This window comes from Nonomuraea sp. NPDC051191 (genome assembly GCF_044455665.1).
Lineage (GTDB): Bacteria > Actinomycetota > Actinomycetes > Streptosporangiales > Streptosporangiaceae > Nonomuraea.
This window is the reverse complement of the sequence record NZ_JBITEZ010000007.1, coordinates 1-223712: the sequence shown is the minus strand read 5'-3', so window position 1 is coordinate 223712 and position 223712 is coordinate 1. Positions and strand designations below refer to the sequence as shown.

208 protein-coding genes, 1 tRNA gene, 3 pseudogenes and 1 riboswitch (1 of these 213 running past the window's edge) are annotated in these 223712 nt (G+C 71.8%); of the genes and pseudogenes, 106 read left to right on the top strand and 106 right to left on the bottom strand.

Translation table 11 applies throughout. The features are described from left to right. The 7 genes from ACIA8R_RS21915 to ACIA8R_RS21885 form a co-directional block, all read left to right on the top strand. Positions 1 to 313, top strand: the 3' end of a protein-coding gene (locus tag ACIA8R_RS21915) for an ABC transporter permease subunit (protein ID WP_364089103.1). It extends 1064 nt beyond the left edge of the window; 313 of the gene's 1377 nt are visible here — the last part of the coding sequence; its start codon lies beyond the left edge, outside the window; it ends in the stop codon at positions 311 to 313. Then, on the top strand, positions 310 to 1209 hold the full coding sequence (locus tag ACIA8R_RS21910; RefSeq protein WP_357695029.1) for a carbohydrate ABC transporter permease: 900 nt from the start codon (positions 310 to 312) through the stop codon (positions 1207 to 1209). The genes ACIA8R_RS21915 and ACIA8R_RS21910 overlap by 4 nt, the downstream gene beginning before the upstream one ends. An 82-nt stretch (positions 1210 to 1291) precedes the next feature. Beyond that, positions 1292 to 2665 (top strand): M1 family metallopeptidase, encoded by a 1374-nt coding sequence (locus ACIA8R_RS21905; RefSeq protein ID WP_397040044.1) that lies wholly within the window; start codon positions 1292 to 1294, stop codon positions 2663 to 2665. A gap of 69 nt (positions 2666 to 2734) precedes the next feature. Next, complete coding sequence (locus ACIA8R_RS21900) at positions 2735 to 3412, top strand: uracil-DNA glycosylase (RefSeq protein WP_364089109.1); 678 nt, start codon at positions 2735 to 2737, stop codon at positions 3410 to 3412. A gap of 10 nt (positions 3413 to 3422) precedes the next feature. Next, the gene (locus tag ACIA8R_RS21895; RefSeq protein ID WP_397040042.1) at positions 3423 to 3752 is read left to right on the top strand and encodes a hypothetical protein; all 330 of its coding nucleotides are present in this window, start codon (positions 3423 to 3425) and stop codon (positions 3750 to 3752) included. Positions 3753 to 3861: 109 nt separating this feature from the next. Further along, positions 3862 to 4152, top strand: a complete 291-nt coding sequence (locus tag ACIA8R_RS21890) for an MTH1187 family thiamine-binding protein (protein ID WP_352320345.1) — start codon at positions 3862 to 3864, stop codon at positions 4150 to 4152. A gap of 564 nt (positions 4153 to 4716) precedes the next feature. Continuing rightward, positions 4717 to 6318, top strand: coding sequence for an FAD-dependent monooxygenase (locus ACIA8R_RS21885; RefSeq protein ID WP_364089113.1), 1602 nt, complete (start codon positions 4717 to 4719; stop codon positions 6316 to 6318). A 57-nt stretch (positions 6319 to 6375) separates the two neighbouring features. Here the strand turns inward: ACIA8R_RS21885 and ACIA8R_RS21880 are convergent, their stop codons facing one another. From ACIA8R_RS21880 to glgX, 4 genes are all read right to left on the bottom strand, one after another. Then, positions 6376 to 7341: a hypothetical protein gene (locus tag ACIA8R_RS21880; RefSeq protein ID WP_397040040.1), complete on the bottom strand. Its 966-nt coding sequence runs from the start codon at positions 7339 to 7341 to the stop codon at positions 6376 to 6378. Between the two features lie 120 nt (positions 7342 to 7461). Next, complete coding sequence (gene treZ / locus ACIA8R_RS21875; RefSeq protein ID WP_397040038.1) at positions 7462 to 9174, bottom strand: malto-oligosyltrehalose trehalohydrolase; 1713 nt, start codon at positions 9172 to 9174, stop codon at positions 7462 to 7464. Further along, complete coding sequence (treY, locus tag ACIA8R_RS21870; RefSeq protein WP_397040036.1) at positions 9164 to 11314, bottom strand: malto-oligosyltrehalose synthase; 2151 nt, start codon at positions 11312 to 11314, stop codon at positions 9164 to 9166. Before treY ends, treZ begins: the two co-directional genes overlap by 11 nt. After that, positions 11307 to 13400 (bottom strand): glycogen debranching protein GlgX, encoded by a 2094-nt coding sequence (gene glgX, locus ACIA8R_RS21865; protein WP_357695011.1) that lies wholly within the window; start codon positions 13398 to 13400, stop codon positions 11307 to 11309. Before glgX ends, treY begins: the two co-directional genes overlap by 8 nt. A 649-nt stretch (positions 13401 to 14049) precedes the next feature. On the opposite strand from glgX, the gene ACIA8R_RS21860 reads away from it, so the two are divergent. The 5 genes from ACIA8R_RS21860 (at position 14050) to ACIA8R_RS21840 (ending at position 17180) form a co-directional block, all read left to right on the top strand. After that, positions 14050 to 14889 carry a helix-turn-helix transcriptional regulator gene (locus tag ACIA8R_RS21860; RefSeq protein WP_357695009.1) on the top strand — a complete coding sequence of 280 codons (840 nt, stop codon included), beginning with the start codon at positions 14050 to 14052 and terminating at the stop codon, positions 14887 to 14889. A gap of 566 nt (positions 14890 to 15455) precedes the next feature. Then, positions 15456 to 15656, top strand: a complete 201-nt coding sequence (locus ACIA8R_RS21855; RefSeq protein ID WP_357695007.1) for a DUF397 domain-containing protein — start codon at positions 15456 to 15458, stop codon at positions 15654 to 15656. Positions 15657 to 15818: 162 nt separating this feature from the next. After that, positions 15819 to 16034 (top strand): DUF397 domain-containing protein, encoded by a 216-nt coding sequence (locus ACIA8R_RS21850; protein ID WP_397040033.1) that lies wholly within the window; start codon positions 15819 to 15821, stop codon positions 16032 to 16034. 80 nt (positions 16035 to 16114) lie between these two features. After that, positions 16115 to 16534 (top strand): large conductance mechanosensitive channel protein MscL, encoded by a 420-nt coding sequence (mscL, locus tag ACIA8R_RS21845; protein ID WP_364089127.1) that lies wholly within the window; start codon positions 16115 to 16117, stop codon positions 16532 to 16534. A gap of 67 nt (positions 16535 to 16601) precedes the next feature. Continuing rightward, positions 16602 to 17180 (top strand): hypothetical protein, encoded by a 579-nt coding sequence (locus ACIA8R_RS21840; protein ID WP_364089130.1) that lies wholly within the window; start codon positions 16602 to 16604, stop codon positions 17178 to 17180. On the opposite strand, the gene ACIA8R_RS21835 is transcribed toward ACIA8R_RS21840, so the two are convergent. Next, on the bottom strand, positions 17171 to 18088 hold the full coding sequence (locus ACIA8R_RS21835) for a threonine/serine dehydratase (RefSeq protein ID WP_364089133.1): 918 nt from the start codon (positions 18086 to 18088) through the stop codon (positions 17171 to 17173). The two genes, ACIA8R_RS21840 and ACIA8R_RS21835, sit on opposite strands and share 10 nt — an antisense overlap. A 67-nt stretch (positions 18089 to 18155) precedes the next feature. Here ACIA8R_RS21835 and pip point away from each other — a divergent pair, with 67 nt between their 5' ends. Then, positions 18156 to 19115, top strand: a complete 960-nt coding sequence (gene pip, locus ACIA8R_RS21830) for a prolyl aminopeptidase (protein ID WP_357694997.1) — start codon at positions 18156 to 18158, stop codon at positions 19113 to 19115. Here pip and ACIA8R_RS21825 read toward each other — a convergent pair. Continuing rightward, positions 19081 to 19629, bottom strand: coding sequence for a phosphatase PAP2 family protein (locus ACIA8R_RS21825; RefSeq protein WP_357971010.1), 549 nt, complete (start codon positions 19627 to 19629; stop codon positions 19081 to 19083). The genes pip and ACIA8R_RS21825 overlap by 35 nt on opposite strands. Before the next feature lie 86 nt (positions 19630 to 19715). Next, positions 19716 to 20018, bottom strand: a complete 303-nt coding sequence (locus tag ACIA8R_RS21820; protein WP_364089137.1) for a hypothetical protein — start codon at positions 20016 to 20018, stop codon at positions 19716 to 19718. 79 nt (positions 20019 to 20097) lie between these two features. On the opposite strand from ACIA8R_RS21820, the gene ACIA8R_RS21815 reads away from it, so the two are divergent. Both ACIA8R_RS21815 and ACIA8R_RS21810 read left to right on the top strand, forming a co-directional pair. Further along, positions 20098 to 20892, top strand: a complete 795-nt coding sequence (locus ACIA8R_RS21815; RefSeq protein WP_364089140.1) for a universal stress protein — start codon at positions 20098 to 20100, stop codon at positions 20890 to 20892. Between the two features lie 10 nt (positions 20893 to 20902). Beyond that, positions 20903 to 23005: a histidine kinase gene (locus ACIA8R_RS21810; RefSeq protein WP_397040029.1), complete on the top strand. Its 2103-nt coding sequence runs from the start codon at positions 20903 to 20905 to the stop codon at positions 23003 to 23005. Here the strand turns inward: ACIA8R_RS21810 and ACIA8R_RS21805 are convergent. Continuing rightward, positions 22946 to 23554: a response regulator transcription factor gene (locus ACIA8R_RS21805; RefSeq protein ID WP_357694987.1), complete on the bottom strand. Its 609-nt coding sequence runs from the start codon at positions 23552 to 23554 to the stop codon at positions 22946 to 22948. The genes ACIA8R_RS21810 and ACIA8R_RS21805 overlap by 60 nt on opposite strands. A 98-nt stretch (positions 23555 to 23652) precedes the next feature. Between ACIA8R_RS21805 and ACIA8R_RS21800 the strand changes: the two genes are divergently transcribed. Continuing rightward, on the top strand, positions 23653 to 24387 hold the full coding sequence (locus tag ACIA8R_RS21800; protein ID WP_357694985.1) for an ABC transporter ATP-binding protein: 735 nt from the start codon (positions 23653 to 23655) through the stop codon (positions 24385 to 24387). Next, positions 24384 to 26720: an FtsX-like permease family protein gene (locus ACIA8R_RS21795; RefSeq protein WP_397040027.1), complete on the top strand. Its 2337-nt coding sequence runs from the start codon at positions 24384 to 24386 to the stop codon at positions 26718 to 26720. The genes ACIA8R_RS21800 and ACIA8R_RS21795 overlap by 4 nt, the downstream gene beginning before the upstream one ends. On the opposite strand, the gene ACIA8R_RS21790 is transcribed toward ACIA8R_RS21795, so the two are convergent. Both ACIA8R_RS21790 and ACIA8R_RS21785 read right to left on the bottom strand, forming a co-directional pair. Further along, a complete protein-coding gene (locus ACIA8R_RS21790; protein ID WP_357694983.1) occupies positions 26709 to 27830 on the bottom strand; it encodes a glycosyltransferase in 1122 nt (373 codons plus the stop codon). The genes ACIA8R_RS21795 and ACIA8R_RS21790 overlap by 12 nt on opposite strands. Further along, entirely contained in the window at positions 27827 to 28801 is a 975-nt protein-coding gene (locus tag ACIA8R_RS21785; RefSeq protein WP_397040025.1) for a glucosyl-3-phosphoglycerate synthase, read from the bottom strand. Before ACIA8R_RS21785 ends, ACIA8R_RS21790 begins: the two co-directional genes overlap by 4 nt. On the opposite strand from ACIA8R_RS21785, the gene ACIA8R_RS21780 reads away from it, so the two are divergent. After that, on the top strand, positions 28768 to 29850 hold the full coding sequence (locus tag ACIA8R_RS21780) for a Gfo/Idh/MocA family oxidoreductase (RefSeq protein WP_357694979.1): 1083 nt from the start codon (positions 28768 to 28770) through the stop codon (positions 29848 to 29850). The two genes, ACIA8R_RS21785 and ACIA8R_RS21780, sit on opposite strands and share 34 nt — an antisense overlap. A gap of 4 nt (positions 29851 to 29854) precedes the next feature. Next, a complete protein-coding gene (locus tag ACIA8R_RS21775) occupies positions 29855 to 30961 on the top strand; it encodes a zinc-binding dehydrogenase (protein ID WP_397040023.1) in 1107 nt (368 codons plus the stop codon). Positions 30962 to 30970: 9 nt separating this feature from the next. Here the strand turns inward: ACIA8R_RS21775 and ACIA8R_RS21770 are convergent. The 3 genes and pseudogenes from ACIA8R_RS21770 to ACIA8R_RS21760 all read right to left on the bottom strand — a co-directional run. Continuing rightward, a pseudogene (locus ACIA8R_RS21770) lies at positions 30971 to 32215 on the bottom strand (MGH1-like glycoside hydrolase domain-containing protein); the annotation flags it as partial. Continuing rightward, positions 32146 to 32934 carry a sugar phosphate isomerase/epimerase family protein gene (locus ACIA8R_RS21765; protein WP_357694975.1) on the bottom strand — a complete coding sequence of 263 codons (789 nt, stop codon included), beginning with the start codon at positions 32932 to 32934 and terminating at the stop codon, positions 32146 to 32148. The gene ACIA8R_RS21765 and the pseudogene ACIA8R_RS21770, both read right to left, overlap by 70 nt. After that, entirely contained in the window at positions 32931 to 33962 is a 1032-nt protein-coding gene (locus ACIA8R_RS21760) for a zinc-binding alcohol dehydrogenase (RefSeq protein WP_397040021.1), read from the bottom strand. The genes ACIA8R_RS21765 and ACIA8R_RS21760 overlap by 4 nt, the downstream gene beginning before the upstream one ends. Positions 33963 to 34312: 350 nt before the next feature. Between ACIA8R_RS21760 and ACIA8R_RS21755 the strand changes: the two genes are divergently transcribed. From ACIA8R_RS21755 to ACIA8R_RS21740, 4 genes are read left to right on the top strand one after another with little or no spacing between them, the layout of a single operon-like run. Beyond that, positions 34313 to 35683 carry an ABC transporter substrate-binding protein gene (locus ACIA8R_RS21755; RefSeq protein WP_397040019.1) on the top strand — a complete coding sequence of 457 codons (1371 nt, stop codon included), beginning with the start codon at positions 34313 to 34315 and terminating at the stop codon, positions 35681 to 35683. Next, entirely contained in the window at positions 35680 to 36594 is a 915-nt protein-coding gene (locus ACIA8R_RS21750) for a carbohydrate ABC transporter permease (protein ID WP_397040017.1), read from the top strand. Before ACIA8R_RS21755 ends, ACIA8R_RS21750 begins: the two co-directional genes overlap by 4 nt. Continuing rightward, complete coding sequence (locus ACIA8R_RS21745) at positions 36581 to 37426, top strand: carbohydrate ABC transporter permease (protein WP_364089165.1); 846 nt, start codon at positions 36581 to 36583, stop codon at positions 37424 to 37426. The genes ACIA8R_RS21750 and ACIA8R_RS21745 overlap by 14 nt, the downstream gene beginning before the upstream one ends. Before the next feature lie 2 nt (positions 37427 to 37428). Beyond that, positions 37429 to 38577 (top strand): ROK family transcriptional regulator, encoded by a 1149-nt coding sequence (locus ACIA8R_RS21740; RefSeq protein ID WP_364089168.1) that lies wholly within the window; start codon positions 37429 to 37431, stop codon positions 38575 to 38577. Here the strand turns inward: ACIA8R_RS21740 and ACIA8R_RS21735 are convergent, their stop codons facing one another. After that, on the bottom strand, positions 38578 to 39303 hold the full coding sequence (locus ACIA8R_RS21735; RefSeq protein WP_397040015.1) for a helical backbone metal receptor: 726 nt from the start codon (positions 39301 to 39303) through the stop codon (positions 38578 to 38580). Positions 39304 to 39445: 142 nt separating this feature from the next. On the opposite strand from ACIA8R_RS21735, the gene ACIA8R_RS21730 reads away from it, so the two are divergent. Next, a complete protein-coding gene (locus ACIA8R_RS21730) occupies positions 39446 to 40252 on the top strand; it encodes an SAM-dependent methyltransferase (RefSeq protein WP_357694961.1) in 807 nt (268 codons plus the stop codon). 9 nt (positions 40253 to 40261) lie between these two features. After that, complete coding sequence (locus ACIA8R_RS21725) at positions 40262 to 41161, top strand: TIGR03619 family F420-dependent LLM class oxidoreductase (RefSeq protein WP_397040013.1); 900 nt, start codon at positions 40262 to 40264, stop codon at positions 41159 to 41161. Between the two features lie 33 nt (positions 41162 to 41194). On the opposite strand, the gene tpx is transcribed toward ACIA8R_RS21725, so the two are convergent. Further along, positions 41195 to 41695 (bottom strand): thiol peroxidase, encoded by a 501-nt coding sequence (tpx, locus tag ACIA8R_RS21720; protein WP_357694957.1) that lies wholly within the window; start codon positions 41693 to 41695, stop codon positions 41195 to 41197. Between the two features lie 146 nt (positions 41696 to 41841). Continuing rightward, positions 41842 to 45048: a fused isobutyryl-CoA mutase/GTPase IcmF gene (gene icmF / locus ACIA8R_RS21715; RefSeq protein WP_364089179.1), complete on the bottom strand. Its 3207-nt coding sequence runs from the start codon at positions 45046 to 45048 to the stop codon at positions 41842 to 41844. 127 nt (positions 45049 to 45175) lie between these two features. On the opposite strand from icmF, the gene ACIA8R_RS21710 reads away from it, so the two are divergent. Continuing rightward, positions 45176 to 46228, top strand: coding sequence for a glucose 1-dehydrogenase (locus tag ACIA8R_RS21710; protein ID WP_364089182.1), 1053 nt, complete (start codon positions 45176 to 45178; stop codon positions 46226 to 46228). Between the two features lie 59 nt (positions 46229 to 46287). Here the strand turns inward: ACIA8R_RS21710 and ACIA8R_RS21705 are convergent, their stop codons facing one another. Together ACIA8R_RS21705 and ACIA8R_RS21700 are read right to left on the bottom strand one after the other, a co-directional pair. Next, positions 46288 to 47247 (bottom strand): CHAP domain-containing protein, encoded by a 960-nt coding sequence (locus ACIA8R_RS21705; protein ID WP_397040010.1) that lies wholly within the window; start codon positions 47245 to 47247, stop codon positions 46288 to 46290. Between the two features lie 122 nt (positions 47248 to 47369). Further along, a complete protein-coding gene (locus ACIA8R_RS21700; RefSeq protein WP_357694950.1) occupies positions 47370 to 48140 on the bottom strand; it encodes a PP2C family serine/threonine-protein phosphatase in 771 nt (256 codons plus the stop codon). Positions 48141 to 48216: 76 nt separating this feature from the next. On the opposite strand from ACIA8R_RS21700, the gene ACIA8R_RS21695 reads away from it, so the two are divergent. Beyond that, complete coding sequence (locus ACIA8R_RS21695; RefSeq protein ID WP_364089188.1) at positions 48217 to 50043, top strand: N-6 DNA methylase; 1827 nt, start codon at positions 48217 to 48219, stop codon at positions 50041 to 50043. 38 nt (positions 50044 to 50081) lie between these two features. Further along, positions 50082 to 50978 carry a serine/threonine-protein kinase gene (locus ACIA8R_RS21690; protein WP_357694947.1) on the top strand — a complete coding sequence of 299 codons (897 nt, stop codon included), beginning with the start codon at positions 50082 to 50084 and terminating at the stop codon, positions 50976 to 50978. On the opposite strand, the gene ACIA8R_RS21685 is transcribed toward ACIA8R_RS21690, so the two are convergent. After that, positions 50962 to 51924, bottom strand: a complete 963-nt coding sequence (locus ACIA8R_RS21685) for an alpha/beta hydrolase-fold protein (protein WP_397040007.1) — start codon at positions 51922 to 51924, stop codon at positions 50962 to 50964. The genes ACIA8R_RS21690 and ACIA8R_RS21685 overlap by 17 nt on opposite strands. Before the next feature lie 187 nt (positions 51925 to 52111). Between ACIA8R_RS21685 and ACIA8R_RS21680 the strand changes: the two genes are divergently transcribed. Genes ACIA8R_RS21680 through ACIA8R_RS21655 form a run of 6 tightly spaced genes read left to right on the top strand, consistent with a single transcriptional unit; the run spans position 52112 to position 58483 of the window. After that, positions 52112 to 53407, top strand: a complete 1296-nt coding sequence (locus tag ACIA8R_RS21680) for an extracellular solute-binding protein (protein ID WP_397040005.1) — start codon at positions 52112 to 52114, stop codon at positions 53405 to 53407. After that, on the top strand, positions 53404 to 54363 hold the full coding sequence (locus ACIA8R_RS21675) for a sugar ABC transporter permease (protein ID WP_357694941.1): 960 nt from the start codon (positions 53404 to 53406) through the stop codon (positions 54361 to 54363). Before ACIA8R_RS21680 ends, ACIA8R_RS21675 begins: the two co-directional genes overlap by 4 nt. Continuing rightward, positions 54360 to 55163, top strand: a complete 804-nt coding sequence (locus ACIA8R_RS21670; protein ID WP_357694939.1) for a carbohydrate ABC transporter permease — start codon at positions 54360 to 54362, stop codon at positions 55161 to 55163. The genes ACIA8R_RS21675 and ACIA8R_RS21670 overlap by 4 nt, the downstream gene beginning before the upstream one ends. Beyond that, a complete protein-coding gene (locus ACIA8R_RS21665; protein ID WP_397040003.1) occupies positions 55160 to 56530 on the top strand; it encodes a GH1 family beta-glucosidase in 1371 nt (456 codons plus the stop codon). Before ACIA8R_RS21670 ends, ACIA8R_RS21665 begins: the two co-directional genes overlap by 4 nt. Positions 56531 to 56562: 32 nt before the next feature. Then, a complete protein-coding gene (locus tag ACIA8R_RS21660) occupies positions 56563 to 57558 on the top strand; it encodes a LacI family DNA-binding transcriptional regulator (RefSeq protein WP_357694935.1) in 996 nt (331 codons plus the stop codon). After that, positions 57545 to 58483, top strand: a complete 939-nt coding sequence (locus tag ACIA8R_RS21655; protein WP_397040000.1) for a phosphotransferase — start codon at positions 57545 to 57547, stop codon at positions 58481 to 58483. Before ACIA8R_RS21660 ends, ACIA8R_RS21655 begins: the two co-directional genes overlap by 14 nt. A gap of 44 nt (positions 58484 to 58527) precedes the next feature. On the opposite strand, the gene ACIA8R_RS21650 is transcribed toward ACIA8R_RS21655, so the two are convergent. The 3 genes from ACIA8R_RS21650 to ACIA8R_RS21640 form a co-directional block, all read right to left on the bottom strand. Then, on the bottom strand, positions 58528 to 59163 hold the full coding sequence (locus tag ACIA8R_RS21650; RefSeq protein WP_397039996.1) for a tetratricopeptide repeat protein: 636 nt from the start codon (positions 59161 to 59163) through the stop codon (positions 58528 to 58530). Positions 59164 to 59233: 70 nt separating this feature from the next. Next, positions 59234 to 60223 (bottom strand): LacI family DNA-binding transcriptional regulator, encoded by a 990-nt coding sequence (locus ACIA8R_RS21645; protein WP_357694929.1) that lies wholly within the window; start codon positions 60221 to 60223, stop codon positions 59234 to 59236. Between the two features lie 191 nt (positions 60224 to 60414). Next, positions 60415 to 61287 (bottom strand): sugar kinase, encoded by an 873-nt coding sequence (locus ACIA8R_RS21640; protein ID WP_364089209.1) that lies wholly within the window; start codon positions 61285 to 61287, stop codon positions 60415 to 60417. 190 nt (positions 61288 to 61477) lie between these two features. On the opposite strand from ACIA8R_RS21640, the gene ACIA8R_RS21635 reads away from it, so the two are divergent. From ACIA8R_RS21635 to ACIA8R_RS21620, 4 genes are all read left to right on the top strand, one after another. After that, positions 61478 to 62218, top strand: a complete 741-nt coding sequence (locus ACIA8R_RS21635) for a hypothetical protein (protein WP_364089212.1) — start codon at positions 61478 to 61480, stop codon at positions 62216 to 62218. Positions 62219 to 62391: 173 nt separating this feature from the next. Further along, entirely contained in the window at positions 62392 to 63075 is a 684-nt protein-coding gene (locus ACIA8R_RS21630; RefSeq protein WP_397039993.1) for a DUF4344 domain-containing metallopeptidase, read from the top strand. A gap of 16 nt (positions 63076 to 63091) precedes the next feature. Beyond that, positions 63092 to 63793: a maleylpyruvate isomerase family mycothiol-dependent enzyme gene (locus ACIA8R_RS21625; protein ID WP_357694921.1), complete on the top strand. Its 702-nt coding sequence runs from the start codon at positions 63092 to 63094 to the stop codon at positions 63791 to 63793. 12 nt (positions 63794 to 63805) lie between these two features. Beyond that, positions 63806 to 64135, top strand: coding sequence for a DUF6343 family protein (locus ACIA8R_RS21620; protein WP_364089219.1), 330 nt, complete (start codon positions 63806 to 63808; stop codon positions 64133 to 64135). Here ACIA8R_RS21620 and ACIA8R_RS21615 read toward each other — a convergent pair. From ACIA8R_RS21615 to ACIA8R_RS21605, 3 genes are all read right to left on the bottom strand, one after another. Beyond that, on the bottom strand, positions 64043 to 64282 hold the full coding sequence (locus tag ACIA8R_RS21615) for a DUF3040 domain-containing protein (protein WP_364089222.1): 240 nt from the start codon (positions 64280 to 64282) through the stop codon (positions 64043 to 64045). The genes ACIA8R_RS21620 and ACIA8R_RS21615 overlap by 93 nt on opposite strands. 154 nt (positions 64283 to 64436) lie before the next feature. After that, positions 64437 to 64682 carry a type B 50S ribosomal protein L31 gene (locus ACIA8R_RS21610; protein WP_357694915.1) on the bottom strand — a complete coding sequence of 82 codons (246 nt, stop codon included), beginning with the start codon at positions 64680 to 64682 and terminating at the stop codon, positions 64437 to 64439. 28 nt (positions 64683 to 64710) lie between these two features. Beyond that, complete coding sequence (locus ACIA8R_RS21605; RefSeq protein ID WP_364089225.1) at positions 64711 to 65472, bottom strand: SDR family oxidoreductase; 762 nt, start codon at positions 65470 to 65472, stop codon at positions 64711 to 64713. Between the two features lie 95 nt (positions 65473 to 65567). Here ACIA8R_RS21605 and ACIA8R_RS21600 point away from each other — a divergent pair, with 95 nt between their 5' ends. Both ACIA8R_RS21600 and recQ read left to right on the top strand, forming a co-directional pair. Further along, positions 65568 to 66788, top strand: a complete 1221-nt coding sequence (locus ACIA8R_RS21600) for an MFS transporter (RefSeq protein WP_397039990.1) — start codon at positions 65568 to 65570, stop codon at positions 66786 to 66788. Between the two features lie 64 nt (positions 66789 to 66852). Continuing rightward, the gene (gene recQ, locus ACIA8R_RS21595) at positions 66853 to 68688 is read left to right on the top strand and encodes a DNA helicase RecQ (RefSeq protein ID WP_357694909.1); all 1836 of its coding nucleotides are present in this window, start codon (positions 66853 to 66855) and stop codon (positions 68686 to 68688) included. 196 nt (positions 68689 to 68884) lie between these two features. Here recQ and ACIA8R_RS21590 read toward each other — a convergent pair whose 3' ends face one another. Further along, positions 68885 to 69472: a TIGR03086 family metal-binding protein gene (locus ACIA8R_RS21590; RefSeq protein WP_397039988.1), complete on the bottom strand. Its 588-nt coding sequence runs from the start codon at positions 69470 to 69472 to the stop codon at positions 68885 to 68887. Positions 69473 to 70188: 716 nt separating this feature from the next. Here ACIA8R_RS21590 and ACIA8R_RS21585 point away from each other — a divergent pair. Then, complete coding sequence (locus ACIA8R_RS21585; RefSeq protein ID WP_397039986.1) at positions 70189 to 70524, top strand: hypothetical protein; 336 nt, start codon at positions 70189 to 70191, stop codon at positions 70522 to 70524. Between the two features lie 186 nt (positions 70525 to 70710). Here ACIA8R_RS21585 and ACIA8R_RS21580 read toward each other — a convergent pair whose 3' ends face one another. Beyond that, positions 70711 to 71523, bottom strand: coding sequence for a lysophospholipase (locus ACIA8R_RS21580; protein WP_397039984.1), 813 nt, complete (start codon positions 71521 to 71523; stop codon positions 70711 to 70713). 72 nt (positions 71524 to 71595) lie between these two features. On the opposite strand from ACIA8R_RS21580, the gene ACIA8R_RS21575 reads away from it, so the two are divergent. Genes ACIA8R_RS21575 through ACIA8R_RS21560 form a run of 4 tightly spaced genes read left to right on the top strand, consistent with a single transcriptional unit; the run spans position 71596 to position 73866 of the window. After that, the gene (locus ACIA8R_RS21575; protein WP_364089243.1) at positions 71596 to 72084 is read left to right on the top strand and encodes a methylated-DNA--[protein]-cysteine S-methyltransferase; all 489 of its coding nucleotides are present in this window, start codon (positions 71596 to 71598) and stop codon (positions 72082 to 72084) included. After that, positions 72081 to 72788: a 2OG-Fe(II) oxygenase gene (locus tag ACIA8R_RS21570; protein ID WP_397039982.1), complete on the top strand. Its 708-nt coding sequence runs from the start codon at positions 72081 to 72083 to the stop codon at positions 72786 to 72788. Before ACIA8R_RS21575 ends, ACIA8R_RS21570 begins: the two co-directional genes overlap by 4 nt. Beyond that, positions 72785 to 73228, top strand: a complete 444-nt coding sequence (locus tag ACIA8R_RS21565) for a hypothetical protein (protein WP_397039980.1) — start codon at positions 72785 to 72787, stop codon at positions 73226 to 73228. Before ACIA8R_RS21570 ends, ACIA8R_RS21565 begins: the two co-directional genes overlap by 4 nt. Beyond that, positions 73222 to 73866 carry an alpha-ketoglutarate-dependent dioxygenase AlkB family protein gene (locus ACIA8R_RS21560; protein ID WP_397040310.1) on the top strand — a complete coding sequence of 215 codons (645 nt, stop codon included), beginning with the start codon at positions 73222 to 73224 and terminating at the stop codon, positions 73864 to 73866. The genes ACIA8R_RS21565 and ACIA8R_RS21560 overlap by 7 nt, the downstream gene beginning before the upstream one ends. Here ACIA8R_RS21560 and ACIA8R_RS21555 read toward each other — a convergent pair. Genes ACIA8R_RS21555 through ACIA8R_RS21545 form a run of 3 tightly spaced genes read right to left on the bottom strand, consistent with a single transcriptional unit; the run spans position 73838 to position 76836 of the window. After that, the gene (locus ACIA8R_RS21555) at positions 73838 to 74530 is read right to left on the bottom strand and encodes a helix-turn-helix domain-containing protein (RefSeq protein WP_357694893.1); all 693 of its coding nucleotides are present in this window, start codon (positions 74528 to 74530) and stop codon (positions 73838 to 73840) included. The genes ACIA8R_RS21560 and ACIA8R_RS21555 overlap by 29 nt on opposite strands. 28 nt (positions 74531 to 74558) lie before the next feature. Next, complete coding sequence (locus ACIA8R_RS21550; RefSeq protein WP_397039978.1) at positions 74559 to 75593, bottom strand: alpha/beta hydrolase-fold protein; 1035 nt, start codon at positions 75591 to 75593, stop codon at positions 74559 to 74561. Positions 75594 to 75621: 28 nt separating this feature from the next. Continuing rightward, entirely contained in the window at positions 75622 to 76836 is a 1215-nt protein-coding gene (locus tag ACIA8R_RS21545) for an amidohydrolase family protein (RefSeq protein WP_397039976.1), read from the bottom strand. A gap of 146 nt (positions 76837 to 76982) precedes the next feature. Between ACIA8R_RS21545 and ACIA8R_RS21540 the strand changes: the two genes are divergently transcribed. Then, complete coding sequence (locus ACIA8R_RS21540; RefSeq protein WP_357694887.1) at positions 76983 to 78158, top strand: MFS transporter; 1176 nt, start codon at positions 76983 to 76985, stop codon at positions 78156 to 78158. 37 nt (positions 78159 to 78195) lie between these two features. Continuing rightward, entirely contained in the window at positions 78196 to 78648 is a 453-nt protein-coding gene (locus ACIA8R_RS21535) for an SRPBCC domain-containing protein (RefSeq protein ID WP_364089261.1), read from the top strand. A gap of 3 nt (positions 78649 to 78651) precedes the next feature. On the opposite strand, the gene ACIA8R_RS21530 is transcribed toward ACIA8R_RS21535, so the two are convergent. Next, positions 78652 to 81777: a BTAD domain-containing putative transcriptional regulator gene (locus ACIA8R_RS21530; RefSeq protein WP_397039974.1), complete on the bottom strand. Its 3126-nt coding sequence runs from the start codon at positions 81775 to 81777 to the stop codon at positions 78652 to 78654. A 109-nt stretch (positions 81778 to 81886) separates the two neighbouring features. On the opposite strand from ACIA8R_RS21530, the gene ACIA8R_RS21525 reads away from it, so the two are divergent. Next, positions 81887 to 83365 (top strand): MFS transporter, encoded by a 1479-nt coding sequence (locus tag ACIA8R_RS21525; RefSeq protein WP_364089267.1) that lies wholly within the window; start codon positions 81887 to 81889, stop codon positions 83363 to 83365. Between the two features lie 74 nt (positions 83366 to 83439). Here the strand turns inward: ACIA8R_RS21525 and ACIA8R_RS21520 are convergent, their stop codons facing one another. Then, on the bottom strand, positions 83440 to 83793 hold the full coding sequence (locus ACIA8R_RS21520; RefSeq protein ID WP_357694879.1) for a nucleotide pyrophosphohydrolase: 354 nt from the start codon (positions 83791 to 83793) through the stop codon (positions 83440 to 83442). 47 nt (positions 83794 to 83840) lie between these two features. On the opposite strand from ACIA8R_RS21520, the gene ACIA8R_RS21515 reads away from it, so the two are divergent. After that, positions 83841 to 85235: an FAD-binding oxidoreductase gene (locus ACIA8R_RS21515; RefSeq protein ID WP_397039971.1), complete on the top strand. Its 1395-nt coding sequence runs from the start codon at positions 83841 to 83843 to the stop codon at positions 85233 to 85235. A gap of 361 nt (positions 85236 to 85596) precedes the next feature. Here the strand turns inward: ACIA8R_RS21515 and ACIA8R_RS21510 are convergent, their stop codons facing one another. After that, a complete protein-coding gene (locus ACIA8R_RS21510; RefSeq protein WP_357694869.1) occupies positions 85597 to 86607 on the bottom strand; it encodes a LacI family DNA-binding transcriptional regulator in 1011 nt (336 codons plus the stop codon). Positions 86608 to 86759: 152 nt separating this feature from the next. On the opposite strand from ACIA8R_RS21510, the gene ACIA8R_RS21505 reads away from it, so the two are divergent. The 7 genes from ACIA8R_RS21505 (at position 86760) to efeB (ending at position 94606) form a co-directional block, all read left to right on the top strand. Beyond that, complete coding sequence (locus ACIA8R_RS21505) at positions 86760 to 88052, top strand: extracellular solute-binding protein (RefSeq protein ID WP_357694867.1); 1293 nt, start codon at positions 86760 to 86762, stop codon at positions 88050 to 88052. Further along, complete coding sequence (locus ACIA8R_RS21500) at positions 88049 to 89008, top strand: sugar ABC transporter permease (RefSeq protein ID WP_364089277.1); 960 nt, start codon at positions 88049 to 88051, stop codon at positions 89006 to 89008. The genes ACIA8R_RS21505 and ACIA8R_RS21500 overlap by 4 nt, the downstream gene beginning before the upstream one ends. Continuing rightward, entirely contained in the window at positions 89005 to 89850 is an 846-nt protein-coding gene (locus tag ACIA8R_RS21495; RefSeq protein ID WP_357694863.1) for a carbohydrate ABC transporter permease, read from the top strand. Before ACIA8R_RS21500 ends, ACIA8R_RS21495 begins: the two co-directional genes overlap by 4 nt. Positions 89851 to 89852: 2 nt before the next feature. Next, a complete protein-coding gene (locus tag ACIA8R_RS21490; protein ID WP_397040308.1) occupies positions 89853 to 91220 on the top strand; it encodes a glycoside hydrolase family 5 protein in 1368 nt (455 codons plus the stop codon). A 123-nt stretch (positions 91221 to 91343) separates the two neighbouring features. Continuing rightward, the gene (efeU, locus tag ACIA8R_RS21485) at positions 91344 to 92177 is read left to right on the top strand and encodes an iron uptake transporter permease EfeU (protein ID WP_364089280.1); all 834 of its coding nucleotides are present in this window, start codon (positions 91344 to 91346) and stop codon (positions 92175 to 92177) included. 11 nt (positions 92178 to 92188) lie between these two features. Next, the gene (gene efeO / locus ACIA8R_RS21480; protein ID WP_397039967.1) at positions 92189 to 93328 is read left to right on the top strand and encodes an iron uptake system protein EfeO; all 1140 of its coding nucleotides are present in this window, start codon (positions 92189 to 92191) and stop codon (positions 93326 to 93328) included. Positions 93329 to 93343: 15 nt separating this feature from the next. Next, a complete protein-coding gene (gene efeB / locus ACIA8R_RS21475) occupies positions 93344 to 94606 on the top strand; it encodes an iron uptake transporter deferrochelatase/peroxidase subunit (RefSeq protein WP_397039965.1) in 1263 nt (420 codons plus the stop codon). 19 nt (positions 94607 to 94625) lie between these two features. On the opposite strand, the gene ACIA8R_RS21470 is transcribed toward efeB, so the two are convergent. Continuing rightward, positions 94626 to 95183: a CGNR zinc finger domain-containing protein gene (locus ACIA8R_RS21470; RefSeq protein WP_364089289.1), complete on the bottom strand. Its 558-nt coding sequence runs from the start codon at positions 95181 to 95183 to the stop codon at positions 94626 to 94628. 28 nt (positions 95184 to 95211) lie between these two features. On the opposite strand from ACIA8R_RS21470, the gene ACIA8R_RS21465 reads away from it, so the two are divergent. Next, a complete protein-coding gene (locus tag ACIA8R_RS21465) occupies positions 95212 to 96093 on the top strand; it encodes an arginase family protein (protein WP_397039964.1) in 882 nt (293 codons plus the stop codon). On the opposite strand, the gene ACIA8R_RS21460 is transcribed toward ACIA8R_RS21465, so the two are convergent. Beyond that, entirely contained in the window at positions 96079 to 96615 is a 537-nt protein-coding gene (locus tag ACIA8R_RS21460; protein ID WP_357694851.1) for a nitroreductase/quinone reductase family protein, read from the bottom strand. The genes ACIA8R_RS21465 and ACIA8R_RS21460 overlap by 15 nt on opposite strands. Then, positions 96612 to 97040: a hypothetical protein gene (locus tag ACIA8R_RS21455; RefSeq protein WP_397039962.1), complete on the bottom strand. Its 429-nt coding sequence runs from the start codon at positions 97038 to 97040 to the stop codon at positions 96612 to 96614. The genes ACIA8R_RS21460 and ACIA8R_RS21455 overlap by 4 nt, the downstream gene beginning before the upstream one ends. A gap of 83 nt (positions 97041 to 97123) precedes the next feature. On the opposite strand from ACIA8R_RS21455, the gene ACIA8R_RS21450 reads away from it, so the two are divergent. Then, on the top strand, positions 97124 to 97771 hold the full coding sequence (locus tag ACIA8R_RS21450; protein ID WP_397039960.1) for a TetR/AcrR family transcriptional regulator: 648 nt from the start codon (positions 97124 to 97126) through the stop codon (positions 97769 to 97771). Here the strand turns inward: ACIA8R_RS21450 and ACIA8R_RS21445 are convergent. Next, positions 97768 to 99342, bottom strand: coding sequence for a DUF4434 domain-containing protein (locus tag ACIA8R_RS21445; protein ID WP_397039959.1), 1575 nt, complete (start codon positions 99340 to 99342; stop codon positions 97768 to 97770). The two genes, ACIA8R_RS21450 and ACIA8R_RS21445, sit on opposite strands and share 4 nt — an antisense overlap. Positions 99343 to 99448: 106 nt before the next feature. On the opposite strand from ACIA8R_RS21445, the gene ACIA8R_RS21440 reads away from it, so the two are divergent. Continuing rightward, positions 99449 to 100231 carry an SDR family NAD(P)-dependent oxidoreductase gene (locus ACIA8R_RS21440; protein ID WP_397040307.1) on the top strand — a complete coding sequence of 261 codons (783 nt, stop codon included), beginning with the start codon at positions 99449 to 99451 and terminating at the stop codon, positions 100229 to 100231. Positions 100232 to 100251: 20 nt separating this feature from the next. On the opposite strand, the gene ACIA8R_RS21435 is transcribed toward ACIA8R_RS21440, so the two are convergent. Next, positions 100252 to 100641 carry a VOC family protein gene (locus tag ACIA8R_RS21435; RefSeq protein WP_397039957.1) on the bottom strand — a complete coding sequence of 130 codons (390 nt, stop codon included), beginning with the start codon at positions 100639 to 100641 and terminating at the stop codon, positions 100252 to 100254. 64 nt (positions 100642 to 100705) lie between these two features. Here ACIA8R_RS21435 and ACIA8R_RS21430 point away from each other — a divergent pair, with 64 nt between their 5' ends. The 7 genes from ACIA8R_RS21430 (at position 100706) to ACIA8R_RS21400 (ending at position 107298) form a co-directional block, all read left to right on the top strand. After that, entirely contained in the window at positions 100706 to 101134 is a 429-nt protein-coding gene (locus ACIA8R_RS21430; protein ID WP_357694841.1) for a MarR family transcriptional regulator, read from the top strand. Between the two features lie 116 nt (positions 101135 to 101250). Continuing rightward, positions 101251 to 102342: an ABC transporter ATP-binding protein gene (locus ACIA8R_RS21425; RefSeq protein ID WP_397039954.1), complete on the top strand. Its 1092-nt coding sequence runs from the start codon at positions 101251 to 101253 to the stop codon at positions 102340 to 102342. Then, positions 102335 to 103450 carry an ABC transporter ATP-binding protein gene (locus ACIA8R_RS21420; RefSeq protein ID WP_364089315.1) on the top strand — a complete coding sequence of 372 codons (1116 nt, stop codon included), beginning with the start codon at positions 102335 to 102337 and terminating at the stop codon, positions 103448 to 103450. Before ACIA8R_RS21425 ends, ACIA8R_RS21420 begins: the two co-directional genes overlap by 8 nt. Next, positions 103447 to 104409: a carbohydrate ABC transporter permease gene (locus ACIA8R_RS21415; protein WP_397039952.1), complete on the top strand. Its 963-nt coding sequence runs from the start codon at positions 103447 to 103449 to the stop codon at positions 104407 to 104409. Before ACIA8R_RS21420 ends, ACIA8R_RS21415 begins: the two co-directional genes overlap by 4 nt. A gap of 62 nt (positions 104410 to 104471) precedes the next feature. Further along, the gene (locus ACIA8R_RS21410) at positions 104472 to 105224 is read left to right on the top strand and encodes a carbohydrate ABC transporter permease (protein ID WP_357695409.1); all 753 of its coding nucleotides are present in this window, start codon (positions 104472 to 104474) and stop codon (positions 105222 to 105224) included. A gap of 11 nt (positions 105225 to 105235) precedes the next feature. Continuing rightward, positions 105236 to 105499, top strand: coding sequence for a DUF2160 family membrane protein (locus ACIA8R_RS21405; RefSeq protein ID WP_364089556.1), 264 nt, complete (start codon positions 105236 to 105238; stop codon positions 105497 to 105499). 17 nt (positions 105500 to 105516) lie between these two features. After that, positions 105517 to 107298 (top strand): ABC transporter substrate-binding protein, encoded by a 1782-nt coding sequence (locus ACIA8R_RS21400; RefSeq protein ID WP_397039950.1) that lies wholly within the window; start codon positions 105517 to 105519, stop codon positions 107296 to 107298. A gap of 76 nt (positions 107299 to 107374) precedes the next feature. On the opposite strand, the gene ACIA8R_RS21395 is transcribed toward ACIA8R_RS21400, so the two are convergent. The 5 genes from ACIA8R_RS21395 to ACIA8R_RS21375 form a co-directional block, all read right to left on the bottom strand. After that, positions 107375 to 108679: a Gfo/Idh/MocA family protein gene (locus ACIA8R_RS21395; RefSeq protein ID WP_397039948.1), complete on the bottom strand. Its 1305-nt coding sequence runs from the start codon at positions 108677 to 108679 to the stop codon at positions 107375 to 107377. Between the two features lie 10 nt (positions 108680 to 108689). After that, positions 108690 to 109970, bottom strand: coding sequence for an ABC transporter substrate-binding protein (locus ACIA8R_RS21390; RefSeq protein ID WP_397039946.1), 1281 nt, complete (start codon positions 109968 to 109970; stop codon positions 108690 to 108692). A 45-nt stretch (positions 109971 to 110015) separates the two neighbouring features. After that, positions 110016 to 110882: a carbohydrate ABC transporter permease gene (locus ACIA8R_RS21385; protein WP_397039945.1), complete on the bottom strand. Its 867-nt coding sequence runs from the start codon at positions 110880 to 110882 to the stop codon at positions 110016 to 110018. Further along, complete coding sequence (locus ACIA8R_RS21380; RefSeq protein WP_397039943.1) at positions 110866 to 111837, bottom strand: carbohydrate ABC transporter permease; 972 nt, start codon at positions 111835 to 111837, stop codon at positions 110866 to 110868. The genes ACIA8R_RS21385 and ACIA8R_RS21380 overlap by 17 nt, the downstream gene beginning before the upstream one ends. A 194-nt stretch (positions 111838 to 112031) precedes the next feature. Further along, complete coding sequence (locus ACIA8R_RS21375; RefSeq protein WP_364089335.1) at positions 112032 to 112985, bottom strand: LacI family DNA-binding transcriptional regulator; 954 nt, start codon at positions 112983 to 112985, stop codon at positions 112032 to 112034. A gap of 192 nt (positions 112986 to 113177) precedes the next feature. Between ACIA8R_RS21375 and ACIA8R_RS21370 the strand changes: the two genes are divergently transcribed. From ACIA8R_RS21370 to ACIA8R_RS21350, 5 genes are all read left to right on the top strand, one after another. Next, complete coding sequence (locus tag ACIA8R_RS21370; protein WP_397039940.1) at positions 113178 to 114068, top strand: NAD-dependent epimerase/dehydratase family protein; 891 nt, start codon at positions 113178 to 113180, stop codon at positions 114066 to 114068. After that, complete coding sequence (locus tag ACIA8R_RS21365; protein WP_357694819.1) at positions 114065 to 114937, top strand: 5-dehydro-4-deoxyglucarate dehydratase; 873 nt, start codon at positions 114065 to 114067, stop codon at positions 114935 to 114937. Before ACIA8R_RS21370 ends, ACIA8R_RS21365 begins: the two co-directional genes overlap by 4 nt. Further along, entirely contained in the window at positions 114934 to 115983 is a 1050-nt protein-coding gene (locus tag ACIA8R_RS21360) for a mandelate racemase/muconate lactonizing enzyme family protein (RefSeq protein WP_364089344.1), read from the top strand. The genes ACIA8R_RS21365 and ACIA8R_RS21360 overlap by 4 nt, the downstream gene beginning before the upstream one ends. Beyond that, positions 115974 to 117914, top strand: coding sequence for a DUF6807 family protein (locus tag ACIA8R_RS21355; RefSeq protein ID WP_397039938.1), 1941 nt, complete (start codon positions 115974 to 115976; stop codon positions 117912 to 117914). Before ACIA8R_RS21360 ends, ACIA8R_RS21355 begins: the two co-directional genes overlap by 10 nt. A gap of 111 nt (positions 117915 to 118025) precedes the next feature. After that, positions 118026 to 119021, top strand: coding sequence for an acyltransferase family protein (locus ACIA8R_RS21350; protein WP_357694813.1), 996 nt, complete (start codon positions 118026 to 118028; stop codon positions 119019 to 119021). Between the two features lie 447 nt (positions 119022 to 119468). Here the strand turns inward: ACIA8R_RS21350 and ACIA8R_RS21345 are convergent. Further along, positions 119469 to 119645, bottom strand: a pseudogene (locus ACIA8R_RS21345) (TetR family transcriptional regulator); the annotation flags it as partial. A 68-nt stretch (positions 119646 to 119713) separates the two neighbouring features. Between ACIA8R_RS21345 and ACIA8R_RS21340 the strand changes: the two are divergent. Beyond that, entirely contained in the window at positions 119714 to 120937 is a 1224-nt protein-coding gene (locus ACIA8R_RS21340) for an acyl-CoA dehydrogenase family protein (protein WP_397039936.1), read from the top strand. Here ACIA8R_RS21340 and ACIA8R_RS21335 read toward each other — a convergent pair. The 6 genes from ACIA8R_RS21335 to ACIA8R_RS21310 form a co-directional block, all read right to left on the bottom strand. After that, positions 120932 to 121687: a polyphosphate polymerase domain-containing protein gene (locus tag ACIA8R_RS21335; protein ID WP_364089353.1), complete on the bottom strand. Its 756-nt coding sequence runs from the start codon at positions 121685 to 121687 to the stop codon at positions 120932 to 120934. The two genes, ACIA8R_RS21340 and ACIA8R_RS21335, sit on opposite strands and share 6 nt — an antisense overlap. Further along, on the bottom strand, positions 121684 to 122214 hold the full coding sequence (locus ACIA8R_RS21330; RefSeq protein WP_357695405.1) for a DUF4956 domain-containing protein: 531 nt from the start codon (positions 122212 to 122214) through the stop codon (positions 121684 to 121686). Before ACIA8R_RS21330 ends, ACIA8R_RS21335 begins: the two co-directional genes overlap by 4 nt. Positions 122215 to 122301: 87 nt before the next feature. Next, a complete protein-coding gene (locus tag ACIA8R_RS21325; RefSeq protein WP_357694807.1) occupies positions 122302 to 122964 on the bottom strand; it encodes a response regulator transcription factor in 663 nt (220 codons plus the stop codon). Continuing rightward, complete coding sequence (locus ACIA8R_RS21320; RefSeq protein WP_397039933.1) at positions 122961 to 124358, bottom strand: ATP-binding protein; 1398 nt, start codon at positions 124356 to 124358, stop codon at positions 122961 to 122963. The genes ACIA8R_RS21325 and ACIA8R_RS21320 overlap by 4 nt, the downstream gene beginning before the upstream one ends. 12 nt (positions 124359 to 124370) lie before the next feature. After that, the gene (locus tag ACIA8R_RS21315) at positions 124371 to 124703 is read right to left on the bottom strand and encodes a hypothetical protein (protein WP_397039931.1); all 333 of its coding nucleotides are present in this window, start codon (positions 124701 to 124703) and stop codon (positions 124371 to 124373) included. 94 nt (positions 124704 to 124797) lie between these two features. After that, a complete protein-coding gene (locus ACIA8R_RS21310; protein ID WP_397039929.1) occupies positions 124798 to 125952 on the bottom strand; it encodes a DUF6493 family protein in 1155 nt (384 codons plus the stop codon). Positions 125953 to 126076: 124 nt separating this feature from the next. Here ACIA8R_RS21310 and ACIA8R_RS21305 point away from each other — a divergent pair, with 124 nt between their 5' ends. Together ACIA8R_RS21305 and ACIA8R_RS21300 are read left to right on the top strand one after the other, a co-directional pair. Next, a complete protein-coding gene (locus ACIA8R_RS21305) occupies positions 126077 to 128461 on the top strand; it encodes a hypothetical protein (protein WP_397039928.1) in 2385 nt (794 codons plus the stop codon). A gap of 52 nt (positions 128462 to 128513) precedes the next feature. Then, positions 128514 to 129365, top strand: coding sequence for an SDR family oxidoreductase (locus tag ACIA8R_RS21300; protein WP_364089367.1), 852 nt, complete (start codon positions 128514 to 128516; stop codon positions 129363 to 129365). A gap of 10 nt (positions 129366 to 129375) precedes the next feature. On the opposite strand, the gene thiC is transcribed toward ACIA8R_RS21300, so the two are convergent. Continuing rightward, positions 129376 to 130854, bottom strand: coding sequence for a phosphomethylpyrimidine synthase ThiC (thiC, locus tag ACIA8R_RS21295; RefSeq protein WP_364089370.1), 1479 nt, complete (start codon positions 130852 to 130854; stop codon positions 129376 to 129378). Further along, a riboswitch (TPP riboswitch) is annotated at positions 130847 to 130959 on the bottom strand. (Overlaps the previous gene by 8 nt.) Before the next feature lie 35 nt (positions 130960 to 130994). On the opposite strand from thiC, the gene ACIA8R_RS21290 reads away from it, so the two are divergent. After that, on the top strand, positions 130995 to 131615 hold the full coding sequence (locus ACIA8R_RS21290) for a class I SAM-dependent methyltransferase (RefSeq protein WP_364089373.1): 621 nt from the start codon (positions 130995 to 130997) through the stop codon (positions 131613 to 131615). On the opposite strand, the gene ACIA8R_RS21285 is transcribed toward ACIA8R_RS21290, so the two are convergent. Continuing rightward, positions 131575 to 133818, bottom strand: coding sequence for a glycosyl hydrolase family 95 catalytic domain-containing protein (locus ACIA8R_RS21285; protein ID WP_397039925.1), 2244 nt, complete (start codon positions 133816 to 133818; stop codon positions 131575 to 131577). The two genes, ACIA8R_RS21290 and ACIA8R_RS21285, sit on opposite strands and share 41 nt — an antisense overlap. Before the next feature lie 59 nt (positions 133819 to 133877). On the opposite strand from ACIA8R_RS21285, the gene ACIA8R_RS21280 reads away from it, so the two are divergent. The 3 genes and pseudogenes from ACIA8R_RS21280 to ACIA8R_RS21270 all read left to right on the top strand — a co-directional run. Continuing rightward, on the top strand, positions 133878 to 134228 hold the full coding sequence (locus ACIA8R_RS21280) for a hypothetical protein (RefSeq protein ID WP_397039923.1): 351 nt from the start codon (positions 133878 to 133880) through the stop codon (positions 134226 to 134228). Between the two features lie 2 nt (positions 134229 to 134230). Next, positions 134231 to 135067: a universal stress protein gene (locus tag ACIA8R_RS21275; protein WP_397039921.1), complete on the top strand. Its 837-nt coding sequence runs from the start codon at positions 134231 to 134233 to the stop codon at positions 135065 to 135067. Between the two features lie 73 nt (positions 135068 to 135140). Further along, a pseudogene (locus tag ACIA8R_RS21270) lies at positions 135141 to 135902 on the top strand (GDSL-type esterase/lipase family protein); the annotation flags it as partial. A gap of 204 nt (positions 135903 to 136106) precedes the next feature. On the opposite strand, the gene ACIA8R_RS21265 reads toward ACIA8R_RS21270, so the two are convergent. The 4 genes from ACIA8R_RS21265 to ACIA8R_RS21250 form a co-directional block, all read right to left on the bottom strand. Next, complete coding sequence (locus ACIA8R_RS21265) at positions 136107 to 136619, bottom strand: YbaK/prolyl-tRNA synthetase associated domain-containing protein (protein WP_397039920.1); 513 nt, start codon at positions 136617 to 136619, stop codon at positions 136107 to 136109. Then, positions 136609 to 136908 (bottom strand): ArsR/SmtB family transcription factor, encoded by a 300-nt coding sequence (locus tag ACIA8R_RS21260; RefSeq protein WP_397039918.1) that lies wholly within the window; start codon positions 136906 to 136908, stop codon positions 136609 to 136611. Before ACIA8R_RS21260 ends, ACIA8R_RS21265 begins: the two co-directional genes overlap by 11 nt. Positions 136909 to 137164: 256 nt before the next feature. After that, positions 137165 to 137830, bottom strand: a complete 666-nt coding sequence (locus ACIA8R_RS21255) for an AIM24 family protein (protein ID WP_357694780.1) — start codon at positions 137828 to 137830, stop codon at positions 137165 to 137167. A gap of 121 nt (positions 137831 to 137951) precedes the next feature. Next, positions 137952 to 138338, bottom strand: a complete 387-nt coding sequence (locus ACIA8R_RS21250; RefSeq protein WP_352349704.1) for a response regulator — start codon at positions 138336 to 138338, stop codon at positions 137952 to 137954. A 114-nt stretch (positions 138339 to 138452) separates the two neighbouring features. Here ACIA8R_RS21250 and ACIA8R_RS21245 point away from each other — a divergent pair. Continuing rightward, a tRNA-Arg gene (locus tag ACIA8R_RS21245) sits at positions 138453 to 138524 on the top strand. A gap of 69 nt (positions 138525 to 138593) precedes the next feature. Here the strand turns inward: ACIA8R_RS21245 and ACIA8R_RS21240 are convergent. From ACIA8R_RS21240 to ACIA8R_RS21215, 6 genes are all read right to left on the bottom strand, one after another. Continuing rightward, positions 138594 to 138851, bottom strand: a complete 258-nt coding sequence (locus ACIA8R_RS21240) for a hypothetical protein (protein ID WP_397039916.1) — start codon at positions 138849 to 138851, stop codon at positions 138594 to 138596. A gap of 1365 nt (positions 138852 to 140216) precedes the next feature. Beyond that, the gene (locus ACIA8R_RS21235) at positions 140217 to 141071 is read right to left on the bottom strand and encodes a pentapeptide repeat-containing protein (protein WP_357694778.1); all 855 of its coding nucleotides are present in this window, start codon (positions 141069 to 141071) and stop codon (positions 140217 to 140219) included. A gap of 2 nt (positions 141072 to 141073) precedes the next feature. Next, the gene (locus ACIA8R_RS21230; protein ID WP_397039914.1) at positions 141074 to 141415 is read right to left on the bottom strand and encodes a CU044_2847 family protein; all 342 of its coding nucleotides are present in this window, start codon (positions 141413 to 141415) and stop codon (positions 141074 to 141076) included. 552 nt (positions 141416 to 141967) lie between these two features. Continuing rightward, positions 141968 to 142273 (bottom strand): YrhB domain-containing protein, encoded by a 306-nt coding sequence (locus ACIA8R_RS21225; RefSeq protein WP_397039912.1) that lies wholly within the window; start codon positions 142271 to 142273, stop codon positions 141968 to 141970. 15 nt (positions 142274 to 142288) lie between these two features. Next, positions 142289 to 143923: a toxin glutamine deamidase domain-containing protein gene (locus ACIA8R_RS21220; RefSeq protein WP_397039910.1), complete on the bottom strand. Its 1635-nt coding sequence runs from the start codon at positions 143921 to 143923 to the stop codon at positions 142289 to 142291. Positions 143924 to 144233: 310 nt separating this feature from the next. Next, on the bottom strand, positions 144234 to 144860 hold the full coding sequence (locus ACIA8R_RS21215; protein WP_397039908.1) for a hypothetical protein: 627 nt from the start codon (positions 144858 to 144860) through the stop codon (positions 144234 to 144236). Positions 144861 to 144970: 110 nt separating this feature from the next. Between ACIA8R_RS21215 and ACIA8R_RS21210 the strand changes: the two genes are divergently transcribed. After that, complete coding sequence (locus ACIA8R_RS21210) at positions 144971 to 148078, top strand: BTAD domain-containing putative transcriptional regulator (RefSeq protein ID WP_397039907.1); 3108 nt, start codon at positions 144971 to 144973, stop codon at positions 148076 to 148078. Positions 148079 to 148115: 37 nt separating this feature from the next. Here ACIA8R_RS21210 and ACIA8R_RS21205 read toward each other — a convergent pair whose 3' ends face one another. Then, on the bottom strand, positions 148116 to 148976 hold the full coding sequence (locus tag ACIA8R_RS21205; protein WP_397039905.1) for an alpha/beta fold hydrolase: 861 nt from the start codon (positions 148974 to 148976) through the stop codon (positions 148116 to 148118). Positions 148977 to 149102: 126 nt separating this feature from the next. On the opposite strand from ACIA8R_RS21205, the gene sigJ reads away from it, so the two are divergent. Together sigJ and ACIA8R_RS21195 are read left to right on the top strand one after the other, a co-directional pair. Beyond that, on the top strand, positions 149103 to 150050 hold the full coding sequence (gene sigJ / locus ACIA8R_RS21200; RefSeq protein WP_357694764.1) for an RNA polymerase sigma factor SigJ: 948 nt from the start codon (positions 149103 to 149105) through the stop codon (positions 150048 to 150050). A 91-nt stretch (positions 150051 to 150141) separates the two neighbouring features. Further along, positions 150142 to 151347, top strand: coding sequence for an NAD(P)/FAD-dependent oxidoreductase (locus ACIA8R_RS21195; protein WP_397039903.1), 1206 nt, complete (start codon positions 150142 to 150144; stop codon positions 151345 to 151347). Between the two features lie 38 nt (positions 151348 to 151385). On the opposite strand, the gene helR is transcribed toward ACIA8R_RS21195, so the two are convergent. From helR to ACIA8R_RS21180, 3 genes are all read right to left on the bottom strand, one after another. Then, positions 151386 to 153548, bottom strand: coding sequence for an RNA polymerase recycling motor ATPase HelR (helR, locus tag ACIA8R_RS21190; protein ID WP_397039901.1), 2163 nt, complete (start codon positions 153546 to 153548; stop codon positions 151386 to 151388). A 285-nt stretch (positions 153549 to 153833) separates the two neighbouring features. Beyond that, the gene (locus ACIA8R_RS21185) at positions 153834 to 154823 is read right to left on the bottom strand and encodes a sporulation protein (protein ID WP_397039899.1); all 990 of its coding nucleotides are present in this window, start codon (positions 154821 to 154823) and stop codon (positions 153834 to 153836) included. Between the two features lie 180 nt (positions 154824 to 155003). Beyond that, on the bottom strand, positions 155004 to 155276 hold the full coding sequence (locus ACIA8R_RS21180; protein WP_357694757.1) for a GlsB/YeaQ/YmgE family stress response membrane protein: 273 nt from the start codon (positions 155274 to 155276) through the stop codon (positions 155004 to 155006). Between the two features lie 269 nt (positions 155277 to 155545). Between ACIA8R_RS21180 and ACIA8R_RS21175 the strand changes: the two genes are divergently transcribed. Then, the gene (locus tag ACIA8R_RS21175) at positions 155546 to 156112 is read left to right on the top strand and encodes a YbhB/YbcL family Raf kinase inhibitor-like protein (protein WP_397039897.1); all 567 of its coding nucleotides are present in this window, start codon (positions 155546 to 155548) and stop codon (positions 156110 to 156112) included. Between the two features lie 11 nt (positions 156113 to 156123). Here ACIA8R_RS21175 and ACIA8R_RS21170 read toward each other — a convergent pair whose 3' ends face one another. From ACIA8R_RS21170 to ACIA8R_RS21155, 4 genes are all read right to left on the bottom strand, one after another. Then, the gene (locus ACIA8R_RS21170) at positions 156124 to 157008 is read right to left on the bottom strand and encodes an alpha/beta hydrolase (protein ID WP_364089411.1); all 885 of its coding nucleotides are present in this window, start codon (positions 157006 to 157008) and stop codon (positions 156124 to 156126) included. A gap of 77 nt (positions 157009 to 157085) precedes the next feature. Then, a complete protein-coding gene (locus ACIA8R_RS21165; protein ID WP_397039895.1) occupies positions 157086 to 158900 on the bottom strand; it encodes a glycoside hydrolase family 15 protein in 1815 nt (604 codons plus the stop codon). 30 nt (positions 158901 to 158930) lie between these two features. Further along, a complete protein-coding gene (locus tag ACIA8R_RS21160) occupies positions 158931 to 160175 on the bottom strand; it encodes an RNA polymerase sigma factor (RefSeq protein WP_397039893.1) in 1245 nt (414 codons plus the stop codon). A gap of 33 nt (positions 160176 to 160208) precedes the next feature. Beyond that, on the bottom strand, positions 160209 to 160541 hold the full coding sequence (locus tag ACIA8R_RS21155; protein WP_357695403.1) for a YciI family protein: 333 nt from the start codon (positions 160539 to 160541) through the stop codon (positions 160209 to 160211). A gap of 153 nt (positions 160542 to 160694) precedes the next feature. Here ACIA8R_RS21155 and ACIA8R_RS21150 point away from each other — a divergent pair, with 153 nt between their 5' ends. After that, a complete protein-coding gene (locus ACIA8R_RS21150) occupies positions 160695 to 160889 on the top strand; it encodes a hypothetical protein (protein WP_397039891.1) in 195 nt (64 codons plus the stop codon). A 55-nt stretch (positions 160890 to 160944) separates the two neighbouring features. After that, positions 160945 to 163230, top strand: a complete 2286-nt coding sequence (locus ACIA8R_RS21145) for an ATP-binding protein (protein WP_397039889.1) — start codon at positions 160945 to 160947, stop codon at positions 163228 to 163230. A 21-nt stretch (positions 163231 to 163251) separates the two neighbouring features. Here the strand turns inward: ACIA8R_RS21145 and ACIA8R_RS21140 are convergent, their stop codons facing one another. Further along, the gene (locus ACIA8R_RS21140; RefSeq protein ID WP_397039887.1) at positions 163252 to 163926 is read right to left on the bottom strand and encodes a hypothetical protein; all 675 of its coding nucleotides are present in this window, start codon (positions 163924 to 163926) and stop codon (positions 163252 to 163254) included. An 11-nt stretch (positions 163927 to 163937) separates the two neighbouring features. Then, on the bottom strand, positions 163938 to 164891 hold the full coding sequence (locus tag ACIA8R_RS21135; protein WP_397039885.1) for an alpha/beta hydrolase: 954 nt from the start codon (positions 164889 to 164891) through the stop codon (positions 163938 to 163940). 185 nt (positions 164892 to 165076) lie between these two features. Between ACIA8R_RS21135 and ACIA8R_RS21130 the strand changes: the two genes are divergently transcribed. Continuing rightward, a complete protein-coding gene (locus tag ACIA8R_RS21130; RefSeq protein WP_357694741.1) occupies positions 165077 to 165799 on the top strand; it encodes an alpha/beta hydrolase in 723 nt (240 codons plus the stop codon). Between the two features lie 41 nt (positions 165800 to 165840). On the opposite strand, the gene ACIA8R_RS21125 is transcribed toward ACIA8R_RS21130, so the two are convergent. The 11 genes from ACIA8R_RS21125 to hisG (ACIA8R_RS21075) all read right to left on the bottom strand — a co-directional run bounded on the left by ACIA8R_RS21125 (position 165841) and on the right by hisG (ACIA8R_RS21075) (position 177411). After that, positions 165841 to 166773: a hypothetical protein gene (locus ACIA8R_RS21125; protein WP_357694739.1), complete on the bottom strand. Its 933-nt coding sequence runs from the start codon at positions 166771 to 166773 to the stop codon at positions 165841 to 165843. A gap of 47 nt (positions 166774 to 166820) precedes the next feature. Beyond that, the gene (locus tag ACIA8R_RS21120) at positions 166821 to 167516 is read right to left on the bottom strand and encodes a LuxR C-terminal-related transcriptional regulator (RefSeq protein ID WP_364089429.1); all 696 of its coding nucleotides are present in this window, start codon (positions 167514 to 167516) and stop codon (positions 166821 to 166823) included. 75 nt (positions 167517 to 167591) lie between these two features. After that, positions 167592 to 168317: a GntR family transcriptional regulator gene (locus ACIA8R_RS21115; protein ID WP_357694735.1), complete on the bottom strand. Its 726-nt coding sequence runs from the start codon at positions 168315 to 168317 to the stop codon at positions 167592 to 167594. Beyond that, complete coding sequence (locus ACIA8R_RS21110) at positions 168314 to 169243, bottom strand: PfkB family carbohydrate kinase (RefSeq protein ID WP_357694733.1); 930 nt, start codon at positions 169241 to 169243, stop codon at positions 168314 to 168316. The genes ACIA8R_RS21115 and ACIA8R_RS21110 overlap by 4 nt, the downstream gene beginning before the upstream one ends. After that, positions 169240 to 170151, bottom strand: a complete 912-nt coding sequence (locus ACIA8R_RS21105; protein ID WP_397039882.1) for a 6-phosphogluconolactonase — start codon at positions 170149 to 170151, stop codon at positions 169240 to 169242. The genes ACIA8R_RS21110 and ACIA8R_RS21105 overlap by 4 nt, the downstream gene beginning before the upstream one ends. A gap of 12 nt (positions 170152 to 170163) precedes the next feature. Next, positions 170164 to 172257 (bottom strand): N,N-dimethylformamidase beta subunit family domain-containing protein, encoded by a 2094-nt coding sequence (locus ACIA8R_RS21100; protein ID WP_397039880.1) that lies wholly within the window; start codon positions 172255 to 172257, stop codon positions 170164 to 170166. Continuing rightward, entirely contained in the window at positions 172257 to 173477 is a 1221-nt protein-coding gene (locus ACIA8R_RS21095; RefSeq protein ID WP_397039878.1) for an ABC transporter permease, read from the bottom strand. The genes ACIA8R_RS21100 and ACIA8R_RS21095 overlap by 1 nt, the downstream gene beginning before the upstream one ends. Then, positions 173474 to 174565: an ABC transporter permease gene (locus ACIA8R_RS21090; RefSeq protein WP_397039876.1), complete on the bottom strand. Its 1092-nt coding sequence runs from the start codon at positions 174563 to 174565 to the stop codon at positions 173474 to 173476. Before ACIA8R_RS21090 ends, ACIA8R_RS21095 begins: the two co-directional genes overlap by 4 nt. After that, positions 174562 to 175617, bottom strand: coding sequence for a BMP family ABC transporter substrate-binding protein (locus ACIA8R_RS21085; RefSeq protein ID WP_364089445.1), 1056 nt, complete (start codon positions 175615 to 175617; stop codon positions 174562 to 174564). Before ACIA8R_RS21085 ends, ACIA8R_RS21090 begins: the two co-directional genes overlap by 4 nt. Positions 175618 to 175741: 124 nt before the next feature. Continuing rightward, a complete protein-coding gene (locus ACIA8R_RS21080) occupies positions 175742 to 176548 on the bottom strand; it encodes an HAD hydrolase family protein (RefSeq protein WP_364089448.1) in 807 nt (268 codons plus the stop codon). Further along, a complete protein-coding gene (gene hisG, locus ACIA8R_RS21075; RefSeq protein ID WP_397039874.1) occupies positions 176545 to 177411 on the bottom strand; it encodes an ATP phosphoribosyltransferase in 867 nt (288 codons plus the stop codon). The genes ACIA8R_RS21080 and hisG (ACIA8R_RS21075) overlap by 4 nt, the downstream gene beginning before the upstream one ends. 183 nt (positions 177412 to 177594) lie before the next feature. On the opposite strand from hisG (ACIA8R_RS21075), the gene priA reads away from it, so the two are divergent. After that, a complete protein-coding gene (gene priA, locus ACIA8R_RS21070; protein WP_357694718.1) occupies positions 177595 to 178332 on the top strand; it encodes a bifunctional 1-(5-phosphoribosyl)-5-((5-phosphoribosylamino)methylideneamino)imidazole-4-carboxamide isomerase/phosphoribosylanthranilate isomerase PriA in 738 nt (245 codons plus the stop codon). On the opposite strand, the gene ACIA8R_RS21065 is transcribed toward priA, so the two are convergent. Genes ACIA8R_RS21065 through ACIA8R_RS21045 form a run of 5 tightly spaced genes read right to left on the bottom strand, consistent with a single transcriptional unit; the run spans position 178329 to position 184777 of the window. Beyond that, entirely contained in the window at positions 178329 to 178814 is a 486-nt protein-coding gene (locus tag ACIA8R_RS21065) for an NUDIX domain-containing protein (protein ID WP_357694717.1), read from the bottom strand. The two genes, priA and ACIA8R_RS21065, sit on opposite strands and share 4 nt — an antisense overlap. Beyond that, entirely contained in the window at positions 178811 to 180589 is a 1779-nt protein-coding gene (locus tag ACIA8R_RS21060) for an ABC transporter ATP-binding protein (protein ID WP_397039871.1), read from the bottom strand. Before ACIA8R_RS21060 ends, ACIA8R_RS21065 begins: the two co-directional genes overlap by 4 nt. Positions 180590 to 180610: 21 nt before the next feature. Then, the gene (locus tag ACIA8R_RS21055) at positions 180611 to 182422 is read right to left on the bottom strand and encodes an ABC transporter ATP-binding protein (RefSeq protein WP_397039869.1); all 1812 of its coding nucleotides are present in this window, start codon (positions 182420 to 182422) and stop codon (positions 180611 to 180613) included. A 29-nt stretch (positions 182423 to 182451) separates the two neighbouring features. Beyond that, the gene (locus ACIA8R_RS21050) at positions 182452 to 183507 is read right to left on the bottom strand and encodes a Gfo/Idh/MocA family oxidoreductase (RefSeq protein WP_357694711.1); all 1056 of its coding nucleotides are present in this window, start codon (positions 183505 to 183507) and stop codon (positions 182452 to 182454) included. Then, entirely contained in the window at positions 183500 to 184777 is a 1278-nt protein-coding gene (locus ACIA8R_RS21045) for an aminotransferase class III-fold pyridoxal phosphate-dependent enzyme (protein ID WP_357694709.1), read from the bottom strand. Before ACIA8R_RS21045 ends, ACIA8R_RS21050 begins: the two co-directional genes overlap by 8 nt. A 225-nt stretch (positions 184778 to 185002) precedes the next feature. On the opposite strand from ACIA8R_RS21045, the gene ACIA8R_RS21040 reads away from it, so the two are divergent. The 5 genes from ACIA8R_RS21040 (at position 185003) to ACIA8R_RS21020 (ending at position 190128) form a co-directional block, all read left to right on the top strand. Beyond that, positions 185003 to 185722, top strand: a complete 720-nt coding sequence (locus ACIA8R_RS21040; protein ID WP_357694707.1) for a phosphoribosylaminoimidazolesuccinocarboxamide synthase — start codon at positions 185003 to 185005, stop codon at positions 185720 to 185722. Next, a complete protein-coding gene (locus ACIA8R_RS21035) occupies positions 185709 to 186413 on the top strand; it encodes an SDR family NAD(P)-dependent oxidoreductase (protein ID WP_357694705.1) in 705 nt (234 codons plus the stop codon). The genes ACIA8R_RS21040 and ACIA8R_RS21035 overlap by 14 nt, the downstream gene beginning before the upstream one ends. Before the next feature lie 43 nt (positions 186414 to 186456). Beyond that, entirely contained in the window at positions 186457 to 187344 is an 888-nt protein-coding gene (gene hisG, locus ACIA8R_RS21030; protein WP_357694703.1) for an ATP phosphoribosyltransferase, read from the top strand. 71 nt (positions 187345 to 187415) lie between these two features. Continuing rightward, positions 187416 to 188624 carry a CynX/NimT family MFS transporter gene (locus tag ACIA8R_RS21025; protein WP_397039866.1) on the top strand — a complete coding sequence of 403 codons (1209 nt, stop codon included), beginning with the start codon at positions 187416 to 187418 and terminating at the stop codon, positions 188622 to 188624. 64 nt (positions 188625 to 188688) lie between these two features. Further along, on the top strand, positions 188689 to 190128 hold the full coding sequence (locus tag ACIA8R_RS21020) for a cation:proton antiporter (protein ID WP_364089469.1): 1440 nt from the start codon (positions 188689 to 188691) through the stop codon (positions 190126 to 190128). A gap of 27 nt (positions 190129 to 190155) precedes the next feature. Here the strand turns inward: ACIA8R_RS21020 and ACIA8R_RS21015 are convergent, their stop codons facing one another. Next, complete coding sequence (locus ACIA8R_RS21015) at positions 190156 to 190959, bottom strand: methyltransferase domain-containing protein (RefSeq protein ID WP_357694697.1); 804 nt, start codon at positions 190957 to 190959, stop codon at positions 190156 to 190158. A gap of 72 nt (positions 190960 to 191031) precedes the next feature. Between ACIA8R_RS21015 and ACIA8R_RS21010 the strand changes: the two genes are divergently transcribed. From ACIA8R_RS21010 to ACIA8R_RS20995, 4 genes are all read left to right on the top strand, one after another. Then, positions 191032 to 191631, top strand: a complete 600-nt coding sequence (locus ACIA8R_RS21010; RefSeq protein WP_397039863.1) for a TetR/AcrR family transcriptional regulator — start codon at positions 191032 to 191034, stop codon at positions 191629 to 191631. Positions 191632 to 191769: 138 nt separating this feature from the next. After that, entirely contained in the window at positions 191770 to 192552 is a 783-nt protein-coding gene (locus ACIA8R_RS21005; RefSeq protein ID WP_397039862.1) for an SAM-dependent methyltransferase, read from the top strand. A gap of 121 nt (positions 192553 to 192673) precedes the next feature. Continuing rightward, positions 192674 to 195700: a hypothetical protein gene (locus tag ACIA8R_RS21000; RefSeq protein ID WP_397039860.1), complete on the top strand. Its 3027-nt coding sequence runs from the start codon at positions 192674 to 192676 to the stop codon at positions 195698 to 195700. 55 nt (positions 195701 to 195755) lie between these two features. Next, positions 195756 to 197144, top strand: a complete 1389-nt coding sequence (locus ACIA8R_RS20995; RefSeq protein WP_397039858.1) for an FAD-dependent monooxygenase — start codon at positions 195756 to 195758, stop codon at positions 197142 to 197144. Between the two features lie 17 nt (positions 197145 to 197161). On the opposite strand, the gene ACIA8R_RS20990 is transcribed toward ACIA8R_RS20995, so the two are convergent. Beyond that, positions 197162 to 200515, bottom strand: coding sequence for a WD40 repeat domain-containing serine/threonine-protein kinase (locus ACIA8R_RS20990; protein WP_397039856.1), 3354 nt, complete (start codon positions 200513 to 200515; stop codon positions 197162 to 197164). 75 nt (positions 200516 to 200590) lie between these two features. Here ACIA8R_RS20990 and ACIA8R_RS20985 point away from each other — a divergent pair, with 75 nt between their 5' ends. Next, positions 200591 to 201154, top strand: coding sequence for a hypothetical protein (locus ACIA8R_RS20985; RefSeq protein WP_357702740.1), 564 nt, complete (start codon positions 200591 to 200593; stop codon positions 201152 to 201154). A 232-nt stretch (positions 201155 to 201386) separates the two neighbouring features. Here ACIA8R_RS20985 and ACIA8R_RS20980 read toward each other — a convergent pair whose 3' ends face one another. Further along, the gene (locus tag ACIA8R_RS20980) at positions 201387 to 201521 is read right to left on the bottom strand and encodes a hypothetical protein (protein ID WP_357702744.1); all 135 of its coding nucleotides are present in this window, start codon (positions 201519 to 201521) and stop codon (positions 201387 to 201389) included. Positions 201522 to 201711: 190 nt separating this feature from the next. On the opposite strand from ACIA8R_RS20980, the gene ACIA8R_RS20975 reads away from it, so the two are divergent. Both ACIA8R_RS20975 and ACIA8R_RS20970 read left to right on the top strand, forming a co-directional pair. Beyond that, the gene (locus ACIA8R_RS20975; RefSeq protein ID WP_357702746.1) at positions 201712 to 202314 is read left to right on the top strand and encodes a DNA starvation/stationary phase protection protein; all 603 of its coding nucleotides are present in this window, start codon (positions 201712 to 201714) and stop codon (positions 202312 to 202314) included. 358 nt (positions 202315 to 202672) lie between these two features. After that, positions 202673 to 202960, top strand: coding sequence for a DUF3040 domain-containing protein (locus ACIA8R_RS20970; protein ID WP_357702748.1), 288 nt, complete (start codon positions 202673 to 202675; stop codon positions 202958 to 202960). A gap of 24 nt (positions 202961 to 202984) precedes the next feature. On the opposite strand, the gene ACIA8R_RS20965 is transcribed toward ACIA8R_RS20970, so the two are convergent. From ACIA8R_RS20965 to ACIA8R_RS20955, 3 genes are all read right to left on the bottom strand, one after another. Further along, a complete protein-coding gene (locus ACIA8R_RS20965; RefSeq protein WP_357702750.1) occupies positions 202985 to 204073 on the bottom strand; it encodes a LacI family DNA-binding transcriptional regulator in 1089 nt (362 codons plus the stop codon). A gap of 43 nt (positions 204074 to 204116) precedes the next feature. Beyond that, positions 204117 to 204989 (bottom strand): PfkB family carbohydrate kinase, encoded by an 873-nt coding sequence (locus tag ACIA8R_RS20960; RefSeq protein ID WP_397039854.1) that lies wholly within the window; start codon positions 204987 to 204989, stop codon positions 204117 to 204119. Positions 204990 to 205075: 86 nt separating this feature from the next. Continuing rightward, positions 205076 to 206077, bottom strand: coding sequence for an SIS domain-containing protein (locus ACIA8R_RS20955; RefSeq protein ID WP_357702754.1), 1002 nt, complete (start codon positions 206075 to 206077; stop codon positions 205076 to 205078). Positions 206078 to 206363: 286 nt separating this feature from the next. Here ACIA8R_RS20955 and ACIA8R_RS20950 point away from each other — a divergent pair, with 286 nt between their 5' ends. The 4 genes from ACIA8R_RS20950 to ACIA8R_RS20935 are packed head-to-tail and all read left to right on the top strand — an operon-like array spanning position 206364 to position 210280. Further along, positions 206364 to 207686, top strand: coding sequence for an extracellular solute-binding protein (locus tag ACIA8R_RS20950; RefSeq protein ID WP_364089501.1), 1323 nt, complete (start codon positions 206364 to 206366; stop codon positions 207684 to 207686). A 28-nt stretch (positions 207687 to 207714) separates the two neighbouring features. Next, positions 207715 to 208602: a sugar ABC transporter permease gene (locus ACIA8R_RS20945; RefSeq protein WP_357702758.1), complete on the top strand. Its 888-nt coding sequence runs from the start codon at positions 207715 to 207717 to the stop codon at positions 208600 to 208602. Further along, positions 208596 to 209432 carry a carbohydrate ABC transporter permease gene (locus ACIA8R_RS20940; protein ID WP_364089505.1) on the top strand — a complete coding sequence of 279 codons (837 nt, stop codon included), beginning with the start codon at positions 208596 to 208598 and terminating at the stop codon, positions 209430 to 209432. The genes ACIA8R_RS20945 and ACIA8R_RS20940 overlap by 7 nt, the downstream gene beginning before the upstream one ends. 5 nt (positions 209433 to 209437) lie before the next feature. Continuing rightward, positions 209438 to 210280, top strand: a complete 843-nt coding sequence (locus ACIA8R_RS20935) for a TIM barrel protein (protein WP_397039851.1) — start codon at positions 209438 to 209440, stop codon at positions 210278 to 210280. Here the strand turns inward: ACIA8R_RS20935 and ACIA8R_RS20930 are convergent. The 3 genes from ACIA8R_RS20930 to ACIA8R_RS20920 all read right to left on the bottom strand — a co-directional run bounded on the left by ACIA8R_RS20930 (position 210275) and on the right by ACIA8R_RS20920 (position 213028). Continuing rightward, the gene (locus tag ACIA8R_RS20930) at positions 210275 to 211405 is read right to left on the bottom strand and encodes a hypothetical protein (protein WP_397039849.1); all 1131 of its coding nucleotides are present in this window, start codon (positions 211403 to 211405) and stop codon (positions 210275 to 210277) included. The two genes, ACIA8R_RS20935 and ACIA8R_RS20930, sit on opposite strands and share 6 nt — an antisense overlap. Then, entirely contained in the window at positions 211402 to 211911 is a 510-nt protein-coding gene (locus ACIA8R_RS20925; RefSeq protein WP_397039847.1) for a SigE family RNA polymerase sigma factor, read from the bottom strand. The genes ACIA8R_RS20930 and ACIA8R_RS20925 overlap by 4 nt, the downstream gene beginning before the upstream one ends. 82 nt (positions 211912 to 211993) lie before the next feature. Further along, a complete protein-coding gene (locus ACIA8R_RS20920) occupies positions 211994 to 213028 on the bottom strand; it encodes a DUF418 domain-containing protein (protein WP_397039845.1) in 1035 nt (344 codons plus the stop codon). A 172-nt stretch (positions 213029 to 213200) separates the two neighbouring features. On the opposite strand from ACIA8R_RS20920, the gene ACIA8R_RS20915 reads away from it, so the two are divergent. Both ACIA8R_RS20915 and ACIA8R_RS20910 read left to right on the top strand, forming a co-directional pair. Continuing rightward, a complete protein-coding gene (locus ACIA8R_RS20915) occupies positions 213201 to 214364 on the top strand; it encodes a sensor histidine kinase (protein WP_397039844.1) in 1164 nt (387 codons plus the stop codon). Beyond that, the gene (locus tag ACIA8R_RS20910; protein ID WP_364089520.1) at positions 214361 to 215008 is read left to right on the top strand and encodes a response regulator transcription factor; all 648 of its coding nucleotides are present in this window, start codon (positions 214361 to 214363) and stop codon (positions 215006 to 215008) included. Before ACIA8R_RS20915 ends, ACIA8R_RS20910 begins: the two co-directional genes overlap by 4 nt. 16 nt (positions 215009 to 215024) lie before the next feature. Here ACIA8R_RS20910 and ACIA8R_RS20905 read toward each other — a convergent pair whose 3' ends face one another. The 9 genes from ACIA8R_RS20905 to ACIA8R_RS20865 all read right to left on the bottom strand — a co-directional run bounded on the left by ACIA8R_RS20905 (position 215025) and on the right by ACIA8R_RS20865 (position 222474). Beyond that, positions 215025 to 215435 (bottom strand): Rrf2 family transcriptional regulator, encoded by a 411-nt coding sequence (locus ACIA8R_RS20905; protein WP_357702773.1) that lies wholly within the window; start codon positions 215433 to 215435, stop codon positions 215025 to 215027. A 13-nt stretch (positions 215436 to 215448) separates the two neighbouring features. After that, a complete protein-coding gene (locus ACIA8R_RS20900) occupies positions 215449 to 216312 on the bottom strand; it encodes an ABC transporter permease (RefSeq protein WP_364089523.1) in 864 nt (287 codons plus the stop codon). Beyond that, positions 216309 to 217115 (bottom strand): ABC transporter ATP-binding protein, encoded by an 807-nt coding sequence (locus ACIA8R_RS20895; RefSeq protein ID WP_357702776.1) that lies wholly within the window; start codon positions 217113 to 217115, stop codon positions 216309 to 216311. The genes ACIA8R_RS20900 and ACIA8R_RS20895 overlap by 4 nt, the downstream gene beginning before the upstream one ends. Before the next feature lie 12 nt (positions 217116 to 217127). After that, entirely contained in the window at positions 217128 to 218192 is a 1065-nt protein-coding gene (locus ACIA8R_RS20890; RefSeq protein WP_357702777.1) for an ABC transporter substrate-binding protein, read from the bottom strand. Between the two features lie 83 nt (positions 218193 to 218275). Further along, positions 218276 to 218740, bottom strand: coding sequence for a GNAT family N-acetyltransferase (locus ACIA8R_RS20885; protein WP_364089529.1), 465 nt, complete (start codon positions 218738 to 218740; stop codon positions 218276 to 218278). Further along, complete coding sequence (locus ACIA8R_RS20880; protein ID WP_397039840.1) at positions 218737 to 219723, bottom strand: ABC transporter substrate-binding protein; 987 nt, start codon at positions 219721 to 219723, stop codon at positions 218737 to 218739. The genes ACIA8R_RS20885 and ACIA8R_RS20880 overlap by 4 nt, the downstream gene beginning before the upstream one ends. 15 nt (positions 219724 to 219738) lie before the next feature. Further along, complete coding sequence (locus ACIA8R_RS20875) at positions 219739 to 220494, bottom strand: amino acid ABC transporter ATP-binding protein (RefSeq protein WP_364089532.1); 756 nt, start codon at positions 220492 to 220494, stop codon at positions 219739 to 219741. Then, positions 220491 to 221363 (bottom strand): amino acid ABC transporter permease, encoded by an 873-nt coding sequence (locus tag ACIA8R_RS20870; RefSeq protein WP_364089535.1) that lies wholly within the window; start codon positions 221361 to 221363, stop codon positions 220491 to 220493. The genes ACIA8R_RS20875 and ACIA8R_RS20870 overlap by 4 nt, the downstream gene beginning before the upstream one ends. Next, the gene (locus tag ACIA8R_RS20865; protein WP_397039838.1) at positions 221350 to 222474 is read right to left on the bottom strand and encodes an LLM class flavin-dependent oxidoreductase; all 1125 of its coding nucleotides are present in this window, start codon (positions 222472 to 222474) and stop codon (positions 221350 to 221352) included. Before ACIA8R_RS20865 ends, ACIA8R_RS20870 begins: the two co-directional genes overlap by 14 nt. A gap of 122 nt (positions 222475 to 222596) precedes the next feature. On the opposite strand from ACIA8R_RS20865, the gene ACIA8R_RS20860 reads away from it, so the two are divergent. Beyond that, positions 222597 to 223502 (top strand): TauD/TfdA dioxygenase family protein, encoded by a 906-nt coding sequence (locus ACIA8R_RS20860; protein WP_397039836.1) that lies wholly within the window; start codon positions 222597 to 222599, stop codon positions 223500 to 223502. The last annotated feature ends 210 nt before the right edge of the window (positions 223503 to 223712 follow it).

Here is a 223712-nt window from a genome sequence, read left to right as displayed (position 1 = left end):
GGCCGCCCGCATCGACGGCGCGACCGAGTGGCAGGTGTTCCGGCGGATCACCGTGCCGCTGCTGTCGCCGGTGCTGCTCGTCGTCTTCGTGACGATGATCATCAATACGCTCAAGGTCTTCGACCTGGTCTACATCATCGCGCCGGCCTCGGTTCAGCCGCAGTCGAACGTGGTCGCGCTGGAGATGTGGCGCGTGTCGTTCGGCGGCGGGAACAACCAGGGGCTCGGCAGCGCACTCGCGGTGTTCCTGCTCATCCTGGTTCTGCCCTTCATGATCATGAACATCCGCCGGTTCAGAAGGGAAGACACATGACGACCGCGAGCGTGAGCGCACCTCACGGACTGGAGTCGGGCGCGCCGCGCAGAGGCGTGGCGAGCAGGATCGTGGACCGCCTCGGCGGCGGCGCCGTCCAGGTGGTCATGATCGTGCTCGGCCTGTTCTGGCTGGTGCCGACGCTGGGCCTGCTGGTCGTCTCCCTGCGCACGGTGAAGGTGAACAACGCCGAGGGCTGGTGGACGATCTTCACCAAGCCCGCCGAGCTGACCATCGCCAACTACAAGAACCTGCTGGCCAGCGGCTTCACCTCGTCGTTCTGGAACACGGTGCTCATCACCGTGCCGACCACGATCCTGGTGATCGGCATCGCGGCCATGGCGGCGTACGCGTTCGCGTGGATGGAGTTCCGCGGGCGGGACACGGCGTTCCTGGTCGTGGTGGGGCTGCTGATCGTGCCCATCCAGATCGCGCTGATCCCCGTCGCGGCCTTCTACGGCGGCGTCGGGATCTTCGGCACGATCCCCGGCGTGGTGCTGTTCCACACGGCGTTCGGCCTGCCGTTCGCCATCTTCCTGCTGCGCAACTTCTTCGTCGGCATCCCGTCGTCGCTGCTGGAGGCGGCCAGGATGGACGGCGCACCCGAATGGAAGATCTTCGCCCAGGTCGTGTTCCCGCTGGGCAAGCCGGCCATCGCCTCGCTGGGGATCTTCCAGTTCCTGTGGGTGTGGAACGACATGCTCATCGCGCTCGTGTTCGCCAACACCGACAACCAGCCGATGACCAAAGCCCTGCAGTCTCAGATGCGGCAGTTCGGATCGAACGTCGACATCCTCTCCTCCGGGGCGTTCCTGTCGCTGATCATCCCGCTGGTGCTGTTCTTCGCCTTCCAGCGGTACTTCGTCCAGGGCATGATGGCCGGTTCCGTCAAGTAGGCCGTCCCCCGCGGGCGCCCGCCTCCCTAGGGGGGCAGGCGGGCGCCCGTAACACCTGCTCGCGGACCTCCGATGATTGTTCATGAAGCGTCTTCTCGCCCTCGCCGCAGCAGCCTTCATCTCCCTCCCCCTCGCCCCCGCCGCCGCGCTCGGCGGCACCCCCGGTGCTCCCGGGGCGGGTGATCCGTACTTCCCCGGTCAGGGGAACGGCGGCTACGACGCCGGCCACTACGACCTCGCCCTGGACTACGACCCGTCCTCGAACGTCCTGACCGGCGTGGCCACCGTCGCCGCCCGTGCCACCCAGGCGCTGAGCCGCTTCGACCTCGACCTGTCCGGCTCGCTGTCCGTACGCTCGGTCACTGTGGACGGCAGGCCCGCCGCCGTCACGCGCGCCGGCGACGAGCTGGTCGTCACCCCCGCCGCCACGCTGGCCTCCGGGCAGAACTTCTCCGTCGTCGTCCGGTACGACGGCAGGCCCACCCACGTCCTCGACCCCGACGGCTCCAGGGACGGCTGGATCAGGACCAGCGACGGCGTCTTCAACGCCAACGAGCCGCAGGGCGCGATGACCTGGTACCCCGGCAACCACCACCTGTCGGACAAGGCGACGTACCGGTTCACCGTGACCGTGCCCAGCACGAGGGTCGCGGTGGCCAACGGCGACCTGGTGGCCAGAACGTCGGCCGGCGGCCGGACCACGTACGTGTGGGACGCCCGCGAGCCCATGGCGAGCTACCTGACCACGGTGTCGATCGGCAAGTTCCAGCTCACCGACGCCAGGATCGGCGGCTACCGCGTGATCACCGCCGTGGACCCCAAGCTCGCCGCCAAGGCGACGGACTTCGCCGCCCGCCACGCGCCCGTCCTCGACTACTTCAGCTCGCTCTTCGGCCCGTACCCGTTCTCCTCCACCGGCGGGATCGTCGACCACGAGCCGAACGTCGGCTACGCCCTGGAGACCCAGACCCGGCCCATCTACCCCGTGGCGCCCAGCGAGTCGCTGCTCGCCCACGAGCTGGCCCACCAGTGGTTCGGCGACTCGGTGACGCCCACCTTATGGCGTGACATCTGGCTGAACGAGGGCTTCGCGACGTACGCGGAATGGCTCTGGCTGGAGAAGACCGGCAGCCGTACCGTGCAGACGTCCTTCGACGGCGTCTACGCCAGGCCCGCCGGCGACGAGTTCTGGCAGACGCCGACCGCCGACCCCGGCGGCGCCGCCGCGCTCTTCCACGACCCCGTCTACGACCGCGGCGCGGCGACCCTGCACGTCCTGCGCCGGACCGTCGGCGACAGCGCGTTCTTCACGATCCTGCGTACCTGGGCGAGCGAGCACAAGTACGGCAACGCCGACACCGCCGCCTTCGTCGCCCTGTCCGAACGCGTGTCCGGCAGGCGGCTCGACGCCCTCTTCGACGCCTGGCTCTTCCAGCCCGGAAAGCCGTCGTTGTGATCATTCCGGTACGGCCTGCGTGCCCGTTTGGGCGGCAAGCCGTACCAGACCTAGATAAGCTTCACGGCCATGGCCGGTCGTCCTTTGCATGAAGTCGTCGAAGCCGGATGGGCTCAGGCTCTTGAGCCCGTATCCGAGCAGATCTCCTTGATGGGTGAGTTCCTGCGCAACGAGATCACCGAGGGCAGGCAGTACCTGCCCGCGGGTCCCAACGTCCTGCGCGCGTTCAACCAGCCCTTCGACGACGTCAGGGTGCTGATCGTGGGCCAGGACCCCTACCCCACGCCCGGCCACCCCGTCGGGCTGTCGTTCTCGGTGGCGCCCGAGGTGCGGCCGATACCCGGGAGCCTGCTCAACATCTACAAGGAGATGGAGTCCGACCTCGGCCTCCCCCGCCCCGCCAACGGCGACCTGACCCCGTGGGCCGAGCAGGGCGTGCTGCTGCTCAACAGGGTTCTGACGGTCATGCCGGGCAAGCCCGCCTCCCACCGGGGCAAGGGGTGGGAGCAGGTCACCGAGCAGGCCATCCGCGCCCTCGTGGCCCGCGACAAGCCGATGGTCGCCATCCTGTGGGGCCGCGACGCCCGCAACCTCGCCCCGATGCTGGGCAGCGTGCCGCGCATCGAGTCGGCGCATCCGTCCCCGTTGTCGGCGCGCAGCGGCTTCTTCGGCTCACGGCCGTTCAGCCGCGCCAATGAGCTGCTCACCCAGCAAGGCGCCGCACCTGTCGAGTGGAAGCTGCCCTAGCATCGTCGCCATGAGTGATGAACCGAAGTACCTGCGCCTTACGGTCGAACTGACCGTGGAGGTGCTCGACGTGAACGCGCTGCAGGCGGCGGCGCTGGCCGAGATCAGGCACCCCGACGCCGACCTCAGCGACGAGGAGCGCTCCGAGCAGGCCGACCTCGTCAACTCCGACGAGACCGGAGCCTCGGCGCTCCAGTGGCTGATCGAGCCTGACCACGTGCTGCAGCTCGTGGAGCACATCACCGAGATCGAGCCGCGTGAGGCCGTTCTCGGGGTGGAGCCGTCCGAGGGGCCGAGCGAGGACGAGGACGAGGAAGACCACGACCACGACCACGTGTGACGTGTGACGTACGGCGATCAGCCACGACGCCCCACCCGCGTCGTGGCTCTTCGCCCCGGCTACGATCGGTTCGTCCGGGCTGTTTCCGTCTGCTGAGGGATCTGTCGCCATGATCGTGGCCTTCTCCATCACCCCGCTGGGCGTCGGCGAAGGGGTCGCCGAACCGGTCGCCCGCGCCGTCAAGGTGGTCCGCGAGAGCGGCCTGCCCAACCGCACGGACGCGATGTTCACCACCATCGAGGGCGAGTGGGACGAGGTCATGGACGTCGTCAGGCGCGCGGTCGACGCCGTCTCCGAAGTCGCCCCGCGAGTCAGCCTGGTCCTGAAAGCCGACCTCCGCCCGGGCGTGACGGACGGCATGACCACCAAACTCCAAAGCCTCGAACGCCACCTCCCCTGAGCATCTGACGGCTCCCATGAGCCACGAAGCAGGTCAGAGGGCTACTACAGCAATCGGGGCGTGAACCGGGCACACGAATAGGGCAGAGCCACGTCCCCTGGCACGAACGCCCCCCTCCGCCGCCATGCAGGCCGCATCGCCGTGTGGCACGCGCTGGGCGAGGCCGTCCAGCCGTGCATTACGCGCGCCTTTCAGGACGGTTCAGAAAGCCGTCTCCGCCGCTTGCGCGGATCTCACACCACTCAGCGGATCACAGACAGCACGTCGCGAGCCGAGGCCAGGAGACTCCTCCACGGGTAGTCGCAGCCTGAGCCGCGGGGCAGGCGGCCGCGCGCCGGCACGCGGCTCGGTTCCCCGTGCGGCGTTCTCGCGGCCAGAAGCTTGATGCCGACTACTCCTGCATGTGCAGGAAGGCGGTTCGGCTCGTGGCCGGCCCGGCGGCGCCGGTGGAGAGGTCCGACGAATGCGGGGATTCGCGATATGTCTTGACCGTCTCCGTAGACGCGACATATCGTGTTGCGTGATCGACAAACGCGATACTACTCGTGCCCGGAGGTGGAGGCAATGAGACAAGAGCGAGTGCCCGTGCTGGTGGTCGGCGGCGGGTACGCGGGCCTGAGCGCTGCCGCGTTGCTGGCGTGGCGCGAAGTGCCCGTCATGCTGGTCGAACGGCACCCGAGCACGTCGATCCAGCCCAAGGCGTTCGGCATGGGGCCGCGAGCGGTCGAGCTGCTGCGCCCGCTGCCGGGCATCGAGCAGACGTTCGCCGACATCTGGACCGGCATCGGCGACTCCATGCGCATCGCGATCGCCAAGACCCTCGCCGACCCCGAGCCCCACATGATCTTCGAGGAATCGGACGAGTCCAACGCCCTCGCCGGCCTCACCCCCGTGCCCCGCGTGGGCGCCCCCCAGTCGGAGGTCGAGCGGGTGCTCCGCGCCTACGCCGACGAGCTAGGAGCGGACCTGCGCTTCTCCACCGAGCTGATCTCCCTCGACCAGGACGACGACGGCGTCACCGCCGTGATCCGCGCCGCCGACGGGGTCGAGAGCGTCGTACGGGCCGACTACGTGGTGGCGGCCGACGGCCACCGGAGCCCGTTGCGCGAGCGACTGGCCGTGCCCACCTCCGGCAAGGGCGACCTCGTGCAGATGCGCTCGATCATGTTCGACGCCGACCTGACCGGCCTGGTGAACGAGCGCGAGGTCATCGTCTGGTACCTCCACAACGACGCGTTCACCGGCGTGATCGTGACCGGCACGGGCGTGGGCGCGCACGTGCTCGGCGTCAACCAGCCCCCGTCCGAGGAGGGCCGGGCCGACGACCTCACCGAGGAACGCTGCATCGAGCTCATCCGCGTCGGCACCGGCATCCCGGACCTGGACGTGCAGGTGCTCGACACGGCGACGTTCAGCCTGGCGCACGTCGTGGCCGACACCTTCCGCGCCGGACGCGTCTTCTTCGCCGGCGACGCCGCCCACACCATGCCGCCCACCGGCGGCCAGGGCGGCAGCACCGCCCTCCAGGACGGCTGCGACATCGCCTGGCGCCTCTGGCTGGTGCTCAGCGGGCAGGCCGGCCCCGGCTTCCTGGACACCTACGACGCCGAACGCCGCCCGATCGGCGCCCTGACCGCCGACGCCCAGCTCGCCAACCTCGGCGTACGGATGCCCGTGGACGAGCGCTCCGACTACCCCGAGCCCCTGGAGGACTTCCTGCAGGCGATGCTCGGCTACCGGTACCACTCCGCCGCCGTCCTGGAGGAGCCCGGCGACGACGGCTCGCTCCTGGAGGACCCGCGCAACCCCGACGGCCGCCCCGGCAGCCGCGCCCCGCACGTCGTGCTCGACTGGGAGGGGCAGCGCATCTCGACCATCGACCTGTTCGGCTCGGGCTTCGTGCTGCTGGCCGACAAGAGCGGCGGCCAGGTCTGGATGGACGCCGGCCGCCTGGTCAAGGAGCGTCTGGGCGTGCAGCTCACCCGCATCCTGGTGGACGATGAACTGGTGGACGTGGAAGGCCGCTGGCGGGAGCGGTACGGCGTGCGGGAAGGCGGCGCGGTGCTGGTACGGCCCGACGGGTACGTGGCCTGGCGAGCCCCTCGCCCGACCTCGGACCCCACGTCCACCCTCGACCAGGCCCTCACCCAGATCCTCCACCGCTAGACCGCCGCTGGACCACCTGCCTCTCCTGGGGGTCTGGCCGTCTCGCGGGGGCGGGGGTCAGGCGGCGAGAGCCGGGCGTGCGGCAGGGCCGAGGCTGGTCAGGTCGGCACTCCGGGTGGTGCAGAGCCAGTCGTTGAGCGAGCCGGTGAAGCCGGAAGGCGGCCCGACCTTGAGGCAGGTGAGCCGGCCCGAGCCGGGATCGGGACCGACCTTCAGACGGCGGACACCGCCCGCCCTGCCCGGCTCGCCGAGGTCCGCCTCGCACGGGGTCAGCCGGACGCCGAACGGCGGGCCGCCCCGGAAGGCGCCGGACGGCTGGATCCGCAGGAGGTCGTCGATCTCGTGGCAGGTGGCCAGCGGGTGCGCCTTCAGGTGGGCGAGCTGGTCGGTGACCAGGCGGTGGGCCACCGAACGCAGAAGGCCGGTCGCGCACAGGCTGTGGGCACAGGCGGCGCCGTCGAGCGTGATCTCCGGCAGCGCGAAGCGGCTCAGGCCGCGCGAGGTGACGCGCAGGCAGTCGCAGGCCGCGGTGTCGGACGGGTCCCACGGCGGGCAGGTGGCGTCGTCGTGGATCCGCACGTCCCAGGTGAGCCAGTCGTCGCCGAGGCGGAAGTCGCGCGGCTCGCCCGGACACCTCGGGCAGGCGGGCACGGCCGAGGCGGTCAGCGGGTCGATCAGCAGGCCGCCGCCCTGGAGAGCGAGGGCACGGGCGACGGCCCTGGCGGTCTGGACGTTGCCCGGCAGGCGGTGCGGCGGCGCCGTGGTGGACACCAGGACGTGCTGCCCGGCCCGGCGCAGGCGCCGGCGTTCGTCGCCCGCGAGGGCGAGCCCGGCCGGTCGCCAGGGAGTCGGTTCGAGGGAGACCGTCAGGCCCGGCGGGGTGTCGAGCGCGTCACGGGCCGCCTTCCGGTACGGCCCGGGGACCCGCCAGGGCACGAAGGTGCCGACGTCGAACGGCAGATGCTCCACGGCTACGACGAACAGGGAGGTCAGCGTGGCGGGGAGCGGCAGAACGATCTTCATGAGGTGCCTCGCCTTCGGAACGTGGTGAGGCACCCAGAATCCGGAACCCGACCGCCCCCGATGCCGCCGAACCCCGTTCTGGGGACAACTCCGCCGCCCCGCCCCCACCCTGTGGACGACTTAGGGGACGGTACGGGAGATCGCGAGGGTCTGGCCGGGAAGGCGCAGGCCGTCGGGCCCGGCGGAGACCGGGTCGTCGGAGGCGAGCAGGACGACCGCGCCCGCCGGAGGCAACGTCAGCGTCTCGGGGGAGAGGTTGACGCTGACGCACACCGTCCCGCGCCACATGACCAGCCACTTCCCGTCCGGGTCCGCCTCCACCCGCACCCGCTCCAGCCTCGGGTCCGACAGCTCCGGCAGCGCCTTGCGGAGGGCGATCAGGTCCCGGTACCAGCACAGCAGGGACCAGTTCTCCTCCTCCTTCAGTTCGCCCCAGTCCAGCTTGGACCGCAGGAACGCCTCCTCGTCGGACGGGTCGGGCGCGTCCCAGGCGTACCCGAAGCCGTCGAACTCGCGCTCGCGCCGCGCCCCCTCGCTCTCCCGCAGCGCGGGCTCCACGTGGTCGGAGAAGAACAGGAACGGCGTGCGAGCACCCCACTCCTCCCCCATGAACAACATCGGCGTGAACGGCGAGGTCAGCAGCAGCCCCGCCCCCAGCCTGAGCGCCGACACGGGCAGCCGGTCGCCGCCGGGCCGGTTGCCGATCTGGTCGTGGTTCTGCAGGCAGGCGACCAGCCGGTGACCGGGCACGCCGGCGAAGGACTGGCCGTGGGCCCGGTCGCGGAAGCTGGAGTAGCCGCCGTCGTGCAGCACCCCTTGGGTCAGCACCCTGGCCAGCGCCGACGGGTCGGCGAAGTCCTCGTAGTAGCCGTGGCTCTCGCCGCTCACGGCGGTGTGCAGGGCGTGGTGGACGTCGTCGTTCCACTGCGCGGTCATCCCCAGGCCGCCGGCCTCCAGCGGACGGACCATGCGCGGGTCGTTGAGGTCGGACTCGGCGATCAGCGACAGCGGCCGGCCGAGCGAGCAGGCCAGCGCGTCGACCTCCTCCGACAGCTCGGCCAGCAGGTGACGGGCGCGTTTGTCGTGCAGCGCGTGGACGGCGTCCAGGCGCAGGCCGTCGACGTGGTAGTCGCGCAACCACTGGACGGCGTTGCCGATGAAGTACCGGCGCACCTCGTCGGACCCGGGCCCGTCCAGATTGACGGCTTCACCCCAATAACTACCAGCAAAGCCGGAAAAGTACGGTCCAAAGGGGTGCAGGAAGTTGCCCGACGGCCCCAGATGGTTGTAGACCACGTCCAGGATGACGCCGATCCCGGCCCGGTGGCACGCGTCCACGAACGACTTCAGCCCGTCGGGGCCGCCGTACGTCTCGTTGACCGCGTAGAGGTCGACCCCGTCGTACCCCCAGTTGCGCCCGCCGGGGACGGGCGCGACCGGCATGATCTCCACGAAGTCCACGCCGAGCTCGACCAGGTGCTCCAGCCGCTCGACCGCCGCGGCGAACGTGCCCTCGCCGGTGAACGTGCCGACGTGCAGCTCGTAGATCACCGAACCGCGCAGGTCGCGGCCCTTCCAGTCGTGGTCGGACCAGGTGAAGCGGGCGTGCTCGTAGACCGCGCTCGGCCCGAACACCCCCTCCGGCTGCCGCCGGGACCTCGGGTCCGGGTAGGGCCCGCCGCCGTCGAGGACGAAGGCGTACCTGGTGCCGTGTCCGGCCTCGGCGACCTCGGCCCACCACCAGCCTCTCTCCTTGGGGGACATCGGCCGGCGTCCGTCCAGAACGTCGACCTCGACAGCCGTGGCCTTCGGTGCCCAGACCTCAAAGATCATGTCGCTCCAGTAGTGAGACGGGGTACTGATCGAGCAGCCGGGCCAGCGGAACCGTCCCCGAATGCGGCTCGCCGGTGAGCAGGTCGCGCCAGGATCCGCCGGGCAGGGTCAAGGTGGTGTCGCCCCACACCGAGTGGCCGGCGACCGCGGACCGGCGCGCGAGGCGTACCGGCAGCCTGGTGGCGACCGCCACCGCCCGCGGGCCTTCGCCCCTGGCGAAGGCGATCGCGTGCTCGGCCGCCTCCCCCTCGGCCCGCAGCGGCAGGTACGGCGCCGCGCCCCCGAGCCGCCTGCGCAGCCGCAACGCCTGCGTCGTGACCAGCAGCTTGGCCGCGTCCCAGGAGGTCTCGGGCTTGCGCGGGTACGTCACGGGCCGCCGGTTGTCCGGATCGACCAGCGAGAAGTCGGTGGTCTCGTTGCCCTGGTACACGTCGGGCACCCCGGGCATCATGAGCTGCACCAGCTTGGCCCCGAGCGAGTTCGACATCGCGAACGGCTCGATGCGCTCGGTGAAGTCCTCCACCGGCAACCGCACGGCGGCCTGCGCGAACTCCCGCAGCCGCCGCTCGTAGCCGGCGTCCGGACGCACCCACGAGATCGCGGTCTTGGCCTCGCGAGCCGCCTTGAGCAGGTATTCGGCGAAGCGTTCTGCGGAGATCGGCCAGGCCGCCATGAGGTTCTGCCAGGCCAGGTAGTCGAGGTGGGGGTCGAAGGAGAGCTCGCTCGCCCATTCGCCCACCACGGACGCCCACTCCCTGGGCATCTCCGACAACACCGACAGCCGGGCGCGCACGTCCTCCGACCGCTTGGTGTCGTGCGTGGACAAGGTCGTCATCGTGTACGGGGACATCTCCCCGCAGAAGTCATGGAACTCCTCCACCGAGACGCCGAACGCGTCGGGCTCGCCGCCCACCTCGTTGAGGCAGGACAGCGGATACCACCGGTACAGCGCGGTGTCCTCCACCCCCTTGGCCATGACCGGCCCGCACGTCTGCTGGAAACGGACGATCGCCTCCGCCGACCCGTACAGGACCTCCTGGACGAGCGGCCGCACGGCGGGCGAGCACTCGGCGGCGGCCAGCTCGACGATCTCGACCGACTCGGGCGGCGGCTCCTCCCCCGGCACCAGGTAGGCGCGGTAGAGCGGCATCGCGGCCAGCAGCTCCGACACGGCGGCGGGGTCGCAGCCGGTGACCCTGGCCAGCCGGTCGATCTCCGCGCCGAAGAACAGGTCGAGCACCTCGCGCTTGGCCGCGACCATGACCGGACGGTACTCCTCCGGCTGCCCGGTCAGCTCACTGAACAGCCGGACCAGCGGTTCCTTGCCCGAAGGGTCCACGAACAGGCCGTTGACCCGGTTGAGCACCTCGTAGCCGGTCGAGCCGTCGCAGGCCCAGTCGGGCTGCAGCCGCTCGGGGCCGATGAGGATCTTCTCCACGACCGTCCAGGGGGCGCCGATCCGCTCGCGCAGCCGGTCGAGGTAGCCCCGGGGGTCGGCCAGGCCGTCGGGGTGATCGATGCGCAACCCGTCGACCAGGCCCTCGTCGAACAGCCAGAAGATCACCTCGTGCGTGGCGGACAGCACCGACGGGTCCTCCACACGCAGCCCGATCAGCGACGACACGTCGAAGAAGCGCCGGTAGCCGGGGCCCTCGCGCCAGTCGACCAGCCGGTAGTGGCCGGGGTGGGGGAAAGCGTGCTCGTGGTAGCGCAGGACGTCGCCGTCCACCACGGGCTCGGTGTCGTCGCCGAGCACCGGCAGCGCCACCTTCCCGTCCACCCACTCGATGTCGAACCAGTTCGCGTACGGCGAGGCGGGCCCGTCCTTGAGCACCGACCAGAACTGCGCGTTCATCGTGTTCATGTGGTTGGGCACGATGTCGATGACGATGCCCAGGTCCTGGGCGGCCAGTTGCCGGGCCATCTCGCGGAAGCCGGTGGCCCCGCCGAACTCCTCCCTGATCCTGGAGTGGTCGACGACGTCGTAGCCGTGCCGCGACTCGGGCGTGGCCTGGAGGATCGGCGACAGGTAGACGTGGCTGACGCCGAGGTCGCGCAGGTAACCGGCGATCTCGGCGACCTGCGCGAAACCGAAGTCGGGGGTGAGCTGCACCCGGTACGTCGAGACCGGCCTAGACACGGCGCAGCACCCGAACGCTGCGTCCGGGGACCTCGATCGCCTCGCCCGCACGCACCATCCGCACGTCGAGCCTGATGGGCATCGCGGTGTCGATCTCGGTGTGCCACATCTCGCCGTAGTCCTCGGGGATCGTGAACTTGATCGTGTCGTGGTGGGCGTTGAACAGCACCAGGAAGGAGTCGTCCCTGATCGGCCGGCCGCGCCGGTCGGGCTCGGTGATGGCGTCGCCGTTGAGGAAGACGGCCAGCGACTTGGCGTAGCCGACGTTCCAGTCGCTGTCGGTCATCTCCTCCCCGGAGGGGGTGAGCCAGGCGATGTCGCTCAGCCCGCGTACCGGCTTGCCGTAGAAGAACCTCCTGCGCCGGAAGACCGGATGTTTCTTGCGCAGCGCCGCCAGCTCCTGGGTGAACTCCAGCAGCAGCCAGTTCTCCCTGATGTCGGACCAGTCGACCCAGGTCAGCTCGTTGTCCTGGCAGTAGCCGTTGTTGTTGCCCTTCTGGGTGCGGCCCAGCTCGTCGCCGTGCGAGAGCATCGGCACGCCCTGCGACAGGAACAGCGTGGTGAGGAAGTTGCGCTTCTGCTGCTCGCGCAGCGACTCGATGGCCAGGCTCGCCGGGCCCTCCTCGCCGCAGTTCCACGACCTGTTGTCGTCGGTGCCGTCGCGGTTGCCTTCCTTGTTCGCCTCGTTGTGCTTGTTGTTGTACGCCACGAGGTCCTGGAGGGTGAAGCCGTCGTGGCAGGTCACGAAGTTGATCGAGGCGGCCGGGCGGCGGCTGTCGTCCTTGTACAGGTCGCTCGACCCGGTGAAGCGGGAGCCGAACTCCGGCAGCGTGGCGGCCTGCCCGCGCCACAGGTCGCGGATCGTGTCGCGGTAGCGGCCGTTCCACTCGGTCCAGCGCGAGGGGAAGTTGCCGACCTGGTAGCCGCCGGGGCCGACGTCCCAGGGCTCGGCGATGAGCTTGACCTGCGACAGCACCGGGTCCTGCTGCACCAGGTCGAAGAAGGCGCTCAGCCGGTCGACCTCGTGCAGCTCGCGGGCGAGGGTGGAGGCGAGGTCGAAGCGGAACCCGTCGACGTGCATCTCGATGACCCAGTAGCGGAGCGAGTCCATGATCATCTGGAGGACGTGCGGGGAGCGCATGAGCAGGCTGTTGCCCGTGCCGGTGGTGTCGACGTAGTAGCGCTTGTCGTTCTCGACCAGGCGGTAGTAGTTGCTGTTGTCGATGCCCCGGAACCCCAGCGTCGGCCCCAGGTGGTTGCCCTCGGCGGTGTGGTTGTAGACGACGTCGAGGATGACCTCGATGCCCGCCTCGTGCAGGCTGCGCACCATCGCCTTGAACTCCAGCACCTGCCCGCCGCGCTGCCCGGTGCTGGAGTAGCGGTTGTGCGGGGCGAAGAAGCCGATGGAGTTGTAGCCCCAGTAGTTGGACAGGCCGCGCTGCTCCAGGATGTGGTCGGTGACGAACTGGTGCACCGGCATCAGCTCCAGCGCCGTCACGCCCAGCTTGGTGAGGTGGTCGAGGATCTCGGGGTGGCCGAGCGCCGCGTACGTGCCGCGCAGGTGCTTGGGGATCTTGGGATGGCTTATCGTCAGCCCGCGCACGTGCGCCTCGTAGATCACCGTGTCGTGGTACGGCGTCGCCGGCGGCCGGTCGTGCCCCCACCCGAAGAACGGGTTGATCACGATGGACCGCGGCACGTACGGGGACGAGTCGGCGTCGTTGCGCGTGTCCGGCTGGCCGAACCGGTAGCCGTAGACCGCCTCGTGCCAGTCGACGCCGCCCTCGATCGCCATCGCGTACGGGTCGAGCAGCAGCTTGCTGGGGTTGCAGCGCAGCCCCCGCGCCGGCTCGTACGGCCCGTGCACCCGGTAGCCGTAGCGCTGGCCGGGGCCGATGCCCGGCAGGTAGCCGTGCCAGATGAACCCGTCGACCTCCGCGAGCGGCACCCGCGACTCGACGTTGTCCTCGTCGAACAGGCACAGCTCCACCGCCTGGGCCACCTCGGTGTAGAGCGAGAAGTTCGTGCCCGCGCCGTCGTACGTCGCCCCCAGAGGGTAGGGGTCTCCAGGCCAGATCTCGATCATCGAGGCTCCCTTGCGGTCTCTCCCCATGTTCCGTTCCCCTGCTCCGACGGACAAGGCCACCCTGTTCCTTCCCACCCGTCCGTCCGAGATACTCGGAAATGTGAGTGGGCCGCCTCCGACAGCGCGGTGTCGACGGCGGCCCACGTGTTCGGCCCGGTGGGGGGGTGGCGGGGTTCACGGATCCGGCGCGCGGCCCCTGCGCACCGGATCCGCACCCGCGATCGGGTGACGCGACACTGCGTCCCCGATCCCCCTCGGCAGGACGGGCGCAGCGGCCGGCCCTGCCCGTCGGAGACAGACAATCATGGAGAACCGATCCTCACGCTCTGGCAGGAGCGAAAGATCGGGGAACCGGGCCGACGAGACGACATCGGCCCAGCCTTATGTGACGGACGGCCTCTGGTGAGCCTTCACGTCAGGGAATGAACGCGGCATTTCGATCTCTGGCGGTTTCGAGTGGATCAGCCCTGGGCATCCCCCTCTCTTACGGCTTGGTTGACTTTTACCCTCCAACGCCAGAAACCCACCTCGATTTGGCACTTGCCATAGGAACGTGCCGGTGACGATTACCTACCGCTCACGACTTCGAAAGAATGGAGCGGGGGTACGCTCCAGAGCAGCAGGCCGCGACGGTCGAAGGAGCGTGGCGATGTCCGTCCCCAATCCGACGCTCCGGCAACGACAGCTCGCCATGCGGCTGCGCGAGCTGCGCCACGAGGCGGGCCTGAGCATCGCCGAGGTCGCCGAACACCTGCTCTGCTCCCCTGCCAAGATCAGCCGCATCGAGACGGCCCAGCGCAGGGTGAGCCTGCGCGACGTCCGCGACCTGTGCAGGCTCTACGGCGTCCAGGACTCCTCGGAGCTGATGACCCTGGCCAAGGACGCGCGGCAGAAACACTGGTGGCAGGACTACGACAACCGCAGCTTCCGGCCCATGATCGGGCTGGAGGCCGACAGCGTGGCCATCACCGAATACGAGATCACCACGATCCCCGGGCTGCTCCAGACGGAGGACTACGCCCGAGCCGTCATCCGGGGCTGCCTGCCGCGCATCGACAACGACATCCTCCAGGACCGGGTGCTGGCCCGCCTGAAGCGCCAGGAGCTGCTGACCGGCAGGGAGCCGCCCGACTACTGGGTCCTGCTCGACGAGTCGGCGCTGCACCGCCACGTCGGAGGCCGGCAGACCATGCTGGAGCAGCTGCGCCACCTCCTCACCGTCACGGAGCTGCCGCAGGTCACCATCCAGGTGATCCCCTTCACGGTGGGCGCGCACATGGGGTTCGACAGCACGTTCCGGCTGCTGGAGTTCGACAAGAGGTCGGGCATCGCCGACACCGTCTTCGTCGAGCATCAGATGGGCCTGTTCTACCTCGAAGGCGACAAGGTCGAGCCGTTCAGGGAGACGATCAACCATCTCCGCGCCGAGGCCCTGAACCCGCAGGAGTCGAAGAAACAGCTGGCCGAAATGGCACGCAAATTCGCCTAGTTGCCGCGCTCTCCGGGCGACCTCCGGCAATCGCCTCTGGCAATTGCCGTTCGAGCGCTTTGCTCGGCACTCCATAAACCCGAAATATCCTATATATCGCCCGCCTGATGACACAGACACCCGGCCAAAAACCCATCGGCCAGAAAGGCGTCGAACGTCGGCGCGACGGCTGCGGCGATCCGGGTCCCACCCTTGTCGTCCGGCAGCCGAATGGCCGACGGCCGGGTTTCCCGGCGCCCTTCCCGTCCGGAAAAAGAGGCGACCCCGTCCCGCGGTAATTCCGGCGAAATTCAGGCGCGCCGGAGAGCGTGTCCCTGCGCATCGCCGGAGAAGGAGAACCGGGCACCGGCGGCGCCGCCCGTCCCCGGCCCCCGGCTCCGCGGTTTCCCGGTGGGCGCGCCGCGGGAGAACCGTCCCGCGCCCGGCAAGATGCCCAGTCCGGCAGGCTCCCGGGTGTAGGGTCGTGGCCTCGGGTGAAACGGTCCACCAAGACCGTCAGCGCCGAGCTCACATCGCCTGTGCACGCCGGTCCGCCCGGCGCCGCCGATGGCCCGTAGGGAGCGACAATGTCGAACGAACAAGACCTTGGTGCATTTCCTCGCTGGCGCGCCTCGTCGCGCTGCAACAATGGCGACTGCGTAGAGGTCGCCTATTTCTCGCGTGATTCCATCGGCATCCGCGACAACAAGAATCCGAACAGTCCCGTTCTCACCTTCGACGCCACCGAATGGAATGCGTTCATCGGGAAGATCCGGGAGGCCGGCTGAGCCGGCCGGCCGGCCATGTGAGGCGGACATCCCACGGGTGTCCGCCTTTTTTCATGTCCAGGATGATCCGGGGGGCGCGCCGGCGGCCCGAGTGGCATCCGGCGATCGGGGTAATATCACATCGGCGCAATACCTCTACAGCCGACCTCCAGGAGGTAGTGCATGAAACGCCCACCTGCCCTTGACCAGGTTGCGTGGCATCGCTGCAACAACGGCGAATGCGTCGAAGTCACCATGCTCTCCGACCGGGTCTGGGTGCGGGGAAGTCAGGACGCCAGCGGTGCCGTCCTGTCGTTCACCATCGACGAGTGGAACGCGTTCCTCGACGGCGTGCGACGCGGCCTCTTCGATCTCGAACGGCTCGCGCCCCGGCTCTGACCGGCCACGACGTTCTCGATCGGGCTCTGTCGGGGGCCATCGGGGTTTCAGGCCGCGGCCCCCGGCAATATGCCGACTCCATGGGCGGTTTCAAGAAGTTCTTACTCCGTGGCAACATCGTCGAGCTGGCCGTCGCCGTGATTGTCGGGGCGACCTTCAGCGGGCTCGTCCAGGCGCTGGTCACCGACCTCATCACCCCGCTCATCGGCGCGGTGACCGGCGGCCGGCAGCCGAACTTCGCCGAGTACTCCTTCACGATCAACGGCAGCCGGTTCAAGTACGGCGACTTCCTCAACCACCTGGTGACCTTCATGGTCATCGCGGCGGTCGTCTACTGGCTGGTCGTGGCCCCCATGACGCGGCTGATCCACCTGTTCGACCGGGACAAGGCCGCGACGACCAAGCAGTGCCCCGAATGCCTGTCCGACATCCCGTCCGAGGCCAGGCGGTGCGCCCAATGCACGGCCGAGCTGGTGCCCGAGTCCGAGAAACCGCGCTGAACCGTACATCACGGACTCTTGACCCCAGTGGTGCGCCAGCATGGTGGACGTTCGGCAAGATGGACCGATGAGCGTTGAGTTGATGGTCTGGGACGAGCCCGTGCCGATCAGCAGGGATCAGGCCCGGGCCACGTATCTGGCGGTGAAGCGGAGCGACCCCGTCGAGGGGGACGTGCCCGACGTCGCCAAGGAGCTGCCCGGGGAGGTCACCCTGTACCCCGGGCACGTCCTGGTGACGATGGACCTGGACACGATGGACGAGACCTCGGCCCAGGTGTTCACCACCGCCCGCGCGCACGGCATGGTCTGCTACGACCCCCAGCGCGACCTGGTGCAGAACGTGGCCCCGCTCGGCGTGTACGAGGGCATGCAGCTCCACACCGGCGACGGGATGGTCGTCCACGACCCCGACCTCGGCCTGGTCCACGACGTCCTGGCCACCCTGTCGCCGCAGAACCCGTTCGTGGCCCTGGTGAACTTCGGCCACCACTTCCTCCAGGTCTCCCCCGGCTACGAGCTGGAGTACAAGGAGGGCACGATGGTCCGGGCGGTCGTGCCCGAGCTGGAGGAGGTGCGGCAGGCGTTCACCGAGTACGCCACCGGCGAGCGCGGGTTCCTGACCCGCCACACCTGGGCTCAGGCGTAGACCTGGGCGAACAGCTCCGGATCGACGTTCCCCCCGGACAGCACGGCCACCGTGCGCCCGGCGGGGACGCGGCCCGACAGCAGGGCGGCCGTGGTCGCCGCGCCGCTGGGCTCGGCCACCAGCCGGGCCGTGCGCGCGATGTGCCGCACCGCCGCCCGCAGCTCCTCCTCCGACACCGTGACGATGCCTTCGAGGTGCTCTCGCAGGTGGGCGAAGGTGAGCTCGGACACCTTGTTCACCCGCAGCCCGTCGGCGATGGTCCGGAACGTGCGGGTGGTCTCCCAGGCCACCACGTGCCCGGCCGCCAGGCTCTCGGCGGCGTCGGCGGCCAGCTCGGGCTCCACGCCGTACACGCGGACGTCGGGCCGCAGCGCCTTGACCGCCGCCGCGACGCCCGCGGCCAGCCCGCCGCCGCTGATCGGCACGAGCACCACCTCGACGTCCGGCAGGTCCTCGACGATCTCCAGGCCGATCGTGCCCTGCCCGGCGATGATCGCGCGGTGGTCGTAGGGCGGCACCAGCGTCAGGCCGCGCTCGCCCGCCAGCCGCTCGGCCGTCACCTCGCGCTGGTCGGGAGGCACGACCACCAGCTCGGCGCCCCACCCCTCGATCGCCGCCGCCTTGACCGCGGGCGTGCCCTCGGGCACGACGACCACGCACGGCACGCCGAACTCGGCCGCCGCGAACGCCAGGGCCTGGCCGTGGTTGCCGGAGGAGTGCGTGACGACTCCGGAGGGACGCAGGGCGGCCAGCGCGTTGTAGGCGCCGCGGATCTTGAACGAGCCGACCGGTTGCAGGCTCTCGGGCTTCAGCCACGCCTCGCCCATCGGCAGGAGCGGGGTGCGCACCGCGATCCCCTTGATGCGCCCGGCCGCCGTGCGGATGTCGTCGATCGTCACCAGGTCCATGTGATGACTTTAGGCTTCAGAACGGCACAATTCGACGAGTGCCTGGTCCATGGCAGGATCGCGAGACATGAGAACTCTGTACCCGCCCATCGAACCCTACGAGTCCGGCCTGCTCGACGTGGGCGACGGCAACCAGATCTACTGGGAGGTCTGCGGCAATCCCGACGGGAAGCCGGCCGTCATGCTGCACGGCGGGCCGGGCGCCGGGTGCAGCGCCGATCACCGCCGGCAGTGGAACCCCGAGCTGTACCGGATCGTCCTGTTCGACCAGCGCAACTGCGGTCGCAGCCTGCCGCACGCCAGCGAGCCGGGCACGTCGCTGGCCGCCAACACCACCTGGAACCTGGTGGCCGACATGGAACGCCTGCGCGAGCACCTGGGCATCGAGCGGTGGCAGGTGTTCGGCGGGTCGTGGGGCAGCGCGCTGTCGCTGGCCTACGCCCAGACGCACCCCGACCGTACGACCGAGCTGGTGCTGCGCGGGATCTTCACGCTGCGCCCGCACGAGCTGCGCTGGTTCTACCAGGAGGGCGCGAGCTACCTGTTCCCCGACCTGTGGGAGTCGTACGTGGCGCCGATCCCCGCCGAGGAGCGCGACGACCTCATGGCCGCCTACCGCGCCCGGCTCGAAGGCGACGACGAGGCGGTCCGGCTCGCGGCGGCCAAGGCGTGGTCCCAGTGGGAGGGCGCCACGATCACGCTGCTGCCCGACCCGAGCCTGGTGGCGGAGTTCGGCGAGGACAAGATGGCGGTGTCGTTCGCCAGGATCGAGAACCACTACTTCCACCACGGCGGCTGGTTCGGGCCCGAGCAGCTCATCAGGGACGTCGACCGCGTCCGGCACATCCCCGCCGTGATCATCCAGGGCCGCTACGACGCCTGCACCCCCATGGCCACCGCCTGGGACCTGCACAAGGCGTGGCCCGAGGCCGACTTCCAGGTCGTGCACGACGCCGGGCACGCGGCGAGCGAGCCCGGCATCGTCGACCGGCTCATCGCGGCGACAGACGGCTTCGCGCGAGCCTGACCGCGGGCGTGACCGCGCCGACCAGCAGCAGCGCGAACAGCGGCGCGAGCACCAGGCCGAGGAGGAAGCCGCCGGCCACGTCGTGCGGGTAGTGCACGCCGACGAACACCCGGGTGAAGCCCATCAGGGCGGCCAGCGGCAGCACCACCCAGGCCAGGGCGCGCCAGACCAGGATGAGCGTGCCCGCCGCCCCGGCGGCGATCACGGTGTGGTTGCTGGGGAAGGACCAGTCCGTCGAGGGTGGGCAGGCCGCGATCGTGGCGATCCCGCCACGGCACGGCCGGTCCTCCCGGACCAGCAGCTTCACGCCCTCGCTCACGATGTACGCGCCCACCACCCCGGCCGGCCCGGCGATGGCGAGCGCGAGGTCGCGGGCGGGGGCCTGGCGCGCCCGCCACCAGCACACGAGGAACAGCGCCGCGAAGATGAACAGGCCGGCGTCCGTGCCGAACTCGGCGAGGGCGTGCAACCACCCGGGCGTGGTCAGGGCGAAGTCGACGATGTCGCGGTACACAGGTGTCCAATCCGTGAACGGGTAGTGGACACGACCTTATGAACTTTGATCGTCAAATGCTTCGACCGAAAGGGTGATTCCGGGTTTTACGCAAGATACTGGCGTACGAGCAGGCTGCGCTTCTGCTCCAGCTCGCCTTCGGTGATGAGCCCGCGGTCGAACGCCTCGGAGGTGGCGTCCCGCTCGGCCACGAAGTAGGCGGCCATGATCTCGCTGCGCAAGGGGGTGAAACCGCGCTCCACGCAGTCGGAGAAGACGGTGACCTTCTGCTCGACGACGCCGGCGGGGACGGTGCACGTCAGGTCGTGCTCTTTGAGTTGCTGAACCGCTTCACGAAGGGTGACGGGGCCGAGTGACCCGTTGAAACGGGTGTCAAGGGTGATCTTCACTGTTTTTACGCCTCCAATCGTTTCAAACGCATCGAGAGAGACCGCGTATTCCCAGGTCAGAGCGGGTAAGAGGGCAAACGTGATCGGAGAGCACGTGATCGTCGGCTACAGCAACGACCCCGGTGGGCGCGATGCGCTCGCGCTCGGGGCCGCCATCACCCGGCTCACCGGGGGCGAGCTCACGGTGGCGTCGATCTATCCCCCGGGCAGCCCGGGGCTGGCCGTGGAGGCCCAGGCCAACCTGGCGCACGCGGGCGAGGAGCTGGGCGTCGTCCCGGCCGAGTACATGGCGTTCGAGAGTCGGGGCCCCGGGCGCGGGCTGTCGGTGCTGGCCAGCAGGATCAGGGCCGACCTGATCGTGGTCGGCTCGGCGAGCGGCGGCCAGTACGGCCGCATCGCCGTCGGGAGCACCGCCGACCACCTGCTGCACCTGTCGCCGGAGGCGGTGATGCTGGCGCCCTCGGGCTACGTGCCGCCCGACGAGCCCGCCCGGCTCACCCTCGCCTACGTCCACCGGCCGCAGTGCGACGCGGCGGTCGAGCGGGTGGCGCAGGCGGCACTGCGGCTCGACGTGCCGCTCCGGCTGATCACCCTCGACCTGCGCACCGAGGACCAGGGCAAGCTGCGCGACGACCTCGCCCTGGCCGTGCGGCTGGCCTGGGAGAGCACCGGCATCGAGGCCGAGTCGGAGGTGGCCGAGGGCCACGACGTGCAGGCCGCGCTGAAGGACGTCGAGTGGCTGCCCGGCGAGCTGCTGGTGTGCGCCGCGGGCGAGGACGCCCAGCCCCACCGGGTGTTCCTGGGCGAGCTGGCGATGAAGGTGCTCAGGTCGTCGTCCTGCCCGGTCACCGTGCTGCCGAGGGGTTTCTCCTAAGCTTCTGGGCGTGCGTGTCGCCCGGTTGATCGTCGTCGTGGTGCTGGCCTCCCTGGCCGGCGTCTACGTGGTGGCCGGCGCGTGGGGGGCGCTGGCGGTGTTCGCCGCTCAGTGCGCCTTCACGCTGCGGGTCAGGAAGGGGTGGCTGCTCGCCGTCCAGGGCGTGCTGGTCTACGCGGTGACGCTGGGGCAGGGCGCGTCCGTGGCGATCCTGGGGTTCCTCGCCGGCTCGCTGCTGGTGACGCGCTGGTGGGCGGTAGCGCCCGCGGTGGCGTTCAGCGGCGTCGTGATCCACCACTGGCGGTACGCCGGTGACGCGGTCTCCACGACGGACCTCGCGATCACGACGATCCTGATGGCGCTGGTCGTGTTCGGCCTCAACCGGCTGGTCGAGCGGGTGGCCGAGATGGAGGCCACCCGTCCGGCGCTGGCCGCGGCGGCGGTGGCCGAGGAGCGGCTGCGCATCGCGGCCGAGCTGAGCGACGGCCTCGGGCGCGGCCTGGCCGCGATCGGCGCGGGCGCGCGGCGGGCGCTGGCCGCGCCGCAGAACGCGGCGCGGCTGCTCGGCGAGGTGGTCACGACGGCGCGGCTGTCGCTGGCCGACGCCCGCGCCGCGGCGGCGAGCTACCGCGCGATGTCCCTGGCCCCCGAGCTGACGACCGCCCGCGCCCTGCTGGAGGCGGCGGGTGTCGGCGTGGAGGTGCGGGCCGCCCACACCGAGCCGCTGGGCCCGGCGGGCGCGCTGCTCGCCTCGGTGCTGCGCGAGGCGGTCACGGACGTCGCCCGCCGCGGCACGGCCACGGTGTGCGTGATCGAGACCTGGGAGGAGCCCGAAGGAGCCCAGGTACGCCTGAGAGTGGCCGACGACGGCCGCCGTACGGCCGAGGACGACGGCCTGGGCGGGCTCGGCGACCCGGCCGGGCTCACGCGCCAGGTGGCGGCGGCGGGCGGCACGCTCACCCGCGGCCTGTCCGGGCGGGGCCGCTACACGGTGGAGGCCGTGCTGCCCACGACCCGCCCGCCCGCGGCCGCCCGGCGCGAGCCGCCCGACGTCTCGGTGGTCCTGCTGGCCGCCGTGCTGGTCGGGTTCAGCGTCAAGGCGCTGCTGCAGATCCCGGCCGGCCTGCTGGCCCCCGCGGTCGCGGCGCTGGCCGTGATCGTGGTCATGCAGCTGCGGTCGGTCACCGGCCGCCACATGGTGGCGCTGGGGGTGATGGCGGCGCTCACCTTCGCCCCGATCTCGGTGTTCGGGCCGATCTGGCTGGGGACGGCGGGGTTCCTCGCCGGTCCGGTGCTGCTCGCCTTCCGCCCGCGTACCGCCTGGCCCCTGACGGCCGCGATCCTGGCCGCGGTCTGGACGGTCGCCTCCCTGTACGTGCTGCCCGCCCGGGTCAACATCACGGTGAGCACGCTGACGACCGGCCTGGTCGTCTACAGCCTCCTCCGGCTGGCCCAGCTCGCCAAGGAGCTGCACGCCGCCAGGGAGAGCCTGGCCCGCTCGGCCGTCGTGGAGGAGCGGCTGCGTGCCGCCCGCGACCTGCACGACCTGCTCGGCCACAGCCTGGCCGCCATCCTGCTCACCTGCGAGCTGGCCCGCCGCCTGCCCGACCCCGTTGCCGAGCTGGAGAACGTCGTCACCATGGCCGAGCACGCCCATCACGACCTGCGCTCGGTCACCGGCGAGCAGCGCGAGCTGTCCTTCGCCGCCGAGGCCGAGTCGGCCGGGAAGGTGCTGGCGGCGGCCGGGGTCGAGGTGACCGTACGGCTCGCGCACCCCGAGCTGCCGGCCGAGGTCGAGACCGTGCTCAGCGCCGTGCTGCGCGAGGCCGTGACGAACGTCCTGCGCCACAGCGCCGCCCGCGCCTGCGTGATCTCCACGTCCGCCACGGGCGACGAGGTCGGGCTGCTCGTCCGCAACGACGGCGCGGCCACGGCGGCTCCCCGTCGCGGCTCGTCGGGCCTGGGCAACCTCACCACCCGCCTGGCCACGCTGGGCGGCCGGCTCACCACCGCCGCCGAGGACGGCTGGTTCCGGCTCGACGCGCGCGCCCCGCTAGATCCAGCCGGCCTCGGTGGCGATGCGCACGGCGTCGGTGCGGTTGCGCGCGTTTAGCTTGGCCACGATGGCCGTCAGGTAGTTGCGCACGGTCCCGGCGGTCAGGTGCAGCCGCTGGGCGATGTCGGTGGCCTCCGCGCCGCCCGCCACCAGGCGCAGCACGTCGGCCTCGCGCGGCGTGAGCGGGTTGTCGGCCAGGTCCCAGGCGGTGACGGCGAGCGAGGGGTCGAGCACCCGGCCGCCGCGCGTGACCTCCCTGATCGCCGAGACCAGGTCCTCCGGCGGGGCCGTCTTCAGCAGGAAGCCGTCCACCTGGGCGGCCAGGGCCCGCTTGAGGTGGCCGGGCTTGCCGTACGCGGTGAGCATGAGCGTGCGGCACGACGGCACCCTGGCCCGGATCTCCGCGGCGGCGGCCAGCCCGTCGAGGGTGCCGGGCATGTCGATGTCCAGGACGGCCACGTCCGGCCGGTGCACGGCGGCGGAGGCCACGGCCGCGTCCCCGGACTCGACGGCGGCCACGATCTCGAAGTCGGCCTCCAGGCCGAGCAGGGTCGCGAGCGCGTGCCTGATCACGGCTTGATCCTCGGCCAGAAGTACGCGAATCACGGGGACATGTCTATCAGTGTCCGAATCATGATGACGTCATGGGCCATCGGTGATCGTGTCTCTGGTGGGCGTACGCGCAGTTCAGCAGGCTTGGAGCCATGACGGACGTAGTGCGGTTGGACGCGGTGAGCAAGGTGTACGGGAAGGGCCAGGGCGCGGTGGCGGCCCTGCGCGAGGTGTCCGTGGGCATCCCGCGCGGCTCCTTCACGGCGGTGATGGGCCCCTCGGGCTCGGGCAAGAGTACGTTCCTGCACTGCGCGGCGGGGCTGGACGTGCCCTCCTCCGGATCGGTCAGGCTGGGCGGCACGGAGCTGGCCGGCATGGACGAGACCCGCCTCACCGAGCTGCGCCGGGAGCGGATCGGTTTCGTCTTCCAGGCGTTCAACCTGATCCCCGCGCTCGACGTGATCGAGAACGTCACGCTCCCGCTGCGCCTGGCCGGGGCCCGCGTGGACCGGGCCTGGCTGACCGAGATCCTGAGCCGGGTCGGTCTGGAGGGCAGGGCCGGGCACCGGCCCGCGCAGCTGTCCGGCGGCCAGCAGCAGCGGGTGGCCATCGCCAGGGCGCTGGTCACCAGGCCGGAGGTGGTGTTCGGCGACGAGCCCACGGGCGCTCTGGACACGATGACCGCCCGCGACGTGCTCAGGCTGCTGCGCGAGGTGGTGGACGGCATGGGCCAGACCGTGGTGATGGTGACCCACGACCCGGTGGCCGCCTCCTACGCCGACCAGGTGCTGTTCCTGGCCGACGGCCGGATCGTGGACGCGATGACCGCGCCGACCGCCGAGAAGGTCGCCGAGCGCATGACCCGGCTGGGAGCGTGGACGCGATGATGATCTCGCTGGCCCTGAGGACCCTGCGGCACCGCGTGGCCGCCTTCGCGGGCGCGTTCTTCGCCCTGCTGTGCGCCGCCGCGCTGGTGTGCGCGTGCCTGATGCTGCTGGAGACCGGTCTGCGCGGCGACGTCCTGCCCGAGCGGTACGCCGGCGCGCCCGCGGTCGTGGCGGCCGACCAGTTCGTCCGCCAGACCGTCGTCAAGGGCGACGGTGACGTCAAGACGAAGGCCAAGGCGCTGGCCGAGCGCGCCTGGCTGCCCGAGTCCGTCGTGGCCGGGCTGCGCCGCGACGGCCGCAAGGTCGTCACCGAGGTGACGTTCCCGTTCGGCGGCTTCACCGGGCACGGCTGGGAGTCGGCCGCGCTCACCCCGTTCACGATCGCCAAGGGCCGCGCACCGCGGGCCGACGACGAGGTGGCGGTGGACGCCCGCGCCGGGCTCGACGTGGGCGCCAGGCTGCGCGGATACCGCGTCGTCGGGGTCACCGCGCAGGCGCTGCCGAGTCAGGACACCGTGTTCTTCAGCACCGCGCAGGCCCGCCGCCTGGCCGGGCACCCGGGCAGGGTGAGCGCCGCCGGCGTCTTCCCCGGCCTCGACCGGGCTCCGGAGGGCACCGTGCTGTACACCGGGGACGAGCGCGGCAGGCTGGAGTTCCTCGACGCCGAGCAGGCCCGGATCAAGCTGATCAGCATGGGCGGCTCGCTGGCCGGCACCTCGCTGCTGGTCGCGATCCTCGTCGTGATGGGCACGTTCGCGCTCTCCGTCCAGCAGCGGCAGCGGGAGCTGGCCCTGCTGCGGGCGATCGCGGCCACGCCGAAGCAGGTGCGCGGGCTGGTCGGCGGCGAGGCGCTGCTGGTGGGCGCCGCCGCCGGGACGCTGGGGGCCGCGGCGGGCATCGGGCTGGGCTTCTGGCTGCGCGGGCAGTTCGTCTCGCTGGGGGCGGTGCCGGCGAACCTGCACCTGGTGGTGAGCCCGTTCCCGCCGCTGGTCGCGCTGGCGGCCACCGTCGGCGCTGCCTGGGTCGCGGCCCGGGTGTCGGCCCGCCGCCTGACCCGGATCCGTCCGGTGGAGGCGCTGGGCGAGGCCGCTCTCGGCAGCCCGCGGCTGCCGTGGTGGCGGCTGGCGGCCGGGCTCGTGGCGGTGGCCGGGGCCGTGGTGCTGACGCTGGTCCTGTCGGGCCTGCGCACCGAGGCGGCGGCCACGCCGGTGACCCTGCTGACCACGCTGGTCTGGACGACGGCGTTCACGCTGCTCGGGCCCCTGGTGGCGCGGGTGACGGCGGCGCTGCTGGCGGTCCCGCTGCGGATCTCGCGGGTGGCCGGCTTCCTGGCCGCGCGCAACCTGCGCGCCGGGTCGGGGGCGCTGGCGTCGGTGCTCTCGCCGCTGACCCTGATGGTGGCGATGACGTGCACGATCCTGTTCGTCCAGACCACGATGGGGTACGCCGCCCAGGAGCAGGCCGACGCCGGCACCCGCGCCGACTACGTGGTGGCCGGGGCCTCCGGCCAGGCGGCCCGCGCGGTGCCCGGCGTGCTGTCGGTGACCGAGGTCCTGCGCACGTCGGTGCGGGTCGGCCTGGACAAGTTCTCCGCCCAGGCCGTCGCCCACCACTCCGGCACCCTCGACCTGGGGGTGGTCGCCGGTTCCATGGACGGCTTCGCCGACGGCTCGGCCGCGATCAGCCGGACCGCCGCCGACCTGCTCGGCCTGCGGCCCGGCGACCCGCTGAAGCTCACGCTGGGCGACGGCACCCCCGCCGCGCTCACGGTCGCCGCCGTCTACTCCCGCGGCCTCGGCTTCGGCGACGTGACGCTGCCGTACGCACTGGTCGCCGGGCACGTGGACGACCCGTCCGCCACGCTGCTCGTACGGGCTCCGCAGGTGCCGAGGACCGCGCTGACCGCGGCGCTGCCGGGAGCGAGCGTGCTCGACCGGGCCACGGCGGCCGAGGTGAGCACCGCGAACCCGCAGGTCACCTTCGTGGCCCTGGGCCTGATCATCGCCTTCACCGCCATCGCCGTGGTCAACACGCTGGCCATGGCGACCTCGGCCCGGTCCGGCGAGCTGACCGCGCTGCGGCTGACGGGCACGACCCGGCGGCAGGTGCTGCGGACCCTGCGGCTGGAGACGCTGGGCGCGGTGCTGGCCGCCTCGGTGCTCGGGTCGGCGGTGGCCGTGGTGACGCTGGCCGCGTTCGGCGCGGGCATGACCGGGTCGGCGGTGCCGCACATCCCGCTGCCCGCCTTCGCCGGGGTGATCGCGGCGGCGGCCGTCCTGTCCCTGGTCGCCACCGCTCTGCCGGCCCGGCTCGCGCTGCGGTCAGCCGTCTGAGCCCAGGAGCCGGCCGTACAGCTCCAGGTAGCGGTCGGCCATCACGGCGGGCGAGAAGCGGCGCCGGGCCTCGCGGCGGCACTCCTCCGGGTCGATCTCGTCCACCCGCTGGACCCACTCGGCCAGCTCCTCCTCGGTGTCGGCGAGGAAGCCGGTGCGGCCGTGGTCGATGATCTCGGGGAGGCAGCCGCGGCGCAGGCCCACCGGCGGCACCCCGAGCGCCAGGGCCTCGACGACGGCCGTGCCGCCGGGCTCGTCCCACTGGATGGGGAAGAGCGCGGCGCGGGCCGAGGCGTACAGCTCGTCCCTGGCCTGGCCGCCGACCGCGCCGACCCACTTGATCAGGTCGCCGTCGAGGTAGCGGGACAACTGGTCGAGGTGGTAGCGCACGTCGGGGTGGCCGTGCAGCGGGTGGTGGGGGTCCTGGAGGACGACGTCCAGCTCGGCCTGGCTGTCCCGGCCGCAGACCGGCCCGGCCACGACCAGCGGCAGGCCGAGCTTCTGGCAGATCCCGGCGGCCACGTGCTGGCCCTTGAGCCCGCAGATCCGGCCCATGATCACCAGGTGCTCGCCCCGCTCGGCCCGGACGTCCTGGTCCGCGAGCGGGGTGGCCAGGTAGACGGCGCCGAGCGAGGCCGCGCGCAGCGCCTCGGGGGCGCGGGCCAGCTGCGACTCCGACACCCCGTTGACCGCGATCGACCCCGGGAAGTCGCCGTAGAAGGCCGGGTGTTTGCACAGGTCCCAGTGGAGGGTGTGCAACACCGGCGGCCCGCCCAGCGCCGACAGCACCGCCGGCCCGACGACCTCCAGGTGGTCGTGGACGAGGTCGATGTCGTCGCGGGCGCGCAGCTCGTCCGCCACCCGCGCCTGGTGCGCGTGCGCGATCCCCATGACCTGGTTGTACGGCTTCTGCAGCTCGGCGAACCGGCCCTCGTCGTAGACGGCGATCAGCTCGTCGGCCTCCAGCGTGCTCGACGCCACGGAGGCCAGCACGATGTGCACGCCGCGTTCGCGCAGCGCGGGCACCAGCGTCGCGACGACGTTCTCGATCCCGCCGTAGCCGGGAGGCGGGACCGCCAGCCACGGTCCCGCGTTGATCAGCACCTTCACGCGACGTCCTCCTCCAGCATGAGGGAGGCGAGCGGCGGTCGTTCCGCCACGCCCACGTCCACCAGACCGGCCCGCCCGTCGAGCCCGAACTGCAGCAGCGTGTGTCCCGGGGGCTGCGACGACACCACGCGGCCCTGGCGTTCGAGCCGGGACCACGCGGTGAGCATGATCTGCCCGGCCATCCGGCCGAGCGCGTTCACGGACTGGTGCCCGTGCGCGCGGGAGCCCAGGTCCACCTGGGCCATCGCGTCCAGTCCCACGAGGTGGAGGAGGTCGACGAGGAGGCCGAGCTCCACGCCGTACTCGGTGACGAAGGGCACCTGTTCGAGCACTTCGCGCCGGGCGGCGTACTCGCCGCCGAGGGGTTGGCCGAAGCCCGCCAGCTCCGGCCAGAACATGTTGAGCAGGGGCCTGGCCACCAGCTCGGTCACCCGTCCGCCCGCGCCGCGCCGCGGCACGCCGTCCTCGCCCGTGAAGGGACGCTCGTACGTCGCCTTGACGAAATGGGTGTCGGAGTTCACCAGCAGCGGACCGACCAGCCCCGACACGAAGTGCGAGCCGAAGTTGAGCAGGTCCGAGTCGACGAACGCGACGATGTCGCCGTGGGAGGCGGCCAGGCCCTTCCACAGCGCCTCCCCCTTGCCCGTCATGCGCGGCAGGTGGGGCAGCACCTCGTTCTGCGCCACGACCCGCGCGCCCGCCGCGCGGGCCCGTTCCGCCGTCGCGTCGGTGGAGTTGGAGTCGACGACGAGGATCTCGTCGACGAGTGGCGACTCCTCCATCAGCTCACGCCTGATGACGGTGACGATGTCCCCGACTGTGCGCTCTTCGTCGCGCGCCGGTAGGACGACGCTCACCGTCGTGTTGCCCTTGGCCGCGATTAAGGCGTCCACCGGCCATTCGGACGCCGTGCTGGAATGCGGGCCATACCACTCCTGTGCCCTGGCCAAGGCTCGCACATCTGTATCCATGCAGTCAGCCCCATCTCATAGGGCCACGACCCCTGCCCGATCTATGCGCCTCTGAACATCTTTGTTTGTTAACCCCTAGACGTGGCATATGTCGGGTTGTGTCCCCAATTACCCGTGTCGGCATCATTGGTGCCGGAAATGTCGCCGCTCGCCACGCAGATGTCCTGGCCGGCTTCCCCGATGTGACGATCGCCGGGGTGGCCGACACCGATCTCCACAAGGCTGAGGCGTTGGCCTCCGCGTACGGCTCCCCCGCCTACGGCGACCATGCCGGCCTGCTGGAGGCCGGCGGTCTCGACGCTGTTTACGTCTGTGTGCCTCCTTTCGCGCACGGTAAACCGGAGTTCGACGCCCTATCCTGCAATCTCCCGATTTTCGTGGAAAAACCCCTTTCCATGGATCTCAAAACCGCAGAAAACATCGCAGCCGAAATCGAACGGAGAGGGCTCCCGTCCGCCGTCGGCCACCACTGGCGCTACCTCGACGTCGTCGACAGGGCCAGGGAACTGCTCGACGGCCGGCCCGTACGGCTCGCGCTCGGGCACTGGCTGGACAAGGTGCCCCCGGTCGGCTGGTGGCTGAACGCCGGGCTGTCGGGCGGCCAGATCCTGGAGCAGGCGGTCCACGTCCTGGACCTGGCCCGGCTGCTGGTGGGCGAGGTGTCGATGGTGCACGCCGTACCGGCCGGGAACCGGGTGGAGGGCGAGATCGACCGGGCCACGTCGGCCGTCATGAGCTTCACGGACGGCGCCACCGGCCTGCTGGCCACCTCCTGCCTGCTGCCCCGCAAGCACCGGGTGGGGCTGGAGGTGTGCGCCGACGGCATCGCCCTGGAGGTCAGCGAGACCCGGCTGCTCGTGGACGGCGAGGAGTCGATCGAGGACGCCGGGCACGCCAAGACCCTCGTGGACCGCGCGTTCATCGACGCGGTGCGAGGGAAGGACGCCGACGTGCGCGCGCCGTACGCCGAAGCCCTGCGAACCCACCGCCTGGCCCTCGCCCTCACCCGCTCCGCCGCCGAACGCCGGCCGGTGATGCTCGATGAGTGAGCCTGTGAACACCATTCTCAGTATCGAGGCGCCCGGTGAGGTGCGGATGGTGGAGGAGGAGCTGCCAGGCCTGGCCGACGGCGGGTTCATGGTCGCCACCACGCACAGCGGTGTCTCGGCGGGCACCGAGCTGACCTACGTCAAGGGCGCCAACCCCTACCTCAGCTCGACCTGGGACCCGGCGCTCGGCCTGTTCCTGCCCGGCACGCCGTCGGTGGGGTATCCCGTGCGCGGCATCGGCTACATGCAGGTGGGCCAGGTGGTCGAGACCCGTACGCGGGCCGTGGACGAAGGCGCGCTGGTCGCCATGGCGTACGGACACCGCACCGCGTACGCGGCCGACCCGATGACCGACCGGTTCGTCGTGCTGCCCGGCGACCTCGACCCGCTGCTCGGCATCTACGTCGCCCACATGGGCCCGATCTGCGCCAACGGCCTCCTGCACGCGGCCGCCGACCTGCACGGCCCGGCCGTCCAGCACCTGGGCGACGGCGTGCGCGGGCGGCGCGTCGCGGTGGTCGGCGCGGGCGTGGTGGGCCTGCTGACCGCGTCCTTCGCCCTGTCCTGCGGGGCCGCCGAGGTCGTGGTCGTGGACGAGACCCCGGCCAGGCTCGCGGTCGCCGAGGCGATCGGCGCGCAGGTCCTGGCCACCGCCGACGACGACCCCGCGGTGACGCTGAAGCGCCGCTGGCGGCACGCCCCCAACGACCGCGGCGCGGACCTGGTCTTCCAGTGCCGCGGTCAGCCGAGGGCGCTGGCCCTGGGGCTCAGGCTGCTGCGCCCGCAGGGCACGCTGATCGACCTGGCGTTCTACACCCAGGGCGCCGACGAGGTGCGGCTCGGCGAGGAGTTCCACCACAACGGGCTGACGCTGCGCTGCGCCCAGATCGGCCGGGTGCCGCGCGGCCTCGCGCACTCCTGGGACCGCGAACGCCTCTCGTACGAGACGATCGGCCTGCTCAGGGAGCGCGGGAGGCTGCTACGCGAGCACGTGGTCACCGACGTCGTCGGCTTCGGGGAGGCCCCCGAACTTCTGGCCGATCTCGCGGCCCGACGGCGGCAGACCGTCCAGGCCGTGCTCAGCGACGACGTCGAGGATGAGGGCGGCTGACCAGCTGAAGTCCCCGCACCCGTGACCGCGCAGCGTGAACGGGTTGAAGTACTCGCGGAAGCCGGAGTGGGCGACGGCGTGGATCATGCCCTCGGCGAGCAGGTCGGCCAGGTCGGGGCGGCGGTCCCTGAGCCCCTGCCAGACGAGCCAGGTCAGGTTGATCCAGCTCGGCCCGCGCCAGTAGCGCGCCGGGTCGAACTCGGCCGTGGCCGGGGCGTGGCTGGGCAGCACGCCGTCCTTGAGCGAGAACTTGTCGACGGCCGTGCCGATCAGCGCCTCGGCGATCTCCGGCGGCAGCCCGGGCAGCATGAGCGGCACCAGGCCGGCGGCGCTGCCCGAGCGGATCAGGCGGCCCGTGCGCAGGTCGCGGGGGCGGAAGTGGCCGTCCTGGTAGAGGTGGTCGACCATGGCGGCGGTGACGGCGGCGGCCTCGCGCCGGTGGGGCTCGGGGTCCTGGCCGCACACCTCGGCGATCTCGGCGAGCGCCGACTCGGCCACGCCGTACGCGGTGTTGAACAGCGGGTCCTCGATCTCGAACGAGCCGGCCCGCTGGTAGCCGCTGTCACGGTAGGCGCTCGCGAGCGCGACGTACCGCTCGTAGTCGCGGTCGGTGGGGCGTTCGTCGGCGCTGACGGTGTTGAGGTCTCTGCGGACGAAGCCCGTCACGCCCGGCTCGACCGCGCGCAGCGGGAGGTCCCAGGCCGGGCTGTTGTCCATGCCCGACTCCCACGGGTGGACGATCGAGATCAGCCCCTCGGGCGAGCGCCGCGAGGCGCGCAGGAACTCCTGCTGGGCGACGAGCTTGGGATAGATCCTGGCCAGGAACGCCGGGTCGGGCTCGGCCTGGTGCACCTTCCAGGCCGCCAGCGCGTGCACGGGCGGCTGCACGATGCCGGAGGTCGCCGAGCCGGACGGCGCGCGGGCGCCCCAGAACTGCGGGCCGGGGAAGTAGGCGCCCTCGGGCACGACGGGGTTGAACACGATGTGCGGCACCCGGCCGTCGCGCCACTGGGCGCCGAACAGCGAGAGCAGCTCCGCCCTGGCCCGCCGCGGCGACCAGCGGGCGTTGCCGATCGCGATGAAGGCGGAGTCCCAGCTCCACTGGTGGGGGTACAGGCGACGGGAGGGAACCGTGTAGCTGCCGTCCCAGTTGGCGACCAGCACGCGTACGGCGTCGCGGAGGATCACAGGTATTTCCTGATGAAGGCCGCCGTCTGCGGGAGCACGATCTCGGGCTCGCCCCGCAACCGGCATTCGAGGGCGAGGTAGCCGTCGAAGCCGACGGCGTCGAGCGTGGCGAGCTGCGCGCCCCAGTCGAGGTGGCCGGTGCCGGGCTGGTTCCTGTTGGACTCGCTGATCTGCATGTGCGCGAGGTACGGCGCCGCCTCCGCCAGGGCCTGGCAGGGGTCGTCCTCCTCGATGTTCATGTGGTAGGTGTCGCCGACGATCCTGATCGAGTCCATCGAGCAGTACGACACCGCGTCGGCCAGGGTGTTGACCATGTGGTTCTCGTACCGGTTGAGGGGTTCGAGCATGATCAGCACGCCGTTGCGCTGGGCGTGCTCGCCGAGGATGCCGAGCGCCTCGGCGAGCACCTCGCGGTCCTCCTCGGCGGTGCGCGGCGGCTCGAACGGCGGCAGCCTGAGCGAGAACTGGCCCCAGGAAGCCGGGGTCATGACGCCGATGCCGCCCAGCTCGGCGATCACCGTGAGCTGCGACCTGAGCTGCTGGATGGCGTCCTTGCGCTTGGCGGGGTCGAAGTCGCCGATGAAGTGCGGCATCTCGACGCACACCGTGGGCATGACGACGCCGTCGGCCAGCGCCCGCTTGAGCTCGGTCAGGCGGCCGGCGAAGTGGAAGTCGCCCTTGCCCCTCAGCTCGATGGCGTCGAACCCGGCCTCCACCGCGAACGCGAACTTCTCCTGCAGGCTCCGGCCGGGCAGAAGCTGCTCCTGGGCGGCGAGCTTCATCATGACTCCTCGAAGGTGAAGACGAGCTGGAGCACCTCGGACTGGTGCTTGTCGATCAGGTCGAACGCCTCGGCCGCCTGCTCGACCGGCACGCGATGGGTGACGAGGTCGGCGACCTCGACCTCGCCCCGGTGCACGAGCTCCATGAACGTGCGCTGGAGGCGTTCGACGTCCCAGCGGTGGGCCAGCCAGGAGGCGACGCCGCCGATCTGGGAGGAGACGAGCTGCACCTGGTTGTGGTGGAACTCCTCGCCCAGCCGCAGCCCGATGCCGTCGCCCTGGTAGAAGCCGGCCGCCACGACCCGGCCGCCCTTGCGCACGCTCCTGATGGCCTCCTGGAGGCCCAGGTGGTTGCCGCTCAGCTCGATCGCGGTGTCGGCGCCCTCGATGCGCTTGCGCAGGAACTCGGCCACCGAGCCGGACCGCACGTCGAACGTCTCGGCGGCGCCGAACTTTCTGGCGAGTTCGAGCCGGTCGGGGATGGCGTCGGCGGCGACCACCCGGGCGCCGCTGAGCACCGCCATGCGGGTGGCGAGCAGGCCGATGACGCCCTGGCCGAAGATCACGACCTGGTCGCCAAGGTGCACGTCGGCGGCGTGGACGGCGTTGAGCGCGATGGCCCCGACCCGGGCGAACACGCCCGCGACGGGGTCGGCCCCCGGCGGCAGGATGTGGCCGGCCAGCTTCTCGGCGGGGACGACCGCCTCGGCGCGGTGGCCCCAGATGCCCCACACGAGGCTGCCGACGGGCGGCTCGGCGACGTCGGGGGCCGCCTCCACCACCTCGCCCACCTCCTGGTAGCCCCAGCCGGACAGGGGGTAGGCGTGCGTCTGGCCTTCGAGGAAGATCCGGCGCTCGGTGTCCCACTTACGGGTGAGGTAGGGATTGGTGCCGCGATACGCGGTCAGCTCGGTGCCCGCGGAAACCCCGGAATACAGGGTCCGCACCCGGACGGAGCCCGGGACGAGTTCGGCGGGCGACTCCAGGCTGACGCTGACACGGCCTGGCTCTTGGAAGGTGATGACGCGCATACCCCACACTTACGCTTTTTGATCAAACAAAAGTCAGAGATTTAGTGTTTGTTTGCACACCATAGTTGCGCTCGAAACACGCGTAAGTCTACGACTTCCGTCGATCGCGGCCGATGGAATCCGGGTTTCCGGCAGGGCGCGTTCTGGAAAGAGATCTTATCGACATATCCCGCCCCGCCTGTCCACCTGGTCCGGAAGTGCCAGAAGTGCTTGGCCGGGCAGCATCCGGATGACCGAAATGACATCAGACCCGATCGTTTCGCGACGGGTGTCCGCGATCGGTTCTGGGGAAGATTTGCCGCGATGCCGACCAATCTTTTACGAAATCCCCCCAACTGGAGGAGCGTGCCATGCCGAAGAAGGTCACCGCCGTCCTCTCCGTCGCCCTGCTGGCCTCGGCCTCCCTCGCGGCGTGCGGCGACGGCGGCGAGCAGCGGTCCGGCCCGAACCAGATCACCGTCTGGACCGAGGAGAACCTCGGCGACCGGATGGCCGTGCAGAACCAGATCGTCGCCGAGTTCACCAGGAAGACCGGGATCAAGGTCAAGCTGGTCGGCGTCGGGGAGGACCAGTTCAGCCAGACCGTGACGGCCGCCGCCGCCGCGGACGACCTCCCGGACGTGATCGGCGCGCTGCCCCTCGCCTCCGTCCGCGAGCTGGAGGCCAACGACCTGCTGGACACCGAGACGCCGGGGCGGATCGTCGATCGGCTCGGCAAGGACTCCTTCTCGCCGCGCGCGCTCGAACTGGACTCCTCCGGCGGCAGGCTGCTGGCCGTGCCCAGCGACGGGTGGGCGCAGCTCCTGCTCTACCGCAAGGACCTGTTCGGCAAGGCCGGGCTGGCGCCGCCGGACACGTACGAGGCGCTGGAGGCGGCGGCGGCGAAGCTGAACGCGGGTGGGGTGGCGGGCATCACGCTGGCGATCGCGCCCAAGGACTCCTTCACCGCGCAGAGCTTCGAGCACGTGGCGCTGGCGAACGGCTGCCAGCTAGTCGACAATTCCGGAAATGTTGCGCTAGACAGCCCACAGTGTGTGAAAGCCTTCGAGTTCTACGCGAAACTGGCGAAAACCTACTCAGTCAAGGGCAAACAGGACGTCGACTCCACCAGGGCCACGTACTTCTCCGGGAAGGCGGCCATGATGATCTGGTCGTCGTTCATCCTCGACGAGCTGGCGGGGCTGCGTAAGGACGCGCTGCCGAGCTGCGCCGAGTGCCGCGGCGACCCCGAGTGGCTGGCGAAGAACACCGGCGTGGTCACGGCGCTGAAGGGCCCCGACGGAAGCGCCCCCGCCCAGTACGGCGAGATCGTCTCGTGGGCGGTCGTCCGCGGCGCCGCCACCGACCCGGCCGCCACGTTCGTCGCCTACATGATGGACGAGGGCTACGAGCGCTGGATCGGGATGGCCCCCGAGGGCAAGTTCCCCACCCGCGAGGGCTTCGCGGACAAGTGGAACAAGCTGCCCGCGGGCGTGGACTCCAAGAAGCCGCTGTCGGAGGTCTACCCGGCCGACGTGCTCGACGCGCTGCGCAGGAGCCCGGACACCTTCGCCCGCTGGGGCATCCCGCAGGGCCAGGGCAAGCTCGTCGGCGCCACGATGGGCGAACTGCCCGTGCCCAAGGCACTGAGCCAGGTGGCCGACGGCTCGCTGACCCCGCAGGCCGCCGCCGCCCAGGCCAGGAAGGACGTGGAGACCATCAAGCGCGGGATCCGGCAATGAGCGCACCCCGGACCCTGCGGCAGCGGGAAGGGCGGGCCGGCCTGGCGTTGATCTCCCCCACGCTGGTCATCACGCTGGTCGTGGTGGTGCTGCCGCTGCTGTGGGCGATCATGCTGGCCTTCCAGGACGTCCGGCTGATCAACATCCGCCGGGCCGGCGTCTTCGGGCACTACACGCTGCAGAACTTCACGTACGTGATCTCCGAGCCGGGTTTCTGGACGTCGCTGGTCAACACCCTGATCTACACGGTGGCCGGCACGGCGCTGTCGATCGCGGCCGGCCTGGTGACCGCGCTCGCCCTGCGCGACAGGTTCCGGGGCCGCACCCTGGTCAGGGCCTCGATCCTGATCCCGTACGTGGCGCCGGTCGTGGCCGTGGCCTTCCTGTGGGAGACCATGCTGAACCCCCAGTACGGCATCGTGAACACCTGGCTGAAGGAGCCGATCGCCTTCCTCACCCAGGCCCAGGGCGACTTCCTGGGCCTGAAGGTGCCGGTCGCGCTGCTCACGGTGATCGCGTTCGAGGCGTGGCGGTACTTCCCGTTCGCGTTCCTGTTCATCCTGGCCCGGTTGCAGGCGCTGCCCGCCGACCTGGAGGAGGCCGCGGTCGTGGACGGCGCCACCCCCACCCAGCGCTTCCGGTACGTGATCATGCCGCAGCTCTGGCGCATCGTGGCGCTCCTGGCGGTGCTGCGGTTCGTGTTCACCTTCACCAAGTTCGACGACGTCTACCTGCTGACCGGCGGCGGCGCCGGGACCGAGGTGGTCAGCGTGCGCGTCTACAACTTCCTGACCGCCCGCGACGACATCGGCGCCTCGGCCGCGCAGGCGATCGTGCTGGCCGTCTTCCTCGTCGTCTTCCTGACCGTCTACCTGCGCTTCTTCTCGGGAGGCGATCGTGAGCAGGGATAGGTTCGAGCGTGGGCTGTTCGCGGTGCTCAGGCCCGTGGTGATCGTGTTCCTCCTCGCGGTCACCGCGCTGCCGTTCCTCTACATGGTGACGTTGTCCGTGCGCGACATCCAGGAGCTCATCCTGGAGCCGGGGTCGGTGTGGCCGCGGCGTCTCACCCTGGACACGTACGTGAACGTGCTCACCACGCAGGGGTTCCTCACCTTCATCAGGAACAGCGCGGTCGTCGCGGCCGGCTCGGTGGCCGCGACGCTGCTGATCTCGATCCCGGGCGCCTACGCCGTCGCGCGGCTGCGCTTCTTCGGCCGGCGGCAGGTGCACTTCCTGTTCCTGGCGGTCTACCTGTTCCCGGCGATCGTCCTGGCCATCCCCTTGTTCGTGCTGTTCACCATGCTGGGGCTCAGAGGATCTCTCGCCGGACTGATCCTGGTTTATATCGCGCAGACCGTGCCCGTCACGGTATACATGCTGCGCAACTACTTCGAGACCGTGCCACGGAGCGTGGAGGAGGCGGCCGCGATCGACGGCTGCTCGCGGCTGTCGACCATCTGGCGGGTGGTGCTGCCCCTGTCCAAGCCCGCGCTCATGGCGACCGGACTCTACGCGTTCATGATCGCGTGGAACGAGTTCCTGTTCGCCCTGCTGTTCCTCGTGGAGCGGCGGGAGAGCTGGACGGTCTCCCTGGGGCTCTCGCAGCTGGCGGGGAGCATAGAGATCCCCACGACGGTGCTGATGGCAGGATCCGTGGTGCTGACGCTGCCCATCGTGATCGTGTTCTTCGCCAGTGAACGCCTGCTGACGGAGGGCCTCACGGCCGGCGCGGAGAAGGGATAGACATGCTGACGGCAGGGCAGGTCCTCCAGCTCGTCCGCGATGGCTCCTGCCGTACCCGCAAAGAGCTGATCGAGTTCACCGGCCTGTCCCGGTCGACCATCACCGACCGGGTCGACCGGCTCATCGCCGCCGGCTACCTGCACGAGTCCGGCGTCGGCGCCTCCGGCGGTGGCCGGCCGCCCTCCGTGCTCGACGTCGACGCCGCCCGTCGGCTGGTGCTCGTGGCCGACCTGGGCGCCACCCACGCCAGGGTCGCCCTCACCGACCTCGCCGCCCGGCCGTTGGCCGAGGAACGCGCCGAGATGCGCATCGACCGCGGGCCCGAGGCCGTGCTGACGTGGGTGCGCGAGGCGTTCCAGCGCATGCTGGACCGGGCCGGACGGCCGGCGAGCGAGGTGTGCGGCATCGGGCTCGACCTGCCCGGCTCGGTCGACCACACCAGCGGGCGGATGATCAGGTCGTTCCTGATGCCGGGCTGGGACGACCATCCGATCAGGGAGGCGATCGGACGCACGTACGACGTGCCCATCCTGGTGGAGAACGACGCCAACGCGATGGCGCTCGGCGAGTGGTGGTCGTCCTGGCGGGAGACGGACTCGCTGATCCTGGTCAAGGTGTCAACCGGCATCGGCACCGGCATCGTCCTCGACGGGCAGATCTACCGTGGCGTCGAGGAGGCCGCCGGGAACATCGGGCACGTCCGCATCCGGGAGACCGACGACCGGGTGTGCACCTGCGGCTCCCGCGGCTGCGTGGCCTCCCTGGCCAGCGGGCACGCCCTCGCGGCCGACCTCGGCCAGGAGACCAGCCGCGACGTCGTGCGCCTGGTGCAGGCCGGCGACCCGGCGGCCATCGCGCGCACCCAGGAGGCGGGCCGCACGCTGGGCGTGGTGCTGGCCACCGCGGTCAGCCTGCTCAACCCCGGCGTGCTGGTGCTGGCCGGGGACATGGCGCAGACGCGGGAGCACTACCTGACCGGGATCAGGGAGGTCGTCTACCGGCGAAGCCTGCCGTACACGACGCGCAACCTGGAGATCGTCCCCAGCCGGCTCGGCGACCGGGCCGGGATCACCGGCATGGCGGTGATCGTCATGGAGCACGTGCTCTCGCCCGCGGCCGTGGACGGCGCACTGGCCGCCGCCGTCGGGTGATCAGGCGAGGGCTGCGGGCAGGGCGGTGGCGGCCTCGGTGAGCGAGGGGCCGTACCAGGTCAGCAGGCGGCCGCTGACCAGCGCGCAGGGCAGGCCGGGGAACGCCTCGGGGCCGTCGTCCGCGCTGAAGGCGTAGGGCTCGTCGGGCAGTACGACCAGGTCGGGGCGGTTGCCGGTCAGCTCGGGCAGCGGGATCTTGGGGTAGCGGTCGGCGTGGCCGGCGTACAGGTTGTCCACGCCGAGGTGCCGCAGCACGTCCCCGGTGAAGGTGTCGCGGCCCACGACCATCCAGGGGCGGCGCCAGATCGGGACGATCGCGGTGCGGCGCGTGCCGGGCGCGGGGGCGCCCCACGCCTCGCGGGCGGTTTCCAGCCAGGCCGGGCGGTCCGTACGGCAGGCGTGCGCGAACATGCGCTCCAGCGAGGCGAACGCCTGCTCCAGCGTCTCGATCCTGGTCACCCAGACCGCGACGCCCGCCTCGCGCAGGGCCTCGACGTCGGGCGCGCGGTTCTCCTCGACGTTGGCCAGGACGACGTCCGGTCGCAGGCGGAGCACGGCGTCGAGATCGGGGTTCTTGGTGCCCCTGACCCTGGCCACGTCCAGGCCGGCCGGGTGCGTGCACCAGTCCGTCGCCCCGACCAGCGCCTCCGGGACGGTCGCCGCCACGGACTCGGTCAGCGACGGCACCAGCGACACGATCCGCCGGACGTCGCGGGGTACCTTCACAGGCACCCCTGTGTCATCGTGGACCACGGCACCACCTTAGGTTGCGTTTTCCTGAAATATGCGTAGCACCACTCTTATGTCGGTATAGATCCGTAGAATCCCGGTAAAGATCGTTAAAACTCTGTGATCGGGGGCTCGACGGTTGGAGCACGAGGCATCGGATTTCGATCCGAACACGCCGAACGTGGCACGGCTCTACGACTACTACCTCGGCGGCAAGGATCACTTCCCGGTCGACCGGGAGGCGGCCGAGCGGATCCTCACGGTGGCGCCCGAGGTACGGGCGGCGGCGCGGGCCAACCGCGCCTTCCTCGGCCGCGCCGTACGCCACCTCGCCGAGGCCGGGATCAGGCAGTTCCTCGACATCGGCACGGGGCTGCCGACCCAGGGGAACGTGCACGAGGTGGCCGCCAAGATCGCGCCGGGCTCCCGCGTCGTCTACGTCGACCGCGACCCCGTGGTGCTGGTGCACGCCAGGGCGCTGCTCACCGGCCACGGCGACGACACCACGGTGGTCGAGGGCGACCTGCGCAATCCGGGCGACATCCTGCGCGACCCCGAGGTGCTGCGGGCCATCGACTTCAGCCGGCCGGTCGCCGTGCTGCTGGTGGCGATCATGCACTTCATCGAGGAGTCCGACGATCCCGAGGGGATCCTGAAGACGTTGCGTGAGGTCATGGCCCCGGGTAGTTACCTGGTCATGTCCCACGGCACCAGCGACGCCCGTCCCGACGCGGTCAGCACGGGCACCGAGGTCTACCGCAACGCCACCGCGCGGCTGGCGCTGCGCAGCCGGGCCCGGATCAGGGAGCTGTTCGAGGGTTTCGAGCTGCTGGAGCCCGGCCTGGTGTGGCTGCCCGAGTGGCATCCCGACCAGACAGACACGATCGACTTCATGGACCGTCCGGAGTCGTCGCTCATCGTGTGCGGCGTCGCCAGGAAGGTCTAGGACGCGCTCATGGACCTCGGCCTCGCCGTCCCGCAGTACGGCAGGTTCGCCGCGCTGCCCGCCGTGACCCGGGTGGCCCGCGAGGCAGAGGCGATGGGGTTCGCCGCCCTGTGGGCGGGCGACCGGCTGCTGACGCCGCTGCGCCCCAAGGACCGCTACCCCGGCGGCGACGGCAGCGTGCCCGAGGCCCATCGGGTGTTCCTCGACCCGTTCGCGGTGCTGGCCGTGGCCGCGTCCGTGACGTCGTCCGTGCGGCTGGGGACCAGCGCGCTCAACGCCTGCTGGTATCCCCCGCCGGTGCTGGCCCGCTCGCTCACCACGATCGACCACCTGAGCGGCGGACGCCTGGCGGCGGGTCTCGGCCTCGGCTGGTCCTCCGACGAGTACGCCGCCGTGGGCGTGCCCTGGAAAGGCCGGGCCGAACGCTACGAGGCCACCCTCGACGCCCTGGAGGCGATCTGGGGCGAGGACCCCGTGACGTTCGAGCACGAGCTGTGGACGATCGCGCCCAGCCACATCGACCCCAAGCCGGCCCGCCGCCCGCCGCTGCTGCTGGCCGGGTTCGCCCCGGAGGCGCTGGCCAGGATCGGGCGCAGGGGCGACGGCTGGCTGACGGCCGCGCTGCCGATCCCCGCGCTCCTCGCGATGTGGAAGACGGTCAGGCAGAGCGCCGAGCAGGCCGGACGCGATCCAGACGCCCTGCGCATGATCCTGCGCTCGAACCCGGTCGTCACCGCCGACGGCACCCCGCCGAGGAGCGGCACGGTCGCCGAGATCGCGGCGTACCTGTCGCAGGCGGCGGAGGCCGGGGTCCACGAGGTCATCCTGGACCTCCAGCACACCGCCGCCGACGTCGACCACCTGCTGGAGCTGGCCGCCGAGTTCGGCGAGCGCCTTCGCGCCGCCTGAACCCGGGGCCACAGCCGGCTGCCTGAGCGTCGGCTACTTGAGCGCGGAGAGCGCGCCCTCGTAGTCGGGCTCCTGGGTGATCTCGGGCACCAGCTCGGAGTAGACCACGTTGTCGTCGGCGTCGAGCACGACGACCGCGCGCGCGGCCAGGCCGGCCAGCGGGCCGGACTCCTGGGCCACGCCGTAGTCGGTGAGGAACTCACGCCCGCGCATGAGCGACAGCATGGTCACCTTGTCGAGGCCCTCGGCGCCGCAGAACCGGTTCTGGGCGAAGGGCAGGTCGGCCGAGACGCAGAGCACGACCGCGTCGGGGTGCTCGGACGCGACCTGGTTGAAGCGGCGCACCGAGGCCGCGCAGACGCCGGTGTCGACGCTCGGGAAGATGTTGAGCACCTTGGTCTTGCCGGCGAAGTCGGCCAGCGTGCGGTCGGACAGGTCGGTGCCGACCAGCGTGAAGGCGGGCGCGGCGTCGCCGGGCTTCGGGAAGGCGCCGCCCACGGTGATCGGGTTGCCCTTGAAAGTGACGTCGGACATGAAAGCCTCCTGATAGCGATGTTCCCCGACCGCGATCCTAGCGGCGCGATCTCCCCCGCCAGGCAGCCCGGCCCCGGCGCCACGCACCGCTCGACGTCACGCCGGTACCGGGCCCGCGCATCACCGGTACCGGCCGCGCGTGATCGCTAGACGTTGCGCCGGTACTGGCCGCCCGCCTCGAACAGGGCGTCGGTGATCTGGCCGAGCGAGCAGACCCGGGCCGCGTCCATCAGCACCGCGAACGCGTTGCCGTCGGACATCGCGACCTCGCGCAGCCGCGACAGCTCCGCGGGCGCCTGTGCCCGGTTGCGCTCGTGGAAGTCGCGCAGGCGGTCGAGCTGCGAGCGCTTCTCCTCCTCGGTGCCCCTGGCCAGCTCCAGCTTGTGCGGGTCGGACTGCTCGGCGCCGGGGTTGCGGAAGGTGTTGACGCCGATGATCGGCAGGGAGCCGTCGTGCTTGCGCATCTCGTACAGCATCGACTCGTCCTGGATCTTGCCGCGCTGGTAGCCGGTCTCCATCGCGCCGAGCACGCCGCCGCGGTCCGACAGCCGCTCGAACTCGGCCAGCACCGCCTCCTCGACCAGGTCGGTCAGCTCGTCGATGATGAACGAGCCCTGCAACGGGTTCTCGTTCCTGGCCAGGCCCCACTCGCGGTTGATGATGAGCTGGATCGCCATCGCGCGGCGCACCGAGTCGGCCGACGGGGTGGTGACGGCCTCGTCGAAGGCGTTGGTGTGCAGGCTGTTGCAGTTGTCGTAGATGGCGATCAGGGCCTGGAGGGTCGTGCGGATGTCGTTGAAGGACATCTCCTGCGCGTGCAGCGACCGGCCCGAGGTCTGGATGTGGTACTTGAGCTTCTGCGAGCGCTCGCCCGCGCCGTAACGCTCGCGCATGGCGACCGCCCAGATCCGGCGCGCCACCCGTCCGAGCACGCTGTACTCGGGGTCCATGCCGTTGGAGAAGAAGAACGACAGGTTCGGCGCGAAGTCGTCGACCCGCATCCCCCTGGCCAGGTACGCCTCCACGTACGTGAACCCGTTGGCCAGCGTGAACGCGAGCTGGCTGATCGGGTTGGCCCCCGCCTCGGCGATGTGGTAGCCGGAGATCGAGACCGAGTAGAAGTTCCTGACCGCGTTCTGGATGAACCATTCCTGGATGTCGGCCATCATCCGCAACGAGAACTCGGTGGAGAAGATGCAGGTGTTCTGCCCCTGGTCCTCCTTCAGGATGTCGGCCTGGACCGTGCCCCTGACCGTGGCCAGCGTACGGGCGCGCAGGTCGCGGGCCTCCTGCTCGCCGGGCTCGCGGCCCTGCTCGGCGCGGAAGCGGTCGAGGGCCTGGTCGATCGCGGCGTTGAGGAAGAAGGCCAGGATGGTGGGCGCCGGGCCGTTGATCGTCATGGACACCGACGTGTTGGGCGCCGCCAGGTCGAACCCGTCGTAAAGCACCTTCATGTCGTCGAGCGTGGCGATGGACACCCCCGAGGTGCCGACCTTTCCGTAAATGTCGGGACGCAGGTCGGGGTCGTGGCCGTACAGGGTGACCGAGTCGAAGGCCGTGGACAGCCGGGTCGCGGGCTGGCCCTCCGACAGCAGCTTGAAGCGCCGGTTGGTGCGGAACGGGTCGCCCTCCCCGGCGAACATCCTGGTCGGGTCCTCGTCGTCGCGCTTGAACGGGAACACCCCGGCGGTGAACGGGAACGACCCCGGCAGGTTCTCCGAGCGCAGGAACCTCAGCAGGTCACCGTGGTCGCTGAAGCGCGGCAGGGCCACCCGCGGGATGCGGTTGCCGGACAGCGTCTCGCGCCAGAGCGGAGTGTGGATCTCCCGGTCGCGGATCTTCACGACCAGCTCGTCGCTGCTGTACGCCTCCTTGACCGCGGGCCAGCCGTCGAGCAGGCGGCGGCTCTCCTCGCTCAGCTCCCCCTCGGCCTGCTCGGCGAGCCCGGCCAGCCGGGCGTCCTCGCCGCCCAGGAGCTCCTGTACGGCGGCGAGCTGCTGGCGGCGGCGCGCGACCTCCGCCTGGGCCAGCGTCTCGGCGTGGTAGGTCCGGACGGACTCGGCGATGTCGGCCAGGTAGCGGGCCCTGGCGGGGGGGACGATCGCCGCGGCCGCCTTGGAGGTGCGCTCGGTCACGACGGGCAGCAGCCCCGGCCCGACGTCCTCCAGCAGCAGGCCCTTGAGGTGCTGGTAGAGGGCGGTGACGCCGGCGTCGTTGTAGCGGGCGGCGATCGTGCCGAAGACCGGCATGTCCTCGGGCGACTGACCGAACGCCTCCCGGTTGCGCACGAGCTGGCGGCGCACGTCGCGCAGGGCGTCCTCGGCGCCGCGGCGCTCGTACTTGTTGATGACGACGGCCTCGGCGAAGTCGAGCATGTCGATCTTCTCCAGCTGGGAGGCGGCGCCGAACTCTGGGGTCATGACGTAGATGGGCACGTCCACGTGCGGGACGATGCCGGCGTCGCCCTGGCCGATGCCCGGGGTCTCCACGATCACCAGGTCGTAGCCGGCCGCGCGGCAGGCGGTGACCACGTCGTCGAGGCAGGCCGGGACCTCGTTGGCGGCCCCGCGGGTGGCCAGCGAGCGGAAGTACGTCTGGGGGCCCAGGCTGTTCATCCTGATGCGGTCGCCGAGCAGCGCGCCGCCGCCGCGCCGGCGGGTCGGGTCGATGGCGAGGATGGCGATGCGCAGCTTGTCGTCGTTGTCCACCCGGAAGCGACGGACCAGCTCGTCGGTGAGCGACGACTTGCCCGAACCGCCCGTCCCGGTGATGCCGAGCACACGCGCCGGGCGCTCCTGGACGGCCACTGCGGCCTTCAGCCCCTCGACCAGCTCGGCCGAGGCGCGTCCGGACTCCATGAAGGTGATCGCGCGGGCCAGCGCCGCCTGGTCGCCCGAGAGCACGGCCTCCAGGGGCGGCGGGTCGCCGAGCTCGTGGTCGCACTCCTCGATCAGCTTGTTGATCATGCCGGGCAGGCCGTACCGCTGGCCGTCCTCCGGCGAGAAGATGCGCGTGACGCCCCGCTCGTGCAGCAGCTCGATCTCCTCGGGGACGATCACGCCGCCACCGCCGCCGTACACCTTCACGTGGCCCGCGCCGCGCTCGCGCAGCAGCTCGACCAGGTAGGTGAAGAACTCCACGTGGCCGCCCTGGTAGGAGCTGATGGCCACGCCCTGGACGTCCTCCTGGAGGGCGGCCGTGACGATCTCGTCCACGGACCGGTTGTGGCCGAGGTGGATCACCTCTGCCCCCTGCGTCTGGAGGATGCGCCGCATGATGTTGATCGCCGCGTCATGGCCGTCGAACAGCGCCGCGGCGGTCACGAAACGGACAGGGTACGCCGGAACGTGCACGCCTGATCACTCCTTTGTGAGGGGACCCCTCCTGCGAAAGATACTAGGACGTCCAACTATTTCGATAGTAGGACGTCCTCGTAGCTCCTTCCGGTCTGGGTAAGGACTGCCCCAGGGGGTGACGCCGATGCGCGCGTTGACATTCGAGCCGGGCCGGCCGGGGATGCTTGAGGTGGAAGAGGTGCCCGATCCGGAACCGGGCCCCGGGGAACTGCTCGTCCAGGGGCTGGCCCTGGGGGTCTGCGGGACCGACAGGGAACTGGCGGACGGCGAGTACGGCTGGGCGCCGCCCGGCCGGAGCCGTATGATCATCGGCCATGAGTCGCTCGGCCGGGTGCTCCAGGTCCCCGACGGGTCCGCCTTCTCCCCCGGCGACCTGGTCGTGGGCGTGGTACGCCGTCCCGACCCCGAACCGTGCGGCGCCTGCGCGCGCGGCGAGTTCGACATGTGCCGCAACGGCCGCTACACCGAACGCGGCATCAAGGAGATCGACGGCTACGCCGGTGAGCGGTGGACCGTCGAGGCCGGGTACGCCGTGCGCCTCGACCCCTCGCTGGAGAGCGTGGGCATGCTCGTCGAGCCGACGTCCGTGGTGGCCAAGGCATGGGAGCACATCGAGCGGATCGGCTCGCGCGCCTGGTTCGAGCCGCGCACGGTGCTGGTGACCGGCGCGGGGCCGATCGGGCTGCTGGCGGCGCTGCTGGGACGGCAGCGGGGGCTGGAGGTGCACGTCCTGGACCGGACGGCGGGCGGGGCCAAGCCCGCGCTGGTGGCCGACCTGGGGGCGACGTACCACGTGGGCAGCAGCCTGGACGCCTTCGCCAACGCCAAACCGGACATCATCATCGAGGGGACCGGGGTGGGGCAGCTCGTCATGGAGTCCATGACCTGCACGTCCGCGGCCGGGATCGTCTGCCTGGCCGGGCTGGCTGCGGGCGGCCGCACCCACCGGCTGGACGTGAGCGAGATCAACCGGGACATCGTCCTGGAGAACGACGCGATCTTCGGCACGGTCAACGCCAACCTCCGCCACTTCCGGGACGCCGCGACCGCCCTGGCCCAGGCGGACCGGACCTGGCTCGAACGCCTGATCACCCGCCGCGTCCCCCTCAGCCAGGCCAAGGACGCCTTCGTCCACCACCCGGGCGACGTCAAGGTGACCCTCGACCTCACCACCTGACCCACTTCGAGGGCGGCCCCGACGGTTGCGCCCCTGGGAGGGGCCCGTCCCCGGGGAGGTCAGTCCTTGGGGGTGTAGGGCTTGCGGCGGGTGGTGGGGGTGCGGCCGGCCGCCGGGCGTCCCGCGCCCGCCGCGACCCGCTGCCGGGGCGGGGTGGTGCCCACGCGGATGCGGGAGGCGTCCTGCGGCGCCTGATCGGGCGCGAGGACGGTCACGCGAGGCGCCCAGCCCTCGCCAACCCCGATGCGCGCGGCACGTGGGCCATCAACGGTACGGCGGTCGTCCAGGCCGGGGCGGCCGGCGCTGCGGTCTTCTGGCGCGTTCCAGGGGCGGGGCCAGCTGAAGCGGCGGTGGGTGCCGCGGCGGCGGCCCGTCACGCGTAAGGAAAGCACGACGGTCACCAGCACCATCGCGACCAGCAGCGCGGGCGGCGTCCCCAGGACGTCCAGAGGCGAGGACCGCCCCACCTCCGTGCGCGGCGCGGGCACGAACGGACGCTCGGTCGACCGGATCTCGGCCGCCTGGTCGGCACCGGCCTTGACCAGCCGGGGAAGCCCGTAGCCGACGACCTTGTCGGTGTCCCTGACCTTGCGCTTGAGCCAGACACGGTCGACGTTGGCCTCGATGGTGTGGATCTTCTTGCCCTCGACCCGTTCCACGATCCCGACGTGGTCGACGCCCTTGTAGCTCTTGCCGCCGCTCCAGTCGTAGAAGACCAGAGCGCCGGGCTCGGGCCGCTGCGCCCAGGCCTTCTGCTTGATGAACCAGGCCGCGTGGGACGGCGTCCAGGCGAACTGCCCGACGTACGGACTGAGGCCGGTTCTGTCGGCTGCCCAGGCGATGAACATGTCACACCAGGGGGCGTTGCGGTATTGGGTGTCCTGGACGCGATCCGCGTACCACTGGCCGAACTTGGTGCTCTGGCCGCTCTTCTCCTTGTAGCCGACTTCCTGCCGTACCTGCTTCAGCAGCGCGTCCGCGATCGGGTCCAGGGTGACTCCTCCCCGAAAAACCGACAAATCACGATGGACTGTAGTAGCGCCATCGCGAATTTGCTCGAATCATTCAGAAAGTGTCTATCAATGGGCCCAAATTTCGGCATTGGGACGCATGTGACTGCTGTGACGGGCGATATCGCCCGTCAGGCCCCCGCACCCACGCGGTAGACGCTCACCTCACCCGCGCCCGGCGCCACCACGTCGGCCACGATCACGGTGACGTTGTCGGGCGAGCCGCCCTCGTTCGCCAGGTCGATGAGCCGCTGGACGGCGGCCGCCGGGTCTGCCACCGTGGTCAGCACCTCGTGCAGGACCTCGGGCCCGAGCACGGTCGTGAGCCCGTCGGAGCAGAGGAGGTAGCGATCATCAGGCTCGGCCTCGCGCAGCGCCATGTCCGGCTCGGCCCTGCCCTCGCTGCCCAGGACGCGCAGCACCATGGACCGCCGGGGATGTACGGCGGCCTGATCCTCCGTTATCCGCCCTTCATCCACCATCGACTGCACAAGTGTGTGATCCTTGGTCATCTGATAGAGCGCGCCATCACGAAGCAGGTATCCGCGGGAGTCACCGAGATGAGCAAGGGCGAACCGGTAGCCGTCCCACAGCAGGGCGGTGACCGTGGTTCCCATCCCCCGGCGGGCCGGGTCGATGTCGGCCAGCTCGACCAGCCTGCGGGCCGCCTCGTGCACGGCGCCCTCCAGGGCCGCCTCCAGATCGGAGCCGGTCTCGGGAAGCGTGGCATCCAGCTCGCGCATGACGGCGATCGCCGCCGAGCTCGCCAGCTCGCCGGCCGCGTGCCCGCCCATGCCGTCGGCAACCACGAGCAACCGGCCACTCGCATAGCCGGAGTCCTCGTTCTGCTCCCTGCGGCGGCCCACGTCTGATCCGGCGGCATAGCGGATGTTGTGCTTCATACCCAGCAGTAAATCATTGGTTGAAAGACTTCACAAGCAGATGCGCTGAAGACTCTTGTGAACTACTGTGGGTTTCATGAGCCACGACCCGACCGTGAACGCCGGGGACATCGCCCGGCTCGCCGGTGTCGGGCGTGCCGCGGTGAGCAACTGGCGCCGCCGCCACGACGACTTCCCCCAACCGATCGGCGGAACCGCGAACCAGCCGCTGTTCTCGCTGCGGCAGGTCGAGTCCTGGCTGCGCCGCTATGGGAAGTCCTACCAGGTCTCGCTGGCAGATCGGGTGTGGCAACGCCTGAAAGCCGCCGGCGATCTGCGGCTGGGCCATCTGGTCGCCCAGGCTGGAACGTTGCTGACCAGCGGAGAGAGCGAGCTGGAGCCCGAGCTGGCCGGGCTCGTGACGGAGCTGGCCGAGCGGCACGACCCGCTGACGGCCTACGAGTTCCTCTGCGAGCGTTACCTGGAGGCCCACTCCCGCCAGCTCTCGGTCACCCGTGACGACGTGGCCGAGCTGATGCTGCGGCTCGTCCGGGCCGACGGCGCCACCGTCCTCGATCCCGCCTGCGGGGTCGGCACCCTGCTCCTGCCGCCGTCCGCCGTGCCGGAACGCGCCGAAGCCGTTCCCGGCGACCCCGCGCCCGCCGACGGCGACCCGCCCGCGGGCCGGGGCGGCCCCGCCCGCGTCCTCGGGCAGGAGCTCAGCGAGACCTCGGCCGCCATCACCGCGGCCCGCCTGCGGCTGCGCGGCATCCAGGCCGACATCGTGGCCGGCGACTCCATGCGGCTGGACGGCTTCCCCGAGCTCAAGGCCGACGCCGTGGTGTGCGATCCGCCGTTCAACGAGCGGGCCTGGGGTTACGAGGAGCTGACCGGCGACCCGCGCTGGGAGCACGGCCTGCCGCCGCGCGGCGAGCCCGAGCTGGCCTGGGTCCAGCACTGCCTCACCCACGTCAGGCCCGGCGGCCTGGTCGCGGTGCTCATGCCGCCGGCCGCCGCGAGCCGCAAGGCGGGCCGCCGGATCAGGGCCAACCTGCTGCGCGCCGGAGCGTTGCGCGCGGTGGTGGCGCTGCCGGGCTCCGACCTGTGGCTGCTGCGCCGGCCGAGGGCGGGCGAGCGGCCGCCGTCGGAGGTGCTCATCCTCGACGCGACGGCCGACCTGTCGCCGGTCGAGCCCGCCTGGCTGGCCTACCTCGACGACCGCTCCGACCAGACCGTGCGGATCATCGACCTGCTGGCCGACGAGGTCGACATGACCCCGGCCCGCCACCAGCGCCGCGACGACGTGGGCCGGGCCTTCGCGCAGGCGCGCGACCGCTTCCTCGCCGCCGCCGCCGTCCCGCCCGACCTGAAGGTGCTCGACCAGCCGCTCGACCAGCCGTCCACGACGCTGGGCGACCTGATCAAGGAGGGGCTGGTGAGCACGTCGCAGGCGCCGCCCAAGATGGCCGCCGACGGCGGCGACGTGGCCGTGCTCACGGCCGACGACGTGCTGACCGGCGGCGCGCCCTCCGGCCTGACCGGCATGCAGCCGGGCCTGATCGTGATCCGTCCCGGCGACGTGGTGGCCTCCTACTCGGGGGTGCGGGTGATCGCCGACGGCGGCGCGGTGCTAGGCCCCCACCTGACCCTCTACCGGGTCGACGCGCGCAGGCTCGATCCCGACTTCCTGGCCGGGTTCCTGCGGGCCGCGGGCGGCCGGGTGACCACCGGCTCCAGCAGGTTCGACGTGCGCCGCACCCGCGTGCCCAGGCTGTCGCTGAAGGAGCAGAAGGCGTACGGGGAGGCGTTCAGGCAACTGGCCGTGCTGGAGGACGCGCTGCGCGAGACCTCGACGCTGGGCCGTACCCTGATCAGGCTCGGCCTCGACGGGCTGGCCGACGGCCATCTGCACCCGCAGTCCTGACGGTGTAGTTTTTCCCGAAAGGCTGCGTGGAGGGGCGAATGGTCATCGGCGACCGCTATGAGCTCGACGACCTCCCCCTCGGGCAGGGCGGGATGGGCGCGGTCTACGCGGGCCACGACCGCCACCTCGATCGCAGGGTCGCGGTGAAGCTGCTCAGGCTGCCGAGCGGCCCCGACCACGAGCTGGAACGCCGGTTCATCCGCGAGGCGCGCATCCTGGCCAGGCTGGAGCATCCGGGCGCGCCCGTGCTGTACGACTTCGGCACCCACGAGCAGCGGCTCTACCAGGTCATGCAGTTCATCGAGGGCGTCACGGTGGCCGACGTGGTCAGCGAGCACGGCCCGCTGCCGGTGCCATGGGCGGCGGCCATCGCGGCCCAGGCGTGCGCGGTGCTGTCGGCGGCCCACGCCCTGGCGATCTGCCACCGCGACCTCAAGCCGACCAACCTCATGCTCTGCCCCGACGGCAGCGTCAAGGTGCTCGACTTCGGGCTCGCGCTGCTGCGGGACGCCGACGTCACCACGTTCACCCGGATCGGCCAGATCCTCGGCACGCCGGCGTACATGGCTCCCGAGCAGATCCAGCACGGTGTGGCCGAGCCGCGCAGCGACCTGTACTCGCTCGGCTGCGTCCTGCACGAGATGCTGACCGGGCGGCAGCTGTTCACCGGGCCGACCGACTACGTGGTGTTCGAGCAGCAGGTCAAGGAGCGTCCGCCGGCCATCCCCGGCCTTCCCGACAAGCTGGGCGCGCTCCTGGCCGAGCTGCTGGAGAAGCAGCCGGAGAACCGTCCCGCCGACGCCGACGAGCTGTACGAGCGGCTGGCCCCCTTCGCCGTCGGGCTGCCGATGCTGCCCGGCTTCCTGACCGAGGCGCCGAGCCCCGGCCGCATGTACGCCCGCATGGTGGGCCGCGTGCTCAGCCCCCGGTCGTAGGGCCCCGGAATCCGGCGAAGGCGGCGATCAAGGCGTCCCCCAGGCGGTCGCGCCAGCAGTAGCGGTCGTGACCGCCCGCGAACTCCCGGTAGTCCGCCGCCGCGCCGAGGACGGCTCGCAGCCGTTCGGTCGGGCCGTGCATGGCGTCGTCCTCCAGGCTGCCGAGCTGGAGGTGCACGCGCGGCACCGGGCCCCTGGCCAGCTCGCCCGTCAGCCATTCGGGCTCGGGGCCGTCCGGCCACCAGAAGGAGCCCGACTGCGACACCGCCGCGGCGAACCTGCCGGGATGCCGGTGGGCGGCGTAGACGGCGGTGAGCCCGCCGAGGCTCTGACCGGCGATCACGGTGAAGCCGTCGTGGGGCAGCGCGTCCACGAAGCCGGGGTCGCAGGTGAGCCGGGCCACGCGGTCGGGGCCCGACTCGACCAGCCAGGCCCGGACCGGCGGGATGCGGCCGGCCGCGATGAGGTTGTCGAGGACGACGGGCAGGTCCTCGGTCCACTCCTCGCCGTCGAGCGCGACCAGCGAGGCGACCGGCGGGAGCGCGGGCTCGTACCGGAACCCGGCGGGCTCGCGGACGAGCTCGTGACGGCGCCGGCCGGGGACCAGCCACGGTGACGACGGGGTCGTCTCGGCGATCGAGAAGCCGCGCCACCGGCGGGGGTTGAGCGGGTCGGCGACCTGCGCGCCGTCCACCTGGAGGTGGTAGGAGGCGCGCCAGCCGCGCCGCACGCGGAAGGTGCGGCTCCACAGGTCCGGCCCGAGCTCCAGCAGGGCGTCGGCGCCGTCGGGACGCAGCCTGCCGGCCAGGACGCGCACCTCGCCGGCGGGGCCGTGCCACCGGAACGTGACCGCGTCGTGCTCGTCGTCGAGCCGGTTGACGACGGGCGTGACGGTCGCGCCCGGGAGCGGGACCGGCAGGGTCTCGGGCGGAAGGTCGCTCGTCAAGGCGGGCTGCTCCTCGGTCCGGTCGGAGACGTTGCAGCACCCTACCCCACACCTCCAGGCTGCCCTGAACGCGCTCTCCTGGTAACGCCGATCGTTATGCAGACCCCGTTGACAGGGCGGCACAGAGGCCGCGAATCTGGCGAGAGAGCGCTCTCTCACATCCCCCGTTCTACCCAGGAGGGTTTCCATGACCCCTCGTATCCGGCGGCTCGCCGTGCCCGTGCTCACCGCGTCCCTGCTCGCGCTGGCGACGGCCTGCGGCAGCGGCGGCGGAAGCCCCGCCACGGAGGCGAGCGCCAAGCCCGGCGAGAAGATCAAGCTGTCCGTCGGCCTCTTCGGGGACTTCGGCTTCAAACCGCTCTACGAGGAATACAAGAAGACCCACCCGAACATCGAGGTCGTGGAGGCCGTCACCCAGTTCAACGACCACCACAACAACCTGGTCAAGCGCCTGGCCACGAACGCCGGCGCGGGTGACGTCGAGGCCGTCGAGGTGGGCTACATCAGCACGTTCACCTCCCAGCCCGGCAAGTTCGTCGACCTCAAGCAGTACGGGCTCGACAAGCGCCAGGGCGACTACCTCGACTGGAAGTGGCAACAGGGCCTCAGCAAGGACGGGCAGCAGCTCCTCGGCCTCGGCACCGACGTCGGCGGCCTGGCCATGTGCTACCGCAAGGACCTGTTCAAGAAGGCCGGGCTGCCGAGCGGACGAACCGAAGTGAGCGCTCTCTGGCCCACCTGGGAGCAGTACATCGAGACCGGCAAGAAGTTCGGCGCCGCGAAGGTCGCCGACGCCAAGTTCGTCGACTCCCCCGGCGAGATCTTCCGCGCGATGGTCAACCAGGCCCCCGTCGGCCTGTACGACGCCCAGGACAAGATCATCGTGGACAGCAACCCCGACGTGAAGAAGGCGTGGGACCTGTCCAACCAGCTCACCCAGGAAGGCCTGACCGCCAAGCTGGCCGCCTTCACCCCGCCGTGGAACACCGGTTTCGCCAAGGGCTCGTTCGCCACGATCATCTGTCCGGCCTGGATGACCGGGTTCATCCAGGAGCAGGCCAAGGACGCCTCCGGGAAGTGGGACATCGCGACCGTGCCGGGCGGTTCGGGCAACAGCGGCGGCTCCCACCTGATGGTGCCCAAGCAGAGCAAGCACCCGAAGGAGGCGGCCGAGCTGATCGACTTCCTGACCTCCAAGGAGAACCAGGCCAAGGTGTTCAAGGAGGAGGGCACGTTCCCGTCGATCCCGGCGCTGTACGACGACCCCTCGATCCAGAACTTCACCAAGCCGTTCTTCGGCGACGCCCCCATCGGCAAGATCTACTCCGACGCCGCCAAGGCGCTCAAGCCGCAGCACCTCGGCCCGAAGGAGGCCGACGTCCGGGTGGCGATCGGTAACGGGCTCGGCCGGGTCGAGCAGGGCAAGCAGACGCCGGAAGAGGCGTGGGCGCAGGTTCTCCAGGACGTCCAGAAGATCAGATGAGCACGCTCCCGCTGTCGGTGCCGACCCGGCGCCGGCGGCGTAGCGTCCGGCACACCCTCGACGTGAGGGTGTCGCCGTACGCCTACGTCGCCCCCTTCTTCCTGCTGTTCTGCGCCTTCGGGCTGTTCCCGCTCATCTACACGGCCTGGGTCAGCCTGCACGACTGGACCCTGCTGTCGGAGGAGCACACGTTCGTCGGCGCGAAGAACTTCCAGACGCTGCTGGCCGACGGCTACTTCTGGAACGCCACGTTCAACACGCTGTCCATCGGCGTGCTGTCCACCGTGCCGCAGCTCCTGCTGGCCGTCTGGCTGGCCCATCTGCTGAACCGGCGGCTGCGCTTCCAGACGCTGCTGCGCATCTCGATGCTGCTGCCCAACGTCACCAGCGTGGTGGCCGTGGTGGTGATCTTCAGCCAGCTCTTCGGCCGCGACTTCGGGCTGATCAACTGGGTGCTGTCGTGGTTCGGCATCGGGAACATCGACTGGGCGGCCGGCACCGCGACCTCGCACATCGCGCTCTCCGTGATGATCATGTGGCGCTGGACCGGCTACAACGCGCTCATCTTCCTGGCCGCCATGCAGGCCGTGCCGCGCGAGCTGTACGAGGCCGCCACCCTCGACGGCGCGAGCAGCTTCACCCAGCTCCGCCGGATCACCATCCCGATGATCCGGCCCACGATCATCTTCGTCGTCATCGTCTCCACGATCGGCGCGATGCAGATCATCGCCGAGCCGCTGCTGTTCGGCCAGAGCAGCGGCGCGGGCGGCGGCGCGGCCAGCGGCGGCCCGGACCGCCAGTACCAGACGCTCGCGCTGTTCGTCTACGAGCAGGGCTTCACCAAGTTCGACTTCGGGTACGCCTCGGCGGCGTCCTGGCTGATGTTCCTGGTCGTGGTGGCCGTCGCCGGGATCAACTTCCTGATCAGCCGCCGGGTGAAGGGCGGCACGACATGAGACTGCGCTACCTGACCCTCATCGCGGTCGCCTTCTTCTCCGCCTTCCCGCTCTACTACAGCGTGGTGGTGGCCTCGCGGCACAACTCGGCGCTGGCCGAGGTACCGCCGCCGCTGCTGCCCGGCGGGAACTTCCTGGCCAACGTCTCCCGCGTGTTCGACACCGTGCCCTTCGGGCTGGCGCTGCTGAACTCGGTCATCGTGGCGGGCTCGATCGCGGTCGCGGTGATGTTCTTCTCGACGCTGGCCGGGTTCGCCTTCGCCAAGCTGCGGTTCCGGGGCAGGAACGCCATGCTGGTGATCACCGTGGCCACCATGATGGTCCCGGCCCAGCTCGGCATCATCCCGCTCTACCTGCTCATGGTGAAGCTGGAGTGGACCGGCACGGACTACGCGCTGATCGTGCCGGCGCTGGTCAACGCGTTCGGGGTGTTCTTCATGACCCAGTACCTCACCCGGGCGCTGCCCGACGAGCTGCTGGAGGCCGGGCGGGTGGACGGCTGCACGACGTGGGGCCTGTTCTGGCACGTCGTGCTGCCCGCCGCGCGGCCGGCGGCGGCCGTGCTGGGCATGCTGACGTTCATGTCGGCCTGGAACGACTACTTCTGGCCGCTGGTCGTGCTGAACCCGGACAACCCCACCGTCCAGGTGGCCCTGTCCACGCTGGCCAGCGGATACGTCAACGACTACGTGCTGGGCCTGGCGGGCACGGCGGTCGGCGTCCTGCCGCTCGTGGCGGTCTTCGCCCTGTTCGGCAGGCAAATCATCGGTGGAATCATGCAAGGAGCTGTTAAGGGATGAAGTTTCCCGAGGAATTCGTCTGGGGAGCCGCCACGGCGTCCTACCAGATCGAGGGGGCGGTCAAGGAGGACGGGCGGGGCCAGTCGATCTGGGACACCTTCTCCCACACCCCCGGGAAAGTGGCCGACGACGACACCGGCGACATGGCCTGCGACCACTACCACCGGTACAAGGACGACGTCGCGCTGATGCGCGAGCTGCGGCTGCGGGCCTACCGGTTCTCGGTGGCCTGGCCGCGCGTCCAGCCGGACGGCAGGGGGCCGATCAACCCGCGCGGCCTGGCCTTCTACGACAAACTCGTAGATGAACTACTAGCCGCCGAAATTTCGCCTTATGTCACCCTCTACCACTGGGACCTCCCCCAAGCCCTCGAAGCCCACGGCGGCTGGACGGACCGCGACACGGCCTACCGCTTCGCCGACTACGCCCAGGCCGTGCACGACCGGCTCGGCGACCGGGTGACCCACTGGACGACGCTCAACGAGCCCTGGGTGTCGGCCTTCCTCGGCTACGGCAACGGCGTCCACGCCCCCGGCCGCCGCGACCCCGGCGAGGCCATGCGCGCCGCCCACCACCTCATGCTCGGCCACGGCCTGGCGGCGCGCCGGCTGCGGGCGGCCGGGGCGCGCAGCATCATGCTCGTGGTCAACTCAGCGCCGGTGCTCACGCCGGCCCAGGTCAACGACCCCGCGGCGGTCGCCGGCGAGGCGGACGCGGCCGCCGCAGAACGCGTCCACGCGCTGCTGACCAGGCAGTTCCTCGACCCGGCGGTGTACGGCACGTACCCGGAGGAGGTCCTCGCGGCGGCGGCGCGCAACGGCGGGACCGCGCACGTCCAGGACGGCGACCTGGAGCTGATCAACGCGCCGATCGACCTGGTCGGCGTCAACTACTACAACCCGTGCGTGGTCGAGTCGGGCCCGGGGCTGCCCGCCGACGCCGCCTGGCCGGGCTCGGAGGACGTGCGCTTCACGACGGCGGACGCGCCGGTCACCGCGATGGGCTGGCCGATCGTGCCCGACGGCCTGTCCCGGCTGCTCGTCCGGCTCTCGAAGGACTATCCGCAGGTCGGGCTCATGGTCACCGAGAACGGCGCGGCCTTCGACGACCGCGTCGAGGACGGGCGGGTGCACGACGACGAGCGCGTGGCGTACCTGGACGGGCATCTGCGCGAGGTGCACCGGGCCGTCGAGGCGGGCGCCGACCTGCGCGGTTACCTGGTGTGGTCGTTGCTCGACAACTTCGAGTGGGCCGAGGGCTACCGGCGCAGGTTCGGCATCGTGCACGTGGACTACGCGACGCAGACCCGGGTGCCCAAGGACAGCGCCCTGTGGTACCGCGACGTGATCAGCAGGAACGGCCTGTAGATTTTTTCCGTGCTCTCCCTCTTGGTGCAGTCATGAGACGCCCGACGCTGGAGGCGGTCGCCGCCCGCGCGGGCGTCTCCCGCGCGACCGCCTCCAGGGTCGTCAACAACCAGACGACCGTCGCGCCGCACATCCGCGACGCCGTGCAGCGCGCGATCGACGAGCTGGGCTACATCCCCAACTCGGCGGCGCGCAGCCTGGTCACCCAGCGCACCGACTCGATCGCCCTGGTCGTCAGCGAGCCGGGCACCCGGGTCTTCTCCGAGGACCCGATGTTCTCCACGGCGATCAGGTCGGCCAGCTACGAGCTGGAGGCGGTCAACAAGCAGGTCGTGCTGATGCTGGCCTCCTCGCCCAAGAGCCACGCCCGGGTGGAGCGGTACATCTCGGGCGGCCACGTCGACGGCGTCATGCTGATCTCCATGCACGGCGCCGACCCGCTGCCGTCCGCGTTGTCGCGGCTGCGCGTCCCCGTGGTCTCGTACGGGCGGCCGGCCGTGCCGGTGGACATCCCGTTCGTCGACAACGACAACGTGGGCGGGGCCGAGGCAGGGGTGCGGCACCTGGTCGAGTCCGGGCGGCGCAGGATCGCCACGATCGCCGGCCCGCAGGACATGATCGCCGGCCAGGACCGCCTGACCGGCTACCGCAACGTGCTGCGCGACTCCGACCGCCGCTCGATCGTGGCCGTGGGCGACTTCACCAGGGAGTCGGGCGCGATCGCGATGCGCCAGCTCCTCGGCGACGACCCCGCGCTCGACGCCGTGTTCGTGGGCAACGACCTGATGGCCGTCGGTGCGCTCCAGGCGTTGCGCCAGGCCGGGCGGCGGGTGCCCGACGACGTGGCGGTGGTGGGGTTCGACGACATCGAGGCGGCCAAGTACACCGAGCCGCCGCTGACCACGCTGCGGCATCCGATCGCCGAGCAGGCGGCGGCCATGGTCCGGCTGCTGCTCGGCCTCTTCGAGGGCGGCTCGCGGGAACCGGTGATCCTGCCGACCGAGCTGGTGGTCCGTGAGTCGGCCTGAGCGTACCGGGGGCGCGCGGGCGATCTCCGCGGGCGAGGCCGTGGCCGCCGCCGTCGCGGTGGCCGAGGAGCACGGCATCACGGTGCGCGAGCCCGTCGTGCTGACGGACTCCTACAACCTCAGGATCCACCTGCGGCCGGCGCCGGTCGTGGCGCGGGTGCCCACGGTCACCGCCCTGGCCCGGCTCCGGCCCGAGGAGGCGATGCGGCGGGAGCTGGCGGTCGTGTCGTTCCTGCACGGGCGGGGGGCGCCGGTCGTGCCGCCGAGCGACCTGCTGCCCGCGCGGGTGCACGAGCACGGCGGGACGCCGGTGTCGTACTGGCAGTACGTCGAACACGTCGAACACGTCGAACACGCCGAACACGCCGAACACGCCGAGCACGACGGGTCTCCGGTGACGCCCGAGGCGTTCGGGCGGGCGCTGCGCGAGCTGCACGAGGAGCTGCGCGGCTTTCCAGGCGCGCTGCCGCGCCTCGGGCCCGTCCTCGACGAGCCCCGGCACCTGCTCGGGCTGCTCTCCGGCGAGCTGGAGCCGGACGTGCTGGCCCGGCTCGCCGAGGCCCGCGACGGGCTGGCCGCCCGGCTGCCCGACGGCGGTCAGGCCGTGCACGGCGACGCGCATCCGGGCAACCTGCTGGTCACGCCCGGCGGCCTGCTGTGGAACGACTTCGAGGAGACCATGTCCGCGCCCGTGGGCTGGGACCTGGCCTGCCTGCTGAGGACCGTCCGGCTCGACGGGCGCGCCGCCGTGCGGGCCTACGGCGCCGATCCCGACGATCCGGCCCTGGCGGTGTTCACGGAGGCGCGGACCTTGCAGGCCGTCCTGTGGACGCTGGTCAGGGCGCTGCGCTTCCCCGAGGAGCGGGCCGCCGCCCGCGCCACCCTCGACGGATGGCTGCGCGACCCCACCCGCCGCACCCGCTGACCGGCACCACGCCCTCCGCGGGGCCTGGGCGGGTCCGGGCGTGGTCAGGCGGGGATGATGGCGCGGGCCTCCTCGACGTGGGCGGCGATGCGGCCGGCGCCGCACGACTCGGCCAGCGCGCGGGCCTCGTCGGCCAGCGCCAGCGCCTCGGCGTGACGTCCCTGGGCGACGGCGATGCGGATCAGCCCGACCTGGTTGGACGCGACCCCCGCCGGATGCCCGAGCTCCCGCCGCAGCCGCGACGACTCCGTCAGCCTCTCGCGCGCCTCGTCGAGCCGCCCGGCCCGGTGGGCGACGATCCCCTGGTGCCTGAGCACCTCCGCGAGCGTGGCGAGGTCGCCCGTCTCCGCGGCCAGCTCCCCGGCGCGCTCGAACAGGGGAACGGCCCGGTCGAGGTCGCCTTCGACGACCTGGTGGAAACAGCCCTCCCAGAACGCCGCCTCGCCCTCCCCGCGCCGGTCGCCGAGCGCCCTGAACAGGGTCGTGGCCCGCTGGAACAGCGGCAGCTCGCGCGGGTCCGCCTCATCCCCTTGCAGCACGCGCCCGTGCAGGACCCGGCCTCTGGCCAGGTACAACGCCGCCTCGACCGCGTCCAGCTCGCGGCCGGACGTCGCGAGCGCCGCGTCGTCCCCGGCGTAGATCCCACGTTCGTAGAGCTCCTGGGCCCGCTCGATCCACATTTGCCCGAACCTAATGGAGGCCGACGCCGCAGACAACGACATCCGGGGCAGATGCCTAGCGCGGGAGCGGTCAGCCGCGCGCCCGCGCCGTCGAGGCCCTGACCACCAGCTCCGGCTCGAACAGCAGCTCGTCGGCGGGCACGACCGCCTTGTCGATCTGGGCCACCAGCAGGTCGACGGCGGCCCGGCCCATCGCGTCGATCGGCTGGCGGACCGTGGTCAGCGGCGGCTCGGTGCAGTTCATCAGCGCCGAGTCGTCGAAGCCGATGACCGAGACGTCCCCCGGCACGGTGAGCCCGGCCCGCCTGGCCGCCCGGACGGTGCCGAGCGCGAGCAGGTCGCTGGCGCAGATCACGCCGGTCACCCCCTGCCTGACCAGCCGGGCCGCGGCCGCGTGCCCGCCTTCCAGGGAGAACATCGTGTGCTCGACGAGTCGTGGATCGCCGCCCCCGGCCTCGAACGTCTCCAGCTTGCGCCGGGAGGGCATGTGGTCCTTCGGGCCGAGCACCATGCCGACGCGTTCGTGGCCGAGCGCGCGCAGGTGGGACAGGGCCATCTCGGCGGCCACCACGTCGTCGCAGGAGACCTGCGGGAAGTCCAGCCGCTCGACGGCCGCGTTGACCAGGACGGTCGGCAGCTTGCGCTCGTGCAGCAGCTCGTAGTGGTCGTGCGAGGCGTCGGCCTGGGCGTAGAGGCCGCCGGCGAAGACCACGCCGCTGACCTGCTGCTGGAGCAACAGGTCGACGTAGTCGGCCTCGGAGACGCCGCCGACCGTGCGGGTGCACAGCACCGAGGTGAAGCCCTGCTGGGCCAGGGCGCCGCCGACGACCTCCGCGAAGGCGGGGAAGATCGGGTTCTGCAGCTCGGGGAGCACCAGGCCGACCAGGCGGGCCCGGTCGCCGCGCAACTGGGTGGGACGCTCGTAGCCGAGCACGTCGAGCGCGGTCAGCACGGCCTCGCGCGTGGCGTCGGACACACCCGGCTTGCCGTTGAGCACGCGGCTGACCGTCGCCTCGCTCACCCCGACCTTCTTCGCAACCTCTGCGAGTCGTCGCGTCATGGGCAAACTATACGGCCTCCCACGCAAGCGCTTGCGATCACTTACGTAGCCCGCGCCCGGCGATCCCACTCCCGCCCAGGACGGCCTTCCCGGCAATTTCGGCGTATCGGCCGGACGAAATGCGGGGTGCCGCACGACAATTGCCCGTCAAATGTTTGCGCAATCACGTCAAGCCGTTGCGAAATTCTGCGTCACAGCTCCGCCCTGGTCGGCAAACCCTGCCAGTCGCTCACGCTCGTCATCGCCGCCGCGCCCAGCAGCGCGCCTCGCTGCAACCGCTCCTGCGGGGTCAGACCGTCGAGCGCGGCGCTGATGTAGCCGGCCGCGAACGCCTCGCCCGAGCCCGCCATGTCCACCACGGGAACCTGCGGGACGGTCACGTCGTAACGCATGCGGTCGGCGCGCACGCTGGCGCCCTTCGCACCCCGGTTGACGACGACCTCGCGCTCGGGGGTGAGGGCGGGTTTGACCAGGTCCAGCTCGTCCTGGGCGAGGAAGAGCAGGTGGGAGCGGCAGGCCAGCTCGCCGAGCACCTCCTCGGCCTCCCGGACGGAGGGCCACAGCTCGGGCACGTAGTCGACGGAGAAGGAGATCATGACGCCGGCCGTCCGCGCCGCGCTCATGGCGGCGTGCACGGCGTCGAGCGCGTCCATGCCCAGGGCCGCCGTGACGCCGGTCACGTGCAGCATCTTCGCCGCGCCCACCCGGTCCACCGGCACGTTGCCCGGCGACAGCCGCGACCCGGCCGAACGGGTGCGGTACTGGGCCGTCACCGGCTCGCGGCCGACGCGCACCTCCCTGAGCACCATCCCGGTACGCGCCCCTTCGACCACCCGCACGTCCCCGACGTCCACGCCCTCGCCCTTGAGCACGGTCAGCGCCCTGGCGCCCAGCTCGTCGTCCCCCACCCGGCCGGCGTACGCGCAGCGGTGACCCAGCCTGGACAGGGCGATGACCAGGGTGAACTCGGGACCGCAGACGTCCAGCCTGGCATCGTTCTCGTGCCGCACCCGGCCGCTGGAGACGACGCCGAGCGGCTCGCCCAGCGCGTAGACGTCTGTCATGGGCCAGACTGTAGTTGGTCACGGCAGTGCTGAATGATTTTTTTGCATAGGTCCTGGTTAGGACCGTGATCAAATATTTTCTGTATCTTTAGCGAACCTTTTTCCCAACTCGTGCCTCAAAGTAGTAGAGGAAGCCGGCGCGCCCCGGTGCCGGCTTCGAGTCGATACGGGGAGAGGAATCAGCACCCTCATGAGAAAGATCGCAGTAGGAATCATCACCGCCTTCGTCGGCGGGGCCATGTTGGTTTCCGGCGCGGGCGCCGCCTCCGCCACCGCGACCAAGCACGCCACGGAGCTCAAGATCCGTGACATCACCCCCAACCCGGTCGTGGTGAAGGCCGGCAGCGAGACCACCGCGTACTTCGACATCGGGGCCAGCTCCGACGTCCAGAAGGTCACGCTGAGCGTGGCGCCGGAGGGCGACGTCCGCACCTTCCGCGCCAAGGACGTCAAGGACCTTCAGGGCTGGCGCTTCGCCGTCCCGTTCAACGAGGGCGACTTCGCCGGCAAGTGGAAGGCCACCGCTGTGGCCTTCGACAAGGACAACAAGCAGGTCGCCACCGACTCCGCGTTCTTCAACGTCGAGATCCAGAAGGGCAAGGCCGACACCCGCGTCTCGCGCTTCACGGCCGACCCCTACAAGGTCCGTCAGGGCCGCTCGATCTACTTCTCCGGTCGCCTTCAGGTCGATGACGAAGGCTGGGAGGGCCTGCGCGGCGAGAAGGTCAGCGTCTACTACCGCGCCGACGGCTCCAGCGGCTGGAAGTGGGTCGCCTCCACCACGACCAAGTGGGGCGGCAAGTTCTCCGCCAAGACCCGCGCCTGGAAGAGCGGCACGTTCAAGGCCGTCTACGAGGGCAACGACGAGCTCAACGGCTCCGAGAGCCGTCGCGACTACGTCAAGGTCTACCGTTCCTGGCACCACCGGTAATTGATCGTCTGAGGCCCGGTTCCCCTGGTGGGAGCCGGGCCTTCGGCTTTTCCGGATTCCTTTACCCGCACCGGGGTTTATCGATCACCGGATCGCCGCATGGACTGTCCCATTTGCAAAGGAGGCGGCACGCCGCCTCACGGACAGCGCGTCGATCCGACAGGAGCCCTTATATGCCCAACCCCCTGATCGCCCTCGTCCTGAGCCTGACGAGCACGCTGGGGGCGGCGCCTTCGGTGCGTTACGAACCCGCCGGCACGGCCCGCGAGCAACACGCCAGGAAGCTCCTGAAGGACAGCGGCGCGCTGCGGCCCCGGCTCGGCGGGGTCCAGGTCGTGGCCCGCGGCTGCGACGCCCCCCGCGCCCGCTGGGACGGCGGCAAGCGGCGGATCACGATCTGCTACTCCCTGGTCAACAAGATCGACCGGACGCTCACCGGCATCTCCGAGACCGAGGAGGCCGACCGGCGCACCACCGCCGGCCGCGTGGACGGCGCGCTGGCCGCCGTCTACCACCACCAGCTCGGCCACGCCCTGGCCGCGCTCAACGGCCTGCCCGCCGACGAGCAGCAGGCCGACCGGTTCGCCGCGCTGACGCTCGCCGCGCGCGACGGCGGGCACGTGGTGGCCGCCGCCGAGGCCCGCCACCTGCTGGCCGCCCACACCGACGCGGACCACCTGTCGGGGACGGCCGCGTCCGCCACCTTCGCCTGCCTCCTGTACGGCGCCGACCCCGTGAAGTACGCCCGCATCGCCAAGGGCGGCTGGGTTCCGGCCGAGCGCGCCCCCTCCTGCCGCGCCGAGTACGAGCAGGCCAGGTCGGCTCTGGGCTCCCTGGCCGTGAAAGTCGAGGCGTGAGGGGTACGTCCGGTGTATGGCTGAGGAGCTGCTCCGAGAGTTCGACCCGTTCGACATCTTCGACACCGAGGCGGCCCGGCTCGACCGGTTCTTCGACGGGCTCGACGAGGCGGGCTGGGCGCGTCCGTCCCGCTGTGCCGGGTGGTCGGTCCGGGACGTGCTCGCCCACCTGGCGGGTGAGGAGGCGTACAACCACGCCTGCCTCGACGGCACCGTGCAGGAGCTGCTGACCCGGGTGGCCGCCGAGGGGGTGACCGGGTTCAACGACTTCAACGAGTGGTCCGTACGGCAGCGTCGTGACGTGCCCGTCGAGACGGTGCTCCAGGAGTGGCGCACCAAGAACGGCGAGACGCGCGAACGCATGCGGGCACTCGGCCGCGACGCGACGATCGACACGATGGCGGGCCCGTACCCGGTGGGGTTGCAGACCTTCCACTACGACTCCGAGTACGCCACCCACGCCGATGACGTCGGCGCGCCGGTCTCGCAGGAGGAGATCGACCACCGGACGTTCTGGCGGGTGGCCGTCGGGCGGTTCGTGCTGGCCGAGCAGGACTCGAAGGCGCAGGTGGAGCAGACGGCCGAGCAGATCTGGGTGAGCGTCGACCAGGGCAGCGCGTCGCTGTCGTACCCGGAGTTCGTGGAGGCGACCGTGGGGCGGCTGCCGACCGACGGGCTCGACCCGCGGGTCGCCGCCGCGCTGCGGTGCCTGGCCTGAGAGGAGAGCGGCATGTGGCTGCGTGACCGCGAGGGCTCCGAGCCGGTGACCGCGCGCAGTCCGCTGCGCGCCAGGCGCATCCTGTCGTGGATCGCCCTGGTGGTCGCCGTGGTCGCGGCGGTCTTCTTCGTGACCCGCGCGATGTCCACGGGACAGCAGGTGTGGGTCTGGGAGGCCGCCATCGCCGCCGCGGTGGCCGTGGTGGCCGCCGTGGACCTGGCGGTGCTCAGACGCCGCCGCGCCCGGCCGTCAGGTGGTGAGCACGGCCAGCAGGAGCAGCAGGATCACGGCGGCGGCCACCCCGAAGATGATCCAGACATGGGTCAGCGCCCACACTCGTAGCCGGTCACCGCAGGCATGCGGATAGTCGATTCCGTCGGACTCGATCCTGTTGATCGCCGCCACGCGCCGGGCCAGCTCGGGGTCGTCCCGTTCGAGGCCCTGCTCGATCTCAGCGAGGAGGCGGCGTTCCCTTCCAGAGAGACCCATCGCGATCACCATTGCTCCCACGCCGGTGAAAGCCTTGTACCCACCAGTAGCCCCAGCATGCCCGCCTCGCGCGTCCTTGGCATGACATGCCGAAACCCCCGGCCGCTCCGGCCGGAAGGCAGGGAGCGGACAGGGGCGGGTCAAGCTTCGGCTGTCATTTCCTGCCGTAGCGCTGGTTGAAGCGCTCGACGCGGCCCTCGGTGTCGAGGACGCGGCTGCGGCCGGTGTAGAACGGGTGGCTGGCCGACGACACGTCGACGTCCACGACCGGGTAGGTCCTGCCGTCCTCCCACTCGACGGTCCTGCTGCTCGTCAGGGTCGAGCGGGTGAGGATGGCGAAGCCGGCGCTCGGGTCGCGGAAGACGACCGGACGGTACGAGGGGTGCAGGTTCTTCTTCATGCCCCTCTCAACCGGGTGACAATGGTTTTCATTCCCTGGCTTCCGGGTCGATCCCGAGGACGGTCCGGCCGCCGTCCACGGGGATCGTCGCACCGTTGACGAAGGAGGCCTCCGGCGACAGCAGGTGCGCCACGACCGAGGCCACCTCGTCCGGGTGGGCGACCCGGCCCAGGGGGTGCACCCTGGCCATCTCGCGCTCGACCTCCACGACCTCGTCCGCGGTCCTGGAGGCCAGGAAGTCCTCGTAGCGTTCGGTGGCCACCGAACCCGGCGCGACGGCGTTGACCCTGATGCCGTACCGCCCGTACTCGACGGCCAGCGACCTGGTCAGGCCCTCGGTCGCGGCCTTCGCCGTGGCGTAGGGCAGGCTGCCGGGCACCGCCCTCGTGGCCTGGTGCGAGGTGACGTTGACGATCGCCCCGGGCGTGCCCGCCGCCAGGAACCGACGGACGGCCACCGCGCAGCCCACCAGCGCCAGGTCCAGGTTGGCCGCGACCAGCTCCCTGACCTCGGCGATCGGGGCGTCGTGCACGGAGGCGTCACGGAAGATCGCCGCGTTGTTGACCCAGCCCGCCAGCGTGCCGGCCTCCTGGGCCCGGTCGGCGGCCCACGCGGCCAGCTCCTCGTCGGCCGCGTCGCCCACCACGGGGATGACGCGGGGGCCCGTCCAGGACAGCGAGCCGCCGTCGCGGTCGATGACGACGACGGTGTCCTTCTCCCCCAGGAGCCGCTGGACCACGGCCTTCCCGATGCCACGCCCGCCGCCGGTCACCACGTAGGAAAGACTCATGCGTCCGACGCTACTCCCGTTCCGGAGTGACGTTCGTCACCGTATTTCCGGATGGTGAATGGGGTTCCCGGATGGTGAACGGGAACGAACCAGGCGTGATCGCCGTACCCGGTCCGAGGTCGCCGGCTTTCGTGGTCGGGGCGCTCGCGATCACGCAGACGGCCGGCTACGGCGTGCTCTACTACGCGTTCTCGGTGCTCATCCCGCCGATGGCCCGCGACCTGCGGACGGGGGTCGCCCAGCTCACCGGGGCGATCACGGTGGCGGTGCTGGTGTCCGCCCTGTTCGCGCCGCTCGTCGGACGCCGGCTCGACCGGCACGGGGGCCGCGCGCTGATGACGGCCGGGTCCCTGCTGGGCGGGCTCGCGGTGCTCGCGTGGTCGCAGGTGCGCACGGTGACGCAGCTCTACCTGGTGTGCGCGGTGCTCGGGGCCGCCTCGGCCATGGTGCTCTACGAGGCCGCCTTCGCGGTGATCGTCGCCTGGTTCGACGCGGCCCGGCGGGCGCGCGCGCTGCTGGCCGTGACGGTGGTGGCCGGGTTCGCCTCCAGCATCTTCCTGCCACTGACGGGGTTCCTCGTGGACCGGTACGGCTGGCGGCAGGCGCTGGTCGTCCTGGCCGCCGGGTACGCGCTGACGGCCGTGCCGCTGCACGCGCTGGCCGTGCGGGGGCGGGGGGCGTCCGCGCCGCCGGCCCGGCGTCGCGCGATCGTCGGCTCCGCGCTGCGCGAACGGCCGTTCTGGCTGCTGGTGGCCGCCTTCCTGGCCCAGACGGGCGCGGTGGCGGTCATGGGGGTGCTGCTGGTGACGTACCTGATCGCGCTCGGACATCCGCCGTTGTTCGCGGCGAGCGTGGCCGGGCTGCTCGGCGTGTTGTCGGTGACCGGGCGGCTGGTCACGACGGGGCTGCAGAGCCGGTGGCCGGTGGCGCTGGTCACGGCGGCGATGTTCGCCGTCCAGGGGGTGGCGGCGCTGCTGCTGCCGCTGGCGGGCGACAGCGTCGCGGGGGCGGTCGCGGGGGTGGTGCTGTTCGGGCTGGGGTTCGGGGTGGCCACGATCGCCCGTCCCGCGCTGCTGGCCGACCGGTACGGCACGACCGCGTACGCGACGCTGAGCGGCGCGCTCGCCCTGCCCGTCACGGTGGCCAAGGCGGTGGCCCCGCTGCTGTCGGCGGCGGTGGCGCAGATCGCCGGATATCCGGCGGTGATGGCCTCGGTGGCGGCGGCGTGCGTGCTCGGAGCGCTCTCGCTGGTGGCCTACGATCGGTACGGGCGGGCGCCGGAGCAGGAGGCCGCGCTGCCCGCCGAGCCGGCCTGAGACCCGCGGTCCGCCGTCGGCGGAACTGACGGAACGTCGATCGACGACCACGTAAGGTAGCCGCATGGATACCCCCACCGAGGTTCTCCACCGCGTCTTCGGTTACGACTCGTTCAGGGCGGGTCAGCAGGAGATCATCGACCATGTCGTCGGCGGCGGCGACGCGCTGGTGCTCATGCCCACCGGCGGCGGCAAGTCCCTGTGCTACCAGATCCCGGCCCTCGTGCGCCCCGGGGTGGGGGTCGTCGTCTCGCCGCTCATCGCGCTCATGCAGGACCAGGTCGACGCGCTGCGCGCGCTCGGCGTGCGGGCCGGTTTCCTCAACTCCACCCAAGACTTCGACGAGCGCCAGCTCGTGGAGGCCGAGTTCCTGGCCGGCGAGCTCGACCTGCTCTACCTCGCGCCCGAGCGGCTGCGCGTCGAGGCCACGATGCGGCTGCTGGCCAAGGGCGAGATCTCGATGTTCGCCATCGACGAGGCCCACTGCGTGTCGCAGTGGGGCCACGACTTCCGCCCCGACTACCTGGCCCTGTCGGAGCTGCGCGAGCGCTGGCCGCAGGTGCCGCGCATCGCGCTGACCGCCACCGCCACCCCGGCCACCCACGCCGAGATCTCCACCCGGCTCGGCCTCGACGAGGCCCGCCATTTCGTGGCCGGCTTCGACCGGCCCAACATCCACTACCGCATCACGTCCAAGAGCGATCCCAAGCGGCAGCTCCTCGACTTCCTGCGCACCGAGCACCCGGGCGACTCCGGCATCGTCTACTGTCTGTCGCGCTCGTCGGTGGAGAAGATCGCCGCGTTCCTGGCCGATCACGGCATCGCGGCGGTGCCGTACCACGCGGGGCTCGACGCCCGCACCCGCGCCGCCCACCAGTCCCGCTTCCTGCGCGAGGACGGGCTGATCGTGGTGGCCACCATCGCGTTCGGCATGGGCATCGACAAGCCCGACGTGCGGTTCGTCGCCCACCTCGACCTGCCCAAGTCGGTCGAGGGCTACTACCAGGAGACCGGCCGGGCCGGGCGCGACGGCCTGCCCGCGACCGCCTGGATGGCCTACGGCCTCCAGGACGTCGTCCAGCACCGGCGCATGGCCCTGGAGGGCGACGACGCCCACCGCCGCCGCCAGGTCCTCCACCTCGACGCCATGCTGGCGCTGTGCGAGACGGCCGGCTGCCGCCGGGTCATGCTGCTCGACTACTTCGGGCAGAAGGGCGCCGAGCCCTGCGGCAACTGCGACACCTGCCAGAGCCCGCCCGAGTCCTGGGACGGCACGATCGCCGCCCAGAAGGTGCTGTCCACCGTGCTCCGGCTCAAGCGGGAGCGCGGCCAGAAGTTCGGCGTCGGCCAGGTGGTCGACATCCTGCTCGGCAAGAAGACGGCCAAGGTGCTCCAGCACGGCCACGACTCACTGACCGTGTTCGGCGTGGGCACCGACCTGGGCAACGCCGAGTGGCACGGCGTGGCGCGGCAACTGCTGGCCCAGGGCCTGCTCGCGGTGGAGTCCGACCACGGCACGCTGGTGCTCACCGACGCCAGCGCCGACGTGCTGCGCGGGCAGCGGGAGGTGCCGCTGCGCCGGGAGACCGCCCGTCCGGCGTCCCGGGCATCCAGGTCGTCCGGGTCGTCCGGGGCGAAGGGGCAGCCGGTCGCCGAGCTTTCCGCCGAGGCGGCGCCGCTGTTCGAGCGGCTGCGGGCCTGGCGGGGCGCCGTCGCCAAGGAACAGGGCGTGCCCGCGTACGTCATCTTCCACGACGCCACGCTGCGGGAGATCGCCACGTCGGCGCCGTCCTCACTGGCGGAGCTGAGCCGGGTCAACGGGGTCGGGGAGAACAAACTCGCCAAATACGGTGACCAGGTTCTGGAGGTCGTCGGGGCGGCGGCCGCCGAAGACGCCTGACACCGTTTCCGCCTCCGGCCTCCGTGGAGGTGCGGTTCGGGGTGATGGCGACGGCCGCACGAAGAACGGTCGTCGCCATCACGTGGGCCGGCCCGGTCGAGGTGTCTGGCCCGCGACCGGCCGGACGGCTGTCGGGCCCCGTGTCCCTCTTTGATCGTACGGGGTGCCGCCACCGAGTGGGGGGCCGGTCATGCCGTCAGTTCGGGGCGCGGCCGAGGTAGGCGAGGAGGTGTTCCTGGGCGGTGGCCAGCGGGGGCGGCCGGAGCCGGGCGGCGAAGCGGAACGGGCGGTCCTCGTCGGTGACGAACAGGTGGGCCAGGTCCAGCAGTTCTTCCGCCAGGGCGTGCGGGATCGGGCGGCGTTCGCCGCAGGCTCGCGCGATGTCCCAGCCGTGCACGGTGATCTCGATGGCGCCCGCCGCGGCGACCATCGGCGTCGTCATCGGCACGTTCCCCACGGAGATCATCTCGGCCTGGATCGTACCCGTCCAGGTGCCGAGCACTTCGGTCGCGCCGTCCCTGAGCAGCAGGGCCGGGTTGCCGGGCGCGGGGCCGCCGACGGTGACGGGCCTGCGGGCGGGGGCGATGTGGCCCAGCGCGGCCTCGTTCAGGGCCTCGAAGGAGTCGTGCATGTGGTCCAGGAGCGCCTGGAGGCTCCAGCGGGAGCACGGGGTGGGGCGGCACAGCACGTGGGGGCTGACTATGCGGAGGCTGCCCAAGGTGTAGTCGATGGCCCGCTCAAGCAGCGCCACCCCTGCCGTCAATGCCCGTGCCCGTTCGTTCATGTCGCCTCCTCGGTTCATGCAGACCTTGGGGATGACGGAAATTCATCGGCAGTCGAGGCCGGGAGCCGAGGGCCGGGGCCGCGGGGTCTTCCAGTGCTTGGGGAGCAGCGCGTTCCACTGCACAGGCCCCCCACGCACACAGCCCCGCCCCCACAAGGCCCACAGTGCCGAAGGGCCGGGGGCCGCGGGGTCTTCCTGTGTTTGGGGGACAGTCCGTTCCACTGCACAGGCCCCCACGCACAAGGCCCGTGTGCTTGCGGGGGTGGGCTCAAGTGGCTCTTGGGTTGGGATGTGGGTGGCGCTTGTTTCGCTGGAACCTTTGGGCGGGTGGCGGGGTATGTGAGGGCATGAGGAAGATAGCGACGTTTTCGGTGGTGGCGCTCCTGCTGGCGAGCGGGTGTGCGGGGTGCGGTGGTTCCGGAGGGTCGCCAGTCGCGAGTGGTGGTGGCGTTGGGGCTCTGTCCGGGGGCGAGGGGAGCTCATCCCCGGGGCTCACCCCGAGCGGGAGCACGCCGAGCGGGAGCACGCCGAGCGGGAGTGGAAGCCCGGAGACGGCTGGGCGGCCGAGCGGAGGCCCGAGCCCGGAGACGGGTGGGAGGCCGGACGGAGGGCCGAGCTCGGAGACAGGTGGGCGGCCGAGCGGGGGGCCGAGTCTGAAGATTGGTGGGAAGCCGGGGTCTGGGGGTGGCGGCGGCGGGGGTTGTGAGGAGACGCCTGTGGTGGAAGGGAAGGGGTTTCCGGAGGTGCGGGGGGTGTCGGGGGATGTCGAGGTGTGGGGGTTGTTGTTCGTGTCCGGGGTGCCGCTGCCGCGGGGCGAGACCGTCAAGATCGTGTGGCGGATGACCGGCGAGGGGCCGCTGACGGTCAAGGCGGCCCTTCCCGACGGCACCGCCGCCCGGCTCGCCTGGGGGCCCGAGGAGCACGGCGGGTCGACCTGGCACCGGCCGGGGGACGAATGGGGCACCGGGCTCGTCTTCCCCGAACGCGGCTGCTGGAGGATCGACCTCAGCCGCACCCACGGCACAGCCCACCTCTGGCTACCGGTCGCCTGACACACAACCGCCGAAACACCGTGCACGTAGACCCGACCACCGAAACACCGGCCGCGTCGCATCCGCCCCCCGGAACTCCGGTCGCACGACAACCGACCACTGACGCGTCGGCCACGCAGCAACCGTCCACCGAAATACGGATCGCACAGCACCCGGCCACCGACACGCTGGTCGCGTGGCGCCGGGTCAGTGGGGGTTCAGTGCGCGGTCCACGAATGCTTCGACGTCGGCGAGCACCTCGTTCTTGTTGGTTTCGTTGAACACCTCGTGGCGGGCTCCGGCGTAGATCCGCTCGGTCAGGTCGCTGCCCTTGACCGCCTCCACCCCGGCCCGGCTCCCGGCCAGCGGTACGAGCTGGTCGTCGTCGCCGTGCACCCACAGCGTGGGCAGGTCGCCGAACGTGCCGCCCTTGGCGATCGTGTCGAGCATCGCGGCGAACGCCTGCACCGTGGCCCGCTTGAACGGCCCGTGCCAGACCAGCGGGTCTTCCGCGTACGTCGCCCCCACGGACGGGTCGCGGGAGAGCGTGGCCGGGTCGATGGGGACGTCGGGCAGCTCGTCGAGCGCCATCAGCGCCGGGATGACCTCCCACTCGCCGATCACCGGCCCCGACAGCACCAGCGCGGTCAGGCCCTCGGCGTAGCGCTGGGCGTACCGGGCGGCGATCATGCCGCCCATCGAGTGGCCGATCACCACGACCGGGACGCCGGGATGGTCGGCCCTGGCGCGTTCCTCGACGGCGTGCACGTCGGTGACGACGTCCTCGAAGTCCTCGACGAGCACGCGTTCGCCCGCCGACCTGCCGTGGCCCATGTGATCGAGTCCGTAGACGGCCGCGCCGTGCCGGACGAGGCGGTCGGCGACGTGTTCGTAGCGGCCGATGTGCTCGCCGTACCCGTGGACCAGGAGGGCGAGGTAGCGGGGCCGGGCGTGCGGCCATTCGCGGACGACGTTCGGCCCCCGCGTCCCGGTGAAGGTGTGCTCTCGCGATCCGGCCATGAACTTCCTCTCCTCCAGCCACGACGTCCGAAAACCGCTGACTTCCGCGGACGCTCCGGTGTTGTAGAGACTATGGACATCCACAACATCATCGACAGCCCGCTGGGCGAGATTCTGCTCGCCGGCGACGGCGAGGGGCGTCTGACCCGCGTGTCGTTCGACGTGGGCGCGCCGCCCGGACGCCGGGAGCCGGCCGCGTTCAGGGAGGCGGAGCGGCAGCTCGGCGAGTACTTCGCGGGCGAGCGTACCGTCTTCGACCTGCCCCTGGCCGCCCGCGGGACGGCGTTCCAGCAGCAGGTGTGGGAGCAGGTGGCGGCGCTGCCGTACGGGACCACCGTGAGCTATGGCGAGCTGACCGCCCGCGCGGGCGCGGCACGGGACCGCATCCGCGCGGTCGGCGCGGCGATCGGCGCGAACCCGCTGCTCGTCGTGGTCCCCTGCCACCGGGTGGTCGCCGCGGACGGCGCGCTGACCGGCTACGCGGGTGGCCTGGAACGCAAGTGCGACCTGCTCACCCTCGAAGGCGTGCTCCAGCCGCAGCTGTGGAGCGTGCTGCCATGACGGGGTTCCCGCAGGTCGAAGGGGCCGACTGGAAGCTGCTGGCCGGGGAGCTCGACGCCCACGGCTGCGCGCTGACGCCGCGGCTGCTCTCGCCGGCGGAGTGCGCGGAGATCTCCGCCCTGTACGACGAGACGGGCCGGTTCCGCGCCACCATCGACATGGCGCGCCACCGGTTCGGCTCCGGCCAGTACCGGTACTTCCGCCGGCCGTTCCCGCCGCTGGTCGAGGCGTTGCGGGCGGCGTTCTATCCCCGGCTGTTGCCGATCGCCCGCGACTGGGCGGCCCGGCTCGGCCAGCCGGCGCCCTGGCCGGACGACTTCGGCGAGTGGCTGGACATGTGCCACGCGGCGGGACAGACCAGGCCGACCCCGATCCTGCTGCGTTACCGCGAGAACGACTGGAACGCCCTCCACCGCGACCTGTATGGCGACCTCGTGTTCCCGCTCCAGGTCGTGATCGGCCTCGACCGGCCCGGCGAGGACTACACCGGGGGCGAGTTCCTGCTGGTGGAGCAGCGGCCGAGGGCTCAGTCGCGGGGCACGGTAACCGTCCTGCCGCAGGGTCACGGGCTGATCTTCACCACCCGCGACCGGCCGGTGCGCTCCTCGCGCGGCTGGTCGGCCTCGCCGGTGCGGCACGGGGTCAGCACGGTGCGTTCCGGGCTGCGGCACACCCTCGGCCTCGTCCTGCACGACGCGACATGACGGGCGAGCCGATCGCCGAGCTGGAGGGGGTGCTCGCGCTGGTACGGGCCCAGCGTCCGAGGGCGGCGGCGGTCGTGATCGGCCACGGCCGGGACGGCGTCCACCTGGCTGAGGCGTTCGCGGACGCCTGGGAGGGGACGGTGCTAGCGGTGGTCGCCTGGCCGGAGACGGCGGCGTCGTGGTTGCGTCAGGCCAGGCGGTTCACGGCGGGAGCCCCCGACGCCTGGGTGGTCGCGGGCGAGCCGGCGGGATGGGCCGGGATGAGCGGACGCCTGCGCCGCAGCACCGCCTGGGACCCGAACCGGACGTACGGTTTCGCGGCCACGGCCCGCGCGGTCGCCCTGGCCGCCCCTGGGACACTGGAAGGCATGCGCGGAGCCGACACCGACGGCACACCATGGCGAATAGGACGAAATCTGATATTTCGGGAAGAATTGTGATCCCTTTGCCCATGCGGGAGATCGCCCCCGGCGCGGTGCACGTCCCCGGCTGGCTGTCCCTCCGCGAGCAGCAGGACCTGGTGCGCGCCTGCCGCGCCTGGGCCACCGGCCCGGTGCCGATCCGGCACACCGTGCTGCCCGGAGGCGGCGTGATGTCGGTGCGGACGGTGTGCGTCGGCTGGCACTGGCAGCCGTACCGGTACACGCGGCTGGCCCACGACGTGAACGGGCAGCGGGTGGCCGCGTTCCCCGGCTGGCTCGGCGACCTCGGCCGCCGCGCGATCGCCGACGCCTACGGCCGCCCGGACGACGGCTACGAACCGGACACCGCGCTGGTCAACTTCTACGACGGCCAGGCCAGGATGGGCATGCACCAGGACAAGGACGAACGCTCCGACGCCCCGGTGGTGTCCCTGAGCGTCGGCGACACGTGCCTGTTCCGCTTCGGCAACACCGAGACGCGCGGGAAGCCGTACACGGACGTCGAGCTGGCCTCGGGTGACCTGTTCGTGTTCGGCGGCGCGTCCCGGTTCGCCTATCACGGCGTGCCGAAGGTCCATCCGGGCACCGGCGACCCCGCCACGGGCCTGGCCGCCGGACGCCTCAACGTCACGATGCGGGTGACTGGTCTTCGATGAAGTAGTCGAACTGGTCGTCGGTGAGGGTGCGGCGCAGGATGCGCAGGACCTTGCCGGGGTCGTCGTGCGGGCCCGGCACGTAGAAGGGCTTGCCCTCGCGGCCGAAGGTGATGGCCGAGCCGCCCTCCCACTTGCCCAGCAGGTCGCTGACCGGCGAGAAGTCCTCGTGGGGCTCGAAGCCGAGCGTGCGCGCGTAGTCCATCGAGCCGAAGACCAGGTTCTGGGCCAGCTCGATCGGCACCTCCTGGTAGCCCGCGTACTCGCCGAAGAAGTACTCGCGGAACCTGCGCAGGTCGCGATCGTCGAGCACGTCGGGGCCGATGGTGTTCTTCACGCCGAGGCAGTAGACGTCGGCGAGGTAGCCGCAGACGGTCATCCGGTCCCAGGTGTGACGCCGGGCGACCAGCACGCACACCATGCCGCCCGCGCCGGACTCCGGGGCCTCGTCGGTCCAGCCCTTGGACGGGTCGACGCCCAGCCCGGCGCTCCAGCCGACGTTCGTCCAGCAGCCGACCACCTCGGCCTCGCCGGTCGTCACGTTCTCGGCGGCGATGGCGCGCACGAGGGGCGCGACGACCGACGGCGACACCTTGAGCGCCCGGGCGATCTCCTTGGGGGACCTGCCCTGGGCGCGCAGCTCGCGTACCTGATCCTTCAACTCCACACGCGGCAGCCTAGCGCCCGGCGTCCCGTCAGGCCGACAGGCGGCGGGCGAGCCACGCCAGGGCGAGGGGATAGCGGTACTCGATCGCGCCGTGCCCGGCGTCGAAGAGCTCGAAGTAGACCCGCTCGTCCGGTACGCCCGCCGCCTCCAGAGCGCGGCGGAACGCCGTGGCCCCGAAGTCCAGGTAGTACTCGTCGCGGCTGCCGGCGTCCACCCAGATCGCCCGCATCGAGCGCAGCGCCTCGGCGTAGCGGGGCTCGGCGGCCATGACCACCGGGTCGCGGGCCAGCCAGCGGCTCCACACCTCGGGGATCACCGCCCCGGTGTCGTCGAACGGGACGCGTACGGTGCCGTCGTCGTCGGCCGAGTAGGCCGCGGAGTAGGCGTACATCTCCAGGAGCTCGAAGTCGCCCTCCCTGGTGCCGGCCAGACGGCCGCGGAAGTCGGCGAGGAACGTGTCGTAGGAGCCGTCGTACATGTCGCGCAACCTGCGGGCCAGGCCCGGGAACGCGTTCCTGTTGCCGACCTCGAACAGAGCGTCGCCGGCGTGCGTGGCGAGCGCGCCGAACACGTCGGGGGCCAGCATCGCGGTGACCATGGCCCCGTAGCCGCCGCTCGACTTGCCGGTGACGGCACGGTGGTCGCGGTCGGCGATCGTCCGGTAGTGGGCGTCCACCCACGGGACGACCTCGTCGCGCAGGTAGGAGTGGTAGCGGCCGGTGCCGGGCGAGTCGAGGTACTGGCTGCCGCCGAGCGCGGTCCAGGCGTCGACGTAGACGACGATCGCGGGCGGCGCCTGCCCGGCGGCGAACACGGCGTCGGCCAGCTCAGGGTACGGCTGACGGAACGGCGTCCGGTTGAGCCACATGCCGACGTGCCCGGTGTAACCGAGCAGCACGTAGACGGAGGGGTAGCGGCGGTCGGGTTCGGAGTCGTAGCCGGGCGGCACGTACACCAGGAGGGGCCGTTCGTGCGGGTCGCCCAGGGGGTTGCCGCGCAGCAGGGCGCTGTCGACGACCTGGTGGTCGAGGCGTCCGGCCAGTTCGGCGGACCAGGGCAGCATGAATTCTCCTTCGGTTCAGCCGACCGACTCAGCCGACCGACGGGGTCACGGTGTCCACGTGCTTCTGGGAGACCGAACGCCCTGACACCAGGACGAGTTCGAGCGCGCGCAGGTCGGCCAGCCGGTCGAGCGGGTTGCCGCGGACCGCGATGACGTCGGCGCGCTTGCCCGCCTCCAGGCTGCCGGTCTCGGCCCCGGCCCCGCACGCGTCGGCGGCGCGTACGGTGGCCAGCTCGATGATCTCGGCGTTGCCGAACCCGGCCTCGGCGAAGACCTCCAGCCCCGACACGTAGTCGTCGGTGCGCTTGTCGAGCCCGGCGATGGCGAACCCGGTGTCGGTGCCGGCGACGAGCCTGATCCCGGCCTCGCGCATGGCGGCCAGGTTGCCCAGCCAGCGGTCCATCGGCTCGGCGCCGACGAGCGCGCGCAGGTTCCAGAACTGCCCGTGGACGGTGGGGCACACGTACGTGCCGCTCTCGGCGATGCGGTCGGCCAGCCGTGCGTCGTAGGCCGGGCCCGCCGGGGTGTGGAACGTGCAGTGCTCGATCGTGGTGACCCCGGCCTCCAGCGCGTTGCGGATCGACTCGGGGGCATGGGCGTGGGCCGCGACGGTCCTGCCGCGCGTCGCCGCCTCCTCCACCGCGGCCCTGATCAGCGCGGCCGGGTACTGGGCCCGCCAGCTCGGCACCGAGCCGGGCGACATCTCGCCTCCCGAGGCCATCACCTTGAGGCAGTCGGCGCCGGCCCGCAGGTTCTCCCTGGCCACCCGTCGGACGGACGACTCGTCGTCGGCCTCGCCGCCCATGTACCAGCAGTGGCCGCCGGTGACCGTGATCGGCCGGGTCGCGGCGATCAGGTGCGGGCCGACAGCGAGGCCGCCCTCGATCGCGTCGCGCAGGGTGAGGTCGAGGAAGCCGCGTCCGCCCAGGTCGCGGGCGGTGGTGACGCCGGCGGAGACGAGCTTGCGGGCGTTCTCGGCCATGCGCAGCAGCAGGTGGCCGTCGCTCACGGCGCTGCGGCCGGTCACCGGGTCGACCGTGCCGTCGAAGCCGAGGTGCACGTGCGCGTCGACCAGGCCGGGCAGGAGGGTGTGGCCGGGCAGGTCGAGCGTCTCGGGGGCGTCGCCCGCGCTGCCGCGGGGGCCCACCGACAGGATGCGCGAGCCGTCGATCAGCACCTCGCCGTCCGTGATGACCTCTCCGGGGCGCCCGGTGAGCACCGTGCCGGCACGGATGATCCGCATGTCCTCCACCCTGTCACACACCCCGGACGCCGCCCACCCCACGCCGCTCCGACCGCGCTCGCGTGCGGGGCGAAGGGGTTCGGTGTGGGCCCGCGCCGGAACCCTTCTGATAGGAAGGTTTCCTTATTAGGGCATGATGGCCGTCCATGTGGACGCGCGACTTCGTGCTCTTCTTCACCGCCCGCACGGTGTCGATGCTCGGCTCGGCGATGATGCCGGTGGCCACCGCGCTCGGCATGCACGACGCCGGTTACGGCGCGACCGGCGTCGGCCTGGCGCTGGCCGCCTGGATGGTGCCGATGGCCGGGCTCATCCTGTTCGGCGGCGTGCTCATGGACCGTTTCACCCCCCGCCGCATGATGGTCGGCGCCGACCTCACCAGGACGGCGACGCAGGCCGGCATGGCGGTCCTGTTCGGGCTGGGCCGGCCGGAGTTGTGGCAGGTCCTGGCGCTGTCGGCGGCGGCAGGGGCGGCGGCCGCCATGTACACGCCGGGCGTCGCGGGCACGATCTCGCGGATCGCGTCCGACGTGCAGCGGGCCAACGCCACCCTGCGCATGTCCGAGGCGATCATGCAGTTGCTCGGGCCGGGCCTGGCCGGCGCGCTGGTCGGGCTGGCCGGGGTGGGCGTGGTGTTCGCCGCCGACTCGGCCGGGTTCGCCGTCAGCGCGGCCTGCCTGCTGCTCATGCGGGTCCGGGTGGCCGGCTCGGGTGAGGAGCCGGTGCTCGTGCGGCTGCGGGAGGGGTGGCGGGAGTTCCGGTCCCGGACGTGGATGTGGAGCGTCATCATGATCTGGGTGGTCTTCGGGATCACCCTGTTCGGGCCGCTGATCCCGCTGGGCTCGGTGATCGTGACCGACGCGTTCGGGGAGACCGCGTACGGGCTGGTCATGTCGGCGAGCGGGGCGGGCACGATCGTGGGCGGGCTGGTGGCGCTGCGGATCAGGCCGGCCAGGCCGCTGGCGGCGGGCGGCGTCGGCATGTTCCTGTTCGCGCTGGAGCCGCTGAGCTTCGCGGCCGGCGTGCCGCTCGGCGTGATCATGGCCTGTCACGTGCTGGGCGGGGCCGGGTGGGCGTTCTGGTCGGTGATGTGGGCGACGAGCGTGCAGACGCTGGTGCCGGCCGAGGCGCTGAACCGGGTCAGCGCGTACGAGATCGGCGGCTCGACCATGTCGCTCCCGATCGGGCAGGCGCTGGCCGGGCCGGTGGCCGCCCTGGTGGGCTCCCGCGAGGTGCTGGCCTTCTCCGCGCTGGTCGCGGTCGCCGGCTGCCTGGTTCTGCTGTCCGTACGGCCGGTGCGGCAGATCACCGTAAGGCCGTGAGAAGAGGACCGTAAGGCCGCCCGCGCATCGTGGAGACATGACAACGACGCAGACCGCACAGTACGAGATCGTCCGCACCTTCGACGCCCCCCGCGAGGACGTCTACGCCGCCTGGACCGAGCCCGAGCGCTTCTCGCGCTGGTTCGGCCCCCGCATGCTGACCACGCCGGTCGGCCGGATCACCCTGGACGCCCACCCCGGCGGCCGGTGGCGTGCGACGCTCGTCGGCGAGGACGGGTTCGAGGCCACACTGGAAGGCTCCTACCGCGAAGTGCAGGCGCCCGCGCGACTGGTGTTCACGACCGGCGACCCCGACAACCCCGGCGACGGCCCCGCCTCCGTGGTGACGCTCGACCTGCTCGACCGGGACGGCGGCACCGAGATGCGCTTCCACCAGTTCGGCGTCAACACCGACCAGGCCCACGCCGACCAGGCCAGGGCCGGCTGGGACGAGTTCTTCGACCGCCTGGCCGAGCATGTCGGGCGCTGACCGTCAGAACAGCCCCAGGGCGTCGTCCAGCTTGTACGTGCCGCCCCGCTCGTACGCCTCGGCGAAGGCCCGCTCACCGAGCGCGTCGCGGACCCGGGCCGTGACGCGCTCGTCCTCCTCGCGTTCGGAGGCGGTCGCCGGGGTCTGGATCTGCTCGCGGATCGCGGCGGCCAGGCCCAGCAGCACCGCCGCCGGCTCGGTCGGCCCGGCCGCCGACGCCGCGCCCGCGACGCACGCCGCCGCCGTGCGCGGGTCGCCGATCCTGACCGCCGCGGCCAGCGCCTCCCGGTGCAGTTCCATGGCCGCGGCCGGGTCGCCGCGCAGCTCGGTGACGTGGCCCAGCTCTACCAGCAGGTCGGGCAGGTGCAGCGGGGGCTCGACGCCGGGGTCGCGCGGCAGGCCCTCCAGCAGGTGGTGCAGGTGCGACTCGGCCAGGTCGAGCAGCCCTGCGCGGCGCGCGGCGAACGCCAGGCCCATCTCGGCCATCGTCTCGCCCATCTTGTAGCCCTGGCCGAGCGCCAGCTTCATCGCCCGTCCGCACAGCTCCATGGCCTGGTCGTACGCGCCGCTGTGCAGCGCCGTCCAGCCCAGCCAGGCGATGCGCCCGGCCACCTCGGGCCACAGGCCGAGCTCCTCGGCCATGCCCAGCCCCTCGGCGAACAGCCGGCGCGCCCGCTCGTGGTCGCCGGCCATCTCGGCCGCGCCCGCCAGCCATTCGGTGGCCTGCAACATGCCCCAGCGGTCGCCCAGCTCGCCGAACAGCCGCGCGCTCTCCCCCGCGTCGCGCTCCAGCGCCTCGGTGTCCCGCGTGGTGAACGCGTCCCGCGCCTGCCTGGCCAGCGCGACCGCGACGCCCCACGTGTCGCCGAGCTCGCGGCAGGCCGCCAGCGCCCGTCCGGTCAGCTCCTGGCCGGTGACCATGTCGGGCACGCCCACGCCGACGAACAGCTCGGCCCTCGCGCGCTCGCCCGGGTCGGCGATCCGGTCGATCAGCGGCTCCCACGCGACCTGCTCGCCCAGGATGAGCGCGAACCCGGCGTGCCAGGCCGCGGCCCGCTGCCGGGCCGGGTCGTCCGGACCTTCGACGGCCAGCGCCGCGCCCAGCGAGCGCCTGCCCTCGGCCAGCCGGCCGCGCAGGAACCAGTACCAGGCCAGCGCGTTGACCAGACGCGCGGCGGCGTCGGCGGCACCCTCGGCGATCGCGGTGTCGAGCGCGGCCCGCATGTTGGCCGACTCGGCGTCCAGGCGCAGCAGGCGGTCCCGCTGCTCGCCGCCGTACAGGCCGGGTTCGGACTCGATCGCCAGGTCCAGGTAGTGGCGCAGGTGCGCGCGGCGGACGCCGGCCAGCTCACCGGCGTCGGCGAGACGGCCTGCGCAGTACTCGGACACCGACTCCAGCAGCCGGTACCTGACCCCGGTCGTGCCCTCGGCGACGACCACGAGCGAGCGGTCGACCAGCCGGGCCAGCAGGTCCAGCACGTCGAGGCCCGGCTCGGCGCACACCGCCTCGGCCGACTCCAGGGTGCAGCCGTCGGCGTGCACGGCCAGGCGGCGCAGCACCACCCGCTCCTCGTCCGACAGCAGGTCCCAGCTCCAGTCGATCACGGCGGTGAGCGTCTGCTGCCGGGCGGGCGCGCCCCGCCGTCCGGACGCCAGCAGCCTGAACCGGTCGTCCAGCCGGTCCACCACGCCCTGGACGCCGAGCGCCCGCACCCGCGTCGCGGCCAGCTCCAGGGCCAGCGGGATGCCGTCGAGCCGCCGGCAGAGCTGGGCCACCGCCTGCGCGTTGCCCGCCTCCAGGGCGAACCCGCGGGCGGAGGCGGCGGCCCTGGCGACGAACAGGCGGACCGCGTCGGAGCGGGCCATCTCGGTCAGGTCCGTGCCCGTAGGCAGGCCGAGCGGCGGGACGCTCCACAACACCTCGCCGTCCACGCCGAGCGGCTCCCGGCTGGTGGCCAGCACGGTCAGCCGCGGCGCGGCGGCCAACAGCACCTCGGCCAGCTCGGCGACCTGCTCGATCACGTGCTCGCAGTTGTCCAGCACGAGCAGCACGCGCCTCGGCCGCAGCGCCGCGGCCAGCCGCTCGTGGACGTCGCCGCCCGACGGGTCCTCGCGGATGTCCAGCGCCGCCATGATCGCCTCGGCGGGCGAGTGGGTGGCCTGGTCGAGCGCGACCAGCCAGACGCCGTCGGCGAACCCGTCCAGCAGCCGGTGCGCCGCCTCCAGAGCGAGCCTGGTCTTGCCGACGCCGCCGGTGCCGGTCAGCGTGACCAGCCGCTCGGCGGTGACCAGCGAGCAGACCTCGGCCAGCGCCTCGTCCCTGCCGACGAGCCTGCTGACGGACGCGGGCAGGTTCGTCGTGGGCCGCTCGGCGGGCAGGCTCAGCGCCGGGTCCTGGCCCAGGATCGCCTGGTGCAGCGCGACCAGGTCGGGGCCGGGGTCGAGGCCCAGTTCGTCGGCCAGGCGCTCGCGCAGCTCGGCGAAGCCCGCCAGGGCGTCGCTCTGACGTCCGGCCCGGTAGAGGGCGCGCATGTGGGCGGCGCGCAGCCGTTCCCGCATCGGATGCCGGGCCACCAGGTCGCCCAGCTCGCCCACGAGCAGCCCGTGCTCGCCCAGTTCGAGCCGGGCCTCGGCGCGCTGCTCCAGCGCCGTCAGCCGCTGCTCCTCCAGCCGGACGATGGCCGACCTGGTGTACTCCTCGTCGGCGAAGTCCGCGTACGCCTCCCCCCGCCACAGCGCCAGGGCGTCGGCCAGCAGCCCCGCCCTGGTCCGGGGGCTGTCGGCGGCCTCGGCGCGGGTCAGCAGGTCGGCGAAGCGGGCCGCGTCGAGCGCTCCTGGATCGGTGCGCAGCAGGTAGCCGGGCGCCCGCGAGACCACCAGGTTCTTGCCGCCCGGCTCGGCGTCCTCCAGCGCCTTGCGCAACTGCGAGACCCGCACCTGGAGCGCGCCCGCCGGGTTGCCCGGCGGCTCCTCGCCCCACAGGTCGTCGACCAGCCGGTCGGCCGAGACCGGATGGCCCTCGTGGACGAGCAGGTCGGCGAGCAGCGCCCGTACCTTGAGCCCGGGGATCGTCACGGGCTCCCCCGCGTCGGTCCACACGGCCAGCGAGCCCAGCACCCCAAAACGCATGTCCGTCACCTTATGTGCCGCCGTAAGCCGGCGAGAAGCACACCTGAAGCGCCCTCCGGCACCGTGAAGCCATCGAAAAGCGGTGAAGCCCATGGAAGGGGCAAACGACATGAAGACCGGCACCCTCGCGGGACGGCGTGAATGGACCGGACTCGCGGTCCTGGCCTCGGTGGCCCTGCTGCTCTCCATCGACCTGAGCGTGCTCTACCTGGCGCTGCCGCACCTGAGCGCCGGTCTCGGGGCCTCCGCGCCGCAGCAGTTGTGGATCCTGGACATCTACTCGTTCATGCTGGCCGGCTTCCTGGTGACCATGGGGACGCTGGGCGACCGGATCGGGCGGCGCAGGCTGCTGCTGATCGGCTCGGTGGCCTTCGCCGCGGCCTCGGTGGCCGCCGCGTACTCGGTGAACGCGGAGATGCTCATCGTGTCCAGGGCGCTGCTCGGGATCTCGGGGGCGACGCTGCTGCCGTCGTCGCTGGCGCTGATCCGCACGATGTTCACCGACGGCCGGCAGATGGGGACCGCGATCGGCCTCTGGTACGGCTGCTTCATGCTCGGCATGGCGGTCGGCCCGCTGGTGGGCGGGCTGCTGCTGGAGCACTTCTGGTGGGGGTCGGCGTTCCTGATGGGCGTGCCGTTCATGGCGGCGGTGCTGGTCGCCGGACGGCTGCTGCTCCCCGAGTACCGCGACCCGGACGCCGGCCGCCTCGACCTGGCCAGCGTGGCCCTGTCCCTGGCGACCATCCTGCCGGCCGTCTACGGGCTCAAGGAGATCGCGCGCGGCGGCTGGCAGACCGTGCCCGTGGCCGCGCTCGTCGCCGGGACGGCCTTCGGCGTGGTGTTCGTCCGGCGGCAGCGCAAGCTCGCCAACCCGCTGCTGGACCTGCGGCTGTTCGGCAACCGCGCGTTCGCGGCGACGCTGGGGATCATGTCGCTCGGCGGGATCGTCATGGCCGGGACCACGCTCATGACCACCCAGTACCTGCAGGCCGTGGAGTCGCTGTCGCCGCTGGGCGCCGGGTTGTGGCTGGTGCCGCAGAACCTGGCCATGATCGTGGCCCTGACGGCCGCGCCGCGGCTCGCCGCCCGGATCGGCACCGCGTACGTGATGGCCGCCGGGCTGGCGCTGGGCGCCGTCGGACTGTTCCTGCACACCCTGGTCCCGAGCGTCGGCGGGACCGGGCTGGTCGTCACCGGGCTGGTCCTGGCCTCGGCGGGCATCGCGCTGCCGATGGGCGCGGGCAACAGCGTGATCATGACGGCCGCGCCCGCCGAGAAGGCCGGGTCTGCGGCGTCCCTGACCGAGACGAGCGGCGAGTTCGGGGTGGCGCTGGGGGTGGCCGCGCTCGGCAGCCTCGGCACGGCCGTCTACCGTGGCCGGCTCCCCGAGCACCTGCCGGTGGAGGCCGTGCGGGAGAGCATCAGCGCGGCGGTGACCGCCGCCAAGGACCTGCCCGACCTGCTGGACCTGGCGCGGGCGGCGTTCACGGCGGGGCTGAACACGGTGGGGGCGGTGAGCGCGGTGGTCTTCGCGGGGCTGGCCGTCTTCGCCCTCCTCACCCTCCGCGACCACCGCCCCACACCCTGACCGCCCCTCCCCCTCGGACCGCCGGCCCGGCCGGCGGTCCTTCGTGGTTCCGGCGGGTTCCGGCCGTACGCCGGTCAGGTGGACGGCGGCGCCTTGCGGGCCGAGCCGCGGTAGCCGGCCGCGTCGTAGCGGCGTTCGTTGTCCGCCAGCTTGGCCGTCGCCGCCTCCACCAGGTCGACCCCCAGGACGTCGGCCAGCCGGACCAGGTACAGGGTCACGTCGCCGAGCTCGGCACGGACGCGGGCGAGCGTGTCGGCGTCGGGGCTCGCGGACTCCTCGGCGGTCAGCCACTGGAACTCCGCGACCAGTTCCCCGGCCTCCCCCGCCAGCGCCATCGCCAGGTTCTTCGGCGTATGGAACCTCTCCCAGTCACGGGCCCGCGCGAACTCCCGCAGCCGTACGGCCAGCCCCTCCAGCTCCTCGCTCACGCCACCCGACCCTACTGGCCCAGCCCCCCGATTCATCACCACCGGTGATGACAGTGCGGACGAACCCCGTCTGGTTCCCCGGCCGCTTCCGCGATCGACTGGCCGCCATGATCTCCCACCTCAGCGGACCGGCACTCGTCCCCGGCGACCCCGGATACGACGACGAGACCGCCCGCTTCAACACCGTCGCCACCCCCGCCCGCCCCGCCGTGGTCGTCGGCGCACGGGACGTGACCGACGTCCGGAAGGCGATCGCCCACGCGCGGTCGGCAGGGCTCAGGGTGGCGATCCAGGCGACCGGCCACGGCCTGTCCACCCCCACGGACGGCGCCCTTCTCATCAACACCCGCCGGATGACCGGCCTGTCCGTCGACCCCGCCACCCGCACGGCCCGCGTCGAGGCCGGAGTGCGCTGGGGCCAGGTCGTCGACGCCGCCGCCGAGCACGGCCTCACCCCGCCGAACGGCTCCTCCCCTCTGGTCGGCGCGATCGGCTACACGCTGGGCGGCGGCCTGCCCGTGCTCGGCCGCACGCTCGGCTGGGCCGCCGACCGGGTCAGGTCGCTGGACCTGGTCACGGCCGACGGATCCCTGCGCACGGTGAGCCCGTACGAGAACCCGGACCTGTTCTGGGCCCTGCGCGGCGGCCGGCCAGGCGTCGGCGTGGTGACCGCGATGGAAGTGGAACTCGCCGCCGTCCCCCGTTTCCACGGCGGCATGCTGCGCTTTCCCGCCGAACGCGCGTCCGAGCTGCTGGCCGCCTGGCTGGAGTGGAGCCGCGACCTTCCCGACACGATGAACACCTCCATCGCCCTCCTCCGCCCGCCCCACGCCCACCCGGTGGCCATCCGCCTGGCCCACGCCGCCCTCTCGCCCCTCTCGTCCTCGCACCCGGCCCCCGAGACCCTGATCGCCCCTCTTCGCGCCCTGCGTCCGGTCGAGGACACCGTCAGGGACCGCCCGTGCACCGAGATCGCCGCCGTCCACGACGACCCCACGGAACCCGCCGCCTATCACGAGCTCTCCCTGATGCTGCACACCCTCGACCCCGGCCTGTTCGACCATCCCGACCCGGGCTTCGCGATGGTCGAGATCCGCCGGCTCGGCGGCGCCCTGTCCGCCGCCCCGGACGTCCCGAACGCGATCGACCACCGCACGGCCGCCTACAGCCTGAGCACGATCGCCCCCGCCACCACGACCGCCTTCACCACCACGACCGCCTTCACCGCCCCGAACACCTTCACCGCCCCGAACGTCTTCGCCGCCCCGAACCCGAAACCGCCCCTGGACCTCGCCGACCCGTCCAGCACGGGCCTCCGCTTCCGCAACTTCCTGGCCGGCCCGGAAGCCCCGGCCTTGGCCGCCGAGGCGTACACCCCCGCCACCTGGAACAGGCTCACCTCCCTCAAGACCACCCACGACCCCCACAACCTGTTCCTGTGACCGCGACGCCAAGAACTCGAAATGGGAGCTTGCCGGTTCTCCGAAAGGCATTACGGCCTGGGATCGGCCGACCGGGGTTACGGGCTGCCTCAGATGTAGCCGGGTGCTGACGTCCGGGCCTCGCATGGGCTGTTGGATGCCGGGCGTCGACGCCCCGCGAGGTCATTTGGCGGGCGGGGTTGGGCAGGGAAGGCGGGCGTAGAGGGCCGGCCGTCGCGCAGGGGTGGGGCCAGGGCGCCGGGGGCCGCCCGTATCGCGGGGCAAGCGCTGGGGCCAGGGCGCCGGGGTGCGCCGGAGGCACCGAAGGAAGGACGCCTGAGCCCGAAGGGCGAAGACCGCTTGGCCGGGGTGCCCGCTCCCGTCATTCCACGGCGGCCGTGCTCTCCCGGACGATCAACTCCGTGGCCAGTTCCACCCGCTTGGTCTCCGGCACCTCGCCCTTCCCCATGCCCAGCACCGTACGGGTGGCCAGCGCCGCCATCTCCTGCAAGGGCTGTCGTACCGTCGTCAGCGGCGGCCAGGCCGACTTCGACAGCGGCAGGTCGTCGAACCCCACGACGCTCAGGTCCTCGGGCACGCGCAGCCCCCGCTGCCGGGCGGCCTCGAACACGCCGAACGCCATCAGGTCGCACCCGGCGAAGATGGCCGTGGGCGGTTCGTCCAGGGACAGGAGCGCGTGGCCCTGGTCGTGGCCGGAGTCGACGAGGAAGGTGCCGCGCCGGATGAGCTCGGGGGCGAGCGGCACGCCGGCCGTCTCCAGGGCGGCCCGGTAACCGTCCACGCGGGCCTGGCTGCAGAGCATGTCGGCGGGGCCGCTGATCATGCCGATGCGACGGTGGCCGAGTTCGAGCAGGTGGCGGGTGGCGGCGAGGCCGCCGTTCCAGTTGGTGGCGCCGACCGAGACGACGCCGGGCGCCGGCTCGCCCTCGGGGTCGACCACGACGAACGGCAGCGACCGCGCGCTGAGCTGGGCCTGCACGCCGGTGGACAGGCGGGAGGCGACGATCACCACGCCGTCGGTACGGCGGGCGGCCAGCCGTTCGAGCCAGTCGCGTCCGGGGCCGGCGTGGGTGTGCAGCACCGAGATGACGACGCTGGCCCCGGCCTCGTGGGCCGCGCTCTCCGCGCCGCGCACGATCTCCATGGCCCACGGCGACTCGATCTCGGCGAACACCAGGTCGACCAGGCCGGCGGGGCTGTCGTCCTGGCTGACGCGCCGCTGGTAGCCGTGCTCCTGGAGCAGCCGTTCGACCTTGTGACGGGTCGCCGGCGCCACCTCGGGCCGGCCGTTGATGACCTTGGAGACCGTCGGGATGGAGACTCCGGCCTCTTCTGCGATCAGTGCGATCGTCACGCGCCTCTTAGCTGACACGTTCGGGAGTGTATCCGAAAGTTTCGGACTGGGATCGCTCCCACGACAGCTATTGACGCCCTGGGCAGCACATACCTATGCTCCGACCAACGAAATTATCGGGGGATATACGAAACTTTCATACCGCTCGTGCCCGATGAAGGGACCCCTGGATGAAACGCGGTCTGATCCTCATGGCCACCGCCGTACTCGTCGCCGGATGCGGCAGCGGCGGGAATGACGGCAGTGGCGCGCAGCCCGGCAGCTCGCAGCAGGGCCAGAAGCCCGCCAAGGTGACGCTGGAATGGTGGCACCTGTCCACCTCCGAGCCGCTGAAGTCCCTGTGGGCGCAGCGGGCCAAGGACTTCGAGGCCGCGCACCCGAACGTCACCATCAAGGCGACGGTGCTGGAGAACGACGCCTACAAGGCCAAGCTCACCACGATCACCCAGTCCGGCAAGGCCCCGGACGTCTTCGTCACCTGGGGCGGCGGCGTGCTCAAGCAGCAGATCGACGCCGGCCTGGTCAAGGACGTCTCCGGCGACGTCGCCCCCGTGCTGGACACGTTCACCCCGGCGGCGCTGAGCGCGTACCAGTTCGACGGGAAGACGTACGGGCTGCCCACGGACATCGGGCTGGTCGGCTTCTGGTACAACAAGAAGCTTTTCGCCAAGGCGGGCATCTCGGCCCCGCCCGCCACCTGGACGGAGTTCCTCGGCGACGTCAAGAAGCTGAAGGCGTCCGGCGTCACCCCGATCGCGCTGGCGGGCAAGGAGAAGTGGCCGGGCCACTACTACTGGGCCTACCTCGCCATGCGCATCGCCGGCCTGCCCGCGCTCCAGCAGGCAGGCGTGGACCACGACTTCAGCAAGCCCGACTTCGTGGCCGCCGGGCAGCAGGTCAAGGCGCTGGCCGACCTCCAGCCGTTCCAGAAGGGCTTCCTCGGCGCGGGGTACGGCACCCCCGACGGACAGGCGGCCACGATCTCCAACGGCAAGGCCGCCATCGAGCTCATGGGCCAGTGGGCGCCCGCCGTCCAGAAGGACGCGGGCAAGGGCCTCGGCGACGACCTGGGCTTCTTCCCCTTCCCCGCGGTCGAGGGCGGCAAGGGCGCGATCGGCGACGCCTTCGGCGGCGGCAACGGCCTGTCGGTGGGCGCGGACGCGCCCCCGGAGGCCGTGGAGTTCGTGAAGTTCATGACGCAGATGGACCAGCACACCAAGGCCGTGGAGGCCGGCGGCGTGCTGCCGGTGCTCAAGGGCGAGGAGAACGCGGTCAAGGACGCCAACCTCAAGCAGGTCGCGACCTTGCTGGCCGGAGCCTCCGGCTACCAGCTCTACCTGGACCAGGCCTACCCGCCGGCGGTCGGCCAGCAGGTCAACGACAGCGTGGCCGAGCTGATCGCCGGGACCAAGACGCCGGAACAGATCGGCCAGGACATCAGCGAAGTGGCCAAGAGCGAATGACGACCCTGACCCGAGGGCCGGAGGCGGTCACGCTTCCGGCCCCTGCCCCGGCGGGGCGGGGGCGCGGGCGGGCGGTCACGATCGCCCTGTTCCTGCTGCCCGCGCTGGTGCTCTTCCTGCTGCTGGTGGTGGCCCCGATCCTGGTGGCCGGCTACGCCAGCGCGTTCAAGTGGAACGGATTCGGCGGGCTGCCCACCGACTTCGTCGGGCTGGACAACTTCACCAGGCTCTTCTCCTCCGACATCTTCGCCACCGACCTGGCGCACCTGGCGGTCCTGGTCCTGTTCTCGGTGGTGATCCAGCTTCCGTTCTCGCTGGCCGTCGCGATGCTGCTGAACCAGCGCATCCGGGGACGGGCGGTCTACCGGCTGGTGTTCTTCGCGCCGTACGTGCTGTCCGAGGTGATCACGGGCGTGCTGTTCTCGCTGATCCTCGCCCCGGACGGCGGGATGGCGAACCAGTTCCTGTCGGTGTTCGGGCTGGAGTCGGAGTTCCTGGCCGATCCGGACACCGTGATGCCCGCCCTCTTCCTGGTCATGACCTGGAAGTACTTCGGGTTCCACATGATGATCTACCTGGCCGGACGGCAGGGCATCCCGAACGAGCTGATCGAGGCCGCGCAGATCGACGGCGCGACGCCCTGGGAGACGTTCCGGCACGTCACGCTGCCGCTGCTCGGGCCGACGATCAGGATCAGCGTGTTCCTGTCGGTCATCTACACCATCCAGCTGTTCGACCTGGTCTGGATCCTCACCGGCGGCGGCCCGTCGCACTCCTCGGAGACGATGGCCGTCACCATGATGGAGTTCGGCTTCAAGCGCTCCCAGGTGGGTTACGCCAACGCGATCAGCGTCGTGATGTTCGTGCTCAGCCTCGTCTTCGCCCTCGTCTACCAGCGCGCGGTGATGCGCCGGGACCTGGAGGGCGCGACCACGTCCATGGGAGGCCGACGATGAACCACGGAAGGCCGCCCGCGCGGCGCCGCCGCCCCACCCTGCCCCTGCACGTGATCGCCTGGATCGTCGGCGCGTTCATCCTGGTGCCGATCGTGTACGCGCTGCTCGGCGGGTTCAAGAGCAACAGCCAGCTCTCCGGCAACCCCTTCGGCCTGCCCGATCCCTGGGTGACCTCGAACTACACCGACGTGCTCGGCTCGGGGTCGTTCTGGCGGCAGGTGTGGAACAGCACGTTCATCGCGGTCGCCACGACCGTGGTGATGGTCGGGCTGTCGGCGCTGGCCGCGTTCGTCTTCGCCAGGTTCGCCTTCCGGGGCAGGGAGGCGCTGTTCACGCTGTTCACCGCCGGGCTGATGTTCCCGTTCGCGGTGGCCATCCTGCCGATCTTCGTGCTGCTGCGCACGTTCGGGCTGCTGGACGACCCGCTCGGCGTGATCCTGACACAGGCCGCCTTCGGGCTGCCGCTGACGATCATCATCCTGCGGGGCTTCTTCCGGAGCATCCCGGGTGAGGTCGAGGAGGCCGCGATCATCGACGGCTGCTCGCCGTTCGGGTTCTTCTGGCGGATCCTGCTGCCGATGGCCCGCCCGGCCATGGCGACGGTCTCCGTGCTGGCCGTCGTGGGCAGCTGGAACAACTTCATGCTGCCCCTGGTGGTCTTCAGCGACGAGACGAGCTGGACGCTGCCGCTCGGCATCCAGCAGTTCCAGGGCCAGTACGCCGCCGACACCGCACGCATCCTCGCCTACCTGATCCTGGCCATGCTGCCGGCGCTCGGGTTCTACGCCATCGCTGAACGTCACCTGGTCGGTGGGCTCACCGCAGGTGCGACGAAAGGGTGAACATGCTCCACGTCTCCGGAAGCCGGCTCCTCACCCCCGAAGGCACCCAGGTACGGCTCAGGGGGGTGGGTCTCGGGGGCTGGATGAACATGGAGAACTTCATCACCGGCCACCCCGCGAACGAGACCTCGATGCGCGCGGCCGTGCGCGGCGTGCTGGGCGAGGAGCGGGCCGAGCTCTTCTTCGACCGGCTGCTCACCTCGTTCTTCACCGGCGGCGACGCCGGCCTGCTGGCCGAGCTGGGCATGAACTGCGTGCGCATCCCGGTCAACTACCACCACTGGGAGTCCGACGCCCGGCCCATGGAGATCGACCCTAGGGGCTTCCGGCACCTCGACCGGGTGATCGGCCTGCTGGGCGAGCGCGGCATCTACAGCGTCATCGACCTGCACGCCCTGCCCGGCTCCCAGAACCAGCACTGGCACAGCGACAACCCGACGCACGTGGCGGCGTTCTGGCAGCACCGCCACTTCCAGGACCGGGCCGTGCACCTGTGGGAGGCGCTGGCCGACCACTACCGGGGGCATCCCTGGGTGGCCGGGTACAACATGGTGAACGAGCCGGGCGACGTCTCGGGCAAGGTGGTCGGCCCGTTCTACGACCGGCTGGTCAAGGCCGTACGGGCCGCGGACCCGGACCACATCCTGTTCCTGGACGGCAACACGTACGCCACCGATTTCTCGATGTTCCGGGAGATGTACGAGAACACGGTGTTCGTCATGCACGACTACGCCCTGGCCGGGTTCGCCCATGGCGGTCCGTACCCGGGGCTCACCAGGGGCGAGTGGTGTGACCGGGGCCAGCTGGAGGAGACCTTCGCCCGGCGGTCGCAGTTCCAGCGCGAGACCGGCACGCCGTTGTGGGTGGGCGAGTTCGGCCCGGTCTACACCGGCGACCCGGAGCGGGACGCGCAGCGCTACCAGGTCCTGCGCGACCAGCTCGACATCTACGACGCCCATGACGCGGGCTGGTCGCTGTGGACGTACAAGGACGTGGGCCTCCAGGGGCTGGTGCACGCGTCGGGGGCGTACCTGGACCGGTTCGGCGCGTTCATCGCCAAGAAGCGGCGGCTCGGCGCGGACCGGTGGGGCTCGACCATGGAGGAGTGCGCCGACGTGCTCGGCCCGCTGCACCGGCTGGTCGAGACCGAGTTCCCGGGCTGGGAGCCCTACCCGTGGGGCGCCCGCTACCAGACCGACGACCTGATCAGGCACATCCTCTTCGCCCAGGCCCTGCTGCCCGAGTACGCCGAGCTGTTCAGGGGGCTCGGCGACGACGAGCTGCTCGCCCTGGCCGACTCGTTCGCGCTGGAGCGGTGCGTCCGGCGCGAGCCGCTGCTCGACCTGCTGGCCGGCAATCTCATGGGGTGACAAACCGCTCATACAGTCGGGTGCGTCACACCACCGGGCAAACTATCGCCATCACTGCTTGCGCTAGGTATGCTTCGGCTGCCCTAATTTAGGTAAGCCTTTCCTCAGCGAGCGGGAGTGACGGTGTTCGCCAGCTACCTCATCGGACTGCGCGAGGGACTGGAGGCGACTCTCGTCGTCTCCGTCCTCATCGCCTTCCTCGTCAAGAGCGACAGGAAGGACAAACTTCCCCAGGTCTGGACGGGAGTCGCCGCGGCGATCGCCCTGTCCGTCGGCTTCGGCGCACTGCTGACCTTCACCGCCGCCAACCTCGGGCACACCGGGCAGGAGCTGTTCGACGCGATCACCTCGCTGCTCGCCGTCGTGTTCGTCACCTGGATGATCTTCTGGATGCGGCGCACCGCCCGCGCGCTCTCCGGTGAGCTGCGGGGCAAGCTCACCGACGCGCTCCAGATGGGCTCGCTCGCGGTGGTCGTGATGGCCTTCCTGGCCGTGGCCCGCGAGGGGCTGGAGACGGCGCTGCTGTTCTTCGCCGCCGTCCGGGGCGCGACCGCCACCGCCGAGCCGCTGATCGGCATCGCGCTCGGCCTGCTCACGTCCGTGGTCATCGGCTGGGGGCTGTACAAGAGCGCGTTGAGGATCAACCTCACCAAGTTCTTCACCTGGACCGGCCTGCTGCTGATCCTGGTCGCCGCCGGCATCTTCAAGTACGGCATGCACGACCTCCAGGAGGCCAACATCCTGCCGGGGCTGAGCACGTACGCCTTCGACATCAGCGCCGCGCTGCCCGCCGATTCCTGGTACGGCGCACTGCTTTCCGGCATGCTCAACATCACGCCCCAGCCGAGCGTCGTCGAGGCCGTGGCCTGGATCGTCTACCTCGTGCCCACTCTCATTTTCTTCCTGCTGCCCCAGCGGGTGAAGACCACTCCCGCCGCCACCGCACCCGCGGCCTGAACAGGAGCATCATGCGTACCGCCATCAGCCTGTCCTTCGGCGCGCTCGCCCTGGCGACCCTGACCGCGTGCGGCTCGGGCACCACCGCCACGGACACCGGCAAGGGGTCGGCCGCCGCGCCCGGCAAGATCAATGTGGCCGCGTCCGACACCGAGTGCAAGGTCGCGACCGCGGAGATCGCAGCGGGCACGAGCACGTTCACGATCACCAACGGCGGGTCCAAGGTGACCGAGTTCTACGTGTACGCCCCCGGTGACCGGGTCATGGCCGAGGTCGAGAACATCGTGCCCGGCCTGACCAGGGAGCTGGTCGCCGAGCTGCCGGCCGGCGCGTACGAGACCGTGTGCAAGCCCGGCATGGTGGGCAAGGGCATCCGCAACGCCCTGAAGGTGACCGGCGAGCACAAGGCGCTCAGCTCCGACGCGCAGCTCGCCGGCGCGGTCACCAGCTACAAGCGCTACATCAAGTCGCAGAGCGACACGCTGCTGGTCAAGACCCAGGAGTTCGTGGACGCCGTCAAGGCCGGTGAGATCGCCAAGGCCAAGGAGCTGTACCCGGTCGCGCGGACGTACTGGGAGCGCATCGAGCCCGTCGCGGAGATCTTCGGCGACCTCGACCCGGCCATCGACGCCCGCGAGGCGGACCTGGCCGACGGCGAGGAGTGGACCGGTTTCCACCGGATCGAGAAGGATCTGTGGATCAAGAAGGACGTCAGCAAGGACGGCCCGGTCGCCGACAAGCTGATCGCCGACGTCAAGACCATCGTCGAGAAGTCCAACACCGCCGAGCTGACCCCGCTCAACCTGGCCAACGGCGCCAAGGGGCTGCTCGACGAGGTGGCCTCCGGGAAGATCACCGGCGAGGAGGACATCTGGTCGCACACCGACCTGTGGGACTTCGACGCCAACCTCCAGGGCTCCAAGGCCGCCGTGCAGTCGCTCCGCCCGGTGCTGGAGGAGCGCTCCCCCGACCTGGTCAAGACGCTGGACGAGAAGTTCGCCGCCGCCGACGCCGCGCTGGGCGCGCACCGGAAGGGCGACGGCTGGAAGCTGCACGACGAGCTGTCCAAGGCCGAGCTGAAGGCGCTGTCCGACGCGATCAACGCGCTGGCCGAGCCGATCAGTAAGATCGCTCCGGTCATCGCCAAGTAACGGGAGGTGGGGGCGATGTCGCAGGCCGGCGGGCGGATGAGCCGCCGCAAGCTGTTCGGGCTGGGGGCCGCGGGGGCGGCCGTGCTCGGGGCCGGGGCGGTGACGACCAGGTCGCTGCTGGAGGAGCCGCCGGTCGCGCACGCCGCCTCTACGTCCGATCCGTACCCGTTCTACGGCGGGCATCAGGCGGGCGTCGTCACGCCCGCCCAGGACCGGCTGCACTTCGTCGCCTTCGACGTCATCACCGACAAGAAGGCCGAACTGGTCGACCTGCTCCAGGAGTGGACGGCCGCGGCGGCCCGGCTGACGCAGGGCAAGGAGGCCGGGGCGTTCGGCGCGGTGGGCGGGGCGGCCGAGGCGGCCCCCGACGACACCGGCGAGGCGCTGGGCCTGCCCGCCTCGGGGCTCACGCTGACGATCGGGTTCGGCCCGTCGCTGTTCGACGACCGGTTCGGGCTGGCGGGCAAGCGTCCGGCCGCCCTCGCCGACCTGCCGAAGTTCCCCGGCGAACAGCTCATCCCGGAGATCTCGGGCGGGGACATCTGCGTCCAGGCCTGCGCGCACGACCCCCAGGTGGCCGTGCACGCCATCCGCAACCTGGCCAGGATCGGGTTCGGCAAGGTCTCGGTGCGCTGGTCGCAGCTCGGCTTCGGCCGTACGTCGTCCACCTCGCGGGCCCAGGCCACGCCGCGCAACCTCATGGGCTTCAAGGACGGCACCAACAACATGAAGCTGGAGGACGCCGACCTGCTGCGCGACCACCTGTGGGCCGCCGGCTCGGACGGCACCGCCTGGATGGCGGGCGGCACGTACATGGTCACCAGGAAGATCCGCATGACGGTCGAGACCTGGGACCGCGCCCCGCTCGCCGAGCAGGAGCAGATCTTCGGCCGGGACAAGGGCGAGGGCGCGCCGCTGGGCAAGAAGGCCGAGTTCGACGCCGTGGACCTCGCCGCCAAGGGCCCCGACGGGCAGCCGATGATCAAGGAGAACTCGCACGTCAGGCTGGCCCACCCGACCAGCAACGGCAACGCCCACCTGCTGCGCCGCGGCTACAACTTCGTGGACGGCTCCGACGGGCTCGGCCGCCTGGACGCCGGGCTGTTCTTCATCGCCTACCAACGCGACCCGCGCAGGCAGTTCGTGCCCGTGCAGATGAACCTGGCCCGGCACGACGCGCTCAACGAGTACATCAAGCACGTCTCCAGCGGCCTGTTCGCCTGCCCTCCCGGCGTCCAGGACGCGGGCGACTACTGGGGGCGCACCCTGTTCGCCTGACCTTGCCCGGCGCCCGCCGTCAGCGGTGGCGGGCGCGGGAGGCCTGGGCGTGGGCGCGGTTGGCGCAGCGGGTCGAGCAGAACTGCCGCTTGCCCGGCCGGCTGCGGTCGATGAAGGCGTCGGTGCACGGCGTGGCCGCGCAGCGGCGCAGCCGTTCCCAGTCGCCGGACGCGGCGATCTCCAGCAGCTCGGTGACGGCCCGTACGGCGAGCCGTCCCGCCGGCGCCGCCCCGTCCGGCGCGACCAGCCGCAGCCGGGGCACGCCGCCCGCCGCGGTCACCGCCGGCCGCGCGGGCAGCCCGGCCACCCACTCCGCCAGCACCCGCGCCCGGTCGTCGGGCTCGGCGGCCAGCACCGCCCGCAACCGCCCCCGCACCTCCCTGACCTGCCGCAGGTCCTCCTCCCCGACCCCGCCCTGACCGCGCGGCGCCTGGTCGTTCTCGACCGGTTCGCCCAGTTCGCGACAGAAGCGGTGCAGCTCCGCCACGTCGGGCAATCGTTCGGGATCGTCCAGGTACTCGTCCCACGTGTTGGCCAGATCGACGGCCACGAGACCCGTCTCGATGAACTGGCGCATCCCTCACCCTCCTGCTACTGTCACGACTATGAGCACTATAACCCCTGACAGAAACCTGACCATCCTCGACGCGCCCTCGAACCTGGGCCTGCGCCCACTCGCCGAGGATGTCATCCCCGGCTGCTACAAGGCCCCCTGGGCGCTGCGGAACAACGGGCTGGTCGCCCGGCTCGGCGCGGCCGACGCGGGCACGCTGATCCCGCCCCGCTACGTGGCCACCTGGAAGCCCGGCGACGGCGTGCGCAACGGCGAGGCGATCGCCGCCTACACCCGGCGGCTGGCCGACCGCGTGGCCGGGATCAGGGCGTCCGGCGGGTTCCCCGTCCTGCTCGGCGGCGACTGCTCGATCATGCTCGGCCCCGCCCTCGCCCTGCGCAGGACCGGCCGCTACGGGGTGGCCTACCTCGACGCCCACGCCGACTTCCGCCACCTCGGCAACTCCCCGCACGTCGGCGCGGCGGCCGGGGAGGACCTGGCCCTGGTGACCGGCCGCGGCGACGACTACCTGGCCGACATCGACGGCCTGCGCCCGTACGTCCGGGACGAGGACGTCATCGTGCTCGGCGTCCGGGACAACGAGGACGTCCAGGACATCGCCGGCAGCGGGATCGCCTTCGTCGCCGGGAACGACATCCCCCTGGAGGCCGCCGAGCGCGTGCTCGTGCGCGACGACCTGGACGGCTTCTGGATCCACGTGGACGCCGACGTGCTCGACCCGTCCGTGGTGTCGGCCGTCGACTCGCCCTCCCCCGGCGGCCTGACCGGCGAGCAGCTCGCCGACCTGCTCCGCGGGCTGGTCGCGCTGCCCGGCGCGGCCGGGATCGAGATCACCATCCTCGACCCCGACCTCGACGAGGACGGCAGCCAGGCGGCCACCCTGACCGACATCCTCGTCTCAGCCCTGAGCTGACCCGTGGCCTTCCGGGGCGGAGCCGTCCGCCCTGAGGATGCGGAAGACGGGATGGCGAGGTGCGATCCGCCGGAAACCGTCCAGCGACGCCTTCGGGCCGAGGCCGAGATGGGGGCGCGCGCCGGGCGCGACGGCGGCGTAGCGGCGCAGGATCTCGGGGCGGCGCTCGACCGGCACCTCCTCCAGCCTGATCGGCACCCCCCGCCCGCGGCGGCGCAGCACGGCCCGGCCACCGGCGGCCCGGACGTTGCGCACCCAGTTCGCCTCCGGCCCCAGCATGGACACGAGGAACTCGCCGCCCTCGTACCCCGCGACCACGACGGGCACCGACGTGCGGGCCCCGGTACGGCGTCCCACCACCTGGAGCACGGCCCCCTGAGGCAGCGGCAACCAGCGGGACGCGTACGTCAGCGCGTCGAGCCGGTTCATCGCGCGCATGAGCGCGTTGGGCCGCCCGCCCCGGTACATCAGGCGTTTGAGCGCCGCCAGCCGCCGGACGACGCCCGTCCACGCCGGGGTCACCGCACCCTCCTCCACAACAGCACGACCGCCGCGAGCCCCGGGACCAGCGGAAGGACCTGCGACCAGCCCAGCAGCGGCACGAGACCGACCTCGCCGTTGGTGTCCCGGACGGTCAGCGCCGCCAGCACGAGGCACAGGGCCACCACGAACAGCCCGGACCCCAGCCACCGGGCCCACCCCTTGCCCGCGCGGGCCCCCAGGACGGTGACGAGCCAGCCGAGCAGCCCGAGCGCCCCCATGACGACGAGGATCACCGTGTACGCGGTGACGCCCTCGTCGATCTTCGCCGGGGCGAGCCCGGGGTAGCCGGTCCGGAGGTGTTCGGCCAGCCCGGACCGGTAGGCGAACACGAAGAGCGTGACGAGCAGCGTGAGCGCGGCGCCGCCGTACAGCAGGGCGAGGGCGCCCCGCGACTTCCCTGGCATGACATAGGTCCTTTCGTCGGCACAACATTCTTACAACGTATGTTTCTACTATACTTACGCGGTAAGAATCGAGAAAGGGCACCATGTCCCCGAAGCGCACCCGCGGCCAGAACGCCGGCCTCACCCGGCAGGCCATCCTGCGGGCGGCTCTGGCGCTGGCCGACCGCGAAGGGCTGAAGGCGCTGTCCATGCGCCGCATCGGCCAGGAGCTCGGCGTCGAGGCCATGTCCCTCTACCAGCACGTAGGCAGCAAGGACGAGCTGCTCGACGGCCTGGTCGAGCAGCTCGTCACGCAGGCCGCGCCGCTGCTGACCGAGGCCGCCGCATGGCAGGAGGGCCTGCGCGAGTACGCCCACACGCTGCTGCGCGTCCTGCTCGCGCACCCGAACGTCCTGCCCCTGGTGGTCAGCCGGCCCGCGATCACCCCCCAGAACCTGCGCCTGATGGAGGAGGGGCTGCGCGTGCTGCGCTCGGCGGGCCTGCCGCCGGACCGCGCGCTGGACATGCTCTACGCCGTGACCGGATTCGTCGTCGGCCACGTCGCCCTCCTGGCCGCCGGCGGCGGACCAGCTCCGGGCGACGGGATGCGGGACATCCCCGAACCGGACCTGCTGGAGACCCCGCTGCTGGCCGAGGCCACCCGGGCGCGGCGCGCCCAGCCGTCCTCGGGCACCGACCCCCGCTTCGTCTTCGCGCTCGAAGCCATGCTGCGCGGCTTCGGCGAGCCCTAGCGGAACACGTACCCGCTCGTGCTGGTCTGTCCGGCGGCGTTCGTGGCGGTGACGGAGGTCCAGGGGCCGGGCGGGACGTAGGGGGCCCACGCCGACTCGGGGCGGCCCGGTCCGTGCCACTGCTGGGCGACGCCGACCTCGCGTCCGCCGGGCGAGGTGAAGCGCAGGGTGCCGCCGCGCAGGTTGTAGCCCTCGACCACGATTCCGGGCCGTCCGTCCCGGTCCTTCCGGTACGCGTTCACGATGATCGGCTGCCGCCTTCCGTCGGCGATGTCGTCGGCCAGGGAAGGGGTGGCCGGGCTCGCCTGGCAGGTGAAGAAGGGGTCCCAGCCGTAGGAGAGGATCTTCGCGGCGAGCCCGCCGGTCGCCATGATCTGCTGGTCCAGCCGGGCCTTGCTGGTACGTCCCCGGAACGGCAACGGCTCGACCCGGCCGCACTCGCCGTCCACCGGGGCGGGCTCGAAGCCCTCGACGTTCACCCACAGCTCGACCCCGGCGGGCACGCTCCGGGCCGCCGCCTCGATGTAGTCCCTGGTGGGCCCGTAGTAGCCGTCGGCGTTGCGCACCCGGCCGACCACCGGCACCAGCCTGGGGGCGACCATGGAACCGCCGTCCTCGATCCCGTGCACGGGGACCTTGCCGGTGCCCCGCCCGTCCTGCACGGCGACGGCCATGGGGGCGCCCGCGCGGGTGGCGGCGATGTCGGCGAGCCCGCCGGGCACCTGGCCGGGCGGGAATCCGCGCCCCCTGCGGGCGTCGATGTAGGGGCTGACCAGGATCTTCCTGCCGGGCAGCGCGGCGGCGACCACCGCGTGCTGGGCCGCGTACAGCGCGAGCACGGGGTCGCGCGGCCCCCGCTGGCGCATGGCCAGCTCGAACGACTGGTAGACCCCGCCGAAGGCCGACGACCCGCCGAACCGCTCCCGGTAGGCGGCCAGCACCCGCGCGGTGAAGGCGTTCAGCGCGGCGAGGTGCGCGAGGTCCGGCTCCCACGGCTTGCCGCGCCGCTGCGGCGCGGCGGGCAGCCCGGGGAACACCTTCATCCCGTACGCCGCCGCCTCCTCCACCAGATTGCCGACCCCGTCGCCGTCCGTGGAGACCAGCACGAGGTCCTGGACGCGATCGGCGCACGACGCGGCCAGCGACACCCGGTAGAAGACGCGGTCGCCGGCGTCGATCCGGCGGTCCACGCCGGGACAGCGCAGCAGCGAGCGCCCGAACTCCTCGCTGGTCACGTACGTGTACACGTGCCGGACGCGCTTGCCCGGCACCCGCGCGCAGGGCCGCCCGTCCACCCGGCAGGCGGCGAACTCCGGTTCCATCGGCCCGGCCTCGAACCGGGGCCCGAACGTGACGAGCGTGTCACCGCCGAGCGAGTGGATCGCCTCCACCATCCGCCGCGTCACGCACACGTCGGCCCGCGGCATGACCCAGTAGCCCGTGATCGCGTACGGGGAGTCCGCCCGCGTGTCCCTGGGCGGGCACCCGTCGTCGCCCGCGCCCGCCCCGGCCGGGACCGCGACGAAGACCGCCAGGACCGCCACCACGACCAGCCACCGTAACCGGCGCACCCGTGCTCCCCTCGACGTACCGACCACAGTAGGCACCTACCCGATCCGCGGCCGTACGTGCCCCGGCACCGGGCGGCCGGGCGGCGGCACGGACAATGGAGTCATGGTGAGCATCGACCTCAGTGGGAAGACAGCGCTGGTCACAGGCTCGACCCAGGGCATCGGGGCGGCCATCGCGGCCGGTCTGGCGGGAGCGGGCGCGCGGGTCGGCGTCAACGGCCGCAGCGAGGGCTCGGTGGCCGCCGCCATCGAGCGCATGAACCACGGCGACCTGGTGGCGGCGCCCGGCGACGTCTCCACCGACGAAGGGCTCCAGCGGATCCTCGGCTCGCTGCCGCGGGTGGACATCCTCGTCAACAACCTGGGCATCTTCGGGGCCAGGCCCGCGATGGAGATCGACGACGCGGAGTGGCGGCGGTACTTCGAGGTCAACGTCCTGACCGCGGTGCGGCTGACGCGCGCCTACCTGCCGGGCATGATCGAGCGCGGCTGGGGCCGGATCCAGTACATCGCCAGCGACTCGGCCGTCGTCACGCCCGCCGAGATGATCCACTACGGCATGAGCAAGACGGCGCTGCTGGCCGTCTCGCGCGGGTTCGCCAAGGAGGCCGCCGGGAGCGGGGTGACGGTCAACTCGGTGATCGCCGGGCCCACGCACACCAGCGGCGTGGAGGAGTTCGTCTACCAGCTCGTGGACCGGGAGCTGCCGTGGGAGGAGGCGCAGCGGGCGTTCATGCGCCAGTACCGTCCGCAGTCGCTCATCCAGCGGCTGATCGAGCCCGAGGAGATCGCCAACATGGTCGTCTATCTCAGCTCGCCGCTCGCCTCGGCCACCACAGGCGGCGCCCTGCGCGTGGACGGCGGCTACGTGGACGCCATCCTGCCCTGATCCCGGCCGCCCGCCCGCGCTCAGTACGACTGGAGCTCGATCAGGTTGCCCTCCGGGTCACGCAGGTGGGCCGTGCGCAGGCCGGGCCCCCAGGCGGGGCGGTCCTGGGGCGGCGCGGCGACCGTGGCCCCGAGCCGGACGAGCCGGTCGGTCTCGCCGTCCACGTCGTCGACCTTCATCACCAGCATCACCGTGTCCTGGGCGGCCGACGCAGGCAGCCCGGCGGTGCCGACGACCTCGGCGACGCGGTCGCGGCCGAAGAGCACCAGACCGGCCTGGCCGTCGATGTCCCAGTTGGCGTAGGCGGCCTCCGGCAGCACCTTGACCGGCTCCACGCCGAGGGCGGCCCGGTAGAAGGCGACGCTCGCCGGGAAGTCGCGCACCAGCAGCCGAGGGTAGAGGGCGTCCATCCTGGACCTCCAATATTAGTGGGTAACTACCAACTATTGGCAACAACCTACACTTCTGGATGAGATGGAACTGCCACCCACCCTGCTCGGGACGACCACCTTCGTGCTGCACAAGGTCGGCGTCGCCAACCGGCGCGCCCTGGCCGCGCGGCTGACCGCCGACACGGGGCTGAGCCTGTGGGAGTTCGCGGCGCTGGCCACGCTCGACGACTTCGGCCCGGCCGCCCAGCGGGAGGTCGGCGACCGGCTGGGCCTCGACCCGAGCGACATGGTGCGCCTGATGGACGGGCTCATGAACGAGGGCCTGGCCGCCCGGGAGCGCGACCCCGCCGACCGCCGCCGCTACCGGATCTCGCTGACCGCCGCCGGCCGCGACACCCTCGAACGGGCCCGCGCGGTGGTGGCGGACGTCGAACGCGAGACCCTCGCCCCGCTGACGGACGCCGAGCGCCGCCACCTCCACATTCTCGTCACAAAACTCTTCTCCCCTTGACAAATTCCATAACCCACGTCAACTGAATAGCAACAGCCACAACAACTGCCCTCTTTGCACAAAGAATCAGATCATGTTAGATGGAGGGCAAGCTCCGGGAGAGAGGACCGGGCATTGTGACGCTGATTCTCGATGGCGTCCGCGTACGGCAGCGCGGGGAGACCTGGCTCGACGACATCCACCTGGAACTACCCAACGGACTGACCACTCTCGTCGGCCCGATGAACTCGGGAAAGACCACGCTCATGCGGGTCGCCGCCGGGCTGCAGCCGCCTGATTCCGGGCGGGTGCTGGTCAACGGAAATGACGTCACCTCGATTTCCGTGCGAAAGCGCTCGGTCGCCTTCGTCTATCAGCAATTCATCAATTACCCGTCCCTCACCGTCCGGCAGAACATCGCCTCGCCGCTGCGGCTGGACCGGTCGTACCGGAAGGACGACATCGACCGGCGGGTGCGGGAGGTGGCCGCGATCATGGGCCTCGGCGACCTGCTGGACCGCAGGCCCGCGGAGCTGTCGGGCGGCCAGCAGCAGCGCACGGCGATCGCCCGCGCGCTGGCCAGGCCCGTGGACGTGCTGCTGCTCGACGAGCCGCTGGCCAACCTCGACTTCAAGCTGCGCGAGCAGTTGCGCGAGGACCTCAAGCGCATGTTCGCCGGCGCGCCTGGCGTCGTCCTGTACTCCACGGCCGACCCGAACGAGGCCCTGACCTTCGCCGCGCCCGCCGTGGTGCTCGGCGAGGGCCGGGTGCGGCACGTCGGCGACCCGGCCACCATGTACGCCGAGCCGCCCACGGTCGACGTCGCGGCCACGCTCAGCGACCCGCCGCTCAACCTGCTGCCCGGCACGGTACGGAACGGCCGGATCGAGGTCCTGGGCACGTCCTTCCCCGCGCCACCCGTCCCCGCCTCGGGCCACGACGTCGTGCTGGGCATCCGCCCCCACCAGGTCACGATCACCAGGACCGGCCCCGGCGCGCTGGAGCTGCCCGCCGAGATCAGGCTGGCCGAGGTGACCGGCGGCGCGACGTTCCTGCACCTGCTGCTGGACGGACGGCGGCACCTGGTCGCCCACCTGCCGGGCACCCGGCAGTTCGCCCCGGGCGAGCCGACCACCGCGTACGTGGACCCGCGGCACATCTTCGTGTTCGACGAGGCCGGCGGCCGATTACCGGCGGTCCCGGCGGCGGGGGCCGGCCCGCATGGCTGACATCCGCCTGGAAGGCGTGGGCCACAGCTACGACGGCGGCCGCACCTGGGCGCTCAGGCCGACGACCTGGACGTGGCGCGGCGCCAGGGCCTACGCCCTGCTCGGGCCGAGCGGCTGCGGCAAGACGACGCTGCTCAACATCATCTCGGGGCTGCTCACACCCACCGTGGGCCGGATCTGGTTCGACGACCGCGAGGTGACCGGGGTCCCCACGGCCGGCCGCGACATCGCCCAGGTCTTCCAGTTCCCCGTCCTGTACGAGGAGATGTCCGTCTACGGCAACCTGGCCTTCCCGCTGCGCAACCGGAAGGTCCCGGCCGAGGAGGTCCACCGGCGCGTTTTGCGGGTCTCGGCCATGCTGGGCCTGGACGACGTGCTGCGCCGCCGGGCGCGCCGGCTCGACCCGGGCCGCAAGCAGATCGTCAGCCTGGGCCGCGGCCTGGTACGCGAGCAGGTGGCGGCCGTGCTGCTCGACGAGCCGCTGACCGTGGTGGACCCGGCGCTGAAGTGGACGCTGCGCAGCAAGCTCAAGGAGATCCACCGCGACACCGGCCACACCCTCGTCTACGTCACCCACGACCAGACCGAGGCGCTGACCTTCGCCGACGAGGTGGTCGTCCTCAACGACGGCCGGATCGTGCAGGCCGGGGAGCCGGCGGAGCTGTTCCTGTCGCCCGCGCACGAGTTCGTCGGCCACTTCATCGGCTCGCCCGGCATGAACGTGCTGCCCGCCGAGATCGGCGGCGACGGCGTGGTCAGGATCGGCCCCTCGGCGGTCGGCGCGGCGGGCGCGGCCGGCGCGATGGGGGGTGGGTTGCCGCCCGGGCCGGTGCGGATCGGGGTGCGGCCCGAGTTCGTCCAGGTCGGCGGCCCGGTGCGGAACCCCGGCGCGGCGGGCAGGGTGACCGGGGTCGACCGCATGGGGTCCCACGACCTGGTGCGCGCCGAGATCGGCGGCCATCCGCTGATCGCCAGGACCGAGGCCGGCTCCCCCTGGACGCCGGGCACGGTCGTGTTCCTGCATTTCCCCGCGGACCGCACGTTCCTGTTCCGCGACGAGGTCAGGTGCGGCTCGCTCGCACCCCTGGACGGAAGGGGTCAGGCATGACCGACCGGACCGCCGTCGCGGGCGGCCAGACAGCCGGCGAGGTCGTCCCGGACGCCGCGCCCGCGCCCCCGGCCGAGGCCGCCGGGTCGCGGGCCGATCCCCGTCCGCGGGACAACCGGGCCTGGCTGCTGGTGCTGCCGGTCGTGGTGTCGGTGGCCTTCACCGCCGTGATCCCGCTGATGACCGTCGTGAACTTCTCCGTCCAGGACGTCTTCAGCCCGGTGGACCGGGTGTTCGTCGGCCTGGACTGGTTCCGGCAGATCGCCCGCGACCCCGAGGTGCGCGCGGCGCTCGTGCGCACGCTGCTGTTCTCGGCCCAGGTGCTGCTGGTGGAGATCCCGCTCGGCGTGGTCATCGCCGTGTGCATGCCGCGCCGCGGGTTCTGGGTGTCGGTGGCGCTGGTGCTGGTGGCGCTGCCGCTGCTCATCCCGTGGAACGTCGTGGGCACGATCTGGCAGATCTTCGCCCGCGGCGACATCGGGCTCGGCGGCTGGGCGGTCAACAACGTGCTGCACGTCAACTTCAACTACACGCTCGACTCGGCCGACGCCTGGATCACCGTCCTGGTCATGGACGTGTGGCACTGGACGCCGCTGGTGGCGCTGCTGGCCTACGCGGGGCTGCGGTCGATCCCGGAGCCGTACTTCCAGGCCGCGCAGATCGACGGCGCCTCGGGGTGGGCGACGTTCCGGCACATCCAGCTCCCGCGGCTGCGCGGCGTGCTGACGATCGCGATCCTGCTGCGGTTCATGGACAGCTTCATGATCTACACGGAGCCGTTCGTGGTGACCGGCGGCGGGCCGGGGAACGCGACCTCGTTCCTGAGCATCCTGCTGTCGAAGATCGCCGTCGGCCAGTTCGACCTGGGCCCGGCGGGCGCGTTCTCGCTGCTGTACTTCCTGCTCGTCCAGGTCGCCTGTTACGTCTTCTTCACCGTGCTGACCAGGGCGGGGAGGTGAGCCCGATGCGCCACCGGCTGCCGTGGGCGCGCACGGTCTTCTGGCTGTACGCCGCCACGCTGATGTTGCCGCTGCTGTGGATGTTCGGCATGTCCATCCGCCCGAACGAGGACATCCTGGGCAGCTTCTCGCTGATCCCGCAGCGCGTGACCTTCGACAACTACGCCACGTTCTTCACCGATCCGTCGTGGTATTCGAGCTACCTGAACTCGATCGTCTACACCTCGATGAACGCGGTCATGTCGCTGGTGGTGGCGCTGCCGGCGGCGTACGCGTTCTCGCGGTTCCGCTTCGCCGGGGACAAGCACCTGTTCTTCTGGCTGCTGACGAACCGGATGGCGCCGCCCGCGGTGTTCCTGCTGCCGTTCTTCCAGATCTACCAGGCGGTCGGGCTGTTCGACACGCATCTGGGCGTGGCGATCGCGCACATGCTCTTCAACGTGCCGCTGGCGGTCTGGATCCTCGAAGGCTTCATGTCGGGGATCCCGCGGGAGATCGACGAGACCGCGGCGATCGACGGGTACTCGCTGCCGCGCTTCTTCGTCCGGATCTTCCTGCCGATGATCCGGTCCGCGCTCGGCGTCACCGCGTTCTTCTGCTTCATGTTCAGCTGGGTGGAGCTGCTGATCGCCAGGACGATCACGTCCGTGGACGCCAAGCCCATCGCGGCCACCATGACGCGGACGGTGAGTGCGGCGGGCGTGGACTGGGGGCTGCTGGCCGCGGCCGGCGTGCTGACGATCGTCCCCGGGGCCGTCGTCATCTGGTTCGTGCGCAACTACATCGCCAAGGGGTTCGCCCTGGGGAGGGTCTGACCGTGCAGTGGATGGTGTGGACCGCCCCCACGGCCCTGGTGTTCGCCGGGCTGGCGCTGCTGCTGTGCGGGATGGCCGTGTGGGCCCGGATCTCCCCGCCCGTGGCCCGGCGCGGGTTCCTGCGCATCGAGACCGACCGGGGCGACCGGCTGTACATCGGCCTGATCAGCGCGGCCGTCGTGCTGGCCCTGTGGATTGCAGTCACCGACCTGTCCATGTGGGCGGCGCTCGGCGTCGCGCTGCTGGTCGTGGTCGTGATCGGGATGTGGGGCTGAGAGGAAGGAGCCAGGCGATGAGGCATGCGATGGGTGCTGCGGCGGCGGTCGCGGCGGCGCTGGCCCTGGTGGTGGCCGGTTGCACGAGCGGCGAGGAGAAGCCGAGGAGCGACTTCAAGGAGGCCGACGGCAGGGCGGCGGCGCAGCGCTGGGTGGCGGAGGAGTTCACGCCGAGCACGTTGTCGAAGGATCAGCAACTGGCGGAGATGGACTGGTTCATCAAGGCGGCGGCGCCGTACCGGGGCATGCAGATCAACGTGGTGTCCGAGACGATCACCACCCACGAGTACGAGTCCCAGAAGCTGGCCAAGGCGTTCACCGAGATCACCGGGATCAGGATCAAGCATGACCTGATCCAGGAGGGCGACGTCATCGAGAAGCTCCAGACGCAGATCCAGGGCGACCAGAACATCTACGACGCCTACGTCAACGACTCCGACCTCATCGGCACCCACTCGCGCGGCACGTACGTGTTCCCGCTGTCGGACTACATGGCCGGAGAGGGCAGGAACGTCACCTCCCCCACCCTCGACCTGAACGACTTCATCGGCATCAGCTTCACCACCGGCCCCGACAAGAAGATCTACCAGCTCCCCGACCAGCAGTTCGCGAACCTCTACTGGTTCCGCTACGACTGGTTCACCGACCCGGCGATCAAGAAGCAGTTCAAGGACGCCTACGGCTACGACCTGGGCGTGCCGGTCAACTGGGCGGCCTACGAGGACATCGCCGACTTCTTCAGCAACAAGGTCAACGGCGACGGGACCGTCGACGGCAAGAAGGTCTACGGCCACATGGACTACGGCCGCAAGGACCCCTCGCTGGGCTGGCGCTTCACCGACGCGTGGCTGTCCATGGCGGGCAACGGCGACCCCGGCATCCCCAACGGCCTGCCGGTGGACGACTGGGGCATCCGGGTGGAGAACTGCCGCCCGGTCGGCTCGTCGGTCACCCGCGGCGGCGACACCAACGGCCCGGCCTCGGTGTACGCCCTCACCAAGTACGTGGACTGGCTGAAGAAGTACGCGCCCCGCGAGGCCGCGGGCATGAACTTCAGCGAGGCGGGCCCGGTCCCGGCCCAGGGGAACATCGCCCAGCAGATCTTCTGGTACACCACGTTCACGGCCGACATGACCAAGAAGGGCCTGCCGGTCGTCAACGACGACGGCACCCCCAAGTGGCGCATCGCGCCCAGCCCGCACGGCGCCTACTGGAAGGACGGCAACAAGCTCGGCTACCAGGACGCCGGCTCGTGGACGCTGCTGAACAACACCCCCAAGGACCGCAGGGCCGCGGCCTGGCTCTACGCCCAGTTCGTCACCTCCAAGACGGTGTCGCTGAAGAAGTCGATCACCGGGCTGACCTTCATCCGCGACTCCGACATCAAGAGCGACTACTTCAAGGACAACGCGGCCAAGTACGGCGGCCTGATCGAGTTCTACAACTCCCCCGCCCGCAAGCAGTGGACCCCGACCGGCACGAACGTGCCCGACTACCCCAAGCTCGCCCAGCTCTGGTGGCAGAACGTGGCCACCGCCGTCACCGGCGAGACGACCCCGCAGCAGTCGATGGACAATCTGGCCAGGCAGCAGGACGAGATCCTGGCCCGGCTGGAACGCCTGTCGCGGGAGCGCCAGGGCTACGGCGGCCAGTGCGCGCCCAAGCTGAACCCCGAGCGTCCGGCCCAGTACTGGTTCGACCAGCCGGGCGCGCCCGCGCCGAAGCTGGCGGACGAGCGCGGCAAGCCCGCCACGCTCGACTACGACAAGCTCATCGCCCAGTGGAAGGCCGGCGGCTGACCAGCCCCCGCACCGTCCCGGCACCGTCCCGTCCCCGCGCCAACCCCCGCACTGGCGCGGGGCCGGTGTGGGGCCGTCAGGCCAGGCGGGTGCCGGTGTCCGTCAGGTGTACCGGGGTGCCTGACGCGGCCGACAGGTTGGCGGCGACGCCGGTCAGGACGCTGCGGATGCCGTCCCGGTAGCCCGCCTGCCGGGCCAGCGGGTCGTCGGCCGGGCCGCGGAACACGTCGTCCAGCAGCAGCCGGTCACCGCCACCGTGCCCCCCACCGTGCCCCCCACCGTGCCCGCCCGCGCCCGACTCGATCGGCACCTCGCGGGGCTGCTCCCAGTGGGGGCGCAGGGTGAGCCGCTCCCAGGCCCCGGCGGCGTGCTCCTTGGACGCGGCGCTCGGGTCGATCGCCGCGTGCGGCGGCGTCCACGCCCGTTCGACGACCTCCAGCTCCAGCCGTCCCGCCGTCCCGTTGAACGCCACCCGGTAACCCTCGAAGGGCGCGTGGGCGTTCAGCGAGTACGTCAGCAGCGCCCCGCTGTCGTACCGGACCAGGACCGCCATGTTGTCGTCGATGGTGACGCCGTCGCCGAAGACGTCCTGGTCCCGGACGTAGCCGTCCTCGTGCTCGGCGTCCAGGTAGAGGCGCTTGAGCCGGGGATCGGCGGAGATGTCCAGGATGAACGGGTCGCTGCCGAGGCCGGGCGCGCCCTGGCCGCGTTCGGGACGGTCGGCCAGCCCCCGCGACCGCGCGTTGGCCGAGCCGTAGAACCGCAGCGACGTCTGCGCGAAGACGGTCTCCGGCGCCGCCCCGAGCCACCAGTTGACCAGGTCGAAGTGGTGGGTGGACTTGTGCACGAGCAGGCCGCCCGAGCTGCCCCGGTCGCGGTGCCAGCGGCGGAAGTAGTCCGCGCCGTGGATGGTGTCGAGCGTCCACTCGAAGTGCACGGACGTCACCTCGCCGACGGCGCCGTCCATGAGCAGGCGGCGCACGGCCGAGTTGCGCGGCGAGTACCGGTAGTTGAAGGTGACGATCAGCCTGCCGGTGCTGCGCCGGGCCGACTCGGCGATGGCCGCGCAGCTCTCGGCGTCCACGGTGAGCGGTTTCTCCACGATGACGTCGCGGCCGGCGTCCAGGGCCGCGCACACGTACCGGGCGTGCGCGGCGTCCACGGTCGCGACCACGACCGCGTCGGCGAGTTCGAGCACCTTGCCGAACTCGGCGGGGGCGAAGCAGGGCACCTCGTGGCCGATCCGCTCGACGTAGTAGTCCATGCGGGTCCGGTTGCCGTCGCACAGGGCGACGACGGTGCCGGTGTCGCGCCACTCACCGAGCAGGGCGTCGACGTACAGCTGCGCGCGGTGCCCGAGCCCGACGAACGCGTACCTCATGGTCGTCCTCTCAGCCGCCGAGGGCGGCGTTGGCCTCGGTCAGGAACTTCTGGGCGGCGGCGTCGGGCGCCATCTGGCCGAAGATGACCTCTTCGGTGTACCGCTTGAGCATGTCCTCCAGGGCGCTGGCGCCCTTCGGCGGCGCGGCGGGCGGGTCGGACAGCTCGCCCTTGATGGAGTCGACGAACTCCAGCGTCTTCTGGTCCGCGGGCGGCAGCTTGTCCTTGACCGCGGCCAGGACCTTCGAGCTGGCGGGCAGGCCGCGGTCGCTGAGGATGATCCCGCCGACCTCGGCATCGTTGATCATGAAGTCGATGAACTTGGCGGCCTCGGCGGCGTGCTCGCTCTTGGCGGAGGCGGTGTAGAACATCGCCGGCTGGAGGAACATGCCGCCGCTGCCGGCGCCCTCCGCCTTGGGCAGGCGCAGCAGGCTCATCTCCTTGCCCGACGCCTTGACGACCGCGCCGAGCTGGTTGCTCCACCACATGCCGGACGCGCCGGTGTTGGTGGCCAGCAGCGACTGGTCCACGCTGGTCGCGCCGACCTCGGCGGTCTTGGCGGCGTCGGGGCTGCCCTTGGCCTTGATCGTGTCCAGCATGACCTGCCACCAGGCCACGATCGTCCCGGGCGTGACGGCGATCTTGTTGCCCTGGTAGAAGGGCTCGCCGCGCTGGGCGGCGAAGATCTGCAGGAAGGCGGGGTTCCAGTTGAGCTGGGTGCCGTAGACCGTGCCGCCGCCCTTGGCGGTGATCTTCGAACTGAGGTCGACGTAGTCCTGCCAGGTCCACTTGGTGTCGTCGGGCACCTTCTCCCCGGCCGCCTCCACCACGGACGGGTTGAGCACCACCGAGAAGACGTTCGCGCCGGTGGGGACGGCGAACTGCTTGCCGTCGATGTTGCCGGTGCCGAGCAGCTTGGGGTCGATGTCGCCGATCTGGACCTTGCCGGTCAGGTCGGCCAGCGTGCCGCGGTCGGCGTACTCGCGCAGGCCGCGGATCTCCAGCGTGATGACGTCCGGGGCGTCGCTGGCGGCCACCTTCGTGGACAGCGTCTCGTAGTAGCTGGCGAAGTCGGAGAACTCGCCCTCGACGTCGATGCCCGGGTTCTTGGCCTCGAACTTCTTGATGGCCTCCTCGGTCATCTTCTGCCGAGCGTCGCTGCCCCAGTAGGAGAAGCGCAGCTTGACCTTCCCGCCGGCGCCCTCGTCGCCGCCGCTGCCGCAGGCCGCGGTGACCGCCAGCACAGCGGTGGCGAGCAGGGCCGCCGACCACATCTTCTTGCCAGAGCTCACGGCTCTACCTCCTGTGGGATTTCTCTGTGTCGGGGGGTGGGGGAACTACTTCAGGCCCGTGGTGGCCACACCACGGATCAGGTACTTCTGGCCGGCCAGGAAGAAGCCGAAGATCGGCCCGAGCGCGACGATCGACATGGCGAACATCGGGCCCCAGGACGAGTCGCTGCTGGCGTCGAGGAAGGTGCGCAGAGCCACCGGAGCGGTGAAGTTGTCCGGGTTGTTGAGGTAGAGGAGCTGGCTGAGGAAGTCGTTCCACGTCCAGATGAACGTGAAGATCGCCGTCGTGGCCAGCGCCGGGGTGCAGAGCGGGATGATCACCCTGATGAACGTCCGCCAGTAGCCGGCGCCGTCGATCTCGGCGGCCTCGTCCAACTCCCGGGGGAGGGAGCGGATGAACTGCACCATCAGGAACACGAAGAACGCGTCCGTGGCCAGCACCTTCGGCATGACCAGCGGCCAGATCGTGTTGATCAGCCCGAGCTTGGAGAACATGACGTACTGCGGCACGATCAGCACGTGGTGCGGCAGCATGATCGTGCCCAGCATGAGGGTGAACCACAGCTTCTTGAGCGGGAAGTTCAGCCGGGCGAAGGCGTAGGCGGCCAGCGAGCAGGCCACCAGGTTCGCCACCACCGACAGCACGGTGATCACCGCGGAGTTCCACAGGTAGTAGCCGAAGGGGTGCTTGAGCGCGGTCCAGCCCTCGGTGTAGTTCTCCAGCGTCACCTCGCTGGGCCACAGGCCGGGCTGCCGGAAGATCAGCTCCTCCGGTTTGAGCGAGCTGGAGATCATCCACAGCAGCGGATAGAGCATGACCAGGCCGAACCCGATCAGCAGCACGTGCTTGACCACCCGGCCGCCCTTGAGCGGGCGGAACAGGACGGGCAGCGGCCTACTTGGTGTCGCCATAGAAGACCCAATACTTGGACGCGAGGAAGTTCACCCCGGTGAGACCGGCGATGATGAGCAGCAGGACCCACGCCATGGCGGCCGCGTAGCCCATGTCGAAGCTCTTGAAGCCCTTGAGGTAGAGGTAGAGCGTGTTGAACATCGTGGAGTCGGCCGGTCCGCCCGAGCCGCCGCTCACGATGAACGACTGCGTGAACGACTGGAACGACTTGATGATCTCCAGCACCAGGTTGAAGAAGATGATCGGCGTCAGCAGCGGCAGCGTGATCGAGCGGAACCGGCGGAACGCGCCGGCGCCGTCCACCGAGGCGGCCTCGTAGTAGCTGGCGGGGATCTGCCGCAGCCCGGCCAGGAAGATGATCATCGGGGCGCCGAACGTCCAGACGTGCAGGATGATCAGCGTGCCGAGGGCGGTGTCGGGGTCGCTGACCCAGCCGGGCCCCTGGATCCCGAAGACCGACAGCACGGCGTTGACCAGGCCCTCGGCCCCGAAGACCTTGCGCCAGAGGATCGCGATCGCCACGCTGCCGCCCAGCAGCGAGGGCAGGTAGAAGATCGACCGGTAGAGCGACAGGCCGCGCAGCCCGCGGTCGAGCACCAGGGCCAGCACGAGCGCGAAGGCCAGTTGCAGCGGCACCGAGACGACCACGTAGATCGTCGTCACCTTCAGCGAGTTCAGGTAACGGGGGTCCTCGGTGAACATCTTGACGTAGTTGTCGAACCCGACCCACTTGGCCTCCTCCAGGAGGTTGTAGTCGGTGAACGACAGGTAGAGCGAGGCGACGATGGGACCGATCGTGATGACGAGCAGACCGGCGAACCAGGGCGCCAGGAACAGGTAGGCGGCCCGCGCCTCGCGGCGGGAACGTCTGGACGCACGGCGGTCTCCGCGCTCGGGCGGGTTCGCGACGTCCGGGGGTCTCACCGCCACCGAGTCAGCCATGACGGAACTCATTCGTCATCACGGACCTTCCGGCGAGATGTGAACGGATAGCGCTTTCCTATAGCTGGCAGGAAAGTTCCGTCAACCCTTTGCAGACGTTACATCGCCGTTATCGATATATCGACATCGCGTTTTACCTGGTGACAAGCGCTTACCACTCAGAGGTAGGACGAATATTGCTGCGATTTAGTACAACCGTTTGCAGGTCATCGGGGCGGCGCCGTCGACTCCCGCAGCACCAACCTGGTCTCCAGCGAGGTCGTGGCGCTCACCTCCTGGATGAGCAGGTCGACCGCCAGCCGCCCGGCCGCCGCGGTGGGCATGGCGACCGTGGTGAGCTTGGGACGGTTCAGCCGCCCCGGGACGATGTCGTCGATGCCCACCACGCTGACGTCCTCCGGCACGCTGAGCCCGAGCTCGCCCAGCCCCTCGATGAGCCCGATCGCCATGAGGTCGTTGTAGGCCAGCACCCCGGTCACCCCGGCCTCGCGCACCGCGGACGCGGCGGCCAGGCCACCCCGCTCGGTGGGCGCGTTGGGCCCGATCACGACCAGGTCGACGCCCGCCACCCGCTCGGCGGCCGTCCGGATCTCGCCGCTCGTCCACGAGCCCGCCGGGCCCGACAGCAGCGCGACGCGGCGGTGACCGAGCACGGCCAGGTGCTCGACCGCCATCCGCGCGCCGTGCCCGACGTCCATGAGGACCGTGGCCGCGCCGCGCAGCCGGCGGTTGATCACCACGAACGGCACCCGCTCGGCCAGCCGCTCCAGCGCCTTGTTCGACGAGCGCGGGCTGCACAGCACCACGCCGTCCACCTGCTTGGAGAACGCCTGGATCAGCTCCTCCTCGGCGGCCGGCTCCTCGTCGGTGTCGGCCACGAACAGGTGGTAGTCGCGCTGCCGGGCCGCGGCGTGCGCGGCCTTGATCAGCGGCGGGAAGAACGGGTTGGCGATGTCGGCCACGATCAGGCCCAGGTTGTGGGTACGCCCGGTCGTGAGCGCCCTCGCCGCCCTGTTGGGCCGGTACCCCAGCTCCTCGGCCACCGTCAGCACCCTGGTACGGGTGGCGGCGTTCACCATGTGCGGCGCGGAGAACGTCCGCGACACGGTCGATACGTGCACACCGGAAGCGCGGGCCACATCACGAATCGTCACTGTCACAGTCGCCCACCCTAACGCAACCGCTTGCAGGCACCAGGGCGAGGATGAAAGCGCTTGCCGACCAGGCCGCTTCCAGGCGACGTGGCATATCCCCAGGTAGATGGTGTTGTCAGAAATCGACTCTTGACGCCTCTCCCTTCGTGACCCATAGGTTTAGTGCAACTGTTTGCAGTCCTGAAGGAGTCCCCCACGGTGAGCAGAGTGCTCGTCACCGGCAGCGCCGGACGCCTCGGCCGCAGCGTCGTCACCGCGCTCGCGGCCGCCGGGCACGAGGTGATCGGCGTGGACCAGGCCCCCGGCACGCCGGTCGAGGCCGCCGCGACGTCACCGGCCGACCTCACCGACACCGGCCAGGCGTACGAGGTCGTCGCCCGGTTCCGGCCGGAGTCGGTGATCCATCTGGCGGCCATCGCGACGCCGTTCAGCCGGCCGGAGTCAGTGATCTTCCAGGTGAACACGCGGCTCGCGTTCAACGTCTGCGCGGCCTCGGTGGAGCTGGGCGTGTCCGGCGTGGTGGTGGCCAGCAGCCCCACGGTCATCGGGTACGGCGCGCCCGGCGGCTGGGCGCCGGCGTACCTGCCGATCGACGAGGAGCACCCGGCGCTGCCCTGGAACGCCTACAACCTGTCCAAACTGGTGGCCGAGCAGACCATGAAGGCGTTCGCGCGGGCGGGCCGGACGAGGATGGCGGCCGTCCGGCCGTGCTTCGTCATCCCGCCCGAGGAGTGGGCGGGCGCGCCCACGCAGTCGGGCCACACCGTCAGGGAACGGCTCGACCAGCCGGAGATCGGCGGCGTCTCGCTGTTCAACTACATCGACGCGCGCGACGCGGCCGAGCTGTTCGCCGTGCTGATCGCGGCGCTGCCCGAGCTGCCGGGCGGCGAGGTCTTCTTCGCCGGCGCGGCCGACGCCCTGGCCAGGGAGCCGCTGGCCGACCTGCTCCCGCAGGCCGTGCCCGGCACCGGGGAACTGGCGGCCGGGCTCACCGGCAGCGCTCCCGCCTTCTCGACGGACAAGGCGCGCCGCCTGCTCGGCTGGGAGCCCAAGCGAAGCTGGCGAACCGAACTGAAGGAATCCGAATGAATCTCAGCGGTGTGCTGTTCTTCCCCGTCACCCCCTTCGACGCCGACGGCGCCCTCGCCGAGCAGGTGCTGGCCGAGCACATCCGGCAGGGCATGGCCCACGGCCCCGGCGGCGTGTTCGTGGCCTGCGGCACCGGCGAGTTCTCCGCCCTGTCGGAGGCGGAGCACGCGCGGGCCGTCCGGGTGGCCACCGAGGTCGTGGGCGGGCGGGTGCCGGTGTTCGCCGGGGCGGGCGGCCCGATCGGCGCGGCGCTGAACCAGGCGCGGGCGGCCCGCGCGGCCGGCGCCGACGGGCTGCTGCTCATGCCTCCGTACCTGACGCAGGGGCCGGGCAGCGGTTTCGCCGCGTACGTGGCCGCCGTCGCCGCCGAGCTGCCGGTGATCGTCTACCAGCGCGGCGCGGTCGTGCTCGCTCCGGACGCCGTGGTCGAGCTGGCCGGCGTCCCCGGCGTGATCGGGCTCAAGGACGGGCTCGGCGACATCGACCGCATGCAGCGGACCGTCCTCGCGGTGCGCGAGAAGCACCCGGACTTCCTGTTCTTCAACGGCCTGCCGACGGCCGAGCTGACCATGCCCGCCTACCGCGGCATCGGCGTCGACCTGTACTCCAGCGCGGTCTTCGCCTTCGCCCCCGAGATCGCCGTGGCGTACCTGAAGGGCGACGAGCGGCTGCTGACCGAGTTCTACGCGCCGCTGGTCCGCCTGCGCGACAAGGTGCCGGGCTACCCGGTGGCCCTGGTCAAGGCCGGCGTACGGCTGCGCGGCCTCGACGTCGGCGCGGTGCGCCCGCCGCTGGTCGACGTGGCCGAGGACCACCTCGCCGAGTTGGACGCGCTGATCAGGTCCGGGCTCGCCCTGGCGGCCTCGTGATCACCGGCCTGCGGACCGAGCTGCGGACGGTCCCCCTGCCCCGCCCGTGGGGCCCGGACGTGCCGGCCAACCACGTGATCGTCTGCCACGTGACGCTGGCGGACGGCCGTACCGGCACCGGGTTCTCCTGGACGCCGCAGATCGGCGCGCACGCCGTGCGGGCCCTGCTGGAGCACGACCTGCGCGGGGCGCTGATCGGGCTGCCCGCCCACCCCGAGCTGGTGTGGGACCGGCTGTGGCGGCACCTGCGCGAGGCCGGCCCCGGCGGGATCACCACGGTCGCGCTGGCCGGGATCGACCTGGCGCTGTGGGACCTGCGCTGCGGCGACGCCGGGCTGGCCGACGTGCTGGGCCGGCGGCGCGAGCACGTCCCGGCCTACGGCAGCGGCGTCAACCTGCACTACTCCCTGGAGGAGCTGACCGGGCAGGCGCGGCGCTGGGTGGCCGCCGGGTACCGCGGCGTCAAGATCAAGGTGGGCCGTCCCGACCTGGCCGAGGACGTCGCCCGGGTGGCGGCCGTCCGCGAGGTGATCGGGCCCGACCGGCTGCTGATGATCGACGCCAACCAGCGGTGGGACCTCCACCGGGCCAGGCGCGCCCTGGCCGCGTTGCGCGAGTTCGACCTCCACTGGATCGAGGAGCCGCTGCCCGCCGACGACGTGGCGGCGCACGTCGAGCTGCGCCGCTCGACCGACGTGCCGGTCGCGGTGGGCGAGAACGTCTACACCGTGTACGGCTTCCGCGACCTGCTCACCGCGGGCGCCTGCGACATCGTCCAGCCGAACGTCGTGCGCGTCGGCGGCGTCACGCCGTTCCTGCGGATCGCGGAGCTGGCCAGGACGTTCGGCGTGCCGGTCCATCCGCACCTGCTGAGCGAGGTGTCCGGGCAGCTCGCCCTGGCGCTGCCGCTGCCGCCGCTGGCCGAGGACGTCGAGGACGCCTCGTTCGGCAGGCTGGGGCTGCTGGCCGAGCCGTACCCGGTGGAGATCGCGGACGGCGTGCTGCGCGTGGGCGGCCACGCGGGACTGGGGTTGCGATGGGCGTGAGGACGGACCCCGTCAAGGTCGTCCTGGCCGGGGCGCACGGGCACGGACGGCATCACCTGGACGACCTGCGCAGGCTCGCGGCCACCGGGCTGGTCGAGCCGGCCGGGATCTGCGACGTGCGGCCGGTGGAGCTCGACGGCGATCCCCTGCCCTGGTCACCGGACCTGAGCGAGCTCGTCGCCGCCACCGGCGCGGAGATCACGATCGTCTGCACGCCGATCCACACGCACGCCGACCTCGCCGTCACGGCGCTGCGCGCCGGGTCGCACGTGCTGCTGGAGAAGCCGCCCGCGGCGAGCCCCGAGGCGCACGCGCGGATCACCGCGGCGGTGGCCGAGACCGGGCTGGCCTGCCAGGTCGGCTTCCAGAGCCTGGGCTCGCGGGCCGTCCCCGCGCTGCGGGAGCTGATGGCGAGCGGCGCGCTCGGCCGTGTCCGCGGCATCGGCGGCGCGGGCGCGTGGGAGCGGCCCTCGTCGTACTTCACGCGCTCGTCCTGGGCCGGACGGCGCCGGCTGGACGGCGTGGACGTGGTGGACGGCGCGCTCACCAACCCCTTCGCGCACGCCGTCGCGACCGCGCTCGCCCTGGTGGACGGCCCGGTCGAGACGGTCGAGACCGAGCTCTACCACGCCCATCCGATCGAGGCCGACGACACCTCCTGCCTGCGCGTCCGGATCGCGGGCGGGCCGGTGATCACGATCGCGGTGTCGTTGTGCGCGACCGGCCGGAGTGAACCGTACCTGGTGGTGCACGGGGAGGCGGGGCGGGCGACGCTCACGTACACGCTGGACGAGCTGCGGGTCGAGCGGGCCGACGGCTCGGTCGAGACCACCGTGCACGAGCGCGCCGGGCTGCTGGAGAACCTGGTCGCGCACATCCGCACAGGGGCCGAGCTGCTCGTCCCGCTGGCCCGTACGGAGACGTTCACCCAGGTCCTGGACGCGGTGCGGCTGGCCCCCGAGCCGCTGCCCATCGCCGCGCGGCACCAGGTCGTGGAGCGCGACGACGCGGGCGAGGTCACCCACCGGTTCCTGCCCGGCATCGCCGAGCTGACCGCCCGCAGCGCCGAGGAGCTGGCGCTCTACTCCGAGCTCCGGGCCCCCTGGACGGCAGTGGAACTGCGGGTGGCCGGCACGCCGGTCGCGGCCTACGAATGGCGGCCCGACCTGCCCGTCACCGACTCACCGCGGCCGTACCTGCATCCGGTGCACACGCTCGGCGGCGTCACCGTCACCCAGGTGCGCCCCGACGACCACGTGCACCACCTCGGCGCCGGCGTGGCGATCGCCGACCTGGGCGGCGCGAACTTCTGGGGCGGCCGCACCTACGTCAGGGACCGGGGACCGGCCTGGCTGGACGACCACGGAAGGCAGCGGCACGTCGCCTTCACCCGGCTGGACGACGACGGCTTCACCGAGGAGCTGGAGTGGATCGGCCCCGGCGACCGGCTGATCGCCCGCGAGCGGCGCACGGTCGCCGCCCGGCCGGTCGGCGGCGCATGGGCCCTCGACCTCACGTTCACGCTGACCAACCTCACCGGCTCGCCGCTGGAGGTCAACAGCTCGGCCACGAAGGGCCGGCCCGGCGCGGGCTACGGCGGGTTCTTCTGGCGCGCGCCCGGCTCCTCCTCCGGCCGGGTGACCTTCCCCGGGGACGAGGAATCCGTGCACGGCAGCCGGGGCCGGTGGGTGGCCATGGCCGGGACCGAGCCGGACGGGCGGAACTGGACGCTGGTGTTCGTGCAGGCCGGCGACGATCCCTGGTTCGTGCGGGTGGCGGAGTATCCGGGGGTCGGGCAGGCGCTGGCGTGGGACCGTCCGCTCGTCGTCGAGGACGCGCTGACCAGGCGGGTGGTCACGGTCGTGGCCGACGGGCGGCTCGACGGGCCGTCGGCGTCGGCCCTGGCCGCCACCGTCGAAGCGATGATCTGAGGCGATGATCTGAGGCGGTGATCGGGGAGCGCGCCTGACACCCGCTCTTCGGTAAGCCCTCATTCCCGGTTTCCCGGCGGTTCGGCGGGCCGCGGCTAGGGTGCGGAATCTGTGAACGCACCCGTCATCGCCCGCCCCGCCACCGCCAGGGACCCGTTCTTCGACAACGCGAAGTACCTGGCCATCGTGCTGGTCGTGTGCGGTCACCTGATCGAGGACCAGCGCGACGCGCCGCTCGCCCACGCGCTGTACTTCTATGTGTACGTCTTCCACATGCCGCTATTCATCGTCCTAAGCGGCTATTTGTCCCGAAATTTCACGTTTTCGGGGGGCAAGGCGCGCAAACTCATCTCCACGCTCGCCGTCCCCTACCTGATCTTCGAGCTGGCCTACTCGCTCCCCCGCCCGATCCTGTACGGCAAGTTCGAGCTGAGCCTGCTCGACCCCTACTACCTCACCTGGTTCCTGCTCTCGCTGTTCCTGTGGCGGCTGTCCACGCCGGTGTGGCAGCAGCTCAAGTGGCCGCTCGCGGTCGCGGTCGCGCTGTCCCTGCTGACCGGGCTCGACCGGTTGCCCGGCGAGCTGGCCATGAACCGCACGTTCGCGCTGCTGCCGTTCTACGTGCTCGGCCTGATGGTGCGGCCCGAGCACTTCGCGTGGCTGCGGCGGCCTCCCATGCGGCTGGCCGGGTTCTGCGTGCTGGGGCTGGGGCTCGCGGTCGCGCTGCTGGTGCACGAGCGGGTGCCGACCGAGTGGATCAGGTGGCGGCACTCCAACGCGGCCATCGGCGTGGACGACCTCACCGGCACCGCGATCAGGCTGGCGCTGCTGGCGGCGGGGGCGGTGCTGGTGGCCGCGTTCCTGGCGGTCACCCCGTCCCGGCGCACCTGGTTCAGCGGGCTGGGGTCGGCCACCATGTACGCGTACCTGCTGCACGGCTTCGTGGTGAAGGGCGCCGAGCGGCTCGGCCTGGGCCTGCCGCTGTCACTCCTGCTGGGCGTCGTCACCGCCACCCTGCTGTGCGCCCCCTGGGTGCGCCGGCTCTTCCGCTGGGCCGTCGAACCCCGCATGACCTGGGCCTTCACCCCGCTGCGCCGTCCCGGCTGACTCGTGCCTGAGCAGGCGCAGCGCGCCCCTGGACAGCGCGACCAGGATGTCGGCGCACTCGTCCAGGTCGGGGTAGCGGCCCTCCAGGTGGCCCATGGCCAGCGCGTTCGTGGCCGCGTTGACGCCCTCGGCGATCATCTCCAGGCGCCGCCGGTCGCGCTCGTCGCCGGCGGTGTAGCCGAGCGCGGCCAGGTCGGCCGCGTGGTGCTCGCGGTAGGCCGCGGCCGTACGGGCGGCGAAGTCGCGCAGCGAGGAGGACGGGTCGTGCCGCGCGCGCAGCTGGATGCGCAGCAGCTCGGGGTGGCGGCAGATCGCCTCCAGCGGGATGCGGAAGGTGTCGCGGTGGCGTTCGAGGTCGTCGGGCGCCTCGCGGGCCCTGCGCCGCGCCTCCCGCATCGCCCGGCGCAGCCGGTCGCCGCCCTCCTCGCCGAGCACCCGCAGCAGCTCCTGCATGTCCTTGAAATGCACGTAGAAGCTCGACTGGGCGATTCCTGCGGCCTTGGTGACCTTGCCGGTGGTCAGGCCGGCCTCGCCCTCCTCGTCGAGGAGCGTCAGGGCCGCCCTGATCAGCCTGCGCCGGGTCAGGTCCTTCGCCTCGCTTCTGCTGCGCGGTGTGCTGGTCACGATCGCCTCACGGGACTTGTGTGTGCTTTCGCCGATAGTACTATCGGTGAAATCGCCGAAGGAGAGTCATGGCCATCGATTTCACTCTCGCTCCCGAACACGAGGAGATCCGCGGGCGGGTCAGGTCCTTCATCCAGGAGACCGTGATCCCGACGATGTCCGGCGTGGAGGAGGGCGACCGGGACGCCTACTTCCGCACGATCTTCGAGCTGCGCCGCCGGGCGAAGTCCGAGGGGCTGTGGCTGCCGCACATGCCCGAGGAGTGGGGCGGCATGGGCCTCGGCCACGTCGAGCTGGCCATGGTGCAGTCGGAGGCGGCCAAGACCCGCATCGGCCCGTGGGTGCTCAACTGCCAGGCCCCCGACGAGGGCAACATGCACACCCTGCTCCACTGGGCGGACGACGAGCAGAAGGAGAAGTACCTGCGGCCGCTGCTGGACGGCGTCCAGATGTCGTGCTTCGCGATGACCGAGCCCGAGGTGGCCGGGTCCGACCCCACCCTGATCCGCACCGAGGCCGTCAAGGACGGCGACGAGTGGGTGATCAACGGCCACAAGTGGTTCATCTCCAACGCCCGCCGGGCGAGCTTCGCCATCCTCATCGCGCGCACCGAGATGGACGTGCCCGACGGCTCCCGTGGCGCGAACACGGCCTTCCTGGTCGACCTGCCCAATCCGGGCTGGAAGGACGTGCGCGAGGTCGAGACCATGCACGGCTCGACCGGCCACAGCGAGATCGTGATCGAGGACCTCCGGGTGCCCGACAGCGCGGTCCTGGGCGGCCGGGGCAACGGCCACCGGCTGGGCCAGTACCGGCTGGGCCCGGCGCGGCTCGCCCACTGCATGCGGTGGATCTCGCAGGCCGAGACGGCGCTGGACATGATGGTGGACCGGGCGCTCAACCGCTACAGCCACGGCTCGCTGCTGGCCGAGAAGCAGGGCGTGCAGTGGCTGATCGCCGACTCGGCCATGGAGCTCTACCAGTGCAAGCTGATGGTCCTGCACGCCGCCTCGAAGATCGACAGGGGCGAGGACTTCCGTACGGAGGTGTCGATGGCCAAGCACTTCGTGGCCAACAGCCTCAACCGGATCGTGGACCGGGCGATCCAGGTGCACGGCGCGCTCGGCTACTCGACCGACACTCCGCTGGCGAGCATGTTCCAGCACGCCCGCTGGGCCCGTTTCGCCGACGGCGCCGACGAGATCCACCAGATGCGCATCGCCGAGCGCACGATCGCGGCCTACCAGGCGACCGGTTCGACGAGCGCGGCGACGGGCGGCCTGCCGCTATAGCGCGAAATATCCCCGCATGGCGGGCTGCCAGCGGTTGGCCGGGACGCCCCTCAACGCGGCCACCGCCAGGCAGTACTTGCTCACGCTGACCGGCCGCACCCCCAGCCCGCGCAGCACCCGGTCCACCGGCGCCCGCCCGTCGGCCGACTTCGACTCCAGCAGCACCCGGTCGCCGCGGGCGGGCACGCTCCGGCCGCCGTCGCGGCAGAGCAGGCCGGTGTCGCAGGTCAGCCGGGTCTGCCCGTCCACGAGCGTGACCCGCCGGTAGTCGGTGGACAGCACGGGCCCCAGCGCGTCGGGCACGGCGACGCTCAGCTCTCTGCTCAGCGTGTCACCGACGAACTCCATGGCCTCCGTGGTCAGCTCGCCGGCCGGGGCGGCATCGTAGGGGATGCGGCGTTTGTCGGTGTTGCCGCGCGCGCCGTTCAGCTTCAGCTCCAGCCACCGGCCGCCGCCGTCCAGGTACGTACGGGTGCGCAGCTTGAACCGGCGTCGCCGGTCCTGCCGGTGGTGGCGGAAGGTCAGCAGGTCGGGCGTGTCGAAGTAGGTCGAGGTGTAACGGAACTGGCGAAGGGCCCCGATCCGCAACACCGAGAACCGGTCGCCCAGCTCGGCCGCGAGCCTGGCCATGACCGGGACGCTGACCACGTACTTGTGGTCCGTCCGGCTCATCAGCTCGGGCACCTCGTCCAGCCCGATCGGCGGCAGCCCGGCGGCGACGCCGGCCATCAGCGCGCTCGCGTCCCTCATCGGGCCACCTCGGCGAGTTGGAAGCGCACGTCCACCACGGTCACGTCGCGCACGTAGTCCACCTGGGTGACGACGCAGTGCAGGACGCGGCCGCGCAACCGGCTCTCCAGGTCGGCCCTGAGCAGCTCGGGGTCGGCGTGCACGACGTCCAGCGTCACGACCTGCTGCCTCGTGCGGCCGAGCAGGCGGGGATGGTCGGCGACGTACACGACGGCCAGGAGCACGCCGTCCAGGAAGAGCGCGGTCAGCGGGAGCTGCGAGGCGATGCCGTTCACCAGCCCGAGGACGATCGCCACGAAGTAGTAGGCGATCTCCTGCTGGGTGATCTCGCTGGACCGCAGCCGGATGATCGACAACACCCCGAACAGCCCGAACCCGACCGCCAGGTCCACCCGCTGGACCAGCAGCAGGGAGACCACCGCGAAGATGCCCAGGTTCAGCGCCACGTAGGCGAACAGCAGGTCGCGCCGGTGATGTCGCCGGTAGTACAGGCCGTAGGCCAGGACGGTGATCGCCGCCAGGTCCATCGCCAGTCCGGCCGTCACGGTGTCTTGCCCCTCGTTCTCATGTCCACCAGCCTGCGGCCCGCCGGTGAGGGAGCCGTGAGCCGCCCATTAGGCGGCTCTCATCCGGTAGCCCGTGCCGCGCACGGTCTCGATGCGGTCGGGGCCGATCTTCCTGCGCAGGTAGCGGACATAGACGTCCACGACATTCGAGCCGGGGTCGAAGTCGAAGCCCCAGACGTGGCTGAGGAGCTGCTCGCGGGTCAGCACCTGGTCGGGATGCCGGCAGAAGATCTCCGCCAGCGCGAACTCCCTGGTGGACAGGTCCACCACGCGGTCCCCGACGTGCGCCCGCCTGGTCCGCAGGTCGAGTGCCAGATCCCGGACGCGCAGGACGGTCGGCTCGGGCGTGCGGTCGGCCCGCAGCCGCAGCCTGACCCGCGCGAGCAGCTCCTCGAAGGCGAAGGGCTTGGCGATGTAGTCGTCGGCGCCCCCTTCGAGCCCGGCGACCGTGTCGGTCACGCCGCCCCGGGCCGTCAGGATGATCACCGGGATGGCCACCTTCGACTCCCGCAGCCGCCGCAGCACGGTGAATCCGTCGCTGAGCGGCAGCCCGATGTCGAGCAGGAGCAGGTCGAACCCGCCCGAACTGGCCAGATCGTAGGCCGCCACGCCGTCCGTCACCACCGCCGTGACGAAGCCGTTGCCGCGCAGGCCCTTCTCCAGGAAGGCCGCGATCCGGCTCTCGTCCTCGGCGATCAGGATCCGGTTCATGCCCTGGCCAGTGGCAACGTCATCACGAAACAAGCGCCCCCCGCCGGGACGTCCGCCACTCTCACACCGCCTCCATGCGCCTCGGCGATCGATCTGACGATCGCCAGCCCCAGCCCTGCCCCGTCGTGCCCGCCTGTACGTCCCGCGCCCCTGACGAACCGGCGGAAGATGCGCTCGCGGTCGGCGGGCGCGACGCCCGGCCCGCTGTCCCGCACCCACAGCTCGGCCCGCCCGTCCCGCACGGCCGACCCGACCGCGATGAGATCGTCGTCCATGGTGTGGCGGACGGCGTTCACCACGAGCTGCATGAGCGCCTGCGTGAGCCGCTGCCGGTCGGCCGGGATCCGCGCCTCGGCCACCTGGTCCACCCGCCACCGCCGGTCGCCCAGCGGCCGCGCCTTGGCCACCACGCTCACCGTGAGGTCGGCCAGCTCGACCTCCTCGACCGCGAGGAACCCGGGCTGCTCGGCCTTGGCCAACGTGAGCAGGTCGTCCACGATCCGGTTCATGCGGTCCAGCTCGTCGGTGACCAGGGCCAGCGTCTCCGCCCGCTCGGCCGGATCGTCCCCCATCAGCTCCAGATGCCCCCGGATGACCGTGATGGGGGTACGCAGCTCGTGCCCGGCGTCGTCCACGAACGTGCGCTGCACGGCGAAGGAACGTTCCAAACGGTCGAGCATGTGGTTGAACGTGGCGGCCAGCGCGGCCACGTCGTCGTCACCGGTGACCTTGAGCCGGCGCGTGAGGTCGGCCGAGTCGCTGATCTGCTCGGCCGTCTGGCTCACCAGCCGCACCGGGGCCAGCACCCGCCCCGCCACGAACCATCCCGCCGCCCCCGCCAGGGCCAGCGCGGCCAGCGCCGACAGTCCGAGCACACCGACCGCGTCCACGATCTCGCCCCGGTGGCGGTCGTAGAAGACGGCGGCGACGAAATGGCCGGGACGGGGGTCGGCCGCCACCCTGACCGGGATGACGGCGTACCTGACCGTGCCCTCGACGCTCTCGGTGTCGCCGTAGGCCGGTCTGGTGGCCGCGGCCAGGACCTTGACCAGCTTCTCGTCCGTGTCGAGCCGGGCCGGGGGCGTGACGGCGGTGATCCGGTCGGCCCTGCCGTCCACCATGCTGAAGAAGGTCTCCCATCGGTCGGGCGAGTTGATCGCCAGGTAGCCGGTGAGCAGTTCCCGCACGTCGGAGACCGGCCGGCCGGTGCGGGGATCGTGGGCGGTGGCGGCGTACCGGCGCAGCTTCTCGGCCTCGTTGGTGAACTCCAGGTTCATCCGGTCGTCGAGGCGGGCGAGCAGGACGGTCCAGGTCGCGAAGATCGAGACCGCCAGGGCCAGGCCGACCACGGCGAGCATCCAGCCCACGATCCGGGCGCGGGCGCTCACCCGCATCCGACCCCCCGCTCAGTCGTCTTCGTCATCGTCGTCGTCATCGTCATCGTCGTCGCCGCTTTCGTGAGCGTCGTCGTCATCGTCGTCTCCGCCGGCCCAGGCGCGATGGGGGTCGTCGTCGCCATCATCATCGCCGCCTCCGGGCTTCGGCGCGGGCGGCTTGACGGGTTCCGCCTCGGTTCCCGGCGACGTGACCGGCCGTACGTCGTCGACCGACGTCCCCGGCGAGGACGAGACCGTGACGGAGTCGCCCAGATCGGGCCCGTCGTCGGCCGCCCGCACCCATCCGGCCGAGAGGAAGCCCGCCGCCGTCAGCGCCACGAGAATGAGCATCACGCGTTTCATGAGGTTGAGCGTGCGCCCGTCCGAGGAGACCACTCTGAGCCCCGGATGAGGAACCTCTCATCCCTCGGGCTCGCCTTTGACACCGGCCGGTCGGTCAGCGGGCTGGATCGCTCACGAGGTGAGGGTTCAGGCGGGCCACGAGGGACTGGGGAAGGGCGGGCAGGCCGTCGCGGATGCGTCCGCCCGCCTCGCCCCCGAACCGCGCCCGATGTTTGAGCACGAGCTGCGCCGCCCTCCCCTGCACCTCGTACGACGCGTGCTGGAACCCCAGGACCAACGCCCCCGCCAGGTCGTCGGCCAGGGCGGGCGACGCGCGTACGGTCTCGTCGAGCCAGCTCAGCCCGGCGCGGGCGAGCTTGACCTCGGCGCGGAACACCAGCCCCTCCACGGCCTCCACCACGTCGGCGGGGTCGGGGTGGTCCAGGTGGCGGACGCGTCTCAGCGCCAGCTCGGCCACCAGGCCGGGAGCGGCGGGCAGCAGGCGCAGGTAGTCGAGGCGGCGCGCAACGACCTCGTCGGCGGCCGGGTCGAGGGCTTCGTGGAGCCGGACGAAGAAGCGCAGGTCGTGGAGCGGCCCGCCGCGCAGGAAGCGGCGTACGCAGCCGTCGAGCAGGACCCCGCGGTCGGCCGCGCGGATCAGCGGGTCGGTACGGGCCTCGCGCAGGAGCCGCCCGGCCCCTTCCGCCTCGAAGATCCTGGGCAGGAGGGCGGGGAAGAGCGGGTCGGCGGGGCGTAACGCGCCGTCGGAGATCCAGGCCAGCACCAGGGGATCGTGCGCGGGCGGCTCGGCCCGGGTGTGCCGGAGCATGGCCAGGGCCAGCGGGGCTCCCGGGTCGGCGGGGCCGCGCAACCTGGCGGCCAGGCGTACGGCGAGGTCGGCCTGCCAGCCGGCGGGACGGTGACCGAACAGCCGCACCATCGGCCCGGGGGCACCGAAGTGGGGACGGGCGGAGAAGCCGTACCAGGACTGGAGGTCGCGGCGGTTGACCCAGGCGGCCACGGCGCCGACGGCGCCGAGGGTGGCCGCCCCGGCCAGGCGCAGCAGCTCGGCGGGCGGTGTCCAGCCGACCTCGCCGATCTCCTCCCAGTCGGGGTCGGCGAGGTCGTCGCGCCGGAGGGCGACGTGCTCGCGGAGTGATCCGGCGACGAGCTTGCGCTCGTCGGCGTCGAGGGTGAGCAGGCGGGAGACGAGCGTGTCGGTGTGGCGCGCGTCGATGAGGTCGCGGATCTCGTCCCAGGCGGTCGGCACGCGGGCGAGTCTATTGATCACCTACGACAGATCCGCCGGACGTGGCCGGATGAGGTCAGGGCACTGCCGTTGGGGCGTCCCGAGGAGGAGCATCGGGCTGACGATGGCACGGGGAGGGGTGGGGATGAAGCGGAAGCGGTCCAAGGGGCAGGGCGGCACGAAGTCGGAGAGCAGCAAGACGAACTTACGCAAGAAGAACAAGGGTGACTCCGAGGAGGAGGTCACGCCCGTCGTCCGGCTGGAGAAGCGGAAGAGCGCGCCGGTCCTGTCCCTGGACCGAGGCGAGGCCATGGAGACCGACACGCGCCCGCGCACCATCGCCATCTCCAAGCCGCGCAGCGAGGTCTGGGGCGCGGTCACGTTCGCGGCACGGGAGCACGACCTCCCGGCGGGCGCCGTCGTGCACCTGCGCCCCCTGGTGGACCTGCGGGGCGACGCGGGACCGAAGAAGATCGCCGGAGTGCTCATCAGCCGGCTCCAGCGCACGCCCTCCCCCTTCGGCAATCGCATGGGCGACCACACGACCTCGTGGCAGGGGGTCGTGGACTCGGTACGCGCCTCGCTGTACGGCCTGACCGTCAAGGAGGCGGCCACGGCGCTGCTGTCGATGCAGGCCGCGGCGCAGGCCCAGGTGAGCGACCCGGACGGCACGGCACGCGACCTGCTGATGCGCCTGGAGGCGGTCGACGCCGACGACGCGACCAGCCGGGTCGGGCCTCTGGAGAACTCTGCCCGCCTGGTCGCCGAGCAGTGCGCCCTGGCCCTGAGCGAGAAGAACGAGAGCAAGGCGGCCCAGGCGCTGGCCACGGCGGTGGCCCAGCATCTGAACTTCCTGAACCACCTGCCGTTCAGCACGGTCCCGCCCGCCTCGGCCAGGGGCTCGACGGGGTCGGGTGAGGGCACGTACCGGGGGGCTCTGCTGGCGTACGAGGTCAAGGCGGCGAAGCTGGCCGCCGAGAAGGGCACGGGCGCCCCCAAACCCCGCCAGTCCGAGCAGAACGAGATGAGGACGGCTCTGTGGAAGATGTTCGCGTTCGACGCGTCGATGCGCGAGTCGTACGTCGAGTACGCGCTCAACCCGCAGTCCTACGGGGACGTGGCCAAGCAGTACGCCGAGCTCCAGTCGATCAACACCGAGCTGGACAAGGCGCTGACGGCGGTCGCCACCAACAAGGACCGGGTCACGGCGTTGCAGGGCATCCCGGCCCTCCTCGACCGGATCGAGGACGTGCAGAAGGCACCCGGGATCTACCAGGGCATGCACCGCGCGGCCGGCGCGCTCAGGGCCAAGGCGGAGGACGCGCGCACCCGGCTCCAGCAGCCGCACACCGCGCGCCGGGCGGAGAGCGCCAAGGAGGCGATCTCGTCGGCCAGGAACGCCCGCATCCTCGCCGAGGCCGGCCAGGTCGCCACGGACCTGAAGAAGATCGGCGACGGCGCGCCGGAGTACGCGGTCGTCGTCCTGTCCGACCTCTTGGACAGGCACCTGCGGGTGATGGCCGCCGCCTACCCGCACGCGGTGACCGCGGCCGGGCTGCCCGAGCCGGTGGACGGCAAGCTCGGCCGGGCGGCAGCGGAGATGATGGTCAAGCAGTTCGAGGGCGCGCTGCGCAAGGAGTACCCGGAGCTGTTCCCCAAGAGGGCGGTCCCGGACGCGCTCCCGCCGCTGATCGAGAGCATCACGGCGCGGCTGGCCGACCAGCCGCCGATCACCGTCGAGCCGAAGCGCACCACCTGGGCGTCGGAGGCCGCCGACACGAACCTGGTGGTGGACTTCGACCCGTCGCTGAAGGAGTCCCTGGTCATCAACGGGCGCGCGCCCGCCCCGCCGGGCGTCGCCGGGATGGGCTGCCACACCACCGCCTGGGCGATCGAGACACAGCACGCCAACCACCTCGTCTCGGACGCCACCACCGGCCCCCAGGCGGTCAGGGCGCTGAAGGAGGCCGTGCGCAAGGACCTCCAGTCGCGGATCATGGAACTGGCCGCGCTGCTGCCCGTCGAACAGATCGAGGGACGCCAGCTCGCGAGCATGTTCGACGAGGCCGCCGCGGTGCTGAACGCCTCCGACGCGCCCACGGCCGCGATGGCCTACCTGTCGTTCCGCAACCTCATGCCGTTCGCGACGGTCAACGAGGGCGACCGCGGCGGCCACGCGGAGAAGAAGGACGGCGGGGTGGACATCACGTTCGACCGGACGGCGATGAAGCTGGCCGCCGACCACAAGCAGGAGGAACTGGTCAAGAACGCGAAGTCGGTCGCGGACAAGCTGCTGGCCGAGCGCGACCTGCTCGCCGCCGACCTGGACCGCTGGGAGGACGACGACACGCTGTCCACCGCCGTCGAGACCGTCCGCACCCGGCTCAAGGAGCAGGCCGACTTCCTCAAGCGCGCCAAGAGCGGCGAACTGGCCACGTACGCCAAGGAGGCCGGGACGAAGGTCTTCGACACCAGGCTGATCGAGCACAAACGGGTGTGGAAGGAGGTTCAGGACTTCAGAAAGGGCTGACCTGGGCAAGCCGTGACGTTACCGATACCCCGCCGGGGGAAGACCGCCGGACATGTCAGACACACCACCACCGCAGAGCCAGCCGTACCCGGGCCGTACGGGGGACATGTCCCCCGAGCCGCGCGACGAGATGCGCGGCTACGAGGGCAGGAACCTGCTGGCGGGCAAGAGGACGCTGATCACCGGTGGTGACTCGGGCATCGGCCGGGCGGTGGCGGTCGCGTTCGCCAAGGAGGGCGCGGACGTCGCCATCGCCTACCTCGACGAGCACGACGACGCCAACCACACCCGCGGCCTGGTCGAGCGGGAGGGGCGGCGCTGCGTGCTGCTGCCCGGCGACCTGGCCGACCGCGACCACTGCGTGGCGGTCGTGGAGCAGGCCGTCGCCGAGCTCGGCGGCCTCGACGTGCTGGTCAACAACGTGGCCTACCAGGCGCCGGTGGACTCCCTGGAGGAGCTCCCGGACGAGCAGTGGGAGCACACGTTCGCGGTCAACATCCACAGCTACTACCGCGTCACCAAGGCCGCGCTGCCGCACCTGCGGGAGGGCTGCGCGATCGTGAACACCTCCTCGATCAACGGCCTGCGCGGCAACAGGAATCTCATCGACTACGCCGCGACGAAGGGCGCGATCAACGCCTTCACCTACTCCATGGCCCAGAACCTGGTCGAACGCGGCATCAGGATCAACGCCGTCGCCCCCGGCCCGGTCTGGACGCCGCTGATCCCGGCCACGATGCCGGAGGAGAAGGTGGAGACGTTCGGCGCGCAGGTGCCCATGAAGCGGGCCGCCGACCCCGACGAGATCGCCCCTTCGTACGTGTTCTTCGCCGCCGACCGGCTGTCCTCGTACTACACGGGTGAGGTGCTGGCCCCGATCGGCGGCGAGACGCTGCCCGGCTGACCGCGGCGGGCTACAGGTAGATCGTGCCGCCCTTCCGGGTGAACTCGGCCGCCTTGTCGGCCATGCCCGCCCGTACCTCGTGGCTGAGCTTCATCGAGCAGAACTTCGGGCCGCACATCGAGCAGAAGTGCGCGGTCTTGGCGGGCGCGGCGGGCAGGGTCTCGTCGTGGAAGGCGCGGGCGGTGTCCGGGTCGAGCGACAGGTCGAACTGGTCCTCCCAGCGGAACTCGAACCGGGCGTCCGAGAGCGCGTCGTCCCACGCCTGGGCCTGCGGGTGGCCCTTGGCCAGGTCCGCCGCGTGCGCCGCGATCTTGTACGTGATCACGCCGGTCTTGACGTCGTCCCGGTTCGGCAGGCCCAGGTGCTCCTTGGGGGTGACGTAGCAGAGCATGGCGGTGCCGTACCAGGCGATCATGGCGGCGCCGATGCCCGAGGTGATGTGGTCGTAGCCGGGTGCGATGTCGGTGACGAGCGGGCCGAGGGTGTAGAACGGCACGTCGTCGCAGAGCTCGCGCTGCAGGTCGACGTTCTCCTTGATCTTGTGCATGGGCACGTGGCCGGGGCCCTCGATCATCACCTGCACGTCGTGCGCGTGCGCGACCTTGGTCAGCTCGCCCAGGGTGCGCAGCTCGGCGAACTGGGCCTCGTCGTTGGCGTCCGCGATCGACCCCGGGCGCAGGCCGTCGCCCAGCGAGAACGTCACGTCGTAGCGGGCCAGCAGGGCGCACATCTCGTCGAAGTGCTCGTACAGGAAGCTCTCGCGGTGGTGGGCCAGGCACCAGGCGGCCATGATCGCACCGCCCCGCGAGACGATCCCGGTCCTGCGGCGGACGGTCAGCGGCACGTGCGCCAGCCGCACGCCCGCGTGCACCGTCACGTAGTCGACGCCCTGCTCGCACTGCTCGATCAGGGTGTCGCGGTAGACCTCCCACGACAGCGCCTCCGGACGCCCGCCCACCTTCTCCAGCGCCTGATAGATCGGCACGGTCCCGACCGGTACGGGCGAGCTGCGGATGATCTGCTCGCGGGTCTCGTGGATGTTCGGCCCGGTGGACAGGTCCATGACCGTGTCGGCGCCCCAGCGGGTGGCCCAGGTCATCTTCTCGACCTCCTCCTCGATCGAGGAGGTGACGGCCGAGTTGCCGATGTTGGCGTTGATCTTGACCAGGAAGTTCCTGCCGATGGCCATCGGCTCGGACTCGGGATGGTTGACGTTGGCGGGGATGACCGCCCGGCCGGCCGCGACCTCCTGCCGTACGAACTCGGGCGCCATGCCCTCCCGGACGGCCACGAACTCCATCTCCTTGGTGACCACCCCGCGCCGCGCGGCGCCGAGCTGGGTGACCGGGGACCCCCACGCCGAGCGGTCGGTACGCGACGGCCCTGAGGTGTCGTAGAGCCGCACCGACGTGCCGTTCGACAGCCTGACCTCGCGCATGGGCACCTGGAGGTCACCGATGTGGATCTTGGAAAAGCGCGCGTCGCTCATCGCGCAAACTCCCTTCGCCGGCATTATCCGGAGCAGGTTCTGGCGGTCGGCGGCTGGCAGCCGTCCTCTCAGCCCGGTCCACACCGGGCTCCCGCGTTGGTCACCGCGATCATAACCTCGCGCGTGGCAGGATCAAGGGGATGTCTGATCCCATTGCGCACACGACCGCCACCTACGACGTCATCGCGAACCAGTTCGACGAGCGGTTCGCCGCTCCTCTTCCTTCGTTCGCGGCCTTCCGCGAACGGTTCGCCTCATCCCTTCCCGCCGGAGCCACGGTCGCCGACCTGGGGTGCGGCCCCGGGCGCGAGTCGGCCTGGTTCACCGGACGCGGCCTGTCCACCGTGGGCGTGGACCTGTCGATCGGGATGGCCGCTCTCGCCGCCGGGCGAGGCGTTCCCACCGTCCTGGGCGATCTGCGGCACCCGCCGCTGGCGCCCGCGTCCCTGGACGGCATCTGGTCGGCCGCGGCCCTCGTGCACGTGCCGTCCGAGCAGACCGAGTCGACGTTGCGCGCCTGGCACGCGACACTGCGCCCCGGCGGGGTGCTCGCGCTGACCACCGCCCTGGGCGACAGCGAGGGGTGGGAGCCGGTGCCCTACCGGACCGAGTACGAGCGCTGGTTCGTCCATCGCGACGCCGGCGACCTGCTCACGGCGCTGGACTCGGCCGGGTTCGCGGTCGCCTGGCACGAGTCGAGCGTGACCCACCGCACCTGGTTCAGCGTGCTGGCGACAGCGCGTAGCTCTCCCCTGCCCTAGTCTCCAGGTCGAGCGCGAACCCGGGGCCGCGCAGCCGGGCGGTCCCGCCGCGCGCCGACGTCAGCCTGACCTCGGCCGGCACGCCGTCCGTCCAGGTCACCCCCACCGAGAAGCCGCCGCGGGCGCGCAGCCCGTCGAAGGAGCCCGCGCGCCAGGCGGACGGCAGCGCGGGCAGCAGCTCGACGACGCCGGCGTGGCTCTGGAGCAGCATCTCGGCCACCCCTGCGGTCGCGCCGAGGTTCCCGTCGATCTGGAACGGCGGATGCGTGTCCCACAGGTTCGGCAGCGTGCTGGACCGCAATTGCCCGCTCAGCATGCTCAGCGCGCGGTCGCCGTCCTTGAGCCGGGCCCAGAAGTTGACCTTCCAGGCCATGCTCCAGCCCGTGCCTCCGTCGCCGCGGGCTTCGAGGGTCGTACGCGCCGCCGCCAAGTGCTCGGGAGCGGTGAGCTGCGTGCCGGGGTGCAGGGCGTAGAGCTGGGAGACGTGCCGGTGCCGGTCGGCGGGGTCGTCGAGGTCGGCCTTCCATTCCTGGAGCTGCCCCCAGGAGCCGACGCGCAGCCCGGGATCGAGCCGGTCGGCCGCCGCGCGCAGCCGTCCGGCGAACTCGGCGTCCACGCCGAGCGTCCGCGCGGCCTCGGCCGTGCAGGCGAACAGGTCCCGGACGATCTGCTGCGGCATGGCCGCGCCCGCGGTGAAGTCGCCGTGCTCGGGCGAGTAGGCGGGCGAGACGACCAGGCTGCCGTCGCGCACGTCGGGACGCAGGTTGGCCAGCCAGAACTCGGCGGCCTCGCGCATCGCCGGGTAGGCGTGCCCGCGCAGGTAACCCTCGTCGCCGTCGAACAGGTAACGCTCGTAGAGCTGGCGCACCAGCCAGCCGGCCGCGTCCGGCATCCAGAACGACGTGGGCCAGTCGTGCACCCCTGTGAACCCGAACGGGTTGGTGTTGGAGTGCACCACCCACCCCTCGGTGCCGAAGATCGACCTGGCGGTCTCGCGTCCGGGCGCGCGCAGCCCCGCCACGAACTCCTGGTACGGCACCGCCGTCTCGGCCAGGTTCGCCGGCCCGGCGGGCCAGTAGTTCATCTGGAGGTTGATGTTGGTGTGGTAGTCGGACTCCCAGGGCGGCGAGTTGGACGCGTTCCACACCCCCTGGAGGTTGGCCGGCAGCGAGCCGGGGCGGGAGGAGGCGATCAGCAGGTACCGGCCGTACTGGAAGTACAGCGTCTCCAGCGCCTTGTCGGACGGGCTCGCGGCCCCTTCGTAGCCGGCCAGCAGGCGGTCGGTCGGCAGGTCGGGCATGATCTGGCCGAGGTCCAGGCGGACCCGGCCGAACAGCGCCCGGTGGTCGGCCTCGTGCTCGGCCCGCAGCTCCCCGTACGGCCGGCGCGCCGCCGCGTCCACGGCCGCCGTGACCCGCGCCGCCGGGTCCGGGCCCCGGTAACCGGGATGGACGGGCGCGTGGTCGGTGCCCGCCGAGAACACGAACACCGCGCTGTCGGCGCCGGTCACGACGACGCGGTCGCCCTCGTCCGTACGGGTGCCGCCCTCGGTCAGCACCTGGACCTGGCCCTCGTACACCAGGCCGTTGTCGGCCAGCACGCCCCGGACGCGCAGCCGTCCCGCCTCGGCGGTCACTTCCTCCCCGCCTGGGTGCGCTGTGCCGAACCGTAACGTGAACCCCACCCGCCCCGGGCGTGCCGCCGTCAGCCGTCCGACGATGACCTTCGCCGGGTACGAGGCGAAATATTCCCTGGTGAGCACCACGCCGTCGGCGTCCTCGTACGTCACGGCGGCCACCGCCGTCTCCAGGTCGAGCGTGCGCCGGTAGCCGCCCGAGAAACCACCGGTCACGTCGAGCAGCAGCTCACCGAAATTCTGGTACGCCCCGAACCCGGGGATGTGCCCCACCGTGCTGTAGGACGGGTTTCCGAGGATTCCGGCCACTTCCTCCGGCGCGACCGAACCCCGCTCGTCGATCATCCGGCGCACGGCGTCCAGCGCGCCGGGCCGCTCCTCGGGCCAGTTCCCCGACGCGCCGGGCTCCGCGCTGCCCGGACCGCCGGTCCACAACGACTTCTCGTTGAGCTGGACGCGTTCCGTCCCGAGGGTCCCGAACACGCACGCGCCGAGCGCTCCGTTGCCGATCGGAAGGACGTGTCCTTCCCAGTCGGGGGCGGGCTCGTCGTACCGGAGCGTCAGCATGGCGATCAGCCTAAGGTTTGACGATCGCCCCTGGCGGTACGGACCCCCTCAGGGGAACTATGATGAAGATCGCCGCTGTGGCCGCGATCGTGGCTCTGACCACGATCGGACCGGCTGCCGCCTCTGGGGACGGCATCGAGCAGCAGGAAGTGAGCAAGCAGCAGTACCGGATCCTGACCGCCCAGTGCCGCTACGCCGACACGCAGGCCCTGCGCGCCAAGTGCAGGCAGGCGGTCCAGGAGAACTACCGCATCGGCCGGCGCAACCGTTCACTCGACTGCCGGACGTACTCCGGCGTGACGGTCTGCGGCGAACTACTCCTCAGCAGGACCGAGCGCGCGTGCATCGACGAGTCCACCAGACAGGGCTTGGCGTACCGCCGCGCCGAAGTGGAATGTTACGTGGCCTGACCATGATCGTCGCAGGTGTCGACGGCTCGCCGACCGGACTGCTGTCCGTCGACTGGGCCGCCAAGGAGGCAGTGCTGCGCGGGGTGTCGCTGACCGTGGCCCACGTGGTGCCCGACTGGGTCTGCCGCCCGATCTCCGGCCGGTACGCGGAGGTGGGCAAGTGGATGCGCGACGGCGCCAAGGAAGTGCTCGCGGCCGCCGAGCGGCACGCCCGCGAGCAGGGCGCCGAGGTGACCACGGAACTCGTGCCCGGCGATCCCCGCGCCGCGCTCATCAAGACCGCCGAGCAGGCCGAACTGCTCGTCGTCGGCAGTCGTGGCCTGGGCGGCGTCCGTGGGCTGCTGCTCGGCTCGGTCGCCCACGGGGTGGCCGCGCACGCCCACACGGACGTCGTCCTGGTCCGCGACCCGCCCGCCGTTCCGCGCGGGGAACTGGTGGTCGGTGTGGACCGCTCCGAGGGGAGCCTGCGCGCGCTGAAGTTCGCCTTCGCCGAGGCCGAGCTGCGCGGCGCCCGCCTGCGCGCGGTGGAGGCCTGGGCCTGGCCGCGCGCTTCGGGCTTCGACCCCGCCGATCCTGAGGCCGAACGCGAGACCCGCGAGGCCCTGCGGACGTTCCTCGCCATACCCCGGCAGTGCCATCCCGGCGTGGAGGTGATCGAGGACGTCGTGCACGGCCATCCCGTCGAGGTGCTGCGCGAGGCGGCGTCCGGGGCCGACCTGCTGGTCGTCGGCAGCCGGGGGCACGGCACGCTGAAGGGCATGCTCATCGGCTCGGTCAGCCAGGGCATGCTGCACCACGGGCCCTGCCCGCTCGCGATCGTGAAAGTCACATCGGTGTAGGGGATGTTCCCGCAGGTCGCCGCCTTCCGTTCGGACGGCCGCCTTCCCCGTCTCCCCCGCCCGCTCCTACCATCTGCGCAGGCCACGCGATGGGAGTGGACATGCGCAGGATCAGCGCCTTACTGACGGCGATGCCGGCACTGGCCGGCGCGGTGCTCGTCCTCACCACGTCGCCCACGACGGTGACAACGAGGGTCACGGCGACTACCTGGCCACCAACATCGCGAACCAGGGCCTGCTGCCCGGCTGGCTCTCGGCCACCAGGCCCGACATCGTCGTCATGCACCTCGGCACCAACGACGTGTGGAGCAACATCGCCCCCGCGACGATCCTGGGCGCGTTCACCACCCTGGTGAACCAGATGCGGGCGAGCAACCCCGACATGAAGATCCTCGTCGCCAAGATCATCCCGATGAACCCGGCCACCTGCGCCGACTGCGCGCAACGCGTCGTGGCCTTCGACAACGCCGTCCCCGCCTGGGCCGCCGCCACCACCACCGCCCAGTCCCCCGTCACGGTGGTGGACCAGTGGACGGGCTTCAGCACGGGCACCGACACCTACGACGGCGTGCACCCGAACGCCTCCGGCGACCAGAAGATGTCCGACGCCTGGTACCCGGCCCTGACCGCCGCCCTCTCCGGGCCTTCCTCCCCCACCCCCACCTCGGGGAGCGGTGACTGCGCGGCGGCCTACCGGATCACCGGCCAGTGGCAGGGCGGTTTCCAGGGCGAGGTGACCGTCACGAACACCGGCGCCTCCCCGGTGACCGGCTGGGACGTCGGCTGGACGTTCGCCGACGGTCAGGCGGTCAGCCGGCTGTGGGGTGGGCGGCTCACGCAGACGGGCTCGTCCGTGCAGGTCAAGAACGAGACCTGGAACGGCGCCCTCGCCCCCCGGCGCCACGACCACCTTCGGCTTCCTCTCCTCCTGGACCACCACCAACACCCCACCGACCGCCACCTGCGCCCGCGCTTGAGGCCCGGTTGGTTGCCGGTACCCACACGCGGTCTTTGTCGGCGGGCGGTACCCCGCAGGGGCTCAGTTGGCGGCCGGCACCGGCGCCGCCACGATGGTGGCCACGCGCGGCGCGGCCAGCCGGACGTAGTCGTCGGTGGCCAGCACCAGCGACCGGTCGAGCCGCGCGGCGTTGAAGTAGATCTCCGGCAGCTCCAGCAGCGAAGGATCGACCACCAGCTCAAGACGAGGGTCGAAGCTGAACGGCAACACCGTCCCGCTGACGCTCCCCGCCAGCTCCTCCGCCCTGTCCTTGTCGGCGAAGGTCACGTACGTGCCCTCCAGCAACCCCTTGACCGCCTGCAGATCCAGCCGCGCATCCCCCGGCATGACGGCCAGCACGTGCCGGGTCACCTTCTTGCCGACCTTGACCATCACGATCAGGCACTTGGCCGCCTGCTCCACACCGTGCCCCCGCAGGGCGCTCACCAGCTCGGTACGGCCCTCCGCCGGATGGTCGATCACCCGGTAGCGCGCCCCGCCGGCATCGAGATCGGCGATCAGACGTTCGTAGGCGTCGGCCGAGTCACCAGTCACTGCTCAACATCTCCTTGACCTTGGTGATCCGGTCCTCGTCGCGCTGGTAGAAGACCCATTGCCTGATCTTCGTGCCCCGGATCAGCCCCGCCTTGGCCAGCACCTTGAGGTGCTCGCCGCAGGTGGGCTGACTCACGCCCAGCTTCTCGGCGATGAACAGCGAACAGACGCCGTCCCGTACGAGGTCGCCGTCGCGCTGTGGGCGGAAGTGCCGCTCGGGGTCGCGCAGCCACTCAAGGATGAGCAGCCGTTTGTCGCTGGCCAGCGCCTTGACCAGATCCACATCCACCGAGCCAGTATGGCAATTAGCTAATTACCTGTCCACGCCCGAACCGCCACCTGACGTAGAACCGGCACCTGCCCTCGGCGCCCACACGCACTCCCCGGCCGCCGCAGGCCACTGCCTCCTCGGCAACCGCACAAGCCTCCCCGCCGCCGCAGGCCACTGCCTCCTCGGCAACCGCACAAGCTTCCCGGCAGCCGTACAAGTCGGCCGGACAGCTGCACCACCGTCGGCCGCGCCATGCCTCACGGCCGCGCATGCCTCACGACGCCTGCACCACCGGCGCCCCTTCGCTGGCCTGCACCAGCACGAATCCCTGCCCCCGGAACGCCAGTTGCATGGCCTCCCCGCTCCCCCGCCCGATCAACGCCCCCGCCTTCATCGTGCGGTTGACCCCGACCTGCAACCCCGTGCTCCAGCACACCGCCGCCTGCCCGTCCACGAACGTCGGCATCCTCGCCACGTCCAGCAGCACCGGCGTGCCGTGCGTGGTCACCGCCACCCACCCGGTGCCGGTCACCGTGGTGTTGAACAACCCGCCGGCCGCGACCCCGGCCCCCTGAACCCGCTGGATGTCCCACCGGAGCTCCGGCCCGAACGCCAACAGGTTCCGCCCGTTGACCGTCAGCCCCTCGTTCTCCAGGTAGAAAAGGTGGATGTCGTCGGCATTGTCCGCCAGATAGAGCAGCCCCTGGCCGCGTACCCGCATCAGGGAGGTGCCCTCTCCCGTCACGGCCTTCTTGAGCAACCGGCCGATCCCGCCGGCGCCCTCGTAGTCGAAGTCCATCTGCCCCTGGAAGGCGACCATGGACCCCTGCTTGGCCAGCACCTCGTGCGGCAGCTGAACCCGCAACATCTTGCGGTTCTCCAGCGCGAACCCGCCGGGAAGCGGCTGGGCATCGAGGTTGCCAAAGATCGAACTACGCACGTCGTACCTCTCACGTCGATGGTCGTCGCCGCCGACGTGCACCCGGACGCGGCCCGAGCGGCGCCACCCCGCCGCTCTTCACCACCTCCGGCACTCCGCCCCAGCGCCTTCTACAACCCCATCAACTCGGAGCCCCGGAAGCGAGTTCCCGTACCACCTGAATGAGCTCGGCCGGGTCGAACGGCTTGGTCAGGTACGCGTCGACCCCGATCCCCAGCCCACGCCTCCGGTCATCGTCCTGCGCCCGCGCCGTGATCAGGACGACCTTGATGTGACTGGTCGCCTCCTCCGTACGCAACTTCTCCGCCGTCGCCCACCCGTCCAGGCAGGGCATCATCACGTCGAGCGTGATCACATCCGGCATGACGTCCATCACCCGATCCAGACAGTCCTGCCCATCGGTGGCGGTCGACACCTCGAACCCCTCCAGGTTCAGGTTGACCGCGATGAGCTGCCGGATGACCTCGTCGTCATCCACGACCAGTACTTTGCCAAGAACGTCGCTCACGGGCGCAAAGCTAGCCCGTAGTGGGGCGGTCACGTGGGGTTTTCGCGGGATGCGTTCAAGGAGCGTTATCTGGTGCCGAGTGGTCTCCGGATGCTGATAGCCTTATCACTCGTCGCCCCCTTAGCTCAGGGGATAGAGCACCGGCCTCCGGAGCCGGGTGCGTAGGTTCGAATCCTACAGGGGGCACACAATCTTGATCAGCGGTTCAGGCCGTTGACCAGCGCAAACATCACAGGAACGGGCGGGCCTCCAGTCTCACGGAGCCCCGCCCGTTCTCGTTGACGCTAGCTGGTTGTGGGCCAGTTGTAGGCCACGACAGGTAGCTGTCAGCCCCTTGCTGGCACAGGGGCACACGGCGGGGAGGCGGTCGATCAGCCGGGAGACGGTGGGGTCGGAGACGACGTGCCCGACCAGGTCGGGCTGGGAGCGCAGCAGTGCGATGTCGGCCAGGCAGATACCGCCGAGAGCCAGGCTGAGGGCCAGGTCGGCGATGACCATGCCGCGGTCGTGCACGGCCCCGGGCAGGTCGCCGGCGCTGCAGCCGGGTGGACAACGCTTGGTCCAGGCCGGTGACGCGGAGGGTGCGGAGCAGTTGCAGGGCGCCTGCGTGGGAGGCGAGCCCCGAACCGTCTGCGGACACCACGATCTTGCGCTGGGACGCGATGGTCTCCACTCGAATGGTGCCTTCTAATCTGGCGTGGACAGGACTCTGGACAAGCCCCGTCCTCCCAGCTCAAAGGCACGTTTCTCATATGAACGATCAGCTCGGCTCAAATTCCCCGCGAGCGCCCGGGGCTAGTCCCAACGTTGAGCAGGCCGGCCGACACAGCTCCGAGAGCTATGCAGGTCGAATGCGTTGTGGCCAACACAGCTTCATGCTCCGCTTGCGGACCATCACCTGGCCCTACCCAACGAGCACCCTCGAAGCCACTGGTCAGAGGCTTGCACGTATCCTCGACAGCAGCCCTCACGGAGCCGAATGCGTAGGTTTGAATCCTACAGGGGGGCACAAGATCTCGATCAGCGGTTCAGGCCATTGACCAGCATGAACATCACAGAAGCGGGCGGGCCTCCAGTCTCACGGAGTTCCACCCGTTTCTCGTTGACGCTCACTGGCTGTAGGCAAGGTTGGGATGGGTAGAGGCCTGAGGGACACATCCGACTCGGTGCCTATGTGTGTCCGCCGCAGGAACCGCAACCGCTGATCCGCCTGGCATCGGGCGACACCTTACGGCTCGCCGTTCAGGCGGGACATGAAGCGACAAAGCCGTGAGGCCGGCTGGACGTATGAGTCACAGACGGTCCAGGCACCACCAGAGATCCGCGACCGTCTCAGCCTCGATGAGCCTGAGGGACGTGGAAGACGTGGTGCGGACTGACTATGTCTTCTCGGCCGACAGAGAGCCAGTCATGCTTCCACCAGTTGGGAACCGCTTCGACTTACCCGGGTACGCCGATAGTGCTGCCCGAGGACGGCGGGCCGCCCGCGGAGTGGCCGAACGGATGGTATATCCATGAGCGGTTGGGCGGAAGAAGTCTCGGCACGCTTCGGAACGGCCAAGGAGTGTGAGCGGCTACAGCGCGACCAGATCGATCCTGCGAACGTACTACTCGGAGGAGACGCAGGTGGAGACAGCAGACATCGTGGTACCAGCCAACCGGTTCGCACTGATCCAGAGCGGCAAGATGGGCGTACCACCGGCCAAGGACCTTCCATCGGCCTGTCGCCTCTTTGTGTCTAGAAAGAATGGAGGGACGACAGCCCGACGCAGACGTCGTCGGCCAGTCCAAGGTCATCGGGGCCATCATGGCATGAGAACCAAGTCGAGCTCGCCCGCGATTGACATCGTCTCTGGGGCCGCAAATGACACAATCTTCTCATTGTATTGCGCCATTACGCAGCGCCCACTCCATGAACCCTTCAGGAGCGTTCCTGATGCCGAGGACCTGGGCTCCCCTCATTGAGACTATTTGCTCCCAATCCCTCAGTCCGGCCAAGTCGGCGCGCTCTAGATTAGTCCCAGAAAAATTCGCACGCAGAACGGTCGTCCCCCGCAAATTGGCTTCGCTGAGATTTGCCTTTGATAGATCACAGTCAATAAGGTTACATGATTCCAGGCTTGCTCGCTGAAGTCTCGCTTCACGAAGACTGGCACCCGGGAGCTGGGCGCCAATGAACTCTATATTGTCGGCACAGTTGGCATCATCGAGAACGGCGTCTTGCAGCTGCGCCTTGCGAAAGCTGGCACCGATCAAAGATGCGGATTTGAAGTTCGCCGCTACCGCTATCACCTCATCAAAGATTGCCCTATCTAGAATCGCCTTACTCAGGTCGGCTTTTGATAGAGTTGCTCCAGAAAGCTTCACCCCAGAGAGGTTCGCTCCCGACAGGGAGGCGCCCGCAAGGTTGGCATAGTTCAAGTCAGCCTCGACAAGGCTCCCGTCCGCGAGCCAACCGGAGTCGCGAAGTTCCTTGACCGAGCGACTGGCCGCCGCCTGATCCGTGCTCCCCATCTCCCAAATCAGTCTCTTCTTAAGTTGGGCACGGTTGGCCTGCTCACTGAGCTTATCAATCAAGAGCACTGTGATTGATATGCTGATAAGACTGGTAGAGAGATTCGCATATAAATCCCCTACCAGTTCCTTACCGATCCAGGTGTCGGGATACCAATAGAACCCGAGAGAGGCTCCCCCAACCACCAGAAGCCATCTAGCCGCAGTCTGCGCCGTCATCGCTAGAGGTCTCCCACCTCACGCGGGACGTCCCTCGCGGCATACTCGAGCGTGATGAAGAAGTGAGAGCTGTCGCGCCCTTGCGTAATCTGGAGTGCCCCCTCCGGCGTGAAGGCCATTCCAAACTCTACCTTCATGCCGTCGGCACGGCTCTCGCTTGTTGCACTCACTGCACGTCGCAATGAACGCGACACTTTAAGTAGCGCCACTGTAAGATCTTCGTCATCGACGATGATTTCACGGTCGACACCGAATCTTCTTATCTGTCCAGGAGCGTAAACCTGATACTTTACTCCATCTCGCGTGCGTATCGTGATAGTTTCGTCTGGATTCGACGACGCCACTGGACCACTCCCTGGTGTCGGACCGCGTTCTTCATCAGATCAAAGCACATGAATTCTTCCCGCCCATGGGCGCAACTGGCAAGACCGTTTGGGTAATGTGCGCCTCCGACGGCCCGCCGAAGGCGGCGCCGGCTTGGATCAGCCGCTCGGCCCGACAACGCAGGGGCGGCCGTCAGGCCACCACACGGATCTTGACCACTTCGATGCGAACCCGCTGGAGACGGCCATAGCTACGGCCCACTCCCCGGCGCCTGGGGGGCACGCGGTCACGCTCATGAACGGCGCCCTGATCCAAGATGCCGGGCGCTTCACGGCGTGACCGCCGCTTGGCTGGTCGCGGACACGGGTCGTCAAGACAGGGTTCGGATGCCGTTCGAGTGGCAGCGCTGCCGTCCATGGTCGTCACGTGGGTGGCGGGACTCGATAACTGCGCCCATGCCCGGGTTCAGGCTATCGGTGAGTGCGCCATTGTGAGCCTCGGAGGTGACCACCTAGGTGCGTCTCTGGGCGCATCGCGCGTCCGTCTCGTGCCCATGCACCGCCGTCCTCGTTTCACTTCTCATGGTCAGGAGATATGCCGTGTCTTGCGGCGTACGCAGCGAGTTGCTGTTCCTCTGGCAATCCATTCATCATCCACGTGTCGCCGCTTTCCTTGACCACGACAACCGGCCCATAGCCGGGCCCATGGACGTCGGCGAAATCACGTGTCTCGATGAAACGGGCCGTGTTCCATGGGAAGACGAAACACCAGCCCAGGTCGTCCACGGATTCGTCGCCATAAAGGGCCAGCGGCTTTTCGGCAGTTGAGAAGCCCGCCAGGTAACGCTCGGCGAGCAATGTGGCCTGCTGTCTGTCCACGTCTTCTCTCCTCGGCTAGTTGGTGCGCAGGAATTCCATGTGGGCAAAATTCTCCGGCGTCGCCCAGGAGCCGTTCTGGCCGTCAACAAAGTATACTTTGCCACCGCGGTTCACCACGTTGAAGACATGACCTGCGCGCGGCAGCCCCGTACGCGGGTCGACGCGCATGCCGTGAATGATGCCACGAGCACCGTCCCCGCCTCTGAGCAGCTCCGTGACTATCTCGTCATAATCCTTCACCGCGCGGAACGGCTTTCCTCCGCCTACGGTGTCCGTCACGCTACGAGGCCAGTCGAACGGATGCGAAGGATGGTGCGGGACAGCGGATATCGGCGACGAACCCGAGAGCAGCCGATCCGTCACCACCACACAGCTCTGGCAATTGTTGGTGTATTGCCATGCCTGCGAGGAGAACTGAGGGTTCACGTCCTTGATGTCGGTGAACAGTACGTCGAACTCCTGTTGCGGCGCGTTGCCCGCATGGCGAGTGATGTTCGGATCTTGGAAGGGTGACTTCGAAGGCAGCCCGGGAGTCGACGAGGTCCTTCGGCGGCCGCCGTCGTCGAAGCCCTTGCGGAGCCGGTTGGCTGCGGTGACCTCGCTTCCCACCCCTGCGGTGGCGATGGTCAGGATGACGTCAGGAACAAGGCGGCCGAACCAGCGGCCTGGGTCCTTCTGCAGGGTTTCCAGATCTGCGAGGGCCTTGCCGAACTCCACGGGCTGCTGTTTCGCGAACGCGGCGGTCTCTCCCGCTCCTCGCAGCCGGTTCAGAAAGCCGATCGGATCTGTGATCAGGCCGAGCTGCGACCAGTTCCACGCGCCCTTGAGCAGGCCCCAGGTGGCCTCGTTCGCTCCCTGTGTGAACGGCGCGGCCACCTTGTCGACGTATTGCCGCGCAGCCTTCCCGATCTGTGGTTGACCGAGCTTCACGCTGAGCCGCTCCACGTTGCCGGCCCAGAAGTCGCCGTACCATGCGATTCCCTTGTTGAGGAGGGAGGTCGCCTGGTCGGAGAACTCTTCGACCGGAGAGCGATCTTGTTCGCGCAGATCGAGCAGAGTGAAGAGCATGCCGAGGACGGGCGCGGGACCTCCACCGGCGGTCCCGGAGACTGTCCGTGATCCGTCCATGGCCGGCTGGGCCGGGGCCTTCAGGAGTTCGGCACGGCGTCGCTGAAGGTCTTTGCGCTGATCGACGAGCCAGCTCCCCGCCATGGTGACCGTCCGGCCCGCGCTGGTCGCCAGCCCGATGTGGGACAGGGCTCCGGAAAGCTCATGTCCGGCCTCCTGCCAGTCGCTTCCCACACGGCCGAACTCGGAGTCCAGTGCCTCCATGAGACCGGGAGAGCCGCCGACATAACCTCCGGGTGGCGTCGGCAACGGTGCTGGAGGCGGGCGGAGCTGAGGGGCATGAATCGTGGGCGACTTTCCGCCCGTGGCGGCAAGCTGTTCGGCCGTCTCAAAGGCACGGGTGAACGCGTGCCGCACGGCCAGATGCTGCTCGATCAACCCTTCATGCATACGGGTGGCACCAGGCCCGAGCAGTGCACCGTCGCCAAAAAGCTGATACGTCCTGTCCAGCGCGTTCCCGTGCTCTTCGGCTAATCGCGCGATCGTCGCCAGCGTCAGCTGGGCTTCTTCTGGAGTCGCCATGCGCTTCCACCCGTCCGTGGATACGGCTTGCGCTACGCAAAGGCTAAGAAGGTCTGAAAGCTGAACGAATCAGCTATGCCCAATACGCATGAGCTGTTCGGCTGCTGTCTTTCCGGGTCCGGGCACGCAGGTCGAATGTCGCCGCTCGATGACGGGATACCCGATGCCGAAGCACCGGGCCTACCTCAGCCGCGGGCTGGGGTGCTGGGGCATGGTGACGTCTGGCGCGGATGTGGATGGCGGCTGGTTTCCCGCCGGCGAGCATGCGGCGGTCCAGGTCGAAGAATGTGGCGTGGCCGTAACTGCGGGATCAGAGGCGCGGTCGGGGGATGAACTCTCCCCATACTGGAATGGCGTCTCCCTCCTCCCCGGATTCTGCGTCCTCGTCGCGCGGGTGGAAGTCGTGGGTGACGTATTCGGCGAGGTCTCGGCCGTAGCTGATGATGTCCGTTCCCCATATCGACAGCACCTGGCCGCCGTACGTGCCGCGTCCGCCGGGCAGGAAACGATGGGCGTAGATCGGGATCAGCTTCGGCGCCCTGGCCAGCTCTTGTGCCGCGACGCGTAACGCCTGCTCGTCGCTCTCCGGCCGTGCTCCCCACGACCTCAACCAGGCGTCCCGCTCCACATCCTGCAGAACCACCCGCACGGGCCATCCGACGTGCCGGCGAAGCTCCTCCTCGTCGCCCTCGCGCCAGTCCGGCCAGGGGCGTTCCCATGTGGCGCCTTCGTCCGGCCGGGCGGAGTTGATGGGAAGGCCTGCGGCGAGAAAGGCCCGGTGGTCGTCGGCGAACTCGATGCCGTATTCCTTCTCGATCCAGGCGAACTCCTTGTCGGTCAGGCCGGGCCTGACCTCGCAGACGCCCGACGACGCCAGGCGCCGAGCGGCTTCACGGCCGAGGCGGACCGCATCTGAAGGGGGCACGCCGTTCACCATAGGGGGCCGGGACTTTCTTGATCGTGGCGATGGCCGGGTCCTGTGGGGGTCCGTCCGGTGAGGCGGGGTGCGGCGGTTGTTCGGGGAGGGGCAGGTGGGAAGGTGGCCGGGTGCAGATTTCCCTCCTTGGTCCTGTTGCGGCCACGTCCGACGACGCCTCCCCGATCGACCTCCCCGGCGCGCGGCTGCGGATGTTGCTGACGCGGCTCGCGCTGGAGGCCGGACGGCCGGTGCCGGCGGACGTTCTGATCGACTGCATCTGGGGCGAGGAGCCCCCGGCCGGGGTCGCCAACGCGTTGCACGGGCTGGTCTCGCGGCTGCGCAGGATGTTGGGCGGGCCGGAGTCCGTGGAGCTGGTGGCCGGTGGATACCGGTTGCCGGTGCGTCCCGAGGACGTGGACACGCATCGGTTCGAGCAGCTTGCCGGGCAGGCCAGGCGGGAGCTCGCGGCCGGCAGGCCGGAGGAAGCCTCGACCTTGCTCCGGACCGCTCTGGACCAATGGCGGGGCGACGCGCTGGCGGACGTGCTGGAGGCCGCGTTCGCCCGTGATGTGGCGGCCCGGCTGGAGGAGTTGCGCGCCGCCGTCGCCGAGGACTTCTTCGACGCGGAGGTGCGGCTCGGCCGCCACTCCGAGGTGCTGGCCGACCTGCGCGTCGCGGCCGTCGCCCGCCCGCTGAGCGAGCGCCTGGCCGAACTGCGGATCCGGGCCCTGTCGGCCGCCGGGCGCCAGTCGGAGGCGCTGGCGGTGTACGACGAGGTCCGCGGCAGGCTCGGCGACGAGCTGGGCGTCGACCCCTCGCCCGAGCTGCGCGCGGTCCACCTCGCCCTGCTGCGCGGGGAGCTGAACCGTCCGTCCGTACGGCCACCGTCCGCGCCCAGCCGGCTCCCGGCCAGGCTGACCACCTTCGTCGGCCGGGAACGTGAGCTCGGCGAGCTCGCCCGGCTGCTGGCCGGCGCGCGGCTGGTCACGATCGTCGGACCGGGTGGCGCGGGCAAGACCAGGCTGGCTATGGAGGCCGCCGACCACGTCGAGGAGCGCACGTGGTTCGTCTCGCTCGCCGGGGTCACCCAGCCGGACCAGATCGCGGACGCGGTGCTCAGCGCCTGCGGCGGCCTGTTCGAGGGCGGGTTCAAGCCGCAGGCTCCCGCCACGGCCCGGCTGGCGGCCCAGCTCGACGTCGGCCCGGCCGTACTGGTGCTGGACAACTGCGAGCACCTGGTGGAGGCGGCCGCGCAGCTCGCCGAGCAGCTGCTCGGCCGGCTTCCGCAGCTGCGCGTCCTGGCCACCAGCAGGGAGGCGCTGGCGATCAACGGCGAGGCCCTGTGCCACCTCGGCCCGCTCGACCTGCCCGTGGCGGACGCGGACCTGGCCGAGGCCGCCGAGTCGGACGCCGTGCGGCTGTTCGTCGAGCGGGCGGGCAGGGTGCGCCAGGGGTTCGCGCTCGACCAGGCCACGCTGGGGCACACGGTGGAGATCTGCCGCCGCCTGGACGGCATGCCGCTGGCGCTCGAACTGGCCGCGGCCAAGCTGCGGGCGATGAGCGTGGCGCAGATCGCCCGGCGTCTGGACGATCGGTTCCGCCTGCTCACCTCGGGGAGCAGGACCGCGCTGCCACGTCAGCGCACGCTGCTCGCGCTGGTGGAGTGGAGCTGGGACCTGCTGGAGGAGCCCGAACGGGTGCTGGCCGCCCGCCTGGCCGCCTTCCCCGGCGGCGCCGACCTGGCCGCGCTGGAGGAGATCTGCTCCGACGCGTCCCTGTCCGCCGCCGACATGGTGTACGTCGCGAGCGCACTGGTCGAGAAGTCCATGATCCAGCAGGACGGCGACAGGTACTGGATGCTGGAGACCGTCCGCGCCTACGCGGCGGACCGGCTCGCCGAGCCGATCAACGACCGGTTCCGCGACTACTTCCTGGCGCTGGCCGAGGAGAACGAGCCGCTGCTGCGTACCCGGGACCAGCTGCGGGCCGTCGAGGTCTTCGACGCCGAGCACGACAACCTGGTCGCCGTGCTGCGGACGGCCATCGAGGCGGGCGACGCGGCCACGTCCGCCCGGTTCGTCAGGTCCATGATCTGGTACTGGGGCATGCGCGGGATGTCCACCGAGTCCGACGCGTTCCTGGGCGAGGTGCTGGCGTTCGGCGAAGAGCTGCCGGCGGACGCGCGTACCGCCTTCGAGGTGGTGCGGTCGACGGCGGGCCGGCGAGGCGGGCAGGAGGTCCGCGAGAACCTCAGCCGTCCCGGGGTGACGAAGTACCACAACGCGCTGCCGTTGCTCCGCCTCTCCAAGCTCACCGCCCAGGACGCCGGAGACCTGGAGGCCCTGGACTCCCCCGACCCCTGGGTGCGCGCCAGCGCCCACTGGGCCTACGACTTCCGCCTCACGGAACAGGGTGACCAGGAGACCGGCGCCGGCCACAGGGAGGCGGCGTTGCGCCTGTTCCAGCAGGTCGGCGACCGCTGGGGGCTGGTGATGAGCCTGGTACGGCAGAGCCGCGTCCACGGCCTGCGCGGCGAGCACGACAGCGCGGTCGCGGCCTGCGAGCGCGCCGTCGCGATCGCCTCCGAGCTCGGCACCGAGGAACACCTCTTCATCACCAAGTCGCACCTCGCCCAGAACCGCATGCGCGGCGGCGACCTGGACGGCGCGCTGCACGACGTCCACGCCGCGCGGCGCCAGGGACGCGAGCACGGCCACCGGAGGCTGGAGGCCAGCATGCTGTTCCCGCTCGCCGAGGTGCACCGCCATGCCGGCGACCTGGACCGGGCCCATCAGGCCGTGGACGAGCTGGAGGCGGTCGCCCACCGGCTGCCCGGCCCGCCCGCGCTGAACGGCGACGTGATCGTGTCCTCCCGGATGGCCGTCCTGGTGACGGAGGGGGCCGCGGAGCGGGCGCGCGAGCTGCTGCCCCGGGCGCTGCGCGGTGTGCTCGGGAACACCAACGCCAACGCCATGGCCCGGGGCGCGGAGCTGGTGGCCAGGCTGCTCGGGCTGGAAGGCGACCATGCGGGGGCCGCGACGGCGCTCGGCATGAGCCACGTGATCAGGGGCGTCTTCGACGAGGGCGACCCCGATCTGGGCCGGCTGGTTCCCGTCCTGACCGGGCGGCTCGGCGACGCAGGTTACCTGGAGGCGTACCGGCGTGGCGCGGACCTGCCGCGGCAGGAGGCGATGGACCGGCTCCTGGCGCTCTGCGCGGACCCGTCGGGGGTTTGACGTGGGCTGAGCGGGAGGCGGCGGGTCCGTGAGGTCGTCATTCGTGCAGGAAGGTCAGCAGGGAGGCGGCGAGGGCGTCCGGGGCCTCTTCGGCCACGTGGTGGCCGCTGTCGATCGGGTGGCCGGTCACGTCGTCGGCCCAGGTGCGCCAGATCGCCAGCGGGTCGCCGTACAGGTCCTCCATGTCGTCCTTGGACGTCCAGAGGAACAGGGTCGGGCAGGTGAGGCGGCGGGCGGCGGCGCGGTCGGCGTCGTCGGCCGCGCGGTCCACGGTCAGGCCGGCGCGGTAGTCCTCGCACATCGCGTGCACGGTCTCCGGGTCGTGGACGGCCCGGCGGTAGTCCTCGTACGCCTCCTGGCCCGTCTGCTCGGCGGTGCCCTCGTACCAGGCGTCGGGGTCGGCGTTGATGACGCGTTCGGCGGGTTTGGCGGTCTGGCCGAGGAAGAACCAGTGCCACCAGGACGCGGCGAACCGGGCGTCGGCCCTGGCCAGCGCCTCGCCGATGGGGATGCCGTCCATCACGACCAGGCGGGTGACGGCGTCGGGGTGGTCGGCGGCCAGGCGGTGGGCCACGTAGGCGCCGCGGTCGTGGCCGGCGACGGCGAACCGTTCGTGGCCCAGCGAGCGCATGAGGGCGACCATGTCGCGGGCCATGGCGCGCTTGGAGTAGGGCTCGTGGTCGGGGGTGGTGGGCGGCTTGCCCGAGCGGCCGTACCCGCGCAGGTCGGGGCAGACCACCGTGTGGTGCGGGGCCAGGAGGGGGGCGACGCGGTGCCAGGTCGCGTGGGTACGGGGGTGGCCGTGGAGCAGCAGGACGGGCGAGCCCGAGCCGCCGTACCGGACGAACAGTTCTGTCTCGCCCACGTCGATCATGCCGGTCGCGAAGTCGTCGAACATCGGCCGCCTCTACCCACGGCCGCCGCCGATCAACGCGGCCCGGGTCGCGACGCCCGGCAAGCGACGGACGGTCACAGGTGCCGAACCGGCGACCCGCCGCATACGGGGACGTTCTAGGATCGGGCCATGCCTTTGACCGCGGACGACGTCGACCGGTTCGTGACCGCCAGACCCCGCCTGGAGGCCATCGCCTATCGCCTGCTCGGCTCGGCCGCGGAGGCCGAGGACGCCGTGCAGGAGACGTTCCTGCGCTGGCAGGCCGCCGACGCCGGGCGCGTCGAGGTTCCCGAGGCGTGGCTGACGAAGGTGCTCACCAACCTGTGCCTCAACCAGCTCGGTTCCGCGCGGGCGCGCCGCGAGACGTACGTGGGCCAGTGGCTGCCCGAGCCGCTGCTCGCCGGGGACCCGATGCTCGGCCCGGCCGACACCGCCGAGCAGCGCGAGTCGGTCTCGTACGCCGTCCTCACTCTGATGGAACGCCTCTCCCCCAACGAGCGGGCGGTCTACGTGCTGCGGACGGCCTTCGACCACTCCCACCGGGAGATCGCCGAGATCCTCGACCTCACCGAGGCGGCCAGCCAGCAGATCTTCCACCGCGCCAAGAAGCACGTCGCCGACGGCAGGGCCCGTACGGAGGTCGACGAGGCCACCGCCCGGCGGATCGTCGAGGAGTTCCTGGCCGCCGCCGGCAACGGGCAGACCGAGCCGCTGGTACGCCTGCTCACCCAGGACGCCATCGCGATCGGCGACGGCGGCGGCAAGGTCCCGGCCCGCGCCAAGGCGTTCGAGGGCGCCGTCGCGGTCGCGAAGTTCCTGTGGGGCCTGCTCAAGCCCGGCAAGGCCAAGCGCGCCCTGGTCGGCGGCTCGCCCGAGATCCACGTCTGGACGGCCAACGGCGAGCCGGCCGTCGTCGCGGTCGTGGACGGCCAGGTCGTCGGCGTCATGTGCATGGAGATCACCACCGAGGGCATCGCCGCGTTCCGCAACCAGGTCAACCCCGACAAGCTCGCCCGCGCGACCGCGCAGTGGGCCGCCACAGACCACGGGGAGCCGCTGCTCAGAGCCTCCTGGTGAGAGGTGTGACGCGCTTCACATCGTGATCCTGTCAGGAAAGCGCGGGCCGTCCGGTTCAGGTGGCGAACCCGCGTCAGACAGGAGCGAGGAAATGCAGCACCGCATCATCGTCCTCGGAGCCGGCTACACCGGAGCCGTCGTCGCCGGCCGTCTCGCCAGGCGGCTGCGCCACGAGGACGTCGCCATCACCCTCGTCAACGCCGAGCCCGACTTCGTCGAACGCGTCCGCATGCACCAGGTGGCCACCGGCCAGGACCTCAGGCCCCGGCCGTTCCGCGAGATGTTCGCGGGCACCGGCGTCGAGCTGCGGCTCGGGACGGTCACCGGCCTCGACGCCGACCGCCGGACCGTCACCGTGACCAGCACGGGCACCGGCACCGGCGGCGCCGAGGAGCTGGCCTACGACACGCTGGTCTACGCGCTCGGCAGCGGCTGGGACGCCGAGGCCGTGCCCGGGACCGCCGAGCACGCCCACGACATCGCCGGCCGTCCGGGGGCGCTGCGGCTGCGCGAGCGGCTGGCCGGGCTCGACGCGGGGCAGAGCGTGGTCGTCGTCGGCGGCGGGCTCACCGGGCTGGAGGCCGTGGCCGAGATCGCCGAGGCCCGTCCGGACCTCGACGTCGCCCTGGCCGCCCGCGGCGGGCTCGGCGACTGGCTCTCGCCGAAGGGCCGCGCGCACGTGCGGAAGGTCCTGACCGGGCTCGGGGTGAGCGTGCACGAGCACACCACCGTCACCGGGGTCGAGGCCGACCGTGTCACCACCGCCGGCGAGCCCATCCCGGCCGCGGTGACCGTCTGGACGGCCGGCTTCGCCGTGCACCCGATCCCGCGGGCGACCACGCTGGAGGTCACCGAAAGCGGCCAGATCGTGGTCGACCGGACGATGCGCTCGGTCTCGCACCCGGACGTGTACGCCGTCGGCGACGCCGCCATGGCGATGGGCCCCGGCGACAAGCCGCTGCGGATGTCGTGCGCGTCGGGCATCCCGACCGCCTGGCAGGCCGCCGACTCGATCGCGGCGCGGCTGACCGGCGGGAAGCTGCCGAACACGCCGCTGCGCTACTTCAACCAGTGCGTCTCGCTGGGCCGGGACAACGGGCTGATCCAGTTCGTCACCGCCGACGACCGCGCCGTGCCCACGGTGCTGACCGGGCGGACCGCCGCCGTCTACAAGGAGCTGGTCTGCAAGGGGGCGGCGTGGGGGGTCGCCAACCCGATGCTGGGCCTCCCGGCCCGCCGCCGCCGCGTCACCCGCCCGAGCAGCACGACGGGCCCGGCCGCCAAGGCACGGGCATAGAACGCGACGGCGGCGGCCTGGAGAGAGGCGGGGGCGCGTCAGGGGGTGGTGAGGATGACGAGTTGGCGGGTCGCCCGGGTCATCGCGACATAACGGTCGACCGCCCCTTCGACGCCCTCGCCGCCCCCGCCGAACCTCTCCGGATCGACCAGGACGACCAGGTCGAACTCCAGCCCCTTCGACAGCTCCGGCGTCAGCGACCGGACCCGGGGCCGCTCCCGGAAGCCCGGGTCCCCGATCACGCACGCGATCCCCTCGGCGTTCGCGGCCAGCCAGGCGTCGAGGATCGCCGCCAGCTCCGCGGCCGGCCCGCGCGTGACGGGGACGCCGCTCTCCCGGATGGAGCTCGGCACGTTGGCGTCCGGGAGCGCGGCCCGGATGACCGGCTCGGCCTCGGCCATGATCTCCGCCGGGGTCCGGTAGTTGACGCTCAGGGTGGCCAGTTCGACGCGGTCGATGCCGACCCGGCCGAGCCGCTCCTCCCACGACTCGGTGAACCCGTGCCTGGCCTGGGCGCGGTCCCCGACGATGGTGAAACTCCTGGACGGGCAGCGCAGCAGCAACATCTGCCATTCGGCGTCGGTCAGCTCCTGGGCCTCGTCCACGACGATGTGCGCGAACGGCCCGGCGAGCAGGTCCGGCTCCACCGTGGGCAGCTCGGACTCGTCCACCAGGTTCCGCTGGAGGTCCGCCCGGCGCAGCTGCGTCACCAGGCCCTCGCCGTCGTCGTCGGCCTCGATCAGGTTGTCCACGACCTGGGCCATGCGCTCGCGCTGCACGGCGAGGGCGGCCTCCTGCCTGCGCATGCGGCGGGACGCCTCCGGGTCGCCGAGGCGCTGGCGGGCCGCGTCCAGGAGGGGCAGGTCGGAGACGGTCCAGGACTGGGCGTCGGCGCGCTGGAGCCGGCGGATCTCGTCCGGGCCGAGCCGGGGGGCGCACAGCCGCAGGTAGGCGGGGACCGTCCACAGGTCGCCGACGAGGTCGGTGGGCTCGATCAGCGGCCAGGCGCGGTTGAAGGCGGCGAGCAGCTCCCGGTTCGCCCGCAGCGACCTGCGTAGCAGGTCCGGTGAGGCCTCGTCGGACAGGTCGTGCTTGTCGATGAGGATCGTGAGCAGTTCCTCCCAGATCTGGTCGCGCGCCTCGTTGTGCGGCGTGCCGGGTTCGGCGGCCTCGAACGCCTCGGCCCAGTCCTCGGCGCTCAGCCGGACGTCGGCCCAGTGCGTGGTGACCGTCATGCCCTTGGCGGGCGGGTTCTCGTAGAACCTGACGGCCGGCTCGATCGCCTTCACCAGGTCCGCGGACGCCTTCAGCCGGGCCACCTCCGGGTCCCGCTCGGGGGCCGCCGCCGCCCCCTCGGGCACGAGGTCCCGCAAGGTGCAGGTCCGCACGCCCTCCTCCCCCAGGCTGGGCAGGACGTCGGCGACGTAGGCCAGGTAGGGCTGGTGCGGGCCGACGAACAGCACGCCGCCCCGGGAATGGCCGAGCCGGGGGTCGGAGTAGAGCAGGTAGGCCGAGCGGTGGAGGGCGACGACGGTCTTGCCCGTGCCGGGGCCGCCGTCCACGACGAGGGCGCCGCGGGAGCCGGCCCGGATGATGGCGTCCTGGTCGGCCTGGATGGTGCCGAGCACGTCCCGCATCCTGGGCGAACGGTTGCCGCCCAGGCTGGCGATGAAGGCCGACTGGTCGTCGAGGGCGGCGTGGCCCTCGAAGCCGTCGGCGGTGAACACCTCGTCCCAGTAGTCGCTGATCCGGCCGCGGGTCCAGCGGTATCTGCGGCGGCTGGTCAGGCCCATGGGGTTGGCGTGGGTGGCGCCGAAGAACGGCTCGGCCGCGGGCGAACGCCAGTCGAGCAGCAGGCGGCGTCCGTCGCGGTCGGTGAGGCCGAGGCGTCCGACGTACACCGGTTCGGGGTGGTCGGGGGTGACCATGTGGCCGAGGCACAGGTCCAGGCCGAAGCGGCGCAGCGTACGCAGGCGGGCGGCCAGTCGGTGGATCTCCAGGTCCCGGTCGAGCGCCTGACGGCCCTTGCCGCCGGGGTTCTTGCGTTCGGCGTCGAGGCGGGCGGACAGGTCGGCGATCGACTGCTCCAGGGTCTCGGCGAGCGCCGCGAAGTGCCGCTCGTCAACGGCGATCAGCGCCGGGTCGGCCTTGGCGGCGAGGTTGCCGGGCAGGTCGAACACGCTGGTGGTCAGGGGATTCATATCTGTGGCTCCGCTACGAGGTCGGTCTTCGCATGGCAAGGCTTCTGGCCTAGGCGGACGATTCTGCGCCACGACGGGGGTCTTGCCGCAAGCCCCCGGGTGCGCTATACGTTGAGAGTGGAAAGGAGTAGAAGCTCCTTTTTCCAAATCTCGCTCCGCAATGCAGGAGCAATCCCCCACAAGGCGACGAACGGCTCAGAGCCTCGACGCGCGGGGCGTCCACCAGGCTGCGTGACCGGCGGAAGCCGGTGACCCGCCCCTGACGGGCGGATCACCGGTGCGGGATCACCAGTCGCCGTCGCCGCCCTCGTCCTCGTCGCCCTCGAAGATCTCCTCGACGATCTCGCCCGCCACCAGTCCGCCGACCACGCCGGCGGCGCCGGCCGCGGCCACCGTGCCCCAGCCCGGCCCGCCGCGGTGCTCCTCGTGGTGGCCGTAACCGTGATGGTCGCCGTGACCGTGATGGTCGCCGTAGCCGTGGTGGTCGCCGTGCCCGAAGGACGAAGGGGCGTGCGAGGCCAGGCCGGACAGCCAGCGGTCGAGCTCGCCGGGCCAGTCGGTGTGCAGGGCGTCGGCGTGGCTGACGGTGAAGCGGCCGATCGCGTCGCCGGAGTAGCGGCCGGCGCGCTTGTCGGCCTCCAGGACCACCTCCAGCCCCGACGGGTCGGCCACGAAGGTCACTTCGAGCTCGCCGAGCACGCCGGCGTACCGGCCGGCCGGGTAGAACTCGATCTCCTGGTAGAACGGCAGCGTCTGGTGCACGCCGTACAGGTGGCCGGCCTCCAGGTCGGCGGACTTGAACGCGAAGCCGAGCTGGAGCAGCGCCTCCAGGATGCGCAGCTGGGAGGGCAGCGGCTCGACCGCGACCTCGTCGAGGTCACCCTTGTCGACCGCCTTGGCGATGGCGAGCTCGGTGCGCACGCCCAGCGCCATGCCGTGCAGCGGCTGCCCGCCGATCCGGCTGATCGGCGCCTCCCACGGCACGCCGATCTCGAAGGGGATCGCGCGCTCCTCGCCCTGGCGCAGCACGAACGGGCCGGACACCTGGACGCGGGAGAACTCCCCCGCCCCCGTGTGCTCGCCGTCGCCGTGCTCGAACTCCACGCGGGCGACCAGGCCGAGGGTGACGTGCTCGATCTCGGCGTCGAAGTCGCCGCCCTTGAGCCGTACCTCGCCCGACAGCGTGCCGCCCGGCTGGACGCGCGGGGTCGCCAGGACGGTGTCCACGGAGGGCGCGCCGACGCCGAAGGCACCCAGCATGCGTTTGAAGACCACGGCTTTGTTCTCCCTGTCGAAGATCGAAATGTGTGCAGCCGACCCGCACAACGATCTCCGGCGTGCCCCGGTTCCGGACATAGCGAAAACGCATGCCGGGGCGTCGGCGAAGGGGCGGGAACGGCGGGATCCCGGAGCGCGGCGCGTGTGCCGCCCTCCGGGATCCCGACGTGTCCCGGTCTACCTGACGCCGCGTCTGCCGTAGAGGCCCGCCGCCAGGGCCACCCCCAGACCGGCGAGCACCACTTGGATGACCAGTTCGATCCAGTCGATGCCGCGGGTGTCCGCGACGCCGACCGCGGCGGCGACCGCGGTGCCGATGAGGGCCGCGACGATGCCGATCACGATGGTGAGCCAGATGGGAATGCTCTGACGGCCCGGCACGACCAGCCGGCCGAGGACGCCGATGACAAGCCCGATGATGAGGGCGGAGATGATGCCGGTGACTTCCACGCTGCACGCTCCCGTTCTGCCGCGCCGGGTGTCGCCGCCCCTCGTGGGGGAAGGAGCGGCCCCCGGCCTGACAGCGCCATTGCTTCCCTGCCTCATCTCAAAGAAACCGGATGGCTCAGCCTGATATCGGTTCATGGCGGACAGGATCGACGGCTTTGTGCCGTTCACGGTGGTGACGGGACGGGCCGCCGATGCCTACACTGCGGGCACACCCCACGAACAGCAGACGCGAACGAACGGCGCACCGAACCCCTCCTCAGGAGCCCTTTGTGACCGTCAGACGAATCGTGCTGCACGCCCTGCTCGCCGTGACGACCGCGGCGACCGCGGCCTCACCGGCGTCCGCCACCGCCTTCACCCTGACCAGCACCGCCTTCACCGAGGGCGGCCTCATCCCGAAGGTGCACGAGTGCACCAGCGGCGGCCAGACCGACCCCGGCCGCCGCAACGAGTCCCCGCCCCTGACCTGGAACGGCGGCCCGGCCGGGACCCGCGGCTACGCCCTGGTCATGAGAGACCTCGACAACAACAACCTCATCCACTGGGTGATCTACGACATCCCGGCGGGCGTGACCTCGCTGCCGCAGAACGTCGAGCACGCCTACCGGCCGGCGACCCCCGCCGGAGCCCGGCAGGTCTACTACCGCGGCAGCGCGAGCCTGTACGGCTACCAGGGGCCGTGCTCGCCCTGGTCGGTCAACACCTACCAGTTCACCGTGCACGCCCTCGACCGGGCCATGCTGTCGGAACTGACGTCCTCCTCGTCCACGACGACCGCGGCGAGGGTGATCTCCGGCGCGTCCCTGGGGACGGCCGTGCTGTCCGGCGAGTCCTGACCCCTCGGGGATCAGGCGGAGGTCATCCGTCCCGCCGGCGGCTCGTGTCCGCGGGCGGGACGGGACCGCACGAAGGTCCGGATCCGTTCGGCGACGACGTCCGGGGCGTTCAGGTCGGGGGCGTTGTGGTCGAGCCCGGCGACGATCTCGTGGCAGGCGTCGGGCATGACGTGGGCCAGGCGGGCGAGCACGCCGGTGAGGTAGCCGGGGGACCTGCCGCCGCCGAGCAGCAGCGTCGGGGAGTCGACGCCCGTGTACCTGGCGCCGTCGGAGTCCAGGCGGAGGATCTCGCCGATCTCGGCCGGGGTCGTCGCCATCATCGCCCGCGCGTCCCGCCCTTCGGACCCGCGCAGCAGCAGGAACGCCAGCGCGTGGAACACCGGCGCCGGCGCGTCGCCGACGGGGGTCAGGCGGGTGCCCTTGAGGAAGGCCGCCATCGCCGCCGTGCGCCTGCCCTCCTCCAGCAGGCGGTTGAACGCCGGCACCCAGTGGGCGGGGAAGGAACCGTCGATGCTCACGCCGGGTTCGTGGACCATGAGCGCGTCCACCCGCCGGCGCAGCCCGAGGTGCAGGGCGACGAGGCCGCCGTAGCTGTGCCCGAAGACCAGGCGCGCACCCGTGTGGTTCATGACGGCGAGGGCGTCGTCGACCTCCGTCTCCACGCTGTAGGCCGGGCCCTGCGGGCCGCTGGAGCCGCGTCCGCGCCGTTCGATCACGTGCACGCTGTGTGCGCCGGACAGCTCCCGCGCCAGGGCCCCGTAGTGGTGGGCGCGCCGGTTGTTCCCGGGGATCACCAGCAGCCCGGGGCCTCGCCCGGCGCTGAGCAGGGCGATCGTCGTCCCGTCCCGCGAGGTCACTTCCGCCGGCTGCCACTGCGTCGCCATCCTGCCGCCCATCTCGTCCTGCCTTCACGTCGGTGGAGACAGCAGCATGGCCGCCCGCGCTGGTACCCGGCTGTCAGGACGCTGGCAGGTCAGCCGAGGGCGCGGTCGAGGTTGAAGGCGGCGCTGATCAGGGCCAGGTGGGTGAACGCCTGCGGGAAGTTGCCCTGCTGCTCGCCCGTACGGCCGATCTCCTCGGCGTACAGGCCGAGGTGGTTGGCGTAGGTCAGCATCTTCTCGAAGGCCAGGCGGGCCTCCTCCACCCGGCCGGCGCGGACCAGCGCCTCGACGTACCAGAAGGAGCAGATGGAGAACGTGCCCTCCTGTCCGCGCAGGCCGTCGGGGCTGGCGTCGGGGTCGTAGCGGTAGACCAGCGAGTCGGACACCAGGTCGGCGGTGAGCGCGTCGAGGGTGGACAGCCATTTCGGGTCGGTGGGCGAGACGAACTTGGCCAGCGGCATCATCAGCAGCGCCGCGTCGAGCACGTCGTCGTCCTCGTGCTGGACGAACGCCTGCCGCACGTCGGACCAGCCGTGGGCCATGATCTGCCGGTAGAGGTCGTCGCGGGCCGCGCGCCAGTGGGGGATGTCGGCGGGCAGGCCCCGGTGGGCGGCCATGCGCATGGCGCGTTCGATGGCGACCCAGCACATCAGCCGGGAGTACAGGAACTTCTTGCGCCCGCCCCTGGTCTCCCAGACGCCCTCGTCGGGCTGGTCCCAGTTGTCGCAGACCCAGTCGACCAGGGCGCAGACGGCGTTCCAGTGGTCGCTGGAGATGGGCTTGCCCCATTTGTCGTAGAGGTAGACGGAGTCGAGGAGGGCGCCGTAGATGTCGAGCTGGAGCTGGCCGGCGGCGGCGTTGCCGACGCGTACGGGGGCCGAGCCGCGGTAGCCCTCCAGGTGGTCGAGCTGCCGTTCGGGCAGGTCGGTGCGGCCGTCGATGCCGTACATGATCTGGAGGGGGCCGTTGGGTCCGGCGCCGCGCAGGCTGACGTACCGGGTCAGGAACGACATGAACGCCTCCGCCTCGCCGGTGAAGCCGAGCCGGAGCAGGGCGTAGACGCAGAAGGCGGCGTCGCGGATCCAGAGGTAGCGGTAGTCCCAGTTGCGCTCGCCGCCGATCAGCTCGGGCAGGCTGGTCGTCGGCGCGGCGACGATGGCGCCGGTCGGCGCGTACGTCAGCAGCTTGAGCGTCAGCGCCGAGCGGTGGACCATCTCCCGCCACCTGCCCCGGTAGCGGGAGGCCGACAGCCATTTGCGCCAGAACGTCACCGTGGCGGTCAGCTGCTCCTCCGCCTCGACGTGCGGGCACCCGAGCGGCGGGACCTCGGCCTCGACCCGGTCGAGCGCGAACACCTCCGACTCGCCCTCCGCGAGGGTGAAGGCCGCCCGCACGTCGCGGCCGTCGGACTCGACCGGCACGGTGGCGCTCAGCGCGAGCGTCAGGTGGGCCGACTCGAAGACGGTCAGGCCGTCGGCCTCGCGGACGGTGTGCGGGTCGGCGCCGTAGCCGAAGCGGGGGGCCACCCGCGCGTGGAAGGGCAGCGAGCCGCGCACGCAGAGCACCCGCCGGATCAGCCGCTGCCGTCCGCGGCCGCCCGGCTCGCCGATGATCGGCATGAAGTCCTGGATCTCGCCCACTCCGCTCTCGGTGAAGAAGCGGGTGATGAGCACGTTGGTGTCGGGGAAGTAGAACTGCTTGGTCCGCGCCGGCACGTCGGTGGCCAGCTCGAACGCCCCGCCCCGGTCGGCGTCGAGGATCGCGGCGAAGACGCTGGGCGAGTCGAAGGCCGGGCAGCAGTACCAGTCGATGGTCCCGTTGGTGCCGACGAGGGCCACGCTGCGCAGATCGCCGATGAGGCCGTGCTCGGCGATCGGCAGGTAGCGGTCACCGTCTGCTCCACCCATCGCAGCAGTTCTCCCAGGTCAGGGCGGTACTCAAACCTCGGGCACGGCTTCCTCCGCCGCGGCCAGGCGGCGGCGCAGGTAGGCGCGTCCGGGCTCGCTGGTGGCCACCCGCAGCGCCGTCCGGTACGCCTCGGCGGCCTCGGGCAGGCGGCCGAGCCGGTGCAGCAGGTCGGCGCGGGCCACCAGGTAGGGGTGGTAGTCGCGCAGCCGCCGCTCCCCCGCGAGCTCCTCCAGCAGTGCCAGCCCGGCCTGGGGCCCGTCGCGCATGGCCACGGCGACAGCCCGGTTCAGCGCCACCACCGGGGAGGGGTCGAGCGCGAGCAGCACGTCGTACAGGGCCACGATCTGCGGCCAGTCGGTCGTGGCCAGGTCGGGGGCCTCGTCGTGGAGCGCCGCGATCGCGGCCTGGACGGCGTACGGGCCCGGCGGGCCGCCGCTGAGCGCGGCCACCACCAGCGCCGCCCCCTCCTCGATCATGGCCCGGTCCCAGAGGCCGCGGTCCTGCTCGTCGAGCAGCACCGGCTCGCCCCCAGGCCCGGTACGGGCCTGGCGCCGCGCGTGCACCAGCAGCAGCAACGCCAGCAGCCCGGCGACCTCCCGCTCGGCGGGCAGCAGCCGGCGCAGGATCCGGGCCAGCCTGATCGCCTCCTCGGCCAGGTCGAGCCGCTGGAGGTGGGGGCCCGAGCTGGCCGCGTAGCCCTCGGTGAAGATCGAGTAGATGACCTGGAGCACGCCGGGAACCCGTTCCGGCAGCTCGTCGGCGTCGGGCACGCGGAACGGGACGCGCGCCTCCCGGATCTTCTTCTTGGCCCGGACGATGCGCTTGGCCATCGTCTGGGCCGGCACCAGGTAGGCCCGCGCCACCTCGGGGGTGGTCAGGCCGGCCAGGCAGCGCAACGTCAGCGCGCCCCGGTCCTCGGCGGGCAGCGCGGGGTGGGCGCAGGTGAAGAAGAGCCGCAGGCGTTCGTCGGGCAGGCCGCCGTCCTCGCCTGCGGGGGCCTCGGGGCCGGCCCGCTCGGCCTCGGCCGCCAGGACGGCCAGCCGGGTGGCGAGCGCCTGCTCGCGCCTGAGCCGGTCGACCGCCCTGCGCCGGGCCGTGGTCATCAGCCACGCGCCCGGATTGGGCGGCACGCCCTCGGCCGGCCAGTGTCTCAGCGCCGCCTCGACGGCGTCGGAGGTGACCTCCTCGGCCAGGTCGAGGTCGCCGAAGCGGCGGACGAGCGCGGCCAGCAACCGGCCGCGCTCCTCACGGAAGACGTCCTCGATCTCACGCACCGAAGACCCCGAAGCGCTCACGCACCGGAGAACTCACGCGTCGAAGTCGGCGACCGGGCGCACCACCACCGAGCCGCCGCCGCGCGCCCCCGGGCAGCGGACGGCCCAGTCGAGGGCGGCGTCGAGGTCGGGCACGTCGATCACGTAGAAGCCGCCCAGGACCTCGTGCGTCTCGGCGTACGGGCCGTCGGTCACGGTGGGCGTGCCGTCGCCGCCCACCCGGACGGTGGTGGCGGTCACCAGGTCGGCCAGCGACTCGCCGGAGACCAGGACGCCCGCCTCCCGGACGGACTTGTCGTAGGCCACCCACTCCTGGAAGTCGCCCGGCTCCTGCTCGTCGGAGGTGCCGGAGTTGATCAGCAGCATGTACTTCACGGTGTTCCCTTTCCGCGGTCGGCGTACGGCGGGGCCGCCGTACGCCATCACCACGAACGGGACCCGCCCGGATGGACATGTCGCGGCGATGAGTTTTCCGACGGCGGCCGGTCATTGCCGGGACACGTCACTTCAGGAGGACCGATGAGCGTACTGGAACAGCGGCTGCGGGGTGTGCTGGGCGGGTTCGTGGAGCGGGGCGAGGTGCCGGGGCTGGTGGGTGTGCTGTTCACGCAGGTGGCCATGACCTCGCCGGTGCCGCCCAAGGTCTTCGAGGATTTCTGGACCGTGACGTACACCTCGATCGACCAGCACCTCACCCCATTTTCCGGCAGATAAGGTGGGTATGCGGCGCTTCGGGGGATTTCGCCGCTCACCAGCATGAGGGGGACGGGTGGCGGAGTCGTTCGGCACGATGCTGAGGAGCCTGAGACACGCCGCCGGGCTGACCATCGAGGAGCTCTCCCACGCCTCCGGCGTCAGCGTGCGGGCCATCGGCGACATGGAGCGCGGCGCCAGCCGGGGCCCCCAGCGGCGCACCGTCGAGGCCCTGGCCGAGGCGCTGCGGCTGGACGAGCCGCGGCGGACGGCGCTGTCGGACGCCGCCCGCGCCGGCCGTCCCCGCCAGGAGGCCGCCGCGCCGGGCGCCTGCGAGCCGCCCCGCGGCGTGGGCGACTTCACCGGCCGGGAACGGGAGCTGGACCTGCTGCGCGACCTGGCCGCCCGGACGGCCGAGGACGCGCCCGCCGTAGTCGCCGCCGTCTCGGGGACCGCCGGCATCGGCAAGACCGCGCTGGCCGTACGCGCCGCCGCGCACCTGGCCGACCTGTTCCCCGACGGCCGCTTCTACCTGGACCTGCGCGGCATGGACCCGGTCCCGCTGGACCCGGGCACGGCGCTGTCCAGGCTGCTCAACGCCCTGGGCGTGGCCGAGCGACGCATCCCGGCCGACGAGGAGGACCGCGCCGGCCACTACCGCGCCCTGCTGCGCGAACGGCGCTGCCTGGTCATCCTGGACAACGCCGCCCACGAGGCCCAGGTGCGCCCGTTGCTGCCCGCGGAGGGCCCGGCGATGACGCTGGTGACCAGCCGCCGCCCGCTGGCCGGGCTCGAAGGCGTCCACCAGCTGCCGCTGGCTCATCTGGCCGCCGGGGAGTCGGCCGCGCTGCTGCGCGCGATCGTCGGCGCCGAGCGTGCCGAGGCCGACCCGGACGGGGTGGCACTGGTGGCCGACCTGTGCGGAAACCTGCCGCTGGCGCTGCGCATCGCCGGCAACCGGCTGCAGAGCAGGCCCGGCTGGACCCCCGGGAATCTGGCCGCCCGCCTCGGCGACGAGGGACGCCGGGTGGAGTCGCTGGCCGCCGGCGACCTGTCGGTGGCGGCGGCCTTCGCGCTGTCGTACCGGCAGCTCTCGGCGCCCGCGCGGCGTGCCTTCCGCCGTCTGGCGCTGGCCGCCGCGCCGGACTTCGGGGTGCCGATGACGGCGGTCCTCGCCGAGCTCGGCCCGGACGACGCCGAGGACGCCCTGGAGGAGCTGGTCGACCTGGGGCTGCTGCAGTCGCCGTACCCCGGCCGCTACCGCTTCCACGATCTCGTACGGCTGTTCGCCCGCGCCCGGCTGTCCGACGAGGAGTCCATGTCGGCTCAGCGGCAGGCGCGGCGGCGGATGGACGACTGGCTGCTGGAGGTGGCAACCGTCGCCGGACGCTGGTTCGAGCCGGACTACGGCGCGCCGCCGCCCGGCTGGAGCTCGCTGGTCGAGCTGGACAGCGCCCGGCAGGCGCAGGAATGGCTCCAGGCCGAGGGCACGGCATGGCTGGCGGCGCTGCGGCAGGCGGCCCGCGTCGGCGAGCACGCGCGGGTCGTCGAGGTGGCCGAGGCCATGCACTGGTTCTCCGATCTGTGGATGCACTGGGGACACTGGCCCGAGGTGTTCGAGCTGTCGTCCGCGGCCGCCCGCGCGACGGGCGACCGCGCGCAGGAGGCGGTGCACCTCAACTACCTGTCCTGGGCGCGGACGTACTGCCAGGGCCGGTACGCCGAGGGCGAGCGCACCGCGCTGCGCGCGCTGGAGCTGGCCCGCGAGGTCGGCGACGTGCGCCAGCAGGGCTGGGCCCTGACCTACGCCACCTGGGCGCTGTGGGGGCGCGACGACCGGCCCGCCCTGGAGACCGGCCTGGAGCACGCGCGGCGGGCGGCGGAGTGCTTCCGCCTGGCCGGCGACCCGGAAGGGTACGCCCAGGCCGTGCTCAGCGTCGGGAACGGCCTGCGCAGGCTCGGCCGCATCGAGGAGGCCGTACGGCACGGGCTGGAGGTGCTGGAACGGCTGCGCGACCCGGCGTTCGGCGGCACGCCGGTCATCGTCGCCCACGCCGTCGGCGCGGCACTGGACCTGCTGAGCGACGGCTACTTCGCGCTCGGCCGCTGGCAGGAGGCCGCCGACCACTATCGCGAGGCGCTGGTCGAGCTGCGCAAGCGTCCGATCAACCGGGCCACGGCCCATACGCTGACGAACCTGGGCCGGGCGCTGGTCGAGCTGGGACGGCTGGAGGAGGCCCGCGAGGCGTTCCAGGAGGCCAAGGAGCTGTACGAAGCCTCCGCCGACACCGTCCGCGCCGCCCGCGTGGCCGCCGAGCTCGCCCGGCTCAGCCCGGTCGCGACCCCGGGGGCCACCGGCTGAACCAGGCCGGGCGCGCGCCGGTCAGGGCTCCACGAAGCGTTCGACGAAGGTCAGGGCGGTGCCGCAGACCTCGCGCCAGCCGCTGTCCACGGTCATCGAGTGTCCGCGCCCCGGCAGCTCGACGATCTCGGTCAGGTGGTGCCGGTTGCGCGCCTGGCGCAGGTAGGAGGCGTGCGCGGCGGCCCACGGGACCGTGCGGTCCATCTCGCCGGAGATCAGCAGCAGCGGCCCCCGGTCCGGCGCCGTGCCGTCGAGGCTCCACGGGTCGGCCGCCTCCCCCGCCGGGACGGCGTACGTCTCGTACAGCCGCCTGGCCTCCTCCTCCCCGACGGCGTTGGCCACGGCGTGCCGGAACCGCCCGTACGTGAGCGTCCCGCGGAACGGCGCCGGGCTGATCGCCACGCAGGCGCAGGCCAGCCCGCGCCCGGCGAGGATCTGCGCGACCAGGCCGCCGGCGGCGTGGCCGACGACGGCGGGCCGGCGGGTCAGCCCGCCGACCAGCCCCGCGAAGTGCCCCGCCGCCTCGCCGTCCGCCGGCCAGGCCGGGATCACGGGGACGAACCCCGCCTGCCCGAACACCTCGGCCCAGGGCTCCCAGCTCTCGGCCAGCAGCCACGGGTCGTGCACGAAGACGACCGGGACCCGGCCGGTGGCGTTGGCGTGGCGTACCTGGTCGAGGTCGTAGGCGGAGGACATGGCGCGGCGGGTCAGCTCTCGTGCAGGGCCCGGCGCAGCGTGCCCACGGCCAGCTCGATCGCCGACTCGGCCGCGTACGTGCCGCGCAGCGCGTTGAGCATGACGAAGTCGTGGATGATGCCCTGGTAACGCACGGCGGTCACGGGCACCCCGGCCTCGCGCAGCTTGGCGGCGTACGCCTCGCCCTCGTCCCGCAGCACGTCCGCCTCGCCGGTGATGACCAGCGCCGGCGGCAGGCCGGTCAGCTCCTCGACGGTGGCCCGCAGGGGGGACGCGGTGATCTCGGCGCGCTCGGCGGCCGAGGTCGTGTACTGGTCCCAGAACCACTGCATGCCGTCGCGGCGCAGGAAGTAGCCCTCGGCGAACTGCCGGTAGGAGCCGGTGTCGAAGGAGGCGTCGGTCACCGGGTAGAAGAGCACCTGGCCGCGCAGCGACAGCCCGCCGCGCTGCTTGGCCATGATGGTGAGCGCGGCGGTCATGTTGCCGCCGACGGAGTCGCCGGCCACCGCCAGGCGCGTGGCGTCCAGGCCCTTGGAGGCGCCGTCGGTGACGATCCAGCGGGCGACCGTCCAGTTCTGCTCGATGGCGACCGGGTAGCGGTGCTCGGGCGACAGGTCGTACTCGGGGAAGACCACGGCGGCGCCGGCGCCGGTCGCCAGCTCGCGGACCAGCCGGTCGTGGGTGTGGGCGTTGCCGAAGACCCAGCCCGCGCCGTGGATGTAGATGATCACGGGAAGGTCGCCGGTGCTGCCGGCGGGCCGCACGATGCGGGCCCTGACCTCGCCGGTGGGGCCGCCGGGGACCGTCACCCACTCCTCGTCCACGGCGGGCAGCTCGACCGGGCCGGACTGGACCTCGTTCACGGCCTTGCGGCCCTCCTCCGGCGGGAGCTGGAACAGGTACGGCGGCTCGGCGGTGGCCTCGGCGAACGCCTGGGCGGCGGGTTCCAGGACAGGCTTGATCATGATCACTCCAGGAAGAAGGGGCGGGAAGCAGGGGGGCCGTCATCCATCAAAGCGACCGTCCCGGGGAAAGACGAGGCGGAACCACAGGCAGAAGTACGTTTCCGCCTCGTGCGCGCGAGCGGCCGGGCTGTTGGATCGCTACCGGGGCCGACCGGTCCCCTTTGCCCAGAGAAGGAGCCTTTCCCATGACGGAGAGCATCACCCCGACGGTCGTCCTCGTGCACGGCGCGTTCGCCGACGCGGCGAGCTGGACCGGCGTCATCGCCGAGCTCCAGCGGGACGGCATCCCCGTGGTCGCGCCGCCCAACCCGCTGCGCGGCCTGGCCTCCGACGCCGCCTACGTCGCCTCCGTGGCGGCCCAGATCGACGGCCCGGTCGTGCTGGTCGGCCACTCGTACGGCGGCGCGATCATCACCGTGGCCGGCACGGCGGACAACGTCGTCGGCCTCGTCTACGTCGCCGCGTACGTCCTGGAGGAGGGCGAGAGCCTGGCCGAGCTCCAGGGACGCTTCCCCGAGCCGCCGCTCGGCGCGAGCCTGCGGCAGGCGTCCTACCCGCTGGCCGGCGGCGGCACCGCCGTGGAGCTCACCATCGCCGCCGACGCCTTCCCCGAGGTCTTCGCCGCGGACGTGCCCGCCGACGTCACCCGCGTCCTGGCGGTGGCGCAGCGGCCGCTGGCGGCCGGGGCGTTCACCGAGCCGGCGGCCACGACGGCCTGGCGGGCCAAGCCGTCGTGGGCCGTCGTCGCGGACGCCGACCAGGCCATCAACCCCGACGTGCAGCGGTTCGGCGCCGAGCGGGCCGGCGCGACCGCCGTCGAGGTCGCGGGCGCCTCGCACGCGGTCGCGGTGTCCCGGCCGAAGGAGGTCGCCGACGTGATCCGCGCGGCCGTCCGCGCCACCTCCTGACGGCAGCCAAGGCCGCCAGGAGGCGGGTGGAGGCCGGGTGGTCAGGACTGCTTGCCGAGGCCCTGGAAGCGGCTCTCGATGAAGTCGCCCCAGGTGGAGTTCAGCGTCATCAGCTCGCCGTCCACCATCTTCCACTGGCGGGCCTTGTGCTGCGGGTAGGCGAAGAGCACGGACGACAGGCGCTCGTAGCCGGCGGGCATCGGCCTGGTGTGCACCCGGTGCGTGGACGGCCGGAACCGCCCGTCGGAGGCGCTGGTGAGCATCCGGCCGATGTTGCAGAGCACGACGTCGGTCCCGGCGATCACCGGCTCGACCCAGGTGCCGTCGTGCAGCACGTACTGCAGGCCCTGGTCGGACGGGGGAAGCTGGAGGCCGAGCATCTGGATGCCGGAGTGCTCGTGGGCCAGCACCTGGCGGTCGCCCACGTCCCGGTAGTGGATCACCCGCAGGTTCGTCGCGTCGTGCGACAGGTCCAGCTCGGGCGTGCCCGGCGGCATCATCCCCCGGACGACCTCGCCGAAGAGCGAGATCAGCCGGAAGGCGATGTCGAACACCTCGGCGGCGCGGGTGCCGAACGCCGGGAAGGCCCGCAGCACGTCACCCGCCCCGGGCGGCTGGTCGCCGATCATGGCGCCGCTGACGTGGATGAACTCCTTCGGGTCGGGCACGCCGTTGGCCAGGCGCGGGATCTCCGAGTTGTACGGGAAGAACCCGTGCGTGCCGCCGACGGCGAGCTGCGGGACGACGTCGTAGGCGTAGTCGGACAGGGCGGGCCCGGTCGCCCGGCAGGCCGCGGCGAAGTCGTTCATCATGGCCGCGACGCGCTCGCCGATGCCGGGCACCTCCGCGGCCATGAAGCCCCATCCGGTCAGCTGTGACCTGATGGCGTCGGTGGCGGCGGCCATGTCCGCCTCGATGTCGTGCAGCCTGACGACGGGAGCGCGGCCGCTGAGTTCCATGAGAGGGACGTCCATTGTCACTCCGTTTCTCGATGACCGATCGGGATGGTTCGTCGTACGTGCTACGTGCCGGTGCTGCTCAGGTGGCTCGGGATGCGGGCGGCGGGGTCGAGGCCGAGACGCTGGGCGACCAGGGCGACCTCGGTGCGGTTGGAGCAGTTGAACTTGACGAGCAGGTTCGAGATGTGGCGCTTGACGCCGTGGATGGAGATGCCCATCGCGCGGGCGATCTGGTGGTTGCTCATGCCGCGCAGCAGCAGCGCCAGGACCATGTGCTCGCGTTCGGTCAGGCGTCCGAGCAGGTCGGGGCCGCCTCTGGACGGGGCGGGCGCGTCGCCGCGCAGCAGCCGATCGAAGGTGCCCGACAAGCCCGCGACATTGATCTCGTCCCACAGCAGGCAACCGGCCAGGCCGTACCGCTGGGCGACGCAGGGCGCGAGCTCCTCCCCCTGCCGCACCATGGCCAGGATGCGCGGGCGGGCCCGGCAGGGGCGTCCGCCGAGCACGTCCGCCAGGACGGCGAGCGGGATCACCGCCACGTCGAAGTCCTCGCCGGCCAGCAGCAGCCTGGCCTCCGCCGAGCTGCGCACGACCGCGACCCCGGCCACGTTCGACACCTTCATCAGCAGCGGCGGGAGCCCGTAGAAGGAGACCTCGTCCTCGGCGAGCCAGAAGACGGACAGCCTGGAGCACCTCGCACGGAGGCTGGAAGGGGAGGCCGGGATCGGCTGGCCGGCCTCCAGCGTGATGGCACTCATCGCATGATCCTCTCTGCGTCGGCGAACGGCGGTCGGTCGGTACGCGGCGGCGGCTCTATCGGTCGTGGGGACTCGTCAGTCCCGGCGTCTCACCAGGTGGAAGGAGAAGTCGGTGCCCCTGTGGTAGTCCTGCGAATACAGCAGCGGCCGTCCGGCGCTGTCGTGGTGGGTCTGGAGCAGCAGCAGCCAGGCGCCGCCGTCCTCGGGGGTGCCGATGCGCTCGGCCTGGGCGTGGCTGAGGGTCACCGCCCTGACCTGGGCGACGGCGTAGGCGATGGTGTGGCCGTACTCGGTGAGGAGCTGGAACAGCGACCCCGTCCAGTCCACCTCGTCCATGGGGCGGCCGATGAGCGAGCGCGGGAACAGGTCGATCGAGTACAGCAGCGCGTCGTCCCGGTGCCGGCGCAGGCGTTCCAACCGGACGATGGCCTCGCCGGGCGGGAGTTGCAGCAGCTCGCGCTGGTGGCGGTCCGGCTCGGTGGCCACGACGTCGAGGACGGTGTTGTCGGCCGTGAACCCCCGGCTGGCCAGCATCTCGGTCACGCCTTCGAGGCGGGTCAGCGGCCGGTCCAGGCTGGGCTGGGTGGTGAGGTAGCGGCCGTCGCCGTGCCTGGCCTGGATGAGCCCTTCCTGCTCCAGGAGCTTGAACGCCTCCCTGATGCTGGTGCGCCCGACGTCGAACAGGGTCATGAGCTCGTTCTCCGACGGCAGCCTGTCACCGGGGCGCAACCCCTGTTCGACGATCAGGGCGTGCAGCCGGTCACGGATCTGGATGGCCAGGGTGGGATGACGTCGTGTCACGCGGGTCTCTCCTGCACGGACGGACCGCGGAGCGGGGCGATGCCGAGCTCGGCGGCCGATGGGTAGCTGGGGGCACAGAACCGGCGCGTGACCGAGACGGTCGCCACCTGGCAGGCGAGCCGGACGCCGCGCACCAGGCCCGCGCCGGCGCAGAGGGCGGCCGCCAGGGCGCCGGTGAAGGCGTCACCCGCGCCGGTGGTGTCCACAACGCGCACGCTGGGGACGTCGATCAGCATAGTGCCGCCGTCGTCGGCGATCTCGGCGCCGTGCTCGCCGCGGGTGACGACGACGGCGCGTCCCCTGGTCCGGCCGCGCAGGTCGTCCAGGTCGCCGGGGGTCGGCCCGGCCAGGGCGGCCAGCTCGCCCTCGTTGAGCACCAGCAGGTCGGCCCGGGCCAGCAGCTCCTTCCCGGTCCCTTCGCGGAACGGGCCCGCCGGGCTGGGGTTGAGCAGGACGCGCACGCCCGCCGGGGCGGCCGTCGCGGCGGCGTAGGAGATCTCCAGCGGGATCTCGCCCTGGAGGACGAGCACGGACCCGGTGGGCAGTCCGGCGGCGACGGCGGCCGCCTGGGCGGGCGGCAGCAGGTCGGCGGCCCCCGGCCAGGTCATCACCATCTGCCTGCCGCCGGAGTCGACGTAGACGAAGCTGCGCCCGGTCGCCACGCCGACGGCCGTGGTGCAGTCGCCGACCTCGATGCCCTCGGCGCGCAGCTCGGCCAGCGCCACCGGCCGGGCGGCGTCGTCGCCGAGGCAGCCGACGAACCGGGCCGGTGCGCCCAGCCGCGCGGCGGCCACGGCCACGTTCGCGGCCTTGCCGCCGTGCGCGGTGGCGTAGTCGGCGGCGTTGACGCTCTCGCCCGGCTCCGGCAGGTGGTCGCCGAACATGTACAGGTCGACGATGTAGGCGCCGATCGCGACGACGGTCACGAGCCCAGCCCCAGGGCGCAGGGCGCGATGCTGTCGGCGTCGACGGTCACGCGCACGTCGGGGTGGCGGTGCGCGAAGGTGACCGGGAGCAGCACGTCCGGCTCGGTGGTGAGCAGGAGGACCCGGACGATGTAGCGCTTCCAGGCGCCGCCGTCGGTGACGAGGTGCAGCCGGCGGGCGGAGAGGATCTCCGACATGCCGACGGTGATCGCCATGCGCGGGATCGCCTGCGTGTAGCCGCCGGTCACACGGTGGGAGTGGGCCACGATCGTGTCGTCGAGCAAGGGGACGACGCGCGTGGTCGAGGCGGCGAACTCCTCGGCGGTGTACTGGTGCCAGCGCGTGGACGGCGGCTCGTTGAAGGCCAGGTGCCCCCGGTAGCCGAAGCCCGCGTAGCAGGTGTCGGCGCCGCCCGCGCCGCGCAGGCGCTCGCCGAACGCGTCGGGGTCGAACACGTCGGGGAAGACGACGTTGTCGGGGTGGGGCCGCAGGTCGGGGTCGAGGAGCTGGTAGAGGTTGCGGTCGCAGTAGCCGCGGAAGCTGAAGGGATGCGAGGGGTCCACCGGCCGGCCCTGCCAGTCGAGGAACTCGTCCATGTGGAAGGCGAAGACGTCGGCCCAGCTGATGCGCTCCTCGTTGCAGATGCGCGCGAGGATCGGGTACTGCGCCTTCGGTCCCACGGGCAGGATCCAGCGGGTGGGCTCGCCGCGCATGTTGCGGGCGCGTAACTCGTCGGCCATCTCGCGGGCCAGCCGGTAGTAGAGCTCGGTCGTGTCGGGGTAGACGGTCAGCGGGTGGCGGGCGATGGCCGCCACGTCCTCGGCGGGCATGGACAACAGCTCGTCGGTCAACTCGGCCGACGTGCGGGGATAGGGGTAGTCGAGGTGCCTCGCGCTGGCGGTGGTCACGTCACTCCTCACTCACAAGCTGCGGGAGAGCAGGAATCGGGACAGGACGTTGCGGGTGATTCGCCTGATGTCACCGTCACAGCAGGCGAGACTGGTCACCCAGTTGACGGATCCGGCGGCGAAGACCGCGCCGCCTGATCCGAGCCGTCGCAGGGTCATGTCGGCGCGTACGGTCTCCGCGCCGGTTCCGGCCTCCTCGGTAGGGGGCCGGTAGTGGTGGCTGTGGCCGCCCGCGGAGGTCGCGAGCAGCAGGGTGTCCGGTGGGGTGCCGAGCTCGGGCGCGGCCCGGTCGATCTCGTCCCCGGCCGCCCCGCCGAGCGCGAGCCCGCAGCAGCCCACCGGGTCGGTCCCGACGCCCTCGAAGACCCAGGACGCCTCCTCCCGGTGGCTGTCGGGCAGCCGGGTGTACCCGGGGGCGGGCCCCCACCCCTGGGCGGCGAAGCCGACGCCGAGCAACTCCTGCGGCGCGAGGCCGCGGTGCCGCCAGAGGCCGCCCGGCTCGCCGGTGGAGGTCAGCACGTCCTCGCCGGGCTCGTCGTCCCACCAGTCGCCGACGTGGCCGCGGCGGACCTCGATGGCGTGCGGGTGACGGGGGTCGACGCCGGTCACCCAGTAGAACCCGTTGCCGCCCAGGTACATGAGCCGGCCGCCGCCCGACACGTACGCGCCGAAGGCCGCGCGGCCGGGGGCGGTGACGTACTCGGGGTGGCTGCCGGTCAGGACGACGCGGTAGGCGGACAGCAGGTCGGCGCCGCCTTCGTGCACGTCCTCGTCGGCCAGCACGTCGAAGGCGAACCCCGCCGAACGCAGCCAGCGCAGCAGCAGCAGGTCGGCGGCGAAGTGGCGTGGCGCGCCGGTCATCCACCAGCGGTAGCCGGGGGTGAGGTTGAGCACCGGGCGGAGCCTGGAGGAGTGGGTGACGTGACCGCCCTCTCTCCGCTGGTCGTACAGGGACAGGCCGAGCTCGCGGTGCTCGTTGAGGTAGGCGTCCACCGGGGAGAGCGTGATCACGCGGTCGGTGACCCGCTTGTAGTCCCCGAAGTACTCGGCCTCGCTGGACTGCCGGTGGTTGGCGTAGGCGAGGTAGGTGAACGTGGGCAGGACGACCGCGACCGCGCTCCTGCGCGTCCCGTCCGGGCGCACCACCACGGGGAGGACGCACGACTGGCCCCGGGTGCGCAGGCGCACGCCGAGCACGGTGGAGCCGGCGTCCTCGGGGACGGTCAGCTCGCACGTCACCGGCCAGCGGGCGTCGTCGAGGTCCTCCGGGCTGACCTGGAGCGCGGTGCGGGCGACGCCTCCCGGCCCGATCAGCCCGGCGAGCGGCCGGTTGACGGCGTTCGCGTGGCGCCCGTTCCCGCTGACGTCCGGGACGACGGGGGCGCCGGGCCCGGCGGAGGGGTCCCAGAGGGCCAGCAGGTCGGGGCCGAGGTGTTTGACCAGCTCGGGAGCGGTGGTCAGGTCGCGCAGCGGGGCGTGTCCCGGGGCGGTGAGCAGGCCGTCCGTCACCATCGGGAGGGCGATCCGGCCCGCGTACGGGTGCTCGTCGCCGGCCCCGATCCGCAGCTCGCCGGACGTGGACGGCAGCGGCAGGCGGGCCCGGCCGGCGCTCACGCCCGGGGTGCGGAAGTCGTTCAGGTGCAGGACGGTCATCAGCGGCGCCGCGTCCCACGCCACGGCCAGCAGCGACCACTCCCCCGCCGGGACGGCCGCGCGCAGGCGGCAGCCCATGCTCCCGGACGGCGTCAGCACGGTCGCCTCCGGCCGGCCCTCCTCGTCGAGCGCCAGCAGCAGCCGCCAGCCGGAGGCGCCCAGACGGGCCACGACCTGGCGCGCCCCGAGCCGCTTGGGACGGATCCACAGGGCCAGGCCGCCCCTGGGAGGCGTCGGCACCGAGGCCGCCTCCAGCCGGGAGCCGGGCCGCAGCGGCCGGGGCTCGATCGTCACGGGCACGGCCGGGGTCAGGTCGCCCTCCCGCACGAGGTCCACGAGGGCGACGTCCGCCTCCCCGGACGGGCCCGAGGCGTGCACGGTCAGCCGCTCGCCGGGGGCGGCCGACCAGCGGTCGGCGTACCCCATCAGGCGAGGCTCCCGGTCGATGGCCATCACGCGTCTCCTCGCCGGTAGGGGATGCCGACGTAGGCCGGCATGCGGAGCCGTTGGGCGACCGTGACCAGCACCAGGAGCGTGGTGAGGTACGGCGTGGCGTACACGAGCTGGGTGGGGACCGAGTCGGTGCCCTGGAAGAGCGCGAAGGCGGCGGCGCCGAGCAGCGCCAGCGTCGCGGCCGGGCGCAGCCGCGTGCGGACGAGCACGATCGCCGCGACCCAGGCCAGCACGGCCCCGAGGAGCAGCAGCACGTGCACCGCGCTCGCCTGGCGCAGTTGCAGCGCGTCGGCGTAGCCGAACAGCAGGGCACCCGCCGCCGTACCGGTCGGGCGCCAGTTGCCGAAGATCATGGCGGCCAGCCCGATGAAGCCCCGGCCGCCGGTCTGGCCCTCGCGGTAGACGGTCGAGGAGACGGTGACCAGGTAGGCCCCGCCGAGCCCGGCCAGCCCGCCGGAGACCAGCACGCCGTAGTACCGCATCCGCAGCACCGGGACGCCGAGCGAGTCCGCCGCCGCGGGATGCTCGCCCGCCGAACGCAGCCGCAGCCCGAACGCGGTCCGCCAGAGCAGCACGAAACTCAGCGGGACCAGCGCGACGGCGACCACGGTCAGCAGCGAGACCTCGTGCAGGAACCCCCGCACGATCCCGGCGAGGTCGGACACCAGGAAGAACCGGCCGCGCTCCAGCCCGCCCAGGAGATCGGGCGAGCCCCCGCCGCCCGCCAGGACGGGCACGCTCACCGTGCCGATCGACCCGCGCACCGGCGGCGACTGGGTGGCCCCCGCCCCCGGCAGGCCGCTGAAGGCGATGACCGACATGAACCGGGCCACGCCCACGGCCAGGATGTTGATCGCGATGCCGCAGACGACCTGGTCGACCCCGAACGTCACGGTGACGACCGCGTGCAGCAGCCCCGCGGCGACCCCGCCGAGCGTGCCGACCAGCACCCCGGCCCAGACGCCGTACGCGTACCCGGCCCAGGCGCCGCAGACCGTCCCGATGATCATCATGCCCTCGATGCCGAGGTTGGCGACGCCCGCGCGCTCGCTCCACAGGCCGCTGAGCCCGGCGAGCCCGATGGGGACCGCCAGCCGCAGCGCCGCCCCCATGACGCCCGACCCGGTGAGCTCGTCGGCGCCGGTGAACACCCTGACCGCCGACATCGCCAGCAGCAGGACGAGCGCGGCCTGCCACCACCGGTACCGTGCCGCGCTCACGCGGACGGCTCCAGCGCGGGGGCGGCCTGTTCCCGTACGAGCCGCTCGGCGCGTCTGCGTTCCACGCGCCGCGCCACCTCGTAGGCGACCACGACGCTGAGCACGATGACGCCCTGCATGATCGTGACGATCTCCTTGGGGATGCCCTCGATGTCGAGGATCAGCGCCGACCGTTCCAGGAACCCGAAGAGCAGGGCGGCCAGTGCGATGCCCACCGGCGTGTTGCGGCCGAGCAGGGCCACGGCGATCCCGGTGAAGCCCGCGCCGGAGGGGAAGTCCATGCCGTACCGGTAGGTCTGGCCCAGCAGGTCGGGCAGCCCGGCCAGGCCCGCCAGGCCGCCGGACAACAACATCGTCACCAGGATCATCCGGCGCGGGTCGATGCCCTGGACGCGCGCCGCCACCGGGTTCAGGCCGCCGGCCTTCAGCTCGTAGCCGTAGCGGGTGCGGGTGAGCATCAGGTGCACGGCCACCCCCAGCACGACCGCGGCGAGCGCGGCCGAGCCGAGCTGGTCGCCCGAGGGCAGCGTGAGCTGGGGCAGCCGGGCCGACGGCGGCAGCTCCGGCGTCGAACCGGAGGTGCTGCCGGCGGCGAAGACCTCGGCCAGCAGGTAGGCGACGACGGCGGTGGCGACGTAGTTCAGCAGCAGCGTGGACAGCACCTCGGAGACGCCGCGCCACACATTGAGCACCGCGGCGATCCCCGCCCACAGGGCCCCGGCCAGCACGGCGACCAGGCAGACGAACGCCAGGTGCAGCGGGCCCGGCAGCCGCACGGCCGTCCCGGCGACCGCCGCGAACAGCGCGGCCACGTGGTACTGGCCCTCGACCCCGATGTTGAACAGCTTCATCCGGAAGGTGACGGCCACGGCGAGGGCGGCGAAGAAGTAGACGGCCGCCCGGTTCACCGCCGAGACGAGCGAGTCCGGCCGGACCCCGAACTCCAGCATCGTCAGGTACGTCCGCCCCGGCGCGGCCCCCACCGCGGCCAGCAGCGCGGTGGCGACCGTGAGCGCGATCAGCAGCGCGAGCGCCGGCACGGCGAGCACGCCCACCGCCTCCCGGCCCGCCGCCCGCGCCCGGCTCACCGGCTCTCCGCCGGCCTGACGGGCACCTTGATCTGGCCCGAGACGATCTGCTTGCGCAGCTCCTCCAGCCGCGGCTGGATGTCGGCGAGCTCGCCGCCGCTGGTGGCGTAGCCGACGCCGCCCTCCTTGAGCCCGAACTCGCGCACCCCGGCGATCGGCCGGCCCGCCGCCGCGTCCCGGACGATGCTCAGCACCGCGACGTCGAGCTGCTTGGTGGCGCTGGTGAGGATCACCCCGGCGAGCCCCGGATCGACCGTCTTCCGCTGGTCGACGTCGACGCCGATCGCCCACTTGCCGGCCGCCTTGGCCGCCTGGAAGACGCCGAGCCCGGACGCGCCGGCGGCGTGGTAGACGACGTCGGCGCCGCCGTCGTACATGCCGCGGGCCGCCTCCTGGGCCTTGTCGGGCGCGGAGAAGCCGCTGAAGTCGGGCGGCTGGGACATGAACACGCTGGAGAGCTGGATCGCGGGTTTCACCGCGCGGGCGCCGGCCTCGTACCCGGCGAGGAACTTCTCCTGCGGCGGCGTCTGCACCCCGCCGACGAAGCCGATCCTCCCGGTGGCGGACTTGAGCGCGGCCGCCGCGCCGACCAGGTAGCTGGCCTGCTCCTCGCGGAACACCACGTTGGTGACGTTGGGCAGCTTCACGGTGGCGTCGTCGATGATGACGAACTGGGTGCGGGGGAAGGCGGGGGCGACCTTCGCCAGCGGCTGGGCGTAGAAGAAGCCGACGGCCAGCACCGGGTTGTGGCCGGTCTGGGCCAGCAGCCGCAGGATCTCCTCCAGGTCGGACCCGGCGGCGTTGGGGCTGAGCTCCTTGGCGGTGACGCCCAGCTCGGCCTTCGCGCGGTCGACGCCGGCCCCCACCGAGTCGTTGAAGGACCTGTCTCCGCGTCCGCCGCGGCTGAAGGCGACGCCGACCGAGGTGGCGCCCTTCGTCCCGGCGGCGGGGCCGCCGGCGGAGTCGACGGCGGTGCAGGCGGCGAGCGAGCACAGCGCCGCGCAGAGGGCGACGACGCGGACGAGCACAGGGGCAGCGGCTAATCGGGGCACTGGGGCACCTCTCAGACGGGACGCCCGCGCCTGGCGCGGGCCCTGGCGGCCTGCCTCCGCAGGCCGATCCTGGCCGGTGCGTTCCCGGCTCCAGCGCCCATCATGAATACTCGTCAGACAAGCGTCAATACTTCTCTGAGAAATCGGCCATGGCGTGCCTTTCCAGCCACGCGGCCACCCCGTCGTCGTCGTTGGAGAAGGTCACCTCGCCGACCGCGCCGAGCACGGCGGGGTGGGCGTTGGCGACCGCCACCGCGGTTCCGGCCCAGGTCAGCATGGGGAGGTCGTTCGGCATGTCGCCGAAGGCGATCACGTCGGCGCTGCCGAGGCCGAGCCGGGCCGCCATCGACTTCAGGGCCGCCGCCTTGGTGACGCCGGCCCGCATCACCTCGCAGAACACGTCCGCCGAGATGGTGACCTCGCAGCCGGTCAGGATCCCTCGCACGGTCTCGTAGTACTGGCGGGCGGCCCCTTCGAGCTGGACCATGAGCTTGCCGACGTCGTGCCGGCCGATCTCGCCCTCCAGGCGGGGGACGCGCCGGGCGTCGCGGGCCAGCGGCTCGGGCAGGTGGAAGGCGTCCTCCAGCAGCAGCTCAAGGCGGCACTCGGCGCCCAGGCGCACGCCGGGGAAGCGGTCGCGCAGCACCGACAGCGCCGCGGCGAGCGGCTGCCGGTCCAGCGGGCGGAAGTCGACCACCTCCTCGCTGCCGAAGTCGAAGGTGATCGAGCCGTTCCCGCAGACGGCGACGGCCGCGTGGTCCAGGGCCGCGGCCACCGGACGGGTGTCGCGCACCGGCCGGGCGGTCGCGATGACGAACACGTGCCCGGCGGCGCGGGCGCGGCGCACGGCCGTCCTGGTGCGCTCCGAGACCTGGCCGCGGGAGTCCAGGAGCGTCCCGTCGAGGTCGCACACGATCATCCGCCGGCTCACGCGGTGACGTCCTTCCCGACGCCCGACCCGATGACGTCGAGCGCCCCGGCGGCCAGGAGGCCGCCGATGGTCTCGGCCAGGCCGCGCCGGGCGGCCAGCCCCTGCACGACCACCAGGCCCTCGGTCAGGCCGGTGCCGGCCCGCCAGGACCGCTCCGGCATCGACCCGGCCACGCGCGGCAGGTCGCGCGGGGAGGTGCGCACGGTCAGCAGCACGTGCGCCGCTCCCCCGTCCACCGAGGTGAGCAGCCGGGCGATCCGCTGGATGGCGGCGCGTCTGCCGGCGTCCCGCCAGGCGGCCGGGCTCGCGACGAGGTGCGGGGAGCACGTCCGTAACGTGGCGATGACCCGCAGGTCGTGGTCGTCGAGGGCGGAGCCGGGCCCGTCGGCCTCGACGACGGCGTCGGCCAGCTCGGGGACCTTGGCCTCCGTGGCCCCGAAGGACGGGACGATCCGTACGGGCAGCGGCACGCTCTGGAAGAACTGCCTGACGATCTTCGGGTACTCGGTGGCGATCCGGGCTCCGACCGGCAGGCCGGCGGCGTCCACGGCGGGATGCCCGTCGGGGACGGCGAGCACGAGCCGCCAGGGGGGCACGCACCCGCTCACCTCGACGAGCTCGACCTTCGCGCCGGTCTCCTCGATCCAGTCGGTGCCGGTCACACCGAAGTCGAAGACGCCTCTCTCCACGGCGAGCGGGATCTCCCGCGGTTTGTGGAAGACCACCTCGACGCCGCCGTCGTAGGCGATGGCGGCCCGGTAGCCGCGCTCGGACGGGCGGCGCACCTCCAGCCCGGCGGCGGCGAAGAGGTCGAGGACGGGACGCTCCAGGAACGTGCCCTTGGGCAGCGCGAGCGAGACCATGCAGTCCTCCTCGGAACAGGGGGACCGGCCCCCGGCGACTGGGCGTGCGGCGCGCACCGGCAAGCGTCCCCGTCCGGCCGGGCGGCGGCAAGTGAACCATGGTGGTGGCCGAAGGTTGACTTCGATTTCTGACCATTGTTGGCGATGATGGAAAAGGGGGGTACACGGGAGAGGAAACGACGAGTGTCCACATGCCTGACCCTCCTGCCCGCCGTCGACGTGCGCGGCGGCCGGGCCGTCCGCCTGGTGCGCGGCGAGTCCGGATCCGAGACCTGGTACGGCGACCCGCTCGACGCGGCGCTGGCCTGGCAGGACGCGGGCGCCGACTGGGTGCACCTGGTGGACCTCGACGCCGCCTTCGGCACCGGCTCCAACCGGGCCCGCCTCGCCGAGGTCGTCGGCGCCCTGGACATCCCGGTCGAGCTGTGCGGCGGCGTGCGCGACGACGCGGGCCTGGCCGCCGCGCTGGCGACCGGCTGCGGCCGGGTGGTGCTCGGCACGGGCGCGCTGGAACGTCCGGCGTGGGTGGCCGAGGTCATCGCCCGGCACGGCGACCGGGTCGCCGTCGAGCTCGACGTCTGGGGCACCACCGTACGCAGCCACGGCTGGACCCGCGACGCCGGCGAGCTGTACGAGACCCTGGCCCGCCTGGACGCCGCCGGCTGCGCCCGGTACGTCGTCACCGACATCGCCAGGGACGGCACGCTCGGCGGCCCCAACCTCGACCTGCTGCGCAAGGTGTGCGCCGCCACCGGCAGCCCCGTCGTGGCCTCCGGCGGCATCTCCTGCCTGGACGACCTGCGCGCCATCTCCTCCCTGACCTCGCTGGGCGTCGAGGGCGCGGTGGTCGGCAAGGCGCTGTACGCCGGCAGGTTCACCCTGCGCCAGGCCCTGGACGCGGTACGCAAGCCGGAGCCCTAACCCGGCCGCATGGCCAGCGCGCGCAGGGCCAGCTCGACCATGCCGGAGCCGGGGGAATCGGCGGCCAGGCGGCGCAGGGCGTCGCCGTCCAGCCAGCGGGACTCCTCGAACTTGTCCTGTTCGATCCGGGGCCGGGTCAGGTCGCCCTCGACCGTGGCCAGCACGTCGATCTCGCGCCGGAGGCCGCCGTCGCCGCCGGTCCAGTCGAAGACGTCCACCAGGCCGCCCACCCGCAGCAGCCGCCAGCCGGTCTCCTCCTCGATCTCCCTGGCCAGCGCCGCGCACAACGTCTCGTCCTGCTCGACGTGCCCGCCGACGATGTCCCAGCAGCCGGGGAAGAGCCGCACGTGGGCCGCCCGCCGCTGCAGGAACACCTCGCCGCCCGGGTTGACCAGCACCGCGCCCACCACGCAGCGCACGCCCGCCGCGGACGCCTCCCGCTGGATCGGCTCGAACTCCGGCGGATGGGGTGCGCAGGTCATGCGGTCTCCTGGTGGGCGTAGTAGGTGGCGTAGAGCGCGGCGAACGGGCCGTCGCGGCGCAGCAGCTCGTCGAACCGGCCCTGCTCGGCGATCCTCCCGCCGTGCAGCACCAGAACGCGGTCGGCGCGCCGGATGGTGGACAGCCGGTGGGCGATCACCAGGACCGTGCGGTCGGCGCACAGGCGCGACAGGGCGTCCTGGATGCCGCGTTCGGTCAGCGGGTCGACGCTGGCGGTCGGCTCGTCCAGCAGCAGGATGTCCGGTTCGCGGACGAACATGCGGGCCAGGGCGATGAGCTGCCGCTGCCCGACCGACACGCCCTGACCGCCCGCGGCCAGGCGGTCGTCCAGGGACATCGGCATGCTGCGGTCCCACACGCGGTGGCCGATCCGCTCGATGGCCCGTACGACGTCGTCGCGGCCGGCGCCGGGGCGGCCGTAGGCGATGTTCTCGGCGAGCGTGCCGGCGAAGATGAACGGGTGCTGCGGGACGACCCCCACCCGCCGCCGGTAGGCCCGCAGGTCGAGGCCGCGGATGTCCCGGCCGTCGACCAGCAGCTCGCCGCCCTGGAAGTCGTAGGCACGGGCGATCAGCTTGGCCAGCGTGGACTTGCCGCCGCCGGTGTGCCCGACGACCGCCACCGTCTCGCGGGCCGCGACGCGCACGTCGAAGTCGCGGAACACGGTGGCGCCGGAGCCGTACCGGAAGTGCAGGCCGCGGGCCTCGATCGCGCCGGTCAGCCCGGTCACCGGCGCGTTCCCGCTCTGGACGACGGCATGATCGCTGTCGATCAGCGCGAACACCCGCTCGGCGGCGGCCAGCCCCTGCTGGAACAGGCTCCAGAACGAGGCGGCCTGGGTGACCGGCTGCCAGAGCATGCCGAGCGCCTGGAGGGCGAAGTACCACTCGCCCGCCGAAAGCCTGCCGAACACCGCGAACCGCCCGCCCTGGTACAGCACGACCGCCGTGGCCAGCCCGGCCAGCAACGTCAGGACCGGCAGGATGACCGCGTAGATGAGGCCCTGCCGGACGTAGACGCGGTACGACAGCCGGTTGACGTCGTCGAAGTCGCCATGGACGGCCTGCTCGCGGCCGAAGCTCTTGGCGACCGCGATGCCGAGCATGGTCTCGTGCACGTTGGCGTTGACCTTGGCCATCACCCGCCGCGTGGCCGCCGCCGCCGTACGGGCCACCCGGCGGAAGGCCAGGGCCGTGCCCAGCAGGAACGGTAGCGCGGCCACGATGACCAGGCCGAGGCCGGGGTCGATCCAGAACACCACGCCGCCGAGCAGCACCACCAGGAAGAGCTGGCTGATCAGGTTCAGGGTGAGGGTGAGCACCGAGCCGAAGCCCTCGGTGTCGCCGGTGACCCGGCTGAGCACCTTGCCGACCGAGTTCTCGTCGTAGAAGGCGACGTCCTTGGCGAGCGCGGCGTCGGCGGCCTCGCACTGCAACCGGTACACCATGCCGCCGACCAGCCGGGCGGTGATCGCCTGGCGGGCCCAGTTCATCGCCCAGGCCAGCACCGCCGCCGCGACCACGAACAGGCACAGCAGCAGGCCGGGGCCGCTGCCGCCGCCGGCCTGGTCGATCAGGCGGGAGACGACCACCGGCACCGAGGCGGTCAGCAGCACCGAGCCCGCGACGAGCAGGGCCGAGCCGATCATGCCGGCGCGGTGGGCGCGCAGCTGGCGCAGGATGCGGGCCAGCAGGCGGCGGTTGCCGTACACGCGGTCGTAGGCGTCGGCGTGCAGGCCGGCGAACAGGTCGCTCACGGCCGCCGCCGATCCTGGGCGTCATCCACTGTAGATCTCCCGGTAGAGCGCGCAGCGCGCCATCAGTTCGTCGTGCGAGCCCTGGTCGACGACCTGGCCGCCGTCCAGCAGCAGGATGACGTCGGCGCGGCGGATCTGGCCGGGGCGGTGCGAGACCAGCACCGTCGTGCGGCCCGCCGTCGCACGTTCGACGGCCTCGGTGATGGCCGATTCGGTACGGGCGTCCACCGCGCTGGTCGCGTCGTCGAGGGTGAGGATGCGCGGGTCGGTCAGCAGGGCCCTGGCGATGGCCAGCCGTTGCCGCTGCCCGCCGGACAACGTCGTGCCGCCCTCGTTGAGCACGGTGTCGTAGCCGTCGGCCATTCCCTGGACGAACTCGTCCGCGCACGCCTGCTTGGCGACGCGCAGGACGTCCTCGTACCCGGCGGCGTGCGGCGCGCCGAAGGCGACGTTGTCCAGCACGCTCTTGGAGAACAGGAAGATCTCCTGGTCCACGTGGCCGATCTGGCGGCGCAGCGCGCCCGGCTCCCACTCGCGCACGTCACGCCCGTCGATCAGCACGCGGCCCTCGGTGGCGTCGTACATGCGGTTGACCAGTTTGATCAGCATGCTCTTGCCGCTGCCGGTGGGGCCGACGACGGCCAGGGTGCGGCCGGCGGGCAGGTGGAAGGAGACCTCGCGCAGGATGTCCCTGCCCTCGTGGCGGAGCGAGACCCGGTCGAAGGTGATCGAGCCCTCGACATCCGCCGTCGTGCCGCGTGTGTCCTCGCGCTCGCCGGGGGCGCCGTCGATGATCTCCCGCATGCGCGCGGCGGCGGCGAAGCCCTCCTGGATCACCGGCACGGCCTGCTCGGACATGGTGACGGGCTGCGCGAACAGCAGCAGCCAGCCGAGGTAGGTCACCACCTGGGACAGCGCCAGCTCCCCCTGCGAGTAGAGGTAGAGGGAGTGCAGGGAGCCGGTCACCATGGCCAGCGCGAAGCTCAGCGCGGGCAGGTAGACCGCCTGCGCCCGGCCGCGCCGGACGAAGGCGTCCCGGTAGGCGGCGGCGGCCGACCGCAGGGCGCGCCGCTCGAAGTCCTCCTGCGTGGCGGCCTTGACGGTGGCGATGCCCGACAGCGTGGTGGAGAAGCGTTCGTTGAGGTCGGCGAAGGTCTCGCGGGTGCGCATGACCAGCGGGTAGAGCCGGCGCAGGTGGTAGCGCAGCGCGTAGGCGAACACCAGCACCAGCACGCCGGGGGCCAGCAGCAGCCGCGGGTCCAGCGAGGCGATGAACAGGATCGGCACCAGCAGGGCCAGGACGCCGTTGGCGGCGGTGGCCGCCCCCGGGCTGAGCATGTAGTCGACGAGCCTGGCGTCGTTGATCGCGCGGGCCAGGATGTCGCCGATGCGCTGCTGGTCGTGGAAGGCCATGCGCTTGGTCAGCAGGCTGCGGTACAGCTCGTCGCGTACGTCCCGTTTGACGCGCTGGGCGACGACCTCCATCGAGCCGTTCGACAGCAGGTCGGCGACGAACCGGCCGGCCGCCAGCAGCGCGGCCGTCAGCGCCGCCACCCCGACCGCGCCGAGGTCGTGCCGGGGGCCGGTGGCCTCGGCGAACGCCGTGCCGATCTGGACGGGCACGAGCGTGGAGCACAGGCTCGCCGCCACGGCCGCCAGGGTGAACAGCAGCAGCGAGAGCCGGTGCCGGCCCAGATGACCGGCCACCCACCGGCCCACCCCCCGTGACGCGACCGGCCGCCCCTCGCGCGTGCCTGGGCCGGTCCGCCGGTCGGCCTGATCGTGCGACGCGACCGGCCGCCCGCCCGCGGCCGGTCGCGCCCGTTCAGTCATGCCTCCCCCTCCTCGTCAACGGCCCCCGCCTAGGCCGAGGCCCGGACGGAGCCGGTCAGCAGGCCGAAGCCGTTCGTCGCGGCCGTGTTCAGCTCCGCCATCACCCGGTCGCACAGGGCGGAGGCGGCCAGCGCGTCGGAGACCGACGGCACGCCCTTGACCGCGGGACGTGCGCCCGTGCGGGCCTCGGCCGACCGCTGCGCGCAGACGTCCACGAACGCCTGGAGCTCGGGCCCGAAACCGCTGCGCGCCCACCCGTGGTCCAGGTTGCGGGTGCTGTGCAGCTCCTGGCCGTACGGCACGCCGTCGGACAGTTCGAGCGTCACCCGCTCCAGCGACGGCGCGCTGTACCGGCTGCCGTCCATACCCTGCACGGTGACGCCCACCATGAACCGCTTGACGTGGTTGCCCATGCGCAGCGTGGACAGCGAGCCGTCGTGGTGCCGCAGGAACAGGTTGACCTGGAACCGGTCGGCGTCACTGGCGATGGCGTGCGCGTCCACCTGGACGACCGGCGACGGCACGAACCAGCGGGCCAGGTCGAGGGCGTGCACCCCGTTGTGCCGGATCCACGCCTCCAGGGTGGTGTCCACCCCCCACTGCGGCGCGGACGGGTGGCGGCTGTAGAAGTCGATGGTCACCGAGCACGGCGTGGCCCGGATCTCCTCGCTCAACTCGTGCAGCCGTTGCAGCGTCTCGGCGTAGCGGAAGTTGAAGCCCACCTGGACGTGCCGCCCGGTGCGCCGCACCACGTGCTCCAGGTCCTGGAGCGAGGGCGTGGACGGCCCGGCCGGCTTCTCGACGAAACAGTCGACCCCGCGCTCGGCGAGCTGCCGGACCAGCAGGTACGACGGCTCCGGCGGGACGGCCAGCACGGCGGCGTCCACCATCTCCAGGTCGAGCTCGTCCACCGACGAGACGCAGGTCGCGCCGCCGGCCAGCGACTGCACGTCGGCGGCCAGCGACAGGTCGGGGTCGACGCAGGCCACGACCTGGTGGCCGCGGATGCGTTGCAGGAACGGGAAGAGGTTCTGCTGCATCTGGCGGCCGCAGCCGACCAGGGCGAGCCGGAGGAGGTCAGCCACGGCCGGCCTCCGCGGGCGCGCTCCACGCCTCGAACGCCTGCCGCGCCCGGTCGCGCAGGTCGTCCCAGTCGAGGTCGCGGTGGGCCAGGCACACGAAGGACGGGTGCCCTTCGAGCAGCAGGATGCCGACCCCGGCGAGCTCGGCCAGCAGCGACTCGCGCCGCTCCTTGTCGCCCAGCAGCCCCACGTCGTGGTAGACCAGCTCGAACATGCCGCCGCCGAGCACCGGACGGGCGCCGACCAGGGCCTCGACCCCGGCGTCCGCGGCGCCCGCGGTGAAGGCGGCGGCCACCTGCGTGCCGATCCGCCCGATCTCCGTCCAGCCGTCGGGCGAGTCTCCGACGGGCTTCTCCAGGACGTCGCGGGTGGCCAGCGCGGCGTAGACGGCGATCATCTCCTTGGAGAAGGTGCCGCTCAGCCGGGCCTTCTCGGCCAGCGCGAGCAGGTCCGCGTCACCGGCCAGGATGCTCAGCGGGGCGCCGTTGGCCAGCGCCTTGCCGATCACGATCAGGTCGGAGCCGAGGGCGTTGTCGTGGTCGTAGCCGAGTGCCGAGATCCGGCCGCCGGTCTTGGTCTCGTCGAAGACGGTGAGCAGCCCGGCCTCGCGGCACATGGCGACGGCCTGGCGCAGCACGTCGGCCGTGGTGAAGGAGGCCAGGTACGCGTCGAAGACGAAGCAGCCCAGCCGGCCGCGGTGCCGTTCCAGCAGCTCGGCCAGGGATTCGAGGCGCAGGTCCACCCAGTTGGCCACCGGCTCGGAGTCGCCGACGCCGCGCATGGCGTCGGTGTAGCGGAGCTTGTCCCGCAGCGGCGAGTGCAGCGGCTCGTGCCACTTGAGCGAGTCGGCGATCTGGGCGTCGTGCCAACCGACATAGCCGCTGCGGATGACGCCGAGCCTGCCGGTGCGCATCGCGGCCAGCCGGAAGGCGGCGGTGACGGCCTCGGAGGCGGTCTTGAAGAACGCGCCGCGGTCGCCGGGCCGCTCGCCGAGCAGCCTGTTCAGGTATTCCTGGTGGAACGTGGTGTAGCCCGGCAGCATGACGCCGTTGCCGAGATAACCGCAGAGAATTTCGTTGAACTGGGCGTCCGCGTGGCCGATTATCACTGGCCCATAACCCATGACGAAATCGATGTACGGTACGCCGTTCGCGTCGGACACCTCGCCCCGCCGCCCCCGCGAGAACAAGAGCTGCTGCCCCGCCGACCTGAACTTTCGCGTGATCTTCGAGTGAGCTATGCGCTCATATTCCGACAACGATCCTCCCCCCATTGGGATTTGAATTAAGATCGGAATTCTCAATTTCAGAAGACAGTACCGTCCGGTCGCCGGGACCCGTCAAGTACTCTTTCTTCCAGGACCCCGGGCACGGTCGGACGACATATCAAGACCGCGAGACGGACGTCAAGTGCTCCTTTTTCCAGGGTCACGCCGCCTTGACAATCAGGTGCCCGCAATATCAAGTTGTGTGGGCCATTGTCGGCGGATGGAGGCCACGTGGATAACGGAACCGAACCGGGAAGTCCGGCCGGCCGCGGAGAGCCGGATATCGTCGGGCGCAGTAAGCGTCTGTGGCTGCTGCCGGAGGGGCGCTGCCTGGTGCAGATAATCCCCAGCCTGCGCAGTTTCACGTACCACCGCGATGAAATCGTCGAACGCACCGGGCCGCTCCGGCTCGATTTCTACGAAAGGGCGGCGGCCCGGCTGGCCGACGCCGGGGTGCCGTGCGCGTTCCGGGAACGGGTCTCGGCCGACTCGTACGTGGCCGACTACTGCCCGGCGCCGCCGTTCGAGGTGATCGTGAAGAACCGGGCCACGGGATCGACCACCCGCAAATACCCCGGCCTGTTCGAGGACGGCGCCCCGCTGCCGCGCCCGGTCGTGAAGTTCGACTACCGGACCGACCCCGAGGACCAGCCGATCGGCGAGGACTACCTGCGGGCGCTCGACCTGCCGGTGGAGGAGATGCGCGAGCTGTCCCTCGCCGTCAACGACGTGCTGCGGTCCTGGCTGCGCCCGCTGGAGGTGTGGGACTTCTGCCTCATCTTCGGTCAGACCGCCGACGGCGGCCTGACCGTCATCTCCGAGATCTCCCAGGACTGCATGCGCCTGCGCCACCAGGACGGCTCCCCGCTGGACAAGGACCTGTTCCGGGACGGCGTGGCCGGCGAGGAGATCGTGAACCAGTGGAGCCGCGTCCTCGATGTCATCACATGAGACCCCGGCCGCGCTGGTCACCGGCAGCAACCGGGGCAGCGGGCTGGCCATCGCCGAGGAGTTGCGCGAGCGCGGCTACCGCGTCTTCTCCCTGAACCGCTCGCTCGCCGGCGAGGACTGGCTCGGCGAGCACAAGTGCGACCTGTCGGACCCCGCGCAGATCGCGGAGGCGACCGCCCAGGTGCTCGGCGCGGCGGGCCGGCTCGACGTCTGCGTGTCCAACGCGGTGGACCGGGTGCTCGACCCGATCGCCGACCTGCGCGGGGAGGACTGGGAGCGGCTGGTCGCGATCAACCTGAGCGCCTGCTTCCACCTGCTCAAGGCCGTCCTGCCGGCGTTGCGGGCCGCCCGCGGGATGTTCGTCGCCATGGGCAGCCACGCCGGGACCCGGTACTTCGAGGGCGGGGCCGCCTACAGTGCCACCAAGGCCGGGCTGAAGGCGCTGGTCGAGACGCTGTTGCTGGAGGAGCGGCGCAACGGGGTGCGGGCCTGCCTGGTCTCGCCGGGCGCCATCGCCAACCTCGACGGCGACGGGTCGCCGCACAAGATGAGCACCCGGTCGGTGGCCCGCTGCGTGGGCACCATCGTCGGCTCCTGGCCGGACGACCTCGTGGTGGGCGAGATCGAGGTGCGGCCGTCCAGCCTGCCCGAGCCGCCCGTCGTCGGCATCGACCGGCTGCTGCACGTGTGACCCCGCGCCCCCCTCGTCGCCGCCGTGCTCGCAAGGAGGAACCATGATCTCGCTCGCCCTGCCGAAGGGGTCGCTGGAGCGGCGGGCCCTGGAGCTCTTCGCGACCGCGGGGCTCCCCGTACGGCGGCGCTCCGAACGCTCCTACCGCGGCACGGTGGACCACTCCGGCGTGTCGCACGTGGCCTTCTACAAGCCGCGCGAGATCCCCCTGGTCGTCGGGGACGGCACCTTCGACCTCGGGCTGACCGGCGCCGACTGGGTGGAGGAGAGCGGGGCCGAGGTCGAGGTGGTGGAGTCGTTCGACTACTCCAGGAACACCGAGCGGCCGTGGCGGCTGGTGCTCGCGGTGCCGTCCGGCCACCCCGCCCGCAGCGCGGCCGACCTGGACGACGGGGTCAGGGTGGCCACCGAGTACCCGAACATCGGCCGCCGCTTCTTCCGTGAGGCGGGACGGCGGGCCGAGGTGGTCGTGTCCTACGGCGCGACCGAGGCCAAGATCCCCGAGCTGGCCGACGCCTTGATGGACGTCGTGGAGACCGGCCACTCGCTCCGCCAGAACGACCTGCGCGTCATCGAGACCGTCCGGACCTGCGGCGCGCAGCTCGTCGCCAACCCGGCCGCCTACGCCGACCCGGCCAGGCGCGACGTGATCAGGAACGTCGCCCTGCTGCTGCGCGCCGCCTGGGTGGGCCCGGCCCACGTGCTGCTGACGGTCCGCGCCCCCGCCGACCGGCTGGCCGAGGTGGTGCCCGCGATGCCGGGCCGGTCCTGGCGCTCGGGCCCCGACCTGGCCGACGGCGCCATGGTCGTCGTCCAGGGCGTCCTGCCCAGGCGGGACGTGCCCGAGACGATCGACGCGCTGCTGTCGGCCGGGGCCGTCGACGTCACCGAGTCGGCCATCGGCATCCTCGCCACGGGAGAAGCGGGTTGATCGAGGCCGCCGGCATGGCGAAGATCGGACGTGGGAACCCTGGCCCGCGGAACGCAGTGCGAAGGAGACTCATGGACCCCCGGTCGGCGGCGAAGATCACGGAGGCGTCCCCGCCACGCTCCCCCTGGCTGACGATCCTCGTCGTCTACGTCGGCGGGGTCGTCGCCGCGATGAGCCTCGGCAAGTTCTCCTCGGTCGGACCGGCGGTGGCCGCCCAGCTCGGGCTGTCGCTGTCGGAGCTGGGCTGGGTGATCTCGGCGGTGGTCGGCGTCGGGGCCGCGGTCGGCCTGCCGGCGGGCTACCTCGTCCGCCGCTTCGGCACCGGGCGGTCGCTGGTCACCGGGCTGGCCCTGATCGCGGCGGCGGGCGCGGCGAGCATGGCCGCCGACGACTTCGCCTGGCTGCTCATCGCCCGCGGCGTCGAGGGCGTCGGCTACGTCCTGGTCACCATCTCCTGCCCGGCGCTGATCCTGCGCCTGGCCCAGGAGCGCGACCGGGGCACCGCCCTGTCGGTGTGGGCGACGTTCGTCCCGGTCGGGCTGGGGGCCAGCACGCTGGCCGGCGGCGCGGCCGGCGACGCGCTGGGGTGGCGCGGCTGGACCGGGCTGATCGCCGGGCTGACGCTGCTGACCGCGGTGGTGACGTGGGCGCGGCTGCCGCGCGGCGGCGCGGCGCAGGCCGCCGGGCCGGTCCCCCGGGCGCGGGCGCTGGCCTGGCCGGGCGTGCTCGCCGCGGCCTTCTGCCTGACCGCGCTGGTGACCATCCCGGTGATCGTGCTCCTGCCCACCCTGCTCATCGAGCAGTACGGCCGCTCGGCCGCCGCCGCGGGCGCGCTGACCTCGGTGATCTCGCTGCTCGGCGTGGCCGGCGGGCTGGCGGTGGGCGTCCTGCTGCGCAGGGGCGTACGGGTCGGTGTGCTGGCCCTGTCGGGGTTCCTCGTCGTGCCGGCCGCCTGGATCCTGTACTCCGGCGGCTCCGCCGCGGGCGCGCTCACCGGCGCCGGCGTCATCTCCATGGAGAACGGCTTCCTGGGCGCCCTCGTCTTCGCCGCGCTCCCCCTGATCCTGGAACGCCTCGACCACGCCGACGTCGGCAACGGCGTCATCGCCCAGGCCGGCAGCCTCGGCTCCCTGCTCGGCCCCCCGCTGTTCGGCCTGGTGGCGAGCGATTTCGGCTACCCGGCACTGATCCCCGTCATCGCCGTCGGCATCGTCGCCGCCGTCGGCGCCCTGCTGCTGATCGGCCGGCGGGCGGCAGGGCCGCTCCCGGCCGCGGACTGAGCCGGCCGCCGGAGCCGGCGAAGGGCCGGGCAGCCCATCGCGGAGTACGCAGGAAGGTGCGACCATGCGCGGAGACGACCCGCTCGACGACACCGAACAGGCCCTGCTGCCCCTCCCGGCCCGGGGCCTGGCGGTCGCGCTGCTGCTGATCGCCGTGGCCGGCGTGTCGCTCCTGCTCGTGTTCGGGCCGGGCGCGCAGGAACCGGGGCATCCGGCGGCGCCGGCCGCGCACGCCGGAGTGCCGCCCGCCCAGTCGATCCTGCGCCTGTTCCTCGCGGTGGCGGTCATCGGCGGGCTGGCCTCGCTGGGCGGCGTCCTGGCGCGCCGGGCGGGCCAGCCGTCCGTGGTGGGGCAGATGGTGGCGGGGCTGCTGCTCGGGCCGTCGGCGCTGGGCTCGCTGGCGCCGGGGGTGTCCGCGCTGATCCTGCCCGGCTGGGTGGCGCCGCAGCTCGAACTGCTGGCCCAGACCGGGCTGGCGATCTTCATGTTCACGGTGGGACGGGAGTTCGACCCGGCCGCCCTCGGCCGGCAGCGCACGGTCGTGGGCGTCGCCGCGCTGGCCATGATGGCCGTGCCCTTCGCCTTGGGGACCGTCGCGGCGCTCCCGTTCGCCGACGCGCTGGCCGGGCCGTCGGCGTCGGGCACGGCGTTCGTGCTGTTCGTCGGGACCGCGCTCAGCGTCACCGCGTTCCCCGTGCTGGCCAGGATCCTCCAGGAGGCCGGGCTGACCGTCACCCGGCTGGGCTCGCTGGCGATCCTCTGCGCGGGGCTGGCCGACGTGCTCGCCTGGTGCGCGCTGGCCGCGGTGATCGCCCTGGCCCACGCCGGCTCCCCGGCGGGCGTGCTGACCTCGCTGGCGCTGGCCGCCGCCCTGGTGCTCGCCGTGACCCTCGTCGTACGTCCCGCGCTCGCCGCCCTGGCGGCCCGGCACGCCGACCGGCGGCTGCCCGCCCCCGCCGCGCTCGCGCTCGTCCTGGGCCTGATCTTCGCCCTGGCCGCGGCGACCGACGCCATCGGCGTGCACGCGATCTTCGGGGCGCTGCTGGCGGGGGTCGCCTTCCCCCGGGAGGCGCCCGTGCTCGGCGCGGTGCCCGAACGCCTCGGCTCGCTCAACCGCGCGATGCTGCTGCCGGTGTTCTTCGCCTCGATCGGGCTGCGCACCGACGTGCACCTGGCCTTCGGCCACCCGGCGGTGCTGCTGGGCGGGGCGGTGCTGCTGGTGGCCGCCGTCCTCGGCAAGCTGGGGGCGGCCGGGGTGATCGCCTGGGCGGGCGGCATGCCGGGACGGCTCGCGCTCGGGCTCGGCGTGCTGATGAACGCCCGCGGCGTCACCGAGATCGTCGTGCTGAGCACCGGGCTCGGCATGGGGCTGATCGCGCCCGGCACGTTCACGGTGCTCGTGCTGATGGCCCTGGTCACCACCATGATGACGGCGCCGGCCCTGCGCCGGCTCGGCCTCTACGCCCCGGCCAGGGCCGAGCCGCGGACGCCGCAACCGGCCTGAACCGGCCACCGTGTCGGGCAGCGGCGGCTACCCGGCCCTCCGAACTGCGGTGAGCACCAGGACGTCGTAGTGGACGGTGAAGGCGCCGCCGACCGCGTCGATCGCGGCCCCGACGCCCTCCAGCAGTTCGCGGCGCCGCTCCGGCGGCAACCCGGTGGCCGGGCCGTGCGTGGGCACCTGCTCCAGCCACTCGTCCCGGGTGTAGACGCGCTCCCATGCGTACTGCCGGCGCTCGGGCTCGCCGAACGCGTCCGCCGCGCGCACGCCGTCGGTGATCTTGTCGAGCAGCGACGAGTACAGGTCCACCGCCGGACCGGCCTGGCCGAGCGCCGGCAGGTCGGGCAGGATGCGGCGGTAGACCTCGGCGAAGGCGTCGCGCAGGACGTCCGGGGGCTGGAAGACGTTCCAGAACAGCGCCAGCACGCCGCCGGGCCGCAGCACCCGGGCCGCCTTGTCCGCGCCCGCGACCGGGTCGATCCAGTGCCAGGTCTGGCCGGCGACGACCGCGTCGAACGTGCGCCCGGCCGGGTCCCAGGACTCGAAGGCGGACACCTCCACCTCGATGCCGTCGCGCCGGGCCAGCTCGGCCATGCGGGCGTCGACGTCCACGCCGGACACCCTGCAGCCGGCCGCCTGGAACTGGCGGGCCGCGATGCCGGTGCCGATGCCGACGTCGAGGACGTCCGGGCCGGGGGCGGCGGCGGCGATCCCGGCGATCATCTCCTCGGGGTAGCGGGGGCGGGTGCGGTCGTAGCGGTCGGCGTCCGCGCCGAAGGACTCGGCCATCCCCCGGTGGCGGTGCGGCTCGTTCTCGGAGCTGTTAGTGGGCATGCGCCCACTCTAGTGGGCATGTGCCCACTCGTCTACGCTGAACGGGATTCGTGAACGAAGGAGACCGGCCCGGTGCCCACAGGCGTAGCCCTCCGCGACGTCCGCGAGCAGCTCTTCGACGCCGCCGAGCGCGTCCTGCTCCGAGACGGCCCCAACGCTCTGACCAGCCGGGCGGTCACCACCGAGGCGGGCTGCGCCAAGGGCGTGCTCCACCGCCACTTCGCCGACTTCGACGCCTTCCTCGCCGACCTGGTGACCGACCGCATCCGCCGCGTCGAGGCCCAGTCCGCCGCCCTGCGCGAGAGCGCCGGCACCGGCACCGTCGCCGGGAACCTCACCCTCGCGCTGCTGGAACTGTTCGGGTCGGTCGCCGTGGCCGTCGTCGGCCTCGTCATCTCCCGCGACGGCCTGCGCGCCCGCCTGCGCCAGGCTGGGTCGTCGGGCATCCCGCTCCTGGCCGAGGCCACGACCATGATCGCCGCCTACCTGACCGCCGAGCGCGAGATGGGCCGCATCGCGGTCGACGCCGACGTCGACGCCCTCGCGCTCACCCTGATCGGCAGCGGCCACCTGCTGTTCGCCGGCAGCGAGGGCGACCCGCCCGGCGCCACCGCCGTCGAGTGGATCGTGACCACGGCCATCGCCGACGCGGTACAACGCCGCCCGCTCTGACCCGTCACGGGCAGGGCGTCCTGTGTGGGGAGGTGAGCCACTCGTCCCCGGAAGCCTGGACCCGGGCGGGCGTGGCCCGCTGAAGGATCTTGGGGCTACGATCTCCCACATAGCCCCTTTCGTCCGGAAGGCGTCGCGATGAGCGAACGTTCGCTGAACACTGATGTTCCGAGCCCCGCCCGCATCTACGACCTGTGGCTGGGCGGCAAGGACAACTACGAGATCGACCGGATGGTGAGCGCGCAGATCCTGGCCGCCGTGCCCGACCTGCCGGTGCTGGCCCGTACGAACCGGGAGTTCCTCGGCCGCACGGTGCGGTACATGGCCGGAGAGGCGGGCATCCGGCAGTTCCTGGACATCGGCACCGGCATCCCCACGGCCGACAACACCCACCAGGTCGCCCAGGCGGTCGCCCCCGACAGCCACGTCGTGTACGTCGACAACGACCCCATGGTCCTGGCCCACGCGCGGGCGCTGCTGCGGGCCGCTCCCGCGGGCACGACCGCCTTCATCGACGCCGACCTGCGCGAGCCCAACAAGATCCTGGCCGCCGCCGCCGAGCATCTCGACTTCGACCGGCCGATCGGGCTGACCCTGCTCGGCGTCGTGGACTTCATCCCCGACACCGGACAGGCCCGCTCGATCATCGCCGAACTGCTGGCCGCGATGGCGCCGGGCAGCCATCTGGCCGTCTCCCACGGGCTCGTCGGCAGGCAGCTCGAAGAGGGCGTCCGCCACTGGAACGAGAGCGGCGGCGCGCCCATGACGCTGCGCACCCTGGACGAGGTCACGAGCTTCTTCGACGGGCTGGAGCTGCTGGAGCCGGGCGTGGTGGCGCTGCCGCGCTGGCGTCCCGTCCCCGAGACGTTGTACGCCGACCGCGAGGCCGTCTACTACGCGGGCGTCGGCCGCAAGGGCTGATCTTCCCCGGATTCGTACCGGTCCGGTGGATGCCGCCTTCCGGACCGGCGTACGCCGCCTGGCGGGCGCGCGTACCCTGAGTCCCCGATCGACTTCGCTGGGTGACGGGATGCGGTGCGGGATGGACGACGGGTTCGGCGCGGGGCTGGGGAGCGAGCGGGACCGGTGCGCGCGGGATCCGTGCCCCTGGCCCTCCGGGCCGTTCACGGCCGGGGACGCCAGGTGGCTCTTCGGGCGTGAGCGGGTGGTGTCGGAGCTGGTGGGGCTGCTCTCGGCCCCCGGCCGTCCCGGCCATCCCGTGGTGCTGACCGGGGCGGCCGGGGTCGGGAAGACGTCGGTGCTGGCGGCCGGGCTGGTGCCGGCCGTCCTGGAAGGGGCGCTGCCGGGGGGCGGCACCGGGGTGTTGTGGCGTTCGCCGGGCTCGCCGGTCGGGGGCGGCGGGCGGCCGGTGGAGTCGTGCGCGCTGTTGGTGGTCGACCGGTTCGAGGAGCTGTTCACGGCTCGGGCCGAAAGCGAGCGGGCGGCGTACGTCGAGGAGCTGTGCCGGCTCGCGGCGGGCGGGCTGCCGGTGGTGATCGGGATGCGGGCCGGCTGCTACGAGCGGTGCCTGGGGTTTCCACCGCTGGTGGAGGCGCTGCGGGCACGGTCGCTGCCGCTCGGCCCGATGACCGGCGCCGAGCTGCGCCGCGCGATCACCGGACCGGCCCGGGTCGCGGGCCTGTCCCTGGAGCCGGGGCTGACCGAGACGATCCTGCACGACCTGGGGGCCCGCGACGACGCCCCGGCGGCGGCCGACGCGCTGCCCCGCCTCTCCCACGCGATGCGCGCCACCTGGCACCACCGCGACGGCGACACCCTCACCCGCCACGCCTACCACCCCACCACCACCGCACCACCACCGCCGACTGCCGACGACGCCCTCTCCGCAACGGCGCGGCCCACCGAAGGCTTTCTCGTGGAGGCGTCCCCGGCCCTGGAGGGGGGTGGGGGCGGGGAACCGTCGGGTCGGGTGCCTGGTTCGCCCGCCCGCGGCGGGGGGTGTCCGGTCCGGCGGAGGGTGCGGGGGCTGGTGGTGGCGTTGGTGGTGCTGGTCGTGGTCGCCGGGGTGGGGGCCGGGCTGGCGTGGCAGAAGAGCGGCCGGGCGAGCGACGCCCGCGTCACCGCGCTCGCCGAACGGGCCGCCGCCCAGGCGCGGGCGCTGCGGACGACGGACCCGGCGCTGGCGATGCAGGTGGCGGTGGCCGCCCAGGGCCTGGCCGACACCCCGGGCACCCGAGGCACGCTGCTCGACACCGCCGAGCCGTACGCCACCCGGCTGCGCTCCACCGGCGACCGCCTGCGCGCGATCGCCTACAGCCAGGACCACGCCCTGCTCGCGACCGGCGCCGACAACGGCGTGGTCGAGCTGTGGGACGCCGCCGACTCGCGCCGCCGCACCCCGCTCGCCACCCTGCCGCGCACCGCCGGGCCGGTCGGCGCTCTCGCCTTCCGCCCGTCCGGCGGGGACCGCGTCCTGCTGGCGGCCACCCGGGACGGCGTCGAGGTGTGGAACGTCGTGGACCCGGCCCGCCCCCGGCACGTCGCCGCCCTGCCCGGCGCGTCCACGGCCGCGTTCACCCCGGACGGCCGCACGGTGCTCGCCGCCGCGGCGCACGGCGTCCGGCGGTGGCGGCTGGCCGGCCGGCCGGTCCCCCTGCCCCCGGTACGCACGTCCGCCCAGGTCACCCGCTTCGCCGTCGGCGACGACGCGGTGGTCACCGGCCACGACGACGGCAGCGTGCGCCTGTGGGACCCGGCGGCCCCCGCCTCCCCCACCGACACGATCGCGACCGGCCTCCAGGACGCCCCCGCCGCGCTCGCGATCAGCCCCGACGGCAGCGCGCTGGCCTGGTCCGCCCCCGACCGCGGCACCTGGCTCTGCCGCCTGGACGCTCGGCGCTGCCACCGTCCCACCCGGTACGGCGACCCCGCCGGCGCCCTGGCCTTCAGCCCGGACGGCACCGTCCTGGCCGCCGCGGGCGACGACCGCACGGTCCGGCTGTGGAGCCTGGCCACCCGCGCGGAGGTCACCTCGTTCCCGCATCCCGACCGCGTGCTCGGCCTCGCCTTCACCGCCGACGGTCAGGCGCTGGCCACCGGGTCCGCGGCCGGCGCCTTCTACCAGTGGCGCCATCCGGTACGCGTGCCCGCCCCGGTGACCGAGCTGGCCCTGAGCCGGGACCGGACGCTGATGGCCACGACCGGCGCGCGCGGCGGCGCGCTGTGGGACGTCCGCGACCCCCGGCACCGCGTGCTGCTGTCACGCTGGAACGTTCCACGGACCGCCGGTCTGGCCCTGAGCGGCGACGCCCGCCGCCTGGCCACCGTCGAGCGCGGCGTGGCCGTGACCGTGTGGGACATCCGCGACCCCTACCGCCCGGCCCGGCACGTCCGGCTGCCGGTGCGCGGCCTGGCGGTCGCCGCGCTCAGCCCCGACGGCCGCACCCTGGCGACGGGCGACCACGGCGGGCGGCTGCTGCTCTGGGACGTCACCGGCCCCCCGCGCCGCCTGGCCGCCCGCGACGGCTTCGGCGACGTCGGCGCGCTCGACTTCAGCCCCGACGGCGGCCGGCTGGCCAGCGGTGGCGCCGACCGCGGCGTACGGCTGTGGGACGTGCGCCGCCGCGCCCTCGACCAGGTCGCCCACCACGAGGAGCACGCCGACGCGGTGGCCGCCGTGCGCTTCGGCCCCAAGGGCGACGTGCTGGTCAGCACCGGCCACGACCGGACCGCCCGGGTCTGGAGGATCGCCGACCTCCGCCGCGTTCCCCGTCCGGCGGTCCTGCGCGGGCACGACGACACCGTCCGGATCGCCGGGTTCAGCCCCGACGGCGCCGCCCTGGCCACCACGGACGCCTCCCGCACCACCCGCGTGTGGGACCTGCGGTCCCGCCGGCCGATCGCCGTGCTGTCCCATCCCGACCTCGGGACCGTCCTGTACGCCGACGACCACACCCTCGTCTCGGCCGCCGGCCACGACCTGCGGCTGTGGGACCTGCGGCCGGAGGCGGTGGCGGCGGTGGTCTGCGAGGCCGCCGGGATGCCGCTCACGCGGGCCGAGTGGCGGCGGTACTTCGACGACCTGCCCTACCGTCCGCCCTGCCGGTGACCCCGTGGCAGGGCGGTGACAGAGATCCGGCAGCGGCCGCTGGCACGGTCGCCCCATGACAGACAGGACGAACGTGCTCATCGTCGGCGCCGGGCCCACCGGCCTCACCCTCGCCGTGGAGCTGGCCAGGCGCGGGATCGCGCACCGCGTCGTCGAGCGGGCGGCGGCGCCCTCGGCGGGCTCCAAGGGCAAGGGCCTGCAACCGCGCACGCAGGAGATCTTCGACGATCTCGGGATCATCGACCGGGTCCTGGCCGGGACGACGCCCTACCCGCCCATCCGGGTCAGGATCGGGCGGCTGCCGGTCTACCAGGGCCGCATGCACAGGCCGGCGGCGGCGAGCGACGAGGTGCCGTACCCGATGGTGCGGATGCACCCGCAGTGGCGCACCGAGGCGGTGCTGCGGGAGCGGCTGGCCGAGCTGGGCGGCGAGGTCGAGCACGGCGTCGAGCTGACCGGCTTCGCGCAGGACGCGGAGGGCGTGACGGCCCGGCTCGGCACCGGCGCGACGCTGCGGGCCGGATACCTGGTCGCCGCCGACGGCGGCCGCAGCACGGTACGCAAGGCGCTCGGCGTCGGCTTCACCGGCGAGACCCGCGAGGAGGAGCGCATGGCCCTCGGGGACGTGCGCGTCGAGGGACTGGACCGGGAGCACATCCACGCCTGGGTGCGGCCGGGCAGGGGGATGGTGGCGCTCTACCCCATGGCCGGCACCGACTGCTTCCAGTTCATGGCGCCGCTGAGGCCGGGCGCGACGCCGGACCTGACGCCGGCCGGCTTCCAGCGGCTCTTCGCCGAACGCTCGATGCTGCGCAGTGCCCATGGTGTCCGCATCACCGAGCTGCTGTGGTCCTCCCTCTACCGGGTCAACATCCGGCTGGCCGACGCCTACCGCGCCGGACGCGTCCTCCTGGCCGGGGACGCCGCCCACGTGCACTCCCCGGCGGGCGGCCAGGGGCTCAACACCGGCGTCCAGGACGCCCACAACCTGGGCTGGAAGCTCGCCCGCACGCTGACCGGCGGGCCGGCGTCGCTGCTGGACACCTACGAGGAGGAGCGCCGCCCGGTCGCCGCCCGCGTGCTCGGCCTCAGCACGGACCTGCACGACAGGAAGTCGTACAAGCGGGACGAGGAGACCTACCAGCTCCAGGTCGGCTACCGGGGCGGCTCGCTGGCCCGCGCGGGCGGCGAACGGGTGCCCGACGGGCCGCTGCGGCTGGCCGACGGCTCCCGGGCGCGCATGTTCGACCTGCTGCGCGGCCCGCACTTCACGCTGCTGTCACCGGACCCGGCGCCCCGCGTGCCGGGCGGGCCCGAGGTGCGGGCGTACGCCCCGGCCGAGCCGTACGGCGGGGTGCGGCACACGCTCGTGCGCCCGGACGGCCACGTCGGGATCGCCACGGACTCCGCCGCCGAGCTGGCCGGCTACCTGACGCTGGTGTGAGCCCCCGGCCGGCGCGATCATCCGCAGACGGGCCGGTAGGGCAGCGCGGGCACGTACGTCCGCCATTCCCGCTCGGTCAGCGCCCGCCCGGCGCGGGCGCAGACCGTCCGCGCCACCAGTTCGGCGACGGCCGGGACGCGTCCGATGGTCCCGCCGGCGTCCACCGTCAGGACGTGCGACCCGTCGGGGGTGAAGGCGACCGACAGCAGCTCGCCCTCGTCGCGGTCGAGGCCGCCGCCCGGGTCCGCGGACAGCCCGAGGTCGACGCCGGTCCTCGGGTCGATCAGGCGGACGCGGCCCTGCCCGGCGTCGGCCGCGACCAGGTCCTCGACCGGCGAGTACGCCGCCGTCCCGGCGAAGGAGAACCCCTCGGTGTCCTCGACCAGCCGCCGGCCGCCCGCGTCCCACGTGCTCAGCCGCCCGCGCGAGTCGAACACGACCACCCCGTCCCCCGCGTGGGTGAAGCGCACCCAGGCGCCCAGGACGTCCTTGCCGAAGACGCCGAACGGCGAGCCCGCGGCCCGGCCGTCCGATGCCCGCAGCAGGCGGACGTCCAGGCCGGTCACCGCCAGCCGCCCGCCGTCGGGCGCGAACGCCAGGTCTACGACCCCTCTCACGCGCGTGCTCCACAGGCGGCGGCGGGCCCGCCAGTCCCAGAGCTCGACCGCGTCCTCGCCGTTTCCGGGGCCGTCGAGCACGAGCGCGAGCCGGCCGCCGTCGGGGCTGAAGCGGACGAGCTCGGGCTGTGCCTTCCCGATCCCGGCAGGGAAGCCGCCCACGGGCTTCCGCGTCGTGGTGTCCAGGACGGTGACGTCGTGGCCGGACGCCAGCGCGACGTCGTGCCCGTCGCGGCTGAAGCCGAGCGCCTGCGCGGCGGGCAGGCGGCCGGACGTGCCGCCCTGGACCTGGCGCAGCGTGCCGTCCACGACGAGGTGCAGCCCGTCCTCGCCGAGGTCGGCCCGCTCGTACGGCGGCCCTTCGCTCGGCTCGTTCAGCAGGTCGGCGACGTCCACGGCGAACACCTGGTCGCCGACGAGGTAGCGGAAGGTCGTACCGTCGAAGGCGGCGGCCGGACGGGTGCCCGCCTCGCCGTCGCCGCGCACCGGGACGACGCTGAGCAGGTGGCTGTCGGGCAGGCGCCAGAACTGCACGGTGGCGTCGGTGACGGTGGCCAGCAGCCGTCCGCCGCGGTCGAAGACGGGATCGCCCTTGTTCCAGGCGCCTTCCGTGCCCTCGCCGATCTCCTCCGTCCAGCCCTCCTTCGTCTGGGTCAGGGTCAGGGTGCCATCGCCCGACGTGGCCAGCCACCGGCCGTCGGGGCTCAGCGTGCCGCGCCTGGCGGCGGGGTCGGCGGCGTCGGCGACGGTCCACTGCTCGCTGTTGTCCGGCTCGACGATCACCTTGCGGCCCTCGTGCCGGCGGACGGCGTTCTCCCAGCCTTCGACCAGGTCCTTGACCCGGTTGACCGGCCAGGTTCCGACCGGCCGGCCGATCCGGGCGTCCCAGGCGCGGGCGCGGCTCTCGGTGGCGGCGACCAGCGTGCGGCCCGAGGGGGACAGCCCGATGTCGGACACCGGGCCGCCGCCGAGCCCCAGGCCGGAGATCAGCGCGGTGCGGCGGCCCGTGCGCACGTCCCACAGCCGCGCCTGGTCCTGGCCGACGCTGAGCAGCGTGTGCCCGTCGGCGCCCAGCGCCCGCAGGGTGCTGCGGGCGGCGGCGGGGTCGCGGAACATGCCGCGCTCGCGCTGCGCGAGCGCGGCGGTCATCGCCGCCCTGGCCTGCGGCGTGGGCCGCAGCCGCCAGGCGGCCACGGCGAGCAGCCCGGCGAGCACGGGATCGCTGCGCCTGGTCGCCTCGGCGCGGGCGGCCAGGCGGGTGGACTCCGACGTCATCAGGCGGTCCTGCAACTCGTCGGCGCGGGCGGCGGCGAGCCTGCTCTGCTGGATCGCCAGGCCGCCCGCGACCAGCGCGACGACCAGCAGCCCCGCCAGGCTCAGCGTCAGGAGCCGGGCGCGGCGGGCCCGCCGCTTGGCCAGCCGCGCCGACGACTCCAGGAACTCGCGCTCGGCCTGGGACAGCCTGATGTCGCGGCGGGCGGTCGCGGCCCAGCTCAGGGCGTCGTCGAGCATCGTGCCGTGGAACAGGCCGCCGTCCCTGCGGCCGCCCTCGTCCCAGCGCCGGACGGCGGCCAGGATCGGGCCGTGGACGACCAGCCCCTCCTTGTTGGCCTCGATCCAGCGGCGCAGCCGCGGCCAGGCGTGCGGCAGGGCCGGGCGGGCGAGCCAGACCTCGCGCCCGTCGCGGCCCAGCAGGTACGCGAACACCTCCAGGATCCTGGTGACCGCCGGCGTCTCGGCCGCCGGCCTGCCGGCGACCAGCTCGTCCAGGGCGGCCTTCCGGGTGGCCAGCTCGCCCTGCGCGTCCACGGTGAACAGGCGCAGGAACACCTCGGGCGCCAGCTCCCGTTCCGCCGGGGCGAGCAGCGCGTAGGAGTCCTCGGCCAGCGTGCCGAGCGCCGGGTCCGCGGCGGCCTCGGCGACGCGGGCGGCCTGTCGCCCGCGTTCGAGCAGCCGCGCGGTGTCGAGCCCGCCGTCCCCGCTGACCAGCGCGAGCAGGAGCTGACGGGCTTCGGGACGCCGGCCGGGCTCCTTGCTCAGGGCCGCCGACACCAGCGGGCGCAGCGAGTCCGGCAGCGCGGCCAGGTCGGGCGTGACCGACAGCACCCGGTGCATCACCCCGCCCAGGCTCTCGGCCTCGAACGGGTCGGCGCCCGTGGCCGCGTACAGGACGACGCAGCCCCAGGCGAACACGTCCGCGGGGGCGCCGGCCCGCTGCCCGCCGAACACCTCGGGCGCCATGTACGTCGGCGTGCCGGTCACCAGGCCGGTCGCGGTCAGCGACATCTCGGCCGTCCGCGCGATGCCGAAGTCGATGACCCGCGGGCCGTCCGGGCCCAGCAGCACGTTGTCCGGTTTGAGGTCGCGGTGCACCACGCCGGCCTCGTGGATGGCGGTGAGCGCCGTCGCCACCGCCGTGGCCAGTCGGTGCAGGTCGCCGCCCGCGAAGCGGCGTCCGGCGGCGATCGCCTGGCGCAGGCTGGGCCCAGCGACGTACTCGCTGACGATGTAGGGACGCGGGCCGTCCAGCTCGGCGGCGAGCACGCGAGCCGTGCAGAACGAGGCGACCCGCCCGGCCGCCTCGGCCTCCTTGGCCAGCCGTCCGGCCTCGTCGCCGTGCAGCACCTTGATCGCGACCCGGACGCCGTCCTCGGCGTAGGCCTCGTAGACGACGCCCTGGCCGCCGGCGCCCAGCCGTCCGGCGAGCCAGTAGCCGCCCAGGCGCTGGGGATCGTCGGCGGTCAGCACGTTCACGGACGGTTGGATGCGGTGATCGTCCGGAAAGTTGCGACCATTTTTCCCGATTTATCGGGCCTTGACATTCCCTCGATGACAGGACCTAAGATCGCCGCCGTGCTCATGACCTTGACGCTCAGCGCGGCGCTCGTCCTCACCGGAACCCCCGCGCAGGCCACCAAATCCGTGTCGTTCCAGGGCTTCACCATCCAGGTACCGGTCTCATGGAAGGTGAAGAAGGACCCGGTCGGAGGGCTCGACGTGGTCACCGGCGCCTGCTCGAAGCAGGCGATGGAATGCCCCGGTTTCTCCATCGGCGGCCGGCAGGCCATCGCCTACGCCTCCGAGGGCGGCCCCTACCGGGCGGGGCAGCCGTACCACCCCAGCAGCGGGGTCATGGAGTGCGTTCCCGACAAACGTTACGTGGAGGGCGTCGCGCCCCTGAAGCCCTCGCGCGCCGCGACCGTACAGGTGGGGAAGGGGCATCCGGCCCGCTTCACCGAGTGGAAGCTGACCTGCCAGACGAAGACCAGCAAGCCGACCTCGGTGGCCTACACCCAGCGCATCTGGTACCTGCGCAAGGAGAAGGTGCTCGTCGTCGACCAGTGGAAGACCCCCGGGCTCGGGGACATCCTGGCCAAGGCCGTCTGGCGGTGACCCGGTTGCCCGCGCGCCCTGCGGGCAGGAGATCGTCATGCGCAGCAAGCGGCTCTCGACCAACGAGGAGCAGACGTACGCGGTCGTCCTCGACCCCGGCGACGAGGTGGTCCGGAGCCTGACGGAGTGGGCGGCCGGCAACGGCATCCGCGCCGCCCGCCTGACCCGCACAGACCCGGCCCGCCGGCCGGTGGCCGGTCCGGTAGTGGCCGGTCCAGGGGCGGCCCGGCGGTCACTCGAAGTCGTCCGGGTTCAGTTCCTTGAGGCGTTCGAAGCGCTCGCGCTCCTCGTCGTAGGGCTCGTCGTTCTCGGGGCCTTCGAGGTCGGCCGCGGGCGTCTCCTGGTCCTCGGACTCTTTGCGTCGCATCGTCATCCCCCCTCAGGAAGACGAGGCGCGGGGCTCCCCCGCGCCCACCCCTCCGGCTACCCCTCCGACCTGCGGGCAAACGGGCGCCGACATCGGATGTTGACCGGCTCTTGTGCAGGCTCGTGGGGGCCCTTGGCGCGTCCATGGGGAGGTTTCCGGGCGATTGTTCCGCCTTTCTGAGGAGATGTACGTGCCCACCAAACGTTCCACCAAGCCGACCCGGTCGAAGCCCGACAGCCAGCCGTGGCTGCACGTGAACGGCGTGGAGATCCAGGAGTACGGCACCGTGCGGATGTTCCCGCTCGGCCTCTCCCGCGACGCGCGCGAGTACTCCTGCCAGCGCCTCAACCAGATCCTGGCCGACACCCAGATCCTCTACAGCCTCTACAAGAAACACCACTGGCTGATGCGCGGCCCGACCTTCTACCAGCTCCACCTGCTGCTGGACAAGCACGCCTCGGAGCAGATCGCGCTGGTGGACGAGATGGCCGAGCGCGTGCAGACCCTCGGCGGCGTCGCGGTGGGCGACCCGCGCCACGTGGCCGAGATCACCGTGATCCCGCGCCCGCCGAACGGCTGCGAGGAGGTGCCGGCCATGCTCTCGCGCCTGATCGAGGCGCACGAGACCATCCTGGTGGCCGCCCACGACGCGGCCAACCGGGCGCAGGAGATGGGCGACGACGGCACCAACGACCTGCTGGTCTCCGACGTCATCAGGACGAACGAGCTGCAGACCTGGTTCCTGATCGAGCACCTGGTGGACACCCCGCTGGTGGAGAAGCCGGACAGGTGACCGGGGGCCGGGCCCGGTAAGCCGGGACTCGATCGCAGGTGAAGGAAATGTCTGGATTTAGGTGGACATCGCCGTACGGGCGTAACAGTTCATTCCGGGCGCGGTAAGGCACCGCATCGAGCCTGCGCCCCCGGGTACGGGAGGAATCGCGGGCCCTCAGGCCCGCCGGCGACCCGCCAGAGCGCGCCGCCACGAAAGCGCGCCTCACCAGCGGGACGCCCCCTGACCAGGGCCGGCCCCGACCGGGCCGCCCTGACGGGGGCTACTTCTGACCGGGAGCGACGGAGAACGACATGACCGAACCGCTGACCTCACGGCCCGCCCCCGCACACGGCGTCGCGGGACGGGAGCGGCGGCCATGAGCCTGTCGGACCGCGAACGCCGCATCCTGGCCGAGATCGAGCAGGATCTGCGCTGGCAGGACCGCGACTTCGCCTGCCGCATCGACGCGCTCAACGCCAAACCGGCCCGCCGCCGCCGCTGTCCGGTGACGCGACGGGAGATGGCCTTCATCCTGATCATCGTGGTCGCGATGACGCTGCTGTCGGCGGTCGTGTTCGTGGCGGCGGGCCGTCCGCGCACCCCGCCCGCGCCGCGCCCCACGCGCGAGGTGGTGACCACCTCGCCACAGGTCACCCACCATTGAGCGGGTGATCGACGGCGGAGCCGCTCAGGACGGCGGCGGGGCGACCGAGGCGCGGGTGACCAGCCGCGAGCGCAGCGTGTGCACGTCGTGCCGCGGCTCGCCGCCGTCGAGCACGTCGAGCAGCACCTCCGCCGCCTTCGCGCCGAGCTGGTGGACCGGCTGCTCGATCATCGTCAGCGGCGGGTCCATGACCGCCGCCCACGCGCTGTCGTCGAAGCCGATGAGCGAGATGTCGGCCGGATAGGACAGCCCGGCGGCGCGTACGGCCCGCAGCGCCCCGGTCACGGCGTCGGTCTCGGTGCAGAACAGGGCGGTGGTGCGGTCGGGCAGCGCCAGCATCCGGGCCACCTCCTGGGTGGCCCACTCCTCGGTCTTCGGGCCGGTCATGACCAGCTCGGGGTCGAAGGGGATGCGGGCGTCGTCGAGCGCGTCGAGGTAGCCGCGCAGGCGCTCGCCGTCGGTCCACACGTTGCGCGCCTTCTCCAGCAGCGCCCGCCTGGTCACGGGCGGGTCGACCGAGGACGGCCCCCACACGAACCCGATGCGCCGGTGGCCGGCCGCGATCATCACCTCGACCGCCTCGCGGGCCGCGCCGCGGTTGTCGATGACGACCGTGTCGAGGTCGAGCGGCGTGACCGCGCGGTCGACGAGCACGATCGGGATGCCCCGGCCCATGGCCGCCCTGATGTGCTTGACCTCGTCGCGCCCCACGGCCGCGGAGGCGATGATCACGCCGTCGACCCGCTTGTCGATGAGCACGTCGGTGGCCGCCACCTCCTCGTCGAGCCGCTCGTACGTGCTCAGCACGATCGTGTCGAACCCGCGGGCGCGCGAGGCGTCGGAGATGCCGCGCAGGACGCCCGCGAAGAACGGGTTGCCGATGTCGGCCAGGATCACGCCGAGGGTGTGACTGACCCCGGTGGACATGCTGCGGGCCAGGGCGTTGGCGCGGTAGCCGAGCTTCTCGGCCGCCGCCAGCACCCGTTCGCGCAGCTCGGGGCTGACGTAGCCGTAGCCGCCGAGGGTGCGGGCCGCGGTGGCGCGGCCGACGCCGGCCTCGGCGGCCACCTCCGAGATCGTCGGCCGGCCCGACTGGCTCCGGTCGGCTGCCATCGAACGGGTTCCTCGTTTCTGGGGGGTCGCGGGCACGCCCATGCTAGTCGCGCGGGGCGGGCCTGCCGAAGCCGAACGCGCCTTCGACGAAGCACTGCTCGTAGGCGGTCTCCGCACCGGCCAGCAGCGCCCGCTCGATCCTGCCGCGGCCGGGCGCCACGCCCTTGCGCCAGCCGTCGCGCAGCAGCGAGACGGCGAACCCGGCCAGGAACGCGTCCCCGCAGCCCATGGTGTCGACGATCTTGCCCGGGTCCTCGACCAGCCGGGCGGGGGCGGCGACCAGGTCGCGGCCGTCGTAGGCCATCGCGCCGTCCACGCCCCTGGTGCCGAGGGCCAGGCGGGCGCCGCTCGCCACCACCCGGGCCAGCAGGTCGCGGGTGCCCGCCTCGTCCAGGTGGGAGCAGGACGACAGCACCAGGTCGGCGTGCGGGCAGACGCGGTCCAGGTAGGCGGGGGCGCGGTAGTCGTCCTCGCTGGACAGGTCGAAGCTGACCAGGGGACGCAGGCCGGCGAGCCCGGCCAGCTCGTCCTCGCTGCCGGAGTAGACGCTGGAGTGCACCAGGTCGAACGAGCCGGCGTAGGCCAGCAGGTCGCCGGCCAGCGACAGCGGCTCGCGCACGGTGACGCCGCCGCCGTTCCAGCCCAGGAAGACCCGGTCGCCGTCGTCGACGCGCAGCCGGGAGACGCCGCTCTCGCCGGGACGCACCACGCAACGGTCGACGGCGACGCCCTGCGCGGCGACGGCCTCGCGCAGGAAGCCGCCGAGGTCGTCGTCGCCGAAGACCCCGAGGTAGGCGGCCTCGACGCCGAGGCGGCCCGCGTAGACGGCGACGTTCACGCTGTTGCCGCCCGGATAGTCGATGCCCCGATCGACGAACCGGTCGACGATGTTGTCGCCGAAGCCGAGGACTCTCATGTTTCTCCTGTGCCGGGGGTTCGGGGTGGGCAGGCCGTGGCCGCTCCCGTCCCGGCGGGCGGGAGCGGGAGCGGGGTGGCGGTGGCCTAGTAGTCCATGACCCGGTAGTAGCGGCGCAGGTCGAGCGAGTGGTCGCGGACCCGTTCCAGGTGCTTGCTGACCCGGCCCATCACCGTGTCGAGCACGAGCGGCGCGAGCAGGCCGCGGAACTCGGGGCTGATGCCGTCGAGCGGGTAGTCGCGGGTGTCGAAGACGGTGACGTCCTTGGAGACGCGCCGGGCGAACGCCTCCGCGCGGTCGGTGAGCGGGCGGGTCTCGTCCTCGCCCTGGAAGATCAGCACGCTCGTGTCCTCCTCCAGCAGCTCCAGCGAGCCGTGGAAGAACTCGGCGCTGTGCACCCTGGTGGTGCGCAGCCACTGCATCTCCTCAAGGATGCACATCGAGTACAGGTAGGTGAATCCCCACAGGTTCCCGCCGCCGATGAGGAAGTGGTAGCCGGTGTCCTTGTGGGCCTCGGCGAAGGCGGACGCCACCGGATCGGCCTGCCGGGCGACCTCCAGCAGCACGCCGGGCAGCCCGGCCAGCTCGCCGGCCAGCTTCTCGTAGCCCTCGAACTCGCCGCGGCGCGACAGCAGGCGACCCATGAACAGCAACATCTGCTGGTCGAACGGCCATGCCTTCGGCTCGGAGACGAGCACGGCGTCCACGGCCTTGGCGATCGGCGAGTCGGGGTAGCCGGTGAAGCCGACCGTGTAGGCGCCCTTGTCCTTGACGTACTCGATCGCGCGCAGGCTGTCCTCGGTGGTGCCGGAGACCGAGGTGAAGATCGCGACCGTGCGCTCGCCGAGGCGGGCGTCGCCGGAGACGACCAGCTCGGCCGCGACGGCGGCGCGGACGTCGAGCGTCGAGCTCCGCCTGGCCAGGTGCTCGTAGGGCCACATCTGGGCGTACGTGCCGCCGGCGCCGACGAGCAGGAGGGTGTCGAACCCCTGGTCCACGAGCCGATCGACGAGTTCCTCGATCTGGGGGCGCAGGGCCACGGTGCTGGCCAGCTGCGACAGGAATTCCGGCTCGTTGAATCCGAGCATCTTCGCGTCCTTTCGGGAATGCTTGCGGGCCGGCGCCGCCCAGCGGCCTGATACCGGTATCACGCGGAGGTCACGGTGGCACAGGATCCGGCCACGCGTCAACACCCCGCCTGCGAGAACCCGAAGTGGCCTGCTGTTTCACCTCGGCGAAAAGCCCGCCGGGAGCCGCCTGGAAAGAAAATCTTCCTCTGCGCTCTGGTACCGGTATCAGTTCATCTGTACAGTCAGCCAACACCCCCACCGCGGACCGGCAGGTCCCCCTCTCCCTCCGAGAGAAAGGAAGCCCATGCGCCCTCGCGCAATGACGTCGTTCGCGGCGCTCCTCGGGACGCTCGCCCTGGCCGGCTGTTCCGGCGGCGGCGACGGAGCGGCCAAGGCCCCCGCCGCCGACCTGTCCGCCACGCCCGACTTCTCCGGCACGCTGAGCGTCCTCACGAAGTTCGCCGGCGACCCGCTGCAGCCGTACTTCGAGGACCTGGCCGCGGCGTACCAGAAGAAGCACCCGGGAGTGAAGGTCGAGCTCATCCAGGAGACCGACCAGAGCGTCAAGGACAAGACCAAGACGCTGACCGCCTCCGACGCGCTGCCCGACGTCTTCTTCACCTGGAGCGGCAACTGGGCGGAGAACTTCGTGCGCGGCGGCCGGGCCGCCGACCTGAGCAAGGTGATCGGCCCCGGCACCGAGTGGGGCGGCACGTTCAGCCCCGGCTCCCTGTCGGCCTTCGCCTACGACGGCAAGTACTACGGCATCCCGCTGTACGGCAACGGCAAGTTCATGGGCTACAACAAGACCGCCTTCGACAAGGCCGGCGTCAAGGTGCCCGGCACGTTCGAGGAACTGGTCGGGAGCTGCGCGGCGCTGCGCAAGGCGGGCTACGAGCCGATCGCCTTCGGCAACAAGGACGGCTGGCCCGCCCTGCACTACCTCCAGCAGCTCTTCGCCTACGACGTGCCGGCCGACGTCCTGCAGGCCGACTTCAGCCCGAAGACGGCCAAGCTCGACAACCCGGGCTACGTGACCGCGCTCAACCGGTTCAAGACCCTGGTCGACACCTGCACCGACACCGGCAAGGGCACCAACGGCGTGCTCTACAGCTCGGCCCAGCAGGCCTTCCACGACGGCAAGGCGGCCATGTACTACCAGGAGGTCCTGGAGTTCGACAACGCCACCGACAAGAACGGCCTCAAGGCGGACGACTTCGGCATCTTCCAGCTCCCGGTCCCCCAGAACGCGGCCGGCGACCCGAAGACGATCGAGGGCGCGCCCGAGGGCTACCTGATCAACGCCAGGTCGCCGCGGGCCGCGCTGGCCGTCGACTTCATGAAGTTCGTGACCTCCACGCAGAACGCCAGGACCCTGTCGGCGCCCCCGTACGGGCAGCCCAGCACGGTCGTCGGCGCGGTCACCGCCGAGACCTCCAGCAAGGCCGTCTACGAGGGCATGGAGCAGGTCAACAAGGCGCCGCGGCTGGCCGCGTGGCTCGACACCGTCACCGTGCCCGAGGTCGCCGACGCCTGGCTGGCCGGCGGCGAGGCGCTGATCAGCGGCGGCTCGACCCCCGACAAGGTGCTGGCGAGCGTCCGCGAGGCGTCGGAGTCGGCGAAGTAGGCCGGGCGGCCGGAGGGAGAGCATGCCGGTGCGTGCCATACGTCAACGGGCGCTCGGCCTGGCGTGGGTGGCCCCCGCGCTCGCGCTGGTCGTGGTGTTCGTCTACCTGCCGCTGGTGCAGAACTTCCAGTTCAGCACCCTCAAGTGGGACATCTACAGCGGCACCCAGGAGTACGTCGGGCTCGACAACTACCGCAAGCTGGTCGACGACCCGGTCTTCTGGTCCTCGCTGGGCAACAACGTCCTGTACGCGGTGGTCTCGATCGTCTTCCAGGTGTTCGGCGCGCTGCTGCTGGCCGCGCTGATCGAGGGCGTGCGCAGCGAGCGGTGGCAGCGCGGCCTGCGGGCGGTCTACTTCATCCCGTCGGCGATCTCCATGACCGTCGCCGGCCTGCTCTTCTACTTCATCTACGAGCCCAACCTGGGCCCGCTCAACCACCTGCTCAGGGCGATCGGCCTGGACGGCCTGGCCCAGGCGTGGCTGGGCCAGGAGAGCACCGCCATGTCGGCGATCATCGCGATGAGCCAGTGGCAGGGATTCGGCTACTCGACGCTGCTGTTCGCCGTCGCGATCCAGCGCATCCCCCGCGAGATCTACGGCGCCGCCGCCATCGACGGCACCGGCCCGGTCCGGCGGTTCTTCCACGTGACCGTGCCGCTCGTGCGCGAGATGACCGGGCTGATGATGATGGTCACCGTCTCGGGCGCCTTCCAGGTGTTCAACGAGGTCATGGTGATGACCAGCGGCGGCCCCGACAACTCCAGCCAGGTCCTGGGCACCTGGCTCTACCGCAGCGGCTTCGTGCGCAACAACTTCGGCTACGCCGCCGCCATCGCGACAGTGATCTTCGTCATCACGCTCGGCATCGCCGTGGGACAGATGTGGGTCACCCGTAGGAGAAGGGTGGAATGGTGAGTCGCCGTGGCTTTCTCGGCGTGATCGCGCGCGTGTTCCTCTGGGCGTTCCTGCTCTGTCTCGCGGTGGTCGTGCTCTATCCCCTGCTGTGGATGGTGCTCAACGGGTTCAAGTCCAACAGCGAGCTGTTCGGCAACCCGTTCGCGCTGCCGTCGAGCTGGAGCTTCGAGAGCTACCAGAAGGCGTGGAACCGGGGGGTGAGCGACTACCTGACGACGAGTGTGCTGGTCACGCTCACCTCCACGGTCGCCACCGTGTTCGTCAGCGCGTGGGCGGCCTACGGGCTGACCCGGGTGAACCTCCCGTTGAACCGGTTCGTCACGATGGGCATCCTGGGCGGGCTCATGCTCGCGCCGACCGTGGCGCTCGTGCCGCTGGTCAAGATGTTCCAGGCCATGGGGCTGTACAACAGCTTCTGGGCGCTGCTGATCCTCTACACCGCGTTCCGCGTCCCGTTCACGACGTTCCTCATCCGGGCGTACATGATCGACCTGCCCCGCGAGGTGGACGAGGCCGCCGAGATGGACGGCTGCGGCCGGTGGACCGCGTTCTGGCGGATCATCCTGCCGATGTGCAAGCCGATCCTCACCTCGACCGTGCTGCTGCACATCCTGTTCGCCTGGAACGAGTACCTGTTCGCGATGGTCTTCACCAGCGGCGCCGGCGTGCAGACGCTGCCGGTCGGCCTGACCAGCCTGATGAGCAAGCACGGCACGGACTTCCCCGTCGTCTTCGCCGGGATGGTGATCGCGGCGCTGCCCGTGGTGCTGCTGTTCTTCCTAGGCCAGCGCTACATCGTCAAGGGCCTCGCCGACGGGGTCGGGAAGTGAGTCTGATGTCTTTGTCACTGCGGCAGGTCACCGGTTCCAACTTCGCCTACCAGCACCTGCCCTTCGACCGCTTCCTCGACGACGCCGCCGCGCTCGGGCGCGAGCAGCTGGAACTGTGGGGCGTCGCGCCGCAGCTGCACGTCCCGTGGCTGAGCGACGCCGAGGCGCGGGCGATCCGCCGGAGCGCCGCCGGGCGCGGGCTCACCGTCCGCTGCTTGACGCCCGAGCAGGTGGCCTACCCCGTCAACCTGGCCTCGCCGGACGGCCGGCTGCGGGCCGGGAGCGTGGCGATGTTCCGCCGGGCCGCCGAACTGGCCGCCGAGCTGGGGGCCGAGCTGCTGCTGCTGACCCCCGGCCGGGGCTTCGAGGACGAGCCGGTCGCCGGCGCCTGGCGGCGCTCGGCCGACGCGATCGGCGAGATCTGCGCGTACGCCGGGACGCTCGGCGTGTCGTGCGTGCTGGAGGCGTTGCAGCGGGTGGAGTCCAACCTGGTCAACGACGCGCCCACACTGGCCCGCATGATCGACGAGGTGGGCGCCCCCAACCTGGGCGCGGTGCTGGACACCGTGGCGATGGCGGCGGCCGGGGAGTGCGTGGACGACTACTTCGACGCCCTCGGCGACCGGGTCAGGCACGTGCACCTGGTCGACGGCTCCCCCACCGGGCACCTGGCCTGGGGCGACGGCGAGCTGCCGCTCGCCGCGTACCTGGCGGCGCTGGACCGCAGGGGATACCGGGGAGCGATGACGTTCGAGCTGTTCGGGGCCGGGGACTACGCCTTCGACCCGCGTCCCGTGGTGGAGCGCTGCCTGGCCTCCGTACAGGCAGCGCTCCCGGGAGCCTCATAGCCCGCCGGCGGCTCCGGGCAGGACCAGCTGTCCCCTGGACCGGCCGGGATACTTGGCCACCGGCCTGGCCCGGCCGGTGCGGACGTCCACCGCGTACGCCCGGGTGTCCGGCCCGACCCCGACGGCGAGCGTGACCTCCGACGGGCTCTGCCAGATCGTCGCGTCGTCGATGCCCGCCCTCTTCGGCAGGCCCTTCACGGAGACCTTCCGCAGAGTGCGGCCGGTCCTGGTGTCGAGCACGGTGAGCCTGCGGGTGGCGTACTCGGGCTGGGTCTTCTTGCCGGGCGGGAACTCGAAGGCGACCACCGTGCGGCCGTCCGGGGCGAGCTCGCTGAACATGATGAAGACGCCGTCGAAGCGCACCGGCCTGCCGCCGCCGGTGACCGGCATGAACAGCAGGTCGGTCCTGCGGTAGCGGACCAGCTCGGCGACGCCGTCCTTGATGGCGACCGGCTCGTACACGCCGGGGACGGGCACCGTCCCGCCGGTCCGCACGTCGATCAGCAGGCCGGGGTCCTTGGTGCCCTCGCGCGGGTCGAAGGCCAGGTGGCGGCCGTCGTCGGAGACCACCAGCATGGAGCCGACGCCGAGGCGTTCCTCCTTCACCTTCGCGGCGGAGACCGTCTCCACGCCGGTCACCATGTCGCGGACGACGTGCGCCTCCGCGTCTTTGTCGTAGTAGGCGAACATGCGCCCGTCGCGGCTGACGGCGACGGGCACACGGTGGTTCCGGGCGGTCGTCCCGAGCGCCTGGGGCACCCGGTACGTCTTGCCGGCGCTCGTGACCACCCGCCACTCGTCCGGCACGCAGTCGGGCAGCGGGTCCTTTCCCTTGGGGGGCAGGCAGGTCTCCAGGTAGGCGTGGCTGAGCGTCCCCACCTTGCCCGCCGGCAGCACGGGCACTGGTGCCTCCTGCGGCGCGGCGGCCGGCGTCCGCCGCGGCCCGGCCATCAGCACGGTCGCCGTCACCCCGGCCAGCACCGCGATCGTCGCGACCGCCGCCAGCGTCGCCGTGGACCGTCGCCTGCGCCGGTGCCCGACCATCGCCAGGTCGGCCAGGTCGGCCAGGTTCGCCGGGGGAGCCTCCTCGGCCAAGCCGTTCAGTGCGTCACGCAGTCTGGTCATCGGGCCGCCTCCTGAGCGATTCGCGAGTCCATGAGGTCGGGAGCGAGTTCGCGCAGGCGCGCCAGCGCGTGGTGGGTCTGGCTCTTCACCGTGCCGACCGCGCAGCCGAGCACGTCGGCGGTCTGGGCCTCGGTGAGGTCCTCCCAGAAACGCAGGACGATCACCGCCCGCTGCTTGCGCGTCAGCTTGCCCAGCGCCTGCCGCAGCATGATCCGGTCGAGCGCGTCGTCGTCGTAGGTGACCGCGCGCTCGGGCGGGTCGGCGCTGGGCAGCTCGGGGTCCGGCCGGCGCCGCCACGAGATGTACTGGTTGACCAGCGCCTTACGCGTGTACGCCTCGGGGTTGCCCTCGCGCGCCAGCTTGTGCCAGTGCCGCACGACCTTGACCAGCACGCTCTGGAGCAGGTCCTCGGCCAGGTGGGGGTCGCCCACGAGGAGGTAGGCGGTCCGCATCAGCGCCTGTTGCCGGGCGATGACGAACTCGCGGAAGCCGTCGTGAGCGTCCAATGTGGTGTTCTCCCTTCGCCCGTTCCCAACGCGGCCGGCCGGGCGGAGGGTTGCAGGGTTCGTCCCGGAATTTTCTGCGAAATCACCGGGCCCGCTGGGCGGGACGGCGTCCCCAGGTGGCCCAGCGCCACAGCCACTCCAGCGGGCCGAAGCGGTACCGGCGCAGCCAGAGGGTGGACCACACCCACTGGACGGCCAGGATGACGGCGGCGATCCCCACGATCGTGCCCAGCGACCAGTATTCCGACCGGCCGCCGACCACCTTGCCGATGACCAGGACCAGGGCGGTGGCGCTCAGGTAGTTGGTCAGCGCCATGCGGCCCAGCGGGGCGAAGACGGCCCGCAGCAGCGGGCGCACCGGGGTCCTGAGCAGGACGAGCAGGACGCACACGTACAGGCCGGCCATGAGCAGGCCGGACGTGGCCATCGGCAGGGGGACGCCCGATGCGCCCGCCTGCCACGACAGGGCCGGGACGGTGGCCGCGGCGAAGAGCAGGGCCAGGAGCGCCGGGACGCGGGTGGAGCTCTCGATCCGGTCGATCACGCCGTACCTGGTGAGGGCCGAGCCCAGCAGGAACAGGCCGGGGACCAGCATCGTGCCGCCGCTGAAGACGACCATCGCCGCGACGACGAGCACGGCGGCGAGCCCCGCCACCGCCCAGCGCGGCAGCCACGTCGAGGGCAGCAGCACCACCAGGCCGACGACCGCGTAGACGGTCAGGATGTCGCCGCGCCACAGCAGGAACATGTGGACCAGGCCCATGCAGGCCAGCAGGAGGAGCCTGCGCAGCAGCAGCGCCCGCGGGTGGGGGACGCGGGCCGAGGCGGAGTCCAGCAGCAGCGAGAACCCGACGCCGAACAGCAGCGAGAAGATCGGGAAGAAGCGCTGCTCGACGAGCAGGCCCAGCCAGCGGGCGGTGTCGTCGAGCACCACCTCCTGCTGGGTGACCGCCTCGATGCCGACGTGCGAGATCGGCTGGACGTTGGCGAGCAGGATCCCGCACAGGGCGAACCCGCGCACGACGTCGAGCGCGATGATGCGCGACCGCCGGGGAGCGGCGGGCGGTGTTTCGTCATGGGGCAGGGGGTGGGCGGGCCGCGTGTCGTCGTAGGGCATGGGGCCTCATCCTGCGGCGGGCGGCGGGGCGCCGGGAGGGTCGAAAGCAGGGTTCGGACCGCCGCGACCGTACTTTCGGCCGGTGTGCCGGGCGGACCCGCCTCCCTAGCCTGGATGTCGTGAACATGCGGAACGAGGCTGCGCCCGCCTGCGTGGCCCGGTTGGTGTGAACGTGCGGGACGGGGCTGCGCCCGCCTGGCCGGGCGGACGGGCCGCGGCCGTGTCGGCGGAGGTCGCGCTGGGGGGCGCGGCCGTCGCCGTGCTGGTCTTCTGGGCCGGCCTGATCGCCGACAGCTGGGGCGGCGGCTACTGGGTGCTCGACTGCGCGGCGGGGGCGGCGGTGTGCGCGCTGGCCCTGGCGCGCCGCCTCGCCCCTGCCTGGACGGCCGCGGCCGGGCTGGCGGTCGCGGTGGCGGCCGTCCTGGCCGCCGCGTGGGCCGACCTGCCGAACGAGCCGGGGCCGGCCATGGCGCTGGGCCTGTCCGTGCTGGTCGGATCGGCGGTCAGGACGCTTCCCGCGCGGCCCGCGTGCGCCGTCGCGGCCGGTGGGCTCGCGGTGGCCGCCGCGAGCGTGCCTGCCGCGCACAACTCCTCCGTGGTGGCGCTCAACGTGGCCGGCTGGCTGGCCGCCCTGGCCGTCGGCGGCGGCCTGAGGCTGCTGGCCGGGCGCCGCCTGGCGGTCGCCGAGCGCGTACGCCACGACGAGCGCCGCAGGCTGGCCAGGGAGCTGCACGACGTGGCCGCGCACCACATGACCGGCATCGTCCTCCAGGCCCAGGCCGCCCGGCTGCTGGCCCGCAGGGGGTCCGGCCCGCTGGAGGAGTCCCTGGAGGACATCGAGGACGCGAGCACCGGGGCCCTGGCCGCGCTGCGCCGCGTCGTCGGCCTGCTCCGCGACTCCGCCGACGACGTCCCCGGCCCGCCCGGACGTCTCACCGACCTGGTCGGCCGCTTCGACGGCCCGCCCGTGACCCTGCGCGGCCCCGGCGAGGCGGAGAGCTGGCCGCCGGAGGTGACCAGCACCGTCTACCGGATCGTCCAGGAGTCGCTGACCAACGTCGCCCGGCACGCCCCCCGCGCCCGCGCGGTCACCGTCGACGTCACCGTTGAGGTCACCGGCGGGGAAGGCGCGGTCGTGGTCGAGGTCGCCGACGACGCCCCGCCGGTGACGACGTCCCGGAACCGCGGCGGCTACGGCCTGCTCGGCATGCGCGAACGCGTCGAGGCCCTGGACGGCACCCTGCGTGCGGGCCCCCGGCCGGAGGGCGGCTGGTCGGTCCGCGCCACCCTGCCTCTCACGGGGCCCCTTACGGGGCCCCTGGGGGGGCGGCGATGACGATCGGCGTGCTGCTGGCCGACGACCAGGCGATGGTCCGCCGGGGCCTGCGGCTGATCCTGGAGGACCAGCCCGACATCCGCGTGGTGGCCGAGGCCCGGGACGGCGAGGAGGCCGTGGAGCTGGCCCGGCGGCTGCGCCCCGACGTGTGCCTGGTGGACATCCTCATGCCCGGCATGGACGGCATCGCGGTCACCCGTGCCCTGGCCGGCGCCGGCGTGCCCGACCCGCTGACCGTGGTCGTGGTCACCACGTTCGACCTCGACGAGTACGTCTACGACGCGCTGCGCGGCGGCGCGGCCGGCTTCGTGCTGAAGGACGCCGGCCCGGCCCTGCTCGCCGAGGCCGTCCGGGCGGCCAGCACCGGGGACGCGCTGATCTCGCCGTCGATCACCCCGCGCCTGCTGGGCCGGCTGGCCGGACGGGCGCCGCGCGCGAAGGGCGCCGTGCACCCGCTGTCGGAACGGGAGACCGACGTGGTGCGCGCCGTGGCCGCCGGACGCACCAACCAGGAGATCGCCGCGTCCCTGCACATCTCGCTGAGCACGGTGAAGGGCCACATCTCGGCCGTCCTGGACAAGCTGGGCGTACGCAACCGGGTCGAGATCATCGCGTGGGCCTGGGAGAACCGGGTGGCGGGCTAGCTCCGGGGTACGGCACTCAGCGCGTCTCGTCGCCCAGCCGGACGCTCGCGCGGGCGATGTCGGCCAGCGTGATGTCGGCCAGCATCATCTCCTCGTGGTCGCGCAGCGCGCTCCACACCTCGGCGAGCGGGCTGGCGACCCCGGGATACCCCCCGTGGTCGCCGCCCTCGGAGACGCCCTCGACGATCACCACGATGTCCGCGAGGGTGATCTCGCCGGCGGGCCTGGCCAGCCAGTAGCCGCCGTCGGGGCCACGCTGGCTGTGCAGCAGCCCCGCCCGGCGCAGTTGCAGCAGGATGTTGTCGAGGAACTTGCGGGGGATGCCCTGGGCCGTGGCGATCTTCTCGGCGGGCATGGGGCCCGGCGGCGCCGCGGCCAGCTCGGCCGCGGCACGCAGGGCGTACTGGGTTCTGGCGGAGATCCGCATGACCGTCTACTGCTCAGGCGCTCACCTGGTGCAGGCCCCATCGGCGGCGCAACGCGTCGTCCGCCAGGCCGAAGACGCGGTCCACCACGATGCCGATGACCAGGATGACGATCATGGTGGCGAGCAGGCCGGGCGAGTCGGCCAGCTCGCGGGCGTAGTGGAGCTGCTCGCCCAGCGAAGCCTGGTTGGCGATGATGACCAGCAGCTCACCGGCCATCAGCGAGCGCCAGGCGAACGCCCAGCCCTGCTTGAGCCCGGCCAGGAACGACGGCAGCGAGGCCGGCAGGATGACGTGCCGGTAGAGCGCGATCCGGCGGAAGCCGAGCATGTGCCCGGCGCGCAGCAGGATCGGCGGCGTGTAGTCCACCCCGGTGATCAGGCCGTTGGCGATGGACGGCGCCGCGCCCAGCACCACCACGAACAGGATCGCGCTCTCCGACAGCCCGAACAGCAGGATGGCCAGCGGGAACCAGGCGATGGACGGCATCGTCTGGAGCCCGGTGATCAGCGAGCCCGTGGCGCGGCGCAGCGGCCCGATCCGCGAGACCAGCGCGCCGACGACCAGTCCGACGGCGATGGCCAGGGCGAACCCGGTGACCGCGCGGCGCATGGTGACCGTCAGCGCGGTGTAGAACTCGGGGTCGCCGAGGCGGTGCCCGAGTTCGGAGAGCGTGGTGACCGGGCCGGCGAAGACGTACTCGGGCCACCAGCCCGCCCACACCACCGCCTGCCAGACGGCCAGCACGATGACCACGGCCGAGGCGATCGGCCACAGCCCCGCCCACAGCCGGGAGGCCAGGCCGGCGCGGTGGCCGGTGCCCAGCTCCAGCGCGTCGAGCCCGGCGAGCTGCTGGGCGTGGGTGTCCGTCGTCGTCATGCGGGCTCCTCCTGACGGGCGTGGCGCAGGACCTCCTGGCGGAGGCGGCCGGTGATCTCCCCCGCCAGCTCGGCCACCTCGCCCGAGTCGGTACGGCGGGGCCGCGGCAGCTCGACGGGGAAGTCCTCCACCACCCGCCCCGGCCGGCTGGACAGCAGGACGACCCGGTCGCCGAGCCGTACGGCCTCGCGCACGTTGTGGGTGACGAACAGGACCGACAGGGAGCGTTCCCGCCAGATGCGTTCGAGCTCGTCGTGCAGCAGGTCGCGGGTCATGGCGTCCAGGGCGCCGAAGGGCTCGTCCATCAGCAGCACGTCGGCGTCCTGGGCGAGTGCCCTGGCCAGGGCGACGCGCTGGCGCATGCCGCCGGACAGCTCGTGCGGCCGCTTCTTGCCGAACCCGCCCAGGTGGACGATGTCGAGGAACTCGGCGGCCCGGTCCCGGCGTTCCTGCTTGCCCACGCCCTTGGCGCGCAGCGCCATCTCGACGTTGGCCGAGACGGTCAGCCAGGGGAACAGCGCGGGCTCCTGGAACATCAGCGCGACGCGGCTGTCGTCCACGTCGATGCGGCCGGCCGAGACCCGGTCGAGCCCGGCCACCAGCGACAGCAGCGTGCTCTTGCCGCACCCGGACGCGCCGAGCAGGCAGACGAACTCGCCGGGGGCCACCGACAGCGAGACCTGGTCGAGGGCCTGCAGGGCCGTCCGGCCCTGACCGTAGAGCTTGGAGACGGCCTCCAGCCTGACCGCGGGGCTCTGCCCCTCGACCCGGCCGGTGGCCTGCTCCGTGAGCGGAGCGGACATCGCGTGCGCCTCCTACTTGTCGGAAATGGCCTGCTGGCCCTTGGCGGCGAGGACCTCGTTGAGGACCGTGAGGTCGTAGATGCCGTTCAGGTCGACCGGGTCGAGGAGGCCGACCTTCGTCGCGTGCTCGGCGCTGCCCACCAGCGACGAGGCGATCGGGTCGTTGGTGAAGGTGATGTTCTTGAACGCGCTGTCCAGCACCTCGGGCTTGAGCGGCTTGCCGGTCAGCTTCTGCAGGGCGGCGTTGGCGGTCTGCGCGGCGCCGGCCGGGTCCTTGGCGATGACGTCGTTGGCCTCGACGTGCGCCTCGATCAGCTTCTTGAGCAGGTCGGGGTGCTCCTTGGCCCACTCCTGGCGGACGATGAGGTGGGTGATCACGAACTGCTTGTTCGGCCACAGGTCGCGCTCGTCGACCAGCACCTTGCCGCCGCTCTCCTTGATCAGGCGGCTGGCGAACGGCTCGGGCACCCAGGCCCCGTCGATGTCGCCGGTGGCGAAGGTCTGGATGGTCTGGGAGTTCTCCTGGGGCACGATCGAGACCTCGCCACCGCCCTTGGTGTCGGTCTTGATGCCCTTCTCGGTCAGCCAGTAGCGCAGCGCGACGTCCTGGGTGTTGCCGAGCTGCGGGGTGGCGATCTTCTTGCCCTTGAGGTCCTCCACCGAGTTGATCCCGGGCTTGACCACGAGGAACACGCCGCCGGACGCCGCGCCGGCGACGATCTTGATGGCCTGGCCCTTCGACTTCGACCAGGCGTTGATGGCCGGGTTGGGGCCGACGTAGGTGGCGTCGATGGCGCCGGAGAACACGGCCTCGATCGCGGCCGGGCCGGCGTTGAACGTGCTGGTCTTGGGCGCGGTGCCGAGGTGCTTGGCGTAGATGCCCTTCTCCACGCCGACCAGGGCGGTGGCGTGGGTGATGTTGGGGAAGAAGCCGAGACGCACCTGCGTCGTGCCGGCTCCCCCGCTCTTCGCGCCGCTGTCCGCAGGGCTGCCGCTGCCCCCACAGGCGGCCGCCATGGTCGTGAGCGCCAGGGCGGCCAGGGTGGCCACCGATACGCGAACCCTGCGAGCGTTCATCTCTTCTCCCTATTTCCCACTTATTTAGTGGCTTTAGAGTGTTTATAGGAGCAAGAGAGGGCGCCCGTCAATCCCACGCTGGGTCACAGACTCTTCACAAAAGGCAGCGGGCCGCGCTCCGGACGGTCGTCCGGGTCGAACCGCGGGGTGTAGCCGCCGGCCAGGTACAGGGCGACGGCCTCGGGCTGGCGGGGGCCGGTGCTCAGGTGGATCCGCAGGTAGCCGCGGCGGGCGGCCTCGCGTTCCAGCTCGCGTACGACCACCGCGCCCAGGCCGCGCCTGCGGTGGCCGGGATGCGTCCACACCCGCTTCAGCTCGGCCGTGTGCGCGTCGTAGCGGCGGAACGCGCCCCCCGCCACGGTCTCGCCGCCCACCACCAGGACGAGGAAGGCCCCGTCCGGCGGCGCGAACTCCTCGGCGGGGTACCGGCCCAGCTCGTCATTGGCGCCGTACCGGCTCGTGTACTCCAGCGCGAGGTCCGCCAGCAGCGGCCGGACGGCGGGATCGTCCGGCGCGACCAGGCGGACCTCGAAGGCGGGCGCGCTCAACCGTTCTGCCTCGGCAGGCCAGGCGGGTTGACCCTGGACTCGGGGACCGCCTCGTTGCCCAGCCCCCACCGGTCGAGCACCTGCCGGTACGTGCCGTTCCCGATCACCGTGTTCAGCGCGTCGTGGACCGGCCCGACCAGGCCGTTGCCCTTCTTCGTCATCGCCGCGATGAGCCCCTGCAGGCCCGGCCCGGCGCCCGAGGCGGTGCCCACGATCCTGGAACCGCCGCTGACCGCGATGTTGTAGGCGATGGACGGATTGGGGCCGAAATACGCCTGCACCCGCCCCGACCGCAGAGCGAGCAGCACGTCGCCGTACTTCTGGTAGTAGAGGATCTCGACCGGTTTCAGGCCTGCCCTGCGGTTCCGGGCGTCCCAGTCGAGCAGGATCTTCTCCTGGTTGGTACCCGGTCCGACCGAGACACGCAGCCCGGCCACGTCGGCCGGCTGGGAGATCTTCCTGATCGGACTGGACGCGGGCACCTGCCAGCCGAGCTGGTCGATCCGGTACGTCGCGAAGTCGTAGACGTCCTTGCGCTCCTCGGTGACGGTGACGTTGTTGAGCACGACCTCGTACTTGCCGGACCTGGCGCCGAGGAACAGGTTCTCCCAGGACGAGCTCTCCGGGGCCAGTTCGAGGCCGAGCACGTCGGCCACCAGCTGGGCGAGGTCGGTCTCCACGCCGATCAGCGTGGTGTCGTCACTGGCCGGGAAGACCAGCGGCGGCGAGCCCTGGCCGCTGAAGCCGACGGTGAGCCGGCCGTCCCGGGCGATCTCGGCGGGCACCCGGGCGGCGATGCCCGCGACCTTGCCGGTGCGCACCCGCTTCTGGTCGGGGCCGGTGTCGATGACGCGGCCGGCGCCCGCGGGGGCGGCGGCCCCCGGGCCGGCCTTCGGGACGAGCGCGGGCTCGGCCGCGCAGGCGGTGACGGTGGCGGTGGCGGACAGGAGCAGCAGAAGGGCGGGCACGGCGATCAGACGCATGAGGGTTCCTTGTGATCAGAGGACCTTGCCGAGGAAGGCGCGCGTGCGCGCGTGGCGCGGGGCGTCGAGGACCTGCGCGGCCGGGCCCCGCTCGACGATGCGGCCTTCGTCCATGAACACGACGGTGTCGGCCACCTCCCGGGCGAAGCCGACCTCGTGCGTGACGACGATCATGGTGGTGCCGCTGCGGGCCAGGTCCTTCATGACCTCCAGGACCTCGCCGACGAGCTCGGGGTCGAGGGCGGAGGTGGGCTCGTCGAACAGCACCACCTTGGGCTCCAGGGCCAGCGCCCTGGCGATGGCGACGCGCTGCTGCTGGCCGCCGGAGAGCGTGCGCGGGTAGGCCGCCGCCTTGTCGGCAAGCCCGACCCGGTCGAGCAGGCGGGCGGTCAGCTCGGCCACCTCGCCGCGCGGCCGGCGCCGGGCCGACAGCGGCGCCTCGGCCACGTTCTGGCTGACGGTCAGGTGCGGGAAGAGGTTGAAGTTCTGGAAGACGAAGCCGATGCTGGTGCGCTGGCGGAGGATCTCGCGTTCGGGCAGCTCGTACAGCCTGTCGCCGGCCCGCCGGTAGCCCAGCAGCTCGCCGTCGACCGTGACCGTCCCGCGTTCCACCTTCTCCAGGTGGTTGATCACGCGGAGCAGGGTGGACTTGCCCGAGCCGGACGGGCCGAGCACCACCGCCACCTCGCCCTGCCGTACGCGCAGGTCGATGCCCTTGAGGACGTGCAGCGCGCCGAAGCTCTTGTGCACCCCGGCCAGTTCCACCATCATGAGCGGCCCCTGCCGTAGTGGCGTTCCAGGAAGTGCTGGACGACCGAGAGCGTGGTGGTCAGGACGAAGTACCAGACGGTCGCGACCAGCAGCAGCGCCATCACCCTGCCGTTGCGGTTGTAGATCACCTGCACCTGGTAGAACAGCTCGGGCAGGGCCATGATGTAGACCACCGAGGTGCCCTTGACCAGGCCGACGATCTCGTTCCCGGCGTTCGGCACGATCGTCCGCATGGCCTGCGGAAGGATGATCCGGAACATCCGGCGGACCCTCGGGATGCCCAGCGCCGCCGCGGCCAGGCGCTGCCCCGGATCGACCGACAGCAGGCCGCCGCGGACGATCTCGGCGGCGTAGGCGGCCTGGTGCAGCGCCAGCCCGAGCGCGGCGGCGGTGACCGGCCCGATCAGGTCCATCGTGCCGACGTCGAAGAAGGCGGGCCCGAACGGCACCCCGAACGACAACCTCGGGTACAGCAGCGCCAGGTTGTACCAGAACAGCAGTTGCAGGATCAGCGGCACCGAGCGGAACAACCACACGTACCCCCACGCCACCGACGACAGCAGCCGGTTGGACGACAGGCGCATGAGGGCGAGCAGGGTGCCGAGCCCGAACCCGAGCCCGATGCCCAGCCCGGTCAGCTCCAGCGTCAGCAGCACCGAGCGCACGACCGAGGGCGCGAACAGGTACGTCCCGACGACGTCCCAATCCCACGCCGGGTTGGTGACCAGGGCGTTGGCCGCCATCGCCAGCAGCACCAGCACACCGAGCGCGGCCGCCGCCCGTAACGGGTGGCGGGCGGTCACGACCTTCGGCGCGGCCTCCTGCGGCCCGGCGGCGGGCACGGCCGCGGCCGTGTCATGCAGCGTCATGGTCCGCACGCCCGGCTTCGCCGCGGTCGGTGCGCGCGGCGTCGCGTCTGGCCACTTCCGCGCGGACGAGCGGGATGACGTGCCGGCCGAAGTCGACGGCGTCGTCCAGGATCGCGTAGCCGCGCGCCGAGAGGATCTCCACGCCCAGGTCGTAGTAGTCGAGCAGGGCCCGCGCCACCGTCTCCGGGGTGCCGACGAGGGCGGTGGAGTTGCCCGCGCCGCCGGTGGCCGCCGCGGTGGGCGTCCACAGGGCGCGGTCGTGCCGCTCACCCCTGGCGGCCACCTCCAGCAGCCGCCGCGACCCGGCGTTCTGCGGCGGGCCCGACGGACGCCGCCGCGGGTTCGCCCCGCCCTGTCGCAGCTCGCCCAGGATCCGGTGCGCCTTCTCCCAGGCCAGTTCCTCGGTGGGCGCGATGATCGGCCGGAAGGCCACCTGGATGCGCGGCACGTCGGCCCGCCCGGCCGCGCGGGCTGCCTCCTTGACCGAGGCGATCTGCTGCGCGGTCTCGGCCAGCGGCTCGCCCCACAGGCAGTAGACGTCGGCCTCGGCCCCGCCCGCCGCGTACGCCGCGGGCGACGAGCCGCCGAAGGAGACCTGGGGCCGCGGCCGCTGGACCGGGAAGACGTCGGAGACGAAGTCCCTGAAGGAGTAGTGGGCGCCCTCGTGGTCGAACGGCTCCCTGGAGGTCCACCCCTTCTTGACGATCCGGATGTACTCCCCGGTCCTGGCGTACCGCTCGTCCTTGGTCAGGCGGTCGCCCTCCCTGCCCTGCTCGTGGTCGTTGCCGCCGGTGATGAAGTGCACGGTCAGGCGGCCGTCGCTGATCTGGTCGAGGGTGGCGAAGGTCTTGAGCGCGTACGTCGGGTAGGACACGTTCGGCCGGTGGGCCAGCAGGATCCCCAGGTCCTCGACCCTGCTCGCGACGTACGCGGCCACCTGGGCCGGGTCGGGCGAGCCGGAGCCGTAGGCGAACAGCACCCGGTCCCAGCCGTGCTCCTGGTGGGCCCGCGCGAGCCGGAGCGTGTACTGCTTGTCGAAGGACGGGCCCGAGCGGGGTGAGGTCTCCGAGCCGTCGTTGGTGCCGCCGATACCGAGAAACTCCACAGGCATGCCGAGTCCTTTCTGGCGTCCGTGAAACGTCTTTCAGCCCAGCACGGTGATCGCATTCCGTCAAGCCCTACCAATTTAGTTGGTTTTTATCTACGGTGGAGGCGTACGGAAGGAAGGACACCATGCCGACCCTGCCATCCCTGACCATCACCCCCGTGGCCGGCCGTTTAGGAGCCGAGATCACCGGTGTGCGGCTCGCCCCCGACCTGCGCCCCGATGTCGTGGCCGAGCTCCGCCAGGCCCTCCTCACCCACAAAGTGATCTTCCTGCGCGGCCAGGAGCACCTCGACGAGCAGGGCCAGGTGGGCTTCGCCCGGCTGCTCGGCGAGCCGACCGCCGCCCACCCGACCGTGCCCGCGCTGCACGGCAACGCCCACATCCTGGACCTCGACTACAGCAACGGCCACAAGGTCGACCGCTGGCACACCGACGTGACCTTCGTGGACCGGCCGCCGCTCGCCTCGGTGCTGCGCGCGGTCGTCGTGCCGGAGGCCGGCGGCGACACGTTGTGGGCCAACACCGTCAGCGCGTACGACAATCTGCCCGCCGAGCTGCGCGACCTGCTCGACCGGCTGCGCGCCGTGCACACCAACCAGTACGACTACGTCCGCGCCGCCACCGTCGACGAGCGGGCCCGCGAGCACGCCGAGGCGTTCACCTCCACCCTGTTCGAGACCGAGCACCCGGTCGTGCGCGTGCATCCGGAGACCGGCGAGCGCTCGATCCTGCTCGGCGACTTCGCCAAGCGGCTGAGCGGCCTGTCGGGGCACACGTCCGGCTCGATCATCCGGCTGGTCCAGGAGCACGTCACCGAGGTGGAGAACACCGTGCGCTGGCGCTGGTCGCCCGGCGACGTGGCGATCTGGGACAACCGGGCCACCCAGCACCGCGTGGTGCACGACTTCGGCGACCGTCCCCGCCGCCTGCACCGGGTCACGATCGCCGGCGACCTGCCGGTGGGCGTGGACGGCCGGACCAGCACCGCACTGAGCGGCGACGCCGCGACCTACTCGCCGATCGCCGCCTGACCCTCCCCGGGGCCGCCCCGGCCACGAACGTCGCCGTGGCCGGGGCCTCGCGGATCGGCCGAAGCCAGTGCGGGCGGGGTTGGCTGGGCCCCGCCCGCACGTCCCCCCGCGCGGGGGGGGGGGGGGCGGGGCGCGGGGGGGGGGGGGGGCGCCGCGGGGGGGGCGGGGGGGGGCCGGGGGCGGGGGGGGGGGCGGCCGGGGGGGGGGGGC

Bases quoted from the DNA above. Each gene is read 5' to 3' on its own strand.
- ACIA8R_RS21910 (WP_357695029.1), top strand. From the start codon at position 310: ATGACGACCGCGAGCGTGAGCGCACCTCACGGACTGGAGTCGGGCGCG.
- ACIA8R_RS21905 (WP_397040044.1), top strand. From the start codon at position 1,292: ATGAAGCGTCTTCTCGCCCTCGCCGCAGCAGCCTTCATCTCCCTCCCC.
- ACIA8R_RS21900 (WP_364089109.1), top strand. From the start codon at position 2,735: ATGGCCGGTCGTCCTTTGCATGAAGTCGTCGAAGCCGGATGGGCTCAG.
- ACIA8R_RS21895 (WP_397040042.1), top strand. From the start codon at position 3,423: ATGAGTGATGAACCGAAGTACCTGCGCCTTACGGTCGAACTGACCGTG.
- ACIA8R_RS21890 (WP_352320345.1), top strand. From the start codon at position 3,862: ATGATCGTGGCCTTCTCCATCACCCCGCTGGGCGTCGGCGAAGGGGTC.
- ACIA8R_RS21885 (WP_364089113.1), top strand. From the start codon at position 4,717: ATGAGACAAGAGCGAGTGCCCGTGCTGGTGGTCGGCGGCGGGTACGCG.
- ACIA8R_RS21880 (WP_397040040.1), bottom strand. From the start codon at position 7,341: ATGAAGATCGTTCTGCCGCTCCCCGCCACGCTGACCTCCCTGTTCGTC.
- treZ (WP_397040038.1), bottom strand. From the start codon at position 9,174: ATGATCTTTGAGGTCTGGGCACCGAAGGCCACGGCTGTCGAGGTCGAC.
- glgX (WP_357695011.1), bottom strand. From the start codon at position 13,400: ATGATCGAGATCTGGCCTGGAGACCCCTACCCTCTGGGGGCGACGTAC.
- ACIA8R_RS21860 (WP_357695009.1), top strand. From the start codon at position 14,050: ATGTCCGTCCCCAATCCGACGCTCCGGCAACGACAGCTCGCCATGCGG.
- ACIA8R_RS21855 (WP_357695007.1), top strand. From the start codon at position 15,456: ATGTCGAACGAACAAGACCTTGGTGCATTTCCTCGCTGGCGCGCCTCG.
- ACIA8R_RS21850 (WP_397040033.1), top strand. From the start codon at position 15,819: ATGAAACGCCCACCTGCCCTTGACCAGGTTGCGTGGCATCGCTGCAAC.
- mscL (WP_364089127.1), top strand. From the start codon at position 16,115: ATGGGCGGTTTCAAGAAGTTCTTACTCCGTGGCAACATCGTCGAGCTG.
- ACIA8R_RS21840 (WP_364089130.1), top strand. From the start codon at position 16,602: ATGAGCGTTGAGTTGATGGTCTGGGACGAGCCCGTGCCGATCAGCAGG.
- ACIA8R_RS21835 (WP_364089133.1), bottom strand. From the start codon at position 18,088: ATGGACCTGGTGACGATCGACGACATCCGCACGGCGGCCGGGCGCATC.
- pip (WP_357694997.1), top strand. From the start codon at position 18,156: ATGAGAACTCTGTACCCGCCCATCGAACCCTACGAGTCCGGCCTGCTC.
- ACIA8R_RS21800 (WP_357694985.1), top strand. From the start codon at position 23,653: ATGACGGACGTAGTGCGGTTGGACGCGGTGAGCAAGGTGTACGGGAAG.
- ACIA8R_RS21795 (WP_397040027.1), top strand. From the start codon at position 24,384: ATGATGATCTCGCTGGCCCTGAGGACCCTGCGGCACCGCGTGGCCGCC.
- ACIA8R_RS21785 (WP_397040025.1), bottom strand. From the start codon at position 28,801: ATGGATACAGATGTGCGAGCCTTGGCCAGGGCACAGGAGTGGTATGGC.
- ACIA8R_RS21765 (WP_357694975.1), bottom strand. From the start codon at position 32,934: ATGATGAAGCTCGCCGCCCAGGAGCAGCTTCTGCCCGGCCGGAGCCTG.
- ACIA8R_RS21760 (WP_397040021.1), bottom strand. From the start codon at position 33,962: ATGCGCGTCATCACCTTCCAAGAGCCAGGCCGTGTCAGCGTCAGCCTG.
- ACIA8R_RS21755 (WP_397040019.1), top strand. From the start codon at position 34,313: ATGCCGAAGAAGGTCACCGCCGTCCTCTCCGTCGCCCTGCTGGCCTCG.
- ACIA8R_RS21750 (WP_397040017.1), top strand. From the start codon at position 35,680: ATGAGCGCACCCCGGACCCTGCGGCAGCGGGAAGGGCGGGCCGGCCTG.
- ACIA8R_RS21740 (WP_364089168.1), top strand. From the start codon at position 37,429: ATGCTGACGGCAGGGCAGGTCCTCCAGCTCGTCCGCGATGGCTCCTGC.
- ACIA8R_RS21725 (WP_397040013.1), top strand. From the start codon at position 40,262: ATGGACCTCGGCCTCGCCGTCCCGCAGTACGGCAGGTTCGCCGCGCTG.
- tpx (WP_357694957.1), bottom strand. From the start codon at position 41,695: ATGTCCGACGTCACTTTCAAGGGCAACCCGATCACCGTGGGCGGCGCC.
- ACIA8R_RS21710 (WP_364089182.1), top strand. From the start codon at position 45,176: ATGCGCGCGTTGACATTCGAGCCGGGCCGGCCGGGGATGCTTGAGGTG.
- ACIA8R_RS21700 (WP_357694950.1), bottom strand. From the start codon at position 48,140: ATGAAGCACAACATCCGCTATGCCGCCGGATCAGACGTGGGCCGCCGC.
- ACIA8R_RS21695 (WP_364089188.1), top strand. From the start codon at position 48,217: ATGAGCCACGACCCGACCGTGAACGCCGGGGACATCGCCCGGCTCGCC.
- ACIA8R_RS21690 (WP_357694947.1), top strand. From the start codon at position 50,082: ATGGTCATCGGCGACCGCTATGAGCTCGACGACCTCCCCCTCGGGCAG.
- ACIA8R_RS21680 (WP_397040005.1), top strand. From the start codon at position 52,112: ATGACCCCTCGTATCCGGCGGCTCGCCGTGCCCGTGCTCACCGCGTCC.
- ACIA8R_RS21675 (WP_357694941.1), top strand. From the start codon at position 53,404: ATGAGCACGCTCCCGCTGTCGGTGCCGACCCGGCGCCGGCGGCGTAGC.
- ACIA8R_RS21670 (WP_357694939.1), top strand. From the start codon at position 54,360: ATGAGACTGCGCTACCTGACCCTCATCGCGGTCGCCTTCTTCTCCGCC.
- ACIA8R_RS21665 (WP_397040003.1), top strand. From the start codon at position 55,160: ATGAAGTTTCCCGAGGAATTCGTCTGGGGAGCCGCCACGGCGTCCTAC.
- ACIA8R_RS21660 (WP_357694935.1), top strand. From the start codon at position 56,563: ATGAGACGCCCGACGCTGGAGGCGGTCGCCGCCCGCGCGGGCGTCTCC.
- ACIA8R_RS21650 (WP_397039996.1), bottom strand. From the start codon at position 59,163: ATGTGGATCGAGCGGGCCCAGGAGCTCTACGAACGTGGGATCTACGCC.
- ACIA8R_RS21645 (WP_357694929.1), bottom strand. From the start codon at position 60,223: ATGACGCGACGACTCGCAGAGGTTGCGAAGAAGGTCGGGGTGAGCGAG.
- ACIA8R_RS21640 (WP_364089209.1), bottom strand. From the start codon at position 61,287: ATGACAGACGTCTACGCGCTGGGCGAGCCGCTCGGCGTCGTCTCCAGC.
- ACIA8R_RS21635 (WP_364089212.1), top strand. From the start codon at position 61,478: ATGAGAAAGATCGCAGTAGGAATCATCACCGCCTTCGTCGGCGGGGCC.
- ACIA8R_RS21630 (WP_397039993.1), top strand. From the start codon at position 62,392: ATGCCCAACCCCCTGATCGCCCTCGTCCTGAGCCTGACGAGCACGCTG.
- ACIA8R_RS21625 (WP_357694921.1), top strand. From the start codon at position 63,092: ATGGCTGAGGAGCTGCTCCGAGAGTTCGACCCGTTCGACATCTTCGAC.
- ACIA8R_RS21620 (WP_364089219.1), top strand. From the start codon at position 63,806: ATGTGGCTGCGTGACCGCGAGGGCTCCGAGCCGGTGACCGCGCGCAGT.
- ACIA8R_RS21615 (WP_364089222.1), bottom strand. From the start codon at position 64,282: ATGGGTCTCTCTGGAAGGGAACGCCGCCTCCTCGCTGAGATCGAGCAG.
- ACIA8R_RS21610 (WP_357694915.1), bottom strand. From the start codon at position 64,682: ATGAAGAAGAACCTGCACCCCTCGTACCGTCCGGTCGTCTTCCGCGAC.
- ACIA8R_RS21605 (WP_364089225.1), bottom strand. From the start codon at position 65,472: ATGAGTCTTTCCTACGTGGTGACCGGCGGCGGGCGTGGCATCGGGAAG.
- recQ (WP_357694909.1), top strand. From the start codon at position 66,853: ATGGATACCCCCACCGAGGTTCTCCACCGCGTCTTCGGTTACGACTCG.
- ACIA8R_RS21590 (WP_397039988.1), bottom strand. From the start codon at position 69,472: ATGAACGAACGGGCACGGGCATTGACGGCAGGGGTGGCGCTGCTTGAG.
- ACIA8R_RS21580 (WP_397039984.1), bottom strand. From the start codon at position 71,523: ATGGCCGGATCGCGAGAGCACACCTTCACCGGGACGCGGGGGCCGAAC.
- ACIA8R_RS21575 (WP_364089243.1), top strand. From the start codon at position 71,596: ATGGACATCCACAACATCATCGACAGCCCGCTGGGCGAGATTCTGCTC.
- ACIA8R_RS21570 (WP_397039982.1), top strand. From the start codon at position 72,081: ATGACGGGGTTCCCGCAGGTCGAAGGGGCCGACTGGAAGCTGCTGGCC.
- ACIA8R_RS21565 (WP_397039980.1), top strand. From the start codon at position 72,785: ATGACGGGCGAGCCGATCGCCGAGCTGGAGGGGGTGCTCGCGCTGGTA.
- ACIA8R_RS21550 (WP_397039978.1), bottom strand. From the start codon at position 75,593: ATGCTGCCCTGGTCCGCCGAACTGGCCGGACGCCTCGACCACCAGGTC.
- ACIA8R_RS21545 (WP_397039976.1), bottom strand. From the start codon at position 76,836: ATGCGGATCATCCGTGCCGGCACGGTGCTCACCGGGCGCCCCGGAGAG.
- ACIA8R_RS21540 (WP_357694887.1), top strand. From the start codon at position 76,983: ATGTGGACGCGCGACTTCGTGCTCTTCTTCACCGCCCGCACGGTGTCG.
- ACIA8R_RS21535 (WP_364089261.1), top strand. From the start codon at position 78,196: ATGACAACGACGCAGACCGCACAGTACGAGATCGTCCGCACCTTCGAC.
- ACIA8R_RS21530 (WP_397039974.1), bottom strand. From the start codon at position 81,777: ATGCGTTTTGGGGTGCTGGGCTCGCTGGCCGTGTGGACCGACGCGGGG.
- ACIA8R_RS21525 (WP_364089267.1), top strand. From the start codon at position 81,887: ATGAAGACCGGCACCCTCGCGGGACGGCGTGAATGGACCGGACTCGCG.
- ACIA8R_RS21515 (WP_397039971.1), top strand. From the start codon at position 83,841: ATGACAGTGCGGACGAACCCCGTCTGGTTCCCCGGCCGCTTCCGCGAT.
- ACIA8R_RS21505 (WP_357694867.1), top strand. From the start codon at position 86,760: ATGAAACGCGGTCTGATCCTCATGGCCACCGCCGTACTCGTCGCCGGA.
- ACIA8R_RS21500 (WP_364089277.1), top strand. From the start codon at position 88,049: ATGACGACCCTGACCCGAGGGCCGGAGGCGGTCACGCTTCCGGCCCCT.
- ACIA8R_RS21495 (WP_357694863.1), top strand. From the start codon at position 89,005: ATGAACCACGGAAGGCCGCCCGCGCGGCGCCGCCGCCCCACCCTGCCC.
- ACIA8R_RS21490 (WP_397040308.1), top strand. From the start codon at position 89,853: ATGCTCCACGTCTCCGGAAGCCGGCTCCTCACCCCCGAAGGCACCCAG.
- efeO (WP_397039967.1), top strand. From the start codon at position 92,189: ATGCGTACCGCCATCAGCCTGTCCTTCGGCGCGCTCGCCCTGGCGACC.
- efeB (WP_397039965.1), top strand. From the start codon at position 93,344: ATGTCGCAGGCCGGCGGGCGGATGAGCCGCCGCAAGCTGTTCGGGCTG.
- ACIA8R_RS21470 (WP_364089289.1), bottom strand. From the start codon at position 95,183: ATGCGCCAGTTCATCGAGACGGGTCTCGTGGCCGTCGATCTGGCCAAC.
- ACIA8R_RS21465 (WP_397039964.1), top strand. From the start codon at position 95,212: ATGAGCACTATAACCCCTGACAGAAACCTGACCATCCTCGACGCGCCC.
- ACIA8R_RS21455 (WP_397039962.1), bottom strand. From the start codon at position 97,040: ATGCCAGGGAAGTCGCGGGGCGCCCTCGCCCTGCTGTACGGCGGCGCC.
- ACIA8R_RS21450 (WP_397039960.1), top strand. From the start codon at position 97,124: ATGTCCCCGAAGCGCACCCGCGGCCAGAACGCCGGCCTCACCCGGCAG.
- ACIA8R_RS21435 (WP_397039957.1), bottom strand. From the start codon at position 100,641: ATGGACGCCCTCTACCCTCGGCTGCTGGTGCGCGACTTCCCGGCGAGC.
- ACIA8R_RS21430 (WP_357694841.1), top strand. From the start codon at position 100,706: ATGGAACTGCCACCCACCCTGCTCGGGACGACCACCTTCGTGCTGCAC.
- ACIA8R_RS21420 (WP_364089315.1), top strand. From the start codon at position 102,335: ATGGCTGACATCCGCCTGGAAGGCGTGGGCCACAGCTACGACGGCGGC.
- ACIA8R_RS21415 (WP_397039952.1), top strand. From the start codon at position 103,447: ATGACCGACCGGACCGCCGTCGCGGGCGGCCAGACAGCCGGCGAGGTC.
- ACIA8R_RS21410 (WP_357695409.1), top strand. From the start codon at position 104,472: ATGTTGCCGCTGCTGTGGATGTTCGGCATGTCCATCCGCCCGAACGAG.
- ACIA8R_RS21405 (WP_364089556.1), top strand. From the start codon at position 105,236: ATGGTGTGGACCGCCCCCACGGCCCTGGTGTTCGCCGGGCTGGCGCTG.
- ACIA8R_RS21400 (WP_397039950.1), top strand. From the start codon at position 105,517: ATGAGGCATGCGATGGGTGCTGCGGCGGCGGTCGCGGCGGCGCTGGCC.
- ACIA8R_RS21395 (WP_397039948.1), bottom strand. From the start codon at position 108,679: ATGAGGTACGCGTTCGTCGGGCTCGGGCACCGCGCGCAGCTGTACGTC.
- ACIA8R_RS21385 (WP_397039945.1), bottom strand. From the start codon at position 110,882: ATGGCGACACCAAGTAGGCCGCTGCCCGTCCTGTTCCGCCCGCTCAAG.
- ACIA8R_RS21380 (WP_397039943.1), bottom strand. From the start codon at position 111,837: ATGAGTTCCGTCATGGCTGACTCGGTGGCGGTGAGACCCCCGGACGTC.
- ACIA8R_RS21365 (WP_357694819.1), top strand. From the start codon at position 114,065: ATGAATCTCAGCGGTGTGCTGTTCTTCCCCGTCACCCCCTTCGACGCC.
- ACIA8R_RS21355 (WP_397039938.1), top strand. From the start codon at position 115,974: ATGGGCGTGAGGACGGACCCCGTCAAGGTCGTCCTGGCCGGGGCGCAC.
- ACIA8R_RS21340 (WP_397039936.1), top strand. From the start codon at position 119,714: ATGGCCATCGATTTCACTCTCGCTCCCGAACACGAGGAGATCCGCGGG.
- ACIA8R_RS21335 (WP_364089353.1), bottom strand. From the start codon at position 121,687: ATGAGGGACGCGAGCGCGCTGATGGCCGGCGTCGCCGCCGGGCTGCCG.
- ACIA8R_RS21330 (WP_357695405.1), bottom strand. From the start codon at position 122,214: ATGGACCTGGCGGCGATCACCGTCCTGGCCTACGGCCTGTACTACCGG.
- ACIA8R_RS21325 (WP_357694807.1), bottom strand. From the start codon at position 122,964: ATGAACCGGATCCTGATCGCCGAGGACGAGAGCCGGATCGCGGCCTTC.
- ACIA8R_RS21320 (WP_397039933.1), bottom strand. From the start codon at position 124,358: ATGCGGGTGAGCGCCCGCGCCCGGATCGTGGGCTGGATGCTCGCCGTG.
- ACIA8R_RS21315 (WP_397039931.1), bottom strand. From the start codon at position 124,703: ATGAAACGCGTGATGCTCATTCTCGTGGCGCTGACGGCGGCGGGCTTC.
- ACIA8R_RS21305 (WP_397039928.1), top strand. From the start codon at position 126,077: ATGAAGCGGAAGCGGTCCAAGGGGCAGGGCGGCACGAAGTCGGAGAGC.
- ACIA8R_RS21300 (WP_364089367.1), top strand. From the start codon at position 128,514: ATGTCAGACACACCACCACCGCAGAGCCAGCCGTACCCGGGCCGTACG.
- thiC (WP_364089370.1), bottom strand. From the start codon at position 130,854: ATGAGCGACGCGCGCTTTTCCAAGATCCACATCGGTGACCTCCAGGTG.
- ACIA8R_RS21290 (WP_364089373.1), top strand. From the start codon at position 130,995: ATGTCTGATCCCATTGCGCACACGACCGCCACCTACGACGTCATCGCG.
- ACIA8R_RS21285 (WP_397039925.1), bottom strand. From the start codon at position 133,818: ATGCTGACGCTCCGGTACGACGAGCCCGCCCCCGACTGGGAAGGACAC.
- ACIA8R_RS21280 (WP_397039923.1), top strand. From the start codon at position 133,878: ATGATGAAGATCGCCGCTGTGGCCGCGATCGTGGCTCTGACCACGATC.
- ACIA8R_RS21275 (WP_397039921.1), top strand. From the start codon at position 134,231: ATGATCGTCGCAGGTGTCGACGGCTCGCCGACCGGACTGCTGTCCGTC.
- ACIA8R_RS21235 (WP_357694778.1), bottom strand. From the start codon at position 141,071: ATGACGGCGCAGACTGCGGCTAGATGGCTTCTGGTGGTTGGGGGAGCC.
- ACIA8R_RS21220 (WP_397039910.1), bottom strand. From the start codon at position 143,923: ATGGCGACTCCAGAAGAAGCCCAGCTGACGCTGGCGACGATCGCGCGA.
- ACIA8R_RS21215 (WP_397039908.1), bottom strand. From the start codon at position 144,860: ATGGTGAACGGCGTGCCCCCTTCAGATGCGGTCCGCCTCGGCCGTGAA.
- ACIA8R_RS21205 (WP_397039905.1), bottom strand. From the start codon at position 148,976: ATGTTCGACGACTTCGCGACCGGCATGATCGACGTGGGCGAGACAGAA.
- sigJ (WP_357694764.1), top strand. From the start codon at position 149,103: ATGCCTTTGACCGCGGACGACGTCGACCGGTTCGTGACCGCCAGACCC.
- ACIA8R_RS21195 (WP_397039903.1), top strand. From the start codon at position 150,142: ATGCAGCACCGCATCATCGTCCTCGGAGCCGGCTACACCGGAGCCGTC.
- helR (WP_397039901.1), bottom strand. From the start codon at position 153,548: ATGAATCCCCTGACCACCAGCGTGTTCGACCTGCCCGGCAACCTCGCC.
- ACIA8R_RS21170 (WP_364089411.1), bottom strand. From the start codon at position 157,008: ATGGGCGGCAGGATGGCGACGCAGTGGCAGCCGGCGGAAGTGACCTCG.
- ACIA8R_RS21165 (WP_397039895.1), bottom strand. From the start codon at position 158,900: ATGGGTGGAGCAGACGGTGACCGCTACCTGCCGATCGCCGAGCACGGC.
- ACIA8R_RS21155 (WP_357695403.1), bottom strand. From the start codon at position 160,541: ATGCTGCTGATCAACTCCGGCACCTCCGACGAGCAGGAGCCGGGCGAC.
- ACIA8R_RS21150 (WP_397039891.1), top strand. From the start codon at position 160,695: ATGAGCGTACTGGAACAGCGGCTGCGGGGTGTGCTGGGCGGGTTCGTG.
- ACIA8R_RS21140 (WP_397039887.1), bottom strand. From the start codon at position 163,926: ATGTCCTCCGCCTACGACCTCGACCAGGTACGCCACGCCAACGCCACC.
- ACIA8R_RS21135 (WP_397039885.1), bottom strand. From the start codon at position 164,891: ATGATCAAGCCTGTCCTGGAACCCGCCGCCCAGGCGTTCGCCGAGGCC.
- ACIA8R_RS21130 (WP_357694741.1), top strand. From the start codon at position 165,077: ATGACGGAGAGCATCACCCCGACGGTCGTCCTCGTGCACGGCGCGTTC.
- ACIA8R_RS21125 (WP_357694739.1), bottom strand. From the start codon at position 166,773: ATGGACGTCCCTCTCATGGAACTCAGCGGCCGCGCTCCCGTCGTCAGG.
- ACIA8R_RS21120 (WP_364089429.1), bottom strand. From the start codon at position 167,516: ATGAGTGCCATCACGCTGGAGGCCGGCCAGCCGATCCCGGCCTCCCCT.
- ACIA8R_RS21100 (WP_397039880.1), bottom strand. From the start codon at position 172,257: ATGGCCATCGACCGGGAGCCTCGCCTGATGGGGTACGCCGACCGCTGG.
- hisG (WP_397039874.1), bottom strand. From the start codon at position 177,411: ATGGTCTCGCTCGCGCTGCCCAAGGGCACGTTCCTGGAGCGTCCCGTC.
- ACIA8R_RS21065 (WP_357694717.1), bottom strand. From the start codon at position 178,814: ATGACCTGCGCACCCCATCCGCCGGAGTTCGAGCCGATCCAGCGGGAG.
- ACIA8R_RS21055 (WP_397039869.1), bottom strand. From the start codon at position 182,422: ATGACTGAACGGGCGCGACCGGCCGCGGGCGGGCGGCCGGTCGCGTCG.
- ACIA8R_RS21045 (WP_357694709.1), bottom strand. From the start codon at position 184,777: ATGGGGGGAGGATCGTTGTCGGAATATGAGCGCATAGCTCACTCGAAG.
- ACIA8R_RS21035 (WP_357694705.1), top strand. From the start codon at position 185,709: ATGTCATCACATGAGACCCCGGCCGCGCTGGTCACCGGCAGCAACCGG.
- hisG (WP_357694703.1), top strand. From the start codon at position 186,457: ATGATCTCGCTCGCCCTGCCGAAGGGGTCGCTGGAGCGGCGGGCCCTG.
- ACIA8R_RS21025 (WP_397039866.1), top strand. From the start codon at position 187,416: ATGGACCCCCGGTCGGCGGCGAAGATCACGGAGGCGTCCCCGCCACGC.
- ACIA8R_RS21020 (WP_364089469.1), top strand. From the start codon at position 188,689: ATGCGCGGAGACGACCCGCTCGACGACACCGAACAGGCCCTGCTGCCC.
- ACIA8R_RS21015 (WP_357694697.1), bottom strand. From the start codon at position 190,959: ATGCCCACTAACAGCTCCGAGAACGAGCCGCACCGCCACCGGGGGATG.
- ACIA8R_RS21005 (WP_397039862.1), top strand. From the start codon at position 191,770: ATGAGCGAACGTTCGCTGAACACTGATGTTCCGAGCCCCGCCCGCATC.
- ACIA8R_RS21000 (WP_397039860.1), top strand. From the start codon at position 192,674: ATGGACGACGGGTTCGGCGCGGGGCTGGGGAGCGAGCGGGACCGGTGC.
- ACIA8R_RS20995 (WP_397039858.1), top strand. From the start codon at position 195,756: ATGACAGACAGGACGAACGTGCTCATCGTCGGCGCCGGGCCCACCGGC.
- ACIA8R_RS20985 (WP_357702740.1), top strand. From the start codon at position 200,591: ATGACAGGACCTAAGATCGCCGCCGTGCTCATGACCTTGACGCTCAGC.
- ACIA8R_RS20980 (WP_357702744.1), bottom strand. From the start codon at position 201,521: ATGCGACGCAAAGAGTCCGAGGACCAGGAGACGCCCGCGGCCGACCTC.
- ACIA8R_RS20970 (WP_357702748.1), top strand. From the start codon at position 202,673: ATGAGCCTGTCGGACCGCGAACGCCGCATCCTGGCCGAGATCGAGCAG.
- ACIA8R_RS20965 (WP_357702750.1), bottom strand. From the start codon at position 204,073: ATGGCAGCCGACCGGAGCCAGTCGGGCCGGCCGACGATCTCGGAGGTG.
- ACIA8R_RS20960 (WP_397039854.1), bottom strand. From the start codon at position 204,989: ATGAGAGTCCTCGGCTTCGGCGACAACATCGTCGACCGGTTCGTCGAT.
- ACIA8R_RS20955 (WP_357702754.1), bottom strand. From the start codon at position 206,077: ATGCTCGGATTCAACGAGCCGGAATTCCTGTCGCAGCTGGCCAGCACC.
- ACIA8R_RS20950 (WP_364089501.1), top strand. From the start codon at position 206,364: ATGCGCCCTCGCGCAATGACGTCGTTCGCGGCGCTCCTCGGGACGCTC.
- ACIA8R_RS20940 (WP_364089505.1), top strand. From the start codon at position 208,596: ATGGTGAGTCGCCGTGGCTTTCTCGGCGTGATCGCGCGCGTGTTCCTC.
- ACIA8R_RS20935 (WP_397039851.1), top strand. From the start codon at position 209,438: ATGTCTTTGTCACTGCGGCAGGTCACCGGTTCCAACTTCGCCTACCAG.
- ACIA8R_RS20930 (WP_397039849.1), bottom strand. From the start codon at position 211,405: ATGACCAGACTGCGTGACGCACTGAACGGCTTGGCCGAGGAGGCTCCC.
- ACIA8R_RS20920 (WP_397039845.1), bottom strand. From the start codon at position 213,028: ATGCCCTACGACGACACGCGGCCCGCCCACCCCCTGCCCCATGACGAA.
- ACIA8R_RS20910 (WP_364089520.1), top strand. From the start codon at position 214,361: ATGACGATCGGCGTGCTGCTGGCCGACGACCAGGCGATGGTCCGCCGG.
- ACIA8R_RS20905 (WP_357702773.1), bottom strand. From the start codon at position 215,435: ATGCGGATCTCCGCCAGAACCCAGTACGCCCTGCGTGCCGCGGCCGAG.
- ACIA8R_RS20900 (WP_364089523.1), bottom strand. From the start codon at position 216,312: ATGACGACGACGGACACCCACGCCCAGCAGCTCGCCGGGCTCGACGCG.
- ACIA8R_RS20895 (WP_357702776.1), bottom strand. From the start codon at position 217,115: ATGTCCGCTCCGCTCACGGAGCAGGCCACCGGCCGGGTCGAGGGGCAG.
- ACIA8R_RS20890 (WP_357702777.1), bottom strand. From the start codon at position 218,192: ATGAACGCTCGCAGGGTTCGCGTATCGGTGGCCACCCTGGCCGCCCTG.
- ACIA8R_RS20880 (WP_397039840.1), bottom strand. From the start codon at position 219,723: ATGCGTCTGATCGCCGTGCCCGCCCTTCTGCTGCTCCTGTCCGCCACC.
- ACIA8R_RS20875 (WP_364089532.1), bottom strand. From the start codon at position 220,494: ATGATGGTGGAACTGGCCGGGGTGCACAAGAGCTTCGGCGCGCTGCAC.
- ACIA8R_RS20870 (WP_364089535.1), bottom strand. From the start codon at position 221,363: ATGACGCTGCATGACACGGCCGCGGCCGTGCCCGCCGCCGGGCCGCAG.
- ACIA8R_RS20865 (WP_397039838.1), bottom strand. From the start codon at position 222,474: ATGCCTGTGGAGTTTCTCGGTATCGGCGGCACCAACGACGGCTCGGAG.
- ACIA8R_RS20860 (WP_397039836.1), top strand. From the start codon at position 222,597: ATGCCGACCCTGCCATCCCTGACCATCACCCCCGTGGCCGGCCGTTTA.